General features: G+C 58.8%; 187 protein-coding genes, 1 tRNA gene and 1 pseudogene (1 of these 189 cut by a window edge). 94 read left to right on the top strand and 95 right to left on the bottom strand.

Features of this window, described 5'->3' with window-relative positions; genetic code table 11:
* A protein-coding gene (locus GRI91_RS10330) for a dihydrolipoyl dehydrogenase (protein ID WP_160736593.1) crosses the window boundary here: on the bottom strand, window positions 1-401 show its beginning. It extends 1,009 nt beyond the left edge of the window; the window shows 401 of its 1,410 coding nt (coding positions 1-401); it begins with the start codon at window positions 399-401; its stop codon lies off the left edge, out of view.
* Between the two features lie 163 nt (window positions 402-564).
* On the opposite strand from GRI91_RS10330, the gene GRI91_RS10335 reads away from it, so the two are divergent.
* Both GRI91_RS10335 and GRI91_RS10340 read left to right on the top strand, forming a co-directional pair.
* The gene (locus GRI91_RS10335; RefSeq protein WP_202385552.1) at window positions 565-1,089 is read left to right on the top strand and encodes a MarR family winged helix-turn-helix transcriptional regulator; all 525 of its coding nucleotides are present in this window, start codon (window positions 565-567) and stop codon (window positions 1,087-1,089) included.
* Between the two features lie 103 nt (window positions 1,090-1,192).
* The gene (locus tag GRI91_RS10340) at window positions 1,193-2,545 is read left to right on the top strand and encodes an MFS transporter (RefSeq protein WP_160736594.1); all 1,353 of its coding nucleotides are present in this window, start codon (window positions 1,193-1,195) and stop codon (window positions 2,543-2,545) included.
* Between the two features lie 162 nt (window positions 2,546-2,707).
* On the opposite strand, the gene GRI91_RS10345 is transcribed toward GRI91_RS10340, so the two are convergent.
* Together GRI91_RS10345 and GRI91_RS10350 are read right to left on the bottom strand one after the other, a co-directional pair.
* Window positions 2,708-3,511: a nuclear transport factor 2 family protein gene (locus tag GRI91_RS10345; RefSeq protein ID WP_160736595.1), complete on the bottom strand. Its 804-nt coding sequence runs from the start codon at window positions 3,509-3,511 to the stop codon at window positions 2,708-2,710.
* Window positions 3,511-3,900, bottom strand: a complete 390-nt coding sequence (locus GRI91_RS10350) for a YybH family protein (protein WP_160736596.1) — start codon at window positions 3,898-3,900, stop codon at window positions 3,511-3,513. Before GRI91_RS10350 ends, GRI91_RS10345 begins: the two co-directional genes overlap by 1 nt.
* Before the next feature lie 113 nt (window positions 3,901-4,013).
* Between GRI91_RS10350 and GRI91_RS10355 the strand changes: the two genes are divergently transcribed.
* From GRI91_RS10355 to GRI91_RS10365, 3 genes are read left to right on the top strand one after another with little or no spacing between them, the layout of a single operon-like run.
* Window positions 4,014-4,400, top strand: coding sequence for a nuclear transport factor 2 family protein (locus tag GRI91_RS10355; RefSeq protein WP_160736597.1), 387 nt, complete (start codon window positions 4,014-4,016; stop codon window positions 4,398-4,400).
* A 39-nt stretch (window positions 4,401-4,439) separates the two neighbouring features.
* Complete coding sequence (locus GRI91_RS10360; RefSeq protein WP_160736598.1) at window positions 4,440-4,931, top strand: DUF3237 domain-containing protein; 492 nt, start codon at window positions 4,440-4,442, stop codon at window positions 4,929-4,931.
* Between the two features lie 23 nt (window positions 4,932-4,954).
* Window positions 4,955-5,431, top strand: a complete 477-nt coding sequence (locus GRI91_RS10365; protein WP_160736599.1) for a DUF3237 domain-containing protein — start codon at window positions 4,955-4,957, stop codon at window positions 5,429-5,431.
* Window positions 5,432-5,522: 91 nt separating this feature from the next.
* Here GRI91_RS10365 and GRI91_RS10370 read toward each other — a convergent pair whose 3' ends face one another.
* The gene (locus GRI91_RS10370) at window positions 5,523-7,196 is read right to left on the bottom strand and encodes a CocE/NonD family hydrolase (RefSeq protein WP_160736600.1); all 1,674 of its coding nucleotides are present in this window, start codon (window positions 7,194-7,196) and stop codon (window positions 5,523-5,525) included.
* A gap of 198 nt (window positions 7,197-7,394) precedes the next feature.
* Between GRI91_RS10370 and GRI91_RS10375 the strand changes: the two genes are divergently transcribed.
* Window positions 7,395-9,050, top strand: coding sequence for a GMC family oxidoreductase N-terminal domain-containing protein (locus GRI91_RS10375; RefSeq protein ID WP_202385553.1), 1,656 nt, complete (start codon window positions 7,395-7,397; stop codon window positions 9,048-9,050).
* A 94-nt stretch (window positions 9,051-9,144) separates the two neighbouring features.
* On the opposite strand, the gene GRI91_RS10380 is transcribed toward GRI91_RS10375, so the two are convergent.
* Window positions 9,145-12,015 carry a TonB-dependent receptor plug domain-containing protein gene (locus GRI91_RS10380; protein ID WP_160736602.1) on the bottom strand — a complete coding sequence of 957 codons (2,871 nt, stop codon included), beginning with the start codon at window positions 12,013-12,015 and terminating at the stop codon, window positions 9,145-9,147.
* Window positions 12,016-12,273: 258 nt separating this feature from the next.
* Between GRI91_RS10380 and GRI91_RS10385 the strand changes: the two genes are divergently transcribed.
* Window positions 12,274-12,738, top strand: a complete 465-nt coding sequence (locus GRI91_RS10385; RefSeq protein ID WP_160736603.1) for a MarR family winged helix-turn-helix transcriptional regulator — start codon at window positions 12,274-12,276, stop codon at window positions 12,736-12,738.
* A gap of 58 nt (window positions 12,739-12,796) precedes the next feature.
* Here GRI91_RS10385 and GRI91_RS10390 read toward each other — a convergent pair whose 3' ends face one another.
* Together GRI91_RS10390 and GRI91_RS10395 are read right to left on the bottom strand one after the other, a co-directional pair.
* The gene (locus GRI91_RS10390; protein WP_237437791.1) at window positions 12,797-14,302 is read right to left on the bottom strand and encodes a S10 family serine carboxypeptidase-like protein; all 1,506 of its coding nucleotides are present in this window, start codon (window positions 14,300-14,302) and stop codon (window positions 12,797-12,799) included.
* Window positions 14,303-14,335: 33 nt separating this feature from the next.
* A complete protein-coding gene (locus GRI91_RS10395; protein WP_337190357.1) occupies window positions 14,336-15,556 on the bottom strand; it encodes an aminotransferase class V-fold PLP-dependent enzyme in 1,221 nt (406 codons plus the stop codon).
* 226 nt (window positions 15,557-15,782) lie between these two features.
* Between GRI91_RS10395 and GRI91_RS10400 the strand changes: the two genes are divergently transcribed.
* The 5 genes from GRI91_RS10400 (at window position 15,783) to GRI91_RS10420 (ending at window position 24,609) form a co-directional block, all read left to right on the top strand.
* Window positions 15,783-17,258, top strand: a complete 1,476-nt coding sequence (locus GRI91_RS10400) for a S10 family serine carboxypeptidase-like protein (RefSeq protein WP_160736605.1) — start codon at window positions 15,783-15,785, stop codon at window positions 17,256-17,258.
* Between the two features lie 190 nt (window positions 17,259-17,448).
* Complete coding sequence (locus GRI91_RS10405; protein ID WP_160736606.1) at window positions 17,449-20,490, top strand: TonB-dependent receptor domain-containing protein; 3,042 nt, start codon at window positions 17,449-17,451, stop codon at window positions 20,488-20,490.
* Between the two features lie 131 nt (window positions 20,491-20,621).
* Window positions 20,622-21,824: a pyridoxal phosphate-dependent aminotransferase gene (locus GRI91_RS10410; RefSeq protein WP_160736607.1), complete on the top strand. Its 1,203-nt coding sequence runs from the start codon at window positions 20,622-20,624 to the stop codon at window positions 21,822-21,824.
* Window positions 21,825-21,838: 14 nt separating this feature from the next.
* Window positions 21,839-23,299 carry a S10 family peptidase gene (locus GRI91_RS10415; protein WP_160736608.1) on the top strand — a complete coding sequence of 487 codons (1,461 nt, stop codon included), beginning with the start codon at window positions 21,839-21,841 and terminating at the stop codon, window positions 23,297-23,299.
* 2 nt (window positions 23,300-23,301) lie between these two features.
* Window positions 23,302-24,609, top strand: coding sequence for an APC family permease (locus GRI91_RS10420; RefSeq protein ID WP_160736609.1), 1,308 nt, complete (start codon window positions 23,302-23,304; stop codon window positions 24,607-24,609).
* 325 nt (window positions 24,610-24,934) lie between these two features.
* Here the strand turns inward: GRI91_RS10420 and GRI91_RS10425 are convergent, their stop codons facing one another.
* Together GRI91_RS10425 and GRI91_RS10430 are read right to left on the bottom strand one after the other, a co-directional pair.
* Window positions 24,935-27,028 carry an amidohydrolase family protein gene (locus GRI91_RS10425; protein WP_160736610.1) on the bottom strand — a complete coding sequence of 698 codons (2,094 nt, stop codon included), beginning with the start codon at window positions 27,026-27,028 and terminating at the stop codon, window positions 24,935-24,937.
* Entirely contained in the window at window positions 27,025-27,990 is a 966-nt protein-coding gene (locus tag GRI91_RS10430; protein WP_160736611.1) for an ornithine cyclodeaminase family protein, read from the bottom strand. The genes GRI91_RS10425 and GRI91_RS10430 overlap by 4 nt, the downstream gene beginning before the upstream one ends.
* Before the next feature lie 121 nt (window positions 27,991-28,111).
* Between GRI91_RS10430 and GRI91_RS10435 the strand changes: the two genes are divergently transcribed.
* A complete protein-coding gene (locus tag GRI91_RS10435; RefSeq protein ID WP_160736612.1) occupies window positions 28,112-28,585 on the top strand; it encodes an Lrp/AsnC family transcriptional regulator in 474 nt (157 codons plus the stop codon).
* Between the two features lie 18 nt (window positions 28,586-28,603).
* Here the strand turns inward: GRI91_RS10435 and GRI91_RS10440 are convergent, their stop codons facing one another.
* Window positions 28,604-29,554, bottom strand: coding sequence for a DMT family transporter (locus GRI91_RS10440; RefSeq protein ID WP_160736613.1), 951 nt, complete (start codon window positions 29,552-29,554; stop codon window positions 28,604-28,606).
* Between the two features lie 156 nt (window positions 29,555-29,710).
* Between GRI91_RS10440 and GRI91_RS10445 the strand changes: the two genes are divergently transcribed.
* Both GRI91_RS10445 and GRI91_RS10450 read left to right on the top strand, forming a co-directional pair.
* Window positions 29,711-30,199, top strand: a complete 489-nt coding sequence (locus tag GRI91_RS10445; protein ID WP_160736614.1) for an Lrp/AsnC ligand binding domain-containing protein — start codon at window positions 29,711-29,713, stop codon at window positions 30,197-30,199.
* 113 nt (window positions 30,200-30,312) lie between these two features.
* Window positions 30,313-32,049 carry a M61 family metallopeptidase gene (locus GRI91_RS10450; RefSeq protein ID WP_237437792.1) on the top strand — a complete coding sequence of 579 codons (1,737 nt, stop codon included), beginning with the start codon at window positions 30,313-30,315 and terminating at the stop codon, window positions 32,047-32,049.
* 67 nt (window positions 32,050-32,116) lie between these two features.
* Here GRI91_RS10450 and GRI91_RS10455 read toward each other — a convergent pair whose 3' ends face one another.
* Window positions 32,117-33,139 carry a 2-oxoadipate dioxygenase/decarboxylase family protein gene (locus GRI91_RS10455; protein WP_337190358.1) on the bottom strand — a complete coding sequence of 341 codons (1,023 nt, stop codon included), beginning with the start codon at window positions 33,137-33,139 and terminating at the stop codon, window positions 32,117-32,119.
* Window positions 33,140-33,333: 194 nt separating this feature from the next.
* On the opposite strand from GRI91_RS10455, the gene GRI91_RS10460 reads away from it, so the two are divergent.
* The 6 genes from GRI91_RS10460 to GRI91_RS10485 all read left to right on the top strand — a co-directional run bounded on the left by GRI91_RS10460 (window position 33,334) and on the right by GRI91_RS10485 (window position 41,370).
* On the top strand, window positions 33,334-35,151 hold the full coding sequence (locus GRI91_RS10460; protein WP_160736616.1) for a diguanylate cyclase: 1,818 nt from the start codon (window positions 33,334-33,336) through the stop codon (window positions 35,149-35,151).
* Between the two features lie 119 nt (window positions 35,152-35,270).
* A complete protein-coding gene (locus tag GRI91_RS10465; protein ID WP_160736617.1) occupies window positions 35,271-35,693 on the top strand; it encodes a GlcG/HbpS family heme-binding protein in 423 nt (140 codons plus the stop codon).
* Between the two features lie 3 nt (window positions 35,694-35,696).
* A complete protein-coding gene (locus GRI91_RS10470; protein WP_160736618.1) occupies window positions 35,697-37,811 on the top strand; it encodes a malate synthase G in 2,115 nt (704 codons plus the stop codon).
* Window positions 37,812-37,880: 69 nt separating this feature from the next.
* Entirely contained in the window at window positions 37,881-39,197 is a 1,317-nt protein-coding gene (locus GRI91_RS10475) for a spinster family MFS transporter (protein ID WP_160736619.1), read from the top strand.
* A gap of 16 nt (window positions 39,198-39,213) precedes the next feature.
* Window positions 39,214-40,044, top strand: coding sequence for an NAD(P)-dependent oxidoreductase (locus tag GRI91_RS10480; protein WP_202385554.1), 831 nt, complete (start codon window positions 39,214-39,216; stop codon window positions 40,042-40,044).
* A 39-nt stretch (window positions 40,045-40,083) separates the two neighbouring features.
* On the top strand, window positions 40,084-41,370 hold the full coding sequence (locus GRI91_RS10485) for a cation:proton antiporter (RefSeq protein ID WP_160736621.1): 1,287 nt from the start codon (window positions 40,084-40,086) through the stop codon (window positions 41,368-41,370).
* Window positions 41,371-41,392: 22 nt separating this feature from the next.
* Here GRI91_RS10485 and GRI91_RS10490 read toward each other — a convergent pair whose 3' ends face one another.
* From GRI91_RS10490 to GRI91_RS10500, 3 genes are all read right to left on the bottom strand, one after another.
* The gene (locus tag GRI91_RS10490; RefSeq protein WP_160736622.1) at window positions 41,393-44,428 is read right to left on the bottom strand and encodes a TonB-dependent receptor plug domain-containing protein; all 3,036 of its coding nucleotides are present in this window, start codon (window positions 44,426-44,428) and stop codon (window positions 41,393-41,395) included.
* Between the two features lie 99 nt (window positions 44,429-44,527).
* Complete coding sequence (locus GRI91_RS10495; RefSeq protein WP_160736623.1) at window positions 44,528-45,130, bottom strand: GNAT family N-acetyltransferase; 603 nt, start codon at window positions 45,128-45,130, stop codon at window positions 44,528-44,530.
* Between the two features lie 51 nt (window positions 45,131-45,181).
* The gene (locus tag GRI91_RS10500) at window positions 45,182-45,640 is read right to left on the bottom strand and encodes a GFA family protein (RefSeq protein WP_160736624.1); all 459 of its coding nucleotides are present in this window, start codon (window positions 45,638-45,640) and stop codon (window positions 45,182-45,184) included.
* Window positions 45,641-45,860: 220 nt separating this feature from the next.
* On the opposite strand from GRI91_RS10500, the gene purC reads away from it, so the two are divergent.
* From purC to purQ, 4 genes are all read left to right on the top strand, one after another.
* Window positions 45,861-46,658 carry a phosphoribosylaminoimidazolesuccinocarboxamide synthase gene (gene purC / locus GRI91_RS10505; protein WP_160736625.1) on the top strand — a complete coding sequence of 266 codons (798 nt, stop codon included), beginning with the start codon at window positions 45,861-45,863 and terminating at the stop codon, window positions 46,656-46,658.
* A 77-nt stretch (window positions 46,659-46,735) separates the two neighbouring features.
* Window positions 46,736-49,684 carry a M16 family metallopeptidase gene (locus GRI91_RS10510; protein ID WP_160736626.1) on the top strand — a complete coding sequence of 983 codons (2,949 nt, stop codon included), beginning with the start codon at window positions 46,736-46,738 and terminating at the stop codon, window positions 49,682-49,684.
* A 105-nt stretch (window positions 49,685-49,789) separates the two neighbouring features.
* Window positions 49,790-50,032 carry a phosphoribosylformylglycinamidine synthase subunit PurS gene (gene purS, locus GRI91_RS10515; protein WP_160736627.1) on the top strand — a complete coding sequence of 81 codons (243 nt, stop codon included), beginning with the start codon at window positions 49,790-49,792 and terminating at the stop codon, window positions 50,030-50,032.
* Window positions 50,029-50,706 (top strand): phosphoribosylformylglycinamidine synthase subunit PurQ, encoded by a 678-nt coding sequence (gene purQ, locus GRI91_RS10520; RefSeq protein ID WP_160736628.1) that lies wholly within the window; start codon window positions 50,029-50,031, stop codon window positions 50,704-50,706. The genes purS and purQ overlap by 4 nt, the downstream gene beginning before the upstream one ends.
* A 4-nt stretch (window positions 50,707-50,710) precedes the next feature.
* On the opposite strand, the gene GRI91_RS10525 is transcribed toward purQ, so the two are convergent.
* The 4 genes from GRI91_RS10525 to GRI91_RS10540 are packed head-to-tail and all read right to left on the bottom strand — an operon-like array spanning window position 50,711 to window position 57,484.
* Window positions 50,711-53,065: a putative bifunctional diguanylate cyclase/phosphodiesterase gene (locus GRI91_RS10525; protein ID WP_337190359.1), complete on the bottom strand. Its 2,355-nt coding sequence runs from the start codon at window positions 53,063-53,065 to the stop codon at window positions 50,711-50,713.
* A 50-nt stretch (window positions 53,066-53,115) separates the two neighbouring features.
* The gene (locus tag GRI91_RS10530; RefSeq protein ID WP_237437794.1) at window positions 53,116-54,627 is read right to left on the bottom strand and encodes a PepSY-associated TM helix domain-containing protein; all 1,512 of its coding nucleotides are present in this window, start codon (window positions 54,625-54,627) and stop codon (window positions 53,116-53,118) included.
* Window positions 54,624-55,193, bottom strand: coding sequence for a hypothetical protein (locus tag GRI91_RS10535; protein ID WP_237437795.1), 570 nt, complete (start codon window positions 55,191-55,193; stop codon window positions 54,624-54,626). Before GRI91_RS10535 ends, GRI91_RS10530 begins: the two co-directional genes overlap by 4 nt.
* Window positions 55,190-57,484 (bottom strand): TonB-dependent receptor, encoded by a 2,295-nt coding sequence (locus GRI91_RS10540; protein WP_160736629.1) that lies wholly within the window; start codon window positions 57,482-57,484, stop codon window positions 55,190-55,192. The genes GRI91_RS10535 and GRI91_RS10540 overlap by 4 nt, the downstream gene beginning before the upstream one ends.
* 505 nt (window positions 57,485-57,989) lie before the next feature.
* Between GRI91_RS10540 and GRI91_RS10545 the strand changes: the two genes are divergently transcribed.
* From GRI91_RS10545 to GRI91_RS10560, 4 genes are all read left to right on the top strand, one after another.
* A complete protein-coding gene (locus GRI91_RS10545) occupies window positions 57,990-58,373 on the top strand; it encodes a hypothetical protein (RefSeq protein WP_160736630.1) in 384 nt (127 codons plus the stop codon).
* An 86-nt stretch (window positions 58,374-58,459) separates the two neighbouring features.
* The gene (locus GRI91_RS10550; protein ID WP_160736631.1) at window positions 58,460-60,481 is read left to right on the top strand and encodes a TonB-dependent receptor; all 2,022 of its coding nucleotides are present in this window, start codon (window positions 58,460-58,462) and stop codon (window positions 60,479-60,481) included.
* A gap of 314 nt (window positions 60,482-60,795) precedes the next feature.
* Window positions 60,796-62,016, top strand: a complete 1,221-nt coding sequence (locus tag GRI91_RS10555; RefSeq protein ID WP_160736632.1) for a GTP-binding protein — start codon at window positions 60,796-60,798, stop codon at window positions 62,014-62,016.
* 104 nt (window positions 62,017-62,120) lie between these two features.
* Entirely contained in the window at window positions 62,121-62,822 is a 702-nt protein-coding gene (locus GRI91_RS10560; RefSeq protein ID WP_160736633.1) for a ZIP family metal transporter, read from the top strand.
* A gap of 79 nt (window positions 62,823-62,901) precedes the next feature.
* Here the strand turns inward: GRI91_RS10560 and GRI91_RS10565 are convergent, their stop codons facing one another.
* The 18 genes and pseudogenes from GRI91_RS10565 to GRI91_RS10645 form a co-directional block, all read right to left on the bottom strand.
* A complete protein-coding gene (locus GRI91_RS10565; protein ID WP_160736634.1) occupies window positions 62,902-63,402 on the bottom strand; it encodes a DUF3299 domain-containing protein in 501 nt (166 codons plus the stop codon).
* A 14-nt stretch (window positions 63,403-63,416) separates the two neighbouring features.
* On the bottom strand, window positions 63,417-64,703 hold the full coding sequence (locus GRI91_RS10570) for an ABC transporter permease (RefSeq protein ID WP_160736635.1): 1,287 nt from the start codon (window positions 64,701-64,703) through the stop codon (window positions 63,417-63,419).
* On the bottom strand, window positions 64,700-65,359 hold the full coding sequence (locus tag GRI91_RS10575) for an ABC transporter ATP-binding protein (RefSeq protein ID WP_237437796.1): 660 nt from the start codon (window positions 65,357-65,359) through the stop codon (window positions 64,700-64,702). Before GRI91_RS10575 ends, GRI91_RS10570 begins: the two co-directional genes overlap by 4 nt.
* A complete protein-coding gene (locus GRI91_RS10580; RefSeq protein WP_160736637.1) occupies window positions 65,356-65,760 on the bottom strand; it encodes a Fur family transcriptional regulator in 405 nt (134 codons plus the stop codon). The genes GRI91_RS10575 and GRI91_RS10580 overlap by 4 nt, the downstream gene beginning before the upstream one ends.
* Window positions 65,748-66,137 carry a MerC domain-containing protein gene (locus GRI91_RS10585; protein WP_237437797.1) on the bottom strand — a complete coding sequence of 130 codons (390 nt, stop codon included), beginning with the start codon at window positions 66,135-66,137 and terminating at the stop codon, window positions 65,748-65,750. Before GRI91_RS10585 ends, GRI91_RS10580 begins: the two co-directional genes overlap by 13 nt.
* On the bottom strand, window positions 66,134-66,631 hold the full coding sequence (locus tag GRI91_RS16280; RefSeq protein ID WP_160736638.1) for a DUF1826 domain-containing protein: 498 nt from the start codon (window positions 66,629-66,631) through the stop codon (window positions 66,134-66,136). The genes GRI91_RS10585 and GRI91_RS16280 overlap by 4 nt, the downstream gene beginning before the upstream one ends.
* Before the next feature lie 259 nt (window positions 66,632-66,890).
* A complete protein-coding gene (locus GRI91_RS10595; RefSeq protein ID WP_160736639.1) occupies window positions 66,891-68,672 on the bottom strand; it encodes a M14 family metallopeptidase in 1,782 nt (593 codons plus the stop codon).
* Window positions 68,672-70,051 carry a DUF3526 domain-containing protein gene (locus GRI91_RS10600; RefSeq protein ID WP_160736640.1) on the bottom strand — a complete coding sequence of 460 codons (1,380 nt, stop codon included), beginning with the start codon at window positions 70,049-70,051 and terminating at the stop codon, window positions 68,672-68,674. The genes GRI91_RS10595 and GRI91_RS10600 overlap by 1 nt, the downstream gene beginning before the upstream one ends.
* Window positions 70,048-71,466, bottom strand: coding sequence for an ABC transporter permease (locus GRI91_RS10605; protein WP_160736641.1), 1,419 nt, complete (start codon window positions 71,464-71,466; stop codon window positions 70,048-70,050). The genes GRI91_RS10600 and GRI91_RS10605 overlap by 4 nt, the downstream gene beginning before the upstream one ends.
* The gene (locus GRI91_RS10610; protein ID WP_160736642.1) at window positions 71,463-72,200 is read right to left on the bottom strand and encodes an ABC transporter ATP-binding protein; all 738 of its coding nucleotides are present in this window, start codon (window positions 72,198-72,200) and stop codon (window positions 71,463-71,465) included. Before GRI91_RS10610 ends, GRI91_RS10605 begins: the two co-directional genes overlap by 4 nt.
* Window positions 72,201-72,217: 17 nt before the next feature.
* Window positions 72,218-74,377, bottom strand: coding sequence for a TonB-dependent siderophore receptor (locus GRI91_RS10615; protein ID WP_160736643.1), 2,160 nt, complete (start codon window positions 74,375-74,377; stop codon window positions 72,218-72,220).
* 602 nt (window positions 74,378-74,979) lie between these two features.
* Window positions 74,980-75,960 carry an MBL fold metallo-hydrolase gene (locus GRI91_RS10620; protein ID WP_160736644.1) on the bottom strand — a complete coding sequence of 327 codons (981 nt, stop codon included), beginning with the start codon at window positions 75,958-75,960 and terminating at the stop codon, window positions 74,980-74,982.
* 213 nt (window positions 75,961-76,173) lie between these two features.
* The gene (locus tag GRI91_RS10625; RefSeq protein ID WP_160736645.1) at window positions 76,174-76,809 is read right to left on the bottom strand and encodes a hypothetical protein; all 636 of its coding nucleotides are present in this window, start codon (window positions 76,807-76,809) and stop codon (window positions 76,174-76,176) included.
* A 123-nt stretch (window positions 76,810-76,932) separates the two neighbouring features.
* Window positions 76,933-77,247, bottom strand: coding sequence for a hypothetical protein (locus tag GRI91_RS16125; protein ID WP_419866839.1), 315 nt, complete (start codon window positions 77,245-77,247; stop codon window positions 76,933-76,935).
* A 547-nt stretch (window positions 77,248-77,794) separates the two neighbouring features.
* Window positions 77,795-78,012 (bottom strand): annotated as a pseudogene (locus GRI91_RS16130) (IS3 family transposase); the annotation flags it as partial.
* Between the two features lie 75 nt (window positions 78,013-78,087).
* Window positions 78,088-80,463, bottom strand: coding sequence for an arylsulfatase (locus GRI91_RS10635; protein WP_160736646.1), 2,376 nt, complete (start codon window positions 80,461-80,463; stop codon window positions 78,088-78,090).
* A gap of 2 nt (window positions 80,464-80,465) precedes the next feature.
* The gene (locus GRI91_RS10640) at window positions 80,466-82,838 is read right to left on the bottom strand and encodes a TonB-dependent receptor (protein WP_160736647.1); all 2,373 of its coding nucleotides are present in this window, start codon (window positions 82,836-82,838) and stop codon (window positions 80,466-80,468) included.
* Between the two features lie 37 nt (window positions 82,839-82,875).
* Window positions 82,876-85,119 (bottom strand): arylsulfatase, encoded by a 2,244-nt coding sequence (locus tag GRI91_RS10645; protein WP_202385555.1) that lies wholly within the window; start codon window positions 85,117-85,119, stop codon window positions 82,876-82,878.
* 242 nt (window positions 85,120-85,361) lie between these two features.
* Between GRI91_RS10645 and GRI91_RS10650 the strand changes: the two genes are divergently transcribed.
* The gene (locus GRI91_RS10650; RefSeq protein WP_160736648.1) at window positions 85,362-86,252 is read left to right on the top strand and encodes a LysR family transcriptional regulator; all 891 of its coding nucleotides are present in this window, start codon (window positions 85,362-85,364) and stop codon (window positions 86,250-86,252) included.
* Between the two features lie 233 nt (window positions 86,253-86,485).
* Window positions 86,486-88,144: a sulfatase-like hydrolase/transferase gene (locus GRI91_RS10655; protein ID WP_160736649.1), complete on the top strand. Its 1,659-nt coding sequence runs from the start codon at window positions 86,486-86,488 to the stop codon at window positions 88,142-88,144.
* 927 nt (window positions 88,145-89,071) lie between these two features.
* Here GRI91_RS10655 and GRI91_RS10660 read toward each other — a convergent pair.
* The 3 genes from GRI91_RS10660 to GRI91_RS10670 form a co-directional block, all read right to left on the bottom strand.
* The gene (locus GRI91_RS10660) at window positions 89,072-90,832 is read right to left on the bottom strand and encodes a hypothetical protein (RefSeq protein WP_160736650.1); all 1,761 of its coding nucleotides are present in this window, start codon (window positions 90,830-90,832) and stop codon (window positions 89,072-89,074) included.
* Window positions 90,833-90,896: 64 nt separating this feature from the next.
* A complete protein-coding gene (locus tag GRI91_RS10665; protein ID WP_160736651.1) occupies window positions 90,897-91,139 on the bottom strand; it encodes a hypothetical protein in 243 nt (80 codons plus the stop codon).
* Window positions 91,132-93,186 (bottom strand): DEAD/DEAH box helicase, encoded by a 2,055-nt coding sequence (locus GRI91_RS10670; protein ID WP_160736652.1) that lies wholly within the window; start codon window positions 93,184-93,186, stop codon window positions 91,132-91,134. Before GRI91_RS10670 ends, GRI91_RS10665 begins: the two co-directional genes overlap by 8 nt.
* Window positions 93,187-93,369: 183 nt before the next feature.
* On the opposite strand from GRI91_RS10670, the gene GRI91_RS10675 reads away from it, so the two are divergent.
* Both GRI91_RS10675 and GRI91_RS16135 read left to right on the top strand, forming a co-directional pair.
* Window positions 93,370-93,960, top strand: a complete 591-nt coding sequence (locus GRI91_RS10675; protein WP_160736653.1) for a ComF family protein — start codon at window positions 93,370-93,372, stop codon at window positions 93,958-93,960.
* Window positions 93,961-93,964: 4 nt separating this feature from the next.
* Window positions 93,965-94,834 (top strand): helix-turn-helix domain-containing protein, encoded by an 870-nt coding sequence (locus GRI91_RS16135; RefSeq protein ID WP_160736654.1) that lies wholly within the window; start codon window positions 93,965-93,967, stop codon window positions 94,832-94,834.
* Between the two features lie 176 nt (window positions 94,835-95,010).
* Here GRI91_RS16135 and GRI91_RS10685 read toward each other — a convergent pair whose 3' ends face one another.
* The 4 genes from GRI91_RS10685 to GRI91_RS16140 all read right to left on the bottom strand — a co-directional run bounded on the left by GRI91_RS10685 (window position 95,011) and on the right by GRI91_RS16140 (window position 100,908).
* Entirely contained in the window at window positions 95,011-97,026 is a 2,016-nt protein-coding gene (locus GRI91_RS10685) for a hypothetical protein (RefSeq protein WP_160736655.1), read from the bottom strand.
* On the bottom strand, window positions 96,953-98,881 hold the full coding sequence (locus GRI91_RS10690; RefSeq protein WP_202385556.1) for a coiled-coil domain-containing protein: 1,929 nt from the start codon (window positions 98,879-98,881) through the stop codon (window positions 96,953-96,955). Before GRI91_RS10690 ends, GRI91_RS10685 begins: the two co-directional genes overlap by 74 nt.
* Window positions 98,878-99,528: a hypothetical protein gene (locus GRI91_RS10695; protein WP_337190360.1), complete on the bottom strand. Its 651-nt coding sequence runs from the start codon at window positions 99,526-99,528 to the stop codon at window positions 98,878-98,880. Before GRI91_RS10695 ends, GRI91_RS10690 begins: the two co-directional genes overlap by 4 nt.
* Window positions 99,529-100,728: 1,200 nt before the next feature.
* Window positions 100,729-100,908, bottom strand: coding sequence for a hypothetical protein (locus GRI91_RS16140; protein ID WP_237437820.1), 180 nt, complete (start codon window positions 100,906-100,908; stop codon window positions 100,729-100,731).
* Between the two features lie 78 nt (window positions 100,909-100,986).
* Between GRI91_RS16140 and GRI91_RS10705 the strand changes: the two genes are divergently transcribed.
* Both GRI91_RS10705 and GRI91_RS10710 read left to right on the top strand, forming a co-directional pair.
* Entirely contained in the window at window positions 100,987-101,223 is a 237-nt protein-coding gene (locus GRI91_RS10705; RefSeq protein WP_160736656.1) for a hypothetical protein, read from the top strand.
* 473 nt (window positions 101,224-101,696) lie between these two features.
* Window positions 101,697-102,290: a hypothetical protein gene (locus GRI91_RS10710; protein ID WP_160736657.1), complete on the top strand. Its 594-nt coding sequence runs from the start codon at window positions 101,697-101,699 to the stop codon at window positions 102,288-102,290.
* A gap of 178 nt (window positions 102,291-102,468) precedes the next feature.
* Here GRI91_RS10710 and GRI91_RS10715 read toward each other — a convergent pair whose 3' ends face one another.
* Both GRI91_RS10715 and GRI91_RS10720 read right to left on the bottom strand, forming a co-directional pair.
* Window positions 102,469-103,587, bottom strand: a complete 1,119-nt coding sequence (locus tag GRI91_RS10715; protein ID WP_160736658.1) for a ScoMcrA-related endonuclease — start codon at window positions 103,585-103,587, stop codon at window positions 102,469-102,471.
* A gap of 14 nt (window positions 103,588-103,601) precedes the next feature.
* Window positions 103,602-104,078 carry a hypothetical protein gene (locus GRI91_RS10720; protein ID WP_160736659.1) on the bottom strand — a complete coding sequence of 159 codons (477 nt, stop codon included), beginning with the start codon at window positions 104,076-104,078 and terminating at the stop codon, window positions 103,602-103,604.
* A 237-nt stretch (window positions 104,079-104,315) separates the two neighbouring features.
* Here GRI91_RS10720 and GRI91_RS10725 point away from each other — a divergent pair, with 237 nt between their 5' ends.
* Both GRI91_RS10725 and GRI91_RS10730 read left to right on the top strand, forming a co-directional pair.
* Window positions 104,316-104,912, top strand: a complete 597-nt coding sequence (locus GRI91_RS10725; RefSeq protein ID WP_160736660.1) for a DUF6338 family protein — start codon at window positions 104,316-104,318, stop codon at window positions 104,910-104,912.
* Window positions 104,913-104,915: 3 nt separating this feature from the next.
* Entirely contained in the window at window positions 104,916-105,119 is a 204-nt protein-coding gene (locus tag GRI91_RS10730; protein ID WP_160736661.1) for a hypothetical protein, read from the top strand.
* Between the two features lie 85 nt (window positions 105,120-105,204).
* On the opposite strand, the gene GRI91_RS10735 is transcribed toward GRI91_RS10730, so the two are convergent.
* From GRI91_RS10735 to GRI91_RS10745, 3 genes are all read right to left on the bottom strand, one after another.
* Entirely contained in the window at window positions 105,205-105,999 is a 795-nt protein-coding gene (locus GRI91_RS10735; RefSeq protein WP_160736662.1) for a DNA adenine methylase, read from the bottom strand.
* 160 nt (window positions 106,000-106,159) lie between these two features.
* The gene (locus GRI91_RS10740) at window positions 106,160-107,167 is read right to left on the bottom strand and encodes a phage portal protein (RefSeq protein WP_160736663.1); all 1,008 of its coding nucleotides are present in this window, start codon (window positions 107,165-107,167) and stop codon (window positions 106,160-106,162) included.
* Window positions 107,164-108,987, bottom strand: a complete 1,824-nt coding sequence (locus GRI91_RS10745) for a terminase large subunit domain-containing protein (protein WP_160736664.1) — start codon at window positions 108,985-108,987, stop codon at window positions 107,164-107,166. Before GRI91_RS10745 ends, GRI91_RS10740 begins: the two co-directional genes overlap by 4 nt.
* A gap of 145 nt (window positions 108,988-109,132) precedes the next feature.
* On the opposite strand from GRI91_RS10745, the gene GRI91_RS10750 reads away from it, so the two are divergent.
* From GRI91_RS10750 to GRI91_RS10780, 7 genes are all read left to right on the top strand, one after another.
* Window positions 109,133-109,975: a GPO family capsid scaffolding protein gene (locus tag GRI91_RS10750; protein ID WP_160736665.1), complete on the top strand. Its 843-nt coding sequence runs from the start codon at window positions 109,133-109,135 to the stop codon at window positions 109,973-109,975.
* A gap of 54 nt (window positions 109,976-110,029) precedes the next feature.
* Window positions 110,030-111,043, top strand: a complete 1,014-nt coding sequence (locus GRI91_RS10755) for a phage major capsid protein, P2 family (protein WP_160736666.1) — start codon at window positions 110,030-110,032, stop codon at window positions 111,041-111,043.
* Between the two features lie 74 nt (window positions 111,044-111,117).
* Window positions 111,118-112,035 carry a phage terminase small subunit gene (gpM, locus tag GRI91_RS10760; protein ID WP_160736667.1) on the top strand — a complete coding sequence of 306 codons (918 nt, stop codon included), beginning with the start codon at window positions 111,118-111,120 and terminating at the stop codon, window positions 112,033-112,035.
* A 155-nt stretch (window positions 112,036-112,190) separates the two neighbouring features.
* A complete protein-coding gene (locus GRI91_RS10765) occupies window positions 112,191-112,616 on the top strand; it encodes a head completion/stabilization protein (protein WP_160736668.1) in 426 nt (141 codons plus the stop codon).
* Window positions 112,616-112,837: a tail protein X gene (locus GRI91_RS10770; protein WP_160736669.1), complete on the top strand. Its 222-nt coding sequence runs from the start codon at window positions 112,616-112,618 to the stop codon at window positions 112,835-112,837. Before GRI91_RS10765 ends, GRI91_RS10770 begins: the two co-directional genes overlap by 1 nt.
* Window positions 112,838-112,841: 4 nt before the next feature.
* Window positions 112,842-113,345 (top strand): phage tail protein, encoded by a 504-nt coding sequence (locus GRI91_RS10775; protein WP_160736670.1) that lies wholly within the window; start codon window positions 112,842-112,844, stop codon window positions 113,343-113,345.
* Entirely contained in the window at window positions 113,345-114,019 is a 675-nt protein-coding gene (locus tag GRI91_RS10780; RefSeq protein ID WP_202385557.1) for a phage virion morphogenesis protein, read from the top strand. Before GRI91_RS10775 ends, GRI91_RS10780 begins: the two co-directional genes overlap by 1 nt.
* Window positions 114,020-114,059: 40 nt before the next feature.
* Here the strand turns inward: GRI91_RS10780 and GRI91_RS10785 are convergent, their stop codons facing one another.
* The 8 genes from GRI91_RS10785 to GRI91_RS10820 form a co-directional block, all read right to left on the bottom strand.
* On the bottom strand, window positions 114,060-114,212 hold the full coding sequence (locus tag GRI91_RS10785; protein WP_160736671.1) for a hypothetical protein: 153 nt from the start codon (window positions 114,210-114,212) through the stop codon (window positions 114,060-114,062).
* A gap of 13 nt (window positions 114,213-114,225) precedes the next feature.
* Entirely contained in the window at window positions 114,226-114,591 is a 366-nt protein-coding gene (locus tag GRI91_RS10790; protein WP_160736672.1) for a hypothetical protein, read from the bottom strand.
* Complete coding sequence (locus tag GRI91_RS10795) at window positions 114,588-115,217, bottom strand: glycoside hydrolase family 108 protein (protein ID WP_160736673.1); 630 nt, start codon at window positions 115,215-115,217, stop codon at window positions 114,588-114,590. Before GRI91_RS10795 ends, GRI91_RS10790 begins: the two co-directional genes overlap by 4 nt.
* Window positions 115,210-115,467, bottom strand: coding sequence for a DUF7940 domain-containing protein (locus GRI91_RS10800; protein WP_160736674.1), 258 nt, complete (start codon window positions 115,465-115,467; stop codon window positions 115,210-115,212). The genes GRI91_RS10795 and GRI91_RS10800 overlap by 8 nt, the downstream gene beginning before the upstream one ends.
* The gene (locus GRI91_RS10805) at window positions 115,457-115,702 is read right to left on the bottom strand and encodes a hypothetical protein (RefSeq protein WP_160736675.1); all 246 of its coding nucleotides are present in this window, start codon (window positions 115,700-115,702) and stop codon (window positions 115,457-115,459) included. Before GRI91_RS10805 ends, GRI91_RS10800 begins: the two co-directional genes overlap by 11 nt.
* Window positions 115,703-116,900: 1,198 nt before the next feature.
* Window positions 116,901-117,197 (bottom strand): hypothetical protein, encoded by a 297-nt coding sequence (locus tag GRI91_RS10810; RefSeq protein ID WP_160736676.1) that lies wholly within the window; start codon window positions 117,195-117,197, stop codon window positions 116,901-116,903.
* On the bottom strand, window positions 117,194-118,858 hold the full coding sequence (locus GRI91_RS10815) for a hypothetical protein (RefSeq protein WP_160736677.1): 1,665 nt from the start codon (window positions 118,856-118,858) through the stop codon (window positions 117,194-117,196). Before GRI91_RS10815 ends, GRI91_RS10810 begins: the two co-directional genes overlap by 4 nt.
* Window positions 118,855-119,124 (bottom strand): hypothetical protein, encoded by a 270-nt coding sequence (locus tag GRI91_RS10820; protein ID WP_160736678.1) that lies wholly within the window; start codon window positions 119,122-119,124, stop codon window positions 118,855-118,857. Before GRI91_RS10820 ends, GRI91_RS10815 begins: the two co-directional genes overlap by 4 nt.
* A 138-nt stretch (window positions 119,125-119,262) precedes the next feature.
* Between GRI91_RS10820 and GRI91_RS10825 the strand changes: the two genes are divergently transcribed.
* From GRI91_RS10825 to GRI91_RS10845, 5 genes are read left to right on the top strand one after another with little or no spacing between them, the layout of a single operon-like run.
* Complete coding sequence (locus tag GRI91_RS10825; RefSeq protein WP_160736679.1) at window positions 119,263-120,135, top strand: baseplate assembly protein; 873 nt, start codon at window positions 119,263-119,265, stop codon at window positions 120,133-120,135.
* Window positions 120,135-121,370 (top strand): phage tail protein I, encoded by a 1,236-nt coding sequence (locus tag GRI91_RS10830; protein WP_160736680.1) that lies wholly within the window; start codon window positions 120,135-120,137, stop codon window positions 121,368-121,370. The genes GRI91_RS10825 and GRI91_RS10830 overlap by 1 nt, the downstream gene beginning before the upstream one ends.
* Complete coding sequence (locus GRI91_RS10835) at window positions 121,370-123,628, top strand: hypothetical protein (protein WP_160736681.1); 2,259 nt, start codon at window positions 121,370-121,372, stop codon at window positions 123,626-123,628. Before GRI91_RS10830 ends, GRI91_RS10835 begins: the two co-directional genes overlap by 1 nt.
* An 11-nt stretch (window positions 123,629-123,639) precedes the next feature.
* Entirely contained in the window at window positions 123,640-124,488 is an 849-nt protein-coding gene (locus tag GRI91_RS10840; RefSeq protein ID WP_160736682.1) for a hypothetical protein, read from the top strand.
* A gap of 2 nt (window positions 124,489-124,490) precedes the next feature.
* Window positions 124,491-124,979, top strand: coding sequence for a hypothetical protein (locus GRI91_RS10845; RefSeq protein ID WP_160736683.1), 489 nt, complete (start codon window positions 124,491-124,493; stop codon window positions 124,977-124,979).
* A gap of 66 nt (window positions 124,980-125,045) precedes the next feature.
* Here the strand turns inward: GRI91_RS10845 and GRI91_RS10850 are convergent, their stop codons facing one another.
* A complete protein-coding gene (locus tag GRI91_RS10850; protein ID WP_160736684.1) occupies window positions 125,046-125,756 on the bottom strand; it encodes a hypothetical protein in 711 nt (236 codons plus the stop codon).
* A gap of 108 nt (window positions 125,757-125,864) precedes the next feature.
* Here GRI91_RS10850 and GRI91_RS10855 point away from each other — a divergent pair, with 108 nt between their 5' ends.
* The 9 genes from GRI91_RS10855 to GRI91_RS10895 all read left to right on the top strand — a co-directional run bounded on the left by GRI91_RS10855 (window position 125,865) and on the right by GRI91_RS10895 (window position 132,301).
* Complete coding sequence (locus GRI91_RS10855; RefSeq protein ID WP_160736685.1) at window positions 125,865-126,359, top strand: phage baseplate assembly protein V; 495 nt, start codon at window positions 125,865-125,867, stop codon at window positions 126,357-126,359.
* Between the two features lie 5 nt (window positions 126,360-126,364).
* Window positions 126,365-126,697: a GPW/gp25 family protein gene (locus tag GRI91_RS10860; RefSeq protein ID WP_337190361.1), complete on the top strand. Its 333-nt coding sequence runs from the start codon at window positions 126,365-126,367 to the stop codon at window positions 126,695-126,697.
* Between the two features lie 17 nt (window positions 126,698-126,714).
* Window positions 126,715-127,848: a phage tail sheath subtilisin-like domain-containing protein gene (locus GRI91_RS10865; RefSeq protein WP_160736687.1), complete on the top strand. Its 1,134-nt coding sequence runs from the start codon at window positions 126,715-126,717 to the stop codon at window positions 127,846-127,848.
* A 36-nt stretch (window positions 127,849-127,884) separates the two neighbouring features.
* A complete protein-coding gene (locus GRI91_RS10870; protein ID WP_160736688.1) occupies window positions 127,885-128,394 on the top strand; it encodes a phage major tail tube protein in 510 nt (169 codons plus the stop codon).
* Between the two features lie 86 nt (window positions 128,395-128,480).
* Complete coding sequence (locus tag GRI91_RS10875) at window positions 128,481-128,807, top strand: phage tail assembly protein (RefSeq protein ID WP_160736689.1); 327 nt, start codon at window positions 128,481-128,483, stop codon at window positions 128,805-128,807.
* An 8-nt stretch (window positions 128,808-128,815) separates the two neighbouring features.
* A complete protein-coding gene (locus GRI91_RS16285) occupies window positions 128,816-128,935 on the top strand; it encodes a GpE family phage tail protein (protein ID WP_337190363.1) in 120 nt (39 codons plus the stop codon).
* Window positions 128,932-130,887, top strand: a complete 1,956-nt coding sequence (locus GRI91_RS10885; protein WP_160736690.1) for a phage tail tape measure protein — start codon at window positions 128,932-128,934, stop codon at window positions 130,885-130,887. Before GRI91_RS16285 ends, GRI91_RS10885 begins: the two co-directional genes overlap by 4 nt.
* A gap of 12 nt (window positions 130,888-130,899) precedes the next feature.
* Complete coding sequence (locus tag GRI91_RS10890; RefSeq protein WP_160736691.1) at window positions 130,900-131,280, top strand: phage tail protein; 381 nt, start codon at window positions 130,900-130,902, stop codon at window positions 131,278-131,280.
* On the top strand, window positions 131,273-132,301 hold the full coding sequence (locus GRI91_RS10895; protein ID WP_160736692.1) for a phage late control D family protein: 1,029 nt from the start codon (window positions 131,273-131,275) through the stop codon (window positions 132,299-132,301). The genes GRI91_RS10890 and GRI91_RS10895 overlap by 8 nt, the downstream gene beginning before the upstream one ends.
* Here the strand turns inward: GRI91_RS10895 and GRI91_RS10900 are convergent.
* The 4 genes from GRI91_RS10900 to GRI91_RS10915 are packed head-to-tail and all read right to left on the bottom strand — an operon-like array spanning window position 132,298 to window position 134,515.
* Window positions 132,298-132,798 (bottom strand): surface-adhesin E family protein, encoded by a 501-nt coding sequence (locus GRI91_RS10900; protein WP_160736693.1) that lies wholly within the window; start codon window positions 132,796-132,798, stop codon window positions 132,298-132,300. The genes GRI91_RS10895 and GRI91_RS10900 overlap by 4 nt on opposite strands.
* On the bottom strand, window positions 132,795-133,241 hold the full coding sequence (locus tag GRI91_RS10905) for a thermonuclease family protein (protein ID WP_237437798.1): 447 nt from the start codon (window positions 133,239-133,241) through the stop codon (window positions 132,795-132,797). The genes GRI91_RS10900 and GRI91_RS10905 overlap by 4 nt, the downstream gene beginning before the upstream one ends.
* Window positions 133,242-133,285: 44 nt before the next feature.
* On the bottom strand, window positions 133,286-133,840 hold the full coding sequence (locus tag GRI91_RS10910) for a hypothetical protein (protein WP_160736694.1): 555 nt from the start codon (window positions 133,838-133,840) through the stop codon (window positions 133,286-133,288).
* Between the two features lie 18 nt (window positions 133,841-133,858).
* A complete protein-coding gene (locus tag GRI91_RS10915; RefSeq protein ID WP_160736695.1) occupies window positions 133,859-134,515 on the bottom strand; it encodes an XRE family transcriptional regulator in 657 nt (218 codons plus the stop codon).
* 83 nt (window positions 134,516-134,598) lie between these two features.
* On the opposite strand from GRI91_RS10915, the gene GRI91_RS10920 reads away from it, so the two are divergent.
* From GRI91_RS10920 to GRI91_RS10955, 8 genes are all read left to right on the top strand, one after another.
* The gene (locus GRI91_RS10920) at window positions 134,599-134,928 is read left to right on the top strand and encodes a transcriptional regulator (RefSeq protein ID WP_160736696.1); all 330 of its coding nucleotides are present in this window, start codon (window positions 134,599-134,601) and stop codon (window positions 134,926-134,928) included.
* Window positions 134,928-135,137, top strand: a complete 210-nt coding sequence (locus tag GRI91_RS10925; RefSeq protein ID WP_160736697.1) for a hypothetical protein — start codon at window positions 134,928-134,930, stop codon at window positions 135,135-135,137. Before GRI91_RS10920 ends, GRI91_RS10925 begins: the two co-directional genes overlap by 1 nt.
* Window positions 135,138-135,231: 94 nt before the next feature.
* Window positions 135,232-135,696, top strand: coding sequence for a hypothetical protein (locus tag GRI91_RS10930; RefSeq protein ID WP_160736698.1), 465 nt, complete (start codon window positions 135,232-135,234; stop codon window positions 135,694-135,696).
* Between the two features lie 2 nt (window positions 135,697-135,698).
* On the top strand, window positions 135,699-136,028 hold the full coding sequence (locus GRI91_RS10935) for an Ogr/Delta-like zinc finger protein (protein WP_237437817.1): 330 nt from the start codon (window positions 135,699-135,701) through the stop codon (window positions 136,026-136,028).
* Window positions 136,029-136,126: 98 nt separating this feature from the next.
* Window positions 136,127-138,892: a toprim domain-containing protein gene (locus GRI91_RS10940; protein WP_160736700.1), complete on the top strand. Its 2,766-nt coding sequence runs from the start codon at window positions 136,127-136,129 to the stop codon at window positions 138,890-138,892.
* 137 nt (window positions 138,893-139,029) lie between these two features.
* Window positions 139,030-139,275 (top strand): DUF2312 domain-containing protein, encoded by a 246-nt coding sequence (locus tag GRI91_RS16150; protein ID WP_337190364.1) that lies wholly within the window; start codon window positions 139,030-139,032, stop codon window positions 139,273-139,275.
* Window positions 139,272-139,796: a hypothetical protein gene (locus GRI91_RS10950; protein ID WP_160736701.1), complete on the top strand. Its 525-nt coding sequence runs from the start codon at window positions 139,272-139,274 to the stop codon at window positions 139,794-139,796. The genes GRI91_RS16150 and GRI91_RS10950 overlap by 4 nt, the downstream gene beginning before the upstream one ends.
* Complete coding sequence (locus GRI91_RS10955) at window positions 139,793-139,981, top strand: helix-turn-helix transcriptional regulator (RefSeq protein ID WP_160736702.1); 189 nt, start codon at window positions 139,793-139,795, stop codon at window positions 139,979-139,981. The genes GRI91_RS10950 and GRI91_RS10955 overlap by 4 nt, the downstream gene beginning before the upstream one ends.
* A 148-nt stretch (window positions 139,982-140,129) precedes the next feature.
* Here GRI91_RS10955 and GRI91_RS10960 read toward each other — a convergent pair whose 3' ends face one another.
* The 3 genes from GRI91_RS10960 to GRI91_RS10970 all read right to left on the bottom strand — a co-directional run bounded on the left by GRI91_RS10960 (window position 140,130) and on the right by GRI91_RS10970 (window position 142,520).
* Complete coding sequence (locus GRI91_RS10960) at window positions 140,130-140,798, bottom strand: hypothetical protein (protein ID WP_160736703.1); 669 nt, start codon at window positions 140,796-140,798, stop codon at window positions 140,130-140,132.
* Between the two features lie 160 nt (window positions 140,799-140,958).
* Entirely contained in the window at window positions 140,959-142,278 is a 1,320-nt protein-coding gene (locus GRI91_RS10965; protein WP_160736704.1) for a tyrosine-type recombinase/integrase, read from the bottom strand.
* A gap of 152 nt (window positions 142,279-142,430) precedes the next feature.
* Window positions 142,431-142,520 (bottom strand) — tRNA-Ser (locus GRI91_RS10970).
* A 159-nt stretch (window positions 142,521-142,679) separates the two neighbouring features.
* Between GRI91_RS10970 and hspQ the strand changes: the two genes are divergently transcribed.
* Window positions 142,680-143,060, top strand: a complete 381-nt coding sequence (hspQ, locus tag GRI91_RS10975) for a heat shock protein HspQ (protein ID WP_160736705.1) — start codon at window positions 142,680-142,682, stop codon at window positions 143,058-143,060.
* Between the two features lie 72 nt (window positions 143,061-143,132).
* On the opposite strand, the gene GRI91_RS10980 is transcribed toward hspQ, so the two are convergent.
* Window positions 143,133-144,032, bottom strand: coding sequence for an ABC transporter permease (locus tag GRI91_RS10980; RefSeq protein WP_160736706.1), 900 nt, complete (start codon window positions 144,030-144,032; stop codon window positions 143,133-143,135).
* 80 nt (window positions 144,033-144,112) lie between these two features.
* Here GRI91_RS10980 and GRI91_RS10985 point away from each other — a divergent pair, with 80 nt between their 5' ends.
* Window positions 144,113-144,826 carry a GcrA family cell cycle regulator gene (locus GRI91_RS10985; protein WP_160736707.1) on the top strand — a complete coding sequence of 238 codons (714 nt, stop codon included), beginning with the start codon at window positions 144,113-144,115 and terminating at the stop codon, window positions 144,824-144,826.
* A gap of 75 nt (window positions 144,827-144,901) precedes the next feature.
* Here the strand turns inward: GRI91_RS10985 and GRI91_RS10990 are convergent, their stop codons facing one another.
* Window positions 144,902-146,521 carry a tannase/feruloyl esterase family alpha/beta hydrolase gene (locus GRI91_RS10990; protein WP_160736708.1) on the bottom strand — a complete coding sequence of 540 codons (1,620 nt, stop codon included), beginning with the start codon at window positions 146,519-146,521 and terminating at the stop codon, window positions 144,902-144,904.
* Between the two features lie 102 nt (window positions 146,522-146,623).
* Window positions 146,624-147,493: an SDR family NAD(P)-dependent oxidoreductase gene (locus GRI91_RS10995; RefSeq protein ID WP_160736709.1), complete on the bottom strand. Its 870-nt coding sequence runs from the start codon at window positions 147,491-147,493 to the stop codon at window positions 146,624-146,626.
* 98 nt (window positions 147,494-147,591) lie between these two features.
* On the opposite strand from GRI91_RS10995, the gene GRI91_RS11000 reads away from it, so the two are divergent.
* From GRI91_RS11000 to GRI91_RS11010, 3 genes are all read left to right on the top strand, one after another.
* The gene (locus GRI91_RS11000; protein WP_160736710.1) at window positions 147,592-148,101 is read left to right on the top strand and encodes a DUF1993 domain-containing protein; all 510 of its coding nucleotides are present in this window, start codon (window positions 147,592-147,594) and stop codon (window positions 148,099-148,101) included.
* Window positions 148,102-148,168: 67 nt separating this feature from the next.
* A complete protein-coding gene (locus GRI91_RS11005; protein ID WP_160736711.1) occupies window positions 148,169-149,092 on the top strand; it encodes a DUF481 domain-containing protein in 924 nt (307 codons plus the stop codon).
* Window positions 149,093-149,232: 140 nt separating this feature from the next.
* Entirely contained in the window at window positions 149,233-149,754 is a 522-nt protein-coding gene (locus GRI91_RS11010; RefSeq protein WP_160736712.1) for a GAF domain-containing protein, read from the top strand.
* On the opposite strand, the gene GRI91_RS11015 is transcribed toward GRI91_RS11010, so the two are convergent.
* The 13 genes from GRI91_RS11015 to pspF form a co-directional block, all read right to left on the bottom strand.
* Window positions 149,744-150,037, bottom strand: coding sequence for a hypothetical protein (locus GRI91_RS11015; protein ID WP_160736713.1), 294 nt, complete (start codon window positions 150,035-150,037; stop codon window positions 149,744-149,746). The genes GRI91_RS11010 and GRI91_RS11015 overlap by 11 nt on opposite strands.
* Before the next feature lie 242 nt (window positions 150,038-150,279).
* Window positions 150,280-152,586 carry a polyribonucleotide nucleotidyltransferase gene (pnp, locus tag GRI91_RS11020; protein ID WP_160736714.1) on the bottom strand — a complete coding sequence of 769 codons (2,307 nt, stop codon included), beginning with the start codon at window positions 152,584-152,586 and terminating at the stop codon, window positions 150,280-150,282.
* A 172-nt stretch (window positions 152,587-152,758) separates the two neighbouring features.
* Entirely contained in the window at window positions 152,759-153,028 is a 270-nt protein-coding gene (gene rpsO, locus GRI91_RS11025) for a 30S ribosomal protein S15 (RefSeq protein ID WP_160736715.1), read from the bottom strand.
* 5 nt (window positions 153,029-153,033) lie between these two features.
* Window positions 153,034-153,960, bottom strand: a complete 927-nt coding sequence (gene truB / locus GRI91_RS11030) for a tRNA pseudouridine(55) synthase TruB (RefSeq protein WP_160736716.1) — start codon at window positions 153,958-153,960, stop codon at window positions 153,034-153,036.
* A gap of 1 nt (window position 153,961) precedes the next feature.
* Window positions 153,962-154,648, bottom strand: a complete 687-nt coding sequence (locus GRI91_RS11035; protein WP_160736717.1) for a site-2 protease family protein — start codon at window positions 154,646-154,648, stop codon at window positions 153,962-153,964.
* Window positions 154,649-154,716: 68 nt separating this feature from the next.
* The gene (locus GRI91_RS11040) at window positions 154,717-155,301 is read right to left on the bottom strand and encodes a thymidine kinase (RefSeq protein WP_160736718.1); all 585 of its coding nucleotides are present in this window, start codon (window positions 155,299-155,301) and stop codon (window positions 154,717-154,719) included.
* 7 nt (window positions 155,302-155,308) lie between these two features.
* The gene (gene rbfA / locus GRI91_RS11045) at window positions 155,309-155,710 is read right to left on the bottom strand and encodes a 30S ribosome-binding factor RbfA (protein ID WP_160736788.1); all 402 of its coding nucleotides are present in this window, start codon (window positions 155,708-155,710) and stop codon (window positions 155,309-155,311) included.
* A gap of 164 nt (window positions 155,711-155,874) precedes the next feature.
* Complete coding sequence (locus GRI91_RS11050; RefSeq protein WP_160736789.1) at window positions 155,875-156,411, bottom strand: DUF1697 domain-containing protein; 537 nt, start codon at window positions 156,409-156,411, stop codon at window positions 155,875-155,877.
* A 74-nt stretch (window positions 156,412-156,485) separates the two neighbouring features.
* A complete protein-coding gene (gene infB / locus GRI91_RS11055) occupies window positions 156,486-159,170 on the bottom strand; it encodes a translation initiation factor IF-2 (protein ID WP_160736719.1) in 2,685 nt (894 codons plus the stop codon).
* Window positions 159,171-159,179: 9 nt separating this feature from the next.
* Window positions 159,180-159,938 carry a DUF448 domain-containing protein gene (locus GRI91_RS11060; RefSeq protein WP_160736720.1) on the bottom strand — a complete coding sequence of 253 codons (759 nt, stop codon included), beginning with the start codon at window positions 159,936-159,938 and terminating at the stop codon, window positions 159,180-159,182.
* Window positions 159,919-161,574, bottom strand: a complete 1,656-nt coding sequence (nusA, locus tag GRI91_RS11065) for a transcription termination factor NusA (protein WP_160736721.1) — start codon at window positions 161,572-161,574, stop codon at window positions 159,919-159,921. Before nusA ends, GRI91_RS11060 begins: the two co-directional genes overlap by 20 nt.
* Window positions 161,574-162,143, bottom strand: a complete 570-nt coding sequence (gene rimP / locus GRI91_RS11070; RefSeq protein ID WP_160736722.1) for a ribosome maturation protein RimP — start codon at window positions 162,141-162,143, stop codon at window positions 161,574-161,576. Before rimP ends, nusA begins: the two co-directional genes overlap by 1 nt.
* A gap of 228 nt (window positions 162,144-162,371) precedes the next feature.
* A complete protein-coding gene (gene pspF, locus GRI91_RS11075; RefSeq protein ID WP_160736723.1) occupies window positions 162,372-163,433 on the bottom strand; it encodes a phage shock protein operon transcriptional activator in 1,062 nt (353 codons plus the stop codon).
* Window positions 163,434-163,586: 153 nt separating this feature from the next.
* Between pspF and GRI91_RS15895 the strand changes: the two genes are divergently transcribed.
* The 9 genes from GRI91_RS15895 to GRI91_RS11115 are packed head-to-tail and all read left to right on the top strand — an operon-like array spanning window position 163,587 to window position 166,943.
* On the top strand, window positions 163,587-163,742 hold the full coding sequence (locus GRI91_RS15895; RefSeq protein WP_202385558.1) for a hypothetical protein: 156 nt from the start codon (window positions 163,587-163,589) through the stop codon (window positions 163,740-163,742).
* A 25-nt stretch (window positions 163,743-163,767) separates the two neighbouring features.
* The gene (pspA, locus tag GRI91_RS11080; protein WP_237437799.1) at window positions 163,768-164,604 is read left to right on the top strand and encodes a phage shock protein PspA; all 837 of its coding nucleotides are present in this window, start codon (window positions 163,768-163,770) and stop codon (window positions 164,602-164,604) included.
* 3 nt (window positions 164,605-164,607) lie between these two features.
* Window positions 164,608-164,904: an envelope stress response membrane protein PspB gene (pspB, locus tag GRI91_RS11085; protein ID WP_160736724.1), complete on the top strand. Its 297-nt coding sequence runs from the start codon at window positions 164,608-164,610 to the stop codon at window positions 164,902-164,904.
* Window positions 164,901-165,275, top strand: coding sequence for an envelope stress response membrane protein PspC (gene pspC, locus GRI91_RS11090; RefSeq protein ID WP_160736725.1), 375 nt, complete (start codon window positions 164,901-164,903; stop codon window positions 165,273-165,275). The genes pspB and pspC overlap by 4 nt, the downstream gene beginning before the upstream one ends.
* 27 nt (window positions 165,276-165,302) lie before the next feature.
* Window positions 165,303-165,590, top strand: a complete 288-nt coding sequence (locus GRI91_RS11095; protein WP_160736726.1) for a hypothetical protein — start codon at window positions 165,303-165,305, stop codon at window positions 165,588-165,590.
* Between the two features lie 38 nt (window positions 165,591-165,628).
* Window positions 165,629-165,889 carry a hypothetical protein gene (locus GRI91_RS11100; RefSeq protein ID WP_160736727.1) on the top strand — a complete coding sequence of 87 codons (261 nt, stop codon included), beginning with the start codon at window positions 165,629-165,631 and terminating at the stop codon, window positions 165,887-165,889.
* Between the two features lie 27 nt (window positions 165,890-165,916).
* A complete protein-coding gene (locus GRI91_RS11105) occupies window positions 165,917-166,156 on the top strand; it encodes a hypothetical protein (RefSeq protein ID WP_160736728.1) in 240 nt (79 codons plus the stop codon).
* 24 nt (window positions 166,157-166,180) lie between these two features.
* A complete protein-coding gene (locus tag GRI91_RS11110; protein ID WP_160736729.1) occupies window positions 166,181-166,588 on the top strand; it encodes a SufE family protein in 408 nt (135 codons plus the stop codon).
* Between the two features lies 1 nt (window position 166,589).
* The gene (locus GRI91_RS11115) at window positions 166,590-166,943 is read left to right on the top strand and encodes a YbaN family protein (protein WP_160736730.1); all 354 of its coding nucleotides are present in this window, start codon (window positions 166,590-166,592) and stop codon (window positions 166,941-166,943) included.
* Between the two features lie 51 nt (window positions 166,944-166,994).
* On the opposite strand, the gene GRI91_RS11120 is transcribed toward GRI91_RS11115, so the two are convergent.
* The gene (locus GRI91_RS11120; RefSeq protein WP_160736731.1) at window positions 166,995-167,513 is read right to left on the bottom strand and encodes a sterol desaturase family protein; all 519 of its coding nucleotides are present in this window, start codon (window positions 167,511-167,513) and stop codon (window positions 166,995-166,997) included.
* A 300-nt stretch (window positions 167,514-167,813) separates the two neighbouring features.
* On the opposite strand from GRI91_RS11120, the gene leuC reads away from it, so the two are divergent.
* The 8 genes from leuC to GRI91_RS11160 all read left to right on the top strand — a co-directional run bounded on the left by leuC (window position 167,814) and on the right by GRI91_RS11160 (window position 172,877).
* Complete coding sequence (gene leuC / locus GRI91_RS11125) at window positions 167,814-169,256, top strand: 3-isopropylmalate dehydratase large subunit (RefSeq protein ID WP_160736732.1); 1,443 nt, start codon at window positions 167,814-167,816, stop codon at window positions 169,254-169,256.
* 57 nt (window positions 169,257-169,313) lie between these two features.
* Complete coding sequence (locus GRI91_RS11130) at window positions 169,314-169,808, top strand: DNA-deoxyinosine glycosylase (RefSeq protein WP_337190362.1); 495 nt, start codon at window positions 169,314-169,316, stop codon at window positions 169,806-169,808.
* Window positions 169,809-169,847: 39 nt separating this feature from the next.
* Window positions 169,848-170,012, top strand: coding sequence for an isopropylmalate isomerase (locus GRI91_RS11135; protein ID WP_160736733.1), 165 nt, complete (start codon window positions 169,848-169,850; stop codon window positions 170,010-170,012).
* A complete protein-coding gene (gene leuD, locus GRI91_RS11140) occupies window positions 170,012-170,614 on the top strand; it encodes a 3-isopropylmalate dehydratase small subunit (protein WP_160736734.1) in 603 nt (200 codons plus the stop codon). The genes GRI91_RS11135 and leuD overlap by 1 nt, the downstream gene beginning before the upstream one ends.
* Window positions 170,615-170,661: 47 nt before the next feature.
* Window positions 170,662-170,985, top strand: a complete 324-nt coding sequence (locus GRI91_RS11145; protein ID WP_160736735.1) for a DUF1476 domain-containing protein — start codon at window positions 170,662-170,664, stop codon at window positions 170,983-170,985.
* A gap of 3 nt (window positions 170,986-170,988) precedes the next feature.
* Window positions 170,989-171,222: a BolA family protein gene (locus GRI91_RS11150; RefSeq protein ID WP_160736736.1), complete on the top strand. Its 234-nt coding sequence runs from the start codon at window positions 170,989-170,991 to the stop codon at window positions 171,220-171,222.
* A gap of 35 nt (window positions 171,223-171,257) precedes the next feature.
* Entirely contained in the window at window positions 171,258-171,587 is a 330-nt protein-coding gene (gene grxD, locus GRI91_RS11155; RefSeq protein WP_160736737.1) for a Grx4 family monothiol glutaredoxin, read from the top strand.
* Between the two features lie 447 nt (window positions 171,588-172,034).
* Window positions 172,035-172,877, top strand: coding sequence for a beta-etherase (locus tag GRI91_RS11160; RefSeq protein WP_160736792.1), 843 nt, complete (start codon window positions 172,035-172,037; stop codon window positions 172,875-172,877).
* A 28-nt stretch (window positions 172,878-172,905) separates the two neighbouring features.
* Here GRI91_RS11160 and GRI91_RS11165 read toward each other — a convergent pair whose 3' ends face one another.
* Entirely contained in the window at window positions 172,906-173,577 is a 672-nt protein-coding gene (locus GRI91_RS11165) for a TetR/AcrR family transcriptional regulator (RefSeq protein WP_160736738.1), read from the bottom strand.
* Between the two features lie 89 nt (window positions 173,578-173,666).
* Between GRI91_RS11165 and GRI91_RS11170 the strand changes: the two genes are divergently transcribed.
* Genes GRI91_RS11170 through GRI91_RS11180 form a run of 3 tightly spaced genes read left to right on the top strand, consistent with a single transcriptional unit; the run spans window position 173,667 to window position 179,566 of the window.
* Complete coding sequence (locus tag GRI91_RS11170; protein WP_160736739.1) at window positions 173,667-174,851, top strand: efflux RND transporter periplasmic adaptor subunit; 1,185 nt, start codon at window positions 173,667-173,669, stop codon at window positions 174,849-174,851.
* A gap of 3 nt (window positions 174,852-174,854) precedes the next feature.
* On the top strand, window positions 174,855-178,112 hold the full coding sequence (locus tag GRI91_RS11175) for a multidrug efflux RND transporter permease subunit (RefSeq protein ID WP_160736740.1): 3,258 nt from the start codon (window positions 174,855-174,857) through the stop codon (window positions 178,110-178,112).
* A complete protein-coding gene (locus GRI91_RS11180; RefSeq protein WP_160736741.1) occupies window positions 178,109-179,566 on the top strand; it encodes an efflux transporter outer membrane subunit in 1,458 nt (485 codons plus the stop codon). The genes GRI91_RS11175 and GRI91_RS11180 overlap by 4 nt, the downstream gene beginning before the upstream one ends.
* A 280-nt stretch (window positions 179,567-179,846) precedes the next feature.
* On the opposite strand, the gene GRI91_RS11185 is transcribed toward GRI91_RS11180, so the two are convergent.
* From GRI91_RS11185 to GRI91_RS11215, 7 genes are all read right to left on the bottom strand, one after another.
* Window positions 179,847-194,918: an autotransporter outer membrane beta-barrel domain-containing protein gene (locus GRI91_RS11185; protein WP_160736742.1), complete on the bottom strand. Its 15,072-nt coding sequence runs from the start codon at window positions 194,916-194,918 to the stop codon at window positions 179,847-179,849.
* Between the two features lie 436 nt (window positions 194,919-195,354).
* Window positions 195,355-196,959, bottom strand: coding sequence for a tannase/feruloyl esterase family alpha/beta hydrolase (locus GRI91_RS11190; RefSeq protein ID WP_160736743.1), 1,605 nt, complete (start codon window positions 196,957-196,959; stop codon window positions 195,355-195,357).
* Window positions 196,956-199,145 carry a beta-glucosidase gene (locus tag GRI91_RS11195; RefSeq protein ID WP_237437800.1) on the bottom strand — a complete coding sequence of 730 codons (2,190 nt, stop codon included), beginning with the start codon at window positions 199,143-199,145 and terminating at the stop codon, window positions 196,956-196,958. The genes GRI91_RS11190 and GRI91_RS11195 overlap by 4 nt, the downstream gene beginning before the upstream one ends.
* Window positions 199,146-199,156: 11 nt before the next feature.
* A complete protein-coding gene (locus GRI91_RS11200; protein ID WP_160736745.1) occupies window positions 199,157-200,062 on the bottom strand; it encodes a hydroxymethylglutaryl-CoA lyase in 906 nt (301 codons plus the stop codon).
* Complete coding sequence (locus tag GRI91_RS11205; RefSeq protein WP_160736746.1) at window positions 200,059-201,357, bottom strand: CitMHS family transporter; 1,299 nt, start codon at window positions 201,355-201,357, stop codon at window positions 200,059-200,061. The genes GRI91_RS11200 and GRI91_RS11205 overlap by 4 nt, the downstream gene beginning before the upstream one ends.
* Window positions 201,357-202,673, bottom strand: a complete 1,317-nt coding sequence (locus GRI91_RS11210) for a serine hydrolase domain-containing protein (RefSeq protein WP_160736747.1) — start codon at window positions 202,671-202,673, stop codon at window positions 201,357-201,359. Before GRI91_RS11210 ends, GRI91_RS11205 begins: the two co-directional genes overlap by 1 nt.
* Complete coding sequence (locus tag GRI91_RS11215) at window positions 202,673-203,899, bottom strand: CaiB/BaiF CoA transferase family protein (RefSeq protein WP_160736748.1); 1,227 nt, start codon at window positions 203,897-203,899, stop codon at window positions 202,673-202,675. The genes GRI91_RS11210 and GRI91_RS11215 overlap by 1 nt, the downstream gene beginning before the upstream one ends.
* Window positions 203,900-204,024: 125 nt before the next feature.
* On the opposite strand from GRI91_RS11215, the gene GRI91_RS11220 reads away from it, so the two are divergent.
* On the top strand, window positions 204,025-204,945 hold the full coding sequence (locus GRI91_RS11220) for a LysR family transcriptional regulator (RefSeq protein ID WP_160736749.1): 921 nt from the start codon (window positions 204,025-204,027) through the stop codon (window positions 204,943-204,945).
* 139 nt (window positions 204,946-205,084) lie between these two features.
* On the opposite strand, the gene GRI91_RS11225 is transcribed toward GRI91_RS11220, so the two are convergent.
* The 4 genes from GRI91_RS11225 to GRI91_RS11240 form a co-directional block, all read right to left on the bottom strand.
* Entirely contained in the window at window positions 205,085-207,835 is a 2,751-nt protein-coding gene (locus GRI91_RS11225; protein ID WP_160736750.1) for a TonB-dependent receptor plug domain-containing protein, read from the bottom strand.
* A gap of 330 nt (window positions 207,836-208,165) precedes the next feature.
* Window positions 208,166-209,827 carry a carboxylesterase/lipase family protein gene (locus tag GRI91_RS11230; protein ID WP_160736751.1) on the bottom strand — a complete coding sequence of 554 codons (1,662 nt, stop codon included), beginning with the start codon at window positions 209,825-209,827 and terminating at the stop codon, window positions 208,166-208,168.
* Between the two features lie 70 nt (window positions 209,828-209,897).
* A complete protein-coding gene (locus GRI91_RS11235; protein WP_160736752.1) occupies window positions 209,898-212,552 on the bottom strand; it encodes a TonB-dependent receptor domain-containing protein in 2,655 nt (884 codons plus the stop codon).
* The gene (locus GRI91_RS11240; RefSeq protein ID WP_160736753.1) at window positions 212,524-212,787 is read right to left on the bottom strand and encodes a hypothetical protein; all 264 of its coding nucleotides are present in this window, start codon (window positions 212,785-212,787) and stop codon (window positions 212,524-212,526) included. The genes GRI91_RS11235 and GRI91_RS11240 overlap by 29 nt, the downstream gene beginning before the upstream one ends.
* 352 nt (window positions 212,788-213,139) lie before the next feature.
* On the opposite strand from GRI91_RS11240, the gene GRI91_RS11245 reads away from it, so the two are divergent.
* Together GRI91_RS11245 and GRI91_RS11250 are read left to right on the top strand one after the other, a co-directional pair.
* Window positions 213,140-215,371, top strand: coding sequence for a beta-glucosidase family protein (locus GRI91_RS11245; protein WP_237437802.1), 2,232 nt, complete (start codon window positions 213,140-213,142; stop codon window positions 215,369-215,371).
* 506 nt (window positions 215,372-215,877) lie between these two features.
* Entirely contained in the window at window positions 215,878-216,510 is a 633-nt protein-coding gene (locus tag GRI91_RS11250; RefSeq protein WP_160736754.1) for a tyrosine-type recombinase/integrase, read from the top strand.
* A gap of 112 nt (window positions 216,511-216,622) precedes the next feature.
* Here the strand turns inward: GRI91_RS11250 and GRI91_RS11255 are convergent, their stop codons facing one another.
* Together GRI91_RS11255 and GRI91_RS11260 are read right to left on the bottom strand one after the other, a co-directional pair.
* A complete protein-coding gene (locus GRI91_RS11255; RefSeq protein WP_160736755.1) occupies window positions 216,623-217,192 on the bottom strand; it encodes a hypothetical protein in 570 nt (189 codons plus the stop codon).
* 194 nt (window positions 217,193-217,386) lie between these two features.
* Entirely contained in the window at window positions 217,387-218,205 is an 819-nt protein-coding gene (locus tag GRI91_RS11260; protein ID WP_160736756.1) for a DUF2711 family protein, read from the bottom strand.
* Window positions 218,206-218,562: the final 357 nt, after the last annotated feature.

Consider the following 218,562-nt stretch of genomic DNA (forward strand, 5'->3'; position numbering starts at 1 on the left):
GCCTGCACTTCGTCGCCATTGTCCAGCGCCAGCCGGGTTTGCGAAATGAAGCGCGCTTTCGCCTGAATTTTGACATCGTCTGGCAGCCTGGCAATCGAATGACGGGTGCCAGCCACGAATTTATCGCGTTCTTCCCTGACGCGGCGCATCACTGCCTTGCCATCAATCGTGATGTCACCGGTGGACACGCCAAAGACATCCGACTTGCGCGCATTATGGGCATTGTCACCCGCAGCGATCAGCAATTTGGACGGCATACAGCCAACCGATGCGCATACTGTGCCTGCAAATTCCGGGTCAATCAGCCGGGTGGTCGCTCCATTATGACGTGCGTTGCGCTCCGCCGCCAGACCTGCGGTACCGGCGCCGATAATGGCAACATCACATTCAATAAGTGTCATATATTCCGCCCGAACCTGTTTGCTTGAAGCATCTCTTTCATCAACGCCCGAATGGCAGGGCGGTTTCCGATCATGCAATATTATATTGCGCACAATTTGATTGTTGCCCGAATTCGCGCGTAAAGGCTCGTCCCTTCAGAATTGTGCTGCTAAGCGGCTAACTATGGACAAAGAGACGCTCGAAGTGGATCAGTGGTTTGAGGGGCTGGCGAAGGGAAATCCGCTGGCGCTTGACCGTCAGATTTGCTTTCCCGTCTATGTGGCCGGCAATTCTTTGGTGCGCGCCTACCGCCCCCTGCTGTCTGAAATCGGCCTCACATACCCGCAATATCTCGTCATGCTGATCCTGTGGTCCGAAGAGGCACCCTTGTCGGTCGGGACGATTGGGTCACATCTGATGCTGGATAGCGGCACGCTGACCCCCTTGCTCAAACGGATGGAAAGCGCCGGTATTGTCGAGCGCCGCCGCGATCAGGCGGATGAGCGGCGCGTCCTGATTGGGTTGACCGCCAAAGGCCGTGCATTGCGCAAGGATGCAGAGAGCATTCCGGGCAAGCTGATCGGCTGTAGCGGGATGTCACCCACGGATCTGCATGATTTGCATCAGGCCGTGATAACATTGCGCCGACTTTTCTTGAATGATGCACCGCCTGCCACGGCAGCAGAGGAAGAGGCTCTTTCCGAATAAGAGCGGAGAAATCGCTCCTCGACGGAAGGGAAATCTTGATCTCTCAACGATAACATGATTTCTAGCCACCAACCGACACCAATGTCGGATGGGAGAGAAAGTGATGGCTCGCTTCGATATAGAGCGTTTTGTCGACGATCAGCGAATTGGGCCCGTGCAGCTGACCGTGTTGCTGGTCTGCGGACTGGTTTGCTTCATTGATGGTTTTGACATTTTCATGGTGGGCAAGATCGCGCCTGCCATTGCCGAAAGCTATGGTCAGCCGCCCGAGGCGATGACCGAATTATTCGTCTTTCAGCAAGTCGGCCTCGCCATCGGTGCCTTCACTGTTTCCCCTCTGGCCGATCGGTTCGGCAGGCGTTTCATGCTGATGGCCTGCTGCGCGATTTTTGGCGTGATTACGCTGTTGAGCACGCAGGCTGAAACCTTACTACACCTTTCCATATTGCGCGGGCTGGCCGGCATATTCATGGCCGCGGGCCTGCCCATGGCGCTGGCGCTGATTTCCGAAACCACGCCAAAGCGCAAACGCTCCACCTTCGTGGCACTGGCCCTGGCCGGCTATTCCAGCGGCAGTGCCGCCAGCGGCGCGGTAGCCGCCTGGCTGCTCGATTCCTATGGCTGGCAAAGCGGGTTCTGGATTGGCGGCCTCGTTCCGCTGCTCTGCGTTCCGCTCCTCATGTTTGTCGTTCCCGAATCGCTCAAATTCCGGGCTGAACGCAATCCGAAAGATCCCACTCTGGCCGCCACCATCCGCCGCATGGACCCGCGCGTCAGCCTGTCCGGCGATGAATTTTTCGCACTGGGGCAGGAACAGGACAAGGCCCAAAAGGCCAAACTTTCAGATGTCTTCACCAATGGCCGCGGCTTGATGACGATGATTATCTGGAGCGCGTGCCTGCTATCCATGACGTCCATCGCGCTGATGGCCGCATGGTTGCCCACTTTCTTCCAGGAAATGGCCAATATTCCGATCCAGCGCTTCGCCGTCTCGGCGATGATCGCCTATCTTGGCGGGGTGACGGGCACCCTGACCATCGGCTATCTGATGGACAAGTTCGACGCGACGAAGATGATCCCGATCTTCTATATCGGGCTCGCCTGCACGATGATCGCCATATCGTTGATCCCCTTTGAATCCGCCATTTTCATGCCGGTGCTGATCCTCTGGAGCTTTTTGCAAACCGGCGGACAAGCAGGTCTCAACACCTTCATCACGCAGATCTATCCGCCGCGCATGCGCAGCACGGCGCTCGGCTGGGCTGGCGGTGCAGGCCGCGTTGGCGGAGTTCTGGCGCCGATCTATGGCGGCATTGCCATTGGCAATAATTTCACGCTGCAACTCACGCTGGGCCTTGCCGCTATCGTGCCGTTTGTGGTTGCCGTTCTGGTGTTTCTGCTGGGCCGTACCCAACAGGTGAAGGATTACCAGGGAGCCAAGGCCGCGTTGGCCTGATGCTCCTCTGACGGCGCAGGGTTCCAGCGAATGAAATGAAAACTATCTACGGCTGGTTTACGCCCGGGATGATGAGAGTTTCGTCCCGATTGCATGTTCAAGCGATGCGCCGCCAGCCTGAATGGCGGCGGCGCGTTTAAGGCCGAAAGTGGATGGGCTGGATCAGCAGCGCTCCGGCTCGCCTGCCCGCGCCACCCGGATTGCCGAGATCAGGCCATCACGCAGTGTATAAAACACGAAAACACGCACCTTCACCCAGTCCCCTTCAGCCAGTGGCATAACCACGAAATCAGGGCTGTCCCGCAATGCGGTAAAGGTGCTGGTCGTATCCGCAAAAATCGCGTCATCATCCGCCAGCAGCTTATGGATGGTCAGGTCTTCGCGAATGCCTTCAAACATCGGCGCATAGAAATCGACGATCCCCTGCTTGCCGTTTATTTGCGGCATCGTGTTCAGCTTCAGCGTGACATCATCGGTGTAAAAAGCGCTGTAGCGTGCATGATCGGCATTACTGAAAGCAGCCGTATAGGCATGATAGGCCGCAATCTGCGAGGGATGCGCGCCAAGCCGCGGCGCCTTGGTGACGCCATATTCGGGTGGCCAGGTCATGGAATTGAGCGCCACAACCTTTTCATCGCGCAGACGATAGGTGACATGAAATTTCACCGTCACACTGTCACCCGGAAATAAATGGCCGAAGGGAAAGTCCGGCCGTTCTTTCAGCGCATGGAAATCCATATCCACATCAGCAAATAATATGTCACCACTGCGCGCATAATGCTGCACACGCATCACTTCGCGCACGCCATCATGCGCCCAGGCGAGAAAATCCCGCAGCCCCTGTTTGCCTTCATAACGACGCGACCCTCCCGTGAAGACCAGATCGTCGTGATAGAATTCATCGACCAGCCGGGCATCGTCACCGGCATTGAACACTTCGATATAGGCGGGATAGTCGAAGAGCATCAGGCCTTCCCCTGCGACCGCGCCGTGCGGACATGGGTGAACTTTCCATCAGGGCCGATGCGATAAAAAATGAAACTTTCGATAAAGATGGATTCGCCTTTGCGGATGGGGCCGGCGATAAAGTCGCTCCAATCCTCCAGCGCCTTGAACTCGGTTACGATAATGCAGGCCGCCCCTTCATCATCGATAACCAGCTGCGTCACATCAAGCGTCTCGTCGATCCGGGCAAAAACGCCTTCATAAAATTCGCGGATCGCCTGACGCCCTTTGATCCGGCGTTTCCCGCCCAGATCAAAGTCGACATCATCAGCATAAAAACGGGTAAAACCGTCAAAATCGCCGCGATTAAACGCGCCGATATAGTCTTGCATGAATTCTTCTTTGGTCATTGCTCTCTCCCAATCTGGCGGATGTTATCACGCTCTGAATAGCCAAGAAAACACATGATGATTGATCAAGCAAATAACTTTGCTATTCTCTGGTCTTAGAGGATAGGAAAGCCATGACAGAAAATGAATATGCGCATTATGTCGCCTGCTTCAACGCAGATGATTTTGAAGGCTTCGGCGCTTATTATCATGACGATGTGGTGTTCCGCCTTGGCGACAAGCGCGAGATCATCGGCCGATCGGCTATTCTGGATTTCTACCGCGACGTAAAATCACGCATCCGCGAAACGCTGGAAATATTGAGCGTAGCGCCGGGTGAAACCAGTTTTGCGGTTCATTGCCGCACCGAATTTTACGCTCTGGAAGACTGGCCTGATTTTGTCGCCGGACCGATGGCCAAAGGCGATGTGCTGAACATCGAAAGTCTGGGATATTACTATCTTCGGGACAACAAATTTCACCGCATTCTCGGTGCGCGTTACCGAACGCTGCCGAATTGAAGCGGCTCCCTACACCTTTCAAAACAACAAGGATTATTCATGACTGAGCCCAGCGCTGGTGCGCACCCTTTCGCCCCGCAATTCGAATTCGCCTTCACCGTCAGTATCAATCTGACCAAACCGATATGGATTGAACCCTCCAGCACCGGGCAAACCCGGGCCGGCATCTGGGCTGCGGATGGCACCTTCGAAGGTCCTCGCATCAAGGGCCGCGTCGTTCCGATGAGCGGCGGCGACTTTCCTCTCGTGCGCCCCAATGGCGTGATCGATTTTGACGCGCGCTACTTTCTGGAAGCAGATGACGGCACGCCGATTTACTTGCAAAGCCGCGGCTATCGCTGGGCTGAAGGCGATGCGATGGATCGCATGGCCCGCAACGAACCGGTCGGGCATGATGAATATTACATGCGCGTCTCGCCCAAATTCGATGTGCCTGAAGGGCCGCATGACTGGCTGGGCAAGCACATCTTTGTCGGCGTGGCCGAAAAGGTGCCCCAGGCCAACCGCATCCATTACTTCCAATTGCTGTGAGGCACGACAAAATGGATACAGGCATGACCAATGGCAACGTGCCAGCTCATCTCGAATATGTGTTTGAGATGAAGGTTTTCTTCCGCCCCGAACGCTGCATCTTCGGCCCGCTGCCGGGCGGCGGGCACAAGGGCTATACGCCCTGTGCCAGCGGAGAAATATACGGTCCGCGGCTGAGCGGCAAAATCGTGCCCGACAGCGGCGCAGATTTTGCCGATGTGCGCGGTGACGGCACAATCGTGATCAAGTCGCACTACATGCTTGAAGCGGATGACGGGACCAAGATCTATATCAACAACAATGGATATCTTGTTCCCGGAACAGAAGGCGTTGATGAAGTGATAGGCGGCGTGTTGCAGCCCAGCTATTTCAAATTTGCACCGACCTTCATCGTGCCAGAGGGACCGCATGACTGGTTGGGCAAAACGGTCTTCGTCGGCGCCGGCAGGCGCTGTGCCAACCCCGATCATTCGATCTTCACCTATTACGCGGTACGCTGAACACAGTCCATTGCCTTCTCCGGCACATGCTGATCAGCATAAAAGCGGTGCGTCAGGCTTTAGCCTCCGCACCGCTTTTTCATGTCAGTCCTCAACTCCGCGGCGGGATTACCGGGATTTGCAGATAGCTGTCATAATCGCCGCCGGCATGGATGATATGCTGGCCGCAATTGCGCAAATCTTCGTGCCGCGCGAAGGGCAAATTGGGCAGCGCATCGCGATAGATGTCCATCCCCTTCACCACCAGACGCAGACTTTCACCGGCCCGGAACAAGGCTGAAGACGGCCAGATCTCGATATCCACCGGCACGATCTCACCCGGTTTCAGCAGCTGTTCGCGCATATGCTTATGGACCGGGCGCCACTTTGTGCTGCGCTCTTCATCCAGCTCACGATGACTTACCCGCAGCCAGCCCAGCGCCATCGGGCCATTTTCGTAGAATGCATAGAAATGGAAGCCGACAGGTTCGTTCCGCTCATCGCGTTTCTGCAACGCGACGAACAGATCCATATCCTCGGCATCTGCAGCTTCCACCCACAAGCGCAGGCTGAGATAGCCGGTGATTTCCGTATCCTCCTCAAACTGATGAGTGAACACCGTTTCACCGCGCTCGTCACAAGGATCGTAGGAAATCGAGCCAGCCCCCTCGACCGCGTCAGACACCATGCTCATATCGCTCGTATTCAAATGAAGACGGCGATATTCGGTGCGTTTCAGCGGCCATTCCTCCTCAGCATGGGTCACACATTTTTTCGCGCCTTCACAGGTCTGAAAAGAAACACGTGGCCATTCAGGCATGTCATTATCCACGCCTTTCAGGAAGTGATCGAAGAAGGCCCGCTGCTTTGCCCGGCTTTCAGGCATGTAATAATGCGCCCATTTCTTCTGGCCATGAACATGAAGCCACTTTTGCTTGGATGACATGCAGCGGAACGCCTCGATCGTGCCGCGCGTATGCAGCCCCTGATCGGACCAGCTGGCGACCACGAAAGCCGGAATATCGATCGCTTCGAGATCGATCTCCTTGCTGCGCCAGTAATCATCATAGAGCGGATGCGCCTGCACATTGGCGTTGGTGTCCTCCGTCCGGTTCAGCGAAAAGCGCAGATTGTCCGATCCCCGCGGCACGAAACCGGTTTCTCGAATGCCCCCGTGATAGGCGAATTCCCGGTACCAATCGGAAAAGCCCTCCCACGGATTGAGCGCCGCCAGATGCGGCGGCTTTAAGGATGCGACCAGATATTGGACGGCGGCAAGATAGGAAACACCGGTCATTCCGATCTTCCCATTGGTCCATTCCAGCTGGGCCAGCCATTCTATACAATCATAGCAATCCTCCGCCTCGCCAATCCCATTGTGACGCAGATCGCCTTCCGACAGCCATGCGCCACGCGGGTCGGCAAAGACCACGGCATATCCCGCCGCGCACCAGAATGCCGGATCAGGTGCCTCAAAGGCGGTGAAGCGCGACATCCAGCCCTCTTCAACCCCGGCTGGCGGCCATAGGGATGCGGACAGGCCATGTTTGCCATAGGGGCTCCAGCCGAGGATGATCGGCAGATCACCTTCGGGATTATCCGCCGGACGATAGATATCGACCAGAATGCGAATCCCGTCGCGCATCGGCACTTCGACATTGCGCTCTATCAGCAAGCCATCTTCAACCCGGCGATTATAATCGCGCGGCGGCAAAGGCGGTTTACCTGGCGCAGTCGAAGGATCGACCCCGTCACGCATTATCAGTTCGAAACCACTTTGTGCCATATTGGCGTCCTCTTCCCGAATTGCGGTCCTTGCCGGACCATGTATTTTTAAGTTCGCTTTTCTTGCTTGGCCTAAGCCGATATGAATGGGCCGCAAAGACGCCGCGATGCGTCACCTTAACCAGATTGTTGACAGATCAACGTTTTGGTCAAGTATAAAAGAACAATCCCGGCAAATTTGCCGGAAAGGGAGATGCGTGTGACTGCTGAAAGCAAACAGTATGACTATGTGATTGTGGGTGCCGGTTCCGCCGGCAGCGTGATAGCTCACCGGCTGACCGAAGATCCGAATGTGTCGGTTCTGCTACTGGAGGCTGGCGGAGAGGATAATCAGTTCTTCTACCGCATGGCGCTCGGCTTCCACAGCTGGCGCTATCCCGATACCAGCTGGTCTTACGAAACAGAGCCTGAACCGCATCTCAATGACCGCCGTATTCCCTTGCCACGCGGCAAGGTGCTGGGCGGATCGTCAACCATCAATGCGATGCTCTATTCGCGTGGTCATCCGGAAGATTACAATCTGTGGCGGCAAATGGGCTGCAGTGGCTGGGGCTTTGAAGATGTCCTGCCCTATTTCAAACGGTCTGAGACCAATTGGCGCGGTGAAGGCACCTATCACGGCGGCTCTGGCCCGTTGCAGGTCAGCCGTGTGCAGAAGGAACGCTTTCTGGGCGAACCGGTGATCGAGGCGGCGCGCAATGCCGGCTATCCGATCACGGATGATCACCACGGATCCATGCCCGAAGGTTTTGGCGGCGGCGATGTGACGGTGGATTCGCGCGGGCGCCGATCCAGCGCGGCCCGGGCCTATCTCCATCCGATTCGCAACCGGCCCAATCTCCATATCGAAACCAAGGCCTATGCCACGCGCATCCTGATGGACGGGAAAAAGGCCACGGGCATCGTCTATCAGCAAAATGACGAGGAGAAGCGGGCTCTTGCCGGGCGCGAAGTAATCCTAGCGGGCGGTGTGTATAATTCGCCGCAATTGCTGATGCTGTCGGGTATCGGCCCCGCCCATCATCTCAAGGATATGGGGATCGATCCGATTGTCGATCTGCCCGGTGTGGGCCGCAATCTTTCCGAACATGCCGGTTTCTGGACTGAACATGCCGCGCGCGAACCGGTGACGCTGATCAAGGATCTGCGCGCTGACAAGGTCGCGCTGTCATTTGCGCAATGGTTGCTGCTGGGCAAAGGATTGATGACCACGCAATGCAATAGCTGCCATGCGGAAATCAAATCGCGGCCCGAACTCGCCCATCCCGATCTGCAGATCTATTTCAACCCCATCGCAGCGGATGCCAAGCCGTGGGTTCCGCTGATCAGCAAGAAGCAACAACACCGCATGACTTCGGTCGTCTGCCTGCTGCAACCCAAGAGCCGCGGATGGATGGAATTACGCTCTGCCGACCCTGCAGATAAACCGCGTATCACGCTTAATCTGATGTCCGACCGTTCCGACGTGGAAACACTGATCAACAGCGTCGAAATGGTCCGCGAACTTTACAAGACCGAGCCATTGGCCAGCATTGTCGCGCAAGAGAACTTGCCCGGTGCCGACGTCCAGTCGCGCGATGAGATCGAGGCATGGCTGCGCAGCGTCCTCATCACCACCCATCATTCTGTCGGCACCTGCGCCATGGGGATTGATGAGGAAGCCGTGGTCGATCCGCAATTGCGGGTACGCGGAGTGGAAAATCTCCGCGTCTGTGACGCATCGATCATGCCAACGGTTCCAGGCGGCAACACCAATGCGCCATCGATTATGGTGGGTGAAAAGGCGGCGGACCTGATCCGCGGCACCAGCCTCGCTCCGGCCGAATTGCCGCGGCAGGACACACTCGCGGCCTGACCATAAAAAGAAGGCTGGAGCGCATGCTCCAGCCTTTCGAGGATACCAAACTATCAGGGGCGGCGAGATATGCTCGCCGCCCCTATTTATTTGATCAATATTTGAAGCGGACACCCACGCGGTAGGTCCGGCCGACAACGTCATAGAGCACATTGTTCGTCGGGCCGAAACTGGAGGGAATGTCGACCGGCGGATCCTTGTCGAACAGATTGTGGACCACACCATACAGTTCGACATTACGATCCCCATCGCGCCACAATTTGTAGCCCAGATTGAGGTTCACATAGGTCCATGCACCGACATGGTTATCGTTGATATCCACGCCTTCGACCAGATCATTGTTATATTTGCCGTCCGAAATATGGCGCAGCTGGACCTGGCCTGAAAAGGCATCATCCTTATAGCCGAGATAGGCATTGATTATATATGTCGGCACACCAGAGGGCTGCGACACGGGCGAACCGTTCATGCCCGCCCGGTCAACCTTGTCCCCGCTCGGGTCTTCGGTGATCAAATCATTGACGATCGTAGCCATCGCCCGCAGCGACAATTCACCGGGCATGCCGTCAGAAAATGTCGACATGGGCAGACCGTAATAGGCCTCAACATCCCAGCCCCGCGTAATCAACGTGTTGAGGTTGAGATTGTAATTGCGCACCTGGCTGATCAGACCGTCACCGTCACGCGTCACCAGGTCACACAGTTCAGTCACCCCTTCATCGCAGCGATTGAGGATAACCTGCGCACCCAGCGTCGAAATCGCACCGTCGAGCTGGATGTCGTAATAATCGACAGAGAGCCGCAGTCGCCCTGCTCCGACGTCCGGCTGCAGAACAATGCCAGCCGTCCAGGTATCGGCTTTTTCCGGTTGCAGATTGACATTGCCACCCAGCAGTACCGACGAAAGCACCTGCGCTCCCCCGTTCGCCGGATCGTTGATCGACTGGAACGAACTTTGCGGCGGGCCGAACAGCTCGAAAATATTGGGTGCGCGGATGTCACGCGAGCGCGTTGCACGCAGCCTCACCCAATCGAAAGGCTCCCAGTCCGCGCCGACCTTCCAGGTCGTGACAGAGCCGGAAGTGCTGTAATCGGTCAGACGCACCGCGCCATTGAGGTTGATCGTATCGGTAATCGGCGCGCCAAGTTCGACGAAGCCCTCCCAGACATCCACCGAACCATCGATCGGTGATCCCGGGCTCGTGTAGAAATCGAGCGCACGGGAGATTTCATCCGCCGTGCCGGTTGCCTTGTCCTTACGAAATTCAACACCTGTCGCCACTGCCAGAGCACCGGCGGGAAGCTGGAACAAACTGCCCTGCACGGCCAGCGAGGCCACATGCTGAGTCATCTTGGTGGTTTGGAGCGCCGTGCCGGTCACATAATCCACCGCCGCAGCCGTAGGTGCCCCATCGCCGAAGGGGTTAAGCGGAGCGCAGCCTGCCGCCGCCGGATCGCCGGCGAGCGTCGCACGGCACACTGCCTCGCCGCTATCCGGATCGATCACGGCATCGAGCGCAAGGGCCCGGCGTGAGTTGATCGTATTGTTGGCCACGGATTGGGCGTAATCGGTCTGTCCATATTGATAATAAGCATCGAGGCTCCAATCGGCGCTCAACTCAGCCTCGATGCCGACTACACCGCGATAGGTCTCGCGCTTTACGTCATTGATGGTCGGGCCGATATCGTTCCACATGCGCCCCATGCGGAAGCTCGGAAGCTCCAGCGCATCCATTTGCGCGGCCACACTGTCGGGCAGAAACGCATTGTCGCGCGTGATCGTGATATTGGCGATATCACGACGCTGCGCACCGAGCGTGGTGGCGGTAACCCGTGAATAGGCACCCTCAGCAAAGATCTTCGTGCCCGGGGAAAGATCGTATTCAGCATGAGCGAAAGTGTTGATCCGTTCGCTGGGTGAAGAAACGGCGAAATTTTCATAGAAGGCGTTCTTGGTCCCGCTGCCCCCGCTCTGGAACAAGCCAGCCCCGTAATAGGTGCCGTAATCATGCTGGAAGGTCGTGCCATCGGCATTGAATTCGGTCCCGCGCAGCGGCCCGCCGATAATCAGGCCATTTTTTGTGCCCAATGCGACCCGCGTGTTGGGAGCGATGATTGTCGGCGGCAACCCGTCCACACCGCCCGGGTTGCTGATCGTGTTGTAGGACAGCGCGCACCAGTCACGCGAATAGCAGTCGCCGGTGCCCTTATTATCGACATAATCGACACCCGCGACAAAGCGCCCGCGGCCTTCGGCGAAGCTGGTGCCGCCTGCCAGCGACAGAAACCATTCCTCATTATCGCCAACGTCGGCTTCGCTATATTGGACCGATCCCTTGATACCGTCGAGATCGGTATCGAGAATGACGTTGACGACACCGGCAACTGCGTCCGAACCGTAAGCTGCCGATGCACCGCCGGTTACCACTTCGGCGCGCTTGATCAGCGAAGCCGGGATCATGTTGAGATCGACCGCACCCGCCGCAGCAAACGAGCTGCCCGAAACGGTGGAAGGCACAACACGGCGGCCATCGATCAGCACCAGCGTACGATTGGCACCAAGGCCGCGAAGGTCGGCCGTGCTCGCGCCGATATTATTGGCAAAGATGGCGGTGGTCGCCGGAGTTGCCTGCGGCCGGAAGGCCGGAATATCGTTCAGCACCTGCGCAACATTGCTGGCGCCCTGCGCGCCGATCTGGTCGGCGCCGACGATGGAAACCGGTGACGGCGCATCGAAGCCGGTACGCGACAGACGCGATCCGGTCACCACGATCGTCTGATCGCTGGTCGTGGGCTCAAAAGTGGCCGGGCCTTCCTGTGTCGAGACAGGCGGCTCCTGAAGCTCTTGCCCATCAGCCGACTGAGCCATTGCCGGGCTTGCCAGACCGGCAGCCAGGGTCAGTGCCAGGAGACTCACTCCTGCATTAACGCGGCGCCCATGCGCAATCATGCTCTGCTTGGTCATCACACTCTCCCAAAATTGCGGTTCTTTGCCCGCTTTATATCCCGCACCCTCTGATTCGAGGCGCAGATGAAAATCGTTGTTTTTTGTCTGGCTGAGCGAATGCGCCCTTGCCTCTTGCAGTGCGGACCGTCACTGATAGTTGTTGAGATGTCAAGTATATCTACAACGACATCGGAGTTTCCCCCAGACTGTTGCATTTCTGCATGAAGCAGCCCTTTTGACTTGCATTCTTGATTCCTCCACTACATGAGCTTCGCCATGTCTTTACCTGCTTCCTGGACACTGTTCGGCCCGGACCATATTCCGCAACGATTGTTACTGCTGGCCAAGATGATCGATCGGATCAGCTCAAAACGCCTGCAGCACGACTTTGGCATTTCCGTCGCACAATGGCGTGTTCTGGCCTTTATCTGCACACTTGGCCCGACCTCTGGCAGCTATCTCGGCGAAGCCTCTGAAATCGACCCGTCCGAAATCAGCCGCGCTGTGAAGGCGATGCTCACCTCCGGTCTTGTGACGCGCGATTATGAAGAAGGCAGCCGCAAGCGGCAGATTATTTCCCCCACCGAAGCGGGGAAATCACTGTTTGAAAAGGTCCGGGATACACGCCGCACCTATTTCACCGAAATCACCAAGGACCTCAGCTCTGATGAGCGCGTTGAATTCGACCGCGCAATGGAAGTAATCGCCAAGGCCGTTATTCGCGAGCGGGACCAGGCCTGAAGGCCGGTCCGGCGGGGACATCAAATGGGCAGCTGATTTCAGCTGCCCTTGATCTACCTTATTCTCCAGACAAACCGTGCAGGAACCCCCGGAGATCTGCACTGAGTTTCTTCAGCTCCCCCTCATCCTCAAACACGGAATGTCCCGACGCATAGAAATGCGTGGCACGCTTTGCGCGTGGAACACCAGCCTGATCCAGTGCAAAGACACCGGCATAAGCAGGCGTCGTGATGTCATAATATCCACCTGAGGTGAACAATTTAAGATCGGGGTCCTGATGATAGGCCGCCATCAGATAGGGCGTGAAACGCGCCGTTTCATAACTGCCCCCCCAATCCCATTTGAAATTGATCCCGAGATTCAGACTGCGATACTCGCTGGGCAAGCTGTACCCCAGTTCATCCTTGAAATAGCGGGCGATCAGATCACCCGTGCCGGTGCCAAGGGTCATGGACGGATCATCAAAGGGTGGCTGCAGATTGCTGTCGGCAATGGCCCGTTTCGCCCGTCCGTCGAGCTGGCCGATGCGCAGCCCCTCTTCGCTGAGTAGCGACAGCATGAAATCATGCTTGGAAAGGTGCAGATTGCTGGCCATCAGATCCTCTGGCGGCAATCCGATCAAGGCTGACATTTTCTCCGCCACGGCACGCTTTTCTGACGCGGGCAAATCCACCCCGCGAACCAAAGCCTGCAGATATTCCGTTTGCGCGAAGTGCAAGGCCTCATCGAAATGCTGCTGCACGCTCTTGCCGCCGCGATCGATTGCCTGATGATACCACGCAGTGGCGGCCAGTGTCGGTAAGACGGTCACATTGGATGCCAGCGGACCTTTGTCGTCCCCTATCGCCAGCGAGAGCAAGGCAATACCCGCAGGCATTTTCAGCTCGCGTTTTTGTATACGGTCCAGAATGGCAAGCGTCCGCGCCGTACCGTAACTTTCCCCCATAATCGCGATTGGGCTGTCCATACGGTCATTACTGTCGAGCCAGCTGTAAATCATGCTGGTCACGGCATCCGCATCGCCCGTTACACCGAACAGACCGCTGGGGTCTGCGCCCTCAACCGGCATACTCGCGCCGGTGCCCGGTGGATCGATAAAAACCAGATCGGCGACGTCGAGCAGGCTGTAGGCATTGTCTTCAAGGTGCAGATCGGCACCTTCGCCAACCTTGCGGCGCGGCCCGAATGCCTGCAAGTGAAGCGGCGAAGAAGACGCCCCCGGCCCGCCATTGAAAATGAACAATACGGGGCGCGATGCACGATCCGCCACATCACTGGCGACATAGGCATAGCTGACACCAACAACAGCGATATCGCCATCCTGATTGGGCAGTGGGAGCTCCGTGACCTGCGCCTGATAGGGAATCTCGCGCCCATTTATTCGCGCGCTGTGATCGCTGGTCGTGACATTATAAGCCGCAGCGTTACGGGCCACCATGGGATCCATCGCCCGTAGGAAGCTTTCGGGCATCGGCTTGTCGAATTGCTGCGCCATTGCCGGCTGCGCGGCAGCAATCAGGCCAAGCGCGAATGGAAGTGCCGCACGCGTGATTTTTACAAACATAGGTCTATCCCAGATATGGCCCAGATATGGCGGTCAGACATTCGGCAAAGCATCAAGCGCCTGATCAATGTCATCCATCGTATTGAAGAAGGATGGTGAAAAGCGGAAGCGATTGCGGGACACGGTCATGGAGATGCTCGCTTTTTCAAGCGGCTCTGCCAAACGCTTATGCGCATCCTCAAACACGCAGGTAAGCAGCGGAGTGCGGCTATCCCGGGGTGTGACCACCTGATAGCCCTTGGCCGGCAATTGTTCGTGCAGCCGCTCCAGCAGCGGGCGGCGATAGGCGACCAGATTATCGATCCCCAGATCGAGCAAATGCGCCAGTGACCAATCCAGCAGCGGCAGAACGGTGTGAGAATGCGTCCCCATGGCGAAATGGCCTTGCGCATCATCACGCGCGGTAATGTCGGCAATCTCATCACCCGGCGGATCGAATGGGTAGACATGGGTCTGGAAACCACTGATCTGGTAATAGCCATATCTCGGCCGCCTGAGCTGTTCCAGCCGGTCCTTGCGAACATACAGGAAGCCCAGGCCAAAATCGCCCATCAGCCATTTGTAACTGGCGGTCGCCGCAAAATCGACGCCGCTGGCCCGCACATCGATCGGCACCGTACCGGCCGCATGGATAATGTCCGCATAAACCATCGCACCGCGCGCATGGGCAATTTCGCAAATCCGGGTCAGATCATGCTCGAACCCGTTATAGGTGGATACGAGAGAGAGGCTGACCAGCCTTGTGTCGGCGGTAATCGCCTTTTCATAGGCTTCCACATCGATGCGGCCATTTTCGGCGCGAAGCCATGTCACATCCATCCCCTGCTTCGCCAGTTCCTCGTAGAGATAGAAGGAGCCGAAAAAATGCAGCGTATCAGTGACGATGCCGCCGCCCGATGCGGGCATATCAAGCGCTTCTATGATCAGTTGCTCGCCCGCCGTGGTGCTCTGGACAAAGGCGATTTCCTCTACCGAAGCATTGATCAGGCGCGCGAATTTTGCCTTGATCCGCTCCTCGACATCGTAGGTATGAATGTTGCGGCCCGTCTGCCGCATCGTCAAATAATCATCGAGCGCCCTGCGGCCACCGATCGGTATGGGATGCATGGTCCCGGAATTGAGATATACGCCCGACATCGGGGCGAAACTTTTCAGATCAGGCAATGTGCTGGACATCAGGGCTTCGGATTTGGCGAGCGCAGGACCGGCTATGGGCATCGCTGCGGCGGCAGCCAGCAGGGAACGTCGCGACACGGGAAATTGCATTGGTCTTGTCCTCAATTCCGATCTTGTGGCAAAAATTCCGATCTTGTGGCAAAAGCTATCGCATATTCGCCGCATAAATCTTGCGCTTTTAAGCACAGTTCTTATCAGCCGCAGCCATACCAACACGTTTTTCCATTCCGCTGCTATGGCAAGCGCATAAATTTGCCTGCGCCTCTCAGCTAAACTTCCTGCGCTGGATTTCAGGAGACACCGGATGCGCCCTTGGGCTTTCACTGCACCGCTCATTGTACTTTCGCTCAGTCTTGCTGGCTGCGCCTCTTCGCCGCGCGTTTCACGCCTGGCGGAGCAGATCGAGCAGCGCCTGCCGGACTGTGCAGCAGGCGCTGTGCAGAGCGATCATTCGGTCGAGATTGACGGCAAAGCAGTCAAATATCACGCCTGTGCGGGCACTTTGACGGTCACCGATGCGGATGGTTCGGCGCTCGGCAATATTTTCTACACCGCCTATCTGGCCGGCAAAGCGGAAGAGAACCGCCCGCTGACATTCATCTGGAATGGTGGTCCGGGTGCGGATTCCCGGTTGCTGCACTTTCATGCGCTCGGCCCGCGCGTGCTGGAGGATGGTGTCCTTGTCGATAATGACGCCAGCCCCCTGAATGTCAGCGATCTGGTCTTTGTCGACCCCGCCGGCACCGGGTTCAGCCGGGCGATTGGACCAGAGGAAGCCAGCACACTTTACAGCACTGTGGGCGATATTGCCGCCACCAGCGACTTCATCCAGCGTTTCCGCTCAGCCTATGGCCGCGACAAATCGAAGCTATTTCTGGTCGGCGAGAGTTTCGGCACCTGGCGCGCCAGTGGCGTTGCCGAAACATTGGAGGATGAAGGCACAAGGGTCACTGGAATCGGGCTGATTTCGGGCGGCATACCGCTCGGCGAAATCAAAGATCGCGCGCTCATGCGGGCGCTCTCCCTGCCCAACCGCACAGCCACCGCGCTGGCGTTGGATAAATTGCCCCCTACCCTTCAGCTTGCCCCGGAAAGTGCCATGGCCCAGTCGGAAAACTGGGCACGTAAAATCTGGTATCCCGCCTTGCGCGATCCCGATGCACTGTCCCTTCCCCGCAAGATCGCGGTGATTGCCGGACTGATGCGGTATCAGGGCCTTTCCCCTGCTCAGATCGATACGAAGACCCTGTGGGTATCACCCAAGGCATTTCGCGAAGGTTTGCTGGCCGATCAAGGCAAGGTGCTGGATGTTTTTGACATGCGTCAGGTCATGCCGACCGAGACGGAAGAAAATTCTGCAAAAGCCGATCAGGCGGTCATAGCCTATTACCGCGACACGCTGGGCTACCAGCTGGATGAATATGCCGGGATCGACACGGCACCTCTGCCCGTCGGCGATAGCTGGCAATATGATCAATCCCCTATCACCAGGGAATCACTGGCGCGGGCGATGGCTGGCGAAGGCCCGCCCAGTCCATCGCAACCATGGACCCGCCGCGTGATGGAAAAGAACCGCGATCTGCGCGTCTGGGTTGCAGCCGGTCTCTATGACAGTTTGAACAGCTGCGCTGCCAATGAAGCGACGATTGCCAATCTGGCCCCGCAGCTTGCAGAGCGCTTTACGCTCAAATGCTACGCGGGCGGCCACATGATGTATGAGGCGGAAGGGCAGCGGCAACCATTTGACCGCGACATTGCCGCTTTTCTCGCAAAAGATTAACGCAGCAGCGACGCATCAATGACAAATCAATTCACATAATAGCGATCATCAAGCATATTTTATCCTTTGAACGTGCAAATTGCCCCGCTCTTTGCAAGGTTTTCCCCGCCACATCCGTTACATTCTGATTACATCGCCGGGAGAGACAACCCCGGCATTTGTTTGACAGCTCGGACGTGTCGGGGGACTTATGAAATTGAATTCTGTCTATAAAGCCAAAACATTGATGGCCTCCACTGCGATCGCTGCGCTTTTCGCCGGAGCGGCTCCGGCCATTGCGCAGGATGCGCAGGCCGTTGCGGGAGTGGATGCAAACGCTGCCCCCGCCGCCAGCATGAACGATGAAATCATCGTCACGGGGTCACGTATTCGCCGCGACCCGGCCAATGAGAGCGCACCGCGGATCGTGCTTGACGAACAGGTGATCGAAGACCGCGGCTACCAGACCGCGGCAGATGCACTGAACCAGATCACCGCTAACTCGCCTGCGCTTAATCAGGCGGACGGTAGCGGTGGAACCAGTGGTTCCGGGCAGCAATTCCCCAATCTATTTGGTTTGGGCGCCGGCCGCACCTTGACGCTCGTAAACGGGCGCAGAATGGTGACGAGCTCTTCGGGTCTTGGAGATGCACAGGTCGACGCCAACATCATCCCGCTGGGACTCCTCGAAAGAGTTGAAGTCGTCCAGGGCGGCGGTGCCGCAGTTTATGGTTCTGATGCCATAGCCGGGGTGGTCAATTACGTCCTCAAGGACGATTTCGAAGGGCTGGAGCTCGACGTTCAGGGTGGTGCCGCCGAACATGGCGATTACGACACCTATTCGGTCCGTGGCACATGGGGCACCAATTTCGCGGATGGCCGCGGCAACGTCGCCGCCGATGTCAGCTATTCCAAAACCCCGCTGCTGCGTTCTGGCGACCGCCGCCTGTCCGGGTTGGGACGTCTGACGGTGAGCAACCCTGCGGATGGCGGTCCGAATGACGGTATTCCATCAGTCACGGAATTGCTGGACGCACATTTCTGGGAATTCAACGGCAATGGCGTTATCTTCAGTCGCCCCGCTCCCGTTCCGGTTTTCCTCACCGGTGGCGGCCTGCAATTTGCACCCGACGGTTCAGTGGTCAGCTACAACCCGGGCGAAGATATCGGCATTCCCTTCGCCAGTGGCGGCGAAGGCTTTCCCTATACCGATCTGGTTGGTCTGCGCACCGGGGTCGAGCGCTACACCGCCACAATGCTGGGTTCCTACGAGCTGAGCGACAATGTGAAGCTTTCCGCCGAAGCGCTCTATGCTCATACGGAAGGGACCGAAATCCCCCAGGGCCAGAGCCGTACCATTCTGAATTATGGCAGCTATGCTGGTCCGGTGACCTTCACCATCAACAACCCTTATCTGACCGATTCAGCCAAAACGGCACTGTCGGCAGCCAATCCCGATTTTGCGGCAGGTGCGCCGCTGTTCCTGTCGAAATATTTCTACGATCTGACGCCGGACAACACGCAAACCACCAAGACCGATACCTATCGTGCGGTGCTCGGCCTCGACGGCGATTTCTATCTCGGTGACCGCAATTTCTACTGGTCCGTTTCGGGCAGCTATGCCCGCGTTGAAGGCACGCAGAGCCATTGGGATGTCGACAATTCCAAATATAACAATGCCATCAATGCAGTGGAATCGAATGGTGAGATCGTCTGCGCAATCAATGCCGATGCTGACGCCGGCAATGACGATCCTTCCTGCGCCCCGATCAATCCGTTCGGCTATGGCAATGTCAGCGATGCCGCCAAGCAATATGTCAGCGTCCGCGCCGGCATGGATTATGTGAACGAACAGGTCGATTTCCTCGCCACTTTGGGCGGCGATGTGGTGCAACTGCCCGCCGGTATGGCCAAGTTCAGCCTCGCTTACGAACATCGTGACGAACAGGCCACGTTCACGCCGTTCAAAGCCAATCAGCAGGGTCTGTTTGGCGGCGGCACGATGGAACAGGAAACCTCGGGCGGCTATAACACCGATGAAATCTCGGGCGAATTGCTGATCCCGCTGGTCGATCGCGCGATGGACGTGCCGCTGATCCGCAGTCTCGAACTCAATGCGGCAGGCCGTCTGGTCGACAATTCCAGCGCTGGCACCGAACAGGTCTGGGATCTCGGCGCCCGCTGGGAACCGGTCGACGGCGTCACCCTGCGCGTGACCCGCAGCCGCAATTTCCGCGCTCCTTCGCTCGGCCAGCTTTACAATCCGACTACCACGACGCTCGAAAGCTCAGGGATCGATCCCTGTGACGCGGATCGCATCACCAGTGGCCCCAATCCCGAAGCGCGCTACGCCAATTGTCTCGCCGCCTTCCAGGCCAATCCCAATTACGGCGTCGAAGCCGATGGCACCAATGCAGGTCTGTCCGCAGCAGATCGGCTCGCCAATTTCCAGGACCCGGCGGAAAATTACAGCCGCACCACCATCACCACCGGCGGCAATTCGGATCTGCGCAACGAAATCTCCAAGACCTGGACCTTCGGCGTGGTGCTGCAGCCCGCTTTCGCGCCGGGCCTCACAGTCAGCGCCGATCGGATCGAGATCGATCTGACCGATGGCCTGTCCTACTTCACCAATGAGGATTTCCTCGCCACCTGTTACGATAATACGGTGCAGGACCCGGACATTTGCAGTGCCTTCACCCGGCTCGATGCAACCGACGGTATTTCTCCCGGCGGCACAGTGGTGACGGGTACCACCACCACGTTCAATGCTGGTGTCATCAAATATCGCGGTGAAGTCTACACGGTGGATTACCGCTTCGGCCTTGGTGACGTATTTGACGGGTCCGATATGGGCCAGATCGGCATCCGCCTCAGCGCGACGCATAATGATCTGCTGACCACCTCGGTCACCGGCGACACCTTCACCCGTACCGACGGCACCTATCTCAAGCCTGACTGGGAAGGTCAGCTGCTGGTCGATTACAGTAAGGGTCCGCTGCGGGTCAGCTATCAGGCTTATTATCTCGACGATGTGGCGAACGGGCCGGATGCAACGATCGAGAACAACCCCAACCCGCGTCTCGACAGCAATCTGACGCATTCGATTTCGGCGCAATATGAAGTCGGTGCGATCACTTTCCGCGCCGGGATCGACAACTTTACCGATGAAGAACCGTCTTATCCCCGGATCAGCTACGGCGACATTCTGGGCCGTCGCTTCTGGGCCGGTGCCAAGCTGCGTTTCTGGTAAAAAAAGGCTCATTGCCGACTACGTGCCAGTGATGGCGCGTGATCAGGTCCGGCTGCAACAATTCCCTCTCTCCCACTGCAGCCGGGCCTTTTTCTCCAGGACGTGACGCCATGCAAGGATCGGCCCTCTCCATGACCTCAGGCCATAGTAATCAGACCAAGGCTCTCGGGTCCTATGCCCAGTGGATCCGCACTGTGATCCGCCGGGTACGCTCCGACGGCAATCTGCTGGTCAGCCTGTTCGAAAGTTCCATCCCCGAACCGGTAACGATGGTGCAGGAACTGGTAGCCGAAGGGTTCGGCGGCGATCTGACATCGCGTTACACCAGCGCATTTGCCAGCGGGAATCCTTATGTGGTGGACCATCTGGCCAAGAGCTATGATGTTACCGCCGATCAGATCCTCTGCACCACCGGCGCCACTGGTGCGCTTTCCCTTATCTATCGCGCGCTATGTTCGCCCGGCGATCATGTGCTGATCGAAAACCCGTGCTTTGATATTTTTCATGCTCTGGCGGGTGTTGAAAGTCTGCACGTGGATCGGTTTGAACGCTGCGGGACCGACTTCCATATCGATCCGCAGGAAATCGAGCGCCGGATTCACCCAAAAACCAAGCTGATCGTTCTTTCCAACCTGCATAATCCCTCCGGCATGGAGGTCACAAATGAGGTTTTGAAGGACATCGCCGATATTGCCGAACGGCACGGAATTCTGGTGGTGGTGGATGAGGTCTATGGTCCTTATTCCAGCCATTCGATCGGTGCGATGGCGGGTATGCGCGTTTCACCGCGGATCATCTCGATCAATTCGCTCACCAAGATTTTCGGCCTCAGCACGCTTCGCTGCGGCTGGATCGTCGCCAACGCTGACGTTCTGGCGCCCATTCGCGCTCTGAATGACGAGGTCGAATTCGGTATTTCAAACCTCGCCCACGCCATGGCGGCACTGGTGCTTGATCATCAGGACCGCTTCATGGCCTACACGACGGATATTCTGGCGCACGCCCGGCCAATCTTCGATTCCTATTGGGATTTTTGGCTGAAAGAAGGCCTCGTGCTCGGCAAGCCACCCGAATATGGTTGTATCGCTTTTCCGCGTCTGGCCGGAATAGAAGACACGCTGGGCTTTTCCGAATGGCTTGCCAATCGCGGCAGCGTCGTCGTGGCACCGGGCGAATATTTCGGCCGTGCGGGCCATGTCCGGCTGGGCATTGGCCTGGCCCCGGCAAAGCTTGATTACGGCTTGCAGACTTTCACCGACGGTTTGTTAAACTGGCGCGACGATAATGCCGCCAGCCCGCGTAAATCGCAGCATCTGGCGTCCAATCAATCCTGACAAGGGGCTTCTCCATGCCTGTCCTTCCTCGCCTCTGCCTTTCCGCTTTCGTCCTGGCAGCAACGGCCTGTCCCGCACTGGCCGCGCCCGGTGAGGTGCTCGCCACTCGTGAAAACCGCGTCGAAAGCCATGGCACCGCCTTGTCCGTCACAACCGAAGCCGGACTGGTCGGAATTGAGAGCAGCCCCGGTCATGTGGATGGCAGCGCGGGTTACATTTCCTATGTCGCGAAGGACGATGGCGCGGATCGCCCGGTCCTGTTCATTTTCAACGGCGGGCCCGGCGCATCCTCAAGCTTCCTGCATATGGGCGCTCTCGCACCCGTCCGGGCCGAAGTGCCGCAGGACCCGCAGACGCCTTTGCCTGCTCAGGCAAAAATCACCGCAAATAACAACACGCTGCTCGATCTTGCCGATCTGGTCTTCATCGACCCGCCGGGCACGGGCTTTTCCAACATTGCCGACAATGCCGACCGCGATTTCTACATGTCCACGCATGGCGATGCCGAAGCCGCCAGTCAGCTGGTGACCCAATGGCTGGCGGACCATGACCGCAAGAATGCACCGATTTACATTCTGGGCGAAAGTTACGGCACCATCCGGGCAACCGAGATGGTCGCAACACTCCATGAAATGGACGCACCCGCCCGCCTGCAGGGGGTGATCCTGCTGGGGCAGGCGCTCAATATGATCGAAACGTCTCAGCGCCCCGATAATATCGTGACCTATCCGGTGTCTCTGCCCAGTCAGGCGGCTATCGCCTGCTATCACGGGGTGATTACGCAGCCTTGCAAGCCGGAAGAGATCGCACAGGAAGTATCGGATTTCGCGGAAGAATACCTGCACGCACTGTATCAGGGCCGCGATGTTCCAACGGCAGAAAAACGGGCTGTGGCAGAAAAACTGGCGGAATTCACCGGCATTTCTGCCGATTATTTCCTGACCCATGATCTGCGTATTTCTAAGGAACGCTTCCGCGTGGCCCTGCTGCAGGATCGCGGGCTTGTCACAGGCCGTTATGATGCGCGGTATACAGAGCGGCTGCCCGACGATGCCGGACTATTATACGGTCCCGATCCGTTCTCGGCAGTTTCAAACCTTTATGGTGAGGCGATGAAGCGCTACCTCGCCAATGATCTCGGCCTCCCCAATACCGCAGACTATAAAGTGCTCAACCAGATGGAAGGCAGCTGGTCCTATGGCAGCGGCGACAGCCCGTTCAATGACTGGCCGTTCATGACCATCATCGAAGATGCCATGGAGCGTAACCCGGACCTGCGCCTGTTTGTCGGGTCGGGAATGTATGATCTGACGACCACGATCGGCGCGGCAGATTATCTGATCGCACAATCGGATATCGCGCAGGATCGTTATTCGCTGAATGTCTATCCGGCGGGCCATGTAGCCTATTCCGATGATGTCAGCTGGGCAAAGCTCATGGTCGATCTGCGTCGCTTCATTTCACAGGATAATTAGGAATGAGCGTTTCCCCTACAGCGGATGGCCAGCTAAAACGCGGGATCAATTTGTGGGGCGTCATTTCGCTCGGCCTTGGTACTGCGGTGGGCGTGTCGATCTTTTCCGCTATTGCCCCGGCAACGCAATTGGCCGGGCCCGGGATGTTGCTATCCGTCCTGGTGGCGGCTTTGCCCATGTATCTGATCGCGGTCAGCTACGCCTTTCTGGGGTCTGCCGTCCCGGTATCGGGCGCCAGCTTCGTCTGGCCATCACGCTTTCTTCACCCGACGCTCGGCTTCTTCATCGCGTGGATGCGGATCATCGCCAATATGGGGGCGATGGTGGTGCTGGCGCTGGTGCTGGTGCGCTATGTCTCGATGGTCATGCCCCTTCCGACCAAGCCAACCATGTTTGGTATTCTGGTGCTGTCGCTGCTGGCCAATCTGTTCGGCGTATCGGTCGCTGCGCGTGCACAGACGCTGATGATGGGCTTTCTGATCGTACTGTTTGCCATTTTCGTCATCTGGGGCGGGAACACCGCTTTCCAACCGCAGGCGCTTACCCCTTTATTCCCGCATGGCATGTCCGGTGTCCTCACCGCTGCGCCGCTGCTTATGGGCCTGTTCTTCGGGATCGAAGCCGCGACTGAGGCTGGCGCAGAAGTTTCCAACAGCCGCCGGACAATCCCACTGGGCATTGCGCTCGCTATCGGTTCGGCGACATTGCTCTATGGCGCCGTGGGCCTGGTGGCGCTGGGCATTCTGGGCGCGGATCAGCTGGGCAGCAGCGAAGCGCCCATTCTGGACGCGGCCCAGCAATTCATGGGACCATTGGCCAAACCTGTTATCGTCGGTGCGGCAGTGGTGGCCATTGGCACCAGTCTGAATGCGATCTTCACCCTGTTCAGCCGGAGCCTGTTCGCCATGGCAGAGGCTGGCGTTTTGCCAGCCCCGCTGGCCCGTATCCACCCACGCTGGAATGTGCCGCATATTGCCCTGCTCACTGTGTTTGGCATTGGCTGTGTCGGCTTGTTGCTGCCGATGGAGCTGACCTTCCTGTTTCTGGCCGTGAACATCCCCAATCTGGTAAAATATGGCAGCATTTGTGTGGCCGCTGCACGGGTGACGAACCATCACCCCGAACTTTACCAGAGCGCTCACTTCCGCCCTTCCCGCCCGGTGATGCTGACATTTGCCTATACCGGCGCTGTGTGCGCTGCCGGGTTGATCTTTATCGGGATAGAAGCCGACTGGCGCCCCTACGCCTTGCTGATTGGCTGGGGTTGCGTCGGCGCTGTCTATTACTGGGCGACCCGCCGCAAACACTGACCGCGACAGCGCCGCCCCACACAATCTTCTTCATCCGACCGCGCCGTGACCAACTGCGTGAGAATGTGGTGATCGGCTGATTGCTGTCACCGGAGGTCATTCTTCGAGCGACTGCGCGTCGGCTCGATCCCGGACTGTCAATCGACAGCGACGGTAGCTGAAAGACAGAAGGCCGATCGAGGGCATCAACGCGATAAAGCTGCCCTAATACCGGCTTTATAAGACCATACTCCGGCAGTGGGTTCACATTATGGAAGCAGCTCGGACGCCGGGTGATTACCGGGCTTCCGAGCTGCTTTCACGCCAAGACTGAAATCACCGCTGATCAGTAGAGATATTCTTCCGCCACATCGTGACTATGGGGCATTTCCACCGGCTCATCATCGGTGGTTTCCGGCAAGGTGATCGCCGGCGGTGCCGCGAAAGGCTGCACGCCTACCGCATCCCAGATGTCGCTTGGGAAATAGACAGTCCCGCCCTTCACCACCATCGCGATCTTGTGCAGATCGCTCATATCCTCCAGCGGGTTGCCGTCGATCAGGATGAAATCGGCCAGCTTGCCTTTTTCCACCGTCCCCAGTCGCTGATCACGGCCCATATAAATTTCCGGCCCCAATGTGCCGATGGCCAGCACATCGCCGCGCGGAATACCCGCTTCGGCATAGATCTGCAATTCGCGGTGGACCGACAAACCAGTCTGGTCATCCGTCCCCGGCAGCAGCGTCAGCCCACGGTCATGCATCCGCTTGAGAAGCTTCTTTACTGTGTCGAAGCCGCCGACATAGCGTGCGTAATCTTCCGGCCCCTCAAAGGATGCGATCCCCTGATGACGGCGGCGCTGCAGGCCAACCGGCAGGTGGTCGATATAATCCGCCACTGCCGGGCTGGCCATGCCATCATGGCTCAGCATCAGCAGCTCCAGCGTAACCGCTGTCGGATCAAGCGCGATATCTTTCGTCACCATCGTATCGAGCGTTTTGGCCACGCGCGGGGCATCCAGATCAAGCGTGGCCATCCGCCGCATGGCAGTGAGGCGCAGCGGGGTGCGCGTATCCTCATCCGGCGCCAATACCCAGCCCAGCATCAGCTGGTTGGCATGGGTGATTTCGTCATAGCCAGCCGCAATCATATTATCCGCATTGGTGAAGGCGGGAATATGCCCGGTTACTCCGAGGCCCAGCTTCTTGGCTTCCCTGGTGATGGCGGGCACCCAGTCAGGATTCATCGAATTGTAGATCTTGATCTGCCAATATCCGCGGGCGGCATACCAGCGCACGGCGTCCACTGCCGCCTCTTCGCTATCGACCACGATCCCGGTACGCGCGCTATAATCACTGCGACCTTCGAGGAAACCGTTGCGCACGATACGTGGCCCGGCCACTTCACCGGCGCGAATTCGCCGCTGCAAATCGAGCAGGAAACGATTGTCATTGCCCATATCGCGGACCGAGGTCACGCCGCTGGCAATATAGAGCAGCGATGATTGCAGCGACAAATGGGCGTGCATGTCATGCAGACCGGGCAGGACGGTGCGCCCGTCCCCCTCCACCAGAACCTCACCCGGCGTGGCGGGGCTGTCCAACGGTTCGATGGAGGCAATGCTGTCTTCAAAAAAGACGAGCGAAACCGGATCGCCCAAACTCTTGGACACGGGATCAAAAATCCGCACATTCCTGATCCGCACCGGAGTATCGTAATGATGCGCCACAGCAGATTGGATTGTCTCAAACCGTTCACTCGTGCGTTCTGTTGCCAGAGCTGTCAGCTTGGGCACAGCATCTTCATAGCCCTTGCGGATCACCGCACCGAATGGCGAAAGGGTGGAGAAGAACCGGCCATCCGAATCCAGCAGGATCATCGACGGCGTCAGCCCCAGTCCCTTGATCAGATAGGCATTGAACCGCTCCGCATCGGCGCCTTTGCCCAGCGTCACGGGTTCCATTTCTTCCAGCGCCAACTCACCGCCCGGCAAAGCCTCGATGCGGTGGTCAGCATCCGCCAGCAAGGCCCGTGCATAGAGGCCGAGCGACCAGGGGCTGCCATCCTGCGAAATATAGAGCATCGGATCATCCAGCGTTCTGGTCTGCGATCCGGTGGCATCCTGCCAGCTTGCCTGATTGCCCTGAATGGTGAACCGTTCGGCCACTTCATTGCCGAACAGTCCGGTGCCATCCACGTTCCAGCTTTGCGGCAGGCCGCGATCGTCCAGTACGATGCGTTCATCAATCGTCGGCCCGCGGCCATTGTCCTTCACATCGTAATGAATAGTGACGGTGTTGCCATCCTGATCGGCATCCAGAGCGCCAACCTGTTCTCCATTGGCAATCACCACCAGATGATCGCTGGCGGCCATAGCGGGCGAAACCGCTGCCAGCGCAGTGGACAGGGCAAGACTTGTACGCGGCCAGAAACGAGTCATTGTTCGGGTGCACTCCGGTAAAGATGGGCGGTGGCGGCCAGATCCTGAACGGCATGGCCAAGCGATTTGTAAATGGTGATTTCTTCTGCTGTCCGGCGGCCTTCAATCTGCCCCAGCAACACTTCACCAATTTCTGCGACGATGTGGTCATCACTCACGGCGCCGGCTTCCCTGGCGACAAGAAATTCGGCCGCGGCATCCAGCGCTGAGGCGCGGCTATCGGCGATGAAGCGGGATTTGGCGACCAGCGGCGTATCGACTTCCACCGGGCCGGGGCCGGATGATCCGACCAGATTGACATGCGTACCGGGGCGGATCCAATCGCCAAAGACCAGCGGCTCTTTCGCTCCGGTCAACGTGCAGATAACATCCGCTTCGCCGCAGGCCGTCTGCAGATCATACGCCACTGCGATTGGCACGGCTACGCGCGCGCCTTCCTCATCGGCAATGGCCTGCGCCTTTTCAGGATGGCGCCCCCAGATAAGGATACGATCAAAATCGCGCACCAGCGGCAGGGCCTGCAAATGGGTGCGAACCTGTCCGCCCGTGCCTACCAGCAACAGTGTCTTGGCATCGGGCCGTGCCAATGCGTCAGTGCCAACAGCCGTCGCGGCGGCGGTGCGAATATGGGTTATTTCCTCGGCATCGGCGATGCACACCGGACGGCCTTCATCCGGTTCGAACAGCATCACCACCCCGCGGTGGCGGCGCGATCCCGGCCGCGCAGGATCAGGAAACACGCTGATCATCTTTGCACCGAACATGTCGTCATCGGCCAAAGCACCGGGCATTTGGGCAAAGGTGCGCCCCTCACCCATATGGATCATCGTGCGCAGCAGCTGTTTCGTGCGGCCTGCAGACAGTGCCTGCATCGCTTCACTCACAATACGGATGCACCCCGGATAATCGAGTCCACTGGCGACCGCTTCGGAATCGAAAATTTTCAGCTCATCCCGGCGCATAAATACTCCTGCTTTTCACCCCATCATAATCCCTATTTACGAGTAATCCTTGCTCAATTTCACAAAAACTCGTAATTTAAAGCATTAACTTGTTACACATCCGCAAATTGGAAGCATAATTATGTCCGCCGATCTCGACCGTCTCGATCTCAAAATCCTTGGCCGATTGCAAATCGATGCCTCGGAATCCTCCAGCGAAATTGCCGAGCGGGTCGGCCTTTCCCAGTCGCCCTGCTGGCGGCGTATTCAGCGGCTACGGGATGAAGGCTATGTCAAAAGCCAGGTCGCGGTGCTCAATCGCGAAAAATTCGGCGAAAGCATGTACATCTTCGCCCAGCTCAAAATGGCACGGCTGAATGACGAGGAGCGCGAGAAATTCATCCGCGCGATTGAAGATATTCCCGAGATTACCGAGGCCTACACACTGTTCGGTGAAATGGACGTCATGCTGAAAGTACTGGCCGCGAATATTGTCTGGTATCAGAACTTCACCTTCCGCACGCTGCTCCGCCTGCCGGGAGTGGAAGATGTCCGCTCCACCGCCACCCTGTCGGAAATGAAGAACACCCACCAGATCCCGCTGCCCGACCTTTGACGCGCAGCGAATCAGGCATCAGTCCTTCGTTTTCAGCCGTGTCAGCGCAAAACCAATGCCGACCAGAGCAAAACCCGCCAGACCGGCCATGCCGATGCTTTCACCCAGGATCGGCACCGCCAGCAACGTTCCGAACACCGGCATCAGATAGAAGAAAATCCCCGCTTTGCCCGAGCCGATCAATGCCACGCCGCGGTTGAAGACAAAGAAGGCCAGGATTGATGGGCCGGTGGCGAGATAAATCAGCGCTTCCATTCCCTTGGCATCGTCAAGCGGAAGCGATGTGCCAAAGGCGAGCTGGAAAGGCAGCAGCAACAAAGCTGCGAGAGCGAAGGTCGTGAACAGCAGACTGACCGGATGAATGGCAGGCGCACGGCGCAGGATTGTTGCATAAAAAGCCTGCGCCAGCATCGCCCCGACGATCAACACACTGCCAAAGCCAGTCTGACCAGCCCCGGAACCTGCCGGGGCCTGTCCCTGAATGACGAGCAAAACACCGGCGCAGGCAAAGGCCATTGCCGCGATTTGCGCCTTTTCCGGGCGGTCGCGAAACATCAGAAAGCCAAAGGCAAGGATCGCCACCGGAATCGCCGACTGGATCAACAAAGCCACCGTTGCCGGCGTGGTCCGCAAACCCAGATAGGCCAGCGTATTGCTGCCCCCCACGCCCGCGCCGGCGAGCAGCAGCAGAATAGGCAGCCGCCGGCGGATGGTTGACCAATCGCGGCGCAAATGCGGCCATGCAAAAGGCAGTGCGATCGGCAAAGCCAGAACCCAGCGCCAGAAAGACAGACTGACAGGCACCAGACTGTCCGGAATGGCCCGACCGACGACGAAATTGCTGGCCCACAGCAAAGTTGCCAGTGACAGCAGCAGATAGGGCCGCTGCCACAAGCCATCGCGTTTTGGTTTGGCATCCTGCGCAGAGAGGGACTGGGCAGACAGACGCAATCGTATTGTATCGGACATGGTCACCCCGAAGAAAAAAGGTAACCTCCTTCTATCCTGTCAGCGGCGCACGGTGCGTGCGTATTGCGCGCCAAACCCACACAGCATACAATTATCGTGCATTTATACACCCATTCATGCACGATATTATACATAACAGGCTACGGAGCGCATTTGGTGGAACTCGACAACTATGATTGCCGCATTCTCGAGCAGTTGCAGCAAAGCGGCGATATGGGACCGGTGGAAATGAGCGAGCATGTCGCCCTCTCCCCCTCGCAATGTTCGCGGCGGATGCAGCAATTACGCAAAGCAGGTCTAATCCGCCGCGTCGCCGCTGTGCTGGATGCTGAAAAGCTGGGTCTGTCTGTCAGCGCCTATGTGCTGATCACGCTATCCTCGCATGATCCCGAATGGCTGGTCGAGTTTCATGAGCGCATTGCCGGGCTGGAGGAAGTGGTTCAATGTCAGGCACTGACCGGGGAAGCAGATATTCTGCTGAAGATCGTGACAAGCGACCTCCGCGCCTTCAATCGCGTCATGTCGCAGGACATCCTGCAAATGCGCCAGATCCGCACGGCCCGCTCCAGCATCGTGCTGGAAGATCTAAAAAACACAACCCAATTGCCCTTAAAGAAAATCCAAGATTCCCGGCGCATTGGATAGATCATGCGCACAACAATCCGAAGGCGGCTAAATAGAAACCAATATGCGCTTCTAGCCAGGCTACAATACCGCCTTCCCGCTGCACTCAACCGAACGTGCGATCAGGAGATCCTATGCGAAAGTCGCTGAATATTCTGCTTGCTACCACGATCATGGCGTCTCCAGCCGTGGCCGCTGCGCAGGATGCTGCGCAATTCGCAATCGAGCTGACGCCTGCGGCAGTCGATAATGAAGGCGCTGTGCGCAATGTTCATGTGGCATTGACCATCGATGCGGTTGAGGCAGATGCAGGGGATGCGCTGCTGCATTTGCCGGTAATGGCCAGCACGGTGTCGACAGCGGCTGATCGCCTGACCGGGCTTTCCGCCAGTGACGCCAGCGGACCGATAATGCTGACCGCCCATGATGACATACGCGATGACGCCAATGTCGAACGGCGCTGGTCAACCGATCGCGCGGTCTCCGGCACTGTGCAGGTAAGCTATGATGTGCCGATTGATCCCCACCGGCCCCTGATCGCCCGTCCGGCCTATGAATTGCGCACGCAGGACAGCACGTTCTCAGGCGCGGGCAATGCCTTTCTGCTGCTGCCCGAGGATGATCGGCAGCGGATCGTGGATGTTGATTGGCAGTTGGACGCCATCGGCGCCGACGCACGGGGCGCCAGCAGTTTCGGCGTAGGCGATCTGACCACGCAAGAACCCTATGCCACGGGCGATCTCCACCGCGCCTATTTCATGGGCGGAAAACCCGGCCTGCATCAGTCCGCCGATGGCCGGTTCTTCTCGGTTTGGCAGGGTGAATTCGGCTTCCCGGCTGAAGAGCTGATGAACTGGACCGACCGGTTGCAGCAATATTACGGCGATTTCTTCGGCTATAAGCCACCGGTCTTCGGCGTGTTCGGCCGCACCAACACGCTCAATCCCGGTAGCGGGATAGGCCTCACCCATAGTTTTGCCTTTACCTTCAGCAAGGATCTGAGCCAGCAGGATCTGCGCGGATTGCTGGCGCATGAAATGCTGCATGCCTGGGTCAATTCGCTGGACGGGTCGATGGATCAGGCCGGCGGACTGGCCAAATCATGGTTCGGTGAAGGCCTCGCCGTGCATTATCAGCGCCTGCTGCCCTATCACGCCGGATTGATTTCAGCCGAGGATTTCCTCGATGATCTCAATTCTACTGCCGGGCGTTATTACACCAATGCGTTGATCGATACGCCCAATAGCGAAGTGCCCGCCGGCTTCTGGCTGGATACCCGTATCCGCACTTTGCCCTATGATCGCGGCTCGCTCTATTTCGCCAAGCTGGATGCCCAGATCCGCGCCAAAACGCAGGGTCAATATTCGCTCGATTATATCGTACGGAACATGCTCGCCGCGCGCCGGGATGGCGAACCGATGGATATGGCCTTGTGGAAGGCCTGGCTGTTCGAAATGCTGGGCCAGCAGGAACTGGATGATTTCGACGCGATGCTGAACGGGGCGGTACAAGTGCCACCCTCTGACGCGTTTGGCAGGTGCTTCACGCGTGTGACCAAGAAATTGCAGCGTTTCGACCTGGGCTTCGAGCCTGCCTTGCTGGCCTCGGAAGACCGCGTAATCGAAGGGCTCGATCCGGCATCCAATGCCGCGGCAGCGGGCCTGCGCAATGGCGACAAGGTGCTGAACAGCTTCCCCACGGATTCACTGCAGGGTGATCAGGAAGCCATGGTGACACTCAAGCTGCGCCGCGGGGAGAAGGAGCTGGACGTCACCTATCTCCCCCGCGGGGAATGGGTCGATGCCTATCAATGGGAACAGGTTCCATATTGCAACGATACGGGTGCCAGGAGTGTCGCCCCTTCGCAGTAATGTGGTTGACCCGGCCGGTATTTTGTCCCCTCAACGCGCCGGCCGGGTCATTTTCTGGACTAAAGCTTCAGCTTGATCGCGTCATGGCAAAAATGCCGGTGGCATTGCCACTGTCAAAACCCAGATCCAGCTTGCCGCTTTCCGGATCGACATCACGCGTGATAAATTCATAGAAAGAACCTGGCACGTTCAGCTCTTCCTTGCGGCCGGAATCATTCACGAAAATGCGGCGGATCTGTGCCGCGCGGTGCGCTGTCTGGCGCACCCGGCCAGAAGCGGAAACTTCTACTCTATCCTTGATCGGTCGACCTGCTTCCCGCTCCGCCTCCGACAAAGCTTCGACATCTTCTACCCGGTCAGTCGCGTGGTTGAAGGCATTGCCTTCGGTCGCGATCCATGCCGCTTCGCCCGATTCCTCGCGCAGAATCTCATAATCGCTGATTGTGGGCTCCGAATGCTGGCGGTCAAAGGCTGCCAGGCAATCGACGAGCACTCTTTGCGCGCGGGGCAAGGTCAGCGTCTTGCCCTCCTCCAACTCAGCCAATGCCTGAACCACTTCTTCCGAAAGCGGGTCTTGGCTGCTGTCAAAAACGCGGTGTGCGGCGGCAGCGAACGTTTCGCTAAACTCTTCCACATGCAGCTCACTGACGAAGAACTGCGGCAATTCTTCCGGTGCATCGGCGAAGGCATAAGAGCGCCCAGTCATTTTCAGACGGGGCAGCGGATAGGTACCGGATAATTCATAGCCCAATGGTTTCAGAATACGGGTAAAGGCCGCTTCACCTGCCGGGAGCGCCCCGGTAGGCCCTTCCGGAAAGCGTATCGTCCGCAGAGCGCCGTGATCGAAAACAATGCGCTCACCGCGTTCAAGCCGTTCCGAGACATATTCCGACCCACTGGGAACCCGTGTCAGAAGATCATCAAACAAGGCGATGTTGAGCGCCATGGCCAGCATGTGGCGATCGACATGGTCATCCGTTTCCGCCTGCAGGCGCGGGCCCAGTTCGAGCATATTCAGCGCACCTTCTGTGCGATCGCCCAGCACCGCACGCAGCAACGCCGTTCCCGTCCCATCCATGTCAGCTCTCACATTCAGCTCCAATCTCTATTTGGTTTCAACCGATACTGCACCTGTCCAGATAATGATGCACCAGGCGCGATGGAACCCCTCTTCCGAAAGGGAAGGTAGCTCTTGGTTAACCATTAGGTAGTAAACTCAGGATGCAACTTCACATAAATTCCGTGTCCCTGACGGGCACCGCGCAAACGAAGGAAGCGATATAAGTGCGCCTCGAGGTCATCACAAATTGGGCATATGGTATCACCGTGGCGCTCACCATCGTGTCGGGTACCGCCATGCTGTGTGCATCCAGCGCGCAGCGGGAGGAAAGGACAGCCAGAGAGACGCGTCATGACCTTGAGCAGGCGAACCACGTCTTAACAGATGAAGTCTACATGCTGACCAACCGAGCACGCGAATATGTCAGCACCGGAGACCCCGCCTATCTCACCATGTATCGCGCCGAGCTGGAAAATCTGAAACCAGCCGAAGACCGGCTCGGGAGCACTGCCGCAAAAGGCACCACTGCGGATGAGCGACGGATATTGACCGAGGCGTTCAACCTTGCCGATGCCCTGCAGGATGAACAGGCGGAGGCCATTTCAGCCTATCAGGAAGGCGATCTTGATGAAGCCCGCCAATGGCTGTTCGGCCCCGAATATGAGCGCGAACTGGACAGACTGCGTGCCGTGGCGGAACGGTTTGCAGACAATGTCGATCAGCGAACCAGAGAGCTGGTTCGCGACACGGAACGTACTGCCCGTTTTTGGCGCATCATTTCAGAAATCGCCGTCGGTGTAACAGCCCTGCTTTTCCTGTGCGTGCTCTACTTCGTCTTCAAACGACGCGTGCTGCACCCGGTCGTGAAACTGTCCGATGTCCTGCGGCGCATGACGCGGCAGGATTATTCGTCCCAACCGCTGGAAATCCCTCAAATTGACGAAATCGGCGATATGGCGCACGCCGTCACCCTGTTCCGTGAGAACGCGCTGGAACGCCAGCGACTGGAACAGGAACGTGACCGTGACCGTACCAGTCGTGAGCTGATTTCGCGCATGACCCAGCGGATGCAGGGGTCGGACAACGTGGCCGACGTGGTGGACATCATTCGCCGCTTCGTGCCGCGCGTGGCAATGGGCCTTGCAGGACGCCTCTATCTGCTGGACCGAAATCGGAATGTTATGGTGGAAACCTGTCAGTGGGAGGCCCCGAAATATTCCACCCATGAATTCTCAACACTGGCATGTTGGGCTCTCCGCCGGGGGATGCCCCATCACCCCAGCTCGGAAAATGTCGATGTGCCATGCCCTCATCTGGATATCGCAGAGGGTGAAACGCCCGATACGATATGCCTGCCACTGATTGGACAGCGAGAGGTCATTGGCCTGCTCTATCTGGAAGGTCTCGAGGATTTATCTGACGATTGTGCGCAGCAGGGTCATCTTCTGGCCATGCTCGCCGAAAATATCGGTCTGGCGCTGGCAAATCTGAAACTGCGTGAGGATTTGCGGGAAATGGCCATGGCAGATTCCCTCACCGGGCTGGCCAATCGCCGCCAGCTCGATCTGGTACTGCAGAAACAGCTTGGCCGCGGCGGCCACAATGATGAACCCATATCGGTCCTGATGGCCGATGTGGATCACTTCAAACGCATCAATGACACGTTCGGGCATGATGCCGGGGATGCCGTATTGCGGGAAGTGGGCGCCGTTCTGCGCGACGCCACGCGCAAGAGCGATTTGTCTTTCCGCTATGGCGGCGAAGAATTCCTGATGATGCTGCCTGGCACAGATCTGCCAACAGCAATCGAACGGGCCGAGGAAGTTCGCACCAGGATAGAGGACCTCACCTTGTCCTTTAATGGGCACAGTCTGGGATCGATCAGCATTTCGATCGGGATTGCCAACAGCCCGCTTCACTCTTCCTTTGAAGGTCTGGTCCCGCTGGCGGATACCGCGCTGCTGCGAGCCAAATCGCTGGGCCGCAACCGTGTGGAAATAGCCGAGAACCGGCGCACGCGCCGAACAGGATCAGCCGCCTGAATATTGCTTTGAAAGCCAATAGTTGATTTTGCCCTCTACTCTTGTCACTTCTGCCACGATTATCTTTGGCAGAAAAACTTTGAGGCACCCAAGCCTCGGCCATGATGGAGAGAGCGGATATGATCAGCCTGGAACACGCCAATCGCATTGTTGGTGCAACACTTGAAAAAGGGAAAGCGCTAGGGCTGAAGCCACTGACTGTGGCGGTGCTGGATGCTGGCGGCGACCTGGTCGCCTTTGCGCGGAGCGACCATTCTTCCGCGATGCGTCCGCAAATCGCGATGGGCAAAGCTGGCGGCGCACTGGCACTGGGCGTATCATCCCGGACGGTGGGCGATATGGCGGCGGATCGCCCCAGTTTCATTGCCTCGCTCGGCCCGATCTCCCGCCATGGCGTTATTCCCGCCGCTGGCGGCGTGCTGATCACGGATGGTAACGGCACGCTGCTGGGTGCTGTAGGCGTGACCGGCGACACATCCGACAATGATGAAAGCTGCGCATTGGCTGGTATCGAATCCGCCGGGCTCAAGGCAAAGAACTGAGCCATGACACAGCAGACTGAACGCGCGGGCCTGCGCATTGCGCCCGAACTTGTCCGTTTCATCGAAGCGGATGCGCTGCCCGATAGCGGGCTGGAGGCCGAACGATTCTGGCAGGGACTGGCCGATATCTATGGCCGCTTTGCACCTGAGAATGAACGCCTGCTGGCACGCCGTGACGAGTTGCAGCAACGGATCGATCAATGGCATGGCGAGGCCGAGCATGAGGCGCCATTTGGCCCCGATTATCACGCCTTCCTGAAGGACATAGGCTATTTGGTGGAGGAGCCCGCCCCCTTCACCATCGCCCCCACCCATGTGGATGCGGAGATTGCCGAACTGGCCGGGCCGCAACTGGTGGTCCCTGTTCTCAATGCGCGCTTTCTGCTGAATGCCGCCAATGCCCGCTGGGGCAGTCTGTATGATGCGCTTTACGGCACCGACGCGCTGGGCGATTTGCCCGCTGGTGCCGACTACGATCCGCAGCGCGGCGCGCGGGTGATCAGTTGGGCCAAACAGTTTCTGGATAATGCCGTCCCGCTCAAATCCGGCAGTTGGACCGATTTTGCAGGCGGGACGCCGGAACTGGCCGATCCCACGCAGCTCGTGGGGCGGCGTGATGGCAATTGGCTGCTGCGCCACCATGGCCTGCATATCGAAGTGGTGATCGATGACACCCACCCGATCGGCCGGAACGATCCGGCCCATATCGCGGATATTGAGCTGGAAGCGGCGCTTTCCACCATCGTCGATCTGGAAGATTCGGTGGCTGCGGTGGACGGGGCCGACAAACAGGCAAGCTATGCCAATTGGCTGGGCCTGATGAAGGGCGATCTGGAGGCGGTGTTCGACAAAGGCGGGCGGACAATCACGCGCCGGCTGGAAGCGGACCGTATCTACAACACGCCCGATGGCGGCACCCTGACCCTGCATGGGCGCAGCTTGTTGCTGGTCCGCAATGTCGGGCATCTGATGCGCACCCCGGCGATCACCATGCCCGATGGCCAGCACGGGTTTGAAGGCATTCTGGACGCCGTCGTGACCAGTCTGATCGCCAGCCATGATCTGAAACATGAAGGGGCGATCCATAACAGCCGGACAGGCTCGATCTATATCGTTAAACCCAAGATGCACGGTCCGGAAGAAGCCGCCTTCACCAACCGGTTGTTCGATGCGGTCGAAGATCTGCTGGATCTGCCCCGCCACACGATCAAGGTCGGCGTGATGGACGAAGAACGCCGCACATCGGCCAATCTGGCCGCCTGCATTGCCGAGGTGAAGGACCGGATCTTCTTCATCAACACCGGTTTCCTTGATCGGACGGGTGATGAAATTCACACATCGATGCAGGCTGGCCCCATGGTGCCCAAGGGAGAGATGAAAAACACCCCCTGGATCAAGGCCTATGAAGATCGCAATGTCCAGATTGGCCTTGCCTGCGGCTTTCGCGGCAAAGCGCAGATCGGCAAGGGCATGTGGGCCGCGCCGGACCGGATGGCCGACATGCTTGAGCAAAAAAGCGGGCACCCGATGAGCGGCGCCAACACGGCCTGGGTCCCCTCCCCCACTGCTGCGGTGCTGCATGCCACGCATTATCACCAGATCAATGTCAGTGAACGGCAGGAAGAACGCGCGCATGAGGCGATTGCATCGCTGGAGGACTTGCTGACCGTACCGCTGGCCACGGGCCGCAATTTCGCGCCGGATGATATCACGCGCGAGCTCGACAATAATGCGCAAGGCATTCTGGGCTATGTGGTGCGCTGGGTCGATCAGGGAATCGGCTGTTCCAAGGTTCCCGACATCAACGATATCGGCCTGATGGAAGATCGCGCCACCCTGCGGATTTCTGCCCAGTCACTTGGTAATTGGCTGCTCCACGGAATTTGCACCGAAGCAGATGTGGATGCCGCGCTGCTGCGCATGGCGGCCAAGGTCGATGCGCAGAATGCCAATGATCCCTCCTATCGCCCGATGGCCGAGGCACCGCAGGACAGTCTGGCCTTTCAGGCAGCGCGCGCCTTGGTGATGGAGGCTGCCGAGCAGCCCAATGGCTATACCGAACCGCTGCTGCACCGCTTCCGCGCCGAAGTAAAAGCACGCCGCCAACAGCCTGCGTGACAATTACGTAGCAAATTACACTTGCTCCCCACCCGCCAACGCGCAAGACTGGCGGGTGGGGAGAGAAGTATGCCAGCCTATAATGGATTATCACCAGCACGCAGCTGGTGGGCGGTTGCGGTGTTTACCGTCGCGCTGATGTTCAATTATCTTGACCGGCAATTGCTGACGCTGCTGGTCACGCCGATCAAGGCCGATCTTGGTCTGTCGGACACCCAGATCAGCCTGCTGGTCGGCTTCGCTTTCGTGCTGTTCTATGTCCTCGCCGGCATTCCGGTGGCGCGGCTGGTCGATCGCGGCCCGCGCAAATGGATCATCGGTTTCGGCATAGCCTTCTGGAGCCTGATGACCGCCTGTTGCGGGCTTGCCAGCAATTTCTGGCAATTGACGCTGGCCCGCATGGGCGTGGGTGTGGGCGAAAGCTGCAATGCCCCGGCTACCTACTCCATGACATCGGATATGTTTCCACGCGATAAGCTGGCCCAGCCGATTTCGGTGATCGGCATCGGCACCGTGGCGGGCAGCGGTCTGGCGCTGCTGATCGGCGGCTGGCTGATCACCTGGCTGACCGATATCGGCCCGCAAACATTTCCGCTGATCGGCACGCTGCGGCCTTGGCAGATGACCTTCCTGATCGTTGGCCTGCCCGGTGTCCTCTGGGCATTGGTGCTGCTGGCCACCGTGCCCGAGCCACCCCGCCGCGAAAGCGCCGGGGCGCAGACGCCCAGTTTTCTTGCCACGATGCGCTTTATCGGCAGTTTTCGCGGCACCTATGCGCCGATGTTCATCGCCAATGGGGTCAAGGCAATGCTGAGCTTCGGCACCGCTGTCTGGTCCCCCGCCTTTTTTGAACGGCAGTTTGGCTATGCACCCGGCGCGCCCGGGCCGATCCTCGGGATCATTTCGCTCATCGTCTCCCCCATCGGGCTGATCCTGGGTGGCTATCTCGCCAATCGGATGGCCGCAGCGGGATACAGGGATGCGAATATGCGGATGGTGTTTTACGTCACCATTCCGCTGATCCCGGTGGCCGTTTTGTATCCGCTTCTGCCGCAAGCTTGGATGGCCTATGCTGCGGTTGGCCTCTCGCTCTTCCTCGGCTCACTGGGCGCAGGCCCCGCCAATGCCGCTGTGCAGGCGATTACGCCGGGGCGGATGCGGGGCACGGTAACAGCGATCTATATCGCGATCTTCAATGTGCTTGGTTACGGCCTCGGCCCATTGGTGATCGCCCTGCTTTCAGACAATCTTTATGGAACCGCCAATCTCGGCTTTTCCATGGCGACCACCGCAGCCGTGCTCGGTCCGGTGGGACTGGTGCTCGCATGGGTGGCTTTGCGCCCCTATGGTAGCGCAGTGGATGCCGCCGAAGCGCGCGGCGATTGAAGGAAAGGCGACGAATATGACCACCATCGCAATCATCGGCGCCGGCGCCATGGGCTCGGGCATCGCTGCAAGACTCAGCGAAAATGACTGCCGCGTGCTGACCAATCTGGACAGACGCAGTGAAGCCAGCCGCCAGCGTGCCGCGCAGGCAGGAATGGAGGATGTGCCGTTGGAGGCTCTGGCAGAAGCCGAGCTGATCCTCTCTATCATCCCCCCGGTGGAGGCCGGAGAAGTGGCCGACCGGCTCACTCCGCTTCTATCCGGCCCGAATGCCCCGCTGTTTTGCGATGCCAATGCAATCGCGCCTGAAACGGCGAAGGACCTCGCCGCGCGCATTTCTGGGATGGGCGGCGCTATGGTGGATGGCGGGATCATTGGTGCCCCGCCCCGCGCCGATTATGATGGCCCGCGCCTTTATGTTTCGGGCGGCGAAGCCGGGCATCTGGCAAAGCTGGGCGATTACGGCCTGGATGTGCGCGTTCTGGATGGTCCGATCGGCGCGGCCAGCGCGCTGAAAATGTGTTATGGCGGCATCAATAAGGGCATTATCGGACTCACCACCGCACTGCTGCTGGCGGCGGAGCGGCACGGCGCGGGCCCTGATTTACGCAAGGAATTCGGCATTTCGCAGCAACATCTGCTGGAAAGTTCACGCCGCACCATTCCGCAAATGTACCCCAAGGCCTATCGCTGGGATGGGGAAATGGCCGAGATCAGTTCTTTTCTCAGCAAAGATGACCCGGCTGCCGCAAAAATCTGGGAAGGTCTGGCAGAATTCTTTACCGATCGTGCCGCTGCGCATGAAGATGGCGTGGAACTCGCTGCACTGGAGCAGCTTTTGAAATGATACGGTCCATCACCGGCCGTTCAGAGGGAAATTGAGCACATGCATGCGGGCGGTAGCGAGGGACTGACTTCATTCGACATGGCCGCAGGGGTAGTGGTTGCCTCGGCCCTGCTCGGCTGGTTCAACCATCATTTCCTCAAACTGCCGCATGTCATCGGGCTGACCGTGATGGGGGCCCTTGCATCGGCTGGCCTGCTGCTGGTCAATGCGTTCGTGCCCGGTATCACCCTGGACGATACGGTCGCGAATTTTCTCTCCAGTCTCAATTTCACCAACACGCTGCTCAACGGCATGCTCAGCTTCCTGCTCTTTGCGGGCGCATTGCATGTTCCGCTCGACCGGTTACGGGCGGATTGGCTGCCCGTATTGCTGCTATCGACCGTGGGCGTCATCGTTTCCACCGCGCTGATCGGAGTGATCGGCTGGGGCCTTGGCATGGTGGCCGGACTCGGCATCGCTCCGATCTGGTACTTCGTATTCGGCGCACTGATTTCCCCGACCGACCCCGTCTCCGTTTTGGGCGTACTCAAGGAAAAGCAGGTTGATGAGGCGCTGCAGGCAACTGTCGCGGGGGAAAGCCTGTTCAATGACGGCGTGGGTATCGTCATTTTCACAATTTTGCTGGGCGCGGCGATTACAGGGCAGGACTTCTCTTTCACAGAAGGCGCAAGGCTCTTCGCGCTGGAGGCAGGCGGCGGGATTGCCGTGGGGCTCCTCTGCGGCTGGCTGGGCTTCCGGGCAATGCGCAGCATGGATGATTACAGCCTGGAAGTGCTGATTACCCTGGCGGTGGTCATGGGCGGCTATGCGCTGAGTTCCTCGCTCCACGTTTCCGGACCGCTGGCCATGGCGGTGGCCGGGTTGTTGATCGGCAATTACGGTGTGACCTATGCGATGAGCGACATCACCCGCGACTATGTGATCAAATTCTGGGAATTGATCGATGATCTGCTCAATTCCGCGCTGTTCCTGCTGATCGGGCTGGAAATGATCGCGCTGGTCCCCGGCGGGCCGCATTTCTCGGTCGCCTTGCTGGCTATTCCGGTGGCCCTGATTTCCCGCGCGCTGGCCATCTCCGCCTCCACCCGCCTGGTGCCCAGCGCCGAACCCAAGGCGGAGGGCGCGCGCAAGGTTCTGTGGTGGGGCGGATTGCGCGGCGGCATATCCATCGCGCTCGCGCTCTCGCTGCCCGCCGGGACCACGCGCGATTTGATCCTGGCGGCCACATTTGGCGCGGTGCTGTTTTCCGTGCTGGTCCAGCGCGCCACGCTGGACCGTTTCCTTACCCGCCCCGATCCGTCAGAAGTGCCGCCAACCCTGCATTAGAGGAAGCGAAAATTGGGCGAGATCAGAATTCCTGCGTAACCCCCAGTTTCGCGGTGAAGCCCAATGGGCTGGCGGTGAAGGGATCGTAATTCTGGTCCAGCCGGGCGAAAGGTGGATACTGATCCAGCAGATTGACCAGCGCCACGCTGATGCTGGTTCCGGTTTCCAGCACTGTGCGCCAAGTGGCATCCAGTGTGGTAAAACTACCGATGTCCTTGCCCGCCGTGACCGATACGCCGCCCAGAGCACTATTATTCGGCCCAAAGATCGCGGCCCCGCGCTGATCCTCATAGCCATCGACATAATTGAGCTGCAGCCGGAGGGACTGACGCCCCCACAGCGCCTGCAACCAGCCATAGCCCTTCCAACGCGGCAGCGGATAGGCGGTGGTCTGGTAATTCAGCTTGCCCGCCGCGTCGAAGGCAGATTGCACCTGCACCCCTTCCACCACCACATCACCGACGTCGTAATTGATCAGATAGGTGCCCGAAACGCCCAATTGCAGCGTCGCGGCGCCAAGCGGCTGATCATAGCTCGCATCGAAATCGAGACCGGACGTGGTCACATCGGCGGAATTGACCGCATAGGTGGTCAGCCGCTCGACATTGGCAATGTTGCACGTCCCGCCGGCAAAGGTGAAGCGATCCTGCAGCCCGGCATAGGCCGCGTCACCGCAATGCTCATCACCGCTGGCACCGAACATGGCGAACACGATTCCGCTGACCGGTTCGGCCTCGATTGCGCCCTCGAATTCATAGCGGTAATAATCGATGGAGGCATGGAAGCGCCCCTGATCGACGTCGATCCCGGCATTATAGGTGGTGGCGGTTTCTGGACTCAATTCACGATTGGCCAGTACATCAACCGCACGCAGGCCCGATCCGATCAGCTCCAGCTTGACCAGCCCGGCACGCGTATTTTGCGGCGGTGGCCCACGAAATGTCGTACCGACACCGCCGCGCAGGGCCAGCCCATCAGCCACTTCGAAACGAATGCGCGCCTGCGGGTCGAAGGTCGAGCCGATGCCTGTGCCGTAATCCTCATACCGCGCCGAAAGCTGCGCCTGCAGGCGCTCCGTCACCGGCAATTGCAGCTCGGCGAACAACGCAAAGACATCGCTGGAGACATTCACGTCGCGGTCCGCCCCCAAAAAGCCGAGCGGGCCGACTTCACTGCTACAGGTCGCATCGGGATTGAGAATTGACCCCGGACAGGGATTTACCGCCAGATTGTTCTCCGCACTATATTGGCGGACATAGCTTTCCCGCCGGTATTGCGCGCCCAATGCAAAGCCGACTGCTCCGCCCGGCAGCATCACACCGCTTTCCCCCGAAAGCTGCACATCACCCACCCACTGGCTGGTATTCGCCCGGCGCGTGACGACGGTGTAGAAGCTGTCCACCACTGCGGCATCGTTGATCAGGCCCGCGCCGGGCGTGAGATCGAGCCCCAGCACATTATCCGCACCGGCATAGTTGGGATTGGCTTCCCCGGTGACCGCATTGGTGGCCGATCCGGTGGAGAAGGGATTGAAATAGACGCAGCCATCGCCGCCGGCGACGGCGGCAAGCTGATCTGCGCTCATGCCGGCCCGTGAAGCGGCCGTCGCATAGGTACAATTCGCCCCGCCAAAGCCCGCCAGCGCATTCTGAAGATAATCAACCAGCGAATCCGTACCCTGATAGTGCCGGTCATATTCGCTGTAGGTGACACCCGCCTTCAAATGCAGCGTGGAGGAAAAGTCATGCGTCAGTTCGCCGGTGAGGCGGTACAGGTCCGAATTGCGATAGGACAGCGTCGCCCCGCGCTTATGATCATAGAGCGGATTACCCCCGGCGAGCAGCGGACGGAAGCGCACAGGGTAAGCCAGAGCGTCCGCGCTTGGCGGCCCGCCTTCATCCACCGAACAGCCGGCATCATCACCGAAGCGCGCGCAATAGTCCGCCAGCGCCGGTGCGTAACTCGGGATTACGAACAGGCCGCTGCCGCCATAAGCCGCCTCGGACGATGGCGAGATGGTCGGCAGATAGCTTGGTGATGTCGTCAGACGGGTGCTGGTATGGCCATAGAGCCCGGTCAGGCGCAGCTCGGTACGCGCGCCCAGCGGCAGCGTGATGTCGCCATAGAATTGATAACGATCCTCCGGCTCAACCAGATTGGTAAAACCAAGATAATTGCCAAAGCACAGATCACTTGCCGAGCCCTCGCTTGAGCGGAAACCACCCAGGCCTTCACACCCTTCATCGGCGGTGAAGGACAGGCCTCCATCGGTCCCGTTAAAATCAAAATTGCCCGGATTGCCGCCACCGGAAAAACCGCCTTGCGGATTTTCCTCAAAGGACCGCATAGCAAAGCCGCGTTCCGTGGTACTCAGTTCGCTGCGCTGCTGATAGCCGCCCGAAAGGAAAAGCTGCACAGGCCCAAGTGATCCGCCCCAGCTGAGCGCTCCGGTCCAGTCACCATCCGAACCATCAATATAACGGTAATCGCCGGATGCACGGAAACCATCCTGATCACGCCTTGTGATGAAATTGACCACCCCGGCAATCGCGTCGGAACCATAAGTGGCCGCTGCACCATCCTTCAGCACTTCGACGCGCGCAAGCGCTTGAGCCGGGATCATATTCACATCCACCAGTGGCAGATTGCCAGCGCCCGTGGCCACGATACGCTGACCATTCAGCAGCACCAGCGTTCGCTGGGGTCCCAGCCCGCGCAGATTGATCGAGGCCGACCCCTGATTGAATTGCGAGCGGCCATCGAATTGACTGGCATCACCCAGCACGCCTGCCGATGCCGGCAATTGCTTGGACAGGTCCATGATCGTGGGCGAACCGCGCTGTGCCAGATCCTCTTCGGTCAGCACGGTAAGCGGGGCGATTCGGCTCTCGGCAGCGGAATCGAGCAATGATCCCGTCACGACGATTTCAGGTGTTGCGCGGGTGGTCTGCGCCCCGGTTGACTGCGACGGTGCGTCTTCAGCGAATGCCGGTGCCCCGACGGCGGTTGCGGCCATCAATGCCGTGATGGAAGTTGCTGATCTTAAACGCAGAACCATTTTAGGCGTCCCCTTTTTTCAGCACCCTTTGCGATGGATGCGGGTGACAGTCAAATGGCTATCCTCTGTCACGATCCCCACTCCTCAGTGGAAAATCGGTCATTCGGGGGCTCGCTCAAACGTGCGCAGCCAATTTTGCAGAGGCTTGGTGCTTTCGCCCGCCTCCCCGTGCTCTTTCCAGTCGAGTTCGGTGATTAGGCCGGGTACCGGCGCATAGCCGCACCCGATCCAGAAGGAATCGAGGGGGCGGTAATTCTCGGGCCGCGCAGGATGATCATCGGCGCGGATTACCGAGGCAAAGCAGGCTTGGCGCGCATCCGCCGCGAGCGCCGCCGCCTCTCGCTGGTCAAAAAAGGCATGACCGATCCCCTGCCCGCGATATTCGGGCAGCAGCACGCTCTCTCCGAAATAGAACAGCCGCTGCGTATCAAGCCCGGCACGCTCAAAGGGTGCACGAAAGGCTTCCTTCTGCGCCCACATCGGCGATGCGGTGGCTGCGCCGACAAGTTTCACGCCATCAAAAGCACCGATCAACACGGCGCCGGGCGCAACCGCAAATTCGGCGAGATATTCCGCCTCATAAGCGGCATCACCATCGTAGAGATAAGGATAATCGGCAAAGACGCGGATGCGCAAAGCCGCGAGGTCTTCCAGCGCATCGGTAATTTCCGCCCCGCCAAGGCGGCAAATAATCACACTCATGGCCTTCCCTCCCGAAATTCGGTCACGCGGTTTCGCAACGGGCAGGAACGCTCAGCCATTCTCTGCCGTGTATTCCGCGATCAGTTCGAAATAGGCCTCCATGCTCGGAAACTCGGCATAGCTATGTTTTGCTGGCGTCGTCACCCAGGGTAACGCTTCATTGCGGCCCGTTTCGACAAAGGGCACGAACCAGCTTGTATCATCAAGCAGGGTCGCGCGGATATTGACGAAGCCGGGGTCCGGCTCGATCCGCGTGAAGAGCCAGCTTTTGCACCAGTCGCAATGATGATGGCGCAATTGCTCCCCATGCAGACCGCCGATCACCGTCGAACCTTCGATCACCGTCATACCGTCACTCGGCACTGCTGCCGAAAGCGAATAGGCGCTGGCAGTCATGCGTTGGCAACCGCGGCAATGGCAGACCGAGGTAATGATCGGCTTCTGCGTTATGCGAAACCGGACACGGCCACATCGGCAACCACCATCCAAGGGTAGATCGGGCGAAGTCATGCCCCCTCTTACCGGCTCCAGAAGGCCTGACAACGGTATCTCGGGGAGGCTGAGGCATTCGGCGCCCCTTTGTGCAATGCGCAGCAATTGCCTTCATGCTGCTTTGATACTATAGCGCGCGCTGCGCCCCGGCCATCGTGCGCTTGCCGACTCGCTCGGCGCGTCCGCCAGCCGGGGCCGTGTTGTTTCCGCGCCACGATGCGCCAGCAGGATGATGCCCATGTCCCGTCGCCGCCAGATCTATGAAGGCAAGGCCAAGATCCTTTACGAAGGTCCCGAGCCTGGCACGATCATTCAATATTTCAAGGATGACGCCACTGCCTTCAACGCCGAGAAAAAAGGTACGATCAACGGCAAGGGCGTGATCAATAACCGCATTTCGGAACATGTGTTCACGCGCCTGTCGCATATCGGCATCCCGACGCATTTCATCCGCCGGCTGAACATGCGCGAACAGCTCGTGCGCCAGTGCGAGATCGTGCCGATCGAAGTGGTGCTGCGCAATGTCGCCGCCGGTTCTATCTGCAAGCGGCTGGGCCTGGAAGAAGGCGATCCCCTGCCGCACACGCTGATCGAATATTATTACAAGGATGATGCGCTGGGCGATCCACTGATCGCCGAAGAGCATATCGCCTGTTTTGGCTGGGCATCGAACGAGGAAATGCAGGACATTTCCTCCATGGCCATCCGCATCAATGATTTCATGAGCGGCATGTTCGCGGCGATCGATATTCGTCTGGTGGATTTCAAGCTCGAATTCGGCCGCATCTGGGACGGCGATTTCAGCCGGATCATTCTGGCCGATGAAATCAGCCCCGATGGCTGCCGCTTGTGGGACATGAAGACCGGCGAGAAGCTCGACAAGGATCGTTTCCGCCGCGATTTGGGCGGTGAAGAAGAAGCCTATCAGGAAGTGGCACGGCGCCTCGGCCTGCTAGAAAATGGTGATGGCGGTCCCGGCGAAGTGCTGGATATGGCCAATCATCGCAGCCGTTTGCGGGGCAGCCCGAAAAAGTAACGACATCTGGCCGGGGAGCAGGAGCAAATCCGCACCCGGCCATTGTTCGTTAACGCTGGCGCGCCTAAGCGCAACGCATGAAAATTCACGCGCTTCGCCTCTCCCTCGCCAGTTCCCTTCTTGCGCTGACCGCCTGCGCCGCCACGGCCACGCTTCCGTCAGACAGCAGCAGTCCCCTGACCGGCACCGCGCCGCAGGCTCCCGTACAAACTGCGCCCCTGCCCGCCAGCGCAGAAAACGCTACGGCGCAGGCCCCGGTTTGGGCATTCGAGACAAGCGATCTGCCACTGGACCCGGCGTTCAAGGTCGGCCGGCTTGATAATGGCATGCGCTATATCATTCGGAATAATGGCACGCCGGCCGGTCAGGCCAAGGTGCAGCTTTATATCGGCTCCGGCTCACTGAGCGAGCGCGATGAGGAGCGCGGCCTGGCCCATTTTATCGAACATATGGCCTTCAATGGCTCCACCCATGTTCCCGAAGGGGAAATGGTGAAGCTGCTGGAGCGCGAAGGGCTGGCCTTTGGCGCCGATACCAATGCCTCGACCGGCTTCGAGTCCACGGTGTACAAGCTGGATCTGCCGCGCAACGACCCGGCCCTGCTCGACACGGCGATGTTCCTGATGCGCGAAACGGCCAGCGAATTGCTGTTCGACCCCGCTGCAGTGCAGCGTGAAAAGGGCGTTATCCTGTCTGAAAGACGCGTGCGCGACACCTATTCCTTCCGCAATACGGTCGACAGATTCCGCTTTCTATACCCGGATGCCCTGTTCCCGTACCGCTTGCCGATTGGCACGAAACAAGTGATCGAAAATTCCACCGCGCAGCAGTTAAAGGCGCTGTGGCAGAGGCTTTATACGCCTGAGAATGCGGCGATCGTGGTGGTGGGTGATTTTGATCCGGCCATGGTAGAGGCCGAGATCACCAAGCATTTTACCAGTTGGGACGGCGCCCCAATGCCCGCAAAGCCCGATGCCGGACCCGTCGATCTTGCGCATAGCGGACAAACAGAAATCTATCTCGACCCGGCATTGCCGGAACGCATTACCGCATCGGTCCACGGGGCCTGGCGTGATCTTGATGATACGGTCGCGACCCGTCAGAAAAACGTGCTGCGGGCAATTGGCTATGGCATTATCAATCGCCGTTTGCAGCGCCTGTCACGGCTCGAAACACCGCCTTTCCGCGGGGCAGGCTTTGGCACCAGCGACGTGTTTGAAAGCGGCCGGACCACCAACCTTGTGGTTGATAGCAATGATGGCGAATGGCGCCCCGCATTGGCTGCGGCGGTCGCTGAATATCGTCGCAGCATGGCTCAGGGCTTCAGCGCAAGTGAGGTGGCCGAACAGCTGGCCAATCTGCGCACTTCGCTGGAAAATGCCGCAGCGGGTGAGGCAACACGCTCCAATTCAGCCTATATCGCCGAAGCCATCGCGCTGCTCGATGATGATCGTATTCCCACCACTGCCACCAGTTCGCTGGAACGCTTCCGGGCGATGGAAGACATGATCACGCCCGCCAATATCATGGCGGCTCTCCGCGAAGAGGCGCTTCCTTTGGAACAGCCTTTGCTGCGGTTTCAAGGCAACACCGCACCTGCTGGCGGCGCCAAAGCCCTGCGCGATGCGTGGGAAGAGGATATGGCTGCGCCACTTTCCGCCGAAACCCAAGCGACCCAAAGCGAATTTGCCTATAGCGACTTTGGCACGCCGGGGGACATCGTCGCGGATAGCGTGGAGCCGCTGCTTGGCATCCGCACGCTGCGCTTTGCCAATGGGGTAAAACTCAATCTGAAGCAAACCGACCTGCAGCAGGACCGCGTATTGGTAAAAATGCGCGTCGATGGCGGGCGGATGATCAACACGCGCGAAAACCCGCTGGCGACTGGCATGGTGTCGGTGTTGCCGCTGGGCGGCCTTGGCAAACATTCCTTCGATGAACTGCAGTCGATCCTTGCAGGGCGCAGCGTCGGCTTCTCGTTTTCTGCCGAGGAAGAAGCCTTCTCAATGTCGGCTACGACCACGCCGCGCGATTTGCAATTGCAGCTGGAATTGATGACCGCCGCGCTGACCGATCCGGGCTATCGCTCTCAGGGTGAGGCGCAATATCGCCGCAATATTCGTAATTTCTTCGCTGCAAAGACGGCCACGCCCAACAGCGCGCTGTCTAACGCGCTGGGCGGCATAGTCTCCGATGATGACCCGCGTTTCACCCTCGCTCCGGAACAAAGCTATCTTGATTTGACCTTCGACAAGCTGGCCCGCGATATTGGCGATCGGCTGGCAGAAGGCGCCATCGAAATAACCTTGATCGGCGACATTGATGAAGCGCGCGCCATTGATCTTGTGTCCCGGACATTGGGAGCATTGCCGCCGCGCGAAACCGAATTCCGTCCCTACGCGGATCAGCGGCAACGCAGCTTCACGCAGGACCGGTCTTTGCGCACCATCTATCATGATGGAGAAGCTGATCAGGCATTGCTGCGGATGAGCTGGCCCACCAGCGACGACAAGGATTTCAACCAAACGATCGAGTTGGAATTGTTGCAACGCGTGATGCGGTTGAAACTGATCGAAAGCCTGCGGGAGGAATTGGGACAGACCTATTCCCCGGGCGTCAGCGCCAGTGAGAGCGGCGTCTATGATGATTACGGCACATTCTCCATCGCGGCGGCACTGGATGTGGCCGATCTGGATGATGCCGAAGAAGCAATGAGAGAAACCGTGCAGGCTCTGATTGACAAACCGGTGGATGCCGACACGCTGCTGCGCGCACGCCAGCCGATGCTGGAGGCCTATGACAAGGCGCTGAAGACCAATTCAGGCTGGATGGGTCTGGCGGATGAGGCCCAAAGTGACCCGGAGAAGCTGCGCCGCTTTACCGAGGCCAAGAATGTAGCGTCAGCCATCACCCCGGAAGATATCGCAAATGTGGCAAGGCGCTATCTCTCCGCCAAACCGCTCGAAATTCGCGTGATACCGCGCCCCGAAGCGGCGACGGAACCGGGAAATGTCGCCAGCCAGTAACAGGCGGTGTGTGAGATCAGGCAGCCCCCTTGCCGCGAAGCGCATGACGCGGCATAGGCAGCGCAATCGAATCCGCCATCACATGTTTGCCCGAAAGGCCCGGAAATGAAAGTCAGGATCCATGTCAGCCTCAAGCCCGGCGTACTCGACCCGCAGGGCCGCGCCGTGCATCATGCGCTGGAAGGTTTGGGTTTTGAGGGCGTTGAAGACGTCCGCATCGGCCGCACGGTTGACATGAAAGTGGCGGATGACACCACCGATGCCGCTCTGGACGATATGTGCCAGAAGCTGCTCGCTAATATGGTGATCGAGAATTACCGGATCGAAAAGCTGGAGAATGCGGCGTGAGCTTTCGGTCTGCCGTCATCACCTTCCCCGGCTCCAATTGCGACCGGGACATGGCGGTGGCGCTTGAGAAAATCTCCGGCACGGCGCCGCTGCGCGTCTGGCACGGCGATGCCGATCTGCCGGACGGCCTTGATTTCATCGCCCTGCCCGGTGGCTTTTCCTATGGCGATTATCTGCGTTCAGGTGCGATGGCCGCGCGTAGCCCGATCATGCAGGCGGTGATTGCTGCTGCAGGACGCGGCGTGCCCGTTCTGGGCGTGTGCAATGGGTTTCAGGTACTGACCGAAGCGCAATTGTTGCCCGGTGCGCTGATGCGCAATGCCGATCAGAACTTCATTTGCCGCGACGTGTCGCTGAAGGTTGAGAATGCCTCCAGCCTGTTCACCTCCGGGTACCAGCAGGGACAGATGATCCGTATTCCGGTCGCGCATCATGACGGCAATTATTTTGCTGATGATCAAACGCTTGAGCGGATTGAGGGCGAAGGCCGCGTGGCGTTCCGCTATGCCGAAACGTGCAACGGATCGCAGCGCGACATTGCCGGCGTATTGAATGATGCCGGCAATGTGCTGGGCATGATGCCGCATCCGGAACGCGCCGTGGAAGCCATCACCGGCGGTGATGATGGGCGTGCGCTGTTCGAAGGCGCAATCAAGGGGCTGGTGTCCGCCTGACGCTTTAGATTACGGTCGAATGCTTCAGTCTGGATAGCAGACGGGCGGCGTCCTCTGCCTCCATCGGGCGGCCAAAATGATAGCCCTGGATCTTGCTGCAGCCAAGTTCGCGGACCATGGCCGCTTCATCGGCATTTTCCACGCCTTCGGCCGTGGTGTTCATGCCAAGACTCTGCGCCATCGCCACAACTGCGCGGATAATGGCGAGGCTCTCAGGATTATTCTGCGCGGCACCCTGCACGAAGCTGCGATCAATCTTGATTGTCGAAAAGCTGAGATTGCGGATATAGCCGAGCGAGGAATAGCCAGTGCCGAAGTCATCGAGCGCGATCGAGCAACCCAGCGCGAGGATTTCCTGCAAGGATTGTCGCGCCATCGCGGGATCGCGCAGAAAAATGCTCTCGGTCACTTCGATTTCAAGCCGCTCCGGCGGAAGGCCCGTGGCGATCAACGCATCGGCAACATTCCGGCTGAAATCCGGAACCAGCAATTGCTCACCTGAAACATTTACAGCCACCCGCATTTGGCTCGGCCAGTTTACCGCCTCACGGCAGGCCTCATACAGCACCCAATTGCCAATCGGTACGATCAGGCGCGTTTCCTCAGCCAGCGGGATGAATTTGGCAGGGCTGACCACCCCATGATCGGCACTATGCCAGCGTAGCAAGGCTTCGAAGCTGACCACATTTTCGCGCATTGCATGCACCACCGGTTGAAAATTCAACCGGAATTCCTTCCGCTCCAGCGCATGACGCAGCGACACTTCCAGCTGGCGGCGTTCCTCGGCATCGGCATGCAGAGAGGGCACATACGTCCGATGCGCCGCGCCTCCGGTTGCCTTGGCCCGGTACAGCGCCAGATCGGCATTGCGCATTAAGGTTTCGACCGTGGCACCGTCGCCCGGCCCGATCGCGGAACCGACACTCGCCCCGACAAACAGCTTATGCTGATTGACAGTGTAGGGTTCAGACAATGACAGGATCAGCCTGTTGGCAAAGGCCTCCACCTGAGCGCGGTCGCGCATATCACGCATAACCACGGCGAATTCATCCCCGCCCAGGCGCCCACAACTGTCATTTCCGGCCATCAGATCGCGCAACCGGTCAGAAACCTGGGCCAGCAACTGATCGCCTATCTGATGGCCCAGCGAGTCATTGATGGATTTGAAACGATCGAGATCGACCATCAAAAACGCGCATCGCGACCGCCACTGTTCTGAATAATGCAGGGCCTCCCCCAAACATTCGGTCAGTTGCAAGCGATTTGGCAGGCCGGTGAGCGTGTCATACCGAGCCATGTAAGCGATTTTTTCGTCGCTTTCCCGTTGCACCGTTACATCGGAACCAACGCCGCGATAGCCGGTAAAACGGCCATCATCATCGATCATCGGAGCGCCGGACAATTTCCACCAGCGACGCCCCTTGGGCAAATCGGCCTTTACCACCAGATTGGAGAAATGCTCCTTCAGCTTGAACTTTTCCGACAGCTGATGAAGGCTCGGCGCGAATTCTCCGCTCTCCCAGCTATCGCCGGCCAGAAGCTTGGTGAAGAGCTCCCCTTCCAGCTCCGATGCAGCGCGGCCCGTGGCAAAGGCGAAATGCCTGCTCGCTGCGCGGATGCGGCGGGACGTATCAAGCTCCCACAGCCAGTCGGCTTCATTATCTTCATATTCGCGCAACAGGAGCGACACCACTTCGCTCTTTTGTGCGACCCCTTCCTCCGCCAGACGCGCAGCGAGATAGGTTTTCCCGGCATTAACGGCGCCATAAATGCTGATTGCCACGAAGTTCAGCACTACCAGCGCGATAATCCAATCGCCTGAAACGGCAAAGGTGAACGCCGCAGTGCAGCCCGTCAGCACGCCGAAAATGATCGTGATAATAGGCGCGGAAGCCATAGCCGCCGCCGATCCCGCCATCAGCATGGCGATCAAGGTCCAAAGGGCAAGGTGATCCGCCTGCGACCCATGCGGTGCAAACAGCAGTAATGGAATGGCCCACAAAACCGAAATCAGGAACACAGATGCCGCATGACGATAAAATTCGTAAGCTGTCAGGCCATGTTTTTCGCACCCGGCCAGTGAGCGATCAACCTTGGCACCCACCCATAGCGCAATCAACAACCCGGCCATCCATGCAGTCAGCAGCGCGGTCGGAACCTTCGTAAGATATATGCCGATCGTGATAATCGCGGCGATGGCGTGCATCACCACTCTCATCACCGTGAGATCACGCAGCCGGGCATATTGAAGCCCGCGCACTGCCGACCAGTCCCCCTCTTCCGGTTGAGTAAGCCCAACCACGGCGAGCGATGACAGCCGCAAAGGAAGGCTTGGCAAAGAGCTTAAGGCATGTGTCACCCGCCTAGCGCTAGACGGGAAATGGTTATGGTCGTCTTAACGGGTCCTGCTCATCCGGCCTGGCGCGCCGCGGATCGGGGACGGCGCGAGCCTCGGATGAGATAGAGTGCGACCCCACATCCGAAGGTGAATAGAAGAACGTCCATCGCCCAAACAGATGCGGACGCGGAGCCGCCCGCAATGAACATCGCGTGATACAAGCCCAGGCTGATCGCCAGAATAGCTGTTGCCGCTTTGCCAGATATCGTGAGTACGCTTGCGGAAAGCACAGTCGCCCCGGCAAGCATGGCGAGCGTAATCGCACCCCAGACAGCAATCAAAAATGTATACGGCCATTCGGGCAACACGATCGCGCACAGCGCCGCAGCGGCGAGCCCAGCCGGCTGCCCCCAGACAACCGCCGCCCAGACGCTTTCCCAACCCGGCGCGGGGCGCCCCTTGTCGCGTCTGCGCACGAGCCAGATCTTGACGCCCCCCACCGCAAGGTAGGTCAGACCGAGACCGAGCAGGCCATAGGCAATTTTTACAATGCCGCCGCCGAACCAGCCAAAATGCAACGGACCGAGAGCACCAAAGACCCGCTCACCAAGCGAAGCCTTGGAAATGTCCTTATTATAGTAAATCTCAGCTGATCGGGTGAAGCCAAGGCTGCTGGTACCGGCAAGTGCCTGCTTGTCATCGATGTCGAAAATTGCGGCGGCCCCCATCTCGGTCGGATGCTCCACCGTAATACGCTCCAGCACTCCCTCAGCCGGAAGGCGTGCCAGCATCGGCCGCAGGTCGAGCACCGGCGCCTGTGCAGCATTTTCGACCGGTTCGGGCGGCGTGAACAAAGCATAGATGCGGGCGGTATCGCCATTGAACATTGCCATGCCCAATATGCCGACAATAATCGTCGTAAGGCCCAGAAATGCGCCGGTCAGCGATACGATAATATGGAAGGGCAGACCCCATACACCAATTCGGTTATGAAGATCCGCCTCCTGAAGTCTCTGCGATCCGCCAATCCGCAAATGAAAGGCGTCCCGAAAGATGCGCGGATGCGCACATAGGCCGGATATGAGCGAGGATAACAGCGCCACTCCGGTCATACCAACGATGAAGATGCCCCAGGACGACGGAAGATGCAGGAATATATGCAGCCGGATAATAAACTCGCTCCAGGCATTGCGCAGCGGCGTCAAATTACCGCTGGCATCGGCAACCCATTCTTTGTCACCATTTGCCGTATCGACATCGAGCGTTAGAAATGTCTGATCCGCCGACGGCATGATCAAACGAACGTGATGCACCTCACCGGATGACTGGCTGACTGCATTTTCGAGTGCCTTCTGAACGGCGTCAGGAGACATCTGTTCGATGTGTGGCGCCGCGGGATTTTCCCATGCGGTAAATTCATGCAGGAAAACGGACAACGTGCCTGACAGACACACGACATAGATCGCCGCCGCGAACGCAAGGCCGAGCGCGCTATGCCCTTTCAGCACAGCCTGCACGAAACCCGCAGGAATGCGCGACATCAGTGGCTGTTTCCCGGTCATGGTTTTTGCATTCGCGTTCATCCGAAACCCTTCAAGATAGAAAGACCGAACCCGAGCAGAGCGACAAGAGACAGCACAGCTGTCGCGCGCAGGATGCGGTTGTCAGCCAGCGTCCATGCCATGGCACCGCCCCACACGAGCGGGACGAGCATTCCCCCTATTACCAGCCGCGTATGCTCGGCCCCACCTGTCCAAACGGACCAGAAAATTCCCACCGCCATTGCTGCAATCATGCCGATGGGCCCGGCAAGCAACCAGCGCAGCGCGCTGCGCCACCAGCTTGGCTTTCGGTCAAGCGGCTCCGGCGCGAGACTCTTGCTGCGGCGCGCCTGCTTTGATTCCCGAACCACCATGCCGCTGGCCACAATGGCGAGCATGGCGACCGCCGCGATGGTAAAGCCGGTAAACAGGCCCCGCATCGTCCCCAGCGTCATCGCCCCCAATGCACATGCCGCGAGCAGGAGCGCCCATCCGCCAGCTTTCCACCTGCGCCCCCCATCGCCCCGCGCGCGCCACGAACGGCGGAGCGAGAGGCCGCCACCAGCCGCCAGCACCGCCATCCCCGTCATGATCGCCGCTTCGTTCAAAAGCTGGCTTCCACACCAAGGCCGACAATACGCGGCGCGCCCAGCACCGCCTGATTGGAGGCCGGATTCACATATTGGATATATCCCTCGTCCAGCAGATTGTTTGCGAAGACGTAGATCATCGCATCACCCAGATTATAACCGAGTTTGGCATTGACCACGGTCCGTTCAGCAACACGTCTCTGAACCTGGTCCACACCCGTCGTCGAAAAGACCGAACTGCGATAACTGGCATTGATGTTGCCGGTGAAGTCCCCACTGCGGACATTCGCCCCCGCCGCCAGCGTCCATTCAGGTGCATAGGCAAATTCCGCCCCCACCAGATCTGTCGTCACGCTGCCCTGATCCACTGTGAATTCATCAAATTTCGTCTTCACATGACCAACAGAGGCATACCAGTCAAAATTGTAATTCACGGAATGGGTGAATTCCACCTCGAAGCCATAGAGATGCGACTTGCCCGCATTCACCGTATTGGTGTCATAATTGTTCAGGCCGAAATTGACGCTAACTTGCTGGTCGGTCCAATCGATATAAAACGCATTGGCATTCAGGCGCACGCCATCGAGCGGCTGGGACCGCAGCGAAAATTCGTAATTCCATATATATTCAGGATTATAAGCCACTTGGAGCGAGCGCGCCGTGTTGGCGCTGGTGCCGCCAGAGCGATAGCCCCGCTGGATCGTAACGGCCGTACTCAGACGTGGTGACCATGTGTAATCAAGGCCGACTTTCGGCAGGAAGGCATCGAAATTGCGCGTTGATTTTGGTGTCGAAGAACCTGCCTGATCCACCAGCCCCTGCACACCGGCATTCAGGCCCGCAATTGCGGGGGCAAGTGCGCCGTAATCGGCCGGGTTGGGATAGGTGCCGGCAAAAGCGGTGGTTTGCAGGACTTCCAGCGTGTTCCTTTCATGATCGTAGCGGAATCCGGCAATCAGCGTCAGCTGGCTGGTCAAATCGATATTGGCATCGCCGAAAATGGCCATCGTCTCGATATTGCTGGGCAAATTGCTGGCATAATCGACGATGATGTTCGGCACCTGCTGCGCATACAGATCGACCGCATATTGCGCGGTGGCCTGATCCAGACCGCCATGAACCAGCATCCCCACAGCCGTCTCGACCGGCAACGGCACTAACGTGCGACTGCCCGTCCGCAGAACCTGATCACGATTATAGTAGAAGACGCCGAGCAAACCACTGAGCCAGTCCCCTTCATAAGAGAGGCGTAATTCCTGAGTGACGGACTCATAATCACGGTCTTGCGTACCGAAGGCACGATCCGCGGCAGTGCCGTCCCCGTCATATTGCCCATCCTCGGTCACATTGTTCCATGAGGTTACGCTCGTGAGCGAGAGGACAGAATTGATCTCGTAGCTGAGTTCCGCAGTGGCGATATCGACTTTGGAATTGAGAAAGTTTTCGACATTGGAGCGGTTTACGCGGTTGTCGAAATAATCCGGTTCGGCAAGATCAGCATAAATATACTGATACCCGCCATCACGCTCATAATGGGTGAAGCCCAGCTTTGCCTCAAAACCCGGCAGTGCCTCTGGCTCCCAGAGCAGCTTGCCGCGTATATTCAGTGCAGAGAGATCGTCCTCATAGGCATCACGCGTGGGGTTATAAATCAACCCCCGTTCATCACGGTAATCCGCCGTAACGCGGAAGGCGAGCTCGTCGCCGGCGATCGGCCCTCCCCCGGCGAACGATAGCTGATAGTCCTCCTCCAGAGTCCCCTTTATCTGTCCGCGTCCACCCCAGTAAAACTCAGGATCACGTGTGCGCACATGCACCGCACCGGCCAATGCATTGAGGCCCTGCAACGTCGATTGCGGCCCGCGGAATATTTCCACCTGAGCCACATCCCAGGTGTCGGTCGGTGCGGCATGCAGCACGGTGGTCGGCATCGGCGCACCGTCAATATAAACCGTTGCGAGCGCGCCATTGCCGCCCCCGGTCACCCCGCGATTGTTCATGCCGCGAATGGTAAAGCCATAGGAGCCGTAGGTTTCCGACACATTGGCCGTCCGGTTATAAACCTCCTGCAGTGTCTGAATATTCTGCTCGGCCAGCTGCTCGCCCGTGGTAACGGCAACGCTGGCCACGGTTTCCTGCAATGTCCGATTGAACTTCTCGCCCGTGACGATGATCGTATCCGCAAAAATGTCGGGGCTTGCAGCGTTTGCTCCCTCAGTCTGAGCCTTGTCGCGGCTGTCTTGAGCGTGAGCAACACAAGGCGCGATAGCGAGCAGGCTCGCCGAAGCGAGAAGAAGAATTTGTTTCATCAATGGACCCCTTTTTTCGAGGAGTCGGCTAGCTATGACGCTTTTGAAAGTCAATATCATTAACGGAATGACGCAGATTCTTTGAAGGTCTCATAACAGGCCTTCACCGCAATTTTACTCAGATAAAGCTTAGCCGCCTGAGATGCGGCAAACTTTTGCGAGCCCTGGAACGCCAGCCCGATCAACCGGACGCGACCGAGGAGCGCTATCCGTCATCGCGCTTATTCTTGAAAACCGGACCCTCGAACTCGTTGAGCTTCCAGCTCCTGTGCTTATTGCGAACCAGCGTCACTTCGTCGGCATCAACAACAAGATGCAAGGACGATGTCACGACTGCCAGATCGTATCTCCCGACGCGGGGTGATCATCAGTGTCATCGGTCGCTTCAGTCCGGCTGGTGGGTCAGGACTGAAAGCGGTGTAGCTCGCACTTCAGGAACTGGATTGACGCTCACAGCGATATGTAATACCATAACGCATTCCTCCAACGCTGGCCTAATTACCTTTTGAACAAATCACTTGCCCAGCCTGCGCCGGTTTCCCTGCGTACCGCACTGATCGTGCTGGTTGCGCTGGTTCTTCTTGTTCAGTCGCTGCTCGTCGATACTCATCTGCATAACATTGCGTGGGGGAACAACGTATCATTCGTTGCCCCGGTTGACGAAGCGACAGCATCGCTGAGCCCGGATGACGAACATCGCAGTTCGAAATGCCTGCTTTGTGAGGAGCAGCAAGACGCGGGGGATTATACGAATCCACCCCCGCCATGGCACCTCCACGACAATCCGGCTCCGTTCCAGATTCACGGCCTGCCAACCCTGGCCGTATTCGCGCTACGCAAGAACCGAATACCGCATCACCCCCGGGGACCGCCCGTCTTCAAGCCTTGAATGTGAGATCCTGCGCCCAAGGCGCAGTTCCGGCGCACGCAGCAACTCTGCGTGATTGCCCGCAAAGGTTTATGGAGACTATCCAAATGCGTAATACCCTCCTCGCAGGCGCAGCCCTCGCTGCCCTGACCCCCACCGTTGTCTACGCACAGAGCGATTCAGCACCCGCACCGCAACCGGCACGCGAGAACAGCGCACACCGCGAAATCATCGTTACCGCATCCCCCTATGCCGTATTTCAGGATTCGACGGCTGCGATCGTCGCCAAGGTCGACCGCGGCCAAATCGTCGAAAATGGCGGCGCCAGCATTGCCAATGCTCTCTCCAATGTGCCCGGCGTTGCCGCAACCGGTTTCGCCGCAGGCGCCAGCCGGCCGATCATCCGCGGCATGGACGCCAACCGGGTCCGACTTCTCGAGAACGGAACCAGCGCCTCCGACGTATCCGACATCGGCCCTGATCACGGGGTGCCGATTGATCCGCTATCCGCGCGCAGCATTGAGGTCGTACGCGGCGCTGGCACTCTGCGTTATGGTAGCCAGGCGATCGGCGGCGTCGTGAATGTGCTGAATGATCGTGTGCCGATGACATTACCGGACAAGCCAATTGGCGTTGAGCTCAACGGTAATTACGACACCGTTTCCAACGCCCCCGAGGCATCGGCCCTGATCGATACTGCGGTAAACAACTTCGCGCTGCACGCCGACGGATTCTATCGCCACGCCGATGATTACGACACACCAGTCACGGAGAGCACACCAGACGGCAAGCTAGACAACTCTTTCGCTCATGCGCACGGCGGCTCGCTGGGCGGATCATACTTCTTCGGCGGTAGTCACATGGGCGTGGGCGTCACGCAATATGATGCGACCTACGGAATCCCGGCCGAGGATGCGCACATCGATATGAAGCAGACCAAGGTCATGACGCGCTCTTCATTCGATCTTGGCGGTGATCGTAAGCTGACGCTGGATGGCAGCTATGCCAATTACAAACATAGTGAGGTCGAGGCAGACGGCGAAATCGCGACCACGTTCCGCAACAAGGAATGGGATGTCCATCCCGAGTTGCTGCTCGGCGCCTTAGGTCCGCTCACCAATGTGGCCATCGGCGGCGAATATATCCATCGCAAGTTCTCAGCCGTGGGCGAGGACGCAAGCTACCTCTTCCCGACGCTGACCGAAAGCGAGGCCGGATACATTTTCACCGACATGCCATTGGGTGACTCGGTCAACTTGCAGGCCAGCGGCCGCATCGAGCATGTGAGCGTCGAGGGCACACCGGTGAGCGATGTTTTCACCAAAGCCAGTTTCACGCCCGTCAGCGGCGCAATCGGTGCTTTGTGGACGGCGACACCTGCACTCAAGCTTGGCCTCACCTTCTCCAGCACCGGCCGTGCGCCCGCACAGACCGAACTGTTTGCGCGCGGTGGGCATGACGGGCCGCAAACCTTCGAATTCGGCGATCCCACGCTCGGGATCGAACGCGCCAATTCGCTCGAGGCAAGCGTGCGTTTCGACCAGGGCCAATTCCATTTCGACGGCAGCCTCTACAGCACGTGGTTCAACGACTACATCTATGGCGACCTCACAGGGCGGACCTGCGATGACGACGGCGTGTGCGTCGCAGGCGATGCCAACGAGCTCAAGGAACTGTTCTATCGCCAGCAGAATGCGCATTTCCGCGGGCTTGAAGGCGAGGCGTTCTTCGACATGGTGCAGTCCGATAGTGGAACCTTGCAGCTGCATGTCCTGGGTGACTATGTGCGCGCCACCTTCGACAATGACGGGGGCAATGTTCCGCGCATTCCGCCCTATCGCATTGGCGGCGGTGTGAAGTGGAAGGGCGACAGCCTCGATGCCGGGATGGATCTCACCTATTTCGGAAAACAGGACAAGTTCGGTGCTTATGACACGCCGACAGACTCCTATTACAATCTGAACGCCAGGATCGCCTGGCGGCCTTTCGAGCAAAACCAGGGCGTAGAGTTCGCGGTCGTGGGTCAGAATCTTACCAACGACGTTCAACGCGATGCGGCTGCACTCAACCGGTCAGAGGTCATCATGCCCGGACGCAACGTGCGCTTCGTGGTGCGCATGGCGATGTAGAACCCAACCTCCTGTCCGGTGCCATAAGTATCGGACAGGCAAGGTACTTCTGCAAAGATCATCCCCGCGTACAACTTGCCAGACCTGCAGGCGCTGGACCTGATCACCGAAAGCTGCGAGCTCGCGAAAACCTCAGCTTCTCTTTCTGAACCACCAGAGGCGGCCAGTAAAAGCATCGTCACTTAGCGCGGCGATGTTGAGAATTATCATACGCTTGTTCAGTAGTCTTGGCGCACAGTTCAGCCCCTCTGGACACACGGATATAAGCTTCTATATGATACGATATATTGTAACCTATCTGATCGAAAGCGCCCATGCCCCAGCTTGATAACCGCCTCCCCGTCACCGTGCTTTCCGGCTTTTTAGGGGCCGGCAAGACGACCACGCTCAATCACATTCTGTCGAATCGCGAGGGCCGGCGTGTCGCCGTGATCGTGAATGACATGTCCGAAGTGAACATTGATGCCGATCTCGTGCGTGGGGGCGATGCGGCGCTTGCACGGAGTGAGGAAAGCCTGGTCGAAATGACCAATGGCTGCATCTGTTGTACGCTGCGCGACGATCTGCTCGAAGAGGTCCGCAATCTGGCAGAGGCCGGGCAGTTCGATAGTCTGGTGATCGAGAGTACCGGGATTTCCGAACCACTGCCCGTAGCGTCAACCTTTTCCTTCCGCGACGAGGACGGCAAATGTCTGGGTGATGTCGCCCGGCTCGATACGATGGTCACCGTGGTCGATGCCCTCAACCTGCTGGCCGATTATTCGAGCCAGGACTTTCTGGAGGATCGCGGCGAAAGTCTGGGTGAAGATGACACGCGCAGCCTTGTCGGATTGTTGGTCGAACAGATCGAATTTGCCGATGTGGTCATTGTGAACAAGGCCAGCGCCGTGTCCCCGCAGCAACTGGCCGTGGTCAAGAAACTGGTGGCATCGCTGAATGCCGACGCGAAGATCATCACCTGTGACCACGGACAGGTGCCGCTGACCTGCGTGCTCGACACGGGGCTTTATGACGAAGAGAAATCAATCCAGCATCCGCTCTGGGCAAAGGAGCTGTATGGTTATGCCAACCATCAGCCCGAGACGGAGGAATATGGTATCGAAAGCTTCGTATATCGCGCGCGGCAGCCTTTTAATCCTGCCCTCTTCCACGCTTTTCTGACGGAAGATGGGCTCGACAATGTGGTGCGGGCTAAGGGGCATTTCTGGCTTGCCAGCCGGCCGCAATGGTTGGGCGAGCTGGCCGTCGCGGGGGCACAGACGATGACGAACCGCATGGGCCTGTGGTGGGCCAGCGTTCCCAAGAACCAATGGCCCGACGATCCCAGCTTTGCCCAATTCGTCATGGAGCATTGGCATGAGGAATGGGGCGACCGCAGGCAGGAACTGGTCTTTATCGGCATCGGGATGGATGAAGCGCGCATTCGTGCCCGGCTTGATGCCTGTCTCGTCCCGGCAAAGCGTTTTACACCGTTGGAATGGCAGGATATGCATGACCCCTTCCCCAGCTGGGAACAGCAGATCCCAGCCGCCTAGATACACCCTCGCAAGCTTTACGGAACACACTTGGCAGGCGGCGCGGCGCGTGCAGTGTGATCGCTCTGATCCCGGCAGAGAGAACCGGGGGAGTATGGACGTTGATGGACATTGTTATCCCACTGGGCTTTGCCGCCCTATCCGGTCTTGCAACTCTGGCCGGAGGACAGCTGGCGCTCACCATCGTGCGACGCCAGTCGATACTGCTGTCTCTTTCTGCCGGCGCGATATTTGCGGTCGCGCTGGTGGCGGTCCTGCCCGAAGCCATTCATCTGGGACGCGGCTTCTGGCATGTGTCAGGCCTGCTCGCCATCGCCGCGCTCGGCTATGCCGCGTATCCCCTCCTCAACCGGGCGCTGGAGGCAGGCGGAAACGGGATTGCCAACCATGGCGGCCCCTTTAGTTTTGCCCTTCATGCGGGGCTTGGCGGCTTCATCGCGGCGGTCGGTTTCGGCCAGTCCGCCCATGCCGGGCTGGTCATGGCAAGCGCAGCCATCGCGCACGGAATAGCGCATGGCATAAACACTGTCGCACTCGCCAAAGCACCGGGCCTCTCGCGGCCCGCAACGGCGCGCTGGCTTGTCATCAATGCCTCCGCACCGATGCTCGGCGCATTGCTGGCTTTGGTCGTCCGGGTGGATGAGACGATACTTGCCGCTATCATGGCCGTGCTGGCGGGCGTGTTCCTCTTCATCTCTTCGCACAGCCTGTTTCCCCGGACCGGAAGTGCCGGTGTCAGGGACCATGTCGCCGTGGCTATCGCGATCGTGGTCGTCACTGCCTTCGCCCTGATCGCAGGCCACTGACGTGATCGTCAGGGGTGGATTGAGCGCGCTGTAACAGGCCGTGACGTCAGTCACATCGCTGCGACAACCCGAATGCTATTCATGCCGGCCTTGCATCCTTGAGAACATAGAAGATGCCGCTTTCGTCATAGCCGGTGAGTTCGAGCACGCCGGTCACGACAATTGGGTCATTCCCTGCCAGCGGAAAAGCCTTGCTGGCCTTGATTTCGATATATTGATTGGGCGCGGCGTGGAAATGGAACGGACAGCCCGGCGGATAGGCCATCAACAGAAAATGATCCTGTGTGCGTCCTGGCTTGAAGGCATCCATCCAACCAGCAACCTTGATCCGCTTTCCCTCCAGCTTTTTCACATTCGGAGTGAAGACCGGCTTCGATATGATGTAGCCTTCGGCATCCTTCCGCGCGATTTCCTTTGTCGCCTCCAGCGTTGCCCATGAAATGCCCCCCTTCGGCGTGGCGGCCGGTTTCCAGATATCGCTTTGCTGCTGCGCTGGCATCTTCTGTTCGCGGATCGCATTGGCGGGTGTGGACAGCAGAACCACGGCGGCGGTGGCCGCAAGGAATGCTCGAAGATTCATGTCGGGTCCTTTCATCAGTTACGGCCAAGAATAGGGGCGAGATTGTTACGCATGACGGTCCAGGCGGGAATGACCGCCGCCAGCGCGCCAAGCGCGGCTGCACCTGCGAGAATGGCGATTTCCTCCGGCAACAGGTGGCCCGGACCGATCCCTGCCTCACCGACACTGTGCAGCGTCTCGCTCGCCAGCCAGAGGAGGCCATGCGCGGCCAATATGCCGAGCGCCGCCGCGACAAGGGCGGTCATTACCCCTTCAAGAAGGACGGTTCCGAAGATCGCTGCACGGCTTGCCCCCATCACCCGGAGCAACGCGAGGTCCCCTTCCCTGCTCCGCATCGCGCTCCACAGGGCGACGAAGATTGCCAGAGCGCCGGTGGCGGCCAGCAGAACGGCGAAACCGCCCAGCGCTTCGATTGCCGGTTCAAACAGAAGAATGAGCCGCGAACTTTCCTGCGCGGGGGACGCCGCCTGAAGAGCGGTGTTGCGATTGATCGTTGAAGGAAGCCTGACTGCTGCGGCCGGGCTGCGATAGTTCAGCAGGATAGCTGTAATTTCGGGCACCATCGGCTCGCGCGGCCCATGAACACCATACGCGCCATGACTGCCGTGATCGGCGTCAGCATGATGCGCTTCTGCCGCATCCTCATGCCCGTCGTGATCATCCTCAGCCGTGCCGTGGTCGTGCTGGATGCCGTGAACATCCCACACACTTTCCACGCTGGTGAGGATGAGTCGATCTATCGGTTTTCCGGTTGGCTCAAGAATACCGACAACGATGAACGGCGTATGCTCATGGCCCTGCCCCTCGGCATTTTCCGCCAAGCCATGGCTGCCGATAAAGCGTTGCCCCAGACCGGCCCCGGTTTCTTCGGCCACCGCAGAACCGATCACCGCCTCAAGCGGTGCCTCGAATGTCTTGCCCGACTGTAATTTGGCGGAATAGAGGTCAAAAAGCTCACTCTTCGTACCGACGATCCGAAACCCCGCGAACTGATCGCCCAGTGCCAGCGGGATAGCGCTGGCCACCAGTGGATTGTGCCGCAGCCTTTCAAGCGCAGAGAGGGGGATATTTCCCGTGGGCTGATCAAGATGATAGACAGAGGACAGGACAAGTTGCAGCGGCGAGCCCTTAGCACCGATCACCAGATCAATGCCTTCGGCGCCCTCCAGAAAACGCTCTTCACTCTGCCGTGCGAATTGCAGCAGCAGAGTAAGCATCGCGACCGAAATCGCCAGCAACAGCACGTTGAGCGCCGTCGTCAGCTTGCGCTCCAGAAGATAGGCTTTGACGAGGCCGATCATACGATTTGCTCCACCACCCCGGCATGGAGATCGATCACCTGTGAAAAATGCGATCGCAAGCGTTCATCATGCGTTGCCACCAGCAGTGTCGTCCCATGGGTGTGGGAAAGATCGAGTAGCAGCCTTGCCACTGTCTCGGCATTTCTGGCGTCCAGCGCAGAGGTGGGTTCATCCGCAATCAGAAGATCGGGTTTCACCACCAGCGCGCGGGCCAGAGCAGCGCGCTGTGCTTCTCCCTGGCTCAGCATATAGGGCTTGGCATGCGCTTTGCCCGCGATCCCCATTTCCTCGAGCAAGGCATGAATATCTCTCGGCGTTACTTCACGCCGCGCCAACCGTGCCGCCAACGACAAGTTCGCTTTGATGTCGAGAGCCGAAACAAGTCGCAAGGACTGGAACACCACAGAGATATGCCGACGGCGCACGGCATCGCGCGCGGCCTCTGATCCTTCGGAGATACGCTGTCCGGCAATGTCTATCGTCCCGCTATCAGGCTTCAGGAAGCCGCAGACGAGATTGATCAGCGTCGATTTTCCCGAGCCGGAGGGGCCCAGCATCAGGCAACGATCCCCGACATCAAGGGTCATGTCAAAGTCGCGCAAAACGGGGCTCCTCCCGTAGCGATAGCTGACCTGATGCAGTTCCAGCAGGCTCATCGCGTCCGCCCTGCGCAGTCGGGACATGTGCCCGCAATTTCAATGATGGAGCGATTCAATTGATAGCCGAGATGCCCCGACATATCCGCCAGAGAAGCCCGCAGCTCTTCATCCTCCAGGCAGACAAAGGCATGGCAGTCGCTGCAAAAGACGACCAGTTCGCCGCCATGATCGCAGCAGAAGGCATTCAGACATTCGATGCGCCGCACCTTGCCTTCACATTGCAGCCGGTGGAGCGATCGATAGATCTGCATGGGAGCAACGGGTTCTCCGCTTGCGGCCAGCCTTTGGGAAATCGCTTTCGCCGACAGCGCCCGATTGGCAGTCCGCGCTACATGCAGCACCAGAGCATCGACCGCGAAGGGAGCGCGGCGCTGCAAATTCGGCATCATTCTGGGCACGACATTCTGCTGCGCCAGTTCATGATATGGGCCGCGGCGAGCATCGCCGCACCGGCAGTTGTCACCCATGGTTCAACCACCTGCCCTTCGAGCAGCAAACTGCCTGCCATCAGCCCCAGTCCCAATAGACCAAGCCGCAGCGTGAAAAGCATATGGACAGACCGTTTTTCCGCGCGCCAGAGGATCACACTGCTGAAGGGAAGCGCGATCAAGAGCACCACCACATGAAAGCTATCCGGCACATCTATCCAGCCAAACCAGATGGGCAGGAATGCAATCAGCAGCGGCAAAGCGAGGCAATGCACCATACATGCCGCCGACAGGGTGATGGCAAAGCCATCCAGCCAAGCGGCAGGACGCTTTTGCTCTACGATCAAGCGCAGGCTCCCTCACGCGCAAAAGCGGGTGTATCTATGACAAGCACGAGCCGCTCGCCCCCCATGTCACCCATCGGCGGGGAGCGATGGAGGCATGCCTCGTGCCCCTCACCGAATGCGCGGCCCTTGAACAGCCCCACCCATCCGGTCGGCATGGTCCACAAATTATTCGGATCAACTTCGGAATGCGGTGGCAAGACCTGTGTGCCCGGCCCGGCATATGTGGTGATCAGCCGCAAATCGGTGTTGTCCGCATGGATTTTGCGGCACGCATTCGTGCTGACGACTTCCAGGCGGATCGTAACGGTGTCCACCTGCATCAGCGCAGCCAGCCGCGTGGCAAGCATTTGAATGTCGTCAGCAAGGGCGGCGGGAATTTGGCCCAGCGCAGCCACTGCCGCTTCCGGTGTCCCGGCTGCCTTCCAATGGCCCCCATCTTCGGAAAGCACTTGCGCGGCGGCCTCCGCTATCGCCCCCAATTCGCGTTCTTCCACTATGAGTGCGTGATCCCGGTCGTGAATCAAGCGCCAGGATTGGCCCTCATTTTCAGATATGTCGGCAGCAGAAGGCAGCACACCTGCCCGCCCCCGTGAGGGAAAGGCGGGCACTAAATCATCAGATTCGATATGTTGTAACATGACTCAATGAGTAAGCGCATCGACGCAAAGAAGTCAATGATACCCTGTATCGTTCAGCGGCAATATTCCAATCACCGGGCCTGCCACACAGGCCGCCCTTGCAGCTTAATCTCCGTCACTGCTCTTTCAGCTCGCGTCCGATGGGGTAGATCGGCAAAGGCGCCGCAAAATAAGGCGACCTTTCGGCAAACCATTTCAGACGCGCTTCTGGATCAGCCGCGAAGGCGGCGTCAGAGGCCAGACGTTGCTCGAATGCATCGCGCAGCTCGGGATCACTTTCCAGCATCCGCTCCGCTACTGGCGCAAGGAGGAAGCGCTCACGGCTCCCACTGCTCTCCATCAATTCTGGAAAGAAGCCCCAGGAGAACACGGAATCCACGGCTTCAGGCTCCAGCAGCGCTGCGGCCAGCAATCCGCGTGGCTGATCATAGGGCACCCTGATCGATCCTGCCGCCATGCGTACATTCCGCTTCTCCCGCCGGAAATCCGCCGACATGCGTGCCGCCGCATCGTAGACCGGTCCCAGCTGCATATTGGATGCGGCAGCCATTTCGAGTGTCAAATCCCGCGCGGTGTCGATGCGTTCGTAGGAAATGCCGTGCAGATCCAGCAATGCGATCACATCCCTCTCTGCAGCGGGCACCCACCAGGCCTCCGGCAAGGTGACATGGGACACGGGATGTTCGCCAGTGACCGGCAATTCCCATTGCTGCACTTGTCCGAGATAGCGAATTTCCTCGGCCCCCGAGGCGGGGGATTGCACCCGTTCAAACGCCATGCCGGTGAAGGGAATCGTGGTGAATGGCTGCTCGTCACGCGCCCATTCAACGGTCAGTTTTTCGGGGCGCGCATTGCGGTCAGCGGCGATGGCTGATTGCAATTGCGGCAAACTGGCTGCCGCCGTGCGCAACGCGCCTTCCATCATCGCGTATGCCCCCAAAACGCGCTGGCGATAGGGTTTGAGATTGTGCATTTCGACCAGCACGACGGGAATGCGGGCGAAATCGCCATAGCCGGTGGAGTAACGCGGCCCCTCTGCGGACATACGCAGCCCCTTGTCGATCCGGTAATCATCGAGCGCGCTGGGATAGAAATGCGGATTGTGCCCCTGCTGCCGGACAAAGGCGTTTACCCCGTCCTCAAAGCTGCCCTTCAGCCATTCGGCAATGGCCGGTGACTGCACATGCCGCCCCCATCCGGCATAGGTGTAGGTCACGTCATAACCGTGATCGAACCCGTCCGAGGCATGCATGTCGAGATAGAGCACCGGGTCGAGCTGACGCAGCAGCGGCAACAGCGCACGCGTTTCCGGCGCGGCGGCCTTCGCATAGTCGCGATTGAGATTGATCCTCTGCGCCGTGTTGCGACTGCCCGAATTTGCTGGGCCGCGCAGATGCGGAGCGTTGAAGCGGCTGACCTGTTCATGGCCATCGACATTGTAGATTGGGACAAAGACCAGATCGACCTTGCTCAGCAGATCCTCTTTTCCGCCCAGCGCAATATCGCGCAGCAGCATCAGGCCCGCATCCTTGCCCGAGATCTCATGGCTGTGAATGCCCGCCTGCACCAGCACCACCGGCCTTTCCTTCTCGGCGGCGGCACTCGCGCGGATATAATAAAGCTGGCGGCCCTCAGCAGAGGTACCGAAGGCCACCCGGGTGAGCAGCGGACTTTCCGCCACCAGTTTCTCTAGCCAGGCGCGCGTTTCTTCATAGCTCGGCGTGCGGGCAAAATCGGCGGCCTCGGCGGGCGTTATCCAGGGGTCATCACCGCTGGCAATCCAGCTCTCGCTGGCGCCCGACCAGTCCGGGACGGGTGGCAGGACAGGTTCGACCTGCGCGTGGAGAGGCACCCCGCACAGCAAGGCAGGAATGGCGGCGATCAGGGGAATACGCATCAATCGTCTTTCGGTCTGGAGTCCCGGGCACTACTCACCCGCGTGACCTTTCGTGCCCCCAGCCATAGGAAAAGAGCTGCGGCGAGCAAAAGGGCCACCAGCGATCCGGCGGGTAGCGACCCACCCGGCACGCGCGAGGTATAGCGCGGAATCTGCGCAAAATCCGCGCGCGTGAACGCTTTGTCGTTGAACATATAGGGGTAATAAAACTTACGCAGACGCTCGTGATAGGCGGCGATCGAATCCTGATAGGCGAATCCCGCAGTGCTGTCCGTATCCGCCAGACGATGCATCACATTCATCGTGCCCACACCGGGCAGGATCAGACCGAGCCGTGATGTCCACTTGTCGCGTGCGGTCAGGGCGCCGCGATAATCTGCGACGTCTTGCGCCACGGTTTCATCGCCGACCTGATGCATGGCGTAATACCATTTCCAGTGGAAACGCCCTTCGAACTCTTCCTTCCCGCGCCACTCTGGGTGATTGACGAAGAACGGTTCGAACGTCTCCTCTTTCGGAATGTCCCAGCCTTTATGAACGACTTCGCGCTGAGCCAGCGTCAGGTCGATGCCCTTGCCCGCCGGGATCGCCCCGGCGATGGCAGCATTGCCGAGCGTCGGGATCACCAGGGTCGGGACAATCCAGCACCCGATCATCGCTGCGGCTGCCGTTGCCGAGGCACGCAGAGCCGCCCCGATCAGCAGCGCCAGACCGAACCAGAAGGCGCAATAGAGCGCAGCGGCCAGCATGATTCCGAACGTCCCCGCAACCGGAGCCCCGGCGATTATGGCACCGGTGATCAGCGGCAGGGCCAGCGCGGCCAACACCAGCGCATAGCGAAGGCCGGTGCGTCGCCGCCACAGGCCGCTCCCCGGCAGGGAGAGCAGCAGGCGCAAGCGCCCTGCCTCACGCTCCGCCGTGACCATGTCATGCGTGAGCGCGATGATGACGAGCGGGGCGAGATAGATGAGCACGAAGGCCCAGTCGAACACGCCGGGCAAAGCAAGCTCGGCATTGTAATTTTCGGAATCGTAGCGCTGCGCCTCCAGCCCAAGTGCGCGTATCCGCAGCACGAAGGGTTGCAGGTCGCGCTGACCGATCGCGGCAAAGGCCAGAGCGGGCGGCGGATCCTGCGTCAGCATGAAGGCGTAATAGGCATTGTAACCCGCCTCACCCTTCGGCCCGGCCTGAGCGGCCTCCACCGCTGCCAGATCGCGCGTCTGCTCACGCTCGACACGCTCGATAGTCGCGCGTTGCGCATCCATCTGGACAAGGCCCGACCATACTGCGGCGCTGGTCAGCATCAGCAAAAGGATAACGGCGAAGAGGTTGCGGCCGGATCGCAAGAGCAACCGGGCCTCTGCGCGAAGCGGGCTCATCGCAGATTCCTTTCAAGACGGCGACTGGCCCAGACAGCCAGAACGGAGAGGGCTGCCAACCAGCCCAGCAGAACGGCGGCGGGCCAGATAAGGTCAGACGGGCGATCAAACGGACTCGGCGCCTGATAATGGAAGCGCGGTATATCCTGCCAATATTCAGCTGAAATGCGCGGATCTTCTCCGCCAATGCCGGGGATCAGCTCCGCCTGCATACGGTTGAGCCGCTGCACGAAATCGTAGCGGAAAGCCTCCGTCTGCTGGAGAAAATCATAATGCGCGGCAAGGTCGCTGCCAGCCAGCGTCATGGAAAGCTGACGGATAGCGATAAGCGGACTGATCAGGGAAAAATCATGCACCAGCGCATTCTGCGCATCCTCCCGCGCCCTGCTTCTCTCCGCCGCATCGGCATAGATCCCCGTGGTCAGGCGTTCGCCTTCGATACTGACCAGACCGGCATATTGCACAGGCAGATCTTCGACCGATTCCACACCATATTCATCCAGAACGCGCTGGCGAAAGTCGTTGAAATAGGGGTCGTCGGGATCGTGGCTGTCGCCGATTTCAGCCACTTCGCGGTGCAGCGCGATCTCGGTTTCGATATTGGTATCGAGCTGCGTGCGCGCCTCCGCCGCCACGGGCAGCGCGCGCGGCAACAGGATAACACCCACCATCCACAGACCGATGAGCACGGCCAGCACGTCACGCGACCGGCGCAGCACAGCCGACAGGATCACCCCCAGCACCGCCCAGAGCAGCAGCCAGGCTGCATAGCCACCGATCATCGGCAGCACGGCGGCCCAGCTTGCGGCACCTGTTGCCGCAAACCCGCCGAGCACGAGGAAGGCCGGCAGACCGATCACCAGCGCAATCACGCCATGCGCCAGCAATTTGCCCTGCATGACCTGCCGCGCGGCCACACCCTGCGCGGCCATGAGCCGCAACGTTCCGCGCTCGCGTTCACGCGAGATGCTGGCAAAGCCGAGAAAGATCAGCAGCAGCGGCGCAAGCGTCTGCAACACGAAAGCGGGCGTCAGCTGACCAAAGCGCATTAACAGTGATGACTGGCGCGCCTCGGCAAAATTGGCGCTGTTCTGGCGATGCCCTTCGAGAAAGATCGTGTTGCCGGTATAGCTGTCCACGCCCGTATCGAAAAAGGCCAGCGGCGCGATGGGGCGAAAGACGAATTGGCCATAATGGACCATGCGGTGGGGATGTCGGTCAGGCTGCTGGTCGAATTGCTCATCCACGCTCGCCTGGTAGCGTTCACGGTCAGCCTCGATCGCGACGCGCCGTTCAAGACTGGTGAAACTCGCCACCAGCACCAGCAGAACGAGCAGGCCGCTGGCGAGCAAACCTGCCCGGTTTCTGAGCAAGGCGCGCCATTCGTCGCGCGCGATCAGGCCAACCGAACTCATATTGCCTGTCCTGTCCCGGCATAGCGATCATGCAAGGCGTTGAGATCGAAACGCGCGCCCTCGCCCGCCTGCTGTTCCTCCTCGATCCGCCCCGCCGTGAGGAAGCCGATCCGATCCGCGATATCGACCGCGCTGACGAGGTCGTGCGTCACCATCAGCACCGCCACCTGACGCTCCCGCGCTGTATCGAGCAGTCCGTTGAATTCCAGCACCGCCCGCGGGTCGAGGCCCGATGTCGGTTCATCCAGCAGCAACACGGGCACATCGCGTGCCAGAGCCAGAGCAATGGCCACTTTCTGCCGCATTCCCTTGGAGAAACCGGACATGCGCCGGTCCCATGCCTGACTGTCCAGACCGACCGCACCGAGTGCGGGTTCGATCACCGACGCTCCGGTGTCATGTCCGGCCAGCGCCAGGAAATAGGCAATGTTTTCGCGCGCGGTGAGATGGTCATAGAGAGAGACATTCTCCGGCACATAGGCCATTTGGGCACGGGCGCCCCGGGGGTCGGAAACCGGGTCAATCCCGCAGACACGCACGCTTCCGCTGGAGGGTGCGATAAAACCGAGCAAGGCCGAAAGCGTCGTCGACTTGCCGGCTCCATTGCCGCCCAGCAGTGCGTAGATCTCGCCGCGCTGTACGCTGAGATCCAGGCCGCGCAGCACCGGCGCTGTGCCATAGCTGTGCTGGACGCCGGCAAGTTCTATCGCAGGCTCGGCTGTGCCTTGGGCCATGTCCATATTCTCCATGATCAGAATCCTGCGCGAAGACCGATGCTGGCGGTGCGCGGGGCACCGGGCTGCACCCAGAGCTCGTTGTAGCTGTTGGCGTACCAATGCGCGTTGAAGAGGTTCTTCACGCTGCCATAGAACGTCAGATTATCCAGCAGATCGACTTCGCCAAAAACGCGGAACAGCGTGTGATCGGGCAGGAAGAAATCGGTGCCCGTCGCGCCAAGCCGCTTGCCGACATAATGCATCCCCGCCCCCAGCTTCGCGTCACGTCCAGCCACGGCAAAAGCCTTCGACGCCTGCAGGTCGAGCGTATTCTTGGGGATGTTGATCAACGGATCGCCCGGCTCGATATTGAAGGAGAAGTTCGGGTCGAGCACGCTCGAACGGCTTTCCGCATCGACATAGGCATAGCTCAGCAACACATCGACATTGCCGGGCAGACGGCCATTCAGATCCAATTCCACCCCGCGGCTCCGCGCCTTGCCGATGGTGACGTTGAAACCGGGATTGTTGGTGTCGCTGGCAAGGACATTGTCCTTCTCCAGCTGATAGAGCGTGAAAGTCCCCGTGATCGCTCCATCCAACAGCATGAGTTTCGCGCCGGTCTCGAAACTGCGGCTCGTCTCAGGATCGAAAATAGCGCCATTGACGTCCGTACCCAGATTGGCGCGGAACCCTTCACTATAGGCGGCATAAAGCGTCACTTCAGGCGCCAGTTCATAGACGATACCGGCCTGCGGACTGATACGATCATCGTCACGCTGAGTCGTGATGTCGGTCAGATAATTTTCGGTCCGCAAGGTGAAATCATCATAACGGGCACCGACGCGGACCTGCAGTTTGTCCGTCAGTTCGATCTGGTCCTGAACGAAGATGCCGGTGGAGGACTGCTTGTCCAGCCGGTCATTATTGGGCAGCGGCGTCGGCAAGGGGAAGCGCCCATAAACAGGGTCAAAAATGTCGATGATATAGGCTTCTTCCTCCGTCGGATTGCTCGCGAGGGATGGCGGCCGAACACGGCGGAAATCCTGATAATTGTCGAATTCGTCATGATCCGCGCCAATCAGGACGCGGTGGGTCAGGCCTGCGGTCGCAAATTCACCCGAAAGTTCACCCCGCACCACCTTCTGCCGGGAATCATACAGGCGCGAACGGCGCTGACGCGATAGCGAGCGGCCATCCGTGAAGATTGGCTGGCGCGATCCGGCAAGCTCGGGGTCAGAGGATGTCCCGGTGAGCAGGGTGTCCCGGTGGCTTGCGCCCAGCAAAAGGCTCCAGCGATCGCTGAAATCATGCTGCAGGCGAAGCTGGTGCCCCTCGGCCCGCGCAATGTGGTCCCCGTCGCCCGGTTCCCCCAGATAGCGGCTGCGCGGTACGGTCTCGAAATCCCCATTCAGCACCACGATTCCGCGATCAAAAGGACGTTCGACGCGGGTCTTCTCCAGATCATAGGTAAGGCGCGTATTGCTCCCCAGCGCAATGCCGATGGAGGGGAGGAAGCCCCAGCGCGTCTCATCCACCGTATCGCGGAAGCTGTTGCCATGTTCATAATAGCCGATCAGCCGCGCGGTGACGTTATCGCCCAGCGCGATATTGACGTCGCCTTCGCCGCGAACCCGGTCGAAACTGCCATATTCCCCGCTAAAGGTTCCGAATGTCCGCCCCAGCTGCGCCTGCTTGGTCACGATATTGATCGTGCCCCCCGGTTCCCCCCGGCCCAGCAAGGCCGCTGCCGGTCCTTTCAGCACCTCGATCCGTTCGATCCCGGCCGTATCGCGCTCTCCGCCAAAACCCCGGCCACCATTGAATCCATTGACCAGATAGCCGGTCGGAATGTTCTCATCCCCGGCAAATCCGCGGATCGCAAAGGCATCCCACATGCCACCCAGCGTGTTCTGCCGTGCAACCGAGGCATTGAGATCGAGCGCGTCGTTCAACCGGTCAATCCCGTTGGAATCGAGCTCCGCGGCATCGATGACATCGATCGATTGCGGAATTTCGGTCAGAGCGAAGTTGCCACGATAGGCCTGACGAACGCCGCTGACGATGATCGCGGCGTCATCGCCCGGGCGCTCGGTGGAATCAGAAACAGGCCGGACTTGCGCTACTGCAGGAGAGGCGGCAGCGGCGAGGACAATTGCAGGGATTGCGGCAGTCAGGAACAAACGAGCGGTCATGAGCGATTGGACGCCTTTTCACATATGGGTGAGATTCGATGTAACAACATCACATTGCAGCGGCCGCCAATGACTATGTCAGCCGCTCAAGTCAATGGCACGTTATCTCATATCTTTTATTTTACTCGTGAATCGGCGCGAAAACATGGCACGGGGGTTCCTGCCGCCTTTTCCGCGCCGCTTCAGGAAGAGAATTGCAGGAGGGCGTGCTGTGCGGCTGTCCATCAGGTCCGTCTGCACGCGCATGCCGCATGGGTAGCATGGCAGCATTTGCCCAGCTCAACTTAGTGATTGCCGTTCACTATCGCGTTCCACGCTGCGTGAAAGGCACCCGCCAATATGACTAAAAAATTACGGTTTCACTTATAATATTAGACGTATGGTGCAGCAAACAGATGTGAGTACAGATGTATCGCTTATCTGAGAAAAATCATGTTTGATATTCGAATGCCCGACCGTTCACGCCAAAATTTTGGCCATCACAACCTTAAGGGGAATGCCCGTAGGCAGCATTTTATTTATAAAAAACGATGCCTTGGGGATGCTATTCATCCAAACTATGATTTTCACTCTTCCCACTGCCAAAATAGGGATGCTTCCGCTCAAAAGTCCCGGACGTCTCCAGCCATGAACGCAGGAAAACGGGATTGGGGAATGCCGCGAGCTAAAAGGCCTGCTTCGAGGCGGACTTTCGGCTCGTCCCACGGTTCGTCAGTCAGTTTGAACGTTCCCCAATGTATGCCGATCGCCGCCCGGGCCTCTACATCCAGCATGATCTGGATCGCCTCTTCGGGATCGGTGTGCTGGGCAGCCATGAACCATCGTGGAGCGTAGGCACCAATTGGGATGATGGCGAGGTCCATGGGCCCGAACCTTTCTCGAATCCTGCGGAAGATGCCGCCAGTCCCATAACCGGTGTCGCCAGCGAAATAGATGAGCGTCCCGGCCGCTTCGATCACGAACCCGCACCAAAGTGCCATCCGCCGGTCCCACGGACTTCGCGAGGACCAGTGCAGTGCGGGCACGATATGAACCTTGAGATCGTTCGATATCTCGATCGCGTCACCCCAGTCGCCGGTTCTGGTCTGGCTGCCAGAAATGTGACGCTGGATGATACGATCGTTCCCTAGAGGTGTGACGATCAACGGAGCGTCGCGGGCGTGAATCCGCTTGAGCGTTGCGACATCGAGATGGTCATAATGGTTGTGGGACAGCATTACCGCGTCAATCGCCGGCAGATCCCTCAGGGCCACGCCAGGTGCGGAGATCCGCCGCGGACCCGCAAAAGACAGCAGGCTGGTTCGGTCCGACCAGACAGGGTCGGTAACGAGATTATGCCCAGCAATCTGGATGAGGACCGTTGCATGCCCGATCATCGTCACTCGGAGTCCATCGACACGCGCATCCGGCACGACCGCCTGCATGTGCAACGACCTTGGCCAGGGATTGTCGGGAACATTGCGCTTCCAGCGCATGACATCGCGAAAAGACCGATCCGTCTCGGGCTCTTCGCGCAGATTGTGAAAGCGGATACCATCGAAATGGTCAGTGATGGGACCGCTGTAATAGGGGTTCTTAGGCATTCGACTGCGCGGCTCCATTCTCCCCACTCATGTCAGATGGCATCAGGTGAGCGGAGGTCAAGGCTGGCAGCACCGGCTTCACCGACATTGCCGCCGTTTGCTGCTTCTGGGCGGGAACCTGAAATCGGCCAATCTTGCATACCCATGATTATGGCACATCCTGGGTCGTTTCCGGAACGGCCGAAATGACACGATTGTCGTGGTTAGCGGAAATCAAGACACCCAAATTTGTTGAGCTCTGGTTGGCAGCCATTCGCCATTGGTTTGGCGTTCGATTTTTATAATGAGGCCTACCCCTGCGAGTGGAGCCCAGCTGCGCGAAACGAGCAGCAGCGCAGATCGGTCATCATCTGAAAGAATGGGAAGATATATATCTGCGATTGTCTTCGAGTGCGCATCCAGTTCACGATTCTCGATTGCACTTACCGATTTTACAGCGCTCTCTCCAAAAGCAATACTACGGCTTTGCAGAAGTGTGCTGATTTCCGAACATCGTGTGACCGCGTTCGCAGACGTTGGCTCCTCGAAAAGTTTACGCACCATCCTGATTTCATCGGGTGTCTTGGCAATTTCATCAAATGCTTCGCCTTGCCATACTGAGGTTCCCTTCAGGTCGAACCACGGTTCCTCCGCAAACTCCGAAACTGCTTTGACGCGATCCGCTTCAGCCAGTCCAACAAGGTTGAACGTAGCCTCATCGTCAAGAGAACCGTAAACAAGCTCCTCATCGTCAGTGTTCGATAGCTCGTGAGAGAGATAGGAAGTCGCTGCATCACATTTTAATTCCGCGCGGCCTGCCGTGCAGCCAACTAACGCTATAAGAAGCGCAGCGAGAATTGGATATCGCATACCCAATAATTATGCATACTTGCCAATGTCCGCAATGTCGTCGTATCCGGAACAGCAGCTTTTCAGAAGAAAACTGGCAAAGCTGCCACTTCCTACAACCGCGGGTCTGTTTCAAACCTTGGATCAAATACGACTTGGGCCATTGCTTGCCCGGCGGATTGGTTGCCCCATATGCACGGCAACCGGCCACGTGTCTTGCAGCTGAAGATCCACCCCTTCACAGGCCAGCTCGCGCCGCCGGACCATATAAGCCGCGCGGTTATAGGCCCGCTCCACCTTGTTGGTCGGCACATGCGCCAGCATCAGATCGATCACTGCCCTGTCATCCGGGCGGCCAAGATCATTTGCCCGCTCATTCATGATAGTCGAGAAGGCAGAACGGAACCCATGCGGCACATGCCGCTCAGAAGGAAACACCATCGCAAAGTGGCCGGTCAACGGCTTTCCGTGAAAAGCCGGACTTCAAAATTAGCACTGAGCGAAGTTTCTGGCGGAGAGGATGTCATTCGAACCACCGCGGTTTTGGTTATGCTTTTTGTGAAAAACTGAAGGGAAAGCGCGTATTTAAATAAATGACCGTTCATCGAAGTCTGTCTAAAACCGCGCAAAGCCCAGTTGGAAGCCGGCATGAAATTGGGCACCAGATTGGGCGTCATCGGGAGGCCTAAGCGTGGCGCGCGCACTCAATTCAGTGCCACTATCAGATGCAGCACTCCAGCACCTCGAGCAAATAAAGCTATAAACGCTTGTACCGAATTAGCGGATCTTTGCGATCAACGAAGCAACCAAGAACCATACGACGATGGCCATGCTGCGCCGCATGAATTACGGCCTAGAGAGATCATCGAGACAGCGTTGGCGCCTACGATCCAGGACAAGGTCGAAAAGACCTATTGACGTGGATCGGCGATTGAAAGGCAGCGTATGCTGATGAAACCACGGCCTAGTTCTTCAGGTAAGGCCCGAGAGCGAACGCTGCGTGTTCAAGGCCATCTTTCAGATCTGAACCGATCTCGAAGGCATGGAGGTAGATACATTCGTCTTTGAGGCAGTACCAGAAATGTTCGATGAAGACGTTTTCTATCCATCGCTGCGGCCATCCATACTGATGCGGATTTCGGCGGCCCTGGTGAAGGCAAAGCTAGTGTACTGGCTGCACCGGCCTGTGTTCAAGATCTCCAGCCTGCCGGACCGGGGCAGCGCTCCAGTACCGCGAAGCAGTGGTCGCCATCCATCGTCTTGGGCATGGTCATTGGGCATGGTCATCTGGACACATTATCAAGGCAGAAGCTGGAGTTCGACCGAATCCACCGTCCCGGTGAAAGGTGACGGAGGATTGGTTTTGCCTCCGATGGTGTCGAAGGCCCAGCCGATTGTGGCGTTATCGGACAGCAGAACCGGGATCACGTGCGGTAACTGACCAGAAGCCACCTCCTGGCCGTCAATCGACAGAACGACCCGGCCTGGCCCGGCCTGCGCCTCGGTGACGAAGCGAATCCCCAGACGGTGATCGCCGTCGGCAAGCGGAGCCTTCGCGTTGAGCCGCAAGATATCCTCGGGCGCATCGGACGCTTTGTAGGTGAACGCCGGAATGCCGTCTTCCAGCATCAAGTTCCAGCCAGCCGAACGCATGCCGTTCATTACCACGGTGCCATTGTCGTGCGGGCCAGCATTGATCTGCGCGTCCAGCTGCCAACTACGGCCGCTCAGATCGGGGAACGCCCCGCCGCTGATACGCCGTGATGACGGGTAGAAGGTGAAACGCGTGCGATCCTTGAGCAGTGATGGTCGATTGGCGGTATTCCACCGCGCGAAGGAACGGTTATCGATCGGCAGAATATCGTGTTTACGCGCCTGCTCCCAGAATTCCTGCGTAAGCGCCTTGAGCTTTGCCGGATATTTGTCGGCAAGGTCGATCGCCTGTGAAAAATCCTCTTCCAGATTGTAGAGTTGCCATGTGCCATCAGTGGGCAGGCCACCAGGCCCGGCGAAATCCCATGGCGCGCGCGTTGGTGTCGTATTGGCCAGCCAGCCATGGTCGTAGATCCCCGCGTTGCCCTGCATCTCGAAGACTTGCTGCACGCGCTTGTCCTCCGCATTTGCATCGTTGAGCGAGTAAAGCAGGCTGATACCATCCATTTTCTGCTGCTCGATCCCGTTCACCCGGGTTGGCGCGGGAATACCTGCCGCCTCGTACAGGGTAGGCGCGATGTCTGACACGTGGCCAAATTGCGAGCGCACACTGCCAGGCTGATCGATACCCTCGGGCCACGAAATCACCATTCCGTTGCGAACCCCGCCCAGATGCGAGGCGACCTGCTTGGTCCACTGAAACGGTGTGTTCATCGCCCAGGCCCAGCCGACCGGATAGTTGTTGTAGTAATCCGGGCCGCCGAGTTCCGGCATGGCTTTAAGCATTGTGGCCAGGTCGGCCCGAAACCCGTTGATGGCAGCAATGTCGTTGATCGAACCTTCCGGACCGCCCTCGCCGCTGCCGCCATTATCCCCCTGGATATAGACGATGAGCGTATTATCGAGTTCGCCCTCCTCGCGGATTTCCTGGATCACTCGGCCGATCTGATAATCGGCGTGGGCAAGCGCTGCTGCATATACTTCCATCATATGCGCATAGAGACGCTTCTGATCCGCCGAGAGAGAGGACCATGCGGGAATGCTGTCGGGCCTCGGCGACAGTTTGGTGTTGGCCGGCACGACGCCCATCTCGATCTGCCGCGCGAGCGTTTCTTCCCGCATCCTGTCCCAGCCCTGGTCGAATCTGCCCTTGAAGCGGGCAATCCAGTCGGCAGGTGCATGATGCGGACTATGCGACGTACCGGGCGCATAATATAGCAGGAACGGCTTGTCAGGCTCCGCCGAATGTAGCGTCCGCAACCAGCTGATTGCATGATCGGCGAGGTCTCGGTCGAGTATGTAGTCCGGGTCCTCCGCCGGCCGTTCCACAGGCTGTGTGTTCTCATAGAGTTCGGGATTATACTGGCTGGTGGCCCCGCCCATGAAGCCGTAGAAATAATCGAATCCCAGCCCGGTCGGCCAGCGGTCGAACGGACCTGTAGGGCCCTTTTCCCATTCGGGGGTGTTGTGATTCTTCCCAAACCAGCTGGTAGCGTAGCCGTTGAAGCGAAACACCTGCCCGATCGTGGCGGCCGAGCGCGGCAGAATGCCATTATAGCCCGGAAATCCGGTCGACATTTCCGTAATCGCGCCAAAGCCGACCGCATGCGGTTCGCGCCCCGTCAGCAGGGCGGCACGGGTGGGCGCACATAGGGCTGTGGTGTTGAAACTGTTATAGCGCAAACCGTCCTGCGCCAGTTGGTCGAACGTGGCGGTCGGAACGGGGCCCCCGAAAGTGGTGCTGGCCCCGAAGCCTACATCGTCGGTCATGATGAGAAGGATGTTCGGCGCGTCAGCCGGGGCCTTGTCGTCAAGCTGGTAATAGGCCTCGCTTGAAGTATCGATCGTGCGGTCGAGCGTGCCTTGCCATTCCGGTGCTGGGCGCGGCAGCGTGGTGGACGCGCGCCATTCGCTGCGGTCCACAGAACCCGACTGCCGCTCCGGGCCGGCACCCCAAGAGGCGACCGGCACGAAGGTGGCGACAGCCAGTATCCCGGCTGCCATCCCGTATCTGAGTCGCATGGTCAGAAATTTCTCCGTACGCTGAGCGACCACTGCCGCGGCGGCGCGACCTGTCCGGTCGTGATGCCGATCGGCAACCTTATCTTGTTTGCATAGTAAAACTCGTCGGTCAGATTGGTGACCGACAGCGCAGCGCCCCAGTCACCACTTTCCGACTGCCAGCCCAGCCGCGCGTTGAGCAGGGTGTATCCGTCAACAAGACCCCGCGGATCGTTGTCAACATTGATGAAGAAGGATGACTGATACGACAGATCGAGGCGCGGCGTAAGGACACCATACTCGCCCAGATCGGCCGCGTACTGTATCCCTGCGCTCACCTTCCAATCAGTGATATAGGGCGCTTCGCTGTCGAGTGTAATGCCGTTGAACGTTCCCCCGCTCTCACTGATCGTTTTCAGTTCGAAGTCGAGATAACTGACCGAACCATCGAAGCGCAGCCCGCGAACGGGCTCCAGGCTGGCTTCCAGCTCCACGCCCTGCAAACGCGCATTGCCTGCGTTGGTCGGGGTGGCATTCTGCTGGCTGATGACCACGCCGTCCACCACCGTGGGCGCATTATTGCTGAAGATGATATCGTTGTAGTCATTGATGAAGCCGGCCAGATTGAGCCGCAGGGCGCGATCGAACAGGGTGGTCTTCAGGCCCGCCTCATAGGCGGTCAGCGTTTCGGGCTCGAACGGCACCACCTGCTGTTTCACGAACGGGCGTGGATTGACGCCGCCTCCGCGATAGCCAGTCGACAGTTGGCCATAGGCCATCACGTCGGGTGTGATGTCATAGCTGGCGTTGAGACGATAGTCCCAGCGGTCTCCGGAGAAGCGGCCCTCCGCCCCATCGATTGCCGCCTGCGCGGTGTAGCTTGTTTCCGAAGTGTCAAACGGGTTGAGACGCCGGAAGAAATACGTCTTTTTATCGTCGGTGTAGCGCAGGCCTGCGGTCAGACGGAAGCTGTCGGTCAGATTGAGGACCCCATGCACGAAACCGGAAATGCTGCGCGAAGGAATGCGGTCGTCGGAATAGAAAACCGAACGGAACGGAGCCTCGGGCGCGATGATATCGCCGCCCTCGATATAGCTGGTAGCCTTGTAATAATAAGCACCCACCGTCCAGTCGAGCAGATCGCTGAAGCTGGTTCCGCCCAGACGCACTTCCTGCGTAAACTGCTTGTGCGAATTGGTGAAAGTCGATGTGTTGATGCCGAGCGCAGACGCATCGAAATCGGTACTGTAACGGCCTTCCAGGTGGCGATAGGCCGAAATGAGCGTGAGTGCGAGGCTGTCGCTCAGCTGGACTTCCAGATTCCCCGATACGTCCCAGGACCGCAGGCGATTGTTGACCGGCCAGACCGTGGTCGGATGGTCACCCCGCTGGTCGGTAAAGGCGGGCGTAGTGTAATTGGCATAGTTGCTGTATTCCTCGTCCGGCGTCAGGAAAATTGATTGGTCCGGAATACCGGGCACGACAGGCGGCGGCACTGACAGGGAGAGCAGTTTCGTCGCCGCGGGCTCGGAACTATCGACAAGGCGGCTGGCGGAAAGGTTCAGGTCCACACTGTCGCTGGGCGTCCAGCGCAGTGCGATGCGACCGGCGGTGTAGTCCTTTCCTCCTTCGGTACCGATCTTGCAGCTGGCACCAGCTGCTGCAGTCGATTCGATGCCTGCGGGATTGTCCGGGTTGCGACAACCAAAGTCGTAGCGTGTGAGATAGCCGTCCTGATGGCGGGTAACGCCCGAAAACCGCAGAGCGAATTCGCCCGGCACGATTTCGATATCTGCAACACCGCGAGCATCGATTTGGTCCCGGGATCCGGTGGTCAGCTCGAGGAAGCTGCCGCCAGAGCCGGGCTTGCGGCTGTACATTTTTACCGCACCTCCGATCGAGTTCTTGCCGGCCAGCGTGCCCTGCGGTCCGCGCAGTATCTCGACCCGGTCGAGATCGAGCAGGTCGAGTTGCGATCCGAATACGGCGCCGTAATAAACGTCGTCCACATAAAGGCCAACGCCCGGCTCGAAGGCAAAATTGCTGTCCGCCTGTCCGACACCGCGAATGAAAATTGCAGCGCCTGGCCCGAAAGCCGAGCCGCTGGGCTTCATCACGACATTCGGAGCGGAGTCGGTGAGATCGGTGATGGTACCATAATTCTTCTGTTCCAGCGCCTGAGCATCAAAAGCTGAGATGGCAATCGGCGTATCCTGAAGACCCTGAGCACGAAACTGTGCCGTTACTACGATTTCACTGATTCCATCCTCCGCCTGCGGAGAGAAACTGCCCTGGCTGGTCGCAGCTTCCGGCGATTGATCCTGAGCTTGTGCCGCGTTTGCCGCGCCAATGAGTGCAACCATGGCCGTGCCGATTGTTAGATGCTTTCTTGCCATTTTTTCTCCCCTTCAGTTAGACTGCTTTGTTTTATTGTTAACGTTTGATCACAACCGACTGCAGCGTGGCATCGATCAGTTCGCCGCGCGGGATTTCCGGCAACAGAGGTGCAAGTCCAGCGCGTCCGACATAGGTGTTGCCGCGCGTCGGATAGGTAATCGGCACCAATGCCGTATCGACATTTTCTCCATCCACGCTCAAGATCAGACGCGACGCGCGCTCGCCCGAAGATTTATCGCGCTCGAAACGCACGCTGATCTCATGATCGCCCGGCGACAGTGGCTGGCGTGCCTTGACACGTACACGTTCCTGAGGACGGCCCGCAGGATTGTAGAGAAACATGGGAAAGCCGTTGTCGAGCATCAGGCCATAGCCGCTGGTAAAATCCCCGCTCGTCACCAGAGGACCGCGGGCCTCCGTTGCGCCCGCGATCACGTGGGCCGTCATTTTCCAGCCTGGCTCGATGGTAGGAAAGGAGTTGGTGGGATAGCGCGTATCACCGGGATAATAGGTAAAGCTGGTGCGTCCTGCGAGCAGATCTGGGCGGTTCGAAGGATCGAGCCGTGCCATGATGTCCGCCTTGATCGGACGCACATTGAAACGATCAGCCGCCCGATCAAATTTGAGCCGCAGTTCGGCCAGCTTCTCCGGGTGTTTTCTGGCAATGTCATGCGCCTGCGAGTAATCTTCCCTGAGGTTGTAGAGCTCCCACTCGTAATCATCGGCAGGAACCTTCGACGGGCTGCGGTCCCACGGGCCTTTGGGAGGAGTGGTGGAAGCCAGCCAGCCATCGGAGTAGAAAGCGCGGTTGCCCAGCATCTCGAAATACTGGTCGCGATGCCGTTCCGCCGCATCGGCATCATTGAAGCTGTAAAGCAGGCTGGTCCCGTCAATCGGTTGCTGTGCCACGCCGTCCACGCTTTCGGGCGGGCTGATACCAACTGCTTCGTAAATCGTCGGCGCGATGTCGATCACATGGCCGAATTGCGTGCGCAGTCCGCCCTTTTGTCTGATCCGGTCTGGCCAGCTCACTACCAGGGCATCGCGCAGTCCTCCCAGATGCGAAGCCACCTGCTTGCCCCACTGGAACGGCGAATTCGTGGCCCAGCCCCAAGCGGAGGGGTAATTGCCGAAAGAAAAAGGACCGCCATGAGTTTCGATAGAGCGGGCCAATTCCTCATCGCTCGGCTCAAGGCCGATGAGGCTCATCATTTCGTTATTGGCCCCGTGCAGGCTTTCAATGCTGGCGCCGTTGTCCCCCTGAATGAAGAAGATCAGCGTGTTGTCGAACTGGTCGGTCTTCTTCAACCAGTCGATAACCCGGCCGATCTGATAATCGCTTTGCGCCAGCTGCGCTGCCGCGACTTCCATCATCCGTGCGGCAACGTGCTGCTGTTCATCCGAAAGACTGTCCCATGCGGGGAGACTCTGAGGACGGGGTGTCAGATCAGCGTTCTGCGGAATGATGCCGAGGCTCTTCTGCCGCTCGAAGCTCTCTTCACGCAGCCTGTCCCACCCCATGTCGAACTTGCCCTTAAACCGAGCGATCCAGTCTGCCGGGGCCTGATGCGGTGAATGGAGTGTGCCCGGGGCCCAATAGGCGAAGAAGGGCTTGTCCGGCCGCACGGTGTGCTCAACCTGCAGCCATTTCAGCAGGTGATCTGCGAGGTCGCGATCGAGATTGTAGGTCGGGTCGTCAAAGGGCGGGTCAATCGGATTGCGGTTCTCCACAAGTTCCGTATGAAACTGGTCCGACATCGCGCCGTTGAAGCCATAGAAATAATCGAATCCCCAGCCATTCGGCCAATTTTCGAACGGGCCGGTCGGCCCGGTTTCCCATACCGGCGTGTTATGGTTCTTGCCGAGAAATGCGGTAACATATCCGTTCAGCTTGAGAATGTCGGCGATCGTCGCCGCGCTGTCGGGAATGACCGAAGTGTACCCAACTTTATCGGTGGCGACATTGCTAATAGCGCCGTATCCCACGGCGTGGTGATTCCGTCCGGTCAGCAGCGCCGCTCTGGTGGGCGAACACATCGCGGTGGTGTGGAATTCATTGTAGCTGAGACCAACCTTGGCAAGGCTGTCAAACACCGGGGTGGGAATCGGTCCTCCGAAAGCCGAACCGGCCGAAAAGCCGACATCGTCCGTGAGGATCAGAAGGACGTTCGGCGCGTTCGTCGGCGCCTGCGGTTCTTCCGGGTAATGCTGCCATGCTTTTTCAGATGATCGGTCCGCTCCTGCCTTTGCAGTCTGGGCGACAGCGGGCTGAGCGATCAACGCTGCCAGAACCGTGGTGACGGCAAGCCGGCGGACGCTCTTCGGGCGTGAGAATCTGATAACTGCCTCCCATGGCTATGACGTCTCGCCACGGGCGGGGAGAAGCCATTCATCCTCTTCGCGCACCCATTTTATTGTTCGCGGTGCGTCATCCGATGAGCATATGTGGAAAGCAAAGCTTGGTAGCAACGCATCCCCCGGTTATACGAGTGATAACAAAATGGTAATCACAGAGGCCTCAATTGCCCACATTCCGTCAGCTTGAGATCTTTCTGGAAGCCGCTGCGGACTGCAATTTTCGCCGTACTGCCGACCGCCTTAACATCTCGCAACCCGCTATCAGCAAGCATATCGGGCAGTTTGAGGATGAGCTGGGCTATCCGCTATTCGAGCGTATACGCGGCCACAGTCCCACGCTGACTGCTGAAGGGCTGGCGCTTGTTCCCAAGGTCAGAGACATGCTTCACGCGAGAAAGGCGATGGTCCCTTCGACAAGGTCAGCGCCTGAGGAGGGACATGTCGAACTGACCCTCGCGGTGAGACATTTTCTGTTCGAGAATGATTTGATGACGCTTCTTTCCACCTTTCTCGAGCACCACCCCCAGATAAGCCTGGATGTGAAGATCTACGACAAAACACCCGAGATCATGCATGCGCTGGAAACGGGTCTATGCGATATCGCTATCTATCGCGGTTCGGTCATCCCGCGAAAAGTCTCCCGGATCGAATTCCTCAGTTCCATGTCGACATCCATTTATGCGCCAAAAGGATTCATACAGGACCTTACTGAAGAGATGCCGGACTTTGACAACATGCCATTTCTGCTCCCCCCGGAGGAGAGCGAGGTCACGGAACCCCTTCTTGCCGCTTTGCATGCGAATGACATTCACCCCAGTAACGTAGTGGGGCGCTCTCAATTTCCGCGAATGCTTGCCGAATGGGTCGCGCGGGGAAGAGGCGTAAGCCCGCTCATGGATATGCATATGCGCAGTTTCTTGGAACGAGGCCTTGTCGAGCGAATCTTTCCTTTGTCCTACAAGCTCAGTACAATCATGGCATTGCAGGACAAAGCCTTGCAGCCGGCGGCCAAGCCGTTGCTCGCGTGCCTGCGAAAAGAGCTTGGAAGCGAGTAAGCCGAGAGAATGGGTAATTGAACTGAACAGCTCCGCGCGCTTTGCGGAGGCCAGCGAAAAATGCCGCCAAGCCTGATTACACTCCGACTGTTCCTGCTCCCGGCGGGAGGGTTGTGCAATCTGTTCATTGGTCGCTTGGGAGCAGATTTTGTCAATAAGTTCCAAGGTGACGCTGGACAGACAGCCCCGTTTTGATCACACCTGCTAAATAAAGCAAAAAACCGGGAAGAGTGATGTTCAAAAAGTCTCAGTCCAAATCGCGCATCCTATCCACGGCCAGCGCGGCAGCCCTGACCCTGTTTTCGGCAACATCTGCAACCGCTCAGACTGAAGCCGAGGCGCGTCCGAACGTTCTGCTGATCGTTCTCGACGACGTCGGGCTCGACATGACGACCGACATTCTCCCCGGCGAGATCGACAGGATGCTGACAAAATACGGCCCCGAAGGCCGTGGTCATCCCGATGCCGCGCGTATCGATGGGCGACCAGCGTCGATGCCAGTGCTGAATTCCCTCGCCCGTAAAAGCCTCGTGTTTGCCAATGCATGGGCCGAACCGTTCTGTTCGCCCACGCGCGCTGCCATGCTCACCGGTCTTTATCCCGAGCGCACACGAGTGCTCGATTATACTGATTGGCTGACGCAAAGTCACTTGTCGCTGGGGACGATGATGCAGGATCAGGGCTATTCCACCGCGCTCATCGGCAAATGGCACCTTTCCGGCCTGAATGACATTCGGCCCGATGCACCGCCGCATAAAGGGCCGCTATATCCCGGCATGAAGCCCAAGGAGGCCGGATTCGACCTTTTCCGGGGAGACCTGAACGGCGCGCTTCCGGATTACTGGGAATATAAGGTGACTGTTCAGGACGCCGATACACCTCCGTCCGAATGGCGTGTCGAAACGCAGCCCGCCCGATCGCTTCCCGGCATCGCGCCCACCACCTTTGCACCCGTGGTGAAGGCAGCCGATACGGTCGACTGGGTCACGCAGCAGGAGAGCACAGCCCCTGACAAGCCATGGTTCGCCTGGCTGGCTTTCAACATGCCGCACATCCTGCCCGGTCAACCACCGGTTGTGGTTCCCAACAGGGGTACGCTTGACCCATCAGCGATAGCCGAAATCGAAGCCTGCGGAGGCGAGTTTGGCAGTAAAAATCTGGGGGATTGTTCAGCCCCATCGCTTAACCGCGCCATGTCGACGGCGACCGATACTGTCATGGGTCTGCTGTTAGAGGCGGTTGAGGAATTAGACCCGAATACGGTTGTTATCGTGATTGGCGATAACGGCACTGGCCAGTATGGCCGACCCGAGGTGAATTTCCTCGACAACTTATACATCACTTATGAAGGACGCGGCAAAGGAACGGGCTATGAAAGCGGTGTCCGTGTCCCCCTTATCGTTCACGGCCCGGGCATGGTTGAGGGGCGTAATGATGCCATCGTCCATGCGGTTGATCTTTTTTCGACGATCGCGGAACTGGGAGGTGTCACACTCCCTGAGAATGTACCGAACAGGACAGGCGATGCTATGGTTGATCTGGATTCCGTATCGCTCCTGCCCATCCTTTCAGGCCAAACGGACACTGTCCGCGCCCCGGACATCGGCTACGTAACGGCGGAAGGAAGTTCGCCGCTCGCCGACAATCGTCTCCAAGCCGCCGTACGTAACGCGCAATTTAAAATACTCTGCACCCGATCCGACAGTGGCGAAGACAATGGCTGCGAGTTCTATGATCTGAAAGCCGATCCGCTGGAGGAATATCCGCTCGCCATTACCACTAGCTGCGCCTCTGACGGAACCGAAGCGCCGGTTACTGATGAAGCGAGACAATACTGCTATCTCAAGCACGTGGTTGATACGGACACGATTCTCGCCAGCAGCGATTCGTGATCATCAGATCACCCGAATGAACAGGGGATCGCCCTTCGTCCTTTGCAATGAAGGTACGCTGCGTAGGCAGCTGTTGAAGGTGGAGGCCTGGCTATCCAAGGTCGGGAAAAGCATTCTTAATGCAACGGAGAGATTCTCATGGGATCTATGACATGGACGCTTAAGTGTTGATCCATAGGCGCGCAGGAAAGGGTTTTATGGCGGTTTGGAACGGTTGAGGATATTCTTCTTTTTGAAGTTTACCCCTTCGACGATTGTACGCGATGCAGGTTTCTTTGAATGTAAGGCAACGAAGCGTCCTTTCGGCCAGTGCGAGTAGTCGAGATTCCATTACCAATGCCTGCTTGATCGCCACACGAAACTGTCGATTTCAATAGTCCGCTCAAACTCAGCATCCTCTTCGTCCTTGAGAGTCTCCTCTCAGTTCTTCCAAGCTGCGTCGAGAGACTTATCAGATGATGCCCAGGCGAGATTGGAGTGGCGGAGACAGAAGTATTCGAACCACTGCGGTTTTGGTTGTGTTTTTCGAGAGGAAGTGCGCAAAATACGTAGTTTCGGAGGAATGATCGTTCGCCGACGTCTGTCGAAAATCGCGCAAAGCCCATTTGTAAGTGGGCATAAGGCCGAAATTTCACGTAAACCCAAAAAAATCAGCGATTTCTGGCGGGCCATGCGAGATAGCGATGAGAACTATATCTACTCCATAGCCCTCTATACCCCACCTAAATAGGCACGTCTGCTTTCCACCCCTTTTTTGGTCATTCAAGACTAACTGGGGAATCTTCGAATGCAGCCATTCACTTAGGAGGTGACAACAACGAATTCAAAGACCGGCCACGAGCACCTACCAACTACCCACTGACGATCCTATTCGATGCGCTTGGGGCGTCACAAATAATATTCTTCCCTCTACGGATCGCTCCCCCGTCAGTTCCCGCCCTTGTCGCTGCCCCGGCTGTGATCCAAGACGACAAGATCGGGTAGCCGGTGCTCAAAGACATCGAACGGATGCATGCCGTCCGCAACAAACGCATCAATCATCGCCTCGCGCTCAGGGTCGCTGCGCCAGTGGCCCTGAGGAAATTCGAGCAGCGGGCTCACCGTGACGGCCTCATAGGCAACGCTCAGCGAACCGAGCTGAAACTCGATCATCTTGGTAACCAGCGCCTCATCGGCATGTTCAGGATAGGTCCGCAGCACATGCTGGATCAGAGCGAGGTCGCCATCGGAACGCCGTAGTAGCCGCTCGAGCGTGCGAAAATTGATCACCGTGGTGTTCTCGGCACCGAAGAACATGCCGGCATTGTCTGAGGTGATAATCAGGTGCTCTATTCCGACGACAAAGCCCTCGAAGTGCGGATGACCTTCCTTCGGCAGCATCCGCGAGAGAAAACGCATGCCGCCCTCGGTTTGGATGAAGCGCTTCAGCACCTCTACCTGCCGGAAGGCCTTGGACACGCTATCTTTGTTGAGCACCTTGAGCTGATCCTTCGCCCAGCGCGGCGGCACTGGGCATTTCAGCTCGCACACGAACATCATGTAGCCGAGCGTCGGCTCGACCGAAATTACGAGCAGGTCGATATCCGGTAACGTCGCGTCGAATTCGCGCAGCGACACTTCGCTGCGGCAGATGAAGCCTTCCGCTTCCCACGCCGACTTGACGCGTCGGACGAACGCGCTGCCGATCTCGTTGCTGACTTGCTCGAGGAAGGTGTTTGGGCGCCGCTGGGCGATGACGCGCAGCAAGTTCACCAGCCCCTCCGCGATCGCGAAGTGATGCGGCCGCATGACGATCCTGCCATCCGGCTCCCCCTCCCGCATCAGCGAGAAATAACTAGCATCGACCCGTCCTGCCGTCGCGTCGCGGTCGTACACCATGTCCTTCAGGATCTTGCGCGTGGTATCAGGGCCGATGCCCAGATCCTCCTCGATCCCTTGAAGTAGATCTGTTTCCGGCATGTAGACGGCGCCGACCGCGTCCTGCGCACGGGCAAAATAGCGGTGGTAGAGCGCCTTCATCAGCAGCATCCGGTAGACGCTCAGGAACTGTTCGTAGGTGTAGCCGCCCAGATCGATCTGGCTGTCGGGCGCTATCAGGGAAAAATAGGCAGCGAGCTTGAGAGCAGCCTCTTCGCGCATCAGCGGCTCGGCCGTTTCCAGATTGGACGTGACTACGCCCTCCGGCTCATCCTTGAGCAGGCGGAGAATTTCTTCCGAATGGTTGAAGTCGCGGAAGTGATGTTGCGACATCAGCAGATGATCGTTGTGGACCGTGAAAAACTGCCGCGGGATCGATTTATCCGCGAACCGGATCTCGACCCGTCCGTCCTTAAGCGACCAGTTCATCGCGCCGGGGACATTGTACGAGTAATACAAATACTCGCGGATCATGTAATAATGCGATGCGAAGACGAGGTCCTCCATCATCTGCCGCACGTCGGTCTCGCTCTCGACATCCAACGCGGCGCCATCCGCGCCCGAGACGAAGCTGTTCGCGAGTATGGAATAGCCGCGGTCGATATAACCAACCTCATCGATACCCTTCGTGAAGGCACCGATCTCGTAAAGCTCCGACGCGAGACGCAGCTTGCTGGTGCCCGACCAGCCTCGCGAAGGAAGCGCGTCGAGCGCCGCATCCAGCTGACGCTCGAAATCCTGCACCTGCTTTTTCAGTTTCCGGTCCATCATCGCCCAGCTTCGTGTTGGTCGCGCGCTAGGATTACATGCACGCACTCATGAAAGGTCCCGCACTTCAGGTCCCGGGCGGTGACATGCCGAGCCCTTCGTAGATGCCCTTTAACTTGGCCCAAGCCGCATCGAGCATGGGCTTTGCGGCGTCACGGCTATAGCTGTAGTCATCCTTGGTCGCGTTTGTCCGAACAACGAGACACCACTCGCCCTTCGCAATGACGTGTGAGCTATTCCTCCGACATTTGCGCTGGCGCTGTGCCTGCTCAATCTTCACGTCGATCAGAATGTCCCTGACTTTAGCCATCCTTCTTCCCCTTCAGGGCGTCGCGCACATTGTCTCCGAGAGTGTCGAGCGCAGCCAGTGCGTCCTCGTTGTCGCCTGCGTCAGGCGCCTTACGGCTCCCAGATTTGATTCCGAGATGTTCGTTGATCGCCTTGTTCAGCAGCGATGTAACGGCAGCCCGGTTATCGCGCCCTGCGACGGTCTTAACGCGCTGACCGACTTCTCGGCCCGCGGGCGAGAGTTTTAGATCCTTGAGAATGCGGGCGACGACGGAGCCTGTGCGTTCGGAGAGCCGCTTGCGCGCGCCAACCCGCCGCGCCTGCGGCTGCACTGGAAGGTCACCAGAACTGCTGACTTGGGACAGCTCTTCCTGCTTTCGGCGCAGCGTCTCCCTGAGCTTGTCCTTCGCGATGACGTCGCGCAGGCGCAGACCCGCGCCGATCTCATGGTCCAGCATTTCCTCGAGGACGCGATCGTCTTCCGGATCAAGGAATGACCGATTGATAAACGAGCCGACGATCTCGTTATCGACCAGCATCCCGATGTCGAAACGACGGGACTCTCCTGAGCCGTCGCCATCGCCCTTCTCGTCACCGGCCTCCAGCCACCTCTTGACCATCGCTTGGTCATCGAAATCCAGTTCGCGGAAATCGTCCCAATGGGCGTCAGTGTTCAAACCCACATGGGAGACCACGAAGGCGTGGTTGTCCGGATGTTCGGGCTTCGCCTCATGGACGACGCGCATCACGCGCCCAACGAACTGGATGTAAGGCGACAAGCTTGCGAACGGCCGGAAGATGGCCGCCACGCTCAGGGGCGGATGATCGAAGCCTTCGCCGAGCATCTGCACCTGCACGATGCAATCGAGCTTGCCGCTGCGCAGATCGGCAAGAACGGCGTCCTGCTTGTCTCGATCCATCTCACCGTAGATTTCGGCCGCCTTCAGGCCCCGCTCTTCATACAACCCGCGCACCTGGCGGGCATGGTCGACTGAACAGGCGACGGCGATGATCTGGTGGCGGAAACCGCTGCGCTCGCGCAGCTCCTGGAGGTATTTGATGCTGGCGTCGACGATGTGGCGATTGCACTCCGGCGCCAGCGCGACGCCGCGCCGGAACCAGGCATGTTCCCGCAAGGCCAACACCTCTTCCAGGGTGTGCCGCTTCGTGTCGTCACGGTAGGTGAAGGACAGCTCCGACGGCGCTACGTTCCGAGAGTGGATCTGCTTGATGTACCCCTTCACCATCGCGCGGGTAAACGGATAGCGATAGATCACCTTGCCGACAGGCCGCGTTCCGTCGCCCCGGAACGGTGTCGCCGTCAGGCTGATGACTTTGGCGTTCGGAAAGCGATCGAAGACTTTTGCCCAGCTCGGGGCCACGTTGTGGTGGCCCTCGTCGATCATGATAATGTCGAAATAGTTCGGCGGAAACTGTGGGAGCCAGCGATCTGCCGAGCTAGCCAATTGGTGGATGTTGGTCACGACGAACTGGCTTGCGTTGCAATCGTGGAGATTGGCGTCGACGCCATCCAAAACAGCCCGAAATGGTCCTGCCGAAAAATCGTGGAGCGCGCCCGTCCGCCGCCAGAAATTCTTCGGGTTGCTGATGTCGAGCGATTCCGCGACGCCCGACCGGATCGTCAAATTCGGTGTGATGACAAGCGCGCGCCCTTTGGCGACGCCGAAGGGCAATGTCGCAATGACGCCGGTCTTTCCGCAGCCGACAGGAATCTGCAGGATTACCGGCTCGTTCGAGGCTTCGAAGTGGGTCCGCACTGCCCGGTGGGCGTCCTGCTGCGGCTCGCGGATCTTGGGGTTCGCCTCAATGTCCGCAGTCAGCGTCTGAAACATATGGTCGGGCTCGTCGGCGGCCTGTTCGGCGCGCCGATACTCGAGGCGGAAGGGCTCAAGGTCGGGCCGGCGATAGAAGCGATAGCCGCTTCCCGGCCGGCGCACCGGCTTGAGCTTGTCGGAGGCATCCCACCGTCGAAGCGTATCCTTCGAGACGCCGACATACTCGGCGGCCTCGGCAAGGGTTAGGAAATCGGGGGCATCGCTCTGTGACATGCCGCAACCTTATGCAACTCTATGCATTCGGTCAACCCCTGGGCGACGACCCCGCGCTGTGAGCGTTCCGATGCCATTGATGACGCCGCTATGAGACTCTTGCGGATCATACAAAATTTTGTATATATATATCGGATGCCCCCGTGGACGGCGTTCCGAGGGCTGCAAGGAACACTCTTCGTTATGCAGGTTCAGATTCGAAAGCTCGAAGGCAGTTGGGATCTCGGTTACGCGCTCCACAAGCATACGCTGTCGAGCGTCTACCTGGGCGACGACGAATACGGCCACCCTCGATTTGACACGACGCGCTCGGAGCCCGGCGAGGCGCTATACCAGCTTAAATATCGAGCTGATTGGAATCAGGTTCAGCCGCTCGCGGCCCAAGTGCGGCAATCCTTGCTGCCGCTGTTCGGCAAGATCGGCCTGATTATCCCAATGCCCGCCTCCACGGTGCGGGCGCGCCAGCCGGTCAATGAGATCGCCAACGAACTCGGCAAACTGACGAAAACGCCGGTGTTCGACGACATCATCGTCAAGGCGCCCGCGCCCGAAGGCAGCCCGCAGCTCAAGAACCTGCATGGCCGCGAGGCGAAGGACGCCGCATTGGAGGGACGGTTCAGCATCAACCCGTCCATCACCAACGAAGGGTGTTGGAACGCGCTTGTCCTTGACGATCTTTTCGACACGGGTGCCACAATGGACGCCGTCTGCAAAACGCTACGCACGTACAAGAAAATCAACCACGTCTACGCCGCTTCGATCACATGGAAGTAATGCCATGACCACTGTCTTCATCGCCGGATCAATCTCCATCAGCCGCCTGCATGAGAAGGTCGCGGACAGGATCAACAAGATCGTGTCTTCAGACTTTAACGTCGTAGTCGGAGACGCCGATGGCGCCGATACCTCAATTCAGGAATGCCTCCAGCGGTACCAAGCCGGAAAGGTGACCGTGTATTGCACCGGAGACTCGCCCCGGAACAATGTCGCAGAATGGCCGGTCCACAGGGTCGTCTCGAAGGCGAAGGCGGGCACGCGCGCCTACTTTACCGCCAAAGACCTGGAGATGGCGCGCCACAGCGACTATGGCCTCATGGTCTGGGATTGCAAAAGCACCGGCACGCTCAGCAATGTCATTGAGCTTCTTCGAGAAAAGAAGAAGTCCGTGGTCTTCGTGAACAAGAACAAGGATTTTGTCACCATATCGGACAAGGACGGCTTGGAGCGCCTTGTCGCCTTCATGTCGGATCATGCTCGCGCAAAGGCAGAAGAGAAGATTGGCCTCACCGCGAAGATCGCCAACATCGCCCACGAACAATTCTCGTTGGACATCGGTGCGAATAGCGAAATGTCAGCAAGCCCGGTGAAGGATCTGGAGCCGTCAGCACCAGCCGAGGCGAGCCCGGAGCAGACCGAGAGCGTAAAGTTACGCGCGGCGCTCATGACGGCGCTGAAAGAGCATATTTCCCGCGCGCATCTCAGCCAGTCTCAAGCGGCCAAAGTATTTGGGGTGACCCAGCCGCGGATCTCAGACCTCACGCGTGGCAAGGTTGACCTGTTCGGCCTCGACGCCTTGGTTAACATGGCCGCTACGGCGGGCTTGCGCGTGGAGATGCACGTTCGCGAACCTCGGGTTACTGTCGGCTGACACTGTTCGAGTCGGTTAGTAATGTTAGTCTGGGTGCCTCTGGGTTGCTCAGATTCATATTGATCTTGAGCATGCTCTATAGCGGTATAGCTGCCACACAAACGTTAGGGCGGGCACGCCGAGTATTGGCTTATTCGCCCAGATGCGAACGCGCGATGCCTTGAGGAAAATCCGCTCTAGCGAAGCGCAGATGGGGATCTAAGGCGGCCGGGAACCCTGAAGACGATGAGATGCCGGGCGAGCGCACCACCTTCGGGAACATAAGCGCTGTGCCAGAGACACTCTTCTATGCTCGGCACCGGCCCTGGCCGATCGACGAGTTCGAGTGCGCCGAGAAATCCGAGCCGGACATTGGCCGCTTGGTAACTGGTTGCCTGCGCCAGGTATCGACTGGCAGCCTCGGGTGAAAACGCGCCCTCGTGCTTTTTGAGCTCGATAACGAAAGCCGGGCCACCTAGACTGATATAAAGATCTGTCCGGCCAGTCGCGACGCCGCGCACTTCGGACAGCACCTCCGCGCCGACGAGATTGCCCTTGAGGAAGTCGCGGAGGTCTGCTTGGAGGTCGGCCTCGCTCGGATCCGAGGCGCGCAGATAGGCGCCGCGCGCGCCGAGATCGCGTATCTCGGCATTCTGCCGGTCACTGCAAAACATCAAAATCTGTTGGAGTACGGCGTCGAATGCCTGCTGGACCTCGCCTGCATATTCGCTGCTGGCGGCCAGTTGATCACGCAACGACGCCAGCACACGTTGCAGGACCGGATTGGCAAGCACGCGGCCGTGCGCGACATGGCTGGCGAGCCCGAACTCAAGCGATCGTGCCATGTCAGAGGGAATCTGCTCGGTCGAGGCGCCCTCGGGGAGAATGCGCGCGAGCAGCGGATATTGCTCATTCTCCTTGGCTTTTCCCGGCCCGGCACCGGCGCGGCGAGCCTCATCCAATCCGGCACGAAGATTTTGCGCGATCGTTCGCTGTGCATCAGGCCATTGGCCTTCGCTGAGCAGATCGTCGAGATGGCCCGCGAGGCCGCGTTCGCGCAGGAAAGAGGCCTCGACCCGGGGACGCAATACGAGCCGTAGGCCGTCGCCGTGGGCGATGGTACAACTTGCGTCATAGACGGCGAGGATGCGATCCATGGTCGTAGCGGCATTGATCCAGCTCGGACGGGCAAGATCGTCGGCCACGCGTTGGACCGTACGCGCGAGTTCAAACCATTCAATATCCACGTCCTGACGAGGCGCGAGCCATGGCACCACGTGACCGGTGCGTAGCACCACTGCACGATCTCGCGCGGCTGTCACCAGATCGGTCAGCGTCGCCTGCATCTCCGCAACGCTCCGGTTCGCCGCAAAGCCGAGAACGAGATCAATCGCCGATCGATAGGCGCGTGCGTCCGACCGATCATCATCGACCTCGCGCGCCCGTTCGAAAAGCAGCCGTGCCGTGCCTAGGCCGGCAAGGATCGTTGCCATATCCTTGCCGTCGAGCGCACGCGCCAGATGTGCGAGGCCGAGCTCGAACGCCGCTTCGCTTTCTGCTTCCTCGTTGTCGAGCAGCCGGTGGAGCATCGTCAGCAGATCGTCATCACCCCATGCATGGAAGGCGGCCCCGCCAATCTTTGCGACATGTTGCGCGAAGGAACCCGGCACATCGGATGCGACCTCGGTGAGCTCGAGTAGGGGCCGGTGACGGCTCACATCGCCTTCCAGCGCGAGACGGAAAAGGCCTTCGAGCGCATAGGCAGCAATCAGCGTCTCGCGCTCGGTCGCGCGTTCCCGAATTCGCCGCGTGAAGATCGCAACGACAGCCTGGGCGATGGTCGCACGCAGTGTCGTGCTCCTGATGAGCCGGTCGATCGCGTCGCGGAAGGATTGCGGATCGCGTGCCAAAGCGAAACCGCCCACCAGAAAATCATGCAGCCGCGCGCCTTCGTTGGGCGGGGCCGCACTGATCATGTCGGCGAGAATGTCAAGGAAGGGCGCCGCTTGGAGCCGATCAGCGTCGGCGAGGATTTCATCCACGCCGCCAAGATCGTCGACCGTGATGGGCTGGCTCTCCGCCAACCGCGCCTCGAGAAGTTCAAGCGCTCTCATGCTGAAGAGCGCGACGGCGACAGCGCTACCATAGATAATCATCTCCCGTCGCGGATCGGCACCATTGTTCGCCGAGCCGATCGACAATCGCGCTGGCATTGGCGCTCCCGATGATGATCTGCAGTCCCTCGGTTTCCCGTGAAATCGCCTGAAGCTCGCTCAGTACCGCGGTCAGGTCATCGGGACTCACTTCTTCAGCAGCTGGGGAATCGACGATCAGGAGACCGGGATGGCGACCGAGGCCCCGTTCCCGACCGACACGAAGCAGAGCCACCGCAGTCGCGATCCGCAGCCGCAGTCGCTCGCCCGCCGTCACCTTGCTGAAGCTGGTCGGCTCGCTGCCCTTGGTCAGAAGGAGAGAGGCGTTGGTGTTGAGCTTGACCTCCTCCAGCATCTGCACGCCGAGACGCTGTCCCAGCGCGAGAATCTCCGCGTTCAGCCGATCGAGGATGTCGCCGCGACCAGCCTTATAGGCTTTGTCTGCCTCTGCGTGAGCCGCGCTGACGAGCGCTAAGTCGGGAGAAACGGCGACGGGTGTCGCAGGCGCATGGCGCTCCTTCAGAGCGCCTTCCAGTCGCGCGACCTCGAGTTCTGCCTTGCGGCGCTGTTCGAACGTGGCGCTCGTCGCCGCCTTGGTGAGTGCTTGGCGTGCCCCTTCGAGCTCGGCGCTGCTCGCCTTCGACTGCCCCCCGAGTGCCTTGGCGTTGGCACGCGCGCGACCGGCGGCAGCCTTGGCAGCCGCTAAACGCTGTTCGCTCGCGTCCAGCCCCTCGCTTGCGCCCTCCATCTCGTCGATAGGGATATCCTCGGCGCAGAGCGAACAACTCAGATCAGCGCTTTCGCGCTTCAGCCGTTCGCCCGACACTCGCGTCTCGCAACGCGGGCAGCAAACGGGCTGCAGGCCGTTAAAGAATTGCGTCGCGACGATGTTCTCCCGCAGATCACGCACCGCCCGCTCGTCCGCGGTCGCGAGGCGTTCCAGTTCGGTCGCTTCGGTCTCGGCGCGAGCTAGGCGCTGCGCGAGATCGAGAGCAATCGGCGAAAGGCGGGCGACCTCGCCGGCAAGTCGCTCGAGCTCGGCGGCCGTACCTGTCGCCGGCGCGAAACCTTCGAGAATCTTCTTCGCTACCTGGAGTTCGCGGTCGATTCGTGCGCGTGCCGTCTCCGCTTCTTTCGTGGCAGTCGTGGCAGCCTTGGACGCTTTCTCGGTCTCTTGGTCGAGTTCGCGCTTTGCCGTGCCCGCCTGCATGACCGTCGTCGCCCAAGGCATGCCAATATACATCTGCAGCATCCGCGCGGGCAGGCCGGCCATTTGGACGTCGCCGAGCAACTGCTTGTGGTCGCCGCCAAAATAGAGACCGCCCGAGAGCGCGGCCCAACCATGCTCGACGATCTGGCGCTCGTCTTCCTTACCCTGCATCGCCGTGATCGGGTCGAGATCGAGCGTGTTCATCATGAAGCGCGACATCGCGGCCTCGAATCCCTCGTCCGACATGAAGCGGTCCAACTCGTCAATCTCGCCCGACACGCGGCGACGCGCCAAGCTGCCGCGCGGAACACGCTCCTCGACCGCAAACTCCACCACGTAATGCTGATCATCGACATCGAATTCCACGCACACAGAGGACAACCACCGGCGCACATCGTCCTGCAGGCCCTTGGGTGTGCCTCGCAGCGCCCACAGCAGGATCTCCAGCACGGTCGATTTGCCACGGAGGTTACGTTCGCTCGTTACTGCCCAGACGCCGGCGGCAAGGTCTGACCAGTCGAAGTCGATCGGACCTTGTGCGGTTCCGCGCTTCTCTCCCTTGAAAGCAATACGCCGCACTGTCAGCTTTCGTGCGGGACGCAGGGGCCGGTCCGCCGTGATCCCTCGCTTGCGTAGAGCCAACTCCGCTTCTGCGGGGCGCATGCCAGCCTTTTCCGCGACCATCTCCAGCCAACCACTGCTCATTCGCCGAGCCCTTCCAAGATTGCCGCGAGCCGTGCCAGCACCAGATCGGTGACCGGCTGGATCAAATGGCTAAGTTCCGTTCCCGCATATTCAGCCTGTAGATACTGTCGGTCCTTCAACGCCTTGCCGCCCTGTTCACCCGCCACCCGCGCCACGATACAGGCACGATCGCGATACCAGCCAAGCTCGGGCGCTGCAGCGGCGATCCGCCCCAGCGCGTCTTCGCCTGCGCTGGTCAGCAGATAGAGATGCTCGCGGATCTTGCCGGGAACACCTTCACGCTTGATCCGAATGAGGTCTGCTGCCCTAAGGATAGCCAGCGCATTGTCGAGCGGTTCGAACGCCCCGAACAGATAGCGTACCATCGGCAGGCGCCGAAGATCGGGTTCACGATCATCGAATATACGCTGTGCGATCGTCAGCAGATCGCGTTCGCCGGACGTCTCGAATTCCGTCAGGAGTTCGTTGGCGAGGTAATCGGGATTGCGCATCCAGAAGTCGAGAGCCTGCAGGCGCGACTGGGAGTGCAGGACGCACACAACATCGCTTCCCCAGCGGCTTGCATCATTTGCATCGCCGGCCGCCTGAATGCAGGCGAGCAAGCGAATGGCTGTTTGTCTTTCGCTGGCAACAGCTATTTCTGTCACTTCAAATTCACCCTGCTGTCGATCTTCGTCAACTTGCCTCGCCGACCCTCACTTTTCTTATGTACCCGATCGCTCGGTAAAGACTAGTCGCAGCAGATATGCTCCACGCACAATAAATTATCGAGATTTGAGTTGGCGGTGCTGAGTATCGCTCGCCTGGATGGCGTCTGCTAGGGGTGAGCCGTGAATCGATCGCGGCTTTCAGAACGCTTGATTGCAGCACCAAAATGCCAGCATGTCAGCGGTAATCGTCGGCGCTGGCACATGAATAATCGACGGTTATCAAGAGGCCCAGCTAAGCCGCTGAATGAAGGCCATTTGGGTGGAGACGGCCCGTTTAGGAAAATCGGCAGGGTGCCAGAGACGACGTCCACCCTTCTGTAGCCATTGCCGCGCTGATCCATGGGGCCACCTCACCGGGAGGCCCGCTGCAATACTATAGGATTGAGTCGACTTCTTCTCGCACCCAGCGACCAGTTCCGCAGCCTGGCGGAAGCATAGGAAACGACCGCCCCATTTGCCGCGTGCCAATGAATTCCGGCGAGCGCTGATTAAAGATCAACGCCGCATGCGCCATGCGCTCTCACCTCTTCGCCAACGGCGCGATCTATGGTGGTTTCGAATTCCTTAATCGCTCGTAGCAGGCGCTGGCTGGGTACACCCGCGAAATCGGCTTTGTCGAAAAAGGGAAAAATGAACCTCCTGCGGCCCCGCTCTATTTGATCGGAGCGCTTTTTTGTGCGGGAAACGGCGGTGTTTGGCGTTCTTAAATAGGGCGGGAATAGGAAGGTTGGCGGAGAGGGTGGGATTTAAGATTGCATTCAAGACACTGATTTTATTGTACTAAATATCGGAAAAATGGCCGATACCATATTCGGTACCACCGCGATTTTGAAGATTTTTCACAGCGATCGGCAAGCGGATTTGTCAGTTTCTGCACTGTGCTTCGCCCCTAGGGGGTGGGGTGCTGAAAAAACCCTACAAACCCTACATTGGCTGTTTTCTGCGGGTTTCAGACCCTACATTTTACCCTACCTCGACCCTACCTGATAGAGAATGACGAACCCTACATTTTGAAAATAAATATATAATAATATCAATTACATAGGGTTTCCCTAAAAATTTGTAGGGAGAATATAGGGTTTCTACTCAAAGTGATTTTTGGCAGTTTTCTGCGGGTTTCAGGTCAATTCCGCCGCATTATAGGGTTTGTAGGGTTGCAAAGCCCCCCTCCCCCAAGTTGCTGTCAGCCGAGCGCAATTCTGAAAAAGTCGGCGGCTGATCGAGTGATCCGCCCTTCTCGCTGCCGCCTCGCGACTTTTTGGGCAGCAGCGGCTCGATCACACGCCACTCGAAGTCGGTCAGATCATATCGGCTCATGTTAACGCTAAATCAGACTGTCGGGCCTGTGAAAAGCCAATACTGCAAATCGTCCTTTGAACGTGCTATCGAGGGCCGATGAGCGATGGCTATCAGGGACTAGGACCAGATGATCGGGGCGGTTGCATCGTCGCAGCAATCGTTGGGATGATCGCCCTGTTCGTCGACTTAGGCCGCATCTTTGGCGATCCGGCTCCGGGCACCGAAGACCTGTGGTGGAGGCACCTCCCGGTCCTCTTGCCGACCTGTCTGATCGTAACCATCACCTTTTTCGTCAGCAGGGCTATGTTCCGAAACCGAAAATCCGACGACTAAAAGCGGTCCGTTTATGAGTTCACAGCCTAGGTGCACGAAAATGCACGGTGACAGTGGCGGTCGGATGCCAGCACAACTCTTAGAAGGGCGCGCCCGCACGTTCTATAGGAGGATGCACGGAAAGCCGCATAAGAAGCGCGCAGGCGAGGGGGGGAGATGAGCGCCGCGCTCGGGGTCCGGCGCGCTGTGCCTTACAGGTGCTCCGCATCGCAGATGGTCTTTGTCTAACGATCGAAGTTTCATGATAAAATGATAGCCGCTTCACTAAAGACTCAACTGCCCCCTAGGCTTCAGGTCAGGAGGCGGTGTTTCGAGGCTTTCCCCCATCTCACTTCCTTGGCTTGCCGGATCAGCCGATGTTCTATATTTGTTTCACTGCAATCCGCTACAAATCTTGGCGGCAGATCGCATCGCTTGCTGCTTCGCCTGAGAGGCGACACTAAAGAGATGTCTGAGGAGTAGGTGTTTTTGCTATGGCAACACTGACGAGTTTTTGGTTCGCCTTGACCAGCTTTATTTGGGCTGCGGCCCCCGTCGCGGTGGCATATTCAGCCATGCGTATCGCAGGAGCCCAGTACGCAGGATCAGCACCGGTAGCGTTGATCCGTGAGTCTAAACGGTCATTCGAGCGCATTAAAGACGGCTCAATTGCAAACACTAATTCTATCTATGCAGTCCATTTCTGGAACCATCGTAAGTACGCGGTCGAGTTTTCGACATTAACAGTCAGAGCTAACATTCCGATTAGAGGAGGATCGTCTCAAGACGATAAGTTAGTATCTGTTAATTGGCTTGGATCGACGTATATAGCCTGCTTTGATGAAATCATCGAAGCAGGCTCTGATGACAGCTTCCTAGTATCGATAAAGCCAGAAAATGCAGGTGAGCAATTAAAGTACGTGGACCTCTCGCTGCTATATCTCGATCCCCGGTCAGGCAAACACAAGCGATTGTGGCTTCAACCGTTGGATAGCCAACGCCCACCATGGATTTTCCATCTGAACAATCAGCTAAGGCTTAGCCGCGTTGGCTGGATTAGTCAGTTCTTCCATCGTTGGGGCGGATAGATACTGCTGAAGCCCGGACAATATGACACTTGGTTAACCCGAGATTCGAACGAAGCTTTCTCCATGTGTTCACCATATTCTGGCGCGCTAGAAGTGAGTTCTTCCGCTGAGCGGTGGGGTGAGAAACAGCAACTCCTGATTTAGCACCAAAATCCGTCAAAAATTGTCACCTTAGCTACTATGCGCCAACTGCCATCTCGCGATGCACGGCGCGATGGCAGTTGGCGCATAGTAGCTGAAGATCCTCCAGCTTGCTTTGGTGGCCATCTTCCATTTCAGCCACCTGAGTTGCTTGGTGATGCGCTTCGAAGCATGCAACAGCAACGCTCTCCCCATATTCCTCGATCCAGTCACGAGAGCATTTTTCACAATGAAACGAACCATGCTTGCGAAGAAATGCTTCTTTGAATTCCGTAACCAATTGGCGGTTCCGTTCTCGTTTTAGATGCTTTGCGCGGTAAACGCTCCCTTCGATGAAGCGCCTATCCTCATCGGTTAACGTATGATCGCCCAACGCGTTATCAACTGCCTCTGACGCATCACCTGACTGGGATTTTTCAAAACCTTTATCGGCAGCTTCGTGGACAATAGTAAACCCATGCTTGCGGAGTGTGGCAAAACAAGGAGTGTTCTCTCCGCCGCGAAACTGGCTCCAGCTAACCGACTGACCACGCAAGATACTTAGCGCAAGGCCGATAATGGCCTTTGGGCGAAGCTTCGTGCCATCATCAAGCAATACTGAATAATGGGTATGCGAACCAAAATCAGGATGGATAGTGCCGGACCGAAGAGCTTCAACAGCCTCATCAAGGTGAGCCCGCGTAAGCCGCTCAAACTCACCACGCTCTATCAGTTCATGCTCCACTTTACCTGGGCCTGCTTTGCGCAAGCGAAAGCGCTGTGAGACATAAAGATACCGGGTTTCAATGAGCACCCGCTTGGTTCGGTTGCCTCCTGATTTTTCCTCAGGCTTCTGCGGCCATGCGGCGAGACGAAGTCCCACCTCGCGTGCCAGTGCATCCGGTTCAAAGTCGGCAAGCTCATCAGCTTCGAACAAGGTACGTTCTGCAGGCGGTGCTTTGTGCGCCTCGCTACTGTCGATCGCAATTCGGGTGATGGCGCCATCCTCGCAGCCACGGCGCAGAAGCAAGCGCAAGGCGCGCTGATAATCGGGGTTGCGAGGAGGCCGTCCTTCCATTGAGCCACCGCGACTGTGCAGCATTAGAGATTTCCCACTGACATCGACCCGGGCGTTCAAAATGATGTCGGCTTTCTCGCCCTCGACCCAATGCACCATGGCTGCCTCCACCCTTAGAGTGAAGAATAATCCAAACTCGAATCCCAGATTATCTGATCTTTCGAACTATCACTGTATATTTTCCAATCCTTAAAGTGAACGCCACGATTAACAGAATATGTGATTATTCCTTCTTTAATATCTAAATATCCCGCATCATAACGACCATTACTAAGTGGCATATAAATTTTATTATCAGAAACTAATATCTTTCCTCCATCTTGATATGATGAACTATCAAGACTTATTTCAGCTTTTGCATCATCTAATATCACAGCATATCCTGGCAGATGGTTGATTTCGATTACCACACCGATGCTGGTTGGGTGAGAGTCATACCTTAGCGGGACTACAAATTTGGTTTCGGAGCTTGGCGCTCCTTCCACTTGCGCGGCAAGACAGAGCACGCTGCAATTGGCGCTTAGAAAGTAGAAGAGAGATCCAACTGGCACATCTTTGATGGGGATTACCCGAAGTGGTTCAACAAGCATAAACTCTCCAACGCCTTACGAAATTTTCACCGATCCGCAATTCTATAATTCAGGCCAGTAGCATGCCCTCATTAGGCATTAGAATAATTTCTATCCGCTCGTCTTAAAGAGAGACAACCTATAAATTGGGGGAAGACGATGAACTAAAGCAACTCTAGGACGAAGACGTTAGAAGTTAGAATACCTTCGGTTTTATCACCAGCTACTCTTCGTTCTGAGAATTATGGAACTTTGCTTATGCCAGACCTACCCTCAGCCGAAGAGGTGACAAACTTAGCCATGCTACTGGCTCCAGGCTTGATTATTTTGGGCGTTCGCGCCCGCTTCAAAGATGGCAACACACCAAACTTGAAAGAAAAGTTTGCTAGCTACGCCGTGACTTCTACCGCTTATTATTCAATAATTGCCCCACTTTTCTACGTTAATTCAGGATTATTATTACCCAATTGGTTATGGACCATTTTCCATTACTTTCTTGCCCCATCTGCAACCGCTTTAATAATTGTTTTTATTGATCAGAAGGAATGGTTTTACAAGATAGCAAATCACTTTGGCTTTCGACTTGCACACCATATTCCCAGTGCGTGGGATTACGCGTTCTCAAGGCTCGACAGTGGAACCTTTATATGGATAAAACTGAGCAACGGCACAGAATATGCAGGAAAAATGGGGGAGTTTTCCTGTGCCTCTTCGAACAATTCAGAGCGTGATATTTACCTCGAAGAGGTTTGGACCATCAACGAAGGAAAGGATCCTTGGACAGAGCTATTTCCTAAGCGCGGTGTTCTTCTCTGTGGCAAAGACATTCAACGAGTTGAATTTTTTAAAGGATAAATAATGTCGGATAATAATGACGGTAAAAAGACTGAACGAAAGAATAGCGATCGCCAGTTTCTCACCGATGCACACGTCCCATTACAGAAATTATGGCAACCTGCCACCAAGGTACAGGGTGGTTACCGCCCGCCGACGAGTGAAGGAGGGACACCGCCAACCGGCGGCGGGGGCGGCAAAGAGCCAAATACCGACAAAAAGGAATAGGTAGCGGCGAATGTAGCTGAGCCCCTTTCTATTAAGCGTTGCGCCGACCAACTCTAGAGGCTCATCATTTCTTTCCTAATTATTGCTAGCCAGAAATCACCAACTCCCCCACCCGCTTCGAATTCGAGCCGATCGAATAGGTCGTGCCCACCTCTGCCATCGCGAAGCCGGCGAAGATCCGGCGCACTTGGGGGTGGTCGTTGATGCTGAGGATAAAGCGCCCCTTCAGCTGTGCCAGGCATTGGGCCATCGCCTCGAACTGGCTTCGATCGAACAAGTCTGAGCCATAGTCTTTCTCACTGCCGAAATAGGGCGGGTCGAGATAGAAGAGCGTGCGCGGCCGGTCCCAGCGTTTGATGAAGGCCTGCCAGTCTAGCCGCTCGATAATCACGCCGGCCATGCGCTCGGAAACTTCCTCCAGCATCGGCACCAACTTTGTCACATCGAAACGGCCGCCGAGCCCCGGTGCAACACCGAAACTGCGCGCGCCAGCCACCTTCCCCCCGAAGGCCAGGCGCTGCAGATATAGGAACCGTGCGGCGCGCTGCAGATCCGTCAGCGTGGTGGGGTCTTGCCGGCACAGTTTCTCAAAATTCGCGCGGCTGCTGATCTGGAAGCGGATCATCTCAACAAAGGCCAGATAATGATGCTGCAGCACGCGGAAGAGCGTGGCCACGTCCTCATTCGCGTCATTGATGACTTCGCATTTTGGGCGATGGTCGCGGCGCAGGAAAATGCCGCCCATGCCGACGAAAGGCTCAGCATAGGTGTCATGCGGGATGGCGTTGATTGTGCCGACCAAGCGCTTGGCCAGATTGCGCTTACCACCCAGCCACGGGGCGACCGGCCGCACCGGGGCGACGATTTGCAGTTCATTCATCGGGGACTCGACTCCTTAGCCATGTTCTTTATATGTTCCGCCATCTCGCGTGAGACGGCGGGACGATTCGGGCGACGATCGCGCCCGTGTCGTGGCAAGGCATGTTGCCGGGGTTCAGAGCATCCCCTTGCTCTGTCCCCCCGCCCCTTCCGGGGCAGGGTCAGGCGGCGAGTGCCGGCCCGCTGGGCTGGTGCTCTGTAAAGCGCACCACATCCCGGCCGAGCCAGTCATTCACCTCTCTCAGCCGCATCATCAGCGGCTCAATCTCATTCACGAAGAAAATATCCGCGGCGGTGCGCACATCGCCGAAACCGCCATTGTTCTGCGGGATCACACCCAGCAATTGCGGCGGCACGCGGTGCGCGGCAAGGATATCGTCCCGCGTCACATTCTTGATGTTGAAAAATTCATCCTTGGCGGCGACCTCGCTGATCGGGATCACCTGCACGCCGTCTTTCTTTCCGTTCGGCGCATGGAGGAAGAGATTGCGGAAATTGCCCTTCCCCTGCGCCTGCCGCAAAGCTTCGCGGATCTCGTCTATATCGTGGTCGGACATGCTCGGTTCGGACACGTAAAAGACAAAGCCCGCATGCGCCCCGTTCAAATAATACCGCCGGCGAAACAGGGTCGCGCTTTCATTCAGCAGCAGGCTCTGCATGGCAGAGAGATATTCGGCGCGGCCATACAGCTCCTGCGCCGGGTCATGTTCCAGCAAGTGGAAAATATGCCCCGGCGCAAAGGGGTGCGCCTCGCTCCATTTTTCGACAAACCAATATTGCCCATCGCGCCCGCGCCGCGTGTTCACGGCAAGGCTGTTCTTCAGCTCCGCCACACGCCCGGCGATATTGGGCACCAATTCCAGAAAGGCATTACCCGTCACCAGAAAATCGAGCGCGAAACGGGCAAATTCATCGCGGCTCAGCAGGCGGTGCGGGATGAAATGCTTCACCAGCAGATTGCGCTTCACGCGGATCGCGCTGCCATGATGGGCGGATGATTGCAGCATCTGCGCCAGATCACGCGGCTTTACCGGCGGTTCGTACCAGCGGCCATTCCACCAGCATTCGGAAAAGCCCAGCAGATCGCGTCGATCGAGCACGCCGACGGCGTCATCCAGCGCAAAGGCGGTTATGCCCGCTTTGGCCTCCGGCGCTTCGTCTGTGCTCATCGGTTGATCTCCACGCTGGATGTGCGGATGCCGCTGCCATCGGTTGCATCCATCGGTTCGCAATAAAGAGCGTGAAGCAGCGCCCAGGCGAGATCGCCATGGCCCGTCTCTGTGCTGCGCCGCGCTACATAGGTGAGCTGCTTCTGCCCCTTGGTTAGCTGCGGATGGATCGACATCAGCGCCCCGGCCATGTCGCTCCACCCGGCGTCGAACTGGATACGCCGGCGCGAAAAGACATTTTTTGCCTTCAGCACCATCTGCGTCTTCACCAGCGGCGAATAATCAAGCCGCCTTGCCTGGGGGAAGAATTTGCGCACCAGCTGCCACACCGCCGCGCCCATGCCGGTGCCGTCGATTGCAATCTCCGTCACCCGGTATTTGCGCGTCAGCTTGCGGATTTCCGCTGCCTGCGCTTCAAAATCCTTGCCGCGCCACTGGTGCTTTTCCAGCACGCGGAAACTGTCTTTCGCCCCCTTCGGCGGCGCGACGACAACGCAGCTTGCCTGATCGCCATCCTCGCTTTCGGCGGGATCATACCCAATCCACACTTCCCCATCACCAAAGGGCCGCAGACCATAGGGGTGGAAGTCCTTCCAGACATCCCAGCTGTCGACCATGCAGGGGCGCAGCATGGACAGCGGGAAACTGGACTGGCTGTCATCCACGAACTGGCAGAGAAACAGGTTCTCAAATTCATCCAGCGCATATTCGAGCCGCAGCTCTTCGATATCGACCAGATCAAAGCCGAGCGCGATCGCATCCTCGATCGTCACCACATGGCGCCAGATGCCATCCGCCCCCAGCTGGCCATCCTTCAGCAGACCGTGGCCGGTGGCGATCTTTACCCGGTCGGCCTTCTGCCGGCGGCGGTTGAACCGCTCCCCATTCCACATCGGATAGGCTTCATGCGCGATGGTCGAAGGGGTGGAGAAATAGGTCTTGTGATAGCGCTTCTGGGTGGAAATGGCCGAGGCGACCTTGTTGATCTGCTCAAAGCCGTGAATCCAGAAACATTCATCGATATAGACATCGCCGTGATAGCCCTGGGCCGTGCGATAATTGGTGCCCAGGAAATAGAACGTGACCGGCTCCAGCGCCTCGCCATCTTCATCCAGGCGGTGGACCACCATCGGGTCACCCGTCAGGTGCTTTTCCAGCACCGAAAAGACGAATTCGATTATATATTGGCGGAAGATATTGGCCTGCGCGCGGCTCGCCGAAATGAAGACCTGATTGTTCCCGGTTTCCAGTGCGCGGATGAAGGCTTCCCGCGCAAAATAGAACGTCGCGCCGATCTGCCGTGATTTGAGCAGCATCCGCGTGCGGCGCGACACATTGGCCCACCACACTTCCTGATAACCAAAATGGCAATCGAGGAAGGCCGCTTTGAGCTTTTCATAATCCTCCGGCGTGATGAGATTATTCGGCTCTTTTTTCTTCTTTTCGCCCTTGTTCCGGCGTGCGACCTTGGGGTTCAGATCGCCCTCATGCCCGCCCGCCTCGCCATAACGGCGCACGCGCGCCATCTTCTCGATCTGCCGCCCCAGCAGATCGATCTCCTTCATGTCGGTGCCGCTCTTCTTCTCTTTGAAGATCAGCTGATTGAGCCGCATTTCGAGGGAATCCTCGATCCGGCGGATCACCGGGTCATCATCCCATTTATCGCGCGCCTTCCACGCCTGCACCGTGTTGGCGGACAGGGTAAGTTCGGCGGCAATTTCGGTAACGCCCCAGCCCCGCCAGTAATAAGCGCGGGCAATGCGTCTCACATCATAAGGGATGACCGGCGCAGCCGGCACAGTCTCTGAATTCGCACCCATGGGCCAACCATGCTGCGCGCGCGCGGCAATTGCCGGGGCCTGCCCTTGTTATCGCTCCCAGCACAAAAGCGCCGCGTTGCGGATTTGCCGGTGAACAGGCGGAGTGCGCTCCACACACATGCCCGATCGCAGGAGCCGCCCCAATATGGCCAGGACCAAATTCTTCCGTGTCGCCGTCGAAGGCCCGACCGCCGATGGCCGCGAAATCTCGCGCGCCGATATTCAGCACATTGCCGACAGCTACAACACCGAAACCCGCACCGCGACGATCAATTGCGAGCATATTCACGGCTTCTCTCCCGAACCGCCTTTCAACAATTACGGCACGGTCGCGGCGGTGAAGACCGAAGAGGTGGATCTGCAGGTCGGCGGCAAGACCGAAAAGCGCCTTGCCCTGTTCGCCCAGTTCGACCTGAATGATCAGGCAAAGGCGCTGAACAAGGCCGGGCAGAAGCTCTTCACCAGCATCGAAATCCGGCCCGATTTCGCCAAGACCGGCAAACCCTATCTGGAAGCCGTCGCCTTCACCGACAGCCCGGCCTCGCTCGGCACCGAATTGCTCAAATTCTCCACGCGGGAAGACCGCAAGGATCACCTCTGCGTGGTCGATGAAATCACGCTGGAATTTTCCGATGAAACCGGCAGCGAAGCGGAAGCCAGCGCCATGAATTCCATGTTCCGCAAAATGTTCTCCTCCTTCCTCTCCTCCCAGCAGAAGGAAGAAACGCCCGCGCCAGCCCCTGCGTCCCCACCGTCGGCCGCCGATCCGAAACCAGACCTTGCAGCCTTCGGCGCGCAGATCTGTGACAGCTTCGACAATATGACGCGCAAATTCGCCGCCGCGCAGACGCAGGCGGAAGCTCGCATCGGCGCGCTGACGCAGCGTGTGTCGGATCTGGAAGGTGAACTGGAACAGGCCCGGCCCAATTCCTACCGCGCCCGGCCACAGGGCCGCGGCGATGCGGATCAGATCCGCGCGGATTGCTGATCCGCTTTCCGCCCCCATCCCTTCCCGCTCTTCCCGAACCGGAGCCCATTTCTCATGCGTCCTGAAACCCGCGAGCGCTTCAACGCCTATTGCGACAATATTGCCGAAATTAACCAGGTCGGCAGCGCCACCACCAAATTCTCGGTCGAGCCGTCGATCCAGCAGCGGCTGATCAACCGCAAACAGGAATCGAGCGAATTCCTCAGCCGAGTGAATATCGTACCCGTGCCCGAACTCTCGGGCGAAGTGCTCGGCCTCGGCATCAGCGGCCCGGTCACGTCCAACACTGACACCAGCGGCGGCAGGCGCCGTGAACCGACCAATCCCAACACAATGGACGGCGTCGGTTACCAGTGCCGCAAGAACAACCAGGACACGATGCTGCGCTATGACTGGCTGGATCTCTGGGCGAAATTCCCCGATTTCGAACAGCGCATTCAGCGCAATATCATCCAGCGCCAGGCACTCGATACGATCATGATCGGGCTGAACGGCACGCATTGGTCGGCCGATACCGATCTCGCCACCTATCCCAGTCTGGAAGATGTGAATGTCGGGTGGCTGCAGAAACTGCGCAATGACAAGCCCGAACATGTGCTGGATGAAGGCGAGAGAGTGGCCGGCAAGGTAACCTATGGGCCGGGCGGCGATTACGCCACGCTGGACGCGCTGGTCTATGACGCGATCAACAATCTGCTGCCCAGCTGGGCACGGCGCGACACATCGCTGCGCGCAGTTGTCAGCTGGGATCTGCTGAATGACAAATATTTCCCACTGATCAATGCAGAGCGTGAACCGACAGAGGAACTCGCCCGCGACGTGATCATGTCATCAAAGCGGCTCGGCAACCGGCAGGCGGATGAAGTCCCCTATATGCCCGAAGGCACCATCATGGTGACCCGCTATGACAACCTTTCGATTTACGAGCAGGAGGGCAAACGCCGGCGCCATATCAAAGATGAGCCGGAGGTTGATCGCATCGCCGATTACCAGTCATCCAACGATGCCTATGCGATCGAGGATTACGACTTCGCCTGTCTGATCGAGAATATCGAATACGCGGCGTAAACTCCCCGCCGCGTCACCGGGGAGGGTTATTCGTCGGACCCTCCCCACCCTCTACCAGATCGCAGGAAAACTCCATGTCCCTTGCCCGCAAAAGCAAACTCGCCAAGCTCCAGCAACGCGAACAGCCTCAGCCCATCGGCGAAGTCGGCAACCCGCAATATCGCACGGCTCCGCCTGCCCCATCCTTTGCCGGCGCAGACCCCCTCGCCCGTTCGGCGGATAGCCCGGCGCGCCGCCACAAACAGGCCAAGCTGGCCGATATGGCCGTGCGCAGCGCCGCCGCCGCGCATGTCGCGCCCGAACGGCAAACCGAAGGTTCCGCCCATTCCGAGTATGAATTGCTGATGGCTGCGCTGGGGGAAGATCTGCGCCGGCTGAAGGACATTCAGTCAACCGAAGGCAAGATCGCCGCCAAGCGGGAAATGATCGACCGCTATGATGCGCATGTCGATGCCACGCTCAGCGCCGCGATGGAAAGCGGCCGTGCGGTGCAGGATGAACTGCTCACCCATATGATGATCTGGCGTTTCGATATTGATGATTTTGATCGCGGACTGGACATTGCCGAACATGTGCTGCGCTTCGGCCTTCGCCTGCCCGAACGGTTCCGCAGAACGGCCGGTGTGGTGATTACGGAAGAGGTAGCGGAAAAGGCGATTGCCGCGCTGCGTCTCAACCGTGATTTCCCGCTGGAAGTGCTTCAGCGAACCATGCAGCTGACCGCCGATGAAGACATGCCCGATGAAGTGCGGGCCAAGCTGGAAAAGGCCACCGGCCAGCAGCTACAACGTATCGCCGTCGCGTCGGAAAGCGACCCGGAAAGCAGCCCGGCCGGGGCAGCGCATGCCGCGCGGCGCAGCGCGCTTTCCCATTTGCAGCGCGCGCTGGAGCTGGACGACAAATGCGGCGTCAAAAAGGATATTGAACGCCTGTATGCCCGGCTGCGCAAGGATGACGCCGCAGACGCAAAGACCGCTGAAACTCAGGATTAACCGTCTCGCCCACCGGCGCCGGGGGGCGGTGAGGGATCAGGGCCGCAAATCTTCAAAGCCCGTGATCCCGATCCCCACCCCCCAATTTTTCAAAGGAGGAAACTCTGTCCGGCTTCATTTCCTCCCCCGCTGCGCCCGCATCTCCCGATGGCGCGATGCTGGCCTGCGGCCCCTTCTGGCCCGATCTCGACCTCAACCATTTTCGTGACAGCCAGCGGATCGGTGGGACGCTGATCCCCGAAACGCGCGTGGCCGATGCGCTGATGGGCGGCGTGATCGCGGTCGACCGCGAATTGCAGCTCTGGCGGGCAAAGCAGGAACTGGCTGGCTTCACTACGCTGGCCACCATCCCTTCCCCCGCCATCGGCGCGGAAACCCGCCTGATGCGCCTCTGGCGGCGCGCGGTGTTTGCCTATGCCACGGCTGACCTGGTGGAAACGCACCGCGATGTGACCGCCACTGGCACCGGGCAGGCCGCTGGCGCCGAACTGGATCAACGGGCTGAAGATCACCGGCGCAACGCCACTCATGCCATTCGCGATATTCTGGGCAAGACGCGCACCACGGTGGATCTGATCTGATGGCCGAAACCTTCACCGCCACCGCCCGGCAGGATGAAACGCTCGATGAATTATGCTGGCGCGTGCTCGGCCAGACCGAAAGGGTCACTGAACAGGCGCTCACCCTCAATCGCAATCTGGCTGATCAGGGCGAATTGCTACGCGAAGGGCAGGAGGTGATACTGCCGATCGTCACCGCCCTGCAAGTGCCCACCCGCAAGGTGATCCAGCTGTGGGACTAATCCTGTGAAAAAGCCAAACAGCCTTCGCGCCCATCTGACCGCCGCCCTGCCCGAGCTGGCGCGCGATCCGGACGCGCTGGATATCTATGTCACGGGCGGGTCGCTCGCAATGCGGTGCGGAGGCAATCTTGGGTTTGAACAGCGCTACACCATGCATGTGGTGCTGCTCGATTATCGCGGGGAACCCGAACAGCTCTTTCTCCCCCTGTCGCTCTGGCTGCGGCATCATCAGGGCGATCTGCTGCTCGATCCGCAGGGCGCGCAGGAGAATATCCGCTTTCAGGTCGATCTGCGCGACAATCAGGCCGTCGATGTCGCGCTGAACTTCCCGGTTACGGAAGCGGTGGATGTCCTGCCCGATGATTCCGGTGGATATCGCCTTTCGGTGCGGGAGGAAGCCCCCTTCCCCGATCAGCCGCCGCTTTCCGATCCGCTCAGCCTGCTGCGCCAGATCTGGGCACCGGGCGGCGAACAGGCAACATTCCTCACCGGACACCCAGGCGAATAATGGCGGAGATTAACGGCGATCTGGCCGAGCTGGAAGCAATCACCGGCGGAATGTTGAAGGCGCTCGAGCCGCGTGAACGCCGCCGCCTGTTCCGCCGGGTGGCGACGGCCATGCGAAAGCAGAACCGCGCCCGCATCCGCAAACAGCGCAATCCCGATGGATCACGCTTCGCCCCGCGCAAACCCGCGCCCGAACCGATCATCGGCAATTATGCGGTGAAATTCCTCTATCCCTCCTCCGGCAGCGGCGCGCCCCGTCTCGCCTTCATGAAAAGCTGGGAGAAACAGGGGCCGATCTTCACCGGCTACGATATCGAAGCTGGTGGCCTCCGCAGCTTCGAATACGCCAAGGTCATCAAATGGCTGCCCGTTTCGGTGAAGGATGAAAACACAAGCGCCGGCACTATCCGCCGCCGCCGCACCATTCGCCAGCGCGCCATGTTCCGCAAGATCACAAGGCGAATGTTCACCGGGCAAAGCGACCATGAGGCATGGATCGGCTTTGGCGGCATGGTGGCCAGCGTGGCGGAAGTGCACCAGTTCGGCCTGCGCGATCGCCCGGCCCGCCATGCGCGTGAAGTGCGCTATGCCAGGCGCGAACTGCTGGGCATGACCGCCGCCGATCGAGAGGATCTGCTCGATGCGGTTCTGGAGCACCTTACGGAGAAAGTGTAGACTGACGCTCTGCGGCCAATTTAGTAGGTATTTGCAGACGTCAGCGACTGCCCTGCCGCGCCTCGCATCGCTCAACCATGCCTTTCGCCACCTTGTAGCGCTCATTCGCTTTGTCGAGCTGGCCGGTCTGCGCATCGCCGAAGATCATCCATTCCCCGACGGTCCGTCCCTCCGGCATCGGCGCACCTGCCACGCCGTCATCCCATTCAGGGGGCAGGAGTGAACTGCACGCAAGTGGCCGAGCCGCGATAGGCATCACGCCGGCACAGGCTGAGCAAAGCAGCGTTGCGGGCAGGATCGGCAACAGGCGCATCGGCCCCTTCGGCATTGAGAATGACATCGGCATTTTCCTGTGTGATCCGGTCGATCGCGCTTTCCGCGCTCGCCTGCGCGCCAAGGCTTGCCACCGCATCGCGGCCACTCGCCATAGCGGCTTCGGCACTGTCTTGCTGAAGCCGCGCTTCGGCGCGTGCCTGCCGCGCATTCTGTGAGACGCGGGAAAGCCAGAGCGTTGCTCCCGCAATGGCCAGCGCTGCAAGCAGCACGATGGCGAGGCGCGCCGGCAGGCTCACGAAGCGGCCTCATCCGCGCAGCGTGCAATCGGCACATTGCCAAGCCGGTGATCCACCCAGCCCGGCATGAAGCTTTCAAACTTGCTATCATTGCGGGCGAGCGAAAGATAATGTGCCGCCTGCTGCGCATCGACCAGCTTCAGCACCAGCTCGCAGGCTTTCTCCTTTCCGCGCTTGCGTGCCAGCGCGTCATAGGCGGCCATGGTGGCCGGCCCGATCGCACAGTCTTCCGTGATGTTGGCATAATCGCGCTGCTGCCGGTTGAGGGCATTGAGCGCGCTCTGCAGATAGCAAGATGGCCGACGCGGGCCGAGATTGACGCCGGCATCGATCACTTCCTCACCCAGCGCCGTGCTGCGCGCCACGATCCGGTCAAAGCCCGGCTTCACGACATATTTGTCGCCATAGATCGTGATCACGCGGTTGCGCGGCAGGCTGGCCATATCTCCGGTGAAGCCATCTGACCGAGCGACCTCTTCGGTCACGCCAAATCGGGTTGCGCCGCCGGGGTCATCCTCGTGATCGACGAAATCGCCTTCCATGCTGATGACGCCGCCAATGATCAGCGCGATCGCCGCTGCCAGCACGCCGCCTTTCTTCAGGCCGGAACCGCGCGGCTCAGCCATTACGGCCACCCACTTTGCGCTGCTTCACCAGACGCGAAATGATCGCCAGCGCAAAAACCGCAAAACCGATCAGCGCCTCGATCCGGTCGGGCACATAATGGCGCAGCGCTGGCGGTGCCAGATTGAGGACATAGAGCAGCGCCGTGGGATCGAACCAGACCCATGCCATGATGGCCAGGCCGATCGCATTCAGCTTCACGCTCCAGTAACGCCACGCATCGCGCCATTCTTCGATCAGATCAATTTTCACGCAGGATCTCCTGATTACCGCCCAGCACCAGATCGAGCTTGGTTTCGATCCGAGCGAGACGGTCGATGGAATCATCACGGCTAGTTTTCAGCGTGCTGATCTCGGCGGAGTTCTGTTGGACAGCCTGCCAGACAATGCCGGCGGAAAAGATGATGCTGCCCGCGCTCGAAAGGAGCGCAAAGACCACGCCCCATTCGAGCTTCGTCAGCACGATATTGCGGTTAAGTTCAGCCATGGAAGCACCATGGTGAAATGCCCGGCGCGATCGATCACCTGCTCTTGTGATCGGCGAGACAACAAGCAGTCAGTGCAAGGATTATGACTCAGCAGTTATGCCCGCACGCACTCCTGCGTAGCGGAATTGAATAAAAGCTGCCGTTCCTTATACGACAACATTGCTGACGTTGATCGGCTCTGTCACTCTTCAGGAATGAATCTAAATCGCTTCGTCCTGACCACGGTTTGTCTCTTTACCACGGCATGTGTGGGAGAGAACGGTTCGAACCAGACCATGATCAGTACAATCGAAAGCACCGTTGCCCTACCCACAGAGGCAGCACCACTTACATCTTACGAGCGCTATTATGCGCTGGGCCCAGATGGAATTGTCATCGGCGTTTACGCTAACCATGACGCAAAAGATCGTCGCGAGATTCTCCAATTCTGTGAGACTTTAGACGAAAGACCATTCCCTTGTCCGATCGGTCAGGGAGGTCTGCGCTTGGCAAAAGCAGGTGAAAGCGTTTGGATAAGTGACTTTAAGGATTTGCCTGGCATGAGCGGAGGCGGTTGCGGCCAAATCACCGTGGAATATGAAACGGCAAATAAGCGGTTTTTAAGGGTAGAGTGCAGCGGGCCACATTAGTCGAAGGTCCGTCTCCAACGACTTTTCAGTCTTTTGCTCGATTTCTGCACACCCGAATGTGAGCTTACCAAAAGCTGCTATTCCGCTAACGACGACATTGCAGACATCACGATCCAATGCGAAAAGCGCCTATGGGGCGACGCAGTTTAACAGACGAAGAACGGCATTTTAGAAGGATTGGATCCGGCATTCCATTCTCGCGCTGGTGGCCAGCAGTCGGGGTATTTTTCGGCGTTCTTATCGCTGCACTGAACGCTGACTATGTTACAACCTGCACTGGGATACCGTTGGACGAATTCAGTGCACGGCGAGCAGCAAGTATCGCCATGTTGTTCGCCTACCCCTGTAGCCCATATCTTTTGCAGGACGGAGTTGAAGGCTGGCTGGTAATTTTGATCCTTTGGGCGCCTTGGCCGTTCGCATTCGTTAACTGGCGCTGGGCGAGGCGTCAGCGAAAGTTTTGGCATGGCGAAAGGTCGCGTGAGGCAGAACGCCGCGAGGCGAAACGCGATGCAAAGACGCTCGATCGCAGATGACCGCTTTCCACGAATTCCCGCCATTCATCATTCTAAGGCTCAACCGCAGTAAGCAGATCCGTCAGCGCCTCAGCCGCCGCCGCCTCGTCCGGAAAGCGCAGGCAGTGCTGGGGATAGCCACCGGCAAATTCGCAAGCCGGAGTCGCCGGCCGGATCACATAGCCCGCCGCATCGAGCGCGGCGAGCAGCTCTTCGGAAATGCGGTCCTGCGGCACATTGATATGCACGCCCGGTTCGCTGCCGGTGACGATCGGAAAGCCGTTCTCATCGGTTTCGGTGTCGCTGTAGGTCGCAATGGTGATGCGGGTCATATAGCCGGGGAGCTTCATGACAGGCTCCCTTCCACCATATCTTCGATTTCAGCTCGCGAGAACGTGCCTCGCCGGAACATTACTCGTTGAATGTTGGACAGAGCAGGCAGTGAGCCGCTTGATTGTTGACCCAAGGAAATGCTCGAAATCCCCGAAGGCCACGATTCTGTAGCTGGGTTGGACCACCAAAAAGAGCCTTCCTGACAATTGCCAACTCGATAAACGCCGCCTTGCCGTGATAAAGCCAAAATAGACTTTACGCCCACTGCTGAGCGTCCGTCATTCACTACTCCCGCAGTAAGCTGCACACCCTCGGAAAACACGCGAAAGGCTGGACGTCCATCGGGCAGCCACAACAAAACAACTCTGTTGTTGAGAGTCCCATCGTCAAATTGCCCTAAGACTTGGCTGCCCCCTACTTCAAATGGGTCTGCTTCAATCCAGAGAACGAAATCATCGTCTTCTGTGATTGGCGAGTCATAGGCCAACTCTTGCGCCGTGATGCTGGCGGCTGTGCCAAATGTCGGAATGATTGGAAAAGGTGAACTCCCCGGAGTCATCCATAGCGCGTAAAGGTCGACGTACTCACCTACCACATTACTTTCTGGTCCTACGCCAAAGGTGGCGTCTTGAAACTCAGATGTGTTTTCGAAAGTCGCCCATATCAATGTCTTACCATCAGCAAGTTCAATAAAGGCTGCGTCTAAAACGGAGGTTACTGATCCTTGAAAGAGCTGGGTGGCACCGTTAGACGAAAACTGGACTCTCGCATTGTCACCGGGTGATTGCGAATCGTCATACCATTGAAGCCGGGCCTGCCCGGAACTTCCGAACTCTATGATAGCGCCAATCGCAAATATGCTAACGCCATCAGGGAGAGTCGCCCTTTCAGTACTAGTCCGCGAATAAGAATAGCCCTCACTGGCGAGTCGGACAGGACTGAGAAACACATCATCGGGCGGGAGTGCAGTTTTGGTGCAGGTTGACGGCAGATTGAAAGGCGTGAACGTTTGAGAAGCCATCGCGGTTAGCGGCCCATAGAACAGCGCACCTCGGCCCGGCAGGATGACCGGCTCGTGACTCTTGAAGTGATGCAGCCTGCCATTCGCGTCGATGTCCCAACATTCACCAGCGCGATAACTGGTGGCGCTAACGCGTTTCAGGACGACGTTTTCGAGATAGACATCATTCGGATTGCCGACAGATATGCGTTTGAAACCCAGCGATCCGGCTGTCCGAATGTCATACGTCTCGAACCCTCCATCGAGTATTTTGACGATTGATTTGCTGGCAGAGAATTGCAGATACGCCGCGCCACCAGTCAGGGTTTCGGCATCGACGGAGAGCACGAACCGAGAGCCAACAGGCAGGCCAGCAGGGTCTTGAGCCAAAATAGCGTAATCACCGTCGGGAGCGTACATCCGTGCACGCCCATCCACCACGCTGGTGACAGACGTGCCTTCATCATTGATGCCCCACCCGTTCAGGCCATCGCTGAAATCGCCATTGACGATCAGATTGCCCGAAAGCGGGATGGCGAAGTCGCGGGTGAGATGGCTGCCAGAGCGGTACCACCCGTGCGCAAAATCGAGAGCGAAGTCAGCATCACCCAAAGGCACCTTCTCGCGCGTAAGATCGCGCGATGCCAGCGATCCGGACGCAGGATAGAAGCCCATCATGCGATGAAGGCCAGCGCCACCCGGCCTGCAGACTGGCCGCGCAGCCAGATATGTTCCGCCGCGCAGTCAACGGCCATATGACGTGTCAGATGCACACCAGCAGTCAGATCATCGGGCATATCATCCTGCAGTGCCACGAAGAGCAGCTGCCCCGAACGGAACAAGCTTTCGATCATGCAGGCGCGATTGGCGAGTTCCGGCCGCACAGCGGCAAGATCAATCCATTCGGTGCCAATATCCTGAGAAGGAAGGGTTTCGACGATCATGGGCGCAGCCTCGATAGAGTGGAAATGCACGCCACATTTGCGCGCGCGCGGCTGCAATCCACCGCCCCGGCTTGTGTTGCAGGAAACGACAAAACCAGCGCCTCGTGACTATGCCGGCGGGCTGGCACAGCTGCGGCAATGTCCACGCCCGCCATCGACCTGTCGCGCCTGCCCGCGCCTGACGTTCTGGAAACGCTCGATAGCGAGGCGATCCTTGCCGCCAGTTTGAGGGATCTGCAGGCGCGCTGGCCGGACTATGACACGCCGCTGGAATCCGACCCGGCAATGAAGCTGCTGGAAGCGGCCGCCTATCGCGAAATGCTGATGCAGGCGCGGATCAATGATGCGGCGCGGTCGGTGATGCTGGCTTTCTCGGCCGGCAGCGATCTCGACCATCTGGGCGCCAACCTGAATGTCGCGCGCCGACTGATCACACCCGCCACCGACCGCACCCCAGCGATCTGGGAAAGCGACACAGAATTTCGCGCGCGTATTCAGCTCGCGCCGGAAATGCTGCCCCATGCGGGGATTACCGCCGGTGGCTATCGCTTCCGCGCTCTGGCCGCTGCGCCCGGCGTGAAAGACGTTGCCGCGAATAAGGGCGATGGTGGCAGGGTAGAAATCGTCCTGCTCGGCCGGAACGGCGATGGCAGCGTGGGCGCCGAAACTGTCGCCACAGTGCGCGATGCCTTCACCGCCGATGATGCGGTACAGCTGACCGATATCGTCACTGTGCGCGCTGCCGACATCATCCCCTTCGATCTCACCGTGCATCTGCAAATCGGGCGCGGTCCTGATCCGGCCGTGATCGTCGGCGAAGCAAGGCAGGCCATCCTTGCCTATGTTGCGCAGCGTCACGCGATTGGCCGCGTTCTCTACCGGCGCGGGATCGAAGCCGCCGCCAAGGTTGGCGATGTCGAACAGGCGATTGCCGATATTCCCGATATCGATCCGGGCAAAGCCGGCGCGGCTTTTCTGGGCGCCCTCACCCTCACGCATGAGGTGCTGTGATGGCGCCCGTTCCCTCGCTCCTCCCCAACAGCAGCACCGCTTTCGAACGCGCCATCGAGCAGGTGATCGGCAGCCGGCAGCTGATGTCGGCGGATCTGATCAGCGCCCCGCTCGACCCCGATCGCTGCCCTGCCCATTTGCTCGGTTTCCTCGCCTGGGCGAAGTCGCTGGAAATCTGGGACGATGACTGGAGCGAGACGAAGAAGCGCGGCACGATCCGCAATGCGGTGCGCCTGCACCGGCTGAAGACCACGCCCGCTGGCATTCGCGACCATCTTCAGCTGGTTGATGCCGAACTGCTTGATCTCGTGCGCCCGCCGGCCACGCCCTATCTCGCACGCGGTCTTAATGATGCGGCGCGCGAAGCCTGGCTGGATGGCCTGCCGCAGCTTCGGATCTATCCCTTCGCCCGGCGCAGCACTGCCCGGCCAGGGCAGATATTCCTCTCCCGCCCGCTTCACCGCGCCTTCCTTGCGGATCAGGCAGGACGCGGCGCGCACGCGCGCTTCCTGCTCACCTCGCGCGGTGTCGCCAATCGGGGCCAGCGCGCCAGCTTTGTCGATGGCGGAGTTACGCATGACACTACGCTCAGCGATACCGGCGATGGCGGCACCCGCGTCACCATCCGCCGCACCGCCGATCGCGCCTTTTATGGTCACAGTCATCTCGGCGTCTTCCTGCGGAAAAGCCGCGCCCATGACAGCCTGCTATCCTTCCGCGTCGCAATGGATGGCCCAGCGCGCGCTCTGTCGCCCGGCCTCAATGCCACAGACATTCGCCCGCGCCGCATACACCAGCGGCGCAGCGCGCAACGCGCACGCGGCTTTCTCGGCCGGCTGCATTTGGGAGACAGATCGGCCTTCCTGCCGGCAAGCGAAGGGCCGATGCTGGTCTATGACCGGATTGCCTTTGCCGTGCCCGGCCGTCCCCTGCCCCGCATACAGGCAACCACCTTCCTTGGCCGCGACCGGCTCGGCATAGCGCCCTTCACCGCAGAAATGCGCATCGGCATTCCGGCAAAACGCCCGCCCGCTCTCGCCAGGCACTTCTATGGCCATGCCGTGCTCTGGAAAGCCAGCACCGCCCGCTTCACCCGCGCGCTGGAGGCGATCCGCGTCTCCAAGGCTCTGCGCGACACGATCAGGGTCACCAGCACCACGCACCGCCCGGTGGCCTTCACCCCTTCGCTTCGCTTCGGCGAATTCATGTTCGGCGAAATCAGAAAGGTCGCCTGATGGAAAAAATCGTCAATTTCCGGGACGGGATGGATCTCAGCTCCACCGATCTCAAGAATATCCAGTCCTTCGCGCAGGAAAGCCTCGATCATATCGTGGCCGATACCGTGACCACGCAGCGCAAATATGCCGGCTTTGCCTCGGTCATGCTCAGCGGCCTGCGCATGCAGGTCAGCGCCGGGCGGCTTTACGATGCGGGCCGCGTCTTCAATATGGAGGCGGCGATCGAGCATGATTTTACCGCCGCCACGCCGGTGCAGCACCGCAAGATCTGCTCGCTCGTTGCCTGGTCCGAAGTGATCGAGACCGGCGAGACCTCGCGCGAGATCCTGATCGATGTCGAAAACCAGACCACCGAAGCGCAAACGGTGATGATGGAAACGCGCCGCGTCGCGCGTCTCTCGGTCCGGCAGGGTGTCGAAAGCCCCGATCCGGTGGCCCCGGCCATCGTTGAAGGCCAGCTGGAAATCGCCCGCATCACGCTGACCACCACCGGCATTGAAAGCATTGCCATGGTGGCAGACAATGCCCTGCCTTCGACTGCAGCCCATGGCACCCGCCTTGCCCATCTCGAGACCTTCCGCCGCGACGCGCAGGCCAAGGTGCAGGGTCTGTCTGGCGATATTGCCGCATTGACTGAAGGCCAGGCCAATATGGTGGGGGTCGAACAATATGGGCAGGTGCTCGACCGTCTCGCGTCTGTTGAGGCAAAGACCGGCGTGCCCGATAGTGCGGTTTCCAGCTTTGCCGATTTCCTGCTCGATGAAAGCGCCAGCGACACCGGCTTTGCCGGCTATCATGCCAAGGTGGAGGAAGGCATTCGCTTTCCCGAAGCGGCATCAAGCACCACCGCACTCGCTCTCAAGAACCCGATCGATCCCGGCGCGAAGCTCAGCGATGGGCTGCTGCTGCCAGCCTATGACCGGGATCTGCGCTTTTCCACCGGCGCGCCCACGGGTGAGGTCAAGCTCAATGGCTATAGCTATCAGACCAATGAGCTGACCCGCAAAACGCTGGTCCGCTATCGCCTGCGACACGGCATTCTGCATCCCTTCAGCTCGCGCTATGCCTTCCTGAAATCGGGGCGCTACGATCTGCTGGGCGCAGTCTTCACCAAACAGGGCGAAGTGCTGCAGGCAAACGCAGCCGCGCGCTCTGCCTTACTGCGCAATCACATTTTCTGGCGCCGCCACTTCCACTGGGTGGACAAGGTGGAGGTGCCCTATTGGGATACGGTCACGGTCGACCACACCGTGCCCGGCACGCAGGTCACCGAAACCTTCCTGCAGGCCAATGACATGGTGCTCGATGCGCTGGGCCTGTGGTTTACCAAGCTCGCCGCCGATGGCGCGGTGACGGTGGCCATCTGCGAGACCGAGCATGGCGTCGCCCGCACCGATCAGGTGATTGCGCAGACCACACTCGACCGGGCCGATCTCTCGGTCGAGAAAGAAACCATCGTGCCACTGCCGCCCACCTTCCTGACCGGCGGCAAGCGCTACGCCATTCTGGTGATGACGGCGGCCGATCACTATCTCGGCACCGTGCAGGGCAGCGTCTATCCGCAGGGCACCTTCTTCTATGTACTGGACGGCCAATATCAGCAGGGTGACGGGACGAAGGATATCGCCTTCAGCCTCTATGGCGCGAAGTTCCGCCAGTCGCGTGCTGTGATCGATCTGGCTGAAGTGCAGCTGGCCGATGGCATTGCGGATATTGATATTCTGACGCAGGCGACCGAGCCGGGCGCAACCGAGCTCACTTTCTTCGTCCAGATCGGCGGCGTCTGGTATCCACTGTCGGACAGTGAGACGACGCCGCTGGCCCAGGGCAATGTACTGCAGAACCTGCTGCCCCTGCGCGTGGTGATGACCGGCACGCCGGAAGTCATGCCGATCCTGAAGCTCGCGGGAAGCCAGCTCACCGTATCGCGCCCTGATCTTTCCTTCAGCTGGATCTCGGAGGAGCGGCATTTGCCAGGTAGCGGCTCCGATGAAATCGTTGCCCGCTTCGAGCTGGAGCGCTTTGACGAGGCCGACCACACGCTAACCCCCAGCCTGCTGACCGGCGCGGCCTATGGCACGGAAACGGCCCCGGACAGCGTATCGGACAGTGTGACCGATGACGGCACGATCCAGCGCACCGCTATCTGGTCGCTCGATGCGGTCGTCACCGACTTCCGCCTGAAGCTCACCGGCACCACCAGCAGCGCCCAGCGCCCCTTCCATGTCGCGGTGCGCCGCGATCATGCGCTGTAAGGCGAACGCAGATGGCCAGTCTTCCGTCCGATCTCGATTTTGAGAAAGACAATGAAGCCAGCCCGGCGCGCATGAACCGGGCGATGCTCTATATCGCCAATCAACTGCGCGCCGCGCTGGGCCAGCGGCAATCGATCGAACAGGCGATCGAGGAATTGCGCGGCCTTGCGCTTGACCGGATTGATCAGGCGCTGACGCCTGTCTTCCTGCAGGCGCAAGGCGATGCTGCCGCGGTGCACGCCATCTATGCGGCGCTGCAGGCGGGCAATACGCTCGATGCCTATCTGCCGCGCAGTGAAGCAGCTCAGCTGGCACCGCTCGCCAGTGCCGCGCTGACCGGCACGCCCACCGCCCCCACGCCTGCAGGCGGGAACAACAGCACGCGGCTTGCCACCACGGCTTTCGTGCTGGGGGAGATTGCCAATATCGTCGGTGCGGCCCCTGACAATCTCAACAGCTTTCAGGAATTTGCCGATGCGCTGGGCGAAGATCCGAACTTTGCCACCACCATCCTGGGCGCACTGGCGACCAAGGCCGAGAAAGACCGCGTCGTCGCCGCTGCGGATACCAGCGGCACTCAGGCCCCCGATGCCGACAGCACCGATATCTGGGCGCTGCTGGGCCTCACTGGCAATGTCACGATCGGCGCCGCCACCGGCAGCCCGCGTGACGGGCAAACGCTGCTGATGCGTATCCGCGATGATGGCACGGCGCGCAGCCTTGCCTGGCACAACTCCTACCGGGCCATCGGCTTTCCGCTGCCAGGCACCACCGAGCCGGGCAAGCTTCTCTATATTGGCGGCAAATGGAATGCAGGCGACGGCAAGTGGGACATGCTGCCCGCAGCATCGGAGGAATAGGCATGGCGCAATTCCTCCGCCCGATCGCCACCACGCTGTCCTCCCGCATTGCCACTGGCGATCACACATCGATCGACGAAGCCGTGCCCGATGATGGCGATTACATCCGCACCCAGAACATCTATCCCGGCGGCGCTGCGGCGGTGTTTGAGTGCCGCCTTTCGCCTGCCCTGCAGCCGCGATCCCCTAACGCTACGCTGCGCCTGCGCTCTTATGACCCGCAGCCTTATGGCAGCTATATGACCCTGTCGCTCAAACAGGGCGCGCAGCAGCTCTGGACCGCCGAATATGACCCGCCCGGCATCGGCATAAGAACGGCAGAAGTAAGCCCTGACATCTCCGGCGTCACCGATTGGAGCGATCTCAGCTTTCGCTGCGAGTTTTACCTGCCTGGCTGGCAGACGCCGGGCGGCGCGCGAAACGTCTATCTCTACTGGCTGGAGCTCGAAATCCCCGACCGCGTCCCTGCCAGCCTGTTGATGCTGCTCTGACATTCTTGACGAGCGCGGAGGAGATTCAAACGCATATGGGTGTCTCAAAGGGCAGCCAAACTCTCGCTACTGGGTAAGTCTGTATGTGATACCCATCCCAGACACATCTTCCACCGTGATATTGTGGCCCTTAATTCTAATCATCTGCGGGAATTCCTCACGAGGCACTACTAACTCTTCTGTGAAAGCGTCTCGGGCGAAGTCAGATTTAAACTCGCGATAGGAAAATCGAAGTGTGTCGCCGTCGGCACCCGAAAATCTGATAATGTATTCAAAATCACTATCGGTTTGGCCTGCGGCCTTCCCGTACTTTGGCCTCTTTTCGGCCTTGATTTTAAAGAAAATCTGGCTCTGATCTTCGCTCCACCGATCAAATGCCCCGTCGCCGTCATCATCGATAAAACAGCCACCACTTCCGTCTGGTCTAACGCATGCCTTAAATTCGGCTTTAGTATCCATTGGATAAATCTGCGTGCCAGCTGGAATGGTACGTTTCCCCCAAAGAGCGCCAATGCGCCCATCTTCATCAAGCACCCAGATATTGTAATCGGCACGATTACGGACGTGAAGAACAGTCTCTCCAATACCGACGGTGACTGGGGCGTCGGAAGATGGCGAAACTACCGTGCTCACCCGCATATCAGAGATAGCCGCATCTGCTTCATGCCATTCCTGGGCACTCGCCTGAAAAATACTCAGCGTCGAAGCTGCAACCCCAAGCATTATGAAACGCATAATCCCCTCCCTCAAAGCTGACTTATCCCAGAGTTCTTTCATTGCAATTCATCCGGCACCGATCAAGTTCGGCGCACCGATATTGTGATGGTTAGCACGCCAAACACACCCGGTAGAGTTCTGCCTCTGCCCACCTGATCCTGCGCGGGCATGGACGACAATCACGACATCCTCGGCAAAATCGGCGATCTGTTGCGTATTGGGCGCATTGCGTCCGTTGATCTGGCGGGTGCCACCGCCACTGTTCAATGCGGCGATGTCCTGTCGCCTGACCTCCCCTGGTTCGAATGGGCCGGTGAATGGCGCAGCTGGTCCCCGCCCGGCGATAAAGAGCAGGTGCTGCTGCTCTGCCCCGAAGCTGATATCGCCAGCGGCATTATTCTGCGCGGGTTGTTCTCCAACAGCGCCCGCGCCCCAGCCTCCACCGCTGAACCCGAATTCCACGGCCCCGATGGTCTGCTGATCCGCCTGACGCGCGATGGCATCGCCATCACCGCACCGGGCGACATCACCGTCGACGGCGACGTGCGCGTCACCGGGACCATCACTGCCAGCACAGACGTAAAAGCCGCCGGCGTCAGCCTGAAAGCGCACCGCCACACCGGCGTGGCCGCCGGCAGCGCAATATCGGGGGCGCCACAATGAGCGGCATGAACCGGCACAGCGGCAAGGCGCTTTCGGGAGAGGATCACATCGCCCAGAGCATTGGCGACATCCTGACCACCCCAATCGGCAGCCGCGTGATGCGGCGCGATTATGGCAGCCGGCTGTTCGAACTGGTCGATACGCCGCTCAATTCCCGTACGTCCCTGCTCTGGACCGCCGCCACCGCCGCCGCGCTCGACAAATGGGAGCCGCGCCTGCGCGTCACCCGCGTGAAGCTGACTGGCTTTGACGGCAGCGGCACGCCGCAGCTCACCATCACGGGAGAGCGCACCGACATTCCCCGCTCGCCCGAGCTGACCCTCTCCATTCCTGTTTGATCCCGAAAGGCGCGCTCATGACCTATTCCCACGGCATCACCATCAATGAAATCAGCGCCACCGCGCGCCCGATCGCCGCCCTCTCCACCGCCGTGATCGGCATGGTTTCTGTCGCCGATGACGCCGACGCGGAGACCTTCCCGCTTAATCGGCCTGTGCTGATCGAGGATGTAACGCAGGCGATCGGCAAAGCTGGCGACAATGGCACGCTCGCCCCCAGCCTCTCCGCGATCGCCGATCAGGCCAGCCCGCCAGCCATCATCGTCCGCGTGGAAGAAGGCGCGGATGAAGAGGAAACCGCCGCCAATATTCTCGGCACAACCACGGCGGAGGGGCACCTGACCGGGATGCAGGCGCTGCTGGGTGCGGAATCGCAATTCGGCCTGCGCCCGCGCATTCTGGGCACGCCGGGTCTCGACACGCTGGATGTTGCCACCGGCCTTGCCACACTGGCCCGCAAACTGCGCGGCTTCGCCTATTGCGCCGCACAGGGAGAAACCCTCGCCGAAGTGCAGGACTACCGGCAGAACTTCAGCGCCCGCGAACAGATGCTGATCTGGCCCGAATTTTCGGATTTCACCGGCAGCGCCATTGCCCGCGCCTTGGGGCTGCGCAGCCGGATCGATCAGGAGACGGGCTGGCATAAGACCCTGTCCAATGTCGCCATCAATGGCGTAACCGGCCTTTCGCGCCCGGTGCCCTTTTCCATTCTGGGCGATCAGCCGACCACCGCCAGCCTGCTGAATGATGCCGATATCACCACTCTGGTGCGGCTCGATGGCTATCGTTTCTGGGGCAACCGCACTTGTTCGGATGATCCGCTATTCGCCTTTGAAAGCGCCGCCCGCACGGCGCAGGTGCTGCAGGACACGATTGCCGATGGCCTGACCTGGGCGATCGACAAGCCGATCGTTCCCGCACTGATCCGCGACATCACCGAAAGCATCAACGCAAAATTCCGCGACATGCAGGCGCAGGAGCTGATCATTGGGGCCGAGGCAAGTTTCCGTGAAAGCGACAACAGCCCTGCCGCCATCGCCGCCGGCAAGCTGGTGTTTGATTACACCTACACGCCCTGCGCCCCGGCGGAATCGATCACGCTCACTCAGCGGATCAGTGAGCGCTTTTACGCGCAGCTGCTCAGCGCCTGAGCCGCCGCTTTCCATCCATCCGCACGGAGTATCGCCATGGGCCTCCCCAAAACCATCAAATATATGAATGTCTATGCCGACGGAGACAGCTTTCTGGGTGAAAGCTCCGAAGTCACCCTGCCCAAGCTCGCGCGCAAGATCGAGGATTGGCGCGGCGGCGGGCATGATGCCGCGCTGGGTGTTGATCTGGGCGGCGAAGCGCTCGAATTCGAATGGAAGGCCGGCGGCTTTCTGGAGAAGGTTTACACCCAGTTTGGCGCGGCATCGGTCAATGCCCTGCAGCTGCGCTTTGTCGGCTCCATTCAGGATGACGGCACCGGCCAGGTCAAAACCATCGATATCACCGTGCGCGGCCGACATCAGGAAATCGACCCCGGCAGCGCCAAGGGCGGCGAGATTGGCGAGACAACGACCAAGACCCGCTGCGCCTATTACAAGCTGATGGTCGATGGCCGCACGCTGATCGAGAAAGATGAGCTGAACATGGTCTTCATCGTCAACGGCGTGGATCGGCTTGCCCAGCATCGCGCCGCACTCGGCATCTGAGTTCACCAGCTTCGCCCCGGCGTGCAATCGAGCGGACGCGCCGGGGCGGAGACCAGCGATCCGCTCCTTTCCCAGAAAGCCTTTCCATGACTGACACGGCCGCTCCCAAGCGCAAGACCAGCGAACCCATCACCCTGTCCGAGCCCATTTGCCGGGGCGAACAGACGATCGAAGCGATCACCCTGCGCAAGCCCAAGGCAGGCGAACTGCGCGGCCTTTCCATTCAGGATCTGATGAGCGCCAAGACTTCCGCCGTGCTCGACCTGCTGCCGCGCATCACCATGCCGCCCATCACGGCTGCCGAGGCCGATGATCTGGAGCCTGAAGACCTCGCTTCCTTTGGCGGCGCGGTGATCGATTTTTTTCTGAGCCCGGCAGAACGGAAGATGATGGAGCAGGCATTGAAGGGCTGATCGCTGATATTGCGATCATCTTTCACTGGCCCCCTTCCGATCTGCTGGAGATGGAACTGGAAGATCTGCTGACCTGGCACAGCTTCGCCATTGCCCGCTGGAACCAGATCCATGAGGCCCCCGAATGAACCAGAAACTGCGCCTTATCGTGAACTTCGCCGGGCAGGATCGCCTGTCCGGCCGTTTGCGCAACATCACGGCCCATGGCCGCGAAGGATCGCGCATTCTCGCCGAAATGAAGGGCGAGGCGCGCAAGGCAGAGCGGGAACTGCGCGACCTGCGCGGCGAGATCGCGCAAGGCGTGGCAACGGGTCGGAAGCTGAGCGATCTGGTGGAGCGCGAACGCCAGCTCGCCGCTGCGGCAAGGCAGGCCAATCAGCGTTTCGAAGAACAGGAAAGGCGGCTGCAGAAGATCACCGCGCACCGCGAGCGCTGGGGCCGCGTGCAGCAGGCGACCGGGAAAGCCGGGGCTTATGCATCTGCTGCGATCACCCTGCCGGCAGTGGCCTTTGCCAGGGGTGCATTCCAGAAGGCGGTCGATAATGAAGAGCTGGAATCCGCCTACGCCCAGACCTTCGGTAATCAGACCAGTGTAATGGACCAATGGGCAGCGCGCACCGCTGCCACGCTCGGCCGCACGCAGATGGAACTGAAGAACGCTGCCAACACCTTCGGCATATTCTTCAATCAGGTGACACCTGATGGCGCACAATCTGCCGCCATGTCGCAAAAGTTCTCTGTTCTCGCGCAGGATCTCGCCAGTTTCTACAACACGGATGAGCAAACCGCGCTGGATAAACTGCGCTCGGGCCTGACCGGAGAGGCAGAACCGCTGCGCGACTTCGGCGTGTTTCTTTCGGCCGCGACAGTGCAGCAGCAAGCTTACAAGATGGGCCTCGCCAAAACAGGCGAAGAATTAACCGAGCAGCAGAAAATTCAGGCGCGCTATGCCCTGATCCTCGCCAGCACCACCAATGCCCAGGGCGACGTTCTGCGCACGCAGGACAGCACCGCAAACCGTCTGCGCGCGGCGAATTCCGCATGGACGGATCTGCAAATCACAGTCGGTGAGAAACTGATCCCCGCCCTCACTCCGGCGATCGGTGTCTTCGCGGATCTGATCAATAAATTCTCCGAGCTTTCGCCCGAAACACAGAAGTGGATTGTGGTTGCCGGCGTCGCGGCCGCAGCACTCGGCCCCCTCCTGCTCGGCATCTCGGCCGCCGCCACCGGCATTCGCGCGCTTATCGGCCCCATCATGCTGATGAACAGCGGGTGGAAAGCCTTCAAGGTCGCAAAGGAAGCGGGAAAGTTCACGCGTATTGCCTCGCTGGCACGCGGAGCCGTTCCCGCCATGCTCTCTTTTGGCAAGGCCGCGCTGACCATGGGCTGGGGCTTCCTGCGCGCAGGCCTGCTGATGCTGGCCAATCCGGCCGTGCTTGCCATCACGCTTCTGGTCCTCGCGATCGGCGCGGCCGCCTATCTGATCTATCGCCACTGGGACACCATCAAACTCGCTTTCGCCAACGGCGTCGCCGCACTTGGCCGGGCATGGGAGTGGATCAAGTCCAGTTTCTCCGCTGGCATCGTCTGGCTGCAGGCCCTCCCCGCAAAAATGGCCAGCTTTGGGCGGGCCATGATCGAAGGGCTGGTGAACGGCATCATGGCCGCGCCGGGCAAGGTCTGGAATGCGCTGAAATCCATCGTGCTGGGCGGCCTCAGCAGGGTACGCGATCTGCTGCAGATCAATTCACCCTCCCGCGTTTTCATGCGTATCGGCGGCTACGTCAGCGAAGGCATGGCGCAGGGCATCGATCGCGGAGGCAAGCGCTCCGTCCGCGCCGCGCAAAGCCTTGCGAGCCGTGTCGCCACCGCTGGCCTTGCCTCGGCTTCCCTCGCTGTCGCAGCCCCGGCAAGCGCAGCGCCTGCACCGATGGCTACCCTCGGCCCAATCACCATCACAATCAAAGCGGCACCGGGGCAGAGCGAGCAGGAAATTGCCGAAGCCGCCATTCGTGAAATGCGCCGGCAGGAAGCAATTGCCCGCGCATCCGCCTTTCAGGACGATGATGATGATTAAGGAGCCCGCCCCATGCTGATGGCCCTCGACATGTTCGCTTTTGAAATCGGCACCCTGCCGTTTCAGGAGCTGCAGCACCGCGCAGACTGGCGTTTTGGTCGCGGCGATCGCTTCGGTGCGCGCCCGGCCACGCAGTTTCTGGGGGCAGGCGAGGATAAGATCGAACTCACCGGCGCGCTTTATCCGGGCGATGGGATCGGCTCTTATTCCTCTCTCGGTCGCATTCGCGAACTGGCCGCACGCGGTGAGGCTTATCGCCTCACCGCTGGCACAGGCGATGTCCTGGGCAGCTATATCATCCTGTCGCTGGAGGAAACGCAGAGCCACTTTTTCGTCGATGGTGCTCCGCGCAAGGCAGATTTCAGCCTGACGCTGGAGCGAGTGGATGGCTGACAATTTCACCCTGCCCCGCGCTGCATGGAAAGTGACGCTGGATGGCCGCGATTTGACCGAATTGATCAACCCGCGCCTTCTCTCCGCCTCGATCTCTGAAAAGCGCAGTGATGAGGCCGACCGGCTTGATATCACCCTCCACGATGCCGATGGGTTGATGGAGATCCCCCGGCCCGGTGCGCTGCTGCATGTGCAGATGGGCTGGATCAGGGGCACCGGCCTGCCGCTCGGTCTGGTCGATAAGGGCACGTTTCGCGTCGATCAGGCAAGCTGGCGCGGCGATCCGGATCAGATCACCATCCGCGCGCGCAGTGCTGATTTCACCGATGCCTTCCGCATTAGGCGGGAGCGCAGCTTTGTCGGTTGCACGGTGGCTGAAATCCTCGGCGCGATTGCCCAGGACAACGGTCTGAAGCTCGCCATCGATGCCTTGCTCGGCAGTCTGATCATTCCCGCCCTCGGCCCCGGCGCCAAAAGCGACGCCGCCTTGCTCCGCGCGCTCGGCCGTCGTTTCGATGCGGTGGCGACGGTAAAGGCCGGTGCGCTGCTCTTTACACCCATCGGCAACGGCCTGTCCGCCAGCGGGCAAAGCCTGCCGGTGGAGGTGATCGACCGCTCCGCCATGAACCGGCCCGAATATGAGCGGATCGAGCGGGAAAATTATGGCGGCGTGATCGCGGTCTGGCACGATCGGGCCACGGCAGAACGGCGGGAAATCCAGATTGGCGGTGATGGCGAGGGAAAGCCAAAGCGGCTGCGCAAGATTTTCGCAAATGCAGAGGATGCCCGGCAAGCCGCGCAGGCTGAAGACCGCCGCATCGGTCGCGCAAAAGCAAAGCTGCGCTTCGAACTGCCACTGGGCAGACCGGATCTGTTTCCGGATCGCCCACTAAGCATCAGCGGGCTGAAGGATGAAGTGAGCGCGCTGAATTGGCTGATTAATGAGATCACCCATACGATGGATGGGAAAAGCGGCTTAGCGACTTCTATTTCTTTAGAATATGGAAACGCAGAAAACTAACAAACCGCATCTGACATCATCTCGCGATTACTATCTGGTCGGATGAATTTCCATTCGCCTTGACCGTCCCGTGTGAAGACCTCGTGGCCCATCTCATCGTAACCTGACTGCGCTGAAAATTTAAAGCGGCCACCACAATCGAAGATAACACGCGTTAGATATTTCACAGCGCCCTTAGTGTCAGGACTTCTCAAAGCCCAGTGCAACCATACCGCTACCCCCTCGCCGGTCTTTTGAATGTCGCTATCGTTAAACCAGACTGTGTCGCTGCTCGAACCCCAAGCATGATCGGGCACGTTGTCGCCCCAAGGTGGATCTTCTTCGAACCAATGCCGAACTATCTCATCCTCTTCCCACCATTTTATGGTTGGCTTGCAATGTTCAAGATTGCAATCATCGCCTTTTTGCCGTCGATCGCTCGATACTGTAGTGGATGGATTAGCAAGCGCTCCGGTCGCCGCTGAAGTAAGTATCAGCGCAAAGGCGATATTTCTCATCTCACACTCTCCTCTCCACATTCACCGACCAAGCGCAGTTTAGGCTTATCCCAGTCGCGGCGGTATATTGCGTTGTTGGAGTTGAGCTGGAGGCAGGCGAGGTTTTCGCCGCCGACATATAGATGCGCCAGTGTGCGGCCGTAGTGGTCTTTGCCGTGGCGTTCGATATGCAGCGGGCCGCGTTTCATGGCGGCGCGTAGGTTGTCGGTGGATTGCTCCGGATCGCCCGGCGCGCAATTGCGGCCAGGGCGGCAATGGCCGGGCATTTCGGGCGCGTCTATGCCGAGCAAGCGAACCCTTTCATCGCCGCAGCGAATGGTATCGCCATCGGTCACCTTGCAGCCGGAAATCTCGGGCAAATCCACACGTTCACCAGAGACTTCCCCTGCCTGACCACACCCTGCGCACAACGTGGCCGCAGCTACGCAAATCATCTTTCCCATATTCATGCGCACTCGATATGCGCAGGAGAACGAAAAGGGAATATCTACCCTTCGGATTTATCAGTTGGCTGTGTTAATCCAAGCTCTTCCGCTGTTGCGCCCGCATTCATCGCAGCGAGAACCAATGCAGCTTCACACGCAGCGATGCCCTGTGCCGCATCGTTGGCAGCATTTTGCATTTCAGCTTTGTGAGAGATTTTGTCGGGTTCATTTAGTGCATCCACCATGGCATCCGCAGAAGCCCACTTCGCCAAATAGGCGTTGGAGCATACCTCCGCTGCATCCTCGAACTGCTTGTGCACCGTATTACCAACGCTGGCCGGGATAGGAATTTCTTTAATATCTTTATGCGTGCTCAGACAGATACGAGCCATGGCTGTTGCCGCATTGAAGAACGCGACATCGCCATCTTGCGCCGCACTTCCGAGATTTTTGCCTGCCTGATCGCAGGGCACCAGCTTGGTCGACAAGTGCTGAAAATACTCGATTGCATCAACCTTAGCCGTAGCGCTTGGCTCTTCTGGAATTTCCTTTTCATTGGAACCACAGGCAGCGAGGGACAAGCACAGCGCCAGCCCCGACAGGCATTTCAAATTCATCTTCCCCCCATTTTTATTTTACATTTTGCGAACAATTCCGACCAGGCGGCCGAGGATGTGGAGTTCGCCATCATAGGCCATTTCTGGTGGTATGGCCTGATTGTCGGATAGGATTTTGACGCCCTCCGGTGTGGCGCGGAGGCGTTTGATCATGCCGGAGCCTGCATAGGCGACCGCCCAGATCTTATCTGACATGGTCATGTTCTTTTGCGAGGTGTCTATCAGCAGCAAATCGCTGTCGAGGATCGTGGGCATCATGCTGTCGCCCGACCCTTGCGCGAAATAGACATCCTCTGGGTTTGCTGAAGTGTAATGGCGTAGCCAGTCGCGGCTGAAATGGCGGACTTGCTTGGTTACCGGGACTTCGAGTTCCGTTGCCCCCAATCCAAAGCGAAGGTCGATCTCCTGCACTTCGACAAGGTCAAGCTGATCGGCAAGCGCCTGCGGCGAAATAGCAGGTAACGCCCCTGCATCGGGATCGTCCGTTTCTCCGGTCAGATACTCTCCAGTGGTTCCGAGAGCCCTGGCAATCTTGTGAAGATGCGAGGAACCGGAGCTTATTCCAGATTCCAGTTTGCCTATCGTCGCTTGGGAAAGGCCGACAAGTTTCGCAAGCTGGGTTTGCGAAAGTTCTCGTGCCTTACGTAATTCAGCGATTCTCTCACCAGTGCGCATTAAAACACCCTATTCCAAAGGGAATTATCTGGAACCATCGATATGCCCTTGACATAATTATTCTGATTGGAATAATTGGCGGCATGGAACACCAAATCACCCCATTCGAAGCGCTGAAGCGCGCATGTGAAGTAGCAGGTGGCCAATCTGCTCTCGGTCGGATCTGTGGCGTCGGACAACCTGCCGTGTGGAAATGGCTACAGTCTGCCAAGCGCCTGCCTGCTGAGCATGTGCTGAAGGTGGAGGCGGAAACCGGCGTCTCGCGTCACTTCCTCCGCCCTGACATTTACCCCCGCGAATTGGCCGCACCGCCTCTCTCCGATCATACTTCGCTCTGCGGCCCGATCTTATCGGCACGCCGCATGGCCGGACACGGCAATAGATCCGTAACTTTGGACGAGAGCGCAGCCTGATGAACGCGCTTCGTCACGACTTTCCCATTCTCGACAGCGAGCCGGTTGATCCTGAAATAGCGGAATTGCAGCGTCAGCTAGCCGTATCAAAGCGCTGGGCTCGGCTGCTGGAGCGCGCGTCGCTGGGAATGGCGCTCGCTATGCTGGCGGTCACCCTGCCGATCATCATCTGGAACATATATCGCGGCTTTTCGGCAGGTGCCTCGTGAACGCTCGTGAATGCCTGTGCATGGGCCTGTCTGTGGTCAGCGGCGCACTTCTGGGCTGGGCCATTCTCTTCTCTATCGCGCTGGATGCTTCCCTATGACCTTGCCCCGCCGCCCTGCCACCTTTGCCCGCGCTCTGGCGCAGATTGCCGATCTGCTGGGCTGGGATGGCTGCGCCGCCGTGCTGGAAAAGTCGGAAAGCCATGTCCGCAAGCTGGGTGCGCCTGATACCGAGCGCGAAATCTCGCTGCGCGATGCCTTGCGTCTCGATGCTGCATGGCGGCGCGCTGGCGGTGAAGGCGCGCCGCTGCTGGAATGCTACGCGATCAAGCTGGATATGGGCGCCCCGACAGAGCCAGCGACGCCAGACTGCATGGTGCGCGGCGCTGGCGATGCCGCAAAGGAAAGCGGCGAAGCGATTGCCGCCGCCCTCGCCCTTGCTGGCAATGCGCAAAACCCATCCGCTCGCACCACTGCCGTGCGGGAGATTGAGGAGGCGATCAATTCGCTTTCCCGTTTGCTCACCCGCATATCGATTACTGAGGAGGGCACGTGCCCGTGAATATGCAAACCAAACTCTCTGTGCCCGGTCGGCCGGTTTACCGCGAACATTCGGGCAAATCCCCGCTTGTCCGCTGCCCCACCTGCGGCGCGCGTGCCAAAAGCCGGACCAGCGCGGAGATTACCCCCACTTACCGCGAGCTGCGCTATTCCTGCTCTGACGTCGAATGCGGCATGACCTGGGTGGCGGGCCTCGCCTTTGTGCGGGAACTGTCGCCCAGCGGTTTTGGCACCGGCTTTCGAGAGGATAAGCCCGAACCGCGCCGGATGCCCGGCCATGAATTCGGCCAGCTTCCGCTGAATGATACTCTGGAGCGCCAGCCCAGCGGCTGATCACCTCCGCGCCCTAACCCTTTCCGAAACCGACGCAACGCCTCGCTGGCCTCAACCAGCGAACCCTTTCTTGCACCCTTTTTAGACTGGCCCGCTCGATGGACGACAAGCTCCGCCAAGACATACTCGCCCGGCTGCAGCGGGATTATAAATTCCGCTCCACCAGCGGCCCGTGGATGCGCGGTGGCCGCTGCCCGGATTGCCGGGGCAAGGAACTCTATATCAGCACCGAAAAGCCATGGGTGCTGCGCTGTGGGCGGGAAAACAAATGCGGCCATGAATGGTCCACCCGCGATCTCTATAGTGAATTGTTCGACAATTGGTCCGACCGGCACCCGCAGCGGCCCGATGATCCCCACGCCGCCGCGAAAGCCTATCTGCGCGACGCGCGCGGGCTGAATGTCGTGAAACTGGCCGGGGCTTTCTCTCAGGAGAATTACTTCGACCGGAAGGCCAATGCCGGGTCTGCCACGGTGCGCTTCCAGATGCCCGAAGGCGGATGGTGGGAAAGGCTGATCGACCGGCCCCACCGTTTCGGGAAGAAGAAAGCCAATATCAAATATGGCTACAGCTTCCGGGGGCATGCCTGGCAACACCCATCGCTTTCCATGGAGGATCTGGCCACGGCCAGCGAGATCTGGATTGCCGAGGGGATCTTCGACGCGGTCGCTCTGGCCGAAGCTTTCGAAAGTGAAAGACCCGGTGCCCGTGCGGTCTCCTCAATCTCGACCAATAACTATCCGGCAAAGTGGCTGGAGGCACTGGCAGAAGCCGTGGCTGCGCGCGGAACCAGCGCCCGCCGCCCGGTGCTGGTCTTTGCCTTCGACGTCGGCCCCGCCGGTGTGCGCTACGCCCGGCGATGGGTCGATCAGGCGCGGCAGGATGGCTGGACAGCGCGCGCGGCGCAGGTGCGGCCCGATGGCGAAGGCACGAAGCTGGACTGGAACGATTTGCACCAGCGCGGAATGCTGGAGGCCGAACAGCTCGACGCCTATCTCGAAAATGGCGACATCACGACCGCGGAAAACGCGGCGGAGAAAGCCTTCCTGCTCTATCGCCGATCGCGCCGGGCCGAATTCCCGCTGACCTTCAAAAGCCGCCAGCTTTGGGCACGCTTTGCGGCAGAGCGGATTAACGAACTGATCCAGTCCTATGGGGAGGATAAAACTCTCGCGGCGCTCTCCAATGAAGAAAAATGGGACCGCGCCGCGCGTGAAGCGGTCGAAATTACAGAGATCGCCAACTGCACATTCCGCGCGCTCTATTTCCAGCGTGATGCGGCCCTGAATGACAGCACCTATTATCTGCGCATCGACTTTCCGGGGAAGCAGGACACGGTGAAGGCCAACTTCCCCGGCCCAGCCATGGCTGGCGGCGGGGAATTCAAGAAACGGCTGATCTCGGTCGCGCCCGGCGCAATCTATACCGGCTCCACATGGCAGCTCGACAAGCTGATGGAGCGGCAGCTCGATGGCATCCGCACTGTCGATGCGCTCTATTTCTCCGGCTATTCGATCGAACACAACGCCTGGATGTTTGACGATATTGCCGTCACCGATGGCCGCGTCGTTCCCCTGAATGACGAAGACTACTTTGAAATCGGCAAAGTCGGGGTGAAGCCTACCGGGGCAACCGGCGAATTCGCGATCGATTATGATCCGAACCATGCCGATTACAGCTGGTGGCCGGATCTTTATGCGTCCTTCGGCCCGCTCGGCCTCGTCTCGCTCGCTTATTGGCTGCTCTCGCTCTTTGCCGAACAGGTCCGGCGCGACCAGCAAAGCCTCGGTTTTCTGGAGATATCGGGTGAACCGGGGTCCGGTAAATCGACGCTGCTGATGTTCCTTTGGAAACTAGTCGGTCGGCGGCACAATTATGAAGGCTTCGATCCCGCCAGCGCCACCGCTGCCGGCATTGCCCGCGAACTGGTCAAATATGGCAATCTGCCGGTGGTCTTTCTGGAAGGGGACCGGAAGAAAGATCAGCCCTCCACCCGCAAATTCGACTGGTCGGAACTCAAGAAGATCTACAACGGCCATTCGCCCCGCACGCGCGGCATCGCCAATGGCGGCACCGACACATTCAGCCCGCCTTTTCGCGGCGCGCTGGTGATCGCACAGAATGATCCGATCCGTGAAGCGGAAGAGGCGGTGCTCGAACGCATCATGCCGTTGAAGGTCGATAAGAGCCGCTTTTCGCCAGAGGGTAAGGCTGCCGGCAACCGGCTGAAACGGCACGATGTTGAAGACGTTTCGCATTGGATGATCGCCATGATCCGGCAGGAGCGGCAGATCATCGACCATTATCATGCGCGCTTCACCCATCATGAAGATCGACTGCTCGCCCATCCCGAAGTGCAGAATGACCGGCTTGCCTTCAACCATGCGCAGCTCGCCGCCGCGCTCGACTGTCTGGCGCAGGCAATGGTGGTGGATGGGAAAGCGACGATCAGTCCGGCCGAGCTGAATGACGGCCACCAGTTGATCGAGCAAATGTGCCTGGCACAGCATGGCGCTCTGGGTGCGGATCATCCCATCATCGCGCAGTTCTGGGAAAGCTTCGATTATCTCGATCAGAAAATGACCGAGGGGAAGAGCGAGGCGGAATGCGCCGGGCTCAATCACCACCGCAAACAGGCGCAAGGCCTGATCGCGCTCAGCATGCCCGAGGTTGAACAGGCCTTCGCCCATTACCGCATGACGATCCCCGGCGCCTCCATGCTTGAGCTGAAGAAAATGCTGCCCACCAGCAAAGCCCGCAAATTCATCCGCTCCGGGCAGGTCAACTGCCGCGACGGGCGCAACCGCCATTGCTGGATTTTCCAGTGTGATCCCCAGACCAAGACTGAAGGACTGCCGATATGACGGCCACCGAAACTGAAACGCGGCCCATGGGCCTCGTCCCCGTCACCGATGGCATGGGCGGCATTCGCCATGAATTCCGCGCCCTGCCCCCTGAAAAGCCCAAATCCGCGCGCAAGACACGCACCGCGCCCGATCCGATCGATGCCAATCCGGACAGCGCCGCGCAGCAGCTCAAGCAGCTGATCGAACGGCTAGAGCGGCTCGAAGAGGAAAAGCGCGGCATCGCTGACGATATCAAGGAAGTGAAATCGGAAGCGAAAGCGCTCGGCTATGACGTGAAAACCATCACCGCGATCATCGCCATGCGCAAACTCTCACCCGATGTCCGGCAGGAAGCTGAGGCAATTCTCGATACCTACAAGACCGCGCTGGGGATCGTATGATGCAGGACTGGAGCCATCCCGCTTTCGAAAACCCGGATTGCGCCATCTGGAATGATGATGAAATCGCCGCCGAAGCCCGCGCCGCTTTCGATCGCCGCCGCGAGACCTATCCCGGCCTGATCAAGGCGGGCCGGATCACGGTGGCAGAGGCGCGGCAGGATACCGAAGGCTGGCGCGCGATCGCCCGCGACTGGCAATGGATCGCCTTCGGCCAGGGCACGCCCGAGACCACGGCCACGCTCGATCTGCGGATTACCGCGCTGGATACCGCGATCGCCCGCTGGCTCGATATGGTCATCGATCACGGCCTCCCGCCCACGGAGGAAGAAGCCACACAGGGCGGCTTGCTCTGCGCCATGCGCTGGTGGGCAGAACGCGAAAAGCCTCCTTGGATGGCCTTCCACCATATCCGCTGGACCTCCGCCATCGGCCACGATTGGCGCCGGGAAAACGGATACCCGACACGCGGCGAATTGCTCGCCGGCTCCTCCAAATCCCCACCTGTGAAAGATGCCGCATGACCACTCAGCCCAAAGACCGCCTGCTCACGATCCGCGAAGTGATGCAACGCACCTCGCTTTCCCGCTCCTATGTCTATCACCTGGTCAAACAGGGCGACTTCCCCGAACCAATCAAACTCGGCCCCAAATGCACCCGCTGGTCCGAACGCGCTCTCGATCAATGGCTGCAGGAAAAGCTGTCTTAATGAAATTGGAATCAGGCGGCCTAGAGATTGGTCTGCTTTCAGCAGATCAATCCGCCGGCTCGAACGGCAGGAAATCGTGGGAAGCGGACAATCTCAATCCGCCAAATTTTGGGACGCTCTTGGAGAAGATATCAGTGGCTTCTGGAATTTAGGTCGCACTTGTCGCAAGTCCAACAATAAACTGCAGAAGGCTCAGCGCCGCCAACGAGGCAGTTACGGTCGGGTGATTGAGTAGTCGAATGATTTCCGGCCAAGGGACATTGGGCGCTTCCAACAGAATTATCACTGCCTCTACGCGCTTACAGGCGTCTGTCCGTGTTTGAACATCTGCGTCAGATTGCATTATGGCCGATTGCAGGGCCTTAGTTCGCTCGCGGATGATCGCGGCGTCAATCGGACTCACGCTTTTTGCCAGCCCTGTCCAATTGGTGCTGTCGATCTTCTTTTGAAGTTCTCGACGCTCGACGTCAGACACCGCTTTTTCGTCAGTCTCCTCCGCATGGACATATCGAGGATAAAGGTAGTCATACCTCGGATGGTTCAAGGCATCGGGGGAAGCTTGATAGTATCTTTGTTGATCAGTGTCTGAAGTCTTCGCTTCGAGCAATCCATCGGACGACATGCGTTCCAAAATCGCGCTTAAGGCCCCCTTTTCCTCAAGCGTCTGAAGCTTCTCAAAAAACGCACCTCGCCAGCCACTTGTGCGACTCACTTGCTCGAAAATTGCATCAATCGGTTGCGCACCTCGAGCAGCCCATTCATCATTGATGAAATATCGGAGGAGCAGACGCTCCATGTCTTCGTCCGATGAATTCATCCTAGCATCGCCCAAACTTCATAAAAAGATATAAGCTGTGAATGGCGGCAGCCTACCGCTTTCCGCAACGTCCGCAATTGGGTCGTGTGCAGAACAGCAGCTTTTCAGAAGAAAACTGGCAAAGCTGCCACTTCCTGCAACCGCCAGGCTATTTCGAACCTTAGGGATTGAAACGTCCAGGGCCATTGCTCGCCCAGCGAATCGGTTGCCCCATATGAACGGCAACCGGCCACATGTCTTTCAGCAGTAGATCGGCCCATTCACCGGCCAGCTCACGTCGCCGGGTCATATACGCCGCGCGGTTATAGGCCCGCTCCACCTTGTTGGTCGGCACATGCGCCAGCATCAGATCGATCACGGCCCTGTCATTCGGGCGGCCAAGATCATTTGCCCGCTCATTCATGATGGTCGAGAAGGCAGAACGGAAGCCATGCGGCACATGTCGCTGGTAATATCCGGCGCGGATCAACAACGCGCGCAGCGTATTTTCGCTCATTGGGCGGTGCCCATGCCGCTCAGAAGGAAACACGAGCGGGAAATGCCCGGTCAGCGGCTCTATCGCCCGGATCACTTCCACCGATTGCGGTGCAAGCGGCACCAGATGGTCGCCATCCGTCTCTTGCTTGCGCCCCATATCGCCCTTCATCCGCGCAGCCGGAATGCGCCACAGCGGCTCCGGACCATCCAGATCCTCGAATTCATGCCACCGTGCCCCATGCAGCTCCCCTGGGCGAACCGCCGTCAAAGCGATCAGCCGCAGCGCCAACTTCGTCTGCACCCGGCATCTTTCCGCCTCACAATCGACGAGCAATTGCCGGAGCTGATCCAGATGGGTGATCGCCGGCTGCGATTTGGTTTTTGGCTTGGGCGGCAAGATAGCGCGCAGCCCCGCCGCCGGATCGGCCGAGACATATCCAAGCGCGATACCATAAACGAAAACCGCACTGATTCGCTGCCGAAGCCGGTGCGCCGTCTCGATCGCGCCGCGATCGGCAACGCTCCGCAGCAGCCGCAGGACGCAAGGCGCATCGATATCGGCAAGCCGCATTTCGCCAATGGCCGGATAGATTTCATTCTCAAGGCTGGCTTTCACATCAGAAAGATGCACCGCCGACCAGCGCGGTTTCTGCCCGTCCAGCCACTCCAGCGCCACTTTCCGGAAACTCGGCCGCAGATCCTCATCCGCATTAGCGCGGGAAAAGAGATCAGTCGGCGAAGGCTCCAGCCCCCGCGCCAGCATACTTTTGGCCACATCGCGCGCCTCGCGCGCATCTTTCAGTGATATGGCCGGATAGCTGCCGATCGTCAGCGTCTTCTGCAGCGGCTTGCCCTGGGCATTGCGCCCGAACTTATAATTCATCCGCCAACTGCGCGCGCGCTTGGCCGTCACGAACAGATAGAGCTGCTCCCCATCGGAAAGCTTATAAGCCTTATCCCGCGCCTTCGCCGCCCGCACCTTAGCGTCGGACAATCGCCCCATACCATATTCTCCGAATCCGATACCATACTCGATACCACAAGGCTTATCGGATAAATGAGAACAAAACGAGACCCATCCGGAACGCGCAAAATCCACGATCAACGGCATTCCGCCAAAAATCGGACTTCAAAATCAGCGCTGAGCGAGGTTTCTGGCGGAGAGGGTGGGATTCGAACCCACGGTACGGTTGCCCGTACACTGCATTTCGAGTGCAGCGCATTCGACCTCTCTGCCACCTCTCCGCAAGGTGTGGAGTGCGTAAAACGCATCCGGTCGACGATTGAAGCGCCGCCGTTAGCGCACGGCCAGAGGCTTGCCAACCCCCTCCGTAAAAACGCCTGAAATTTATCTGTTCACCGGGAAAGCTTGCTCACCTGCTTCACGCGCCTATATTTAAGCTTATGGATCGTGCATTGTTTTATTCACCGCAAGCGGGCCGGAAGATCGACGCACCGCTCAACAGTTCGTCGCAATTCGGCATCGGAGATGTCGTGCGCCACCGACTGTTTGATTTTCGCGGCGTGGTTTTCGATATCGATCCTGTCTTCGCCAATAGCGAGGAATGGTATCAATCCATCCCCGATGACATGCGCCCGCGCAGGGACCAGCCCTTTTATCATTTGCTCGCAGAGAATGAGGATTCGTCTTATGTTGCCTATGTCAGCCAGGAAAATCTGGAAGGCGACAAGGAAGGCGGCCCGATCGACCATCCCAGCGTGGAAGAAATCTTCGAGGATTTCGATGCCGGGCGATATCGCCTGCGCCGCGACCTGACGCATTGATTCGGCGACTCCACGTCACTACCTAGGATTTTGTGACGCAAGCTGCTGTGTGCCGAGGCTGAGCAGGGCGGTTCAGCTTTTCAGCTTCCACCCGCTCTTGAGCAGACGATAACAGACAAAACCCAGCAAGAGGTTCAGCGCGCCGACCCCAAGCGCTGCGCCAAGCACGGCATGATTGGTGTTGCCGATATCGCTTTCACCGAGGAAGCCGAAGCGGAAGCCGGAGATCATGTAGAAAAACGGATTGAACCGGCTGATGGTCTGGAAAACTGGCGAGAGATTATCGATCACATAGAATGTGCCCGAAAGGAGCGAGAGCGGGGCGACCAGGAAATTGGTCACGGCAGCGTTGTGATCGAACTTTTCCGCCCACATGCTGGTGATCAGCCCCATCAAAGCCAGCATTGTCGACCCCATCAGACCGAACCAGACAATCGCCCAGGGGTGCGCGGCCATCACTTCCACAGCGGGCCACAGGAACATGGCCAGCGCAACCGCACCGCCAACCATCACGGCGCGGGTGATCGCTGCGGCGACAATGCCGATCATCAATTCGGCCTCGGTCAAAGGAGGCATGAGAATATCGATAATGGTGCCCTGGATCTTGCCCGCCAGCAGAGAAAAGCTCGAATTGGCGAAAGCGTTCTGCATCATTCCCATCATGATCAGGCCCGGCGCGACGAATGTGGCGAAGGGTACGCCAAGGATTTCACGCGTTCCGCGGCCCATCGCGACGGTGAAAATCACCAGAAACAGCAGGGTCGTGACCGCAGGAGCCCAAATCGTTTGGGTCTGCACCTTGAGAAATCGCCGGACTTCCTTCATATAGAGAGTCCACAAGCCGATCCGGTTGATGCCGGTTATCAGAGGCCGCCCTTTCGGGGGGAACCTGTTACCGGCCTGTTGGTCGGCGGCGACGAATTCGCTGGAGTCTGCCTTAGGGGCAGCATTTGCTTGCGCTTGATCAGCCATATAAGGGCGACTATCTTTCGCAGGCCCGGCTGGCAAGCATTGGTGCGGCCTGTCCGCAGAAATTGAGGTATTGAACTTTCATGAGTTGGACCGAAGAACGGATCGCAACGCTCGCCAAGATGTGGGAGGGCGGATCAACCGCCAGCCAGATCGCAGAGGAACTGGGTGGTGTATCCCGCAATGCCGTTATCGGCAAAGCCCACCGCCTTGGCCTGAAATCCCGCCCTTCCCCGGTGAAGTCAGGCGATAAAGCCAAGGGCAAACCCAAGGAAGCTGCCAAGAAGGCCAGCCCGCCAAAAGAAAAGGCTCCGGCGCCCAAGGCGGCGAAGCCCGCAGAGCCTGCCGCGCCCAAGCCCGCCGCCCCTGTGCGGCAGGAACCGGCTCAGGCTCCCGCGGTCAAGCCCGCTGCAGCCGCGCCTGCAGAAGACGGAGCGGAGGCTGCTCCGGCACCGAAGAGCCCACGCGTGGTTTCCGTCGGTCCCGGCGGCTTCTTGCGTCAGGGCCCCGGTGATCAGCAGCCGCCGATCCCGCCTGCGCCGCCGCGCCGTCTGGTGCCGGCCAAGCCAAGCCCGGAGATCTCTGACAAGACCAGCCTGCTGGATCTGAATGACCGCGTATGCCGCTGGCCCATGGGGCATCCGGGTGAACCGGATTTCCATTTCTGCGGTGAAAAGGTCAATCCCGGCTTCCCTTATTGCGTGGAGCATTGCGGACGGGCCTATCAGGCACAGCTGCCCCGTGGTGCGCGCCGTCCGCCCCCACCACTTCCCTTTGGCGGCCCGCGGGTTCGCTAATTGCTAGACGCTTAGAAAAAGCCTCGCTGAATTTTACATTCAGCGGGGCTTTTTTATGTCTGAGTTGAAAGCGGATCAGATTTTGCAGTGATAGCTTACCGCCATGTCCGGATCGCCGTGTCCATCATAGGTGGACACTGCCGGATAGGGACACAATTTGCGCTCCGCATTATCCAGCGCGCGCGCGGTGGCCGGGACCGAATCCGGTGTGTCATCGCCTTCAACCCATTTCACCAGCGGTGACAAAAGATCGAATTGATCGGGCGTCATAGCCCCGCCGCGGCAATGGCCCATGCCCGGGACCAGAAACAGCCGGCTGAAGGCCTGAGCCTGCTCCAGGCCACCTGCGCCCTCTGCCATGCGCTGATACCAATCAACTGTGTCCAGTGCCGAAAACCAAGGGTCGGCAGTGCCATGATACATCAGCATCTTGCCGCCGCGCGCGGTAAAGCTGTTCAGCATGGTAAAATCGTAAGAGTCCATCAGCCGCGCGCCCTGATCCGACATGGCAGCCAGATAGGCCGCATCGGTGTCAAAACTGCTATCCGTGCTGGCCGCCCCGAGGGGGGACGGTGCGTCGCTGGGCAAGAACCCCGGCAAACCGCCTACCTTTTCTCCGAACAATGCCGGGTCCATGGGAAACGCAGAATAAATCGGAACACCAGCGGAGGTTTTCGGTCCGGCAAATGCTGTCTTGAGCGCCTGCACCTGCGCGGGAGCGAGACAGCTTTCACTGTTCGTGTCACCGCCGCACTGCAGTTTTGCAGGATCGAAGTCGCATTTCGTCATGGCAAAGATCATACCGTCCTGCAGACCGTCGGCTGCATCGCATTGCTCCAGCACGGCGGTTTGCAGGGATAGACGCTGCGCCGGAGAGAACAGCTGCGCCGCATGGTCAGCGCCCAGCCCGGTTTCTTCGGCAGCGCGGTTGAATGCCGCCTGCGCATTGGCCAGCGCCATATTGCTGCGCCCGGTCCGCATCGCCGGTGCGCCCGAGACGACACCATCAAATTCGAAGGGGAAACGCTGCGCCGCGACCATCGCTTCACGCCCGCCGGTCGAACAGCCAACCAGATAGGAATGGTCAGGACGGCGGCCATAATGCGCAGCAATGATGCTCTTTGCTGTCTGGGTGACGCGGCCCACCGCATTATAGGCGAAATCCAGCATCGCCTGCTGATTGCCGGTGAAGGCGAAATCAAACACTTCCCCCTGATGGCCACTATCGGTCGAAGCAACGGCGAAACCTCTGGCCAGAGCCGGTGCATCGCCCGCAGCCTGCGTGCCGAGTGGAGGGCGCACGACGCCGTTCAGGCCCCCTCCCCCCTGAAAGAGGTAGCGCCCATTCCAATTATCCGGCAGCGCAACGGCAAAGCGAATGCCATATTCGGTACCATCGGGCCCGATGCGGCGATTCAATATCCCTTCGACCTTGCAATAGGCGGGCATGGCCATGCCATTGGTCGCACCGGAGAATGGGTCCAGAGTAAGTTCGCCAGCCGCAGCCGCCGCTACGCGCTGTGTCGCGGTGATTTCAAGATCACCGCGCAGATTGGTCATCGCAGCAAGGGCGGAACAGGCATTGGGCGCCTGCCGGCTATCCTCTTGCAAATTGGCGCCGCTCTGTGCGGTGGACGCCGTGCTGGCAAAGGCGATCGCTGCCGTGCCGATCGTCAGACAAATCTTGCTCTTCATGGCTTACTCTCCCCCTGTGATTTACCCTGCCGACACTGCGGCCTCCCCGCCTTCCCGCTGAGGGAAAGTTCGGGGAACGGCCGCCGATTCAGCATTAAGGCATCATTCGTCGCGAAACTGTCCGAAATCGGGCGCTTCCTCTTTGCGATCGGGTGTTGCGGCGAGCACGGCTTCCGCTCTGGCACGCATGCCATCCTTATAGAAGCCATGCGTGACGATATATGTCTGATCGGCCAGAATACCGTCTGCCACGAGCCGGCCAGCTTCTTCTGGCTCCATCCAATTATCGCCGACAATGCGCCGCGACAGCTTCTTCTCTGACGCCTGATAGCCGCTGCCTTCAACCAGATGTGTTGGTCGGTTCTGCTGCGTTTCATGGATGTTGGATTTCACTGGGCCGGGCAGCAGGATCGACACGCCAATGTTCTTTTCCGCCAGTTCGGGCTTCACTGCTTCGCAATAATGGCACACCGCGGCCTTGCTCGCCCCATAGATCGCCATGAAGGATGGCATCACCACTTCCGCCGCCAGGCTGGCGGTGGAGACGATATGGCCACCGCGGCCATGAGCGATCATCTGCGGCAGAAATTCGACAAATCCGTTGATAACGCCGCCAACATTCACACCGAAGCCGAAATCATAATCGGCATAGGTCGCCTCCAGCACCGGCCCTTCCGGCCCCACTCCGGCATTGTTGACCAGGATATCCACGCCGCCGAATTCATCCTGCATCCGCTGGGCGGCTTCGCGATAGGCTTCCCGGTTGGTGACATCGAGCTGCAGCGCGCTGACTGCATTGGATTTGTCGCCGCCCGCAAAACTGGCCAGCGCGTCATCAATATGATCCTGCCGCAAATCTGCGAGGACCACCTGAGCGCCGCGTTCAACAAGTATTTTCGCTATGCCGAGACCAATACCGCTGGCGCCGCCAGTGATAAACGCAGTTTTGCCTTCAAACGTCGTAATTGCCATGCATTCTCTCTCATTTTTTACCTGCCCGGTGGCGGGCAGTGTTTGGTGCTGTATGAAAGGCGTGATGACTGGCCGCAAGTATTAAACGAGGAACACATATGCCAATTTCACTGCATGCAGCACTTGTCCCGAGCTGGCTCCAGATCCTCGGATCACTCAACACCTTGATCGATAAGGCCGAGGCCAGCGATTTTACCGAGGAAGCCATCGTCCAGCAAAGGCTGATCGATGATATGCTACCCTTTGCCTATCAGGTCAAAAGCGCGGTGGTTCATAGTCAGGGCGCCATTGAAGGCGTTCGCAAAGCGGTATTTTCACCGGATATGACCCCGCCGCCCGCGAGTTTCGCTGCCATGCGCAATCAGATCAGCGGAGCCATCCATTTTCTTCAAAATGTCGACGAGGCAGAAATGGAAGGCTTCATTGGTGCGCCCATGCGCTTCGAAATCGGCGAAAAGAGAATTGATTTTACGGCAGAAAACTTCCTGCTCAGCTTTTCCCAACCCAATTTCTATTTTCACGCGACCACGGCCTATGACGTGCTGCGAATGATTGGCGTTCCGGTCGGCAAACTGGACTATCTGGGCGCTTTACGCATAGTAGGCTGAAACTCTACAACTGATGGAAGGGCGCGCGCCCTTCCATCCGGCATAACAAAATAACGGGCCCACCTTGATGTATCGCGTTCTGACTTATGGAGCCGCGCTGGCGGCTCTGACCCTACCCGGTATTGCCCATGCAGAGATTCCACCAGCAGTCCGCGCCATGCTGGATGCCGCAATCGCCACTGGCGACCGGGCGAAGATCGCGACGGTCTTCGAAATCGCCGAAGCAACATATCCCGGCGAGAAGGACGAGCTCAGCGCGCTTCATGATGCATTTCTTGATCAGACAAAGCGTTCCGCCAGCCTTGCCGCGAAGAAGAAGGAAGCCCGGATACGCTCCGCCAGCCTGATCGACATGTGGTCAGGCGAAGGGCAGATCGGCGCCTTGCGTGAAACCGGCAACAGCGAGTCACTGGGCCTGACGGCCGGCGTGAAGATGCAGCGCACCGGCATAGACTGGCGTCACAAGCTGCATTTCCTGTTCGATTATCAAAGCACCAATGGAGAAACCACGCGCGAGCAATATCTCGCATCCTATGAACCGCAATATCAGCTGAAGGGCGAATTGTTCTTCATCTTCGGCCTCGCCCAGTTCGAAAGCGATCAGTTCCAGGGCTATGACTCGCGCTACTCGGTCTCGGGCGGTGCCGGCTACCGCATCGTCGACAGCGATGATTTGCAATTGTCTGTTCAGGCAGGACCGGCATGGCGGCGCACCGATTTCACCGATGGGGATGAAGAATCCGTGCTGACCGGTCTTGCCGCGCTCAACATGGATTGGAAGATCAACGACCGCGTGACCCTGAAGCAAGATGCGGACGCCTATCTGCGTTCGGAGAATACGACACTCAGTTCGACGACCTCTCTGGAGGCTGCTCTCGGCGGCGCCTTGTCTGCGCGTGCATCCTACGCGGTGGAATATGCAACGGCACCGCCGGACGGGTCGGTAACCACGGATACGCTCACCCGCTTCACGCTCGTCTATGGCTTCTGACAGCGTAGAAACCCATTTTCCCGTTTATTTTCCAGTGATTAAAGAGTAACACCGATGTTACTAGTACCACTTTTTAGTGATTTTTATCCAAGTTAAAGTAAGCGTGCCAATCAGCCTCCGGGATAAATTGAGCAACTATCATGATCAATAGTGAGCACGAGAGATTAAGACTGGAAGCCGTTCGTCGCCATAATATTTTGGATACGCCGCCGGACGGCACGTATGACGCTCTGGCTGAACTGGCCATGCGGATGCTGGATTGCGCAGCCGGTGTCGTAAGCATTGTCGACAGTAATCGTATCTGGCTTAAATCGCACCCCGGCCTTGATGTGGATGAACTTGAACGTGACGATGGCCTGTGCGCCTCGGCTGTTTTGCAGGATGGGCCCTGGATTGTCGAAAATGCAGCGGTGGATCCGCGCACTTTGACCAACCCGCTTGTTGCCGGTGAGCTGGGCCTCCGATTTTATGCTGGCATCCCTTTAAGAACGGCAGAAGGCTTCAATCTGGGCATGTTGGCCGTGGTCGACACCAAACCGCGCTCTCTGACCGGTCAGGAGCTCTATAATCTCAAATTGATCGCCCGGGTGGTGGTCGAATTGCTGGAACTGCGAGTGGCCGCCCGCTCGGAAGCCGCCGAAGCGCGGCAGGTTAATCATTGAACTTCAGCAATTGCCCCTTCCGCGTCAGCATCACCTGATTGACGACCGGGAAAGGCTGTGCCCCAAATACGATCGCCTCATACATGATCAGGCCTGCATCCTGCAGATCGACTGCAGTAGCCAGGAATTGCTTGTCCGACACCTCAACTGAAAGATCGGCCGGGCTAACATCCGCGCTATTGGGCCAGATGCCCTGAAGATAACGGATAAAGGCGCGCCGAGTTACGGCGACAGAATCATCACCCTCTCGGTCTTTAGCCAGATCCTTGCGCGGGGGTGCCATGCTCTTGCGGTTCTTCCCAATCTCTGCCGCACCTATTGTCACTCAAGTCCGGACCCGGACTATTTCATGGCAATAGTGATGAGACGAAGGACGTGCTTACAGCCAACCGATTATATAAAAGTTAACGCACGATAATGCGCCTCATCCGCAAGACCAACTGATTAAAAATCTGAATTTTGCACGAAAAAGGGGCTGCGGAACCCATGGTCCCGCAGCCCCTTTTCTTGCTCGACGTGACGAGTTTAGTCGTCGTCTTTGAGGAACGCCGGCATATGATCGGGGTTACCCCCTTCTTTGCCGCCTTCATTTTCGTCACGGTTGCGATTGCCGCCACCGCCGCTGCGGCGCGGACCACGGCCACGACGGTCGCCGCCACGATCACCACGGTCACCACGATCACCGCGGGGCTCACGCTTTTCGCGCGGTTCGCGCGCCGGACGCGTATCTTCCAGCTCTTCGCCAGTTTCCTGATCAACAACCCGCATCGACAGGCGGACCTTGCCGCGATTATCGATTTCGAGAACCTTGACCTTAACTTCCTGGCCTTCGGAAACGACATCAGTCGGCTTTTCAACGCGCTCGTTCTTCATTTCGGACACGTGGACGAGACCGTCCTTGCCGCCCATGAAGTTCACGAATGCACCGAAATCAACGATGTTGACGACCTTGCCGGTGTAGACCTTGCCGACTTCGGCTTCTTCAACGATGCCTTCGATCCACTTCTTCGCCGCTTCGATCTGCGAAACGTCGGAAGAGCTGATCTTGATGATGCCTTCATCATCGATATCGACCTTGGCGCCGGTTTCCGCGACGATTTCACGGATGACCTTGCCGCCCGTGCCGATTACGTCACGGATCTTCGACTTGTCGATATTGATCGTTTCAATGCGCGGAGCATGCGCGGACAGTTCGGTCCGTGCGGAGCCGAGAGCCTTCTGCATTTCACCAAGGATGTGCGCACGGCCGGCTTTTGCCTGTTCCAGTGCCTTGCCCATGATTTCCTGCGTGATGCCGGCAACCTTGATGTCCATCTGCATCGTGGTGATGCCAGCTTCCGTACCGGCCACCTTGAAGTCCATGTCGCCGAGGTGATCTTCGTCACCCAGAATGTCGGACAGCACGGCGAATTCGTCACCTTCGAGGATCAGACCCATGGCGATACCGGAAACCGGACGTTCGATCGGAACGCCAGCATCCATCATCGACAGACAGCCACCGCAAATCGTCGCCATAGAGCTGGAGCCGTTGGACTCGGTGATGTCTGACAGGATGCGGATCGTGTAAGGGAAGTCTTCCTTGCTCGGCAGAACCGGATGCAGGGCGCGCCATGCCAGCTTACCATGGCCGATTTCACGGCGACCAGGGGCGCCGAAACGGCCAACTTCACCCACCGAGTAAGGCGGGAAGTTATAGTGCAGCATGAAGTTCGAGTAGCTCAGGCCTTCCAGCCCGTCAATCATCTGCTCGCTTTCCTTGGTGCCCAGCGTGGTGGTGCAGATCGCCTGCGTTTCACCGCGGGTGAACAGCGCCGAACCATGCGTGCGCGGCAGGAAACCAACCATGCCTTCGATCGGGCGAACCTGATCGAGCTTACGGCCGTCAATCCGGGAACCGTCCTTCAGGATGGCGCCGCGAACAATGTCGGCTTCGAGCTTCTTGACGGCCTTGCCGGCAGTCATCTGCTTCTGGCCATCGGCATCGGCGAAATGTTCTTTCGCCTTCGCACGAGCAGCGTTCAGCGCTTCGCTACGGGCAGACTTGTCGGTCAGCTTGTAAGCGGCAGCAATATCGTCACCGATCAGACCGCGCAGTTCTTCCTTCAGAGCCGCCTTGTCATCCGACAGGTCGATTTCCCAAGGTTCCTTAGCAGCTTGCTCAGCCAGCTTGATAATCGCCTGGACAACCTGCTGGTTTGCCTTGTGGGCAAACATCACGGCGCCGAGCATGTCTTCTTCCGTCAGCTCCTTGGCTTCGGATTCGACCATCATCACGGCATCATGCGTGCCGGCAACAACCAGATCGAGTGTGCCTTCGGCCAGCGCAGTTTCCTGCTTCGGGTTGAGCACATATTCACCGTCGATCATGCCGACGCGGCAACCGGAGATCGGGCCCATGAAGGGAACGCCCGAAATGGTCAGCGCAGCCGATGCGGCGATCATCGCCACAATGTCAGCTTCGGTTTCGCCATCATAGGACAGAACCTGACAGATGACGTTGATTTCGTTGTAGAAACCTTCAGGGAAGAGCGGACGCACCGGGCGGTCGATCAGACGGCTGGTGAGTGTTTCCTTCTCGGTAGCGCCGCGTTCGCGCTTGAAGAAGCCACCGGGAATACGACCGGCGGAAGAGAATTTTTCCTGGTAATGGACGGTGAGCGGGAAGAAATCCTGGCCCTCTTTCACCGATTTCGCAGCAGTGACTGCGCACAGAACCACGGTTTCGCCATAAGTGGCGAGGACCGCGCCGTCAGCCTGACGGGCAATGCGGCCGGTTTCGAGAGTGAGGGTTTTGCCGCCCCACTCCAGCGATACGGTTTTGGTATCAAACATAATAATCCTTCGTGAACCCGCGCGGCCCTATTGCGGCGCGGGGCCTACTGTTTGCCGGAGTAATCCGTTCCGGCCCGGTATGGGGCTGGTTACGCCCCAGGGCGACTTTGCCGAATTGCAAAATCATGCCCTTAAAAGCAAAACGGCTCCCCGAGGGGAGCCGTAAGCTGCCTTACTTACGCAGACCCAGTTTCTGGATCAGTGCGTTATAACGCTCGACATCTTTTTTCTTGAGATAAGCGAGCAAAGTGCGGCGTTGATTGACCAGCATCAGAAGACCACGACGGGAATGGTTGTCCTTGTGGTGATCCTTGAAGTGTTCGGTCAGGTTGCGAATACGTTCGGTAAGGATTGCAACCTGCACTTCGGGAGAACCGGTATCGCCATCCTGACGGGCGTGTTCTTTAACCAGTTCCTGCTTCTTCTCAGCGGTAATCGACAATATATTTACTCCGCGACATCCGGTAAATTGAATCCCCTGACGACTTTCGCCATCCCCTGTTCAAGCTCAACCAGCGCAACCGGGACATTGTCCCTGTGCGCCCAATAAAGCCCGTCGGGTTCGGGGCATCCGGTCAACACACGGCCCTGACGGACCGCCACTACCGCTTCCGGATCGAGCGCCAAGGCCGGGATGTCGTCCAGCCCTGCCCTCAGCGGCAGAATTATCTCTTCGAGAGGCGCGCCCTTACCGATTTCGTTCAATTTGTCTAGCGAAATCGACTGCTTCTCGGTGAAGGGGCCGGCTTTCAACCGGCGCAACATCGTGACATGGCCGACCGTATCAAGCGCCAGAGCGATGTCCCGTGCGAGTGACCGTATATAGGTTCCCTTGGATACCATGGCAACCAAAGTGACCGAATCCAGCAGGTCATCCGAAGCCGTTTCATCGCCGCTTTGCAGCACCAGCGAATGGATGGTCACCGCCCGCTTCTTCAGCGCCACATCCTCACCCGCACGGGCGAGTTCATAGGCCCGCTTGCCATTCACCTTCAACGCGGAATAGGCAGGCGGAACCTGCTCTATCGCCCCGGTAAAGCGCGGCAGGATAGCGCTGAGTTGCGCTGCGGAGGGACGGATATCGCTCTGCGCGACGACATCCCCTTCTGCATCCAGCGTTTCAGTCTGCTCTCCGAATTTCACCGTAAAGGCGTAAATCTTGCTGGCATCCAGCATCCGGCCACACAGCTTGGTCGCTTCCCCCACCGCAATGGGCAGCACGCCCTCCGCCAGCGGGTCCAGCGTTCCGCCATGGCCGACCTTGTATTTCTTGCCATGGCCCGCTTCACGCAGATTGCGCTTCACCGCTGCCACAGCCTGAGTCGAGCCAAGCCCGACCGGCTTGTCGAGAATGATCCAGCCATGCGGTTCCATGTCAGCCCCCCGCCACCATGCGGGCGAGCCCCAGGAACTGGTCGATAACCCAGGCAACCGGCGGCAGGACGACATTTTCGATAATTCCGCTGCCGGGGAAGAAATAAGGGATCACCAGCAGGATCAGGAAGACGATGCCAAATCCAAGCGGGCGCAGCTTGCGATAAGTTTGCGCCGCAGATGGAGGCAGCAGGCCTTCGACAATATGCGAGCCATCAAAGGGCGGAATCGGCAGCAAGTTAAAGAATGCCAGAAACACATTGATCATGATGAAATAATTGAGCGTCAGCCCGATATATTGCCCAAATGCTTCCGGCGGAGCGGTCAGGGTGGAAGCGTAAACCCCCAAAGCCACCGCGCCGATGGCGGCCATAACCAGATTGGAAAGCGGCCCGGCTGCGGCCACTGCCATCATGCCATAGCGCGGATTGTTCAGCCGCCCCTGCATCACAGGAACCGGCTTCGCCCACCCGAACACCGGCATGCCGGCAACAGCCAGCATGCCCGGCACCACCAGCGTGCCAACCGGGTCGACATGGCGAATGGGGTTCAGCGTCAGACGGCGACGTTCCTTGGCAGTGGGATCACCCAGCGCCAGCGCCGTCCAGCCATGTGCTACTTCGTGAAAAACAATTGCGATCACCAGACAGGGGATCAGCGCCAGAGCGGTAAGCAGCGTTTCATTCATGATGGTGGATCAGATAGGCGCTGCGTCCTGCGAAACCAATGGCCCCGCCTAACTTATCTATGCCCAGCTCATCCATGAAAGCTCAGCGCTTCGCAAAAATGGCGCCGACACAATGCGACATAACGATCATTGCCGCCGATTTCGGTCTGCGCGCCAGCCTTCACCGGCGCGCCGTCGTCATCAACACGCAGATTCATCGCCGCCTTGCGTCCGCAATAACAGACCGCCTTCAGTTCAACCAAGGCGTCGGCAATGCCCAGCAATACCGCAGAACCGGAAAACAGCTCGCCCTGAAAATCCGTGCGCAGGCCGTAACACAGCACCGGAATATTCGCTTCATCGGCGAGCCGGGCCAATTGCCAGACCTGCTCACGGGTCAAAAATTGTGCCTCGTCCACCAGCACGCAGGCAATAGGCTGGGCTGCTTGAGCCGCCTTCACCGCCTCCCACAAATTGGTGGTTTCGCGAAACAGATGCGCGCCTGCCTCCAGCCCGATCCGGCTAAAAATCGGCTGCCCTTGTGAGCGGTCATCCAGCGCGGCGGTCCACAGCATGGTGCCCATCCCGCGTTCGCGGTAATTGAAGTCGGCCTGCAGAAGCGTGGTCGATTTGCCAGCATTCATGCTGGCATAATAGAAATAGAGCTTGGCCATGCTCCTTCTAGTCTTCGTTATCTTCCAGATCGCGCGCAACCTTCGGATCGTTCAACAATTGCTCGATCCGTCCTGCCTCTTCAAAACTCTCATCCGCCATGAAGCGCAGCTTGGCAGCGTATTTGAGCTTGAGCGAATTGGCGACTTCACGCTGAAAATAGGCTGTGTTTTGTTGCAGCGCCTTCAGAACAGCCGCTTCATCTTGCCCCAGCAAAGGCTTCACATAGACCTTGGCCATGCGCAGATCGGGCGACATGCGCACTTCGGTGACTGATACGTTATGCGCGCTGATCGTTTCATCATGCACCTGACCACGCATCAGGATTTCCGACAGCACATGGCGCACGCGTTCGCCGACTTTCAGCAGACGAACAGATTGTTCTTCATTGGTATTTTGCGGGCGAACCATCATTCAATCCATCATTATTGTCTGTTGCGATCCGACTTGCAGGCATCGCTTTGTATCTGCCGCTATAGGCGGAATATTTCGGAAGTGCGAGGGCAGCAGCATTCGGCGAGCCGGACCAGCCAAAACCACTGGAATGGTCGGACTGGCAATGCCTAAGCCCCCCTTTATGCCGGCATCTTGGCAAGAATACGCTTCAGCGAACTGATGTTGCGCGCGGTGTTGCGCGTATCCAACCGCCGTTCGATAAACGGTCCGGTCAGACGGCTGCGCCCGACACCTTCGACATAGTCCACGAATAACGCCTTCGTCCCAAGCGCCAACCGTTCCGGCCCGCGCTCACTATAGACGTCCACCATCGCATCGAATTGTTCCTGCGAGGGCTGCATTTCGAGAAAATGCGTATGCACCTGCTTTTCATCACCATCCGCCGCGAAGGGGTTTTCCTCGATTGCAGTGCGCAGCTGATCACGCGTGAGGACGAGTGCCAGACAATCTATGTCGAAATGCTCCTGCATCACGTAAGCAAGCTTGTCATTCAGCCCTTCAACGGGGCGTTCTTCATGGGTAAAGAGCACATTGCCGCTGGCGATGACGGTTTCGACATTCTCGAAATCCTCGCGCTCCATCGCGTCACGAAGATCCGTCATCTTCAGGCGGTTTCCACCGACGTTAACACTGCCGAACAAGGCGATATAGTGCATGGCTTCGTGGCCCTTCCAGACAAACAAACGGGCCAGGAAATCCCGGCCCGTTCGCATTTAACCTGGCAAACGCATTACAGGGTGCGTTCGCGTTCCTCGACTTCGAAGACTTCCAGCATATCGCCTGCCTTGATGTCGTTCGTGTCTTCGAGCACCACACCACATTCCAGACCAGCGCGGACTTCCGCAACATCGTCCTTGAAGCGGCGCAGCGAAGCGATCGTCGTTTTCGATACGATAACATCGTCGCGCGTAAGACGGGCGAAGAGGCCTTTGCGAATGGCGCCTTCTTCGACCAGCAGACCAGCCGCCTTGTCCTTCTTGCCAGCAGGGAAGACCTGCTTGACCTCGGCACGACCAACCACGTTTTCGATCCGGAGCGGCCCGAGTTCGCCAGCCATTTCCTTCGCGATCTCTTCGGTCAGGTGATAGATGACATCATAATACATCATCCGCACCTTCTCGCGTTCAATCATCTGGCGAGCCTTGGCGTTGGGACGCACATGGAACCCGACGATCGGCGCGTTACTGGCTGCGGCCAGCGTAACGTCACTTTCGGTAATCGCACCGACACCCGAATGCAGCACGCGCACCTTGATGTCATCATTCGAAAGATTGTTCAGCGCGGCCACGATGGCTTCCACCGAGCCCTGCACGTCAGCTTTCACCAACAGTGGGAATTCGATCGTATCGCTCTTGAGGTTGGAGAACATCGCATCGAAATTGGCCGGCGTCGCCGCAGTACGCTGCGAATGGGCCTTTTCACTACGATATTCCGAAACTTCACGGGCACGCTGTTCGTTCTCGACAACGGTCAGCTGATCGCCAGCATTGGGAACACCGCCCAGACCCAGCACTTCGACCGGTGATGACGGGCCAGCTTCCTTAACCTGCTTGCCCTTGTCATCAATCATCGCACGGACCTTGCCGCTCTGCGTGCCGACGACGAACACATCGCCGCGCTTCAAGGTACCACGTGTGATGAGAACAGATGCAACCGGGCCGCGGCCCTTATCCAGCTGCGCTTCAATCACCGTACCTTCAGCGGCGCGATCGGGGCGTGCCTTCAGCTCAAGCAATTCTGCCTGCAGCATGATCTTGTCGATCAGATCGTCCAGGCCCGTTCCGGCCTTGGCCGAAACTTCCACATCCTGCACATCGCCCGACATTTCCTCGACGATGACTTCATGTTCCAGCAGCCGTTCCCGGATTTTCTTCGGGTTGGCTTCCGGCTTGTCGCATTTGTTGATTGCCACGATCATCGGAACGCCAGCGGCCTTCGTGTGATTGATCGCTTCGATCGTCTGCGGCATGATTCCGTCATCAGCAGCCACCACCAGAATGACGATATCCGTCACATTGGCACCGCGTGCACGCATTTGCGTGAAGGCTTCATGGCCCGGCGTATCGAGGAAGGTCAGCTTCTGCTTGTTCTTCGTCGTGATCTGATAGGCGCCGATATGCTGCGTGATCCCGCCGCTTTCACCGCGAACCACATCGGTACCCCGCAAGGCATCGAGCAGAGAGGTCTTGCCGTGATCGACATGGCCCATGATCGTAACGACCGGTGCACGGTCCTTCAGCGTTTCTTCGGGATCGACATCATCAGCCGTGTCGATATCGACATCGCTTTCGGAAACACGCTGGATCCGGTGGCCGAAATCTTCGACCAGCAGCTCAGCCGTATCCTGATCAATCGTCTGATTGACGGTGACCATCATGCCCATATTGAACAGCGCCTTCACTAGGTCGGCGCCCTTCTCAGCCATACGATTGGCGAGTTCCTGAACCGTGATGGCTTCAGGGACGATCACGTCACGTGCCTGTTTCTCGCGCTGGCGCGGCTTGTTGCCACCCTGCGAACGACGTTCTTTCTCACGCGCCCGTTTCAGAGCTGCGAGTGAACGTGCGCGTGCACCTTCATCTTCATTCAGCGCCTTATTGACGGTAAGCTTACCACCGCGGCGGCGATCGGCCTTGTCACCGCGCGCAGGCGCGGCATTGCCAGCCTTCTTGGCGGCTTCTTTCTTCTTTTCGGGCTTTTTCGGCTCAGGACGCTGAACCGGCGTAAAGCGGCGGGGAGCAGGTTTTGCTTCCGCCTCATCGCCCGTGGATTCGCCCTTCGCCTGATCCGTTGCATCAGCTGTCTCAGCCTTGGCCTCTTCAGCAGCTTTCTCCGCAGCCGGTTGAGCAGCGGTTTCGGCTGACTTGGCAGGTTCTTCCTGAACCGCTTCCGGTTCGACCTTTTCAACCTTCTCGGCAGCCTGCTTTTCAGCTTCCTGGGCCTTCTTGGCTTCTTCCTCGGCCTTGCGATTTTCTTCAGCGCGGCGTTTTTCTTCTTCCGCCTTGCGCTGACGCTCATCTTCTTCGCGGCGGCTGGTTTCTTCCATCGCGGCGAGGCGTGCTTCTTCTGCTTCACGCAGCAGCTGAGCCTGCATCTCGCGGCGACTTTCCGCACTTACCGGGCGCTTGGCAGCTGGCTTGGGCACAGGCTTCGGTTTCGGCGCAGGCGCCGGGGTTGCCGCCGGAGCAGTGTCCGCTGCGGGCGTAGATGCCGTTTCAGAGGGCGCAGGCGCAGGCGCGGGCGCAGCTTCACCAGCTTCGCCCGGCTTCGTCACTTTACGGCGACGCTTTACCTCGACCGCGACCTTGTTGGTGCGACCGTGACTGAAGGTCTGTTTGACCTCGCCAGCGTCGACCGAGCGCTTCAGCCCCAGAGGCTTGCGGCCGCGCGTCGGTTTGGTTTCGTTATCGCTCATACGCCTCTATTACCCTTCGTATTCTCTATTCGTCGTCGCCGCAGTTCCCGGATCGGTCATCGCTGCCGCCCGGTTTCCGTCATTCCCAAAAGCCACTTCCGTCGCTTTCGTATAATTCAGCAAGCGCTGGAGCAGTGTCTGTGCCCGCTCGGCTGAAAATCGATCAGCCAGCGCCATATGGACGACATTATCGCGCCCCAATGCCACAGACAGGGTCGCGCGGTCCAGTGGTAGACAGATTCCCGTCAAACCGGAACCTTCGGCATCCATACCAACACGGAAGGCCTGGTCCAGCTTCTTTGTTCCGTCTTCGCCCGCATCGCTGGCGTGATAGAGAGCGGATACGCGCCCCATTCGCGCCTGATCGGCAATACGGTCTGACCCCAAGATAAGACGTCCGGCGCGCATTTCGAGTCCCAGTCGCTGACAAAAACTGTGCCGCAGCGCATCCTCGATCCGCTGTGGCAGGTCTTCGGGAATCGAAAAGCTGCTTTGTTTGAAGGCGCGGGCAAGTGCGGCACGCAGCCGCCCCTTTTCCATCGCCGCCGTCAATTCTGCCCGGCTCACGCCAATCCAGGCACCGCGCCCCGGCGCACGCGCCAGCGGATCGGGCCAGATCACATCATCCGGCGATAACGCCAGACGCACCAAGCGGTCACGCGGCGCGACATCGCCGGTGAGGACACAGCGGCGCTCGGGCGCAGCTTGCGCTGCACCCTTGGCCTCAGAGATGTCGGAGCTCAGCGGTTCATTGTGAGGATTCCGCATCGGCGGCCTCCTCTATGGCAGAGGCACCGGACGTAGCCGCCGGAGTCTCTTCATCATCATCAAACCAGTGCGCACGGGCAGCCATGATAATTTCATTGCCCTGCTCTTCACTGAGACCGAATGTCCCCAGCACACCGCCGCGATCTTCGGGACGCTGGCCGCGCGTACGCGGACCAGCATCATTGCGGCGCTTGGGTGCCTCGCGTTTCTTGGCGATCAGCTCATCCGTGGCGAGATCCGCCAGATCGTCGAGCGTCTTGATCCCCGCCTTGCCCAGCATGACCAGCATCTGTTCGTTCAGATGCGGCAGCTCGGCCAGATCATCTTCAACGCCCAATTCACGGCGCTGCCCGCGATAGTTTTCTTCCTGACGCTCCAGCGCTTCGCGTGCACGCGACTGTAGCTCTTCGGCCAGATCTTCGTCGAAGCCTTCGATCGCAGCAAGTTCAGCCAGTTCGACATAAGCGACTTCTTCCAGTTCGGCGAAGCCTTCGGCCACCAGCAACTGGGACAGCGTTTCATCGACATCCAGCTCTTCTTCGAAGACGCGTGAGCGCTCGGAGAATTCTTTCTGCCGCTTCACCGAGGCTTCTTCCTCGGTCATGATGTCGATCTGGCTGGCTGTGAGCTGGCTGGCCAGACGAACATTCTGACCGCGGCGACCAATCGCCAGCGATAGCTGATCATCGGGCACAACAACTTCGATGCGGCTGTCATCTTCATCGATGACCACGCGGCTGACCGTTGCCGGCTGCAGCGCGTTGACGATGAAGGTCGCCGTATCTTCACTCCAGGGAATGATGTCGATCTTTTCGCCCTGCAGTTCCTGCACAACGGCCTGAACGCGGCTCCCCTTCATGCCGACACAGGCGCCGACAGGATCGATCGAGCTGTCATGGCTGATCACGCCGATCTTGGCGCGGCTGCCCGGATCGCGGGCAGCGGCCTTGATTTCGATGATGCCATCGTAAATCTCAGGAACTTCCTGTGCGAAAAGCTTACGCATGAAATCGGGATGCGCGCGCGACAGGAAGATCTGCGGACCGCGATTGTTACGCTCCACCTTCATGATGATCGCACGGATGCGTTCGCCCACACGGGCGGCTTCACGCGGGATCTGCTGATCGCGGCGGATAACGCCTTCGGCGCGGCCGAGATTGACGATCACATGGCCGAATTCGACCGATTTGATCACCCCGGTAATAACTTCACCGGAACGGTCCTTGAACTCGTCATACTGCCGCTCACGCTCTGCATCGCGGACCTTCTGGAAGATCACCTGCTTGGCGCTCTGTGCGTCAATCCGGCCGAGATCGACAGGAGGCAGCGGATCGACGATGAAATCGCCCAGCTTCGCGCCATCCTGCAGCTTCTCAGCCTGCTTCAGATCGACCTGTTTGAAATAGTCTTCGACTTCTTCGACCACTTCGACGACCCGCCACAGACGAAGATCGCCCGTATTGGGGTCGAGCTTGGCACGAATATCGTTTTCTGCGCCATAACGGCTGCGCGCGGATTTCTGGATCGCTTCTTCCATCGCTTCGATAACGATCGACTTGTCGATCATTTTTTCCGAAGCGACCGAGTTGGCGATCGCGAGCAATTCAGCCTTATTGGCGGAAATCGGACTGGCCATCAGTCGTCTGCCTTTTCTTCTGCGGGAATATCTTCGATTTCTTCAATTTCGTCGGCGCCGGTCATGTCGAGCGGCTTCGTCGCGGCAATCAGATCATTGGTCAGCATCAGCTTCGCGGAATGGATCGCCGCATAGGGGACCTCCACCGCGCCAGCCTTGCGATCCTCGATCGTCACGACGTTATCTTCAATACCCTTGAGCTGGCCGTGCAGATTGCGTTTTCCGTCAATCTTCTCAGCCAGTGAAATACGTGCTTCATGCCCAGCCCAATTGGCAAAATCCTTCGGCCGGGTCAGCGGGCGATCGATGCCAGGAGAGCTCACTTCGAGATGATAGGCCCCCTCGACCAATTCCTCGCCCTGCTCTTCAATTTCATCGATACGCTTCGAAATGCGGCGTGACAGCTCCATGCATTGTTCAACGATCAGCTGCCCCGTTGCCGGGTCTTCCGCCATAATCTGCAAAGCCCGTTCGTCGTCCGCCCCGGTCAGCTTTACGCGCACGAGTTCGAAGCCCAGAGCTTCCGTCTCGGGTGCGATCACTTCGGTCAAACGCGTCAAATCGGCCATGCAGTCTCCATATTGCGCCAATCATGTGACATAGCGGTTTCGGGCCGGCCCCGCTTTGGCGCCAGCACCAGACTTTGTTGTCACAATGTCGGGATTGCGTTCGTATAAGCGATTCCCATTGAAATGCAAGACAGTGTGCCAAACAGACCTTCTGGCAGGCCGTCACGCATTTACAGCCAGCATCTTATATAGACTGCCGAGAGAAACACGCCTCTCCAAATAATGCGCCTATTCGTCGATCAGCCCATGTTTGCGAATGCAATGGCGCAATTGATCATATGTCAGGCCGAGCGATTTTGCGGTCTGTCGCTGGTTCCAGCGATGCCGACCCAGCGCATGTTCGAGAATAGTGCGCTCATGTGCCTCCACTGCGCCGCGCAAATCATCCACCTTGTCCAGATCGATGGCCGCAGGCGAAGCTGAATGGCCAGTGCCGCCCTGCCCAACAGCCAGCGGTCCGACGGATTTGTTGGCGTGACCGGATGCGGAACCGGGCGAAGGCGTTGGGCTGGGCATCCACGGTGAATCGAAGGGGTCGAACACCACATGGCCAATCGGCTCCACCCAATCGCCCCAGCGATAGACAGCGCGCTCCACCACATTGCGCAATTCACGGACATTCCCCGGCCAGGGATATTCCTCCAATTGCTCCGCCACATGCGCTGCAAAGCCGGGCCAACGCTCCCAATCCAGCTCTGCCGCCATGCGCCGGCCGAAGAAATCAGCCAGCACTTCAATATCACCCTCCCGCACACGCAAGGGCGGCAGGGTGACAACATCGAAACTCAAACGATCGAGCAAATCCGGGCGAAACCGCCCCTCCCGCGCCAGCGCAGGCAGATTTTCATTGGTCGCCGCCACAATTCGCACATCAACGCGGATCGGGCGGGAGGACCCGATCCGATTAACCTCCCCATATTCGACTGCGCGCAACAACCGCTCCTGTGCGCCCATGGAAAGGGTTGCCAGCTCATCCAGAAACAAGGTGCCGCGATCCGCCTCTTCAAATCGGCCAGCACGCGCCTTGGTCGCCCCGGTAAAAGCCCCCGCCTCATGACCGAACAGCTCAGCCTCGATCAGCGTTTCGGGCAAGGCCGCGCAATTCATGGTAACGAGAGGTTCGTCCCAGCGGGTGGACAAGCGGTGCAAGCGCTCGGCAATCAGCTCCTTGCCGGTTCCGCGCTCCCCGATCACCAGAACAGGCCGCCGCATAGGCGCGGCCTGACTGGCGCGCTCCATCGCGTCGAGGAAGGGGCCAGACTGACCGACAAATTGATTTCCGCGCTCCATTCCCAATATATAGTGAAATTCACCAAGCCTTGGCAAGAATTACCGACAGCGGATTCAAAGTAGCCCCAAATATCGCCTTTTTCTGCTGATTTTCAGTTTTGGCACAGCCTTTGCAAAGTGTCTGGCAACAAAGGTTCAGGAGGAAATATCGCCATGTTCGACCGTCGCTTTTTTGCCAGCAAGCTCGGCCAGGCCGCTCTGGTGAGCGTGGCCGCAATGGTTTCGTTCAACATCTTCGCACTCAGCCAGCAAGTCGGCATGACGCCCAATATGCTGGTCGCCAGCGTGCCGATGGCAACACTTGCCTGAGTGAGGCAGAAACAGGACAGATATTTTGACCGATGAAACCCCTCCCCCCAAAGCACCTGTCGGTGAGCGCATTCGCAAGAGCGGATTTTCCGCCCGTATCGACCGCGAGATCGACCGCCTTAAAAGCGGCACGAACCCGACCGGCAAGCTGAACACCACCGGAGTTCCCCTGATGGGCATATTTTCACGAACCCGCGACATTATCGCGGCAAATTTCAACGAACTTCTCGATCAGGCGGATGATCCGTCCAAGATGATCCGCATGATCATCCTCGAAATGGAGGAAACTCTGGTTGAAGTGCGCGCCAGCGCCGCCAGGGCAATTGCCGATCAGAAGGAAATGAACCGTCATGTCGGCAAGCTGGACCGCTTGTCAGCCGATTGGGCGGACAAGGCGCAGCTCGCCTTGTCCAAGGATCGCGAAGATCTGGCCCGCGCGGCCTTGATGGAAAAGAAGAAGGCCAATGATATGGCCGAGCAATTGCGCACCGAAATAACTGTGCTGAACGATGCTCTGCGCGCCTATGAAGACGATATTGCGAAGTTGCAGAACCGTCTGCGCGAAGCCCGCAGCCGCCAGACGCAAATCGCGGCCCGGCTCGAAAGTGCTGAAAACCGCGTCAAATTGCGCAGTCTGATGACCAGCGAACGCGTGGATGAAGCGCTCGCCCGGTTCGATCAGCTGGAACGCCGCGTCGATTATGCCGAAGGTCGCGCGGACGCGCTCAATATTTCCGATGATACCGGCAAGCCCAATCTCGCCGATGAAATCTCCGCTCTCGCCGGATCAGATCTGGTCGATGCCGAGCTGGAGGAAATGAAACGCTCTTTGGGCAAGGCTAGTGAAAAGAAGGGGGACTGACCCATGGATGAGGTAATTATCGTTGCGGCAATTTTCATCGGACTTCCATGGGTCATCCTGCACTATCTGACCAAATGGAAAACGGCGGCAACGCTGACCAATGATGACGAAGCCCTGCTGGAAGAACTGTACCAGCTGGCCCGCCGGCTGAATGAAAGAATGGACACGGTCGAACGCCTTGTCGCCAGCGACAATCCGGAATTCAAACCGTCCCGCCTACATTCCGCACGGCACGAAGAAGACACGCCGCTGAGCGAATTTGATCGCTTGCTGGCCGAACGGGGAGACAAGCGCAAATGAGCAGCCAACGCACAAAATTCTATCGCGACAAGCAGAATTCCAAATTGATGGGCGTGTGCTCCGGCCTCGCCGATTATACCGGGATCGAAGCGATCTGGTGGCGCCTGTTCTTTGTCGTCCTCACCCTCACGACCGGCTTTGGCATACCGATTTATTTCGTGCTCGGCCTGCTCGCCGACAAGAAGCCCGCGCATCTTTATACCGATGATCGGGAGAAGAAATATTGGCAGCGCGTCCGCCAGAGCCCGACCCGCACAGCGCGCGAAGTCCGCTCTCAATTCCGCGACATCGATCGCCGGCTTGCGGATGTGGAAAGCTATTACGTGCACAGCAATCCGCGCCTTTCGGCCGAAATCGAAAATCTGCGCTGATCTGACAAGACTGAAGGGACTGATACAATGGATACCGGCACGCTCGCACTTCTGATTCCGATAATGGCACTGTCCATTCCGCTGTTTCGGATCTGGACCAAGCACCAGAAGGAAATCGCCGAGATGGAAGTAGCCAAAACGGCAGAACGCGCGGCCCAATATGCGGCATCAAACAAGGAACTCGAAGACCGGGTCGCCGTGCTGGAACGCATCGTCACCGATCGCGGCTATGACATCGCCACCCAGATCGAAGCCTTGCGCGACACGCGCGAAGTAGAGGGCCTGACTGCCCGCAGCGAGAGCGGAATAAACTGAGCCTTGCGGCTCATCAGGCTTTATTTGGGAGGAAGAATATGGGTTTCTGGACGGTCGTTCTCATCATTGTCCTGGCTGGCATGGCCTTCAGTGCCTGGCGCACCAAGCACATGACGCAGCATGGCATCACCGAAGATTTCCTGGGAAATCAGTCGATCCAGGACCGCGGTGCGAGCGAAGAAATGCAGCGCGAATTGGAAGAATTGCGTGAACGCGTTCAGGTGCTCGAACGGATTGCGACCGATGACCGGGAATCAAAGCGCCTCTCGGCTGAAATAGACGAACTTCGCAAGAACTGATCCGCGTCAGGAATAAGGGGATTTGCAATGACCAGCCAATTTGTCCTTATCGCCGGCTTTTCACTGATCGGCGTCACCATTGTGGTTCTGGCCATTCTTAAAGGCTGGCAGGATTGGCTGGCCCTGAAATCGCGAGAGCTCGACAGCCGCACGCATCCCGCTGAATTCGACAGCAATGCGCGTGTCGGCGGGGGGCGAATAGAGATGGCAGATCTGAAAGAACGCATTCGGCGGCTGGAAGCCATCGCAAGTGGGGTGGACCTCTAGCCAAAGATTGATAGAGCACAGTGCATGCGATCACTGCACGATATACGCGAAGAATATGAATTCCTTGAAGGCGATGAACGCTATCGCCTGCTGATTGAACTGGGCCGGGATCTGGAAGAGATGCCCGCCCCGCTCAAGACAGATGCCACGCTGGTGCGCGGCTGTTCTGCCAGTGTCTGGATTTATCCGACGCAAAATGGCGATCAGCTGCATTTCCTGGCCGACAGCAATGCCGCAATTACCAAAGGCATTGTCGCGCTTGTGCTTTCAGCCGTTCAGGACAGACCCGCAAAAGAGGTCGCGGAGATGGATATTACCGCCGCGCTCGACCCGTTCGATCTGAAAAACCAGCTCAGTTCAAACCGTACGCAGGGCATCCCCAACATGATCGCGCTGATCAGGGAAACCGCCAGCCGAATCGCTGCCGACTGACATGCGCCGGCCGCTTTACATGGCGGCTGGTTTGCTTTGCGTGGCACTGGGCGCGATTGGCGCAGCCTTGCCGATTGTTCCCACCGTGCCATTTCTGCTGCTGGCGGCATTCTGCTTCGCCCGCAGCAATCCGGCATGGGAAAAGCGGTTGCTCGATCATCCGCATTGGGGCCCGCCCCTGCGCCGCTGGAGAGAGAAAAAGGCGATCAGCCGCAAAGCCAAATTGTCAGCGCTGGCGGCCATGACGGCGGGCGTCTTTTTTACCGGATTGACGCTGGGCTTTCCATGGGTGGGGATTTCCGTCGCGGTGCTGGGCATTTGCGGCGGCTGGATCTGGACGCGGCCGGAGGGTTAACTTCCCGGCCAGCCTTCTGCGGCGGCAAACATCACAGGCCCGTGCTGATTGTCAGGCGCCGGTGCTGTCTCTCACAATCGCGATACCCGCTTCACGCTGGCGCTTCAGCTCCGCTTTCAATTGCGCCGGATCGCGCGCCCAGACAAAGCCGAAACTGACGCCGCCTTCCTTGCCGATGGTCGCATGATGCAGCTTATGTGCCTGCACCAGCCGCTTGGCATAACCGCTTTTGGGCACCCAGCGAAAATAGCGCTGATGAACCAGCCCGTCATGTACCAGCGTGTAGATGATGCCATATCCCAGAATGCCGAGGCCAATCCATGTTCCCGGCCACCATGCAGCAGCGCCCATGACCAGCGGCGATCCGATGGCGAACATCGAAATGCTCAGCCCCGCCCCAACCAGCGCATAGAGATCATTCTTCTCCAGCAGATTGTCATGCGGCTCATGATGATCACGGTGCCAGCCCCAGCCCCAGCCATGCATGATATATTTATGGCTCGCCCAGGCGACCCACTCCATAGCGGCAATGGTTGCGACAACGATGATAAGGGGGGCAAGCCAGTTCATGATCCGGCCTTATAACCTCTCGCGGGGGAGGAATACAGTGTTCGCGGCCAGGAACAGAAATTACCGCGATATGCTGGAGGAGAATGACACTCGGCATCATCGCACCAGAGCCTCTCCTGTTATGGTGTGCAAAGTAAACCACGCGAAATCAGCATCACCTGTTTGGGCAGGAAGCCTTGCATAAACAGCACCATCCGCAGCGGGATGGCTAACCCGGCTGGCCTCGCTGCCGCCGCGACTTGAGCCGACTATAGATTTCGTACCTTGTCTTGCCGAAGTCGCGGGATTAGGCCGCGCGGCATGGCTAACAAACCCCGCACACTCTACGACAAGATCTGGGACGCCCATGTGGTTGAACGCCGCGATGATGGCACCTGTCTGATTTTCATCGACCGCCATCTGGTGCATGAGGTTACATCACCTCAGGCATTCGAAGCGCTGCGAATGAAGGGCCGCAAGCTCCGCCGTCCGGAGCTGACCTTGGCGGTACCCGATCACAATCTGCCTACCACCCCGCGGGTGGATGCTCAGGGCAATCGCGTACCGATCGAAGACCGCCAAAGCGCACAGCAGCTGGAAGCGCTGGAGAAGAATGTCGCCGAATTCGGCATCCGCTATTTCGGCGCCACCGCGCGCGAACAGGGCATTGTCCATGTGGTTGGCCCCGAACAGGGATTTTCCCTGCCCGGCGCGACGATCGTTTGCGGCGACAGCCACACGGCTGCCCATGGCGGCGTGGGCGCGCTGGCCTTCGGCATTGGCACCAGCGAAGTCGAACATGTCATGGCGACGCAGACGCTGCTGCTGAAACAGTCCAAGACGATGGAAGTGCGCATTGAAGGCGATTTGCCAACCGGCATTTCGTCCAAGGATCTGATCCTGCACATTATCGGCGTCATCGGCACCGCTGGCGGCACCGGCCATGTGATCGAATATCGCGGCAAGGTGTTCGAGGAAATGAGCATCGAGGGCCGCCTCACCGTTTGCAACATGTCGATCGAGGGCGGTGCGCGTGCCGGTCTGGTCGCGCCCGATGAGAAGACCTTTGCCTATCTCAAAGGCCGCGCTTTCGCCCCCAAGGGCGAAGATTGGGACCGCGCCGTTGAATATTGGCGCAGCCTGAAAAGTGATGAAGGTGCCACTTTCGACAAATCCGTGGTGATTGATGCCGCGGATATTCAGCCCAATGTCACTTGGGGCACCAGCCCGGAAGATGTCGTGCCGATTACCGGCACTGTCCCGGAGCCTGAAAGCTTTGCCGATCCTGCCAAACAGGAAGCCGCGCGCAAAAGCCTCGATTATATGGGCCTTACCCCCGGTCAGCCGCTGGCCGAGGTCGAAGTGCAGAACATCTTTATCGGGTCCTGCACCAACAGCCGGATCGAAGATCTGCGGGAAGCCGCCGCCGTGCTGAAAGGCCGCAAGAAAGCCGACCATATCAAATGGGCGATCATCGTTCCGGGCTCAGGTCTGGTGAAGGAACAGGCCGAAGCCGAAGGGCTGGACAAAATCTTCACCGATGCCGGTCTCGAATGGCGCGAACCCGGCTGTTCGGCCTGTCTGGGCATGAACCCGGACAAGGTTCCGGCGGGTGAACGCTGTGCATCGACCAGCAATCGCAATTTCGTCGGCCGTCAGGGCCCGGGTGCACGAACGCATCTGGTCAGCCCGGCCATGGCCGCCGCTGCAGCAGTAACCGGACGGCTGACCGATGTCCGCGAATTGATGAAGGAGGGCGCTTAACCGCCCCCTCCTCCCCCGTCTACCGCCAGCCGGGTAATAAGAGAGGCCCCATCCGACGTGCAGGAACGCAAAACCTCCTTCGCGCCGGTGGTGGCCAACGATACGCGGGTTCTGATCCTAGGCAGCCTGCCGGGTGAAGCCTCGCTAAAGGCGCAGCGCTATTACGCGCATTCGCAAAACAAGTTCTGGCATCTGGTGGGGTCAGTTATCGGCAGGGATCTGGCGGCGCTGGACTATTCAGACCGCCTGTCGGAATTACTTACACATCACATCGGCCTGTGGGATGTGGTCGAATCCGCCAGCCGAAAAGGCAGCCTCGACAGCGCGATCCGTGATGCGCGGCACAATGCGCTGGCAGATCTGGTGGCCACGCTGCCTGATCTGCGCTGCGTGGCGTTTAACGGGCAGAAATCAGCCCGCATCGGCATGCGGGAATTGGCGGATTTCGATGCCGAATTGCTGCCCCTTCCTTCATCCAGCCCGGCCTATGCGTCGATGAGCCTGACCGATAAAGAACAACTATGGGCGGGCCTTGGCAAATTCCTGCGCTAAACTCTTGCCTCGCCTTCCCGTGGGGAGCATTGAGGCGACATGAGTAAGAGCAAGACACCATCCAGCCTGAGCGGCAAGGCAGCTATTGCCGGCGCGATCGGATCCGCCGCAGTGGCCGCTGGCCTGCTTTACATGACCAAACGCAAGGAAAAGAAGGCGCCACCTGTCACCGGCCCGCATGGCGAACCCCCGGAGACCGATTGATGGAACCTGTCCGCGAAGTGGAAGGAAGGGCGATCCCCTTCGGCCGCAAGAATGTCGACACGGATCTGATCATCCCGGCGCGCTGGTTGAAAACGATCAGCCGTGAAGGTCTGGGCGAAGGTGCCTTTGAAAGCGTTCGCGCCGAAGAAGGGAATGTCTTTGACGATCCGCAGTTCAAGAATGCACCCATTCTGGTTGCGGGTGACAATTTCGGTTGCGGATCAAGCCGCGAACATGCCGCATGGGCATTGCTCGACATGGGCGTAAAAGCCGTGATCGCCCCCAGTTTTTCGGATATTTTTTCCGGCAATGCTTTCAAGAACGGCATTCTGACTGTTGTTCTGCCGCAAGCGCAGGTCGACCGTCTGCTGGAAGTGGCGGAAACTGACCCGATCACGCTCAATCTGGATGACCAGACTGTCACCACCCAGTTTCAGGATCGGTTCCATTTTGAAATCGACCCCTTCCGCAAGCATTGTCTGCGCGAAGGTCTCGACGAAGTAGGCCTGACCTTGTCGCAGGATGAAGTAATTTCCCGCTATGAAAAGGGGCAGGCAGAGAATATGCCCTGGTTCGCAAAGGGAACAGGGGTTGCCGCCTGACGGCCACCCCCGCTATTCCCGGTGATACTCTCTGTAAGGCAAGATACATGACTGATTTCAATGATCGCAAACGCGCCGAAGAGGCGAAATATGTAATGGATCAGGACACCGCCTTCCGCGTAATGGCGCGGCGCAACCGTCTGGTCGGCCAATGGGCGGCAGAGAAGATGAACCTGACGTCCGAAGAAACCGATGCCTATGCCAAAGCCGTGGTGCAGGCGGATTTTGAAGAAGCCGGCGATGAAGACGTCATCCGCAAATTGCTGGGTGATCTGACCGCTGCCGGTGTGGAAGTCGATGAATCGGCTGTTCGCGCCGCGCTGGCAGAAAAAACCATCGAAGCGCGCCGTCAGCTGATGGGCGAGGCCTGAACCATGGCGATGCAAGCTGCTGAAATCGAAACGCTGATCAAAGCTGCCCTGCCCGATGCCACGGTAAAAATCGAAGATCTGGCCGGTGATGGTGATCACTACAGCGCACATGTCACCAGCCCTGCTTTTGCCGGTAAAAACCGCGTTCAGCAGCACAAAATGGTCTATGAAGCGCTGGGTGGCCGCATGGGCGGTGAACTTCACGCCTTGCAACTGACGACCGGCATTCCCAATTGAGTGCCACACAGGCACTCACAAAACCGGGTTAATTTATGTCCGATACCAATCAGCGCATCGCCAAAATCGTTGGCGATAACGATGTCGTCCTTTTCATGAAGGGCACACCCTTGTTTCCGCAATGCGGCTTTTCCAGCCGTGCAGTGGCGATCCTTGAACATTGCGGAGTCGAATATGACAGCGTGGATGTGTTGCAGGACATGGAAATCCGCCAGGGCATCAAAACCTATTCAGAATGGCCGACCATTCCCCAGCTCTACGTAAAGGGCGAATTTGTGGGCGGCAGCGACATTCTGATGGAAATGTTCGAAGCTGGCGAATTGCAGCAGCTGATGCAGGAAAAGCAGGTCGCCAAGGCGAACTGACTGCCCTCATACAGCGGTAGTGAAGAACAAGGTCACCCCCACGGGTGGCCTTTTCTTTTGCGCGCAGCACAGATTTGCAATCGAGCCGCCAGCATATGCAGCCATGCGGCTGGGCAGATGCCCGATTATCCTGAAATGTTGTCTGGGGGATACCAGCCTTCGGGGAGGCAGGGCCGGAGACCAGTGGCCCCGCCTCGTTTCGAAGGTTGTAACGCCCTATACTATGCACACATCATGCCAAACACGGAAAAGCACGTATTTCTGGGATTTACCCCCTGCATAGCCTCAAGCTTGTCCGGCAACATGTAAACTAATCCGACACTGACCAAAGAACAAACACTGCCAGCTCCTGCAAGCATATTGATTTTGTCCATTTCCTGCTGGCATGAGGGCGCTCGTCATCCTATGAGATTTTTTGAAAATAACAATTTGTTGAGAGGACGGGCATTGGCCAAAAACAACACCATAACCTTCTATGATCTTCAGCTAGCCAGCGGCTGCACGATCAGTCCCTTTGTCTGGGCGACCAAATATGCGCTCAAGCATAAGGGCTTCGACCTTGACATTGTCCCCGGTGGTTTCACCGGAATCATGGAACGTACAGGCGGCAAGACCGAAAGACTGCCCGCGATTCAGGATGATGGCGAATGGGTGCTCGATAGCTGGCTGATCGCCGAATATCTGGATGAAAAATATCCCGACAGGCCAACTCTGATTGGCGATCCCTCGGTAAAAGTTCTGACACAGGCCATGGAAGCTTGGTTGTGGAAGACGGCGATCAGTCCGTGGATGACCTGCTACATCAAATCCTATCGGGACCGCTCACTGCCGCAGGATCACGAATATGTGACCGAATCGCGTGAACGGATGTTCGGCAACACGATGGAAAACATCATTGTTGGCCGCGAGGATCGCCTTCCCCTGGTGCCACCGCAGCTGGAATTGATGCGCACGACGCTGCGCAACAACAAGTGGTTTGGCGGGGATAGCCCCAATTATGCCGATTACCGCCTGCTGGCCGTTTTCCTGTTCCTGGCATCAGTAGCGGACACGCCAGCCCTGACCGAAGACGACCCCTTGCGTGACTGGATTGATCGCGGCTTCGACCTGTATGGCGGCCTTGGCCGGCATGAAGGCATGTCGCCGATCTTCGGGCTTAAACTGCGTGAAGGAGACCCCGAACCTTTCATCAAGGATCCGGCCAAAATGGGCGGCGGCCTTGCGTCACGAAATACCGGACCGCAGAGCACGCAGGAAGAAACCGCACATTTGCGCGGCACGAAAAAGTAACGCCCCGCGCGCCAGCTTTTCGAATGGGCTAGACTTCTAGCACGGCAGGCTTCGGACCATCCGCGTCCGGAGCCTTTTCCGTAAGGTTTGCGCCTTTCATCCCAATTCCGCGCAGGAAGAACTCGACGCGTTCCGCCACCGCTTGATGCGAATTGCATGTGATCGCACCGTGATTGATCGCCTCACAATATAGATCGGCGATAAACATGCCGAGGAAGAGATCGGCATTCCCTTCCGGCGTCCCCAGAAACTCTACGCCCTGGTTTCGCCAGCGCGCAAAAAGGCGCGCCAGCGAATCTCCGGTTCGCACCTGAGTGGTTTGGTGGAACATCGTCGAAAATTCCTGATTTTTCAGGCTGTGAGCGATGACGATACGGCTGAACGCAACCCGCTCCGGGTCCAGAAAACGGCGGGCAAATTCATGCCCCAAATCCAGCAGGATGGCGGCCGGCGCAGCGTCGCGCGAACCAATTTGCTGAACCACGATATCGCAGGACCTCACGTTTTCGTAAAGCACTGCTGTGAGCAGACCCTCTTTATTGCCGAACAATTTGTAAAGAGTCGCAAGCGAGCCACCGGCATAGGTCACCACATCAACCAATGTGGTGCTTTCATAACCCTGCTTGATAAACAGATCATGCGCCGCATCGATGAATGCGATACGCCTCCGGTCGAGACGGCTCCTTCCGCACTCCGTCATCCTCAACTCCAATTGCCAGACCCCCTTGCAGGCCAGTAATGTAATGGCTATTACGCCTTCGCATCTGCACAATCAACAGGACAGTTTTCATGCGCTCGCCTTTTATGATCTTGGCACTCAGCCTTGTGCTCGCTTCATGCGGAGGTGAGCAGCAGGCCCCGGAGCAACAAGCTTTACCTGTTGAAGTCATTGTTGTTTCGCCTGAGAAGGTCCCCAATGTGGTGGAACTGCCCGCGAGGGTGGAGCCGGTGCGGGTTGCGGAAGTGCGGGCGCGAGTCACCGGGATTGTGCAGAAACGCCTGTATGAGGAAGGCACCGATGTGCGGAAGGGCCAGGCTCTCTTCCGCATCGATCCGTCAGAGCTCCGCGCGACCTACGCCCAGACTGAAGCCGCGTTGCAACGCGCGAAAGCCACGGCCGCCAATGCCCGTGCAGTCGTCAATCGCTACAAACCGCTGGTCGATAAGAATGCAATCAGCGGCCAGGAATATGACGCTGCCGTCGCCGCCGCACGGGAAGCGGAAGCCAATGTCTCGCAGATCAAGGCCGAATTGCGCTCCGCTTCGCTTCAGCTGGGTTACACCACCGTCACAGCCCCGATTTCAGGCCGCGCAAGCCGCGCCCAGGTGACCGAAGGCGCGCTGGTTAGTCAGAGTGAAGGCACCTTGATGACGCGGATCGAACAAATGTCGCCCGTCTATGTCCGCTTTTCACAATCCGCGACCGAACTGATGGCGGTGCGCGGCGCCATCGCTGATGGTGATCTTTCGCTGGACGACAATGAACCTGTCGAAGTGCGCCTGTCCTTCCCCGATGGTACGGAATATCCCCTGCCCGGCGTGATCGACTTCCTTGATTTCTCGGTCGAGGAAAGCACCGGAACCGTGCAATTGCGCGCCGAGTTTCCCAATCCCTCCGGCATGTTGCTGCCGGGAGAATTCGTCCGTGCGAAAGTCTATGCCGGCATACGCAACGACGGTATTTCCCTGCCGCAGCGCGTCGTGACGGTTACCGATAATGGCGGCACCGTCTTTGTCGTTGATGGAAAAGGCCAGGTGGCCGCCCGCCCCGTTGAACTCGGGACGATGAATAATGGCAATTGGATCATCAATGGCGGCCTCAAAAACGGTGACCGGGTTATCTCCAATAATCTGCAGAAACTCCGCCCCGGCATGCCGGTCAAACCCGTCGCGCCCAAGAACAAAAAGACATCTGCACAATCCGGCGAGAAGGCCCCTGCGCCGAAGAAATCAGCCGCTGGCCAGGAGCGCTGATCCGTGCCTCGTTTTTTCATCGACAGACCGATTTTCGCCTGGGTTATTTCCCTTGGCATCCTGCTGTCAGGCATCATCGCCCTGCGCGCGCTGCCCATCGAGCAATATCCTGAAGTCGCACCGCCGTCGCTGACATTGAGCGCCGCCTATCCGGGCGCCGACCCCGATACGGTGGAAGAGAATGTCACGCAGATTATCGAGCAGCAGCTCAACGGTATTGACGGCCTGCTTTACATGGCATCCTCCAGTTCATCGAGTGGACTGGCGACGATCACCATCACATTCGAATCCGGCACCGATATCGACATTGCGCAGACGCAGGTTCAAAACCGTTTGAGCACTGTGGAGGCGCGCCTTCCCGAAGATGTGCGGCGTCAGGGGATTACTGTCCGGCAAACCGCGGATAACTTCCTGCAACTCGTCACCCTTACCTCCAAATCAGGCGACTTGTCCGGCACCGACCTCGGTAACATTGCCTCTCAGCAGGTCATTGACGAATTACGCCGTGTTCCGGGCATTGGTGATGTGCAGCTATTCGGTTCCGAATATGCCATGCGCATCTGGCTCGATCCGCAAAGGCTGGCTTCCTATGGCATAGCGCCTTCTGAAGTTCTGGCTGCAATCCGGGAGCAAAACAGTCAGACCGCAGGCGGTTCGCTTGGCGCTCAGCCTGTTATGAATGATCAGGAAATCACCGCTACCATCATCACGCAGAGCCGTTTTTCCACGGTCCGCGAATTTGAAAAGGTGATCCTGCGCGCCGAAAGCGACGGCGCCACGGTGCGTCTGTCGGATGTCGCCAGAATAGAGCTGGGCGCGAAAGATTACAGTTTCTACCCCTCCTTGAATGGTAAGCCCATGGCCGGGATGGGCATTCAGCTGGCATCAGGAGCCAATGCCCTGTCCGCCGCCGAAGGCGTCAGCGAAACGATGGAGGAAATCGGACCGAGCCTGCCCGCAGATGTCGAATGGCGCATTCCCTACGATACGACGCCCTTCGTCACATCCTCAATCGATGAAGTCGTCCGCACATTGGTCGAGGCGATGTTGCTCGTCTTTCTGGTGATGTTCCTGTTCCTGCAAAACTGGCGGGCTACGGTAATTCCCACATTGGTCGTGCCCATCGCACTTGCGGGGTCCTGTCTTGGTCTCTGGATTTTTGGCTTCACCATCAACGTGCTGTCACTGTTCGGAATGGTGCTGGCGATCGGTATTCTGGTCGATGATGCCATCGTCGTGATCGAGAATGTCGAACGCATCATGCACGAGGAGGGCCTCTCTCCGCCGGAAGCAACACGCAAGGCGATGGACCAGATCACCGGCGCCATTATCGGCATTACGCTGGTGCTGATTGCGGTGTTTATTCCCATGGCATTCTTTCCGGGATCGACAGGCGGCATTTATCGCCAATTCTCGGTCACTCTGGCCATATCCATTTTCTTCTCCGCATTGATGGCGCTGACCCTCACCCCTGCCCTGTGCGCAAGCTTCCTGAAGCCTGAGGCCAAGCGTGAGCAAAATACAGACCATGATGCAGATGCCGAGGGTAATGCAGGACGGCCTGAATTTGAGCCGGGTTGGCGCGGCTGGCTGACAAGAGGGGCATGGTACAAGCAACGCTTCTTCAACCGTTTCAACACATGGTTCGAAAAGATGACCCGTCGCTATGGGCGCAGCAATGACAAGATCTTGTCGCGTCCCCTGCGTAGTGCGGCCGTGTTTGCGGTCATCTGCGTGGTTACGGTGATGCTTTTCGCAAGACTGCCGACTGCTTTCCTGCCTACTGAAGATCAAGCCGAGCTGATAACAATCGTGCAGGCCCCCTCCGGGTCCACCCGCAAGGTGACCGAGGATACGATCAAGCAAGTCGAAGATTTCTGGAACGCACAGCCTGAAACAGAAGATCTCGTGACCATTCGCGGCTTCAGCTTCTATGGCCGCGGCCAGAACAACGCCTTGTTCTTTACCACGCTCAAGCCCTGGGGTGAACGCACCGATCCTGGAAGCAGCGCCAGCGCGCTGGCTGGGAAAGCCATGCAACGCTTCAGCCAGCTGGATCAGGGCTCTGCCTTCACCATTCAAAGCCCCCCGATTGCCGCGCTCGGCAATGCCAGTGGCTTTACCTTCAAGCTGGAAGATCGTGCGGGACTTGGCCGTGAAACCCTGACCGCTGCGCGCGACCAGATGCTCGGGCTGACAGCGCAAAGCGCAGTATTGGCCAACGTCCGGCCGGAGGATCAGCAGCCAACGCCGCAGGTGAAGGTCGATATTGACCGTGTTCAGGCGCGTGCGCTCGGCCTCGCCATATCGGATGTGAATGCCGCTCTGGCGATCAATTTCGGCTCTGCCTATGTCAATGACTTCAATCGGCAGGGCCGCGTGCTTCAGGTGCTGGTTCAGGCCGATGCAGATTACCGCATGACGCCGGACGATATCCTGAACCTGCGTATCCCCAATAGTCAGGGAGAGTTGGTTCCCTTCAGCAGCTTTGCAAATGTGAAATGGACCGCCGGACCGCCCAGTCTGGCGCGTTATAATGGCTATCCGGCCATGACCATTTCCGGTGAGGCTGCCCCCGGTGTCGCATCCGGAACGGCGCTGGCAGAAATGGAACGTCTGGCCAAAGAACTGCCTCAGGGAATCGACTACGAATGGACCGGCATCAGTTTCGAGGAGAAACAATCCGCTGGTCAGGTAGGCGCGCTGCTCGGCCTGTCGGTCATTGTTGTATTCCTGCTGCTGGCTGCACTTTATGAAAGCTGGTCAGTCCCGCTTTCCGTGCTGCTGATTGTACCGGCAGGTGTCTTCGGCGCCGTGGTCTTCTCTTTGCTGCGCGGCCTCTCCGCCGATGTGTATTTCAATGTCGGTCTGATCACGATCATCGGTCTGGCGGCTAAAAACGCCATTCTGATCGTGGAATTCGCGATTGAAGAGGAAGAAAGCGGCAAGTCGATTATCGACGCCGTCAAATCCGCGGCACAGCTGCGTCTGCGCCCGATCATCATGACGTCGCTGGCCTTCATTCTGGGCATGGTGCCGCTGGTGATCGCATCCGGGGCCGGTGCAGCAAGCCGTATCGCGGTTGGCTCCGGCGTTATGGGCGGCATGATTGCAGCAACGACTATCGGCATCTTCGTAATCCCGCTGCTCTATCTGCTGGTGCGCAAGCATCTCAGCCGGAGACAGCCGGAAGCAGTGGGCCATCTGGAAGAGAATGATCACAATCCGCAAAGCGGCCCGGCGGCCGGAGACAACGCATGACCCGGAAATTTCTGTCCACCGCAGCCATGGCGCTCGCCCTGTCCGGCTGCATCAATATGGCACCGGATCATGAGCGGCCGGCACTAACCACCAGCCCCGCCTATGATCCGGATTATCGCCCGGATGGGATGACCATTGCCAGCCGTCTGGGATGGCGTGACTTCGTCACCGACCCGCGGCTGGAGGAGCTTATCGCCACCGCCATACGCAACAATCGTGATCTGGTTGCGGCTACAGCGCGGATAGAACAGGCGCGGGCCCAATATCGGATCGATGACAGCCGCCGTCTACCCAATGTCGTGGCCGATGCCAGCGCAACCCGCTCTCGCACCCCGCTGACCGGTATTGCCGGGGCCGCCGCTGGGGGTGAGAACGCGCCCTCCTCCATCACCCAGAATCAGTTTCAGGTGGGTGTTGGCGTTTCATCATTCGAACTCGATTTCTGGGGCCGGGTGGCCAATCTGAGCGATGCGTCACGGGCGCAATATCTGGCCAGCGTCGCCAATCAGCGGGCCTTCTATCTCTCGCTGATTGCAGATGTTTCCAGCACCTATTTCCAGCTGATCGAAGCGGAAGAGCAGATTGCCCTCGCCGATGCGACAGCAAAAAGCCGTCAGGACGGCTTGGAAATTGCCAAGCTGCGCCTTGATGCCGGCGTGACCTCCGCCCTGCCCTATCGTCAGGCAGAGAGCCTGTTGACGCAGGCCCGGCAGCAATTGGCCAGTCAGCAGCTCGGCGCCGCCCAGTTGCGCAACCAGCTCTCGGTGCTGGTGGGTGGCCGAATTCCAGACCAATTGCCCCAACGCATGACGCTGGCCGCGCAGGATAATGGCATCCGCCTTGATCCTGGGCTCCCGTCGGATCTGATGCTGCTGAGACCTGACATTATCGCAGCGGAAGAACAATTGCGCAGCGCGCGCGCCAATATCGGTGCGGCCCGTGCGGCCTTCTTCCCGAGTATTTCGCTCACCGGCAATTCGGGTTTCGTCTCCAACGAACTCGACAATTTGTTCACTGATGGCGGACTGAGCTGGAGCTTCGGCCCCTCTATCAACCTGCCGATCTTTGACTGGGGCCAGCGCGAGGCCAATCTCGATCTCGCCAAAGCCCGCGAGGTCGAACAGGTCGCCAATTACGATCTGACCGTTCAGAACGCGTTTCGCGAAGTTTCCGACGCGCTGGCTGGCCGGCGCTGGCTGGCACAGCAAGTCGATACTCTGATTGCCGGGGTGGCCGCGCAGCAAAAAATCGCCGACATTGCCCGTCTGCGTTACCGCGAAGGCGTTGCCGATTATCTTGAAGTGCTGGATGCGGAGCGCAATCTCTTCACCGCGCAGCAGAATTTGCTGACGACACGGCGGGCTTATCTGCAGAACCAGACAACATTGTTCATCGCCTTGGGCGGCGGGTTGCAGAGTGCACAAGAGGATCTGGTCAGCCCCGCAGAGGACTAAATTCTTGTGACGAGGTCTGGCCGCTCCAGAGATCGGCCTCCCCAAAAGATACTGTTACCGTGATAGGGGTAGATGCGCTGCATCTGCCCCTTTCTTCATATTGATCGAGTACAGTTCTATCCGCCACATCATGGCGCTCTGTGCGTCAATCCGGCCTGTTCGGGGGACGTTTGTGGCACATCTCCCGATGGTCTCTTTCGCCTTGTGCCCATACAAAAAGGCCGGGAGAATTCTCCCGGCCTCTCTGCTGATCAGTGTGTCAGATCAGACTGACACGGCATCACAAGGCGATACGGATACCGGCCTGAACCTTCGCATCCGTATAGTCGTCGCTCACCGTTGCACCGACGCCGAATTGCAGATCGACATTCTTCTGCTTCAGCACAGCGCGCAGATCGAAACGGGCGGCATCCTTGACCCCCGGAGCACCAAACGTATCGAACGTCTGCTGCTGCGCGGTGTAGAACGCTCCGGTGACGGAGCGCTCCGGATCGAAATCGTGGATCCATGCCCCACGCAGCGATGCCACCAGGGAAGACCCTTCGGAAAGCTGCGTTTCACCGCCAATATCCATGCCGAGCCAGCTACGCGTACGCGCCGTACCCTTTGCGGAAATGGCAAGATCAAGCGGCCCGTGACCGGCATTGTAGCCTGGCTCAGCCGTTTCTTCGAAGGCATTCATATCGAGCTGCGTGAAGTCGAGCGCACCGAAGGGTTGAACCTTCAGCTCACCGGCATTGAAGACCCGGGCAATCTGAAGACGGCCGGAATAGCCGTGCAGATTAACATTGCCATAGGCCATGCCGTAATTCGCGACCGACGTGGTCATCGAACGATTATACTTCATGTCGATCCGGCTGTAGAGCAGATCAGCACTGATCGTCCACGCACCCGGATGCATGCCCGCATAGACACCGCCGGTATAGACCTTGACCTTGCCTTCCGTACCAACGCCCGGAACCTTGAAGTCCTGAGGATTGTAACCGAAGGTCGCGCCGATCACGGTCCGGTCATTCGGGCGAATGTCCCAACCACCCTGAATGGCATAGCCATAATTGCGCATGTCATGGCTGCCGTTTGCGCCAGCCAGACGTTCCCGTCCGCCTTGCATGGCCAGCCACAGATTGCCCGAAGGTTCGGAGCGATATTCAGCCGCATAGGGGCCGACACGCTGCTGCAACTGCGTTTCAATCAGGTCATGCGTGGTGGCAATGGCCGAGAACGATGCCGTCTGTCCTGCCGTGATACCTTCCCCGCTCAGGCTGTCATACAGCATGCCGAGATCGTCCACGTTGTCGACAGCGAAGATCGCCGCCGCCGTGGGCGCAAAGGTGTCATTCGGGTTCATCTGGATCGCATTGACCGCGCCGCCCACATTGGATTGCAGACCGGTCAGACCCTCCGGCGCATAATCGATGACATAATTCAGCGATTGCGCATTGGTGGAATAGGTCAGCGCATAGGTAGCCGAAGCGGAAACAGGCGTAATCAGTTCCACCTCATTGGCGGCCGTCACGCCGCCTTCAGCCGTGATGATTGCCAGCTCATGCTCGCCCGTCTGGGCATAGCCCGTATTGAGCAGATTGACGCTGACCGTCCCATCGACAACTACCGAACCTGAAACCAGCACCTGATCCGAGCTGTTCGTCTGGAAATCGAGATCCAGATTATACATGCTGGTTTCCGTCAGGGCGAAATTGCCCATCACGGCCAGGTCAGCAACAAGGCCGACTTCGCCCGGATTGATCAGGCCGGAATTGGTAAAAACGCCGGTGCCGACATTCACGATCGGGCCAGCCAGGAACTGACCACCATCAACATTGGTGAAGCTGTTATCGCCCTCACCCAGATCGATGGAGCCGATAACCAGACCGGAATTGACGATCGTGTTGTTACCGCCTTCAGCGAAGATGACCATGCCATCGTCCCCATCCAGCGTCTGCAGCGTGCCTGCGGTCGTGATCGTATTGTCTGCTCCGCCCAGCAGAGACAGCGCATTGCCGCCCTTGCCGCCGACGATATCGACTTCGCCGATATTCACCGTAATCGCGGAACCACCACCATCACCCTGGCTCTTAACCACCAGAGCGCTGGAACCATCGCCCTGCGTCAGGACATTGGCATTGACGGTCAGATCAACCGTCCCGCCCTTGGCCCCGGCGCCAGAGCCGACCGACTCTGCAACCACACCATCCGCATTCGCCCCGGCGGTGACGATGGCCGAATTGACCACCAGATCAACCGCGCCGCCATCACTGGCCGGCAAAGCCATAGGCGTGATGTCTGCCGGTGCGAGACTTTGCGTCGTCAGTGCAACATTGGGCAGCGCCATGATCGACATTGGGCCAACAGCGACCGGATCAAGGCTGCCCGGTGATTGCGGCAAGTCGCGTGCCGTGATCTGCGGGTTCAGGACCGAGCCAAAGCGATTGGTCGCAACGACAGTTCCGCCGCCGCCGCCGATTGATTGGACGATCAGACCAGTCGAACCGGCTCCGGTGGTGACGATTTCATCATTGATTGTGACTGAAACATCGCCGCCAGTGCCCGTACCGCCGCCAGAGCTGAGCGTGCTGGCAATGTTGGCCCCCACGCTGTTTATATAGCCGCCACCGCCGCCAATCGATTGAATGACGACACCTGCCGCCGCAGCTCCAGTGGTTTGAACCGCAGCATCAAGCACGAAATCAATCGCGCCGCCATTACCGGTGGAACCACCAAGGCTCAGATCGCTCACGACGCCCGATCCACGCGTGTTCTCAATGCCGGTATAACCGCCGCCGCCACCGATCGACTGCAGGATAATGCCGGTTGCGCCGGCCCCTTCCGTAACCACGCTGGCGCTCTGGCGAAGCATAATGTCACCGCCATTGCCGCCCGCGCCGGTGCCACCTGCACCAAGCGAGATGCCATCACCCGACACTTCAAAGCCGTTAAGCGCGGTCAAGGTGTTGGCACCGCCGCCACCGCCGATCGACTGCACCAGCATGCCTGTCGCCAGGCGGCCAGTCGTGCCGATTGCACCGGAGGAGTCGGTGAAGGTAATATCGCCGCCATTGCTGGCCACATTTTGCGAGCCACCGCTATAGAGCGAAACGCTGTTCAGCGTGCCTTCGGCTTCGCCGAGCGCCAGCGTATTCACACCGCCACCGCCGCCGATCGATTGTGCCACCAGGCCCATTGCCGCATGGCCTTCCGTCACGATCACCGCATCATTGGCAATCGTAACATCCGCACCGGAGCCGGCAGAACTGCCCGCACCGCCTGCAACGGCCGCAATAAAGGAAGCTTCGGAGGCAAAGACCACGTCACCCGTGACGCCTTCTGCACCGCCGCCGCCGCCGATCGACTGCGCAACTAGGCCAATGGCACCAGCCCCCGTATTGTAGATCGTGTTACCGTTGGTGACCGTAACCAGATTGCCGTCGCCAATATAGCCACCGGTCGAACCGGAGCGGAGCGTGAGCCCCCCTTCACCGAATTCCAGCGGATCAGGAACGGAGATGGCAGCATTACCGCCGCCCGCGCCAATCGCCTGCGCCAGAATACCATAGGACAAGGCCCCCTGGCTCTGTAGCTGACCACCGGAAATATCGACCACGACCTCGCCCTGCGAGCCGCTGACACCTTCACCCGAGCCGCCAAGCTGCAGAGTTACCGTGTCGAAAGCACCGCTTTGCGCATCAATGGCAAAGACGGACTGACCGCCGCCGCCAGCAATGCTCTGAGCCAGAACTGCGATGGAATCATCAGCTTCGGTAAGGATCGTTCCGGTTGAGATTACCGTCACATCACCGCCATCACCGCCAGCGCCACCCTGACCGCCGAGGACATTCGCCATCGTGCCGCCAGAAACATCCAGCGAACCGGCAAAGCCAGCAGCGCCGCCGCCGCCGCCGATGGACTGGGCGAGCACACCAACCGAGCCCGAGCCCTGAATGATCATGTCGCCACTATTTGTAACGGTGATGTCACCGCCATCGCCGCCTGCACCGCCCTGACCGCCAAGGATCGAGTTCAGGCCGACATTACCCGTCGATACGGTGCCGGTCGCGGAAACCCCGCCGACACCGCCGCCGCCGCCGATGCTCTGTGCAAAAATGCCGTAGGACAGGTTGCCCTGCGTGTTCAGCGTCTTGCGATTTTCCAGCGTCACATTGCCGCCGTCACCGCCATCACCGCCTGTGCTTCCGAGATTATTGGTAATACCTGCGCCGACATTGGCATTGCCGAGCAGCGAATAGCCGCCCAGACCGCCACCGCCGCCCACGCTTTGCGCAAACAATGCAATCGACTGATTGGCACGGGTCTGCACCCGACCGCGGCTAACCACGGAAATATCGCCGCCATCACCGCCAGCACCGCCGCTGGCACCCAGAACCTGCGTCGTTGTTGCATCGGCCGCCAGCGACAGACCGCCGCTGAAGCCACCAGCGCCGCCGCCGCCGCCCACGCTTTGCGCGAAGATGGCCACGGAACCAACACCATGGGTAACCACGTCGCCGACATTGTTCATGGTGATGACGCCGCCATTCCCGCCCGCGCCACCGCTGCCACCAAGAGCGAGCGAGGCATAGGAGCCCGCCGACAATGCACCGCTAACCGCCATGCCGCCGGTACCGCCGCCGCCGCCAACGCTTTGGGCAAAGATACCATAGGACTGGTCGCCCAGAACTTCGGCATTGCCGCCAAACAAGTTTTCCATGGTGATCGCGCCACCGGCACCGCCGGCGCCACCAGAACCACCCAGCGTGTTCGCAAAACCGTCGCCGGCATTAGCGCCGCCGCTCAGGGCAAAGCCGCCCTTGCCGCCGCCGCCGCCAACCGACTGCGCCAGCATTGCGATCGAATTGGCTCCTTCCATGAGAATATATTTGGAATTGGTGATGGCAATCGTTCCGCCTTCGCCACCTATGCCAGCATCGCCGCCAAGGGTCTGGGCAATCGAGCCACCGCCGGAGACATTCAGCGAACCGGCAAAGCCGCCCGCACCGCCGCCGCCGCCAACCGATTGGCCGAACATGCCGACGGAGCTGCCGCCTTGGCCAACGATATAGCCATCATTGCTCAGGGTAACATCGCCGCCAATACCGCCCGCGCCGCCCAGCGCGCCGAGCGTGATATTGACCGTGTCCGCTACACTCAGTGTGCCATTAACGGCCGAACCAGCAGCACCGCCGCCACCGCCGACCGACTGGCCGAAGATACCATAAGACAAATCACCTCTGGTCAGAATGGTGGCATCGGTTGCGTTGGCCAGCGTTACACTGCCACCCGCGCCGCCATTGCCGCCCGCACCGCCAAGGGCGTTGCTGAGTGACGAAAGCCCCGCACCTGCTGCCAGCGAAAATCCGCCATGGCCGCCGCCGCCGCCAACCGACTGACCGAACAGACCAACGGAGTTCGTCCCGTCCGCTTCAATCAGACCGCTATTGGTAAGCGTCACCACGCCGCCAGTTCCGCCATCGCCACCGGCACCGCCCAGAGTAAGTGCAAATGCACTGTCACCCGAACCGGTCAGACTGCCGGAGAAACCGCCAGTGCCGCCGCCGCCGCCAACCGACTGGGCCAATGCGCCTACGGCGGAATTGCCCTTGGTCAGGATCAGACCGGCATTTTCGATGCTGACTGTAGCACCTTTGCCGCCCGCTCCGCCGGCACCGCCACCAATCGCTGACGCGGCATCACCGCTGAGCGAGATGCTGGCCCCCATGGCAAAGCCGCCATTACCGCCGCCGCCGCCAATCGACTGCGCCACGAGACCATAGGCTGCATCGCCTTCGGTAACGATCTGACCATCTGCGCCATTCTCCAGCGTGATCGCGCCGCCATCACCGGCTGCGCTGCCATTGCCGCCAATCGCTTCGGACAGGGCCGTCAAGCTGGCCGCACTGCCATTCAGCGCAAAGCCGCCACTGCCGCCACCGCCGCCGATCGACTGCGCCAGCACTGCGGTTGACCCGGTGCCCAGAGTGTAAATCGAACCATCATTGATGAAGCTGATCGTGCCAGCTGATCCGCCAGTGCCACCGGCACCGCCGATACTCTGATTAGCCGTGGCACCTTCTGCGGAGACACCTGCCCCCAGCGCAAAACCGCCAGAGCCGCCGCCGCCGCCGATCGTCTGCGCCAACACGCCGAACGCCATATCACCTTCAGTCCGGATCTGGCCTTCATTGCTGAGCAGTAGATCACCGCCCACGCCGCCGACACCGGCACCGCCGCCAATCGACTGGCTGACCGAGCTCTCAAGCGTGACCATGCCAGAAGCAGCAAAGCCACCACGACCGCCACCGCCGCCGATGGACTGCGCAACCAGACCATTCGAGCCGATGCCCGTGGTCAGGATGTCGCTGCTCGTCGCAACGGTTACCGTGTCAGCATCGCGGCCTTCACCGCCAACGCCGCCCATGGTGCTCGACAACGCGCCGCCCAGCGACAGACCTGCACTGGCTGATACGCCGCCATTGCCGCCGCCGCCGCCAATCGACTGCGCCAAAATGCCATCGGAGATTTCACCCGAAGTTGCGATCAGTAACGCGTCGCTAGTAACGGTAACCTTGCCAGCCTTACCGCCTGCGCCGCCCTGACCGCCAAGCGCTTGGCTAACACCTGCGGTAGACGAAACATTGCCCGAAAGCGCCATGCCGCCATTACCGCCGCCGCCGCCAATTGATTGCGCAACGATTGCGGCTGCATTGTCACCCATAGTGATCGCGCGGCCTGAAAGCATTTCGACCAGGACATCATCAGCGTCCGAACCTTCACCGGCAAAACCGCCAATGGTGCTAGAGATGGTGCCTTCACCCGTAGCGATGGAGCCTGCAAAGCCGCCATTGCCACCGCCGCCGCCAATCGACTGCGCGATGATGGCATGGGCCGCATCCCCGCCTGTTGCGATGGCCATATCTTCTGTGCTGACGGTTACTGTCCCGGCATAATTGCCGTCGCCGCCATTACCCCCGAGCGCGGCCGAATAACCGACATCGCCAAGCGTTACGCCGCCACTGAAAGCAAAGCCGCCATTGCCGCCGCCGCCGCCGACGCTCTGCGCCAGAATTCCGTGGCTGAATTCGCCATTTGCGCGAACCAGATCTGCTTCTTCATCCTCAGAGACTTCAAAGCCAGTCATGATCTGCCCGGTTTTTGCCGTCACATCGACATGGCCAGCATGACCGCCCGCGCCGCCAGCACTGCCAATCGCCTGTGACAAAGAGCCGAGCGAAGAGGCTAAAGATGCGTTGACCGAGAAACCGCCGTTGCCGCCACCGCCGCCAATCGACTGCGCGACGATCGCCGCGGCATCCATACCATGGGTATAGATCGAACCGTCCTGCGTGATGGAGACCGCACCGGCATTGCCTGCCGCACCCGCGCTGCCACCGACCGTGGAACCAGCCGCGCCAATGGATGCGAAGCTGCCACCTGCGGAGAAGCCGCCATTACCGCCACCTCCGCCGACGCTTTGCGCGTGGATGCCCACAGAGCCATCAGCCAGGATTTCGATTATGCCGGAATTTTTAACCGTCACATTGGCAGAATTGCTGGCTGTACCGCCGCCACCGCCGCCGATATTGCTGATCGCCGCGCCGTCGAGAGATACGCTGCCACCAGCGGAGAAGCCGCCATTGCCGCCGCCGCCGCCGATCGACTGCGCGAGTATTGCGGTCGATTGCAGGCCCTTGGTGACGATAGTTCCGGTACGATCGACATTGACCTCACCGCCGAGTCCACCGCTGCCACCGGCACCGCCAACGGACTGAGTGATTGAGAGGGATTCCCCGCCAAAGCTGCCGCCGGCGGCAAAGCCACCATTACCGCCGCCGCCGCCAATCGACTGCGCATAGATACCGGCAGAGAAATTGCCATCCGTCTGGATATCGCCTTCGCCGAGCACATCAACACGCGCGCCGTCGCCAGCCGCGCCGCCTTCACCCGCACCGACCGAGGTGCTGACCAGGCCGGTCATCGTCGCGCCCAGACCCACAGCGAAGCCGCCATTGCCGCCGCCGCCGCCAATCGACTGAGCCAGAATTCCGTCGGCATCCATACCAGTCGTGACGATGAAACCGTCACGATCGACCTTTACCGCTGCGGCATCGCCGCCGACACCGCCCGAACCGCCAACGCTGTCGGTCGCATTGGTGCCTTTATTGCTTATTCCAAGCGCTGCACTGAAGCCGCCATTGCCGCCACCGCCGCCGATCGACTGCGCGAAGACGCCCTTGGCCAGATTACCTTCGGTGCTGATATTGCCGGTGCCCAGAACCGTAACGATGCCCGCATCGCTGCCTTCACCGCCCCCGCCGGCACCGACCGTGCTCGACATGATTGTCGTGCCCGTGCTGATATTTCCCCCGGCAGAAAACCCACCATTACCGCCGCCGCCGCCGATCGACTGCGCGAAAATCGCATTGGCCGCGAAGCCTTTGGTTCCAATATCACTGTTGGCCTCTACCCATACCGATCCGGCTTTCGAGCCATTGGCACCCAGGCCGCCAGTGATGGAGGATGTCGTTTGTCCCAGATTGCTCATGGAACTACCGGTCGAAAGCGTTCCGCCAGCGGCAAAGCCGCCATTGCCGCCGCCGCCGCCGATGCTCTGTGCGAAGACGCCGTTAGCATTGCTGCCTTCGGTTAAAATCGTGCCGCCGGTGGTGACTTTCACATTCCCAGCCTCGCCGCCGAGCGAACCGGCGCCGCCGCCAATGGAGGATTCGGCATTGCCGCCCATGGCGATCGCCCCGCCGACAGCAAAGGCACCGTCACCGCCACCGCCGCCGATGCTTTGCGCCAGCACGCCGTTGGCGGAATCACCAAGCGTACGGATTCCGTCAAAGGCCGTTACCGTTACATCGGAAGCGTCGCCCCCAGCGCCGCCGCCGCCGCCGACCGAGGAAGCGCCGCTGGTTCCTTCCAGCGTGAAATCCAGATCGACAGAGAAGCCGCCGCTGCCGCCGCCGCCGCCGACGCTCTGCGCGAAGATGCCATTCGCTTTCGTACCTTCGGTATATATGAAGCCGGTATTGTTCACAGTGACGCTGTCACCATCGCCCGCAACACCGCCTTCACCGCCGGTTGAACCGGAATGATCCAGGACCGTTGTCCGCCCGCCGACCGCGCTCGCAACATCGCCGTCCAACCCCTGCTCGCCGGAGAAGTCAGCTCCGATGGTCCAGCCACCATTGCCGCCGCCGCCGCCAATCGACTGCGCCAGAATACCATTTGAGACATCGCCCGCCGTAGCGATCTTGCCGGTATTGGTTACCTTGACAGTAGAGCCGTCGCCCCCGGCCCCGCCAGCACCGCCGACTTGCGTGCTTGCCGCACCGTCTTTGGCCGAGAAACCAGCCCCTACGGTAAACCCGCCGGAACCACCGCCGCCACCGACAGACTGCGCAAAAATGCCATTGGACCCGTTGCCGCCGGTAACGACGCTGTAGCCTTCATATCCTTCCGGCACCTCGCCAGCAGCCTTGACGAGAACTTCCACGGATTTGGAATGGTTGCCGGTGCCGCCGAACCCGCCGATTGCCTGGCCTTCGGACCCGCCTTTAACCGAAACCGAACCATTAATGGCAAAGCCGCCCGAACCACCGCCGCCGCCAACACTCTGCGCAAAGATGCCATGCGAAACATTGCCGGCGGTTACGACGAGGCCGGTGCTTTCGGCATAGACAGTCCCTGCTAGCGCCCCGGAACCACCTTCGCCGGCACTGGAGGAACCAATATTGCCCTTACCGATGGTCACCGCAGCACTCAGGCTGAGACCACCAGTGCCGCCGCCGCCGCCAACCGCCTGAGCGAGAATGCCTGAAGCATTGTTGCCAAGCGTGCTGACAATACCCGTCGAACGCAGATCGACATTGCCGGACTCATTGCCCGATCCGCCCGATCCACCAAGACTGATCCCAACCGCCCGGCTGTTTGACGCGGAAAGCGAGCCGGAAAATCCACCATTACCGCCACCGCCGCCGACTGACTGGGCAAACAGGCCAATGGAGTTATCCCCGCTGGTACCGATATTACCCGTCGAAACGAGGTTCACGTCATCGGCATAGCCCCCCTGGCCACCATCGCCGCCCATGGCCAAAGCGAGTCCAGCACTGTTGCTCCCCGTCGTGAGCGTGCCAGCGACAGAGAAGCCGCCATTGCCGCCGCCGCCGCCAATCGACTGCGCAAGGATGCCGTAAGACTGATCACCCTGCGTTGCGATGTCACCGATGGAGGTTACATCCACGATCCCGGCATAGCCGCCCGTCCCGCCAGATCCGCCAAAAGCGAGCGAGGCGGAGGCGTATTTGGAACCGCTGGCCGCAGCGGCAAAGCCGCCATTGCCGCCGCCGCCGCCAACGCTTTGCGCGAAAATACCATTGGCCATGTCACCTTCGGTAACGATCAGGCCATTGCTTTTTACCAGTACATCATCGGAATGGCCGCCCGTGCCCCCGGCACCGCCGAAGGCCAGCGACGCCGCGCCGTATTTGCTGCCGGAAACAGTGGCCGCGAAGCCGCCATTGCCGCCGCCGCCGCCGATGCTTTGGGCCAGCAGAGCATTGGACTGATCGCCCGCCGTACCGACATTGCCGGTCGAGAGAATCGTGGCTTTGTCAGCATTGCCGCCTTCTCCGCCTTCTCCGCCGAAAGAGAGACCCACCGAACCATATTGGCTGCCGCCGGCGCTGGCAGTCCAGCCGCCATTGCCGCCGCCGCCGCCAATGCTCTGCGATTGCAGCGCACTGCTGAAATCACCGGTGGTCACGATGTGATGGGTCTGCCCCTCTGCCAGCGTACCGCCAGTGCTTTCCAGATAGGATGCGCCGGAATTGCCGCCTGAACCACCGGCCCCGCCGAAGGAGATATTGGCATTGCCATATTGCGCAGCTGACGCGCTGATGGCGAAGCCACCATTGCCGCCGCCGCCGCCGACGCTCTGGACAAAGAGAGCCTGCGAATGATCACCCGATGTCGAGGCATTACCCGTGGAAATCAGACTGGCATTGTCAGAAGATCCGCCGCTTCCGCCCGTGCCGCCGAAAGAAAGTGACATGGCGCCATATTGGCCGCCCGATGCAGCAATAGCGAAGCCGCCATTGCCGCCACCACCGCCGATCGACTGAGCCGTCGCGCCGGTGGAGAAATCGCCTTCTGTGTAAAGATCGCCCGTGCTGTTCACTGTGACAGTGTCGGAGGCACCGCCACTGCCGCCGCTACCGCCCATGGCAAGCGAAACAGCACCTGAAGCGCCGCCCGCCGCACTAATCGCGAAGCCACCATTTCCGCCGCCGCCGCCAACGCTTTGCGCAAAGATGGCGCTCGAATTGTTGCCCAGCGTGTAAAGATTGCCCGTGCTGCCGAGTGTGACCGCACCGGCTTCACCGCCCGAGCCGCCATCGCCGCCCATGGACAGGCTGGCCGCACCGGTGCCGCCCCCGGACGCAGAAATCGTGCCGCCACCATTGCCGCCGCCGCCGCCGACGCTTTGCGCCAGCAGGCCATGCGAACTGTCACCCTTGGTCAGAACATTCCCGTCGCTGGTCAGCTTAACCGTGCCGGAGGTGGCACCCGTGCCGCCGGTGCCGCCAAAGCCGAGACTGGCCGCCCCCGTACCACCGCCGGTGGCGCTGACCGAAACACCGCCATTGCCGCCGCTGCCGCCAATCGACTGGGCCAGAATGCCGGTCGCAGCAGTTCCACGCGTGACGATGTTGCCTTCGGAATCCACGGTGACGTTGCGGCCAACACCGCCCTGACCGCCGCCGCCGCCCATGGAAAGACCAATTGCGCCGGTGCCGCCAAGGCCCGCGCTGACGGACAGGCCGCCATTGCCTCCGCCGCCGCCGATCGACTGGGCGACGATGCCGCTCGCCATATCGCCAGACAGGATGTTGCCATCATCATCTTCGGAGCCGGTTGAAATATCGCCATCGCTGGAAACGCTGACATTCGCGCCAGAACCACCATTAGCCCCGGCACCACCAAAGGCAGCCGTAAGCGCACCCGTACCGCCGACACCGCCGGCAACGGAAACGCCACCATTACCGCCGCCGCCGCCAACACTCTGCGCGAAAATACCGTTGGAATAATTGTCCAGCGTGATCAAAGTGCCGGTGGAATCAACATCCACTCGCGCCGCATCACCGCCATTAGCGCCATTACCGCCGAAGCTTAGATTGCCGGACATGGTGCCGCCACCACCGAGTGACACGGACGTACCGCCGTTGCCGCCGCCGCCGCCAACGCTTTCAGCGAAGATCGCATCGGAGAAAACGCCTTCGGTTTTGATATCGCCTACTGACGTGACATCGACTGCCTTGGCATCATTACCGCTGCCACCTTTGCCGCCGAAGGATCCCCCCAGCGCGACAGCGCCAGCACCGCTGATCGTAGCTGCAATGCCGCCATTACCGCCACCGCCGCCAACACTTTGCGCGAATATACCCTGAGAAAATCCGCCCTTTGTATGAATGTCGGTCGTGCTGCCGACAGTCACCAGCCCGCCTTCACCACCGTCACCGCCAGTGCCACCCAGAGCAATCGCTGCCGCTGCACCGTCAGAGAAAGAAGCTGAACCGGAGAGGCCGCCATTACCGCCGCCACCGCCGACCGCACTGGCGAAGATAGCTGCGGACTGGAAGCCGTCAGTCTCAACCTGGCCGCTCAGACCAATGACAACACTGCCGGCATCGCCGCCCTTGCCGCCACTGCCACCTAAGGAAAGTGACGCCGAACCGCCAATACCCGCCGAGCCGGACAACGCGAACCCGCCATTACCGCCGCCGCCCCCAACGCTTTGCGCCAGCACACCAATTGCGCGGTCACCCAACGTTTCAATTCCGATATCGGTCAGGCCACTGGTCGCGTCGTCACAAGCGCTGTTGGCGTTAATGCAAACATTGCCGCCTTCCCCGCCGTTACCGCCGCTGCCACCGAAGGAGGCCGCAACAAATGCACCGGCAGAAACAGCGCCGCCACCATTACCGCCGCCGCCGCCAACGCTTTGTGCGAAGATCGCTGTTGCATCATCGCCATCAGTACGGGTTGCCCCCGAAAGGCTCATTTTCACGGTGCCGCCGTCGCCGCCGTCCGCGCCGGAACCACCAATGGACAGCTGGCCGCCAGTCGTGCCGCCATTGCCACCGCCACCGCCAACGCTCTGCGCGAAGATGCCGTAAGCGCCGTCACCCTGCGTATCGACAAGGCCGCTATTATTGACAGTGACTTTACCGCCTTGGCCGCCCGAACCACCGGAACCACCAATCGCAACCAGGCCACCAGAAGAACCGCCATTACCGCCGCCGCCGCCGACCGACTGAATGAAGATGCCGTGAGAACTCGTGCCTTCAGTGAAGACGCTACCGGAATTCGTCAGGGAAACATTGCCACCTGCACTCGTGGCTGAGCCTGAACCGCCAATGCCGACCAGACCGCCGCCGCCGCCGCCATCACCGCCGCCGCCGCCGACGGATTGCACGAATATGCCGCGCGCGACATCGCCTTTGGTAGCGACATAGCCCGCATTATTTAATGTGACAGAGCCGCCTTTGCCGCCAGCAGTGCCAGACGCACCCAAGCCAACCAGGCCGCCGCCGCCGCCGCCCGAGCCACCACCGCCGCCGACAGACTGCGCCAGAATACCATCGGCATAGTGGCCAGTGGTCGTGATCTTACCATTTTTATATTGGCGAACAGTGACATTGCCAGCATCCCCGCCGGTGCCGCCTTCTGCGCCGAGCGCAACCAAGCCGCCAGAGCCAGAAGCGTTGCCGCCGCCGCCACCGATTGATTGCGCCAGAATGCCCTTGCCGCCAACACCTGTGGTATCAATAGATCCTTCGGTTTCGACGGTTACATTGCCGCCTTCGCCGCCGCCACCGGATCCGCCGCCCAGCGCAACCAGCCCGCCGGTAACGCCGGCCGAACCGCCGCCGCCGCCCACCGACTGCGCCAGAATACCATAGGAATAGATGCCACCGGTCTTAATTTGCGCACCGTCGCTGACATCAACAGACACACTGCCGCCATCACTGCCTTCGCTGGCGCTGGAGCCCATGGCGACACCGCCGATAGCGACACCCCCATTACCGCCGCCACCGCCAACGCTTTGTGCGAACAGCGCATGGGCGAAATTGCCTGTTGTTTCTGTATATGAGCTGCCGCCTGCAGTGATTTTTACATTACCACCATCACCGCCAGCGCCCCCGGAATCGGTGTCTGCAAACAGACCTCCGCTGGAGCCGCCATCACCACCGCTGCCACCGACAGATTCGGCCAGCACACCGTGCGCCGCCTTACCGTTGGTAATGACTGTGCCGTTCTGATTGACCTGAGCGTTGCCGCCTTTGCCGCCGAAGCTTCCGCCACCGCCGCTGGACACGATGCCATAAGAACCACCGCCATCACCGGCTGATCCGCCCAGACTTTGGGCATACAGACCGATGGAATAATCACCCTTCGTTCTGACAGTACCAGTATTTGTCAGCGTCGCATCACCGCCAACACCCGGCGCACCGCCGCCTTCACCGCCGCCGGAAAATAGAAAGCCATCGCCGCCTTCACCCCCTTTGCCAGAGGATGATGTAACCAAAACGCCGTAGGCATCATGGCCTTCGGTTTCCACCCGTGCGCCGGTGGTGAAGTCGACATCGCCGGCAACACCTGCTTTCCCGCCCTCGCCACCGCTGGCACCAGCATACCCATCGCCGCCATTGCCGCCATCGCCGCCGATACTTTGAACGATAACGCCGGCCACGTTATTGAACGAGGACGTATAGACTTCACCGGTGCCGATTGAATCGGTAATGTTTGCGCCGGTTGCACCGTTTCCGCCGTCACCAGCCGAAAAGAACAGCGCGCCGACACGGCCGTTGCCACCATTTCTGCCGCGACGAACATTGCGGTAAACATCTACGCCTGCCGGCACATCAAAATCGACTTGGGACACCCCGGTCGCATTTGTTGCAGGAGCAATCGAAGCAGCGAATTGCGGAGTTTCTTCCTCTTCAGTCGCGAGGTTTTTGATGGTTACTCCGGTGACCTTGCCATCGTCATTTTTTTCAACGGCCGAAACGCGATAGTTCACATCACCATCATCTTTGGTGGTCACCGTAAATTCCTGCCCGACCTTATCGAGAACAAGAACCGCGTAATCCTGATCGGTGATCACCACGGTCGGCGGCTCAACCGAAACGACCTTTTCCATATTCCCGGTTGCGGGATTGAAAATCAAATCACCTTCTTTGGGGAGTGTGATCGGCGTGGGATCAGCTTCATTATTCTGCTCTGCATCTTGCGCATAGGCTGGTGCCATGGTGACGAGATTGGCCCCCATCACCGCCGTCAAAGCCATCATCGAACTGCCAGCTCTGAACATCAAAGAGCGTCTCAGCGAGCTGTTCCCGTTGGATTCAGAAATCGCTGCCTGATCGATATTTTGCAAAGTAAATCCCCAAAAATTCCTTGGAGGCATTGGGCGATCCCGAACCCAATTCCACCTCCAGAATACGCACTAGTGCTTAGGAGGTAAGAATTGCGTTAACAAGCGTGTTTGTTATATTTTACCCTATGTTAACTATCATTATTATTCTTTTGTTTTCATAGTTTTATTGCATACGCATCAAAAATGCGCAGCCTGCAAAAAGGTTAACCCGCTGGTATATCGGCGGAATATTGGCTGAAGCTTTTTCGCATCTGCAGCTCAAGTTTTCGCCCATCGGGCTATGCGGAAAACCTCTCGTCGAAATAAGTCAGATGGAACGCCTGAAAATGCTAATTCCACACTCAAATCATTACCGGCGATAGCGCGCTGCAATACTCTTTGTTCGTAACCTACGGTCCGAGGTGCAAGCGAATTGGAGAGATGCGCCGACACTGTCATCAGTTAGAGGAACAGAGCGTTGCGGGAATGGGCATAGCGGCCGTGACATAGCCTCTGATCCGTCACCATCCATTGCATTGACAATCAGACGCTCAGGTGCGCGGCCTTGCTCGACCCAAGCCTCAATCGCCGACTGGGTGTGGAATGTGCTGGGCCCCGGCCCGCCGCTACAATGGCCTACACCGGGCGCCAGAAACAAGCGGTAGAAACCTGACGTTTCGGCACCCGATTGCGCCCGAACACGTTGGAAATAATCGATTGAATCCCAGGGACTCACAACGGGGTCGGCCAGTCCGTGATATTCGATCAGCTTGCCGCCAAGCGCGTGAAAGGCGGAAAGATCGGCCGACATGGCATTGATCGAGCCAGCAAGCTTTTCGTCCACGATTTCCATATCGGCATCGAAATCGAAATCCTGCCATTTCCAGTCGAGAGCGAATGCCCAAAAGCGCCAGAAGCTGGCTCTGGCTGGTTGTGACGGATCGGCGGGGTCTGCCCAATATTGGCTCCATCCGGGCAGCGGATAGTGCGCCGGACCAATGCCTTCACTGCCCGGCAACCATGGTGGATAGATGAGCTCACCGCTGCGCGGGTTGCGCGTGCCATCATACATGCGGCGTGCGGCGGCGACCTGCGGCGGCGTGAGACATTGCGCCGTGTCCTGCCCAGGGGAGCAGGCGGCAATTTGCGGATCAAAGCGGCAGGCGAGCGGATCGTCGATATAGGCCGCTCCCCCCAATCCCTTCATCGGGCCATCCTTGCCGCTGCAAATTTTAAGGGCCCAGCGATGCAACACGCGCAGCTTGTCCGGTGTCAGGATCGCGCGAGAAGGGGCAGTTGCCTCATGATTTTGGACGAACTGCCATAGGAAAGCGGCATTAAGATGGGTACGGTTATGGCCCGGTGCACCGGCAACAATCCCGTCAAAGTCGGATGGATAACGTTGCGCCTCCTGCAGCGCCTGATGCCCGCCGGTCGAACAGCCGTCAAAATAGGAATAGCGCGGCGCCGTTCCATAGAAGCGCTCGGTCAGCGCTTTGGCGGTGATTATCGTCTCGTGCACCGCCCGGTGCCCCCAGTCCGCTATTGATTGGGAAAGGCCGATCGCAAAGGCCGGGTCATCGCCCTGATGGCCGGTGTCCGTGGCCGTGACAGCATAGCCTTCAGCCAATGCCTTCGCCATTTGCGCCCTGGGCAATGAAGAGCTGTAGCCGCCGTTGCCAAACATACGAATGCGGTGGTTCCAGCCCGTTTCAGGCAGCCATAATTCAAACCCGATCCGCGATCCCTCAACAGCAGAGATCGCCCCTTTCACCAGGCAATATGTACCCGTTTCGATTTGCTGATCCGGCTCGCCCCATCGGCCGGGAATGTGGAGCGGGCCGGAAGTCGGCAAGGCCGAGACGACGACTGCACCGCCGCCGCTCCCGGTCAGCAGATTCTCGCAGGCGGCATGGCCGGGAACTGCCAGGATCAGCGCCAACAGAAAGAGCGAGCAGCGAGCAAAAATCGTCATTTCATTTGGCCGCCGGTCCAGCGTGCGGCAGGAAGGGTTATCGTTGCTTCGGGGCCAAAGTCGATCGCAGATTTGCCCAGTGCGATACGATATTTACCGGCAGGGCGAACCCAGGCGCCATCCTGCCATTGCGCCAGCAAGCGCGGATCGAAGGAAACTTCCACACTCTTGCTTTCCCCGGCGCCAAGCTCAACCCGTTCAAAACCGAGCAGGCGACGGGACGAACCCCACGGTCCCGAAATCAGATAGATTTGCGCAACATCTGCACCAGCGCGTTTCCCGCTGTTGGTCAGCCGCACAGTCGCGCTCAAGCCATCATCGGCCAGCTTGATATCGTTATGGCTGAAACTGGTGTAGCTTAACCCGAAACCGAAGGGGAAAAGCGGCGCTTCTTTCTGCCGCGCAAACCAGCGATAGCCCACATCCGAGCCTTCAATGTCGTAATCGACATCAAGCGTCTGGCCCTCTTCACCCTTGCCCAGAAAATTCGTCTCGATCATATCGCTGCCGGGCAGAACCGGGCGCGGCAACTGGCCGACATTGGCCGGGAAAGTCACTGGCAGGTGACCCGATGGATTGACCTCACCGAACAGGATCGACGCAATCGCGTCGGCTCCCTCACCCCCAGGATACCAGCTGGCGAGCACGGCCGCAGTCTGGTCCAGCCACGGCATCACGATCGGCCCACCATTTTCAAGCACGACAATCGTGTTGGGATTAGCGGCAGCCACGGCTGCGATCAGATCATCCTGACCATTGGGCAGCGACAGGTCAGGCACGTCCAGTCCCTCGGCCATCCACTGCGTGGCGAAGATTATCGCGACATCCGAACGCCGGGCAGCCTCCACGGCATCGGTGATGTAGCGACCATTGCGGAAACGGATTTCAGCGTCAGGGGCGCGTTCGCGGATCGCGTTCAGCGGCACGGATTTTTGGTAGCTTTGCGACATGAAGCCGGCGAACGGTCCGCTTCCTCCCATCGAAATCGACACCGCAGGCCCTTCACCCAATACTTGCGAGGAGCCACCTCCTGACAATACGCCCGTGTCGGCATAGCCGCCGATCACCGCTATCGTCCTTGCCGTGGCAGACAATGGCAGGGCATCCTTCACATTGCGCAGCAAAACGATGCCCTGCTGCGCGGTTTCGCGTGCAACCGCCGCGTTGGCCTCCCAGTCGATCTTGGCTTTTTCAGCGGGAAAGCGATCAACACCGACCGCATACATGCTGCGCAAGATGCGGTGATTCATGTCGGTCAGTCGGCGGGCATAGACTGGATCGCTCGCCGCCTTTGATCCCAGCATGTCACCAAAAAACACCCGCTCGTCGAGCTGCTCACCGGATTGCTGATCGAGGCCGTGGATCGCATCTGCCAACTTATGAACCGCGCCCCAGTCCGACATCACCCAGCCGCGATAACCCCAATCCGTTTTGAGCACCTGATTGAGTAGATAGTCACTGCCACAGGAATAATCCTGATTGACCCGGTTGTACGCGCACATGATCGATCCGGGGTCGCCGCGTTCAATGGCAATCTGGAACGCCAGCAGATCACTTTCACGCGCCGGTGCATCGCTGATATTGGCGCTCATGAAATGGCGCCCGGTCTCTTGTGCGTTCAGTGCGAAGTGCTTCAGGGTGGAGATCACATGTTGAGACTGGATACCTGTGACTGCCGCCCCGCCGAGCACACCCGACAGCAACGGATCCTCGCTGAAATATTCAAAAGTGCGCCCATTGCGCGGATCGCGCATCAGATTGATACCGCCCGCCAGCAGTACGTTGAAGCCTTTGGCATGCGCTTCGCCGCCAATCATCTCACCAGCGCGGCGCATGAGTTCGGGGTTCCAGGTTGCACCCATCGCGACAGCGGATGGAAGAGCCGTCGCCCGGTCCTTGCGCGCACCTCCGGCCCAGGCCACACCCAGGCTGGCATCGGTTTCGCGCAGCGAGGGAACGTCCAGCCGCGAAATACCAGGAACATAACCGGCACCCAGCACCCCGTCCTCGGGTAGAGCGAAATCCTCGCCCAAAGGCAGCGCCATGATGCCATGAGTCAATATCGTTCGTTCGGCTGGCTCCATCTGATCGATCGTCGCGGCTGCCCGCGCGTCTGGGTCATCATCCTGAGCCACAGCGGGTGCCGCAACAGCCAGCATCGAGAGCGCAAGTAAGGAAACGCGCATATTTACTTCCTTCATAGTGATGGGAAAGGGGCCGCACGGCCGAGACTACCGGGCAATTGTCTGTCCAGTCGTTCGGACAGCCAATGCGCCGCTGAGATGATGTTCGAAAGATCGATGCCGCTGGCAATGCCGCTGCGGCCTAGCATGTAGAGCAGGTCCTCCGTGGCGACGTTACCGCTTGCGCCCGGCGCGAAAGGACAGCCTCCGCTGCCTCCGATCGAGGAGTCCAGGGTCGCAGCTCCTGCCTCCAACGCCACCCAGGCATTGGCAATTGCACTGTTGCGGGTGTCGTGGAAATGCATGCGTAGCGGTATGGCCGGCGCCGCGCTGCGCACAGCAGCCATTAATTGCTGCACATGCCGGGGCGTCGCCACACCGATGGTATCCCCTAAGGCGATCTCATGCGGATGAGCCGCCGCCAGCCGCCGCGCGATATCCGCCACCCGGTCAATCGCAATTTCGCCGTCAAATGGACAACCGAAGGCGACTGAAATCGTGGCCTGGGCCCGCCGACCAGCGGCCCTGGCCATGGTGATGATTTCTATCGCATCCTCAATCGTCTGCTCGGCACTGCATCCCTGATTGGCACTGGCGAAACCATCGCTGGCACAAACCACAGCGCCGATCTCGTTTATTTGCGTAGCCAGCGCGCGTTCTACACCGCGTCGATTGAGGGCCAAGCCGACCCAGATTGCTTCACTATTCTTTGGCAGGCCGGCACATACCGCTTCGGCATCGGCCATTTGCGGGACGCGCTTAGGGTGCACGAAGCTGGCGACTTCAATCCGGCGCACGCCTGCGTCGACGGCTTTGTGGATCAACGCCAACTTGTCCTCAGTCGACAGCAGCCGCGCTTCATTTTGCAAGCCGTCTCGCGGAGACACTTCTACAATTTCGATGGTGGACGGCATGGTCATGGCAGAATTACCCCGAATAGAATAGCCGCCCCGGTCATCAGCAAGGTGAGCAGGAAGAGCCAGAAAAAGCTGTAGCGCTGATGGTCTGCCAGTTCGATGCGCGACAGCCCGATCAGCAGGAAGGTAGCCGGGGTCAACGGGCTGATCGGGAAGCCGGTCGTCATCTGGCCAAGCACGGCCGCACGGCCAATAGACAACGGATCGACACCGGCATGGCCCGCGATGCCGCCCAGCACCGGCAATATGCTGAAATAGAAGGAATCCGGATCGAAGAACAAGCTGAGCGGCATCGACAGCACGGCTACGATCACCGGCATGCTGCTGGCGGCGCCTTCGGGCAAAAGACCCGCGCCCTTTTCGGCGAGCGCCGCCAACATGCCGCTGCCCCCCATGATGCCGGTAAAGACACCCGCAGCAAACAGGATGCCAACCATCATGACCGCGCCCGGGCCATGCTTTTCGACTGCCTCGCGCTGCGCGGTCACATCGGGGTGATTGACCAGCAGGGCCACTATGGTTCCGGCGAGAAAGGCAATCGCCGGAGGCAGCCAGGTCGTCAGCATCGCCGCGATGACGGCAACGACGGTGAGCACATTGACAATATAGCGCCAGCGAATTGGCGGGAGGACATCTTGGTCGGCGCTGTCCAGACTGAGACCGAAGCCATCGGCCTCCTCCGTCTTGCCGATCCGCGACGTTTCACGCCGGCCCAGCCACCAGGAAATGAAAAGCATCGCTGCAAATCCGAAAAGATAGACTGGCACGAGCGGGGCAAACAGGGTCATCACCGGCGTTTCGAGCGCAGTGGCCGCGCGGATGGTCGGCCCGCCCCATGGCAGCATATTGCCCACGCCCGCCGCCATCCCCACTACGCAGGCCAGGAGCCTTCGGTCCATCCTGGCCCGCTCATAGATCGGTAGCAGGGCCGGAATAACGATCATGAATGTGGTCGCGCCCGATCCGTCGAGATGCACGATTGAGGTAAGCAGCGCCGTTCCCAGCGTGATCCGCGCCGGACGGTTGCGGCTCGCTCCGATCACGGCCTTGACCACGGGGGCGAAGAGCCCCGCATCGGCGAGAATGCCAAAGAATATGATCGCGAACAGAAACATAGCCGCCATCGGCGCGACGGTGATGATGCCTGCACTGGCATATTCGCCAATGGCCATACCGTCGCCAAGCAGGATGAGTGCCAGCATCGGAATTCCGGCGAGCGCGACCATCGGCGACAGACGCTTGGTCAGGATCGCCGCCAGGATAGCCAGGATCGTGAGAAGGCCAGCAAGCGCGAGCATTAGTGTATCAGCGCTTCCGCGGCCTTGTTCACGGCCTTGCGCAGCAACATCGTGCGATCCTGGCTGTCGGCCCCCACCAGAACCTGCGTCATCAGCAAAGCGACCGCGTCATGGTCGGGATCGACAAAGAAATAGGTGTTGCCAGATCCTGACCAACCATAGGTGTTAGCGGGCTGCATTCCTGCGGCCGCGCTCTGCGCATCGCCAATTGCAAAACCATACCCAAATGGTGTCTTTTCCGGCCCCAATCCCTCGACATGGGTGCGGGGTAAGAACATGGCGTCCACGCTGCGCGCGCTCAGCAGACGCCGCCCGCGAAACTCACCGCGATTAGCGAGCATCTCTGCAAAATGGAGATAGTCCTCCGCCGTGCTGGCAATCGCGCCGCCGCCATCAAGCAGTCGGTCCGGGTCCTTATAATCGGTATTGTTGCGGTCCTCGATCGCCTCCAAGCCATCCGCCGTAGCGAGATAATTCACAATGAAACGGTCCAGCGCCGTGCCCTGCACAAAAAAGCCCGTGTCACGCATATCGAGCGGATCGAAAATGCGCGTTCGCATGAACCGGTCGAGGCGCATGCCGCTTGCGCGTTCGATAATCGCCCCCAGAACCGTGGTTGAATAGCTATAGGCAAAATGCTCGCCTGGCTGATAGAGCAGCGGTGCCTTGCCAATCCGCTCGACCAGCTGATCGAGCGAGCGCGCCGGAGCGCCGTCACCGGGGTTCCTGCCCACCGGCGTATCCCGCATCACGCCATATTTGCGGTAATATTGATGAACCGGTGTGTTGCCGGTGAAATGATAGGTGATGCCCGACGTGTGGGTGAGCAAATCCCGGATCGTGATCGGACGCGCGATCGGCACGGTCTGCATGTCTTCCAGCGTGCCGCCCGAATAAACGCGCATATCCTCAAATTCGGGCAGGAATCTGGATGCTGGATCGTCAAGCGAAAGCTTGCCATCCTCAGCGAGCATCATGATCGCCACGCTCGTGATCGGTTTTGACATGGAATACAGGCGGAAGATCGTATTCTCGGAGATCGAGGTCCTATCCTCCACATCCTGAAAGCCGACACGGATATCGGCGAGGCTTTCACCGTTCTGTACGATGCGCACGATTGCCCCCGGGATCTGTTTCTGTTTCACCATTCGGGAGAGGGTCGAGCGAAGCTCGCTGACGGCTGCGGCGTCACGCGCAGATGGATTCTGCGTCGCTGATGACGTCGCGGTTTGGGCAGGCATAGCGGTGCATCCTGGCACAGCAATGGTCAGTGCGAGGAGAAAGGCTGCGGCCTTGCGGGCGGGAAACTGGTGCATCAGCGATCCTTTTCCTGGTCTGATGTCTCTTCGTCGCTGCGCACGATATCGCGCTCCAGCAATTCGTCGATCGTGGCCTTGTCATAGCCGATGGCCCGGAGGACTTCTCTGGTGTGCTGGCCCAATGCAGGCGCCAGGCTATCCGGTTGCGACGCGGTGTCATCGGATACCGAGAATGGCGTGCGCACCGATAGCAGCGATCCTTCAGTAGGGTGCTGAACATGCGAGAACATGCCGACCTCCTTCAGGTGCGGATGTTCGAACAGCTCCTCAACACGGTTGACCTTGGCATGCGGGATGTCCCGTTCGCTGAGCAGCTCGATCCATTCGTCGGTCGTGCGGTCCGGCGTGCTCTCCTCGATCACCGCATAAAGCATATCGATATTCTGGCTTCGTTTTACCGGATCGAGCACGCGGGGGTCAGTCGCCAGATCGTCGCGGCCCACCAGCTCGAGAAAACGCGCCCAATGCGTCCCGTTATAGGGAATGATCGACACGAAACCGTCGCTGGTCTTGAATGGTTTGCGATAGGGGGAGAGCAGGCGGTCGTACCCGATACCGCCCAGGGCAGGATCGAAAGTCTTGCCGGCCAGCTGCTCTACCAGCAGGAAAGATATCAGGCTTTCAAACATCGGTGCTTCAATGCACATAGCTCGCTTGCCGCGATCCTCTGATGCCAGCGCGCCAAGTACGGCGATCGCCAGATGGAGTCCGCCCACCTTATCGGCGATGATGGTCGGCAGAAAGCGGGGTTCACCCTGTGCGTTGGCATTGAGGTATGCGAGGCCCGAGGCAGCCTGGATAGTATCGTCATAGGCCGGTTCATTGGCATTGCTGCCGCCCTGCCCGAAACCAGCCGCGTAACAATAAATGATGCGGTGGTTGAAGGATTTCAGCGTCTCGAAATCGAGACCGAGCTTCTTCGCCGAAACCGGACGCATATTATGCACCACGACATCGCTGTTTCGGGTGAGATCCGCCAGCACCTTCCGCCCCTCCGGCGTCTGCAGATCGACCGCGATCGATTTCTTGTTTCTGTTGGTGTTGATGAAGCCCGCGCCGAGTTTTTCCGAACGCCCCGGGCGCACCGATCGAAAGACATCGCCCGTGGGCGGCTCAACCTTGGTCACCTCCGCGCCCATGTCGGCGAGAATTTGACTGGCATAGGGGCCAAGGACGACCGTGGTCAGGTCCAGGACGCGTATTCCTCGCAAGAGAGACAACATTATAACAAATTCCTTTGGCAACCAGCCATCCGCGACCAAAAACGTAAATTTACTTGCAATCTATATAAGTAACGGAGATTAATTGACTTAATAAATAAATCGGAGAGGCTATGAAAAGAATTCCCATGAGCCGCAACAGAATCGACTTTCGCCATTTGCTGGCATTTGTTGAAGTGTGCGAACAGCGTCATTTCACGCGCGCTGCGCAAACGCTGGCCAAGTCGCAGCCCGCGCTTAGTGCGCTGATCGGCCAGCTTGAGGAAGATCTCGGGATTCCGCTGCTGACCAGAACCACACGGCTGGTGGAAATCACCCCTGCCGGAAAAGAGTTTCTCGTTTCGGCCAAGCGGATCGTAGCCGATCTGCAGAATGCCGTTTCCGAAATTCAGGACTTTGCGAACCTGCGCCGCGGCCGTTTGCGCGTAGCGGCGTTGCCGTCGCTGTGCATGGTGATCATGCCGAAGGTCGCCAACGTCTTTGCCTCCCGTCACGCGGGAATCGACATATCGATTATCGACGTTCCGGGTGACCAACTGGTCGAAGACGTGACCAGAGGCAGAGTGGATTTTGGCATCGGCTATGTCAGCGAAACGGAAATGGTCGTGAGCGAACCGATCATGGTCGATCGCCTTGTTGCGATCGCATCGAAGGAGCTTTTTGCCGGCAGAGACAGTCTCTCGTGGCGCGATCTTGAACAATTCAAGCTGATAGCGATGAGCCAGGGAACCACGATCAGAAGCTTGCTGGAAAGCGGGTTTCGCAAAGCAGGCGTGCAGCCGGACATCGTGCTTGAACCCAATTTGATGCCGACAGCAATTGCTTATGCCTCCAGTGGCCTCGGTGTCGCAATCCTGCCAAGTTCCGGCGTGCCCGACCATCTGGAGGGCGTCGTCAGATTTGACCTTGAGGATCCAATCATAGAGCGCAAGCTTTCGGTGATCCGCACCCGCGACAACCCCTTTGTTCCGGCTGCGGCGGCATTCCTGGATATTCTGCGCGAGGAATGCGGCGTGAACGGCCCCAGTCAGCTCGCCAAGGTTCCGTGAAAGGTCGATGCACGGCACATGAGACCTGCGCCTCTTGTCCGGTGCAGTCCGTTTGGCTTTGGCGCAATCGGCAGGAAGCGCGCCAGAGCGAGCCCCCTGCCAACCGATAAATTCCGAGATAAGCGACGTGACCATGCGCTCAGAAATCGACCGTCAATCGCGCATAGGCCTGGCGACCAAGGACATCGTGGAGCGACGGTAAATATCCAGTGAAGCCAGCCTGTGGGGGCTTTTGATCAAACAGATTCAGGGCGCCAATCGCGATCTTATATTGGCCGTTATCGCCCAGCTTGAGAGCATATTGGGCGTCGAACACCGTCCATGCATCAATGCGGCCAGTGCCCTGATCATCCTCTACCCCGCTGGTGTGGCGCATGAGAACATTGGCCGAATGACGTTGGTTCTTCCATGACAGTTGCAAATTGTCGCGGAATTTCGGCGCTGGCGCCCCCGGATTGGTTGCATTGCGACCACCAAGCGCATCGATGACGGGTGACCCCACACCCAGCTGCACTTCATAGGTGGTGATGAAGGTTGCGTTGTTCTCTATGGAAAAAGTGTTGAGGCCCACCTCCAGCGCATAGCCTGCGCGCACGTCAAAGCCGTTGGTGGCCGTCCGCCCGGCGTTGAAATAGCCGATATTGACAGCGAGCAGCCTGCCGAACTCGTCACGCGTGATACGCGGACCGTTCGGATCGGCATTGATCACCTGCTGCGCGGCTTCCAGCGTAATGCGGTCGGTGAACTTAAAGTCGAAGTAATCAACCGATAGATGCGTGCGCCGGCTTGGCGTTACGGTGAAGCCCAAATTGAAGTTTCGGGATTGTTCGGGTCGTAGATTGGGATTGGATACCGTCCTGATCGTGCGGAACGTCCCCTGATCGGTTGGATCAAGCGGATCGACTGTCTGCCCTACACCCGAGGTGACCGTATTGGTGACCGCCTGGCCCAGATCAGGTGCGCGGAATGCGGTGCTGTATGACCCGCGCATAGCGAGCCATTCGACTGGCCTGAAATTGATACCGATCTTGGGATCGACGGTGGAGAATTGACCATAATCCTCGTAACGGCCGGCAAGCTGGATATCGAGACTCTCGAAGAGTGGCAGATAGACCTCTCCGAACACGGACTTGATGGTGCGGCTGCCCTTGCCCGGCAGCGACTTGCCCTGAAAACCGAAGCGCCCGTTGATCAGGCCTGAGTCGAGAAATATGTCTTCGCTCTCTTCACGGATCTGGGTTCCGACTGCCACGCCCATCGTGCCGCCCGGCAGTTCCAACAAATCGCCCGACACAACCGCTTCGGCAAAGCGAACCTCTGATGTCTGTCCCCGCTGAAACGGCGTGAGCGTGTTGTAGCTGGTTCGTGGGTCGTTGGTCTGTTGATCCTGACCGAACGGACTGAAATAGACGCAGTTACCTTCACCGGCGACTTCGTTTGCTGAAGGCACGCCATTGGGACCGATCTGGCAATCGGGTCCGCCGAAACCATTGAACGCATTCTGCGCTGCGATCAGGTCGGTGTCGCTGCTGTGCAGAACAAAATGTTCTCGCGAGTAGCCTGCGGATACATCGTAACGCCAATTGTTGCCGAACGGCAGCAGCCCCTTCGCCCCGCCGATCAGGCTCATAGCATCGACATCGACCCGTTCGACCCGGTCAGGCGCGGTATTGCCCAGCAGCCTTCCGACAAAGGTCGCGTCGACACCATAGGGGTTGAACGGGTTGGAAGCGGGCACGACGAGCGAACCGGTGGTAATGGGAAAACTGCCTACCCCGAACCGTTCGGTGCCCTGCTGATAATAGCGGCCTTCGAAATAGAGATCGGAATCGTTGCCCAGCTCATAATTCGCGTCGGCATGGACGAGTGTAACGCGTGAGCGGGGCTTGATCGGGTTGCGCTGCTGGTAGCTGAAACGGCATGATCCCAGCGGGAAAGCGTCTGCGCCAGCATAGATGCCGCCAGTCGTCGGATCGGTGCAGTCGGGGTCGGCAAATTGCACCGTATTGCTGCCCGTTTCGGCGACTTGCTGATCGTAAAGCTGCGAATAATTGATCGGGCCATTTATGCCATTGTCGATGATGACATCACCGCCGCCGGCTGTTTGCGGACGGCTCCGCAACACATAATTGCCCGGCTGCGCGAGGCCCGAGGTGTTGTCGAAATTGGTACGACTGCGTTCATACCCCTGGAGCTTGTCCTGATATTCGTAACTCGCCGAAAGAACGGCATGGAACCGGTCGGTGCCGCCACCAACCATGCCCTGCACGATGTAACCGGGCGCATTCGCGATATCGGTATACTGACCGGACAGACGCACCCCATCAAAACGCTTGTTTGTGATGACATTGATAACGCCTGCAATCGCGTCCGAACCATACAGCGCTGACGCGCCATCAAGCACCGTCTCGACCCGTTCAACCGCAATCGAAGGAGTGAGCGCAACGAGATTGACATAATTATCGGTATGGGCGACGCGCCGACCATTGAGCAGAACCAGCGTGGATTGAACGCCCAGACCGCGCAGATTGGCGGAGCGTGTCGCACGATCATCGGCCCCGCCCCCGGCCAGATCCTGTGCGCCGCCGGTACTGCCGATATTCGCGGTGTCGAGCAAAAGCAGATCATCAACCCCGACCAACCCGGATTCGGCAATGTCTTCCTGACTCAGAATCTGTGTCGGTGATGAGAGATTTTCCTGGCTCTGCCGGGCAATGCGGCTGCCAGTCACAATGATTTCGCCAGTCTGCGCGCCATCGGCTGCTTCGCTCTGGCCGCTCGGCGCAATATCCTGTGCCTGTGTGGTACCCGGTGTGACGAGCGTTGCGGCGAGTGCGATCATGGAAACCGCAACCGAACCGTGACGCGTTGGAAAAACACGTTGAGCCATTCATCATCTCCTCTGCGACCTGGCTTCTGTGTCGAGCCGGTGCCGCGCGAGATCGACATTGAGCAATGTCCATCCATTAGTTAAATCGTAAAGTTCAATGGATTAATCCAGAAAACGAATGACTGGGTAAGCTAGGCGAACTCCTGAAGTTCTGCGCATTGATGCGTATTTGTGACGTGCGATGGCGGAGGTATGTAGCGAAAGAGACATTTGGTTCTTCGAGAAAAGAGCCGACAGTCGAGCGCCCCTGATGCACAGCGCTCGACCCAAATGGAGTAACGTGACGCGCCCGGCATCGGCTCGTTAATGATCCGATGCCGGGCGCCCTATTCACTGTTGTTTGGGAAGCCGCGCCAGTTCTTCGTCGAGAGCCTTCAACCGCTCTTCGGTCATGACCTGGGGCATATAACCCTTGATCGCGTTGAGGGTCATGCCACGCGCCATGCCGATTTGTGGACTGCTCACAAGATCTGGGAAATAGCGGGCAACAATCACCTGTGCCGCTGGATCATCGAGCATCTCGCCGATCGGCGTGGTGAGGCTATTATAATGCCCAGATGCGCGTGCATCCTTCATCCGCTGGCGTTCGGTTTCGATTTCCTCTCCCCATGGGTCCCTCTGAGGCACAGCGCGGCCGGAGACGGAGAAATCCATGATTTCATCACCTGACGTCGTATGCTGAGGCCAATAGGTATCGCCTGGACCGTTGGGGTTCCCGGTCTTGACGAAATTAAGGAGATAGCTGCTCACCGTCTTGCCGGCCGCAATGTCCTTTGCGGTCGTCGCATCACCATATTTGATCTCAGTGTTGTCGAAGAAATAGGGGATTTCAGCTGCGTGCTGCGCACCGGGCATATCGATAGAATCCGCCACATAGGAAAAGCGGTATTCCCAGACGGGAATATCTTGATCGGCGATCACACCAGCGGCATCGCGTGCGCCAGCGATCATGAAACCGCTCTTCCCGCCCATATCGGCGCTTGTTGCCCCGATCACCATCGGCACCTTGGCATAATCGCCCGCCTCATAGGCTTCATCCATATCGACAATGACGGTACCGTCGACAAACGGGCCAGTGTAGGTTTCCGGACCATCCTGGCGGGCCATCATGCTCAACCCATCGGTGACTTCCTCTGCCGACAAGTCCCGCAGACGTGCGAGCGCATCGGGGGCATCGGGATCGATGTCATAGCGACGGGCGAAGTTCTCACCGACCTGCTCGACCTCGGCCAGCGTCTTGCCGTCTTCGGATTTGCCGTTTCCGCCAGACATCACGACTGCGCGTTGAAACAGCCCCTCCGTCATCGGCGAAGTAACCAGACTATGCACGGACATACCCCCGGCACTCTCGCCAATGATCGTCACATTTTTCGGATCTCCGCCAAAAGCAGCAACATTGCGCTGAACCCATTTGAGAGCCGCGATCTGATCCATCGTGCCGTAATTGCCAAGCTGGCCATCATCGGGATTCTCGGCGGTGAGCTGCGGCAAAGCGAAGGTGCCGAACCGCCCGACGCGATAGTTGAAGCTGACAAACACCACGCCCTCACGCGCCAGATGGGCACCCGAATAGGTGGGCGGCGATGCGCCCCCATTCACGAACCCGCCGCCATAGATCCAGACCATCACGGGGAGATCTGTCTGCTCACCCGCCGGTCGCCAGACATTGGCATAGAGGCAGTCCTCGGCCGGTTCCGTGCCGAGCGGTGCAGCGTCACTCGGAAAGGGGATCTGCATACAGTCATTGCTGTACTCGGTCGTGTCGCGAACGCCCGTCCACGGTTCCACTGGTTGCGGCGCGCGCCAGCGCAGATCATCCAGAGGAGGCTGTGCAAAGGGAATACCCTTCCAGCTCAGCACGCCATCCTCCTGATCGCCGCGGATGGTACCGCTGTCGATCTGCGTTTCGGTTGATTGGGCGAACACCGTCTGCGGCACAGCCATTCCGGCGGTCCCCGCAAGCAGCATCATAAATATCTTGGATCGCATCATTTTCTCTCTTTTATGGCAGGGTGGAGAATACTGTTCCGCACTCACCCAAGCAGTTATTCATCCCGCTGCGTTAGAAACCCATCGAGATTTGCAAGGTCACCGTCCGACCGAACGGTGACGAGTAAGCGGCATTAAACACCGAGCCAGCCGTATAGGCTAGACGCGGCGCCTTGTCGGTGAGGTTCTGGATATTCACCGATCCTCGCAGATTGCTCAAAATATCGCCCAGGCGGCCATCAAAATCTGCCCTGTAGCTCAGGTTCAGATCGAAGGTGGTGTAGGACCCGATTTCAACCGGTGCGACCGATTGCGCCTGATCATCAACAGCTTGATCATTGGTATAGCCGCCCGTGTAATTGGCGAATAAGAGCGCGCTAAAGCCATGATAGTTCAATCCCACAGAACCACGCCCGCGCCATTTTATCGGTGAACTGTAATAGCCGAGGCGATCCATGAAGGGATCATCGGGATTAACCTGCTGCTCGTTCGACAGCACGGTATTGGTCGCAAGGTTGAAAGTGATCGCCCCACCGTCGATCGGGTGGACGTAATTGGCTTGCAGATCGAGCCCATCCTGCCGGGTAGCGGCGAGATTGGTGTTCCGCCCATCCAGCAGAACCGCGACCCCGCAGGGATTTGGAAATCCATTGCCGTAAAGCAATGTGCGGTCGAGGAAACCAGCGAGCACGGGATCGTAGGTCGACGGATCGCCAACGGTACAGCTGGCCGGATTGTTGATCGGATAGATGAAATCTGCATATCCGAGATAATCCGGGTAGCTGAGCGGATTGAACAACGCGCCAAAAACATCCGGAGAAGCGATCCGGTCTTCATACACAATGTTATAATAGGTCGCGGAAAACCGCAGGCCGTTAATCGGCTCGAAATCGCCGCCAATCTGCCAGGTTTCCGCGCTTTCGGGCGTGATGACAGGGTTCGCTCCGGTGATATAGCCGACGGTGATCGGCCCTTGCGCAATGCGCGGGTCCGCACCGTTATAGAAATAACCGAATGTACCGCCGCTTGATATCGCACTGGGATTGACATCGGGCAGGTTCGGCGCGCGGAATGACGTTCCCCATGACCCGCGTAATGATAGCGCATCGGATATTTCCCAAGTGCCGCTGATCTTGGGATTGGTGGTGCTGCCGACATCGGAATAATCGTCATAACGCACGGCGCCGCTCACCGTCAGCGACTGTATCAGTGGCACGTCCATATCGTCCGAAATCAGGGGAACATATATCTCCCCGAAAGCCGAGTTAATGGTCCGGTCTCCGCGGCTCGAATTCTCATCCGTATCGAGCTGGAACGTATTATCATAAAGACGATTGGCGCCGTTGATATTGTAATTGTAAACCTTGTTGCGTTCCCCGCCGACAGCCGCGCGCACGGTTCCCCCCGGCAACTCGAACAGGGGGCCATCAAATTTGACCACCAGGTCATCAATGCCACTGCCGCTGCGCTGGATATTGTCGCCGGTGATGCTGGCAATGAGGGCCGGTGAAAGCCCCGTTACATTGTCGAGCGGATTAATCGCGCCAATATCAATCTGATATTGCAGCGCCGCGAAATTGATGTTGGTGCCCAGCTGACAATAATTGCAGGCTTTGTCGCGCCCGTAAGTGTAATAGGCATCCATCTCCCACTGCCAGGGAAGCTTGACGGTGACACCCCCGGTAATGTGGTACGATTTGTTATCGCCGGTCCAGTTGTTGAGCCCGATACTGTCGATCATGTTATATTGAACCGTCAGCGCATCGGCAGCCAGGCCTTCAATATAATAGGGGTTGGGTGTGTCAGTGGGCGTGTTCGTGGCTGGGTCGTAGAGCACGGGCCGCAGCTGCACATTCGTTATGACCCCTTGGGACGTCGCCGAGATCGTGCTGCGTTTATTATAGCTCCCCTGCAGGAAGACTTCGACCGAACTGCCAAGTTCCTGACGCAGATAAGCGCTGACCTGGTGCCGCTTCATCTCGCCGGTGTAGTCGCTGAAATCGCTTGAATCGAGCAGGTCCGGTTGGTTCAGCGCAAGATCCGCCAGAGTCAGATTGGCATTGGTACCTTCCGGAAGCCCATAATAGAGGTTCGCGCCAGCAAGGGGGATCGCCGAATTCGTCGGAGGAAGCAGCGGTCCGGGGCCGTCCGGATCAGCAGTGGGGACGACGATGTTGCCGTTAAATCCGGCGGTCGCAGTGGTCCCGTTGAGCCGATCATCATAGCCGCCAAACCGGGTGAGATCCTGCCGCAGATAAGGGTTCTTGCCGCGCCGATAGGCATCGCGATGCGAATATTCATAACTTGCGATGATACTGCCACGACCAAGCGACCCGGCTTCCCAGGTAGTCCCTCCGGTGATGCTGGGGGTCAATTCCCATCCACCATTGGAATTGCTGGCGCGAAAGGTTGCCTCAAGCCCCTCGTAATCCTTGCGGACCACAAAATTAACCACCCCCGCGACAGCGTCCGAACCATAGATCGCCGATGCCCCGTCAGCGATCACTTCGACGCGCTCAAGCGCAGCGAGCGGAACGACATTGGCATCGGTGAATGTCTGCGAAGCACCGGTATTGCTAATGCGGTGACCATCGACCAGTACCAGCGTTGCGGCTTGCCCCAGGCCGCGCAGATTGATCGCGTTGCCCTGTTGATTGTTGTTGCCGCCCTGCGTTCCGCCCTCGCGGAATTCGCCAAGATTACGCACTTGTGGCAGCGTCCGGACCACGTCGGCTGCGTTGGTCTGGCCCGTGGAGTATGATGGCTTGCCTGTCCAGTGTGATCGCTTCACTGCCAACCGGTTTCACGCCCGATATGTTCGTGCCAGTTACGACGATCACCTCGTCGCCCAGAAACACCTCGTCTTGCGCACTATCCGATATCGCTTCGTCCTCTGGATCCAGCTGTTGAGTAACCGGGCCAGCGCCCGTACCAGCAGTTTGCGCATGCGCGGCCGACCCCATCAAGACTACACATGCGAGCGCCGTGCTGCTGACGCACGTAGACAGCCGAGTTTTGTTGCAATTCACTTTCGAACCTCCCCTATGACGGCGAATTTTTTCGCCTGCCTGAGCTCGTATTCCGGGGGAAATCAGTTCTTGATCCGCGCACTGGAAACGAGCTCCGGCGCAGTATTGACTGCAAATTTAAAGGCAGCAAATCACTATTTGCCGCGTATTTATCAGTTAAACGGATAAGAATTTTGTCTTTTTTATCCACCCGACTGATCAATCGATCATGTAAATCGTGTTGAATTCACGTGCGCATGCCGACACTATTATTACCGGAACCGCGATAGTCGGGAGAGGAAAGCACATGAAGAATAGAATTTGGATGGCCGGCCTGCTGATGGTGGGAACTGCATCGGTTGCGTGGACCGGCGAAGCGAATGCGCAGGAGAAATCGGCCACTGCGGAAATGGTTGAAGGCGAACAGCCCTGGATGAACGCCGCCCTTCCTTCGGAAAAGCGCGTCGCGCTGTTGTTGTCACAAATGACGCTTGAGGAAAAACGCACCCTCATGATGGGTTATTTCGGGACCGACTTTCCGCCGCGAGGGTCCAAGGCACCGGAAGAAGCGCGGCAGGGGTCAGCCGGTTATGTTCCAGGGGTCCCCAGGCTCGGCATTCCGCCGCAATGGCAAACTGATGCCGCGATCGGCGTAGCGACCCAGGGGTTGGCGCCGAAGAAACGGGAACGGACTGCCTTGCCCTCCAATCTTGCCATCGCGGCGAGCTGGGATGAAAAATTAGCCTTCCAGGGCGGACAGATGATTGGTGCCGAGGCACGCGCATCAGGCTTCAATGTCATGCTCGCAGGCGGCGTCAATCTGGAGCGCGAGCCACGCAACGGGCGCAATTTCGAATATGGGGGCGAGGACCCTCTGCTAGCCGGAACTATTGTCGGATCGGCCATCGCCGGAATTCAGTCGAACCATATCATCTCGACTGCCAAACACTATGCGATGAACGATCAGGAGACTGATCGAAATGCCGTTAGCGTGATTATCGATCACGACGCCGCCCGGATGTCAGACCTGCTCGCCTTCAAGATCGCGATCGAAATAGGCAGCCCCGGTTCGATCATGTGCGCCTACAACAAGGTTGATGGCGATTACGCGTGTGAAAGCCCGTGGCTGCTCGACGAAGTGCTGCGCGAGGACTGGAAATGGCCGGGCTACGTCATGTCCGATTGGGGCGGCACCCATTCCACTGGTCCGGCATTGCGCGCCGGACTTGACCAGCAGTCGGGCTACCCCTTCGATGCCAGTGCATTCTATGGAGCAGATCTGAAGGCGGCGATCGAATCCGGCTCCGTTGCACCTGAATTGGTTGACCGCGCGGCCTCGCGCATTCTCTTTGCAATGTTTGAACACGGCCTGTTCGATCACCCCATCACCGAAGCGGCCATGACACTTTCGGACGATCTTCTGGACCATGGGGCCGAGGTAACCCGCGCAGCAGCGAGCGATTCGATCGTGCTGCTCCAGAACAGCAACAATCTGCTTCCGCTCACCGATGCGCGGCGGATCGTCGTGATTGGCGGGCACGCCGATAAAGGCGTGCTGGCAGGAGGCGGCTCTTCCCTCGTTTATCCGGTAGGCGGCAATGCCGTGCCGGAAGCCGAACCGCGGATGTGGCCAGGACCAAAGATGTTCTATCCCTCTTCACCGCTGGAGGCACTCCGTCGCCGTCTGCCGAATGCCGAGATCAGCTTCGTCGACGGCACTGACCGCGCGGCGGCCTCCGAGGCTGCACGTACGGCCGACGTTGCGATCATATTTGCCACTCAATGGGCGGCTGAAAGCATCGATGTCTCGCTGACGCTGCCAAACGATCAGGACGAACTGATTGAAGACGTTTCAAGCTCCAATCCCCGCACAATTGTGGTGCTCGAAACCAACGGTGTCGTGCTGACCCCGTGGCGCGAAAAAACGGCGGCGATCATTGCCGCCTGGTTCCCCGGCACCGAAGGCGGCGAAGCCATTGCCGACGTCCTGACCGGTGCGGTCAATCCATCAGGGCATCTGCCAGTTACATTCGTCGACAGCCTCGCTCAGCTGCCCCATGTCAATCCACCGGCGGCGACCGAAGTGAAATATATCGAAGGCGCGATGGTTGGCTACAAATGGTACGAAAGCCACAAGGAGAAACCTGCTTTCGCCTTTGGTCATGGCCTGTCTTACGCCAGTTTTGACTATGGCAAGCTTACCGCACAAACGGCAGGCAGCTCTGTCACAGCACGCTTTCACATCAAAAACACCAGCAAGCGCGCCGGGAAGGATGTTGCGCAAATCTATGTATCGGGACCTGGCATAGAAGCCCCCAAGCGGCTAGCCGGCTTTGAAAAGGTGGAGCTTGAACCGGGCGAAAGCAGCTCGGTGGCAGTGCTGCTCGATCCACGCACCTTTGCAACGTTCAACCGCGCACAAGGCGGCTGGAATATCACTGGTGGCACCTACCAGGTACATCTGGCACGCGCCTCTGACGATGTGGTGGAGAGCGTTTCCATCGAGATGCCCACTATGCCCCTGACGCCCAGGTTCTGAACCGGCACATTGCGCTTCCCACAAAACAGTTCAGCGCAGCATTCCAAGACTGCTGCGCTGAATTTCATACGCCTCTGCGGAACGGAGGCACGTGCCCGTTGAAACTCGGTGCGTCCAACAAACCTTAGTTTGCCCCCCTTTGAGAAGGGGCCTGTCGATTAAAGCGAAGGGAGAAAAGGTGCGCCCGACATGAATATGATGGGCACTGTAATCACTGGGAAATTACTGTTCCGTTGAACGGACAATGCCGAGCTGCACCAGATCTCATTCATTGCATGATCTTTTCAAGACGAGCGACAGCGGACCTCACGCGGACACCATTTGACGGTCTGCAATTCAGGACAATCCGGAACGGCGGCTTTTGGGGATGCCGAATGGGATCGCGGACGTTCCAGACGGCGAGCCGGTGCGTCAGCTTCGCGCCCTAGTATCGGACGTAGCGTTCCGAATTCTTAGTTCCCAAGAGCGGACATTATCCCAGGCCATTCCGGCCCAGGAGAATGACAATGACTTACTCACAATTTGACCCAGTTGCGCAGAACCGTGTGCCATGGAACTTTGGCGCTAAAATCGGGCCCAAGCGTCCGTTCAATCAAAAGCAAATATGGGCGATCCGGTTTTTCCTGGATCGTGAGAAACGCATTCGGGATCGAGCATTGTTTGATCTAGCGATCGACAGCAAGCTGCGAGGCTGTGATCTCGTCGAGCTGAAGATTGGCGATTTGGTCAGTGGCCCAGAGATCAAGACGCGAGCCACGATTACTCAGCGCAAGACCGGTCGGCCCGTTCAATTCGAGATCGCAAAAGATGCGAGAGAAAGTCTGTTCGCATGGCTAGAAATTAGAGGCGGAGCAGTCGAGGACTATGTCTTCCCGAGCCGAGTTGATGCTTCGCGCCATCTAAGCACGCGCCAATATGCCCGCCTCGTTGACGAATGGGTCGACGCGATCGGACTGCTGCCAGCGGAGTATGGGACTCACTCACTGCGTCGAACCAAAGCCTCGATCATCTACAAGGCTACTGGCAACATAAGGGCGATCCAGATTTTGCTTGGTCACTCGAAGATCGAGAACACCGTCCGCTACCTCGGCGTAGACATCGAAGACGCTCTCACGCTCGCGGAGAAGACAGAAATCTGACATTCAAGCGGTCGCCTGGAGACTCTGGGTGGCCGCTTCCAGGTTCACTGTCACGCGAGTTTCACGGGAATGATGGGGTGGAAAGCGGACAATCAGCCATCGACCTATTTTGCTACTCTTCGACCCTCTCGTTTCCGAGGAAACCAAAGTTCAACCGATCTCTAGTGGACGCGTAAGCAACTACCGACAGGAGGTTCGAATATCGCTCGGCAAAGTCCTCATAGTCGGCGGATGCGTTTGGCGGATCGAAGAGAATACCGTCACCTGAAACACGCAATGCCGCTCCCGGTTCTAAGCCAGCGTGCACCTCAAGTGCCTCGGCATAGTCTTTGAGTGAACCGAAGTCTTCGCGCTCTGGAAAGCCTTCCCATAGGCCGACCTCCTTCAGCGAATCCTCAAACATCACCATCATTTCAGGTCGGGCTAGCTCCGAAGCGAAGTCCATATAAGCGGCGAACATCGCACCGTCTTCAAACCTGACAATCTCGTAGCCAGAGGCCTCGCTAATGCATTTGAAATCATCTGTGGTCGCGCCAGCGCTCGACGCGATGACGATCTCGATGCTTTGGAGGTAATCCTCGTATCTGACGCTGAACCCGCCACTATTGAGGCCACAGTCGAGCAATCGCTGCTCGATGACCTGTTCTTGCGTGGACAAAGGTTCAGGTGGGACATCAATCACTACTGCTTCTTAGCGCGAAGCCGAATGTCCGCAATGGGGTCGTATCCGGAAAGGCAGATTTTAATCAGAAAATCGCCAAAGCTGCCATTTCGGCTTTCAGAGAAGCGCGAGAAACGATGGTACGGCAAAAAAGTCGTGGAAAGCGGTCTGGCAGCTTACGAAGGCTTAACTGCGGTTCACGCAACTTTCATTGGTCATTGCACGATGGGAACGGCATCCTCCATCAGCCAAAAAGTTGTGGTCTCCTCCGAGCACCAAAACCCTTCGAAGCTTTCCCCTATTTGAATATCCCGCATACGCTCCTGGGTGCCGAACACCGCCGTGTAAAAGCTGTCCCAGTGCACCCAAGCGAGCAATGATCGATCAGGTGCGATGAGCCGCCTCGCGCCCCATTTCGGCAAATCGTCCCTTGTCTCCCAAGAGGAACAGTCGGCTAGAGTGGTCAGCGATACTACGATCTCATCTTCGCCAAATTCATCGCCCACAATGACCTCCGACAGACCGGCGCGTTGGAACAGGGAGACGAGATCGGCCTCCATTGTCGGCTGAAAATAGCCTTCAGTCGGCAGGAAAATTCGTTCTTGGCGGCAATAGGTAACTAGCCTCTCCACGGCTGCCCGATCTTCAAGGTCGCGTCGAAGCCCCAAGATGTTGGTCCTCAAAGCACGGTCGAGAGCGCGATGATCGGGCAGGTTTAGTTGCTGGCAGATTGTTTGCCATCGGATTCGACTAGCAAATCGCTTTGTGATGTCGGCGAGAGAGCCGTGGGGAATTTCCTTTCCGGCACGACGTTCGGCTCCGAGCACATCCATCCACTCGAGCAAATTCACGTCATCGGGGCGGTCCGATCCGGACATGACCAACGTTCCGTAATCGCACGTGGCCGGATCAAGGCCGTCGACGGTAAAAAACGGATGCAAGGCCACGAAGCCGTGGCTGAACGCACCGCGATACCAAGGCAGCATTGCGGCATCGTCCGGTGGTGCGAGCTTGCTGCGGTCGAAATTGTCCATGGCGCTCAATTACACAGACAGCGGGATCTGTCTGCTTTGCGCTCTTTTAACCTGCCACCACAATGACCGCAACGGGGTCGGGAGGAGACTGTCCGGTTTCCGCCGCCGATAACTCAAGAGCTGCCGTTCCGCTAACGGCCCAGGTGGCGCCATAATTGGCCGCGTGAATGAACGGCAGTTTTCGAGGGACAAGCGAGGCATCGTGAATGCCGCCTTTGTTGGCGGCTGAAGACAACACTGGGCGTGAGTATCACTTGCCGGAACCAGCTCGCGTCGCTTTGCCTGCCGCAAAATCGGATCCGCCGTGCTGGAGTTCCTCTCGCAATGTCTGGACCAATCTGGCGGCCGGCATGGCGC

It is taken from the genome of Altericroceibacterium endophyticum (genome assembly GCF_009827595.1).
In the GTDB taxonomy this organism is placed as follows: Bacteria; Pseudomonadota; Alphaproteobacteria; order Sphingomonadales; family Sphingomonadaceae; genus Altericroceibacterium; species Altericroceibacterium endophyticum.

What these genes read in the sequence shown, in the direction of transcription:
- GRI91_RS10335 (WP_202385552.1), top strand. Translation starts at nt 565, where the DNA reads ATGGACAAAGAGACGCTCGAAGTGGATCAGTGGTTTGAGGGGCTGGCG.
- GRI91_RS10340 (WP_160736594.1), top strand. Translation starts at nt 1,193, where the DNA reads ATGGCTCGCTTCGATATAGAGCGTTTTGTCGACGATCAGCGAATTGGG.
- GRI91_RS10345 (WP_160736595.1), bottom strand. Translation starts at nt 3,511, where the DNA reads ATGCTCTTCGACTATCCCGCCTATATCGAAGTGTTCAATGCCGGTGAC.
- GRI91_RS10350 (WP_160736596.1), bottom strand. Translation starts at nt 3,900, where the DNA reads ATGACCAAAGAAGAATTCATGCAAGACTATATCGGCGCGTTTAATCGC.
- GRI91_RS10355 (WP_160736597.1), top strand. Translation starts at nt 4,014, where the DNA reads ATGACAGAAAATGAATATGCGCATTATGTCGCCTGCTTCAACGCAGAT.
- GRI91_RS10360 (WP_160736598.1), top strand. Translation starts at nt 4,440, where the DNA reads ATGACTGAGCCCAGCGCTGGTGCGCACCCTTTCGCCCCGCAATTCGAA.
- GRI91_RS10365 (WP_160736599.1), top strand. Translation starts at nt 4,955, where the DNA reads ATGACCAATGGCAACGTGCCAGCTCATCTCGAATATGTGTTTGAGATG.
- GRI91_RS10370 (WP_160736600.1), bottom strand. Translation starts at nt 7,196, where the DNA reads ATGGCACAAAGTGGTTTCGAACTGATAATGCGTGACGGGGTCGATCCT.
- GRI91_RS10380 (WP_160736602.1), bottom strand. Translation starts at nt 12,015, where the DNA reads ATGACCAAGCAGAGCATGATTGCGCATGGGCGCCGCGTTAATGCAGGA.
- GRI91_RS10385 (WP_160736603.1), top strand. Translation starts at nt 12,274, where the DNA reads ATGTCTTTACCTGCTTCCTGGACACTGTTCGGCCCGGACCATATTCCG.
- GRI91_RS10390 (WP_237437791.1), bottom strand. Translation starts at nt 14,302, where the DNA reads ATGTTTGTAAAAATCACGCGTGCGGCACTTCCATTCGCGCTTGGCCTG.
- GRI91_RS10400 (WP_160736605.1), top strand. Translation starts at nt 15,783, where the DNA reads ATGCGCCCTTGGGCTTTCACTGCACCGCTCATTGTACTTTCGCTCAGT.
- GRI91_RS10405 (WP_160736606.1), top strand. Translation starts at nt 17,449, where the DNA reads ATGAAATTGAATTCTGTCTATAAAGCCAAAACATTGATGGCCTCCACT.
- GRI91_RS10410 (WP_160736607.1), top strand. Translation starts at nt 20,622, where the DNA reads ATGACCTCAGGCCATAGTAATCAGACCAAGGCTCTCGGGTCCTATGCC.
- GRI91_RS10415 (WP_160736608.1), top strand. Translation starts at nt 21,839, where the DNA reads ATGCCTGTCCTTCCTCGCCTCTGCCTTTCCGCTTTCGTCCTGGCAGCA.
- GRI91_RS10420 (WP_160736609.1), top strand. Translation starts at nt 23,302, where the DNA reads ATGAGCGTTTCCCCTACAGCGGATGGCCAGCTAAAACGCGGGATCAAT.
- GRI91_RS10425 (WP_160736610.1), bottom strand. Translation starts at nt 27,028, where the DNA reads ATGACTCGTTTCTGGCCGCGTACAAGTCTTGCCCTGTCCACTGCGCTG.
- GRI91_RS10430 (WP_160736611.1), bottom strand. Translation starts at nt 27,990, where the DNA reads ATGCGCCGGGATGAGCTGAAAATTTTCGATTCCGAAGCGGTCGCCAGT.
- GRI91_RS10435 (WP_160736612.1), top strand. Translation starts at nt 28,112, where the DNA reads ATGTCCGCCGATCTCGACCGTCTCGATCTCAAAATCCTTGGCCGATTG.
- GRI91_RS10440 (WP_160736613.1), bottom strand. Translation starts at nt 29,554, where the DNA reads ATGTCCGATACAATACGATTGCGTCTGTCTGCCCAGTCCCTCTCTGCG.
- GRI91_RS10450 (WP_237437792.1), top strand. Translation starts at nt 30,313, where the DNA reads ATGCGAAAGTCGCTGAATATTCTGCTTGCTACCACGATCATGGCGTCT.
- GRI91_RS10465 (WP_160736617.1), top strand. Translation starts at nt 35,271, where the DNA reads ATGATCAGCCTGGAACACGCCAATCGCATTGTTGGTGCAACACTTGAA.
- GRI91_RS10470 (WP_160736618.1), top strand. Translation starts at nt 35,697, where the DNA reads ATGACACAGCAGACTGAACGCGCGGGCCTGCGCATTGCGCCCGAACTT.
- GRI91_RS10475 (WP_160736619.1), top strand. Translation starts at nt 37,881, where the DNA reads ATGCCAGCCTATAATGGATTATCACCAGCACGCAGCTGGTGGGCGGTT.
- GRI91_RS10480 (WP_202385554.1), top strand. Translation starts at nt 39,214, where the DNA reads ATGACCACCATCGCAATCATCGGCGCCGGCGCCATGGGCTCGGGCATC.
- GRI91_RS10485 (WP_160736621.1), top strand. Translation starts at nt 40,084, where the DNA reads ATGCATGCGGGCGGTAGCGAGGGACTGACTTCATTCGACATGGCCGCA.
- GRI91_RS10490 (WP_160736622.1), bottom strand. Translation starts at nt 44,428, where the DNA reads ATGGTTCTGCGTTTAAGATCAGCAACTTCCATCACGGCATTGATGGCC.
- GRI91_RS10495 (WP_160736623.1), bottom strand. Translation starts at nt 45,130, where the DNA reads ATGAGTGTGATTATTTGCCGCCTTGGCGGGGCGGAAATTACCGATGCG.
- GRI91_RS10500 (WP_160736624.1), bottom strand. Translation starts at nt 45,640, where the DNA reads ATGACTTCGCCCGATCTACCCTTGGATGGTGGTTGCCGATGTGGCCGT.
- purC (WP_160736625.1), top strand. Translation starts at nt 45,861, where the DNA reads ATGTCCCGTCGCCGCCAGATCTATGAAGGCAAGGCCAAGATCCTTTAC.
- GRI91_RS10510 (WP_160736626.1), top strand. Translation starts at nt 46,736, where the DNA reads ATGAAAATTCACGCGCTTCGCCTCTCCCTCGCCAGTTCCCTTCTTGCG.
- purS (WP_160736627.1), top strand. Translation starts at nt 49,790, where the DNA reads ATGAAAGTCAGGATCCATGTCAGCCTCAAGCCCGGCGTACTCGACCCG.
- GRI91_RS10530 (WP_237437794.1), bottom strand. Translation starts at nt 54,627, where the DNA reads ATGAACGCGAATGCAAAAACCATGACCGGGAAACAGCCACTGATGTCG.
- GRI91_RS10540 (WP_160736629.1), bottom strand. Translation starts at nt 57,484, where the DNA reads ATGAAACAAATTCTTCTTCTCGCTTCGGCGAGCCTGCTCGCTATCGCG.
- GRI91_RS10550 (WP_160736631.1), top strand. Translation starts at nt 58,460, where the DNA reads ATGCGTAATACCCTCCTCGCAGGCGCAGCCCTCGCTGCCCTGACCCCC.
- GRI91_RS10555 (WP_160736632.1), top strand. Translation starts at nt 60,796, where the DNA reads ATGCCCCAGCTTGATAACCGCCTCCCCGTCACCGTGCTTTCCGGCTTT.
- GRI91_RS10560 (WP_160736633.1), top strand. Translation starts at nt 62,121, where the DNA reads ATGGACATTGTTATCCCACTGGGCTTTGCCGCCCTATCCGGTCTTGCA.
- GRI91_RS10565 (WP_160736634.1), bottom strand. Translation starts at nt 63,402, where the DNA reads ATGAATCTTCGAGCATTCCTTGCGGCCACCGCCGCCGTGGTTCTGCTG.
- GRI91_RS10570 (WP_160736635.1), bottom strand. Translation starts at nt 64,703, where the DNA reads ATGATCGGCCTCGTCAAAGCCTATCTTCTGGAGCGCAAGCTGACGACG.
- GRI91_RS10575 (WP_237437796.1), bottom strand. Translation starts at nt 65,359, where the DNA reads ATGAGCCTGCTGGAACTGCATCAGGTCAGCTATCGCTACGGGAGGAGC.
- GRI91_RS10595 (WP_160736639.1), bottom strand. Translation starts at nt 68,672, where the DNA reads ATGCGTATTCCCCTGATCGCCGCCATTCCTGCCTTGCTGTGCGGGGTG.
- GRI91_RS10600 (WP_160736640.1), bottom strand. Translation starts at nt 70,051, where the DNA reads ATGAGCCCGCTTCGCGCAGAGGCCCGGTTGCTCTTGCGATCCGGCCGC.
- GRI91_RS10605 (WP_160736641.1), bottom strand. Translation starts at nt 71,466, where the DNA reads ATGAGTTCGGTTGGCCTGATCGCGCGCGACGAATGGCGCGCCTTGCTC.
- GRI91_RS10610 (WP_160736642.1), bottom strand. Translation starts at nt 72,200, where the DNA reads ATGGCCCAAGGCACAGCCGAGCCTGCGATAGAACTTGCCGGCGTCCAG.
- GRI91_RS10615 (WP_160736643.1), bottom strand. Translation starts at nt 74,377, where the DNA reads ATGACCGCTCGTTTGTTCCTGACTGCCGCAATCCCTGCAATTGTCCTC.
- GRI91_RS10620 (WP_160736644.1), bottom strand. Translation starts at nt 75,960, where the DNA reads ATGCCTAAGAACCCCTATTACAGCGGTCCCATCACTGACCATTTCGAT.
- GRI91_RS10625 (WP_160736645.1), bottom strand. Translation starts at nt 76,809, where the DNA reads ATGCGATATCCAATTCTCGCTGCGCTTCTTATAGCGTTAGTTGGCTGC.
- GRI91_RS10635 (WP_160736646.1), bottom strand. Translation starts at nt 80,463, where the DNA reads ATGCGACTCAGATACGGGATGGCAGCCGGGATACTGGCTGTCGCCACC.
- GRI91_RS10640 (WP_160736647.1), bottom strand. Translation starts at nt 82,838, where the DNA reads ATGGCAAGAAAGCATCTAACAATCGGCACGGCCATGGTTGCACTCATT.
- GRI91_RS10655 (WP_160736649.1), top strand. Translation starts at nt 86,486, where the DNA reads ATGTTCAAAAAGTCTCAGTCCAAATCGCGCATCCTATCCACGGCCAGC.
- GRI91_RS10660 (WP_160736650.1), bottom strand. Translation starts at nt 90,832, where the DNA reads ATGATGGACCGGAAACTGAAAAAGCAGGTGCAGGATTTCGAGCGTCAG.
- GRI91_RS10665 (WP_160736651.1), bottom strand. Translation starts at nt 91,139, where the DNA reads ATGGCTAAAGTCAGGGACATTCTGATCGACGTGAAGATTGAGCAGGCA.
- GRI91_RS10670 (WP_160736652.1), bottom strand. Translation starts at nt 93,186, where the DNA reads ATGTCACAGAGCGATGCCCCCGATTTCCTAACCCTTGCCGAGGCCGCC.
- GRI91_RS10675 (WP_160736653.1), top strand. Translation starts at nt 93,370, where the DNA reads ATGCAGGTTCAGATTCGAAAGCTCGAAGGCAGTTGGGATCTCGGTTAC.
- GRI91_RS16135 (WP_160736654.1), top strand. Translation starts at nt 93,965, where the DNA reads ATGACCACTGTCTTCATCGCCGGATCAATCTCCATCAGCCGCCTGCAT.
- GRI91_RS10685 (WP_160736655.1), bottom strand. Translation starts at nt 97,026, where the DNA reads ATGCCAGCGCGATTGTCGATCGGCTCGGCGAACAATGGTGCCGATCCG.
- GRI91_RS10690 (WP_202385556.1), bottom strand. Translation starts at nt 98,881, where the DNA reads ATGAGCAGTGGTTGGCTGGAGATGGTCGCGGAAAAGGCTGGCATGCGC.
- GRI91_RS16140 (WP_237437820.1), bottom strand. Translation starts at nt 100,908, where the DNA reads ATGAGCCGATATGATCTGACCGACTTCGAGTGGCGTGTGATCGAGCCG.
- GRI91_RS10705 (WP_160736656.1), top strand. Translation starts at nt 100,987, where the DNA reads ATGAGCGATGGCTATCAGGGACTAGGACCAGATGATCGGGGCGGTTGC.
- GRI91_RS10710 (WP_160736657.1), top strand. Translation starts at nt 101,697, where the DNA reads ATGGCAACACTGACGAGTTTTTGGTTCGCCTTGACCAGCTTTATTTGG.
- GRI91_RS10715 (WP_160736658.1), bottom strand. Translation starts at nt 103,587, where the DNA reads ATGGTGCATTGGGTCGAGGGCGAGAAAGCCGACATCATTTTGAACGCC.
- GRI91_RS10720 (WP_160736659.1), bottom strand. Translation starts at nt 104,078, where the DNA reads ATGCTTGTTGAACCACTTCGGGTAATCCCCATCAAAGATGTGCCAGTT.
- GRI91_RS10725 (WP_160736660.1), top strand. Translation starts at nt 104,316, where the DNA reads ATGCCAGACCTACCCTCAGCCGAAGAGGTGACAAACTTAGCCATGCTA.
- GRI91_RS10730 (WP_160736661.1), top strand. Translation starts at nt 104,916, where the DNA reads ATGTCGGATAATAATGACGGTAAAAAGACTGAACGAAAGAATAGCGAT.
- GRI91_RS10735 (WP_160736662.1), bottom strand. Translation starts at nt 105,999, where the DNA reads ATGAATGAACTGCAAATCGTCGCCCCGGTGCGGCCGGTCGCCCCGTGG.
- GRI91_RS10740 (WP_160736663.1), bottom strand. Translation starts at nt 107,167, where the DNA reads ATGAGCACAGACGAAGCGCCGGAGGCCAAAGCGGGCATAACCGCCTTT.
- GRI91_RS10745 (WP_160736664.1), bottom strand. Translation starts at nt 108,987, where the DNA reads ATGGGTGCGAATTCAGAGACTGTGCCGGCTGCGCCGGTCATCCCTTAT.
- GRI91_RS10750 (WP_160736665.1), top strand. Translation starts at nt 109,133, where the DNA reads ATGGCCAGGACCAAATTCTTCCGTGTCGCCGTCGAAGGCCCGACCGCC.
- GRI91_RS10755 (WP_160736666.1), top strand. Translation starts at nt 110,030, where the DNA reads ATGCGTCCTGAAACCCGCGAGCGCTTCAACGCCTATTGCGACAATATT.
- gpM (WP_160736667.1), top strand. Translation starts at nt 111,118, where the DNA reads ATGTCCCTTGCCCGCAAAAGCAAACTCGCCAAGCTCCAGCAACGCGAA.
- GRI91_RS10765 (WP_160736668.1), top strand. Translation starts at nt 112,191, where the DNA reads ATGCTGGCCTGCGGCCCCTTCTGGCCCGATCTCGACCTCAACCATTTT.
- GRI91_RS10770 (WP_160736669.1), top strand. Translation starts at nt 112,616, where the DNA reads ATGGCCGAAACCTTCACCGCCACCGCCCGGCAGGATGAAACGCTCGAT.
- GRI91_RS10780 (WP_202385557.1), top strand. Translation starts at nt 113,345, where the DNA reads ATGGCGGAGATTAACGGCGATCTGGCCGAGCTGGAAGCAATCACCGGC.
- GRI91_RS10795 (WP_160736673.1), bottom strand. Translation starts at nt 115,217, where the DNA reads ATGGCTGAGCCGCGCGGTTCCGGCCTGAAGAAAGGCGGCGTGCTGGCA.
- GRI91_RS10805 (WP_160736675.1), bottom strand. Translation starts at nt 115,702, where the DNA reads ATGGCTGAACTTAACCGCAATATCGTGCTGACGAAGCTCGAATGGGGC.
- GRI91_RS10810 (WP_160736676.1), bottom strand. Translation starts at nt 117,197, where the DNA reads ATGAAGCTCCCCGGCTATATGACCCGCATCACCATTGCGACCTACAGC.
- GRI91_RS10815 (WP_160736677.1), bottom strand. Translation starts at nt 118,858, where the DNA reads ATGATGGGCTTCTATCCTGCGTCCGGATCGCTGGCATCGCGCGATCTT.
- GRI91_RS10820 (WP_160736678.1), bottom strand. Translation starts at nt 119,124, where the DNA reads ATGATCGTCGAAACCCTTCCTTCTCAGGATATTGGCACCGAATGGATT.
- GRI91_RS10825 (WP_160736679.1), top strand. Translation starts at nt 119,263, where the DNA reads ATGTCCACGCCCGCCATCGACCTGTCGCGCCTGCCCGCGCCTGACGTT.
- GRI91_RS10830 (WP_160736680.1), top strand. Translation starts at nt 120,135, where the DNA reads ATGGCGCCCGTTCCCTCGCTCCTCCCCAACAGCAGCACCGCTTTCGAA.
- GRI91_RS10835 (WP_160736681.1), top strand. Translation starts at nt 121,370, where the DNA reads ATGGAAAAAATCGTCAATTTCCGGGACGGGATGGATCTCAGCTCCACC.
- GRI91_RS10840 (WP_160736682.1), top strand. Translation starts at nt 123,640, where the DNA reads ATGGCCAGTCTTCCGTCCGATCTCGATTTTGAGAAAGACAATGAAGCC.
- GRI91_RS10845 (WP_160736683.1), top strand. Translation starts at nt 124,491, where the DNA reads ATGGCGCAATTCCTCCGCCCGATCGCCACCACGCTGTCCTCCCGCATT.
- GRI91_RS10850 (WP_160736684.1), bottom strand. Translation starts at nt 125,756, where the DNA reads ATGAAAGAACTCTGGGATAAGTCAGCTTTGAGGGAGGGGATTATGCGT.
- GRI91_RS10855 (WP_160736685.1), top strand. Translation starts at nt 125,865, where the DNA reads ATGGACGACAATCACGACATCCTCGGCAAAATCGGCGATCTGTTGCGT.
- GRI91_RS10860 (WP_337190361.1), top strand. Translation starts at nt 126,365, where the DNA reads ATGAACCGGCACAGCGGCAAGGCGCTTTCGGGAGAGGATCACATCGCC.
- GRI91_RS10865 (WP_160736687.1), top strand. Translation starts at nt 126,715, where the DNA reads ATGACCTATTCCCACGGCATCACCATCAATGAAATCAGCGCCACCGCG.
- GRI91_RS10870 (WP_160736688.1), top strand. Translation starts at nt 127,885, where the DNA reads ATGGGCCTCCCCAAAACCATCAAATATATGAATGTCTATGCCGACGGA.
- GRI91_RS10875 (WP_160736689.1), top strand. Translation starts at nt 128,481, where the DNA reads ATGACTGACACGGCCGCTCCCAAGCGCAAGACCAGCGAACCCATCACC.
- GRI91_RS10885 (WP_160736690.1), top strand. Translation starts at nt 128,932, where the DNA reads ATGAACCAGAAACTGCGCCTTATCGTGAACTTCGCCGGGCAGGATCGC.
- GRI91_RS10890 (WP_160736691.1), top strand. Translation starts at nt 130,900, where the DNA reads ATGCTGATGGCCCTCGACATGTTCGCTTTTGAAATCGGCACCCTGCCG.
- GRI91_RS10895 (WP_160736692.1), top strand. Translation starts at nt 131,273, where the DNA reads ATGGCTGACAATTTCACCCTGCCCCGCGCTGCATGGAAAGTGACGCTG.
- GRI91_RS10900 (WP_160736693.1), bottom strand. Translation starts at nt 132,798, where the DNA reads ATGAGAAATATCGCCTTTGCGCTGATACTTACTTCAGCGGCGACCGGA.
- GRI91_RS10905 (WP_237437798.1), bottom strand. Translation starts at nt 133,241, where the DNA reads ATGGGAAAGATGATTTGCGTAGCTGCGGCCACGTTGTGCGCAGGGTGT.
- GRI91_RS10910 (WP_160736694.1), bottom strand. Translation starts at nt 133,840, where the DNA reads ATGAATTTGAAATGCCTGTCGGGGCTGGCGCTGTGCTTGTCCCTCGCT.
- GRI91_RS10915 (WP_160736695.1), bottom strand. Translation starts at nt 134,515, where the DNA reads ATGCGCACTGGTGAGAGAATCGCTGAATTACGTAAGGCACGAGAACTT.
- GRI91_RS10920 (WP_160736696.1), top strand. Translation starts at nt 134,599, where the DNA reads ATGGAACACCAAATCACCCCATTCGAAGCGCTGAAGCGCGCATGTGAA.
- GRI91_RS10925 (WP_160736697.1), top strand. Translation starts at nt 134,928, where the DNA reads ATGAACGCGCTTCGTCACGACTTTCCCATTCTCGACAGCGAGCCGGTT.
- GRI91_RS10930 (WP_160736698.1), top strand. Translation starts at nt 135,232, where the DNA reads ATGACCTTGCCCCGCCGCCCTGCCACCTTTGCCCGCGCTCTGGCGCAG.
- GRI91_RS10935 (WP_237437817.1), top strand. Translation starts at nt 135,699, where the DNA reads ATGCAAACCAAACTCTCTGTGCCCGGTCGGCCGGTTTACCGCGAACAT.
- GRI91_RS10940 (WP_160736700.1), top strand. Translation starts at nt 136,127, where the DNA reads ATGGACGACAAGCTCCGCCAAGACATACTCGCCCGGCTGCAGCGGGAT.
- GRI91_RS10950 (WP_160736701.1), top strand. Translation starts at nt 139,272, where the DNA reads ATGATGCAGGACTGGAGCCATCCCGCTTTCGAAAACCCGGATTGCGCC.
- GRI91_RS10955 (WP_160736702.1), top strand. Translation starts at nt 139,793, where the DNA reads ATGACCACTCAGCCCAAAGACCGCCTGCTCACGATCCGCGAAGTGATG.
- GRI91_RS10960 (WP_160736703.1), bottom strand. Translation starts at nt 140,798, where the DNA reads ATGAATTCATCGGACGAAGACATGGAGCGTCTGCTCCTCCGATATTTC.
- GRI91_RS10965 (WP_160736704.1), bottom strand. Translation starts at nt 142,278, where the DNA reads ATGGGGCGATTGTCCGACGCTAAGGTGCGGGCGGCGAAGGCGCGGGAT.
- hspQ (WP_160736705.1), top strand. Translation starts at nt 142,680, where the DNA reads ATGGATCGTGCATTGTTTTATTCACCGCAAGCGGGCCGGAAGATCGAC.
- GRI91_RS10980 (WP_160736706.1), bottom strand. Translation starts at nt 144,032, where the DNA reads ATGGCTGATCAAGCGCAAGCAAATGCTGCCCCTAAGGCAGACTCCAGC.
- GRI91_RS10985 (WP_160736707.1), top strand. Translation starts at nt 144,113, where the DNA reads ATGAGTTGGACCGAAGAACGGATCGCAACGCTCGCCAAGATGTGGGAG.
- GRI91_RS10990 (WP_160736708.1), bottom strand. Translation starts at nt 146,521, where the DNA reads ATGAAGAGCAAGATTTGTCTGACGATCGGCACGGCAGCGATCGCCTTT.
- GRI91_RS10995 (WP_160736709.1), bottom strand. Translation starts at nt 147,493, where the DNA reads ATGGCAATTACGACGTTTGAAGGCAAAACTGCGTTTATCACTGGCGGC.
- GRI91_RS11000 (WP_160736710.1), top strand. Translation starts at nt 147,592, where the DNA reads ATGCCAATTTCACTGCATGCAGCACTTGTCCCGAGCTGGCTCCAGATC.
- GRI91_RS11005 (WP_160736711.1), top strand. Translation starts at nt 148,169, where the DNA reads ATGTATCGCGTTCTGACTTATGGAGCCGCGCTGGCGGCTCTGACCCTA.
- GRI91_RS11010 (WP_160736712.1), top strand. Translation starts at nt 149,233, where the DNA reads ATGATCAATAGTGAGCACGAGAGATTAAGACTGGAAGCCGTTCGTCGC.
- GRI91_RS11015 (WP_160736713.1), bottom strand. Translation starts at nt 150,037, where the DNA reads ATGGCACCCCCGCGCAAGGATCTGGCTAAAGACCGAGAGGGTGATGAT.
- pnp (WP_160736714.1), bottom strand. Translation starts at nt 152,586, where the DNA reads ATGTTTGATACCAAAACCGTATCGCTGGAGTGGGGCGGCAAAACCCTC.
- truB (WP_160736716.1), bottom strand. Translation starts at nt 153,960, where the DNA reads ATGGAACCGCATGGCTGGATCATTCTCGACAAGCCGGTCGGGCTTGGC.
- GRI91_RS11035 (WP_160736717.1), bottom strand. Translation starts at nt 154,648, where the DNA reads ATGAATGAAACGCTGCTTACCGCTCTGGCGCTGATCCCCTGTCTGGTG.
- GRI91_RS11040 (WP_160736718.1), bottom strand. Translation starts at nt 155,301, where the DNA reads ATGGCCAAGCTCTATTTCTATTATGCCAGCATGAATGCTGGCAAATCG.
- rbfA (WP_160736788.1), bottom strand. Translation starts at nt 155,710, where the DNA reads ATGGTTCGCCCGCAAAATACCAATGAAGAACAATCTGTTCGTCTGCTG.
- GRI91_RS11050 (WP_160736789.1), bottom strand. Translation starts at nt 156,411, where the DNA reads ATGCACTATATCGCCTTGTTCGGCAGTGTTAACGTCGGTGGAAACCGC.
- infB (WP_160736719.1), bottom strand. Translation starts at nt 159,170, where the DNA reads ATGAGCGATAACGAAACCAAACCGACGCGCGGCCGCAAGCCTCTGGGG.
- GRI91_RS11060 (WP_160736720.1), bottom strand. Translation starts at nt 159,938, where the DNA reads ATGCGGAATCCTCACAATGAACCGCTGAGCTCCGACATCTCTGAGGCC.
- nusA (WP_160736721.1), bottom strand. Translation starts at nt 161,574, where the DNA reads ATGGCCAGTCCGATTTCCGCCAATAAGGCTGAATTGCTCGCGATCGCC.
- rimP (WP_160736722.1), bottom strand. Translation starts at nt 162,143, where the DNA reads ATGGCCGATTTGACGCGTTTGACCGAAGTGATCGCACCCGAGACGGAA.
- pspF (WP_160736723.1), bottom strand. Translation starts at nt 163,433, where the DNA reads ATGGAGCGCGGAAATCAATTTGTCGGTCAGTCTGGCCCCTTCCTCGAC.
- GRI91_RS15895 (WP_202385558.1), top strand. Translation starts at nt 163,587, where the DNA reads ATGTTCGACCGTCGCTTTTTTGCCAGCAAGCTCGGCCAGGCCGCTCTG.
- pspB (WP_160736724.1), top strand. Translation starts at nt 164,608, where the DNA reads ATGGATGAGGTAATTATCGTTGCGGCAATTTTCATCGGACTTCCATGG.
- pspC (WP_160736725.1), top strand. Translation starts at nt 164,901, where the DNA reads ATGAGCAGCCAACGCACAAAATTCTATCGCGACAAGCAGAATTCCAAA.
- GRI91_RS11095 (WP_160736726.1), top strand. Translation starts at nt 165,303, where the DNA reads ATGGATACCGGCACGCTCGCACTTCTGATTCCGATAATGGCACTGTCC.
- GRI91_RS11100 (WP_160736727.1), top strand. Translation starts at nt 165,629, where the DNA reads ATGGGTTTCTGGACGGTCGTTCTCATCATTGTCCTGGCTGGCATGGCC.
- GRI91_RS11105 (WP_160736728.1), top strand. Translation starts at nt 165,917, where the DNA reads ATGACCAGCCAATTTGTCCTTATCGCCGGCTTTTCACTGATCGGCGTC.
- GRI91_RS11110 (WP_160736729.1), top strand. Translation starts at nt 166,181, where the DNA reads ATGCGATCACTGCACGATATACGCGAAGAATATGAATTCCTTGAAGGC.
- GRI91_RS11115 (WP_160736730.1), top strand. Translation starts at nt 166,590, where the DNA reads ATGCGCCGGCCGCTTTACATGGCGGCTGGTTTGCTTTGCGTGGCACTG.
- GRI91_RS11120 (WP_160736731.1), bottom strand. Translation starts at nt 167,513, where the DNA reads ATGAACTGGCTTGCCCCCCTTATCATCGTTGTCGCAACCATTGCCGCT.
- leuC (WP_160736732.1), top strand. Translation starts at nt 167,814, where the DNA reads ATGGCTAACAAACCCCGCACACTCTACGACAAGATCTGGGACGCCCAT.
- GRI91_RS11135 (WP_160736733.1), top strand. Translation starts at nt 169,848, where the DNA reads ATGAGTAAGAGCAAGACACCATCCAGCCTGAGCGGCAAGGCAGCTATT.
- leuD (WP_160736734.1), top strand. Translation starts at nt 170,012, where the DNA reads ATGGAACCTGTCCGCGAAGTGGAAGGAAGGGCGATCCCCTTCGGCCGC.
- GRI91_RS11145 (WP_160736735.1), top strand. Translation starts at nt 170,662, where the DNA reads ATGACTGATTTCAATGATCGCAAACGCGCCGAAGAGGCGAAATATGTA.
- GRI91_RS11150 (WP_160736736.1), top strand. Translation starts at nt 170,989, where the DNA reads ATGGCGATGCAAGCTGCTGAAATCGAAACGCTGATCAAAGCTGCCCTG.
- grxD (WP_160736737.1), top strand. Translation starts at nt 171,258, where the DNA reads ATGTCCGATACCAATCAGCGCATCGCCAAAATCGTTGGCGATAACGAT.
- GRI91_RS11165 (WP_160736738.1), bottom strand. Translation starts at nt 173,577, where the DNA reads ATGACGGAGTGCGGAAGGAGCCGTCTCGACCGGAGGCGTATCGCATTC.
- GRI91_RS11170 (WP_160736739.1), top strand. Translation starts at nt 173,667, where the DNA reads ATGCGCTCGCCTTTTATGATCTTGGCACTCAGCCTTGTGCTCGCTTCA.
- GRI91_RS11180 (WP_160736741.1), top strand. Translation starts at nt 178,109, where the DNA reads ATGACCCGGAAATTTCTGTCCACCGCAGCCATGGCGCTCGCCCTGTCC.
- GRI91_RS11185 (WP_160736742.1), bottom strand. Translation starts at nt 194,918, where the DNA reads ATGATGGCTTTGACGGCGGTGATGGGGGCCAATCTCGTCACCATGGCA.
- GRI91_RS11190 (WP_160736743.1), bottom strand. Translation starts at nt 196,959, where the DNA reads ATGACGATTTTTGCTCGCTGCTCGCTCTTTCTGTTGGCGCTGATCCTG.
- GRI91_RS11195 (WP_237437800.1), bottom strand. Translation starts at nt 199,145, where the DNA reads ATGCGCGTTTCCTTACTTGCGCTCTCGATGCTGGCTGTTGCGGCACCC.
- GRI91_RS11200 (WP_160736745.1), bottom strand. Translation starts at nt 200,062, where the DNA reads ATGACCATGCCGTCCACCATCGAAATTGTAGAAGTGTCTCCGCGAGAC.
- GRI91_RS11205 (WP_160736746.1), bottom strand. Translation starts at nt 201,357, where the DNA reads ATGCTCGCGCTTGCTGGCCTTCTCACGATCCTGGCTATCCTGGCGGCG.
- GRI91_RS11210 (WP_160736747.1), bottom strand. Translation starts at nt 202,673, where the DNA reads ATGCACCAGTTTCCCGCCCGCAAGGCCGCAGCCTTTCTCCTCGCACTG.
- GRI91_RS11215 (WP_160736748.1), bottom strand. Translation starts at nt 203,899, where the DNA reads ATGTTGTCTCTCTTGCGAGGAATACGCGTCCTGGACCTGACCACGGTC.
- GRI91_RS11220 (WP_160736749.1), top strand. Translation starts at nt 204,025, where the DNA reads ATGAGCCGCAACAGAATCGACTTTCGCCATTTGCTGGCATTTGTTGAA.
- GRI91_RS11225 (WP_160736750.1), bottom strand. Translation starts at nt 207,835, where the DNA reads ATGGCTCAACGTGTTTTTCCAACGCGTCACGGTTCGGTTGCGGTTTCC.
- GRI91_RS11230 (WP_160736751.1), bottom strand. Translation starts at nt 209,827, where the DNA reads ATGATGCGATCCAAGATATTTATGATGCTGCTTGCGGGGACCGCCGGA.
- GRI91_RS11240 (WP_160736753.1), bottom strand. Translation starts at nt 212,787, where the DNA reads ATGGGGTCGGCCGCGCATGCGCAAACTGCTGGTACGGGCGCTGGCCCG.
- GRI91_RS11245 (WP_237437802.1), top strand. Translation starts at nt 213,140, where the DNA reads ATGAAGAATAGAATTTGGATGGCCGGCCTGCTGATGGTGGGAACTGCA.
- GRI91_RS11250 (WP_160736754.1), top strand. Translation starts at nt 215,878, where the DNA reads ATGACTTACTCACAATTTGACCCAGTTGCGCAGAACCGTGTGCCATGG.
- GRI91_RS11260 (WP_160736756.1), bottom strand. Translation starts at nt 218,205, where the DNA reads ATGGACAATTTCGACCGCAGCAAGCTCGCACCACCGGACGATGCCGCA.